The 230,686-nt window shown below is 31.6% G+C and carries 201 protein-coding genes, 4 tRNA genes and 3 riboswitches (2 of these 208 running past the window's edge); of the genes, 85 read left to right on the forward strand and 120 right to left on the reverse strand.

Features of this window, described 5'->3' with window-relative positions; all coding sequences use genetic code 11:
- Both KO494_RS09905 and KO494_RS09910 read left to right on the forward strand, forming a co-directional pair.
- Positions 1-102: the 3' portion of a hypothetical protein gene (locus KO494_RS09905; RefSeq protein ID WP_215967444.1), read on the forward strand. The gene continues 849 nt to the left of window position 1, outside the view; the window shows 102 of its 951 coding nt (coding positions 850-951); the start codon falls outside the window, past its left edge; the stop codon is at positions 100-102.
- Between the two features lie 564 nt (positions 103-666).
- Entirely contained in the window at positions 667-960 is a 294-nt protein-coding gene (locus KO494_RS09910) for a hypothetical protein (RefSeq protein ID WP_215967445.1), read from the forward strand.
- Positions 961-974: 14 nt separating this feature from the next.
- Here the strand turns inward: KO494_RS09910 and KO494_RS09915 are convergent, their stop codons facing one another.
- From KO494_RS09915 to KO494_RS09965, 11 genes are all read right to left on the reverse strand, one after another.
- Positions 975-2,009, reverse strand: coding sequence for a DUF3871 family protein (locus tag KO494_RS09915; RefSeq protein ID WP_215967446.1), 1,035 nt, complete (start codon positions 2,007-2,009; stop codon positions 975-977).
- Positions 1,981-2,844 carry an AAA family ATPase gene (locus tag KO494_RS09920; RefSeq protein WP_215967447.1) on the reverse strand — a complete coding sequence of 288 codons (864 nt, stop codon included), beginning with the start codon at positions 2,842-2,844 and terminating at the stop codon, positions 1,981-1,983. The genes KO494_RS09915 and KO494_RS09920 overlap by 29 nt, the downstream gene beginning before the upstream one ends.
- Positions 2,845-3,028: 184 nt before the next feature.
- Complete coding sequence (locus KO494_RS09925; RefSeq protein WP_215967448.1) at positions 3,029-5,425, reverse strand: DEAD/DEAH box helicase; 2,397 nt, start codon at positions 5,423-5,425, stop codon at positions 3,029-3,031.
- A gap of 48 nt (positions 5,426-5,473) precedes the next feature.
- Positions 5,474-6,685 carry a site-specific integrase gene (locus KO494_RS09930; RefSeq protein WP_215967449.1) on the reverse strand — a complete coding sequence of 404 codons (1,212 nt, stop codon included), beginning with the start codon at positions 6,683-6,685 and terminating at the stop codon, positions 5,474-5,476.
- 175 nt (positions 6,686-6,860) lie between these two features.
- Positions 6,861-6,933 (reverse strand) — tRNA-Met (locus tag KO494_RS09935).
- A 119-nt stretch (positions 6,934-7,052) separates the two neighbouring features.
- Positions 7,053-7,235 (reverse strand): CPXCG motif-containing cysteine-rich protein, encoded by a 183-nt coding sequence (locus KO494_RS09940; RefSeq protein ID WP_215967450.1) that lies wholly within the window; start codon positions 7,233-7,235, stop codon positions 7,053-7,055.
- 58 nt (positions 7,236-7,293) lie between these two features.
- A complete protein-coding gene (locus KO494_RS09945) occupies positions 7,294-8,118 on the reverse strand; it encodes a Two component regulator three Y domain protein (protein ID WP_215967451.1) in 825 nt (274 codons plus the stop codon).
- 102 nt (positions 8,119-8,220) lie between these two features.
- Positions 8,221-9,537, reverse strand: a complete 1,317-nt coding sequence (locus tag KO494_RS09950; RefSeq protein ID WP_252730365.1) for a TolC family protein — start codon at positions 9,535-9,537, stop codon at positions 8,221-8,223.
- Positions 9,527-12,724: an efflux RND transporter permease subunit gene (locus KO494_RS09955; protein WP_215967453.1), complete on the reverse strand. Its 3,198-nt coding sequence runs from the start codon at positions 12,722-12,724 to the stop codon at positions 9,527-9,529. Before KO494_RS09955 ends, KO494_RS09950 begins: the two co-directional genes overlap by 11 nt.
- A 2-nt stretch (positions 12,725-12,726) precedes the next feature.
- The gene (locus KO494_RS09960) at positions 12,727-13,860 is read right to left on the reverse strand and encodes an efflux RND transporter periplasmic adaptor subunit (RefSeq protein ID WP_215967454.1); all 1,134 of its coding nucleotides are present in this window, start codon (positions 13,858-13,860) and stop codon (positions 12,727-12,729) included.
- Between the two features lie 76 nt (positions 13,861-13,936).
- Positions 13,937-15,844 carry an ABC-F family ATP-binding cassette domain-containing protein gene (locus KO494_RS09965; RefSeq protein ID WP_215967455.1) on the reverse strand — a complete coding sequence of 636 codons (1,908 nt, stop codon included), beginning with the start codon at positions 15,842-15,844 and terminating at the stop codon, positions 13,937-13,939.
- 86 nt (positions 15,845-15,930) lie between these two features.
- Here KO494_RS09965 and KO494_RS09970 point away from each other — a divergent pair, with 86 nt between their 5' ends.
- The gene (locus tag KO494_RS09970) at positions 15,931-16,317 is read left to right on the forward strand and encodes a DUF983 domain-containing protein (RefSeq protein ID WP_215967456.1); all 387 of its coding nucleotides are present in this window, start codon (positions 15,931-15,933) and stop codon (positions 16,315-16,317) included.
- 37 nt (positions 16,318-16,354) lie between these two features.
- Here KO494_RS09970 and KO494_RS09975 read toward each other — a convergent pair whose 3' ends face one another.
- From KO494_RS09975 to KO494_RS10010, 8 genes are all read right to left on the reverse strand, one after another.
- Positions 16,355-17,395: an FAD-binding oxidoreductase gene (locus tag KO494_RS09975; protein ID WP_215967457.1), complete on the reverse strand. Its 1,041-nt coding sequence runs from the start codon at positions 17,393-17,395 to the stop codon at positions 16,355-16,357.
- Between the two features lie 92 nt (positions 17,396-17,487).
- Positions 17,488-18,387, reverse strand: a complete 900-nt coding sequence (gene gldN / locus KO494_RS09980; RefSeq protein WP_215967458.1) for a gliding motility protein GldN — start codon at positions 18,385-18,387, stop codon at positions 17,488-17,490.
- 42 nt (positions 18,388-18,429) lie between these two features.
- Positions 18,430-19,995 (reverse strand): gliding motility protein GldM, encoded by a 1,566-nt coding sequence (gldM, locus tag KO494_RS09985; protein WP_215967459.1) that lies wholly within the window; start codon positions 19,993-19,995, stop codon positions 18,430-18,432.
- A gap of 51 nt (positions 19,996-20,046) precedes the next feature.
- Entirely contained in the window at positions 20,047-20,688 is a 642-nt protein-coding gene (gldL, locus tag KO494_RS09990) for a gliding motility protein GldL (RefSeq protein WP_215967460.1), read from the reverse strand.
- Between the two features lie 82 nt (positions 20,689-20,770).
- Positions 20,771-22,141, reverse strand: coding sequence for a gliding motility lipoprotein GldK (gene gldK, locus KO494_RS09995; protein WP_215967687.1), 1,371 nt, complete (start codon positions 22,139-22,141; stop codon positions 20,771-20,773).
- Between the two features lie 158 nt (positions 22,142-22,299).
- Positions 22,300-23,469, reverse strand: coding sequence for a formimidoylglutamase (locus KO494_RS10000; RefSeq protein ID WP_215967461.1), 1,170 nt, complete (start codon positions 23,467-23,469; stop codon positions 22,300-22,302).
- A gap of 7 nt (positions 23,470-23,476) precedes the next feature.
- The gene (gene topA, locus KO494_RS10005; protein WP_215967462.1) at positions 23,477-25,984 is read right to left on the reverse strand and encodes a type I DNA topoisomerase; all 2,508 of its coding nucleotides are present in this window, start codon (positions 25,982-25,984) and stop codon (positions 23,477-23,479) included.
- A 138-nt stretch (positions 25,985-26,122) separates the two neighbouring features.
- Positions 26,123-26,896: a hypothetical protein gene (locus KO494_RS10010; protein ID WP_215967463.1), complete on the reverse strand. Its 774-nt coding sequence runs from the start codon at positions 26,894-26,896 to the stop codon at positions 26,123-26,125.
- A gap of 210 nt (positions 26,897-27,106) precedes the next feature.
- Here KO494_RS10010 and miaB point away from each other — a divergent pair, with 210 nt between their 5' ends.
- From miaB to groL, 7 genes are all read left to right on the forward strand, one after another.
- Entirely contained in the window at positions 27,107-28,555 is a 1,449-nt protein-coding gene (miaB, locus tag KO494_RS10015; RefSeq protein ID WP_215967464.1) for a tRNA (N6-isopentenyl adenosine(37)-C2)-methylthiotransferase MiaB, read from the forward strand.
- Between the two features lie 99 nt (positions 28,556-28,654).
- A complete protein-coding gene (locus tag KO494_RS10020) occupies positions 28,655-29,917 on the forward strand; it encodes a sigma 54-interacting transcriptional regulator (protein ID WP_215967465.1) in 1,263 nt (420 codons plus the stop codon).
- 178 nt (positions 29,918-30,095) lie between these two features.
- Positions 30,096-30,602, forward strand: a complete 507-nt coding sequence (locus KO494_RS10025) for an LptE family protein (protein ID WP_215967466.1) — start codon at positions 30,096-30,098, stop codon at positions 30,600-30,602.
- Between the two features lie 81 nt (positions 30,603-30,683).
- Positions 30,684-31,607 carry a hypothetical protein gene (locus KO494_RS10030; RefSeq protein ID WP_215967467.1) on the forward strand — a complete coding sequence of 308 codons (924 nt, stop codon included), beginning with the start codon at positions 30,684-30,686 and terminating at the stop codon, positions 31,605-31,607.
- A 4-nt stretch (positions 31,608-31,611) separates the two neighbouring features.
- A complete protein-coding gene (gene secG / locus KO494_RS10035; protein ID WP_215967468.1) occupies positions 31,612-31,941 on the forward strand; it encodes a preprotein translocase subunit SecG in 330 nt (109 codons plus the stop codon).
- Positions 31,942-32,126: 185 nt separating this feature from the next.
- On the forward strand, positions 32,127-32,405 hold the full coding sequence (groES, locus tag KO494_RS10040) for a co-chaperone GroES (protein ID WP_215967469.1): 279 nt from the start codon (positions 32,127-32,129) through the stop codon (positions 32,403-32,405).
- A gap of 115 nt (positions 32,406-32,520) precedes the next feature.
- Positions 32,521-34,155, forward strand: a complete 1,635-nt coding sequence (groL, locus tag KO494_RS10045) for a chaperonin GroEL (protein WP_215967470.1) — start codon at positions 32,521-32,523, stop codon at positions 34,153-34,155.
- A 247-nt stretch (positions 34,156-34,402) separates the two neighbouring features.
- Here groL and KO494_RS10050 read toward each other — a convergent pair whose 3' ends face one another.
- From KO494_RS10050 to xrtF, 6 genes are all read right to left on the reverse strand, one after another.
- Positions 34,403-34,759 (reverse strand): heavy-metal-associated domain-containing protein, encoded by a 357-nt coding sequence (locus KO494_RS10050; RefSeq protein WP_215967471.1) that lies wholly within the window; start codon positions 34,757-34,759, stop codon positions 34,403-34,405.
- Between the two features lie 99 nt (positions 34,760-34,858).
- The gene (locus tag KO494_RS10055) at positions 34,859-37,099 is read right to left on the reverse strand and encodes a TonB-dependent receptor (protein ID WP_215967472.1); all 2,241 of its coding nucleotides are present in this window, start codon (positions 37,097-37,099) and stop codon (positions 34,859-34,861) included.
- A gap of 37 nt (positions 37,100-37,136) precedes the next feature.
- Complete coding sequence (locus KO494_RS10060) at positions 37,137-37,862, reverse strand: heavy-metal-associated domain-containing protein (RefSeq protein ID WP_215967473.1); 726 nt, start codon at positions 37,860-37,862, stop codon at positions 37,137-37,139.
- Between the two features lie 69 nt (positions 37,863-37,931).
- Complete coding sequence (locus tag KO494_RS10065) at positions 37,932-38,345, reverse strand: hypothetical protein (protein WP_215967474.1); 414 nt, start codon at positions 38,343-38,345, stop codon at positions 37,932-37,934.
- A 67-nt stretch (positions 38,346-38,412) separates the two neighbouring features.
- Entirely contained in the window at positions 38,413-38,841 is a 429-nt protein-coding gene (locus tag KO494_RS10070) for an exosortase F system-associated protein (protein ID WP_215967475.1), read from the reverse strand.
- Positions 38,838-39,386 (reverse strand): exosortase family protein XrtF, encoded by a 549-nt coding sequence (gene xrtF / locus KO494_RS10075; RefSeq protein ID WP_215967476.1) that lies wholly within the window; start codon positions 39,384-39,386, stop codon positions 38,838-38,840. Before xrtF ends, KO494_RS10070 begins: the two co-directional genes overlap by 4 nt.
- Positions 39,387-39,479: 93 nt before the next feature.
- Here xrtF and KO494_RS10080 point away from each other — a divergent pair, with 93 nt between their 5' ends.
- Complete coding sequence (locus KO494_RS10080) at positions 39,480-39,935, forward strand: GAF domain-containing protein (protein WP_215967477.1); 456 nt, start codon at positions 39,480-39,482, stop codon at positions 39,933-39,935.
- A 110-nt stretch (positions 39,936-40,045) separates the two neighbouring features.
- Here KO494_RS10080 and KO494_RS10085 read toward each other — a convergent pair whose 3' ends face one another.
- Positions 40,046-41,299 carry an ABC transporter permease gene (locus tag KO494_RS10085; protein ID WP_215967478.1) on the reverse strand — a complete coding sequence of 418 codons (1,254 nt, stop codon included), beginning with the start codon at positions 41,297-41,299 and terminating at the stop codon, positions 40,046-40,048.
- Between the two features lie 197 nt (positions 41,300-41,496).
- On the opposite strand from KO494_RS10085, the gene purH reads away from it, so the two are divergent.
- From purH to rodA, 6 genes are all read left to right on the forward strand, one after another.
- Positions 41,497-43,029, forward strand: a complete 1,533-nt coding sequence (gene purH, locus KO494_RS10090) for a bifunctional phosphoribosylaminoimidazolecarboxamide formyltransferase/IMP cyclohydrolase (RefSeq protein ID WP_215967479.1) — start codon at positions 41,497-41,499, stop codon at positions 43,027-43,029.
- Between the two features lie 170 nt (positions 43,030-43,199).
- Positions 43,200-44,228 carry a rod shape-determining protein gene (locus KO494_RS10095; RefSeq protein WP_215967480.1) on the forward strand — a complete coding sequence of 343 codons (1,029 nt, stop codon included), beginning with the start codon at positions 43,200-43,202 and terminating at the stop codon, positions 44,226-44,228.
- 19 nt (positions 44,229-44,247) lie between these two features.
- Positions 44,248-45,069 (forward strand): rod shape-determining protein MreC, encoded by an 822-nt coding sequence (gene mreC / locus KO494_RS10100; protein WP_215967481.1) that lies wholly within the window; start codon positions 44,248-44,250, stop codon positions 45,067-45,069.
- The gene (locus tag KO494_RS10105; RefSeq protein ID WP_215967482.1) at positions 45,062-45,568 is read left to right on the forward strand and encodes a rod shape-determining protein MreD; all 507 of its coding nucleotides are present in this window, start codon (positions 45,062-45,064) and stop codon (positions 45,566-45,568) included. The genes mreC and KO494_RS10105 overlap by 8 nt, the downstream gene beginning before the upstream one ends.
- Positions 45,565-47,493, forward strand: coding sequence for a penicillin-binding protein 2 (mrdA, locus tag KO494_RS10110; protein WP_215967483.1), 1,929 nt, complete (start codon positions 45,565-45,567; stop codon positions 47,491-47,493). Before KO494_RS10105 ends, mrdA begins: the two co-directional genes overlap by 4 nt.
- Positions 47,494-47,496: 3 nt before the next feature.
- Positions 47,497-48,774 carry a rod shape-determining protein RodA gene (gene rodA, locus KO494_RS10115; protein ID WP_215967484.1) on the forward strand — a complete coding sequence of 426 codons (1,278 nt, stop codon included), beginning with the start codon at positions 47,497-47,499 and terminating at the stop codon, positions 48,772-48,774.
- A gap of 69 nt (positions 48,775-48,843) precedes the next feature.
- Here rodA and gldC read toward each other — a convergent pair whose 3' ends face one another.
- Both gldC and gldB read right to left on the reverse strand, forming a co-directional pair.
- On the reverse strand, positions 48,844-49,179 hold the full coding sequence (gene gldC / locus KO494_RS10120) for a gliding motility protein GldC (protein WP_215967485.1): 336 nt from the start codon (positions 49,177-49,179) through the stop codon (positions 48,844-48,846).
- On the reverse strand, positions 49,179-50,141 hold the full coding sequence (gene gldB, locus KO494_RS10125) for a gliding motility lipoprotein GldB (RefSeq protein ID WP_215967486.1): 963 nt from the start codon (positions 50,139-50,141) through the stop codon (positions 49,179-49,181). Before gldB ends, gldC begins: the two co-directional genes overlap by 1 nt.
- Before the next feature lie 80 nt (positions 50,142-50,221).
- On the opposite strand from gldB, the gene nadE reads away from it, so the two are divergent.
- Both nadE and KO494_RS10135 read left to right on the forward strand, forming a co-directional pair.
- Entirely contained in the window at positions 50,222-51,010 is a 789-nt protein-coding gene (gene nadE, locus KO494_RS10130) for an NAD(+) synthase (RefSeq protein ID WP_215967487.1), read from the forward strand.
- Positions 51,011-51,115: 105 nt separating this feature from the next.
- Complete coding sequence (locus tag KO494_RS10135) at positions 51,116-51,742, forward strand: response regulator transcription factor (protein WP_215967488.1); 627 nt, start codon at positions 51,116-51,118, stop codon at positions 51,740-51,742.
- Here KO494_RS10135 and dnaG read toward each other — a convergent pair.
- Positions 51,737-53,695, reverse strand: coding sequence for a DNA primase (gene dnaG, locus KO494_RS10140; protein ID WP_215967489.1), 1,959 nt, complete (start codon positions 53,693-53,695; stop codon positions 51,737-51,739). The genes KO494_RS10135 and dnaG overlap by 6 nt on opposite strands.
- Positions 53,696-53,918: 223 nt before the next feature.
- On the opposite strand from dnaG, the gene KO494_RS10145 reads away from it, so the two are divergent.
- The 7 genes from KO494_RS10145 (at position 53,919) to KO494_RS10175 (ending at position 59,097) form a co-directional block, all read left to right on the forward strand.
- Positions 53,919-54,224 (forward strand): helix-turn-helix transcriptional regulator, encoded by a 306-nt coding sequence (locus KO494_RS10145; RefSeq protein ID WP_215967490.1) that lies wholly within the window; start codon positions 53,919-53,921, stop codon positions 54,222-54,224.
- A 51-nt stretch (positions 54,225-54,275) separates the two neighbouring features.
- Complete coding sequence (locus tag KO494_RS10150; protein ID WP_215967491.1) at positions 54,276-54,512, forward strand: thioredoxin family protein; 237 nt, start codon at positions 54,276-54,278, stop codon at positions 54,510-54,512.
- Positions 54,513-54,771: 259 nt separating this feature from the next.
- Complete coding sequence (locus KO494_RS10155) at positions 54,772-55,746, forward strand: permease (RefSeq protein WP_215967492.1); 975 nt, start codon at positions 54,772-54,774, stop codon at positions 55,744-55,746.
- An 89-nt stretch (positions 55,747-55,835) separates the two neighbouring features.
- The gene (locus tag KO494_RS10160; RefSeq protein WP_215967493.1) at positions 55,836-56,276 is read left to right on the forward strand and encodes a nitrophenyl compound nitroreductase subunit ArsF family protein; all 441 of its coding nucleotides are present in this window, start codon (positions 55,836-55,838) and stop codon (positions 56,274-56,276) included.
- 33 nt (positions 56,277-56,309) lie between these two features.
- On the forward strand, positions 56,310-57,020 hold the full coding sequence (locus KO494_RS10165; protein ID WP_215967494.1) for an aromatic aminobenezylarsenical efflux permease ArsG family transporter: 711 nt from the start codon (positions 56,310-56,312) through the stop codon (positions 57,018-57,020).
- Between the two features lie 183 nt (positions 57,021-57,203).
- Positions 57,204-58,685 (forward strand): aminotransferase class V-fold PLP-dependent enzyme, encoded by a 1,482-nt coding sequence (locus KO494_RS10170; RefSeq protein ID WP_215967495.1) that lies wholly within the window; start codon positions 57,204-57,206, stop codon positions 58,683-58,685.
- Between the two features lie 10 nt (positions 58,686-58,695).
- A complete protein-coding gene (locus KO494_RS10175) occupies positions 58,696-59,097 on the forward strand; it encodes an OsmC family protein (protein ID WP_215967496.1) in 402 nt (133 codons plus the stop codon).
- Between the two features lie 153 nt (positions 59,098-59,250).
- Here KO494_RS10175 and KO494_RS10180 read toward each other — a convergent pair whose 3' ends face one another.
- The 6 genes from KO494_RS10180 to KO494_RS10205 form a co-directional block, all read right to left on the reverse strand.
- Entirely contained in the window at positions 59,251-60,330 is a 1,080-nt protein-coding gene (locus KO494_RS10180; RefSeq protein WP_215967497.1) for a hypothetical protein, read from the reverse strand.
- Between the two features lie 28 nt (positions 60,331-60,358).
- Complete coding sequence (locus tag KO494_RS10185) at positions 60,359-61,138, reverse strand: hypothetical protein (protein WP_215967498.1); 780 nt, start codon at positions 61,136-61,138, stop codon at positions 60,359-60,361.
- On the reverse strand, positions 61,125-61,688 hold the full coding sequence (locus KO494_RS10190) for an RNA polymerase sigma factor (RefSeq protein WP_215967499.1): 564 nt from the start codon (positions 61,686-61,688) through the stop codon (positions 61,125-61,127). Before KO494_RS10190 ends, KO494_RS10185 begins: the two co-directional genes overlap by 14 nt.
- Before the next feature lie 66 nt (positions 61,689-61,754).
- On the reverse strand, positions 61,755-62,732 hold the full coding sequence (locus KO494_RS10195; protein WP_215967500.1) for a polyprenyl synthetase family protein: 978 nt from the start codon (positions 62,730-62,732) through the stop codon (positions 61,755-61,757).
- Between the two features lie 75 nt (positions 62,733-62,807).
- The gene (locus KO494_RS10200) at positions 62,808-65,411 is read right to left on the reverse strand and encodes an alkaline phosphatase family protein (protein WP_215967501.1); all 2,604 of its coding nucleotides are present in this window, start codon (positions 65,409-65,411) and stop codon (positions 62,808-62,810) included.
- Positions 65,398-65,556, reverse strand: coding sequence for a hypothetical protein (locus KO494_RS10205; protein ID WP_215967502.1), 159 nt, complete (start codon positions 65,554-65,556; stop codon positions 65,398-65,400). Before KO494_RS10205 ends, KO494_RS10200 begins: the two co-directional genes overlap by 14 nt.
- Positions 65,557-66,156: 600 nt before the next feature.
- On the opposite strand from KO494_RS10205, the gene KO494_RS10210 reads away from it, so the two are divergent.
- Positions 66,157-66,990: a T9SS type A sorting domain-containing protein gene (locus KO494_RS10210; RefSeq protein WP_215967503.1), complete on the forward strand. Its 834-nt coding sequence runs from the start codon at positions 66,157-66,159 to the stop codon at positions 66,988-66,990.
- A 52-nt stretch (positions 66,991-67,042) separates the two neighbouring features.
- On the opposite strand, the gene rlmN is transcribed toward KO494_RS10210, so the two are convergent.
- The 12 genes from rlmN to KO494_RS10270 form a co-directional block, all read right to left on the reverse strand.
- Positions 67,043-68,083, reverse strand: a complete 1,041-nt coding sequence (gene rlmN, locus KO494_RS10215) for a 23S rRNA (adenine(2503)-C(2))-methyltransferase RlmN (protein WP_215967504.1) — start codon at positions 68,081-68,083, stop codon at positions 67,043-67,045.
- A 234-nt stretch (positions 68,084-68,317) separates the two neighbouring features.
- Positions 68,318-69,367: a tRNA preQ1(34) S-adenosylmethionine ribosyltransferase-isomerase QueA gene (queA, locus tag KO494_RS10220; protein ID WP_215967688.1), complete on the reverse strand. Its 1,050-nt coding sequence runs from the start codon at positions 69,365-69,367 to the stop codon at positions 68,318-68,320.
- 101 nt (positions 69,368-69,468) lie between these two features.
- Positions 69,469-70,695 (reverse strand): 3-phosphoshikimate 1-carboxyvinyltransferase, encoded by a 1,227-nt coding sequence (locus KO494_RS10225; RefSeq protein ID WP_215967505.1) that lies wholly within the window; start codon positions 70,693-70,695, stop codon positions 69,469-69,471.
- A gap of 36 nt (positions 70,696-70,731) precedes the next feature.
- Positions 70,732-71,058: a nucleotide pyrophosphohydrolase gene (locus tag KO494_RS10230; RefSeq protein WP_215967506.1), complete on the reverse strand. Its 327-nt coding sequence runs from the start codon at positions 71,056-71,058 to the stop codon at positions 70,732-70,734.
- Entirely contained in the window at positions 71,049-71,573 is a 525-nt protein-coding gene (locus tag KO494_RS10235) for a metal-dependent hydrolase (protein WP_215967507.1), read from the reverse strand. Before KO494_RS10235 ends, KO494_RS10230 begins: the two co-directional genes overlap by 10 nt.
- Positions 71,574-72,272: a DUF3858 domain-containing protein gene (locus KO494_RS10240; protein WP_215967508.1), complete on the reverse strand. Its 699-nt coding sequence runs from the start codon at positions 72,270-72,272 to the stop codon at positions 71,574-71,576.
- Between the two features lie 92 nt (positions 72,273-72,364).
- Positions 72,365-72,817, reverse strand: a complete 453-nt coding sequence (gene dtd, locus KO494_RS10245) for a D-aminoacyl-tRNA deacylase (protein WP_215967509.1) — start codon at positions 72,815-72,817, stop codon at positions 72,365-72,367.
- A 155-nt stretch (positions 72,818-72,972) separates the two neighbouring features.
- A complete protein-coding gene (rsgA, locus tag KO494_RS10250) occupies positions 72,973-73,917 on the reverse strand; it encodes a ribosome small subunit-dependent GTPase A (protein WP_215967510.1) in 945 nt (314 codons plus the stop codon).
- Between the two features lie 70 nt (positions 73,918-73,987).
- Positions 73,988-75,070, reverse strand: a complete 1,083-nt coding sequence (locus KO494_RS10255) for a bifunctional 3-deoxy-7-phosphoheptulonate synthase/chorismate mutase type II (RefSeq protein WP_215967511.1) — start codon at positions 75,068-75,070, stop codon at positions 73,988-73,990.
- Between the two features lie 95 nt (positions 75,071-75,165).
- Positions 75,166-76,023, reverse strand: a complete 858-nt coding sequence (locus KO494_RS10260) for a prephenate dehydrogenase (protein ID WP_215967512.1) — start codon at positions 76,021-76,023, stop codon at positions 75,166-75,168.
- Positions 76,024-76,025: 2 nt separating this feature from the next.
- Positions 76,026-77,168: a pyridoxal phosphate-dependent aminotransferase gene (locus KO494_RS10265; protein ID WP_215967513.1), complete on the reverse strand. Its 1,143-nt coding sequence runs from the start codon at positions 77,166-77,168 to the stop codon at positions 76,026-76,028.
- Positions 77,165-77,995: a prephenate dehydratase gene (locus KO494_RS10270; protein ID WP_215967514.1), complete on the reverse strand. Its 831-nt coding sequence runs from the start codon at positions 77,993-77,995 to the stop codon at positions 77,165-77,167. The genes KO494_RS10265 and KO494_RS10270 overlap by 4 nt, the downstream gene beginning before the upstream one ends.
- A 277-nt stretch (positions 77,996-78,272) precedes the next feature.
- Between KO494_RS10270 and gldA the strand changes: the two genes are divergently transcribed.
- Positions 78,273-79,166 carry a gliding motility-associated ABC transporter ATP-binding subunit GldA gene (gldA, locus tag KO494_RS10275; protein ID WP_215967515.1) on the forward strand — a complete coding sequence of 298 codons (894 nt, stop codon included), beginning with the start codon at positions 78,273-78,275 and terminating at the stop codon, positions 79,164-79,166.
- Positions 79,167-79,218: 52 nt separating this feature from the next.
- On the opposite strand, the gene KO494_RS10280 is transcribed toward gldA, so the two are convergent.
- The 18 genes from KO494_RS10280 to KO494_RS10365 all read right to left on the reverse strand — a co-directional run bounded on the left by KO494_RS10280 (position 79,219) and on the right by KO494_RS10365 (position 101,842).
- Entirely contained in the window at positions 79,219-79,965 is a 747-nt protein-coding gene (locus KO494_RS10280) for a head GIN domain-containing protein (protein ID WP_215967516.1), read from the reverse strand.
- Between the two features lie 70 nt (positions 79,966-80,035).
- Positions 80,036-81,130 carry an acyloxyacyl hydrolase gene (locus KO494_RS10285; protein WP_215967517.1) on the reverse strand — a complete coding sequence of 365 codons (1,095 nt, stop codon included), beginning with the start codon at positions 81,128-81,130 and terminating at the stop codon, positions 80,036-80,038.
- Positions 81,131-81,161: 31 nt separating this feature from the next.
- The gene (gene metF / locus KO494_RS10290) at positions 81,162-82,115 is read right to left on the reverse strand and encodes a methylenetetrahydrofolate reductase [NAD(P)H] (protein ID WP_215967518.1); all 954 of its coding nucleotides are present in this window, start codon (positions 82,113-82,115) and stop codon (positions 81,162-81,164) included.
- A 205-nt stretch (positions 82,116-82,320) separates the two neighbouring features.
- Entirely contained in the window at positions 82,321-85,035 is a 2,715-nt protein-coding gene (metH, locus tag KO494_RS10295) for a methionine synthase (protein WP_215967519.1), read from the reverse strand.
- Positions 85,032-85,241, reverse strand: coding sequence for a four helix bundle protein (locus tag KO494_RS16000; protein ID WP_368496130.1), 210 nt, complete (start codon positions 85,239-85,241; stop codon positions 85,032-85,034). Before KO494_RS16000 ends, metH begins: the two co-directional genes overlap by 4 nt.
- Positions 85,242-85,394: 153 nt before the next feature.
- Complete coding sequence (locus KO494_RS10305; protein ID WP_215967520.1) at positions 85,395-86,396, reverse strand: homocysteine S-methyltransferase family protein; 1,002 nt, start codon at positions 86,394-86,396, stop codon at positions 85,395-85,397.
- Positions 86,397-86,448: 52 nt separating this feature from the next.
- Positions 86,449-86,564: riboswitch (SAM riboswitch) on the reverse strand.
- Positions 86,565-86,654: 90 nt separating this feature from the next.
- Positions 86,655-87,545 (reverse strand): cysteine synthase CysM, encoded by an 891-nt coding sequence (gene cysM / locus KO494_RS10310; protein ID WP_252730366.1) that lies wholly within the window; start codon positions 87,543-87,545, stop codon positions 86,655-86,657.
- On the reverse strand, positions 87,545-88,273 hold the full coding sequence (epsC, locus tag KO494_RS10315; protein WP_215967521.1) for a serine O-acetyltransferase EpsC: 729 nt from the start codon (positions 88,271-88,273) through the stop codon (positions 87,545-87,547). The genes cysM and epsC overlap by 1 nt, the downstream gene beginning before the upstream one ends.
- Before the next feature lie 5 nt (positions 88,274-88,278).
- Positions 88,279-89,328 carry an NAD(P)/FAD-dependent oxidoreductase gene (locus KO494_RS10320; RefSeq protein ID WP_215967522.1) on the reverse strand — a complete coding sequence of 350 codons (1,050 nt, stop codon included), beginning with the start codon at positions 89,326-89,328 and terminating at the stop codon, positions 88,279-88,281.
- The gene (locus KO494_RS10325; protein ID WP_215967523.1) at positions 89,321-89,917 is read right to left on the reverse strand and encodes a bifunctional precorrin-2 dehydrogenase/sirohydrochlorin ferrochelatase; all 597 of its coding nucleotides are present in this window, start codon (positions 89,915-89,917) and stop codon (positions 89,321-89,323) included. Before KO494_RS10325 ends, KO494_RS10320 begins: the two co-directional genes overlap by 8 nt.
- Positions 89,918-89,928: 11 nt before the next feature.
- On the reverse strand, positions 89,929-90,711 hold the full coding sequence (cobA, locus tag KO494_RS10330) for a uroporphyrinogen-III C-methyltransferase (RefSeq protein WP_252730367.1): 783 nt from the start codon (positions 90,709-90,711) through the stop codon (positions 89,929-89,931).
- Between the two features lie 12 nt (positions 90,712-90,723).
- Positions 90,724-92,817, reverse strand: a complete 2,094-nt coding sequence (locus KO494_RS10335) for a HEPN domain-containing protein (protein ID WP_215967524.1) — start codon at positions 92,815-92,817, stop codon at positions 90,724-90,726.
- A gap of 12 nt (positions 92,818-92,829) precedes the next feature.
- Complete coding sequence (locus tag KO494_RS10340) at positions 92,830-93,450, reverse strand: phosphoadenosine phosphosulfate reductase family protein (protein ID WP_215967525.1); 621 nt, start codon at positions 93,448-93,450, stop codon at positions 92,830-92,832.
- 124 nt (positions 93,451-93,574) lie between these two features.
- Entirely contained in the window at positions 93,575-93,985 is a 411-nt protein-coding gene (locus tag KO494_RS10345) for an Rrf2 family transcriptional regulator (protein ID WP_215967526.1), read from the reverse strand.
- 26 nt (positions 93,986-94,011) lie between these two features.
- The gene (locus KO494_RS10350; RefSeq protein WP_215967527.1) at positions 94,012-95,175 is read right to left on the reverse strand and encodes a PLP-dependent aspartate aminotransferase family protein; all 1,164 of its coding nucleotides are present in this window, start codon (positions 95,173-95,175) and stop codon (positions 94,012-94,014) included.
- A 21-nt stretch (positions 95,176-95,196) separates the two neighbouring features.
- On the reverse strand, positions 95,197-98,586 hold the full coding sequence (thrA, locus tag KO494_RS10355; RefSeq protein WP_215967528.1) for a bifunctional aspartate kinase/homoserine dehydrogenase I: 3,390 nt from the start codon (positions 98,584-98,586) through the stop codon (positions 95,197-95,199).
- Positions 98,587-98,653: 67 nt separating this feature from the next.
- Positions 98,654-99,946 (reverse strand): O-acetylhomoserine aminocarboxypropyltransferase/cysteine synthase family protein, encoded by a 1,293-nt coding sequence (locus KO494_RS10360; protein WP_215967529.1) that lies wholly within the window; start codon positions 99,944-99,946, stop codon positions 98,654-98,656.
- 121 nt (positions 99,947-100,067) lie between these two features.
- A riboswitch (SAM riboswitch) is annotated at positions 100,068-100,190 on the reverse strand.
- A 107-nt stretch (positions 100,191-100,297) separates the two neighbouring features.
- Positions 100,298-101,842 (reverse strand): hypothetical protein, encoded by a 1,545-nt coding sequence (locus tag KO494_RS10365; protein ID WP_215967691.1) that lies wholly within the window; start codon positions 101,840-101,842, stop codon positions 100,298-100,300.
- 146 nt (positions 101,843-101,988) lie between these two features.
- Here KO494_RS10365 and KO494_RS10370 point away from each other — a divergent pair, with 146 nt between their 5' ends.
- From KO494_RS10370 to KO494_RS10390, 5 genes are all read left to right on the forward strand, one after another.
- A complete protein-coding gene (locus tag KO494_RS10370; protein ID WP_215967530.1) occupies positions 101,989-103,164 on the forward strand; it encodes a 2-isopropylmalate synthase in 1,176 nt (391 codons plus the stop codon).
- Entirely contained in the window at positions 103,165-104,562 is a 1,398-nt protein-coding gene (leuC, locus tag KO494_RS10375; RefSeq protein WP_215967531.1) for a 3-isopropylmalate dehydratase large subunit, read from the forward strand. It begins immediately after the preceding gene.
- A 123-nt stretch (positions 104,563-104,685) separates the two neighbouring features.
- Positions 104,686-105,273 (forward strand): 3-isopropylmalate dehydratase small subunit, encoded by a 588-nt coding sequence (gene leuD, locus KO494_RS10380; RefSeq protein ID WP_215967532.1) that lies wholly within the window; start codon positions 104,686-104,688, stop codon positions 105,271-105,273.
- 138 nt (positions 105,274-105,411) lie between these two features.
- Positions 105,412-106,527, forward strand: coding sequence for a 3-isopropylmalate dehydrogenase (gene leuB / locus KO494_RS10385; protein ID WP_215967533.1), 1,116 nt, complete (start codon positions 105,412-105,414; stop codon positions 106,525-106,527).
- 4 nt (positions 106,528-106,531) lie between these two features.
- A complete protein-coding gene (locus KO494_RS10390) occupies positions 106,532-109,111 on the forward strand; it encodes a phosphoenolpyruvate carboxylase (RefSeq protein ID WP_215967534.1) in 2,580 nt (859 codons plus the stop codon).
- A gap of 184 nt (positions 109,112-109,295) precedes the next feature.
- On the opposite strand, the gene KO494_RS10395 is transcribed toward KO494_RS10390, so the two are convergent.
- The 3 genes from KO494_RS10395 to KO494_RS10405 form a co-directional block, all read right to left on the reverse strand.
- Complete coding sequence (locus KO494_RS10395) at positions 109,296-109,637, reverse strand: P-II family nitrogen regulator (RefSeq protein ID WP_215967535.1); 342 nt, start codon at positions 109,635-109,637, stop codon at positions 109,296-109,298.
- Positions 109,638-109,716: 79 nt separating this feature from the next.
- Positions 109,717-111,021, reverse strand: coding sequence for an ammonium transporter (locus KO494_RS10400; protein WP_215967536.1), 1,305 nt, complete (start codon positions 111,019-111,021; stop codon positions 109,717-109,719).
- Positions 111,022-111,062: 41 nt separating this feature from the next.
- Positions 111,063-112,082, reverse strand: a complete 1,020-nt coding sequence (locus KO494_RS10405; protein WP_215967537.1) for an outer membrane beta-barrel protein — start codon at positions 112,080-112,082, stop codon at positions 111,063-111,065.
- Positions 112,083-112,524: 442 nt separating this feature from the next.
- On the opposite strand from KO494_RS10405, the gene gltB reads away from it, so the two are divergent.
- Positions 112,525-117,021 (forward strand): glutamate synthase large subunit, encoded by a 4,497-nt coding sequence (gene gltB, locus KO494_RS10410; protein WP_215967538.1) that lies wholly within the window; start codon positions 112,525-112,527, stop codon positions 117,019-117,021.
- A 2-nt stretch (positions 117,022-117,023) separates the two neighbouring features.
- Entirely contained in the window at positions 117,024-118,490 is a 1,467-nt protein-coding gene (locus KO494_RS10415; protein ID WP_215967539.1) for a glutamate synthase subunit beta, read from the forward strand.
- 85 nt (positions 118,491-118,575) lie between these two features.
- Here the strand turns inward: KO494_RS10415 and hisIE are convergent, their stop codons facing one another.
- The 23 genes from hisIE to ilvD form a co-directional block, all read right to left on the reverse strand.
- The gene (gene hisIE / locus KO494_RS10420) at positions 118,576-119,160 is read right to left on the reverse strand and encodes a bifunctional phosphoribosyl-AMP cyclohydrolase/phosphoribosyl-ATP diphosphatase HisIE (RefSeq protein ID WP_215967540.1); all 585 of its coding nucleotides are present in this window, start codon (positions 119,158-119,160) and stop codon (positions 118,576-118,578) included.
- Positions 119,151-119,909: an imidazole glycerol phosphate synthase subunit HisF gene (gene hisF / locus KO494_RS10425; protein WP_215967541.1), complete on the reverse strand. Its 759-nt coding sequence runs from the start codon at positions 119,907-119,909 to the stop codon at positions 119,151-119,153. The genes hisIE and hisF overlap by 10 nt, the downstream gene beginning before the upstream one ends.
- A complete protein-coding gene (gene hisA / locus KO494_RS10430) occupies positions 119,903-120,616 on the reverse strand; it encodes a 1-(5-phosphoribosyl)-5-[(5-phosphoribosylamino)methylideneamino]imidazole-4-carboxamide isomerase (RefSeq protein ID WP_215967542.1) in 714 nt (237 codons plus the stop codon). Before hisA ends, hisF begins: the two co-directional genes overlap by 7 nt.
- Positions 120,617-120,771: 155 nt before the next feature.
- On the reverse strand, positions 120,772-121,353 hold the full coding sequence (gene hisH / locus KO494_RS10435) for an imidazole glycerol phosphate synthase subunit HisH (protein ID WP_215967543.1): 582 nt from the start codon (positions 121,351-121,353) through the stop codon (positions 120,772-120,774).
- Positions 121,354-121,446: 93 nt separating this feature from the next.
- Positions 121,447-122,538 (reverse strand): bifunctional histidinol-phosphatase/imidazoleglycerol-phosphate dehydratase HisB, encoded by a 1,092-nt coding sequence (gene hisB / locus KO494_RS10440; protein ID WP_215967544.1) that lies wholly within the window; start codon positions 122,536-122,538, stop codon positions 121,447-121,449.
- Positions 122,539-122,788: 250 nt separating this feature from the next.
- Entirely contained in the window at positions 122,789-123,823 is a 1,035-nt protein-coding gene (hisC, locus tag KO494_RS10445; RefSeq protein WP_215967545.1) for a histidinol-phosphate transaminase, read from the reverse strand.
- Positions 123,824-123,951: 128 nt separating this feature from the next.
- Positions 123,952-125,232: a histidinol dehydrogenase gene (gene hisD / locus KO494_RS10450; RefSeq protein ID WP_215967546.1), complete on the reverse strand. Its 1,281-nt coding sequence runs from the start codon at positions 125,230-125,232 to the stop codon at positions 123,952-123,954.
- Positions 125,232-126,089, reverse strand: a complete 858-nt coding sequence (hisG, locus tag KO494_RS10455) for an ATP phosphoribosyltransferase (protein ID WP_215967547.1) — start codon at positions 126,087-126,089, stop codon at positions 125,232-125,234. Before hisG ends, hisD begins: the two co-directional genes overlap by 1 nt.
- 242 nt (positions 126,090-126,331) lie before the next feature.
- Positions 126,332-127,612: an argininosuccinate lyase gene (gene argH, locus KO494_RS10460; protein WP_215967548.1), complete on the reverse strand. Its 1,281-nt coding sequence runs from the start codon at positions 127,610-127,612 to the stop codon at positions 126,332-126,334.
- Positions 127,613-127,709: 97 nt separating this feature from the next.
- Positions 127,710-128,771 carry a M20 family metallo-hydrolase gene (locus KO494_RS10465; RefSeq protein ID WP_215967549.1) on the reverse strand — a complete coding sequence of 354 codons (1,062 nt, stop codon included), beginning with the start codon at positions 128,769-128,771 and terminating at the stop codon, positions 127,710-127,712.
- Positions 128,768-129,544, reverse strand: coding sequence for an acetylglutamate kinase (gene argB, locus KO494_RS10470; protein WP_215967550.1), 777 nt, complete (start codon positions 129,542-129,544; stop codon positions 128,768-128,770). The genes KO494_RS10465 and argB overlap by 4 nt, the downstream gene beginning before the upstream one ends.
- Positions 129,541-130,482 (reverse strand): N-acetylornithine carbamoyltransferase, encoded by a 942-nt coding sequence (locus tag KO494_RS10475; protein ID WP_215967551.1) that lies wholly within the window; start codon positions 130,480-130,482, stop codon positions 129,541-129,543. Before KO494_RS10475 ends, argB begins: the two co-directional genes overlap by 4 nt.
- A 65-nt stretch (positions 130,483-130,547) precedes the next feature.
- Complete coding sequence (locus KO494_RS10480) at positions 130,548-131,678, reverse strand: aspartate aminotransferase family protein (protein ID WP_215967552.1); 1,131 nt, start codon at positions 131,676-131,678, stop codon at positions 130,548-130,550.
- 96 nt (positions 131,679-131,774) lie between these two features.
- Positions 131,775-132,575, reverse strand: a complete 801-nt coding sequence (gene proC / locus KO494_RS10485; protein ID WP_215967553.1) for a pyrroline-5-carboxylate reductase — start codon at positions 132,573-132,575, stop codon at positions 131,775-131,777.
- A 92-nt stretch (positions 132,576-132,667) separates the two neighbouring features.
- Positions 132,668-133,645 (reverse strand): N-acetyl-gamma-glutamyl-phosphate reductase, encoded by a 978-nt coding sequence (argC, locus tag KO494_RS10490; protein WP_215967554.1) that lies wholly within the window; start codon positions 133,643-133,645, stop codon positions 132,668-132,670.
- Between the two features lie 3 nt (positions 133,646-133,648).
- On the reverse strand, positions 133,649-134,830 hold the full coding sequence (locus KO494_RS10495) for an argininosuccinate synthase (RefSeq protein ID WP_215967555.1): 1,182 nt from the start codon (positions 134,828-134,830) through the stop codon (positions 133,649-133,651).
- Positions 134,823-135,449, reverse strand: coding sequence for a GNAT family N-acetyltransferase (locus KO494_RS10500; protein ID WP_215967556.1), 627 nt, complete (start codon positions 135,447-135,449; stop codon positions 134,823-134,825). Before KO494_RS10500 ends, KO494_RS10495 begins: the two co-directional genes overlap by 8 nt.
- Positions 135,450-135,872: 423 nt before the next feature.
- Positions 135,873-137,465 (reverse strand): NADP-dependent glyceraldehyde-3-phosphate dehydrogenase, encoded by a 1,593-nt coding sequence (locus KO494_RS10505; protein ID WP_215967557.1) that lies wholly within the window; start codon positions 137,463-137,465, stop codon positions 135,873-135,875.
- A 77-nt stretch (positions 137,466-137,542) separates the two neighbouring features.
- Positions 137,543-138,808 carry a threonine ammonia-lyase IlvA gene (ilvA, locus tag KO494_RS10510; RefSeq protein WP_215967558.1) on the reverse strand — a complete coding sequence of 422 codons (1,266 nt, stop codon included), beginning with the start codon at positions 138,806-138,808 and terminating at the stop codon, positions 137,543-137,545.
- Positions 138,809-138,893: 85 nt separating this feature from the next.
- Positions 138,894-140,396: a ketol-acid reductoisomerase gene (ilvC, locus tag KO494_RS10515; RefSeq protein ID WP_215967559.1), complete on the reverse strand. Its 1,503-nt coding sequence runs from the start codon at positions 140,394-140,396 to the stop codon at positions 138,894-138,896.
- A 97-nt stretch (positions 140,397-140,493) separates the two neighbouring features.
- The gene (gene ilvN, locus KO494_RS10520; RefSeq protein ID WP_215967560.1) at positions 140,494-141,024 is read right to left on the reverse strand and encodes an acetolactate synthase small subunit; all 531 of its coding nucleotides are present in this window, start codon (positions 141,022-141,024) and stop codon (positions 140,494-140,496) included.
- A 1-nt stretch (position 141,025) separates the two neighbouring features.
- Positions 141,026-142,759: a biosynthetic-type acetolactate synthase large subunit gene (gene ilvB, locus KO494_RS10525; protein ID WP_215967561.1), complete on the reverse strand. Its 1,734-nt coding sequence runs from the start codon at positions 142,757-142,759 to the stop codon at positions 141,026-141,028.
- A gap of 68 nt (positions 142,760-142,827) precedes the next feature.
- Complete coding sequence (gene ilvD, locus KO494_RS10530) at positions 142,828-144,504, reverse strand: dihydroxy-acid dehydratase (protein WP_215967562.1); 1,677 nt, start codon at positions 144,502-144,504, stop codon at positions 142,828-142,830.
- Between the two features lie 622 nt (positions 144,505-145,126).
- On the opposite strand from ilvD, the gene metK reads away from it, so the two are divergent.
- The 4 genes from metK (at position 145,127) to KO494_RS10550 (ending at position 148,312) form a co-directional block, all read left to right on the forward strand.
- Positions 145,127-146,380, forward strand: coding sequence for a methionine adenosyltransferase (gene metK, locus KO494_RS10535; RefSeq protein WP_215967563.1), 1,254 nt, complete (start codon positions 145,127-145,129; stop codon positions 146,378-146,380).
- A 211-nt stretch (positions 146,381-146,591) separates the two neighbouring features.
- A tRNA-Tyr gene (locus tag KO494_RS10540) sits at positions 146,592-146,673 on the forward strand.
- Positions 146,674-146,956: 283 nt separating this feature from the next.
- The gene (locus KO494_RS10545; protein WP_215967564.1) at positions 146,957-147,391 is read left to right on the forward strand and encodes a universal stress protein; all 435 of its coding nucleotides are present in this window, start codon (positions 146,957-146,959) and stop codon (positions 147,389-147,391) included.
- A 144-nt stretch (positions 147,392-147,535) separates the two neighbouring features.
- Positions 147,536-148,312, forward strand: a complete 777-nt coding sequence (locus tag KO494_RS10550; RefSeq protein WP_215967565.1) for a T9SS type A sorting domain-containing protein — start codon at positions 147,536-147,538, stop codon at positions 148,310-148,312.
- A 211-nt stretch (positions 148,313-148,523) separates the two neighbouring features.
- Here the strand turns inward: KO494_RS10550 and KO494_RS10555 are convergent, their stop codons facing one another.
- Together KO494_RS10555 and KO494_RS10560 are read right to left on the reverse strand one after the other, a co-directional pair.
- Positions 148,524-151,220, reverse strand: coding sequence for a TonB-dependent receptor (locus tag KO494_RS10555; RefSeq protein ID WP_215967566.1), 2,697 nt, complete (start codon positions 151,218-151,220; stop codon positions 148,524-148,526).
- 43 nt (positions 151,221-151,263) lie between these two features.
- Complete coding sequence (locus KO494_RS10560; RefSeq protein ID WP_368496093.1) at positions 151,264-152,157, reverse strand: GLPGLI family protein; 894 nt, start codon at positions 152,155-152,157, stop codon at positions 151,264-151,266.
- 224 nt (positions 152,158-152,381) lie between these two features.
- Here KO494_RS10560 and KO494_RS10565 point away from each other — a divergent pair, with 224 nt between their 5' ends.
- The gene (locus KO494_RS10565) at positions 152,382-153,161 is read left to right on the forward strand and encodes a hypothetical protein (protein ID WP_215967567.1); all 780 of its coding nucleotides are present in this window, start codon (positions 152,382-152,384) and stop codon (positions 153,159-153,161) included.
- 3 nt (positions 153,162-153,164) lie between these two features.
- On the forward strand, positions 153,165-153,779 hold the full coding sequence (locus KO494_RS10570; RefSeq protein ID WP_215967568.1) for a deoxynucleoside kinase: 615 nt from the start codon (positions 153,165-153,167) through the stop codon (positions 153,777-153,779).
- A gap of 188 nt (positions 153,780-153,967) precedes the next feature.
- Here KO494_RS10570 and KO494_RS10575 read toward each other — a convergent pair whose 3' ends face one another.
- The 3 genes from KO494_RS10575 to KO494_RS10585 form a co-directional block, all read right to left on the reverse strand.
- Complete coding sequence (locus tag KO494_RS10575) at positions 153,968-154,972, reverse strand: App1 family protein (RefSeq protein WP_215967569.1); 1,005 nt, start codon at positions 154,970-154,972, stop codon at positions 153,968-153,970.
- A gap of 73 nt (positions 154,973-155,045) precedes the next feature.
- Complete coding sequence (locus KO494_RS10580; RefSeq protein ID WP_215967570.1) at positions 155,046-157,475, reverse strand: sodium-translocating pyrophosphatase; 2,430 nt, start codon at positions 157,473-157,475, stop codon at positions 155,046-155,048.
- Positions 157,476-157,705: 230 nt separating this feature from the next.
- Complete coding sequence (locus KO494_RS10585) at positions 157,706-158,233, reverse strand: inorganic diphosphatase (RefSeq protein WP_215967571.1); 528 nt, start codon at positions 158,231-158,233, stop codon at positions 157,706-157,708.
- Positions 158,234-158,401: 168 nt separating this feature from the next.
- On the opposite strand from KO494_RS10585, the gene KO494_RS10590 reads away from it, so the two are divergent.
- Positions 158,402-158,803 (forward strand): hypothetical protein, encoded by a 402-nt coding sequence (locus tag KO494_RS10590; protein WP_215967572.1) that lies wholly within the window; start codon positions 158,402-158,404, stop codon positions 158,801-158,803.
- Here the strand turns inward: KO494_RS10590 and KO494_RS10595 are convergent.
- Entirely contained in the window at positions 158,800-161,310 is a 2,511-nt protein-coding gene (locus KO494_RS10595) for a DUF5686 family protein (protein ID WP_215967573.1), read from the reverse strand. The two genes, KO494_RS10590 and KO494_RS10595, sit on opposite strands and share 4 nt — an antisense overlap.
- A gap of 89 nt (positions 161,311-161,399) precedes the next feature.
- Positions 161,400-162,395, reverse strand: coding sequence for a pyruvate dehydrogenase complex E1 component subunit beta (locus KO494_RS10600; RefSeq protein ID WP_303427627.1), 996 nt, complete (start codon positions 162,393-162,395; stop codon positions 161,400-161,402).
- Positions 162,396-162,691: 296 nt separating this feature from the next.
- Between KO494_RS10600 and KO494_RS10605 the strand changes: the two genes are divergently transcribed.
- From KO494_RS10605 to KO494_RS10630, 6 genes are all read left to right on the forward strand, one after another.
- Positions 162,692-163,438, forward strand: coding sequence for an electron transfer flavoprotein subunit beta/FixA family protein (locus KO494_RS10605; protein WP_215967575.1), 747 nt, complete (start codon positions 162,692-162,694; stop codon positions 163,436-163,438).
- 105 nt (positions 163,439-163,543) lie between these two features.
- Complete coding sequence (locus tag KO494_RS10610; RefSeq protein ID WP_215967576.1) at positions 163,544-164,503, forward strand: electron transfer flavoprotein subunit alpha/FixB family protein; 960 nt, start codon at positions 163,544-163,546, stop codon at positions 164,501-164,503.
- Between the two features lie 85 nt (positions 164,504-164,588).
- Positions 164,589-165,206 carry a bifunctional nuclease family protein gene (locus KO494_RS10615; protein WP_215967577.1) on the forward strand — a complete coding sequence of 206 codons (618 nt, stop codon included), beginning with the start codon at positions 164,589-164,591 and terminating at the stop codon, positions 165,204-165,206.
- A gap of 9 nt (positions 165,207-165,215) precedes the next feature.
- A complete protein-coding gene (locus tag KO494_RS10620) occupies positions 165,216-166,883 on the forward strand; it encodes a NupC/NupG family nucleoside CNT transporter (RefSeq protein WP_215967578.1) in 1,668 nt (555 codons plus the stop codon).
- Between the two features lie 276 nt (positions 166,884-167,159).
- Positions 167,160-167,984 carry a thymidylate synthase gene (locus tag KO494_RS10625; protein WP_215967579.1) on the forward strand — a complete coding sequence of 275 codons (825 nt, stop codon included), beginning with the start codon at positions 167,160-167,162 and terminating at the stop codon, positions 167,982-167,984.
- 13 nt (positions 167,985-167,997) lie between these two features.
- Entirely contained in the window at positions 167,998-168,516 is a 519-nt protein-coding gene (locus KO494_RS10630; RefSeq protein WP_215967580.1) for an energy transducer TonB, read from the forward strand.
- Positions 168,517-168,679: 163 nt separating this feature from the next.
- On the opposite strand, the gene KO494_RS10635 is transcribed toward KO494_RS10630, so the two are convergent.
- On the reverse strand, positions 168,680-168,976 hold the full coding sequence (locus tag KO494_RS10635; protein WP_215967581.1) for an isoamylase early set domain-containing protein: 297 nt from the start codon (positions 168,974-168,976) through the stop codon (positions 168,680-168,682).
- 251 nt (positions 168,977-169,227) lie between these two features.
- Here KO494_RS10635 and KO494_RS10640 point away from each other — a divergent pair, with 251 nt between their 5' ends.
- The 4 genes from KO494_RS10640 to KO494_RS10655 all read left to right on the forward strand — a co-directional run bounded on the left by KO494_RS10640 (position 169,228) and on the right by KO494_RS10655 (position 172,455).
- Entirely contained in the window at positions 169,228-170,136 is a 909-nt protein-coding gene (locus KO494_RS10640; RefSeq protein ID WP_215967582.1) for a dihydrofolate reductase, read from the forward strand.
- A 78-nt stretch (positions 170,137-170,214) separates the two neighbouring features.
- Complete coding sequence (locus tag KO494_RS10645) at positions 170,215-170,817, forward strand: TetR/AcrR family transcriptional regulator (RefSeq protein WP_215967583.1); 603 nt, start codon at positions 170,215-170,217, stop codon at positions 170,815-170,817.
- A 52-nt stretch (positions 170,818-170,869) separates the two neighbouring features.
- Complete coding sequence (locus tag KO494_RS10650) at positions 170,870-171,670, forward strand: haloacid dehalogenase type II (RefSeq protein ID WP_215967584.1); 801 nt, start codon at positions 170,870-170,872, stop codon at positions 171,668-171,670.
- 50 nt (positions 171,671-171,720) lie between these two features.
- Positions 171,721-172,455 carry an SDR family oxidoreductase gene (locus KO494_RS10655; RefSeq protein ID WP_215967585.1) on the forward strand — a complete coding sequence of 245 codons (735 nt, stop codon included), beginning with the start codon at positions 171,721-171,723 and terminating at the stop codon, positions 172,453-172,455.
- Positions 172,456-172,530: 75 nt separating this feature from the next.
- Here KO494_RS10655 and KO494_RS10660 read toward each other — a convergent pair whose 3' ends face one another.
- Positions 172,531-176,373, reverse strand: coding sequence for a T9SS type A sorting domain-containing protein (locus KO494_RS10660; protein ID WP_215967586.1), 3,843 nt, complete (start codon positions 176,371-176,373; stop codon positions 172,531-172,533).
- A 174-nt stretch (positions 176,374-176,547) separates the two neighbouring features.
- On the opposite strand from KO494_RS10660, the gene KO494_RS10665 reads away from it, so the two are divergent.
- From KO494_RS10665 to lspA, 6 genes are all read left to right on the forward strand, one after another.
- A complete protein-coding gene (locus tag KO494_RS10665) occupies positions 176,548-178,104 on the forward strand; it encodes an NAD(P)/FAD-dependent oxidoreductase (RefSeq protein WP_215967587.1) in 1,557 nt (518 codons plus the stop codon).
- 57 nt (positions 178,105-178,161) lie between these two features.
- Entirely contained in the window at positions 178,162-180,237 is a 2,076-nt protein-coding gene (locus KO494_RS10670) for a tetratricopeptide repeat protein (protein ID WP_215967588.1), read from the forward strand.
- Positions 180,227-180,925, forward strand: coding sequence for a LytTR family DNA-binding domain-containing protein (locus tag KO494_RS10675; protein ID WP_215967589.1), 699 nt, complete (start codon positions 180,227-180,229; stop codon positions 180,923-180,925). The genes KO494_RS10670 and KO494_RS10675 overlap by 11 nt, the downstream gene beginning before the upstream one ends.
- Before the next feature lie 177 nt (positions 180,926-181,102).
- Positions 181,103-181,255 (forward strand): hypothetical protein, encoded by a 153-nt coding sequence (locus KO494_RS10680; RefSeq protein WP_215967590.1) that lies wholly within the window; start codon positions 181,103-181,105, stop codon positions 181,253-181,255.
- A 290-nt stretch (positions 181,256-181,545) separates the two neighbouring features.
- Positions 181,546-182,439 (forward strand): ACP S-malonyltransferase, encoded by an 894-nt coding sequence (gene fabD, locus KO494_RS10685; RefSeq protein WP_215967591.1) that lies wholly within the window; start codon positions 181,546-181,548, stop codon positions 182,437-182,439.
- Positions 182,439-182,918, forward strand: coding sequence for a signal peptidase II (gene lspA, locus KO494_RS10690; RefSeq protein WP_215967592.1), 480 nt, complete (start codon positions 182,439-182,441; stop codon positions 182,916-182,918). The genes fabD and lspA overlap by 1 nt, the downstream gene beginning before the upstream one ends.
- A gap of 34 nt (positions 182,919-182,952) precedes the next feature.
- On the opposite strand, the gene KO494_RS10695 is transcribed toward lspA, so the two are convergent.
- From KO494_RS10695 to KO494_RS10705, 3 genes are all read right to left on the reverse strand, one after another.
- Positions 182,953-183,144 carry a hypothetical protein gene (locus KO494_RS10695; protein WP_215967593.1) on the reverse strand — a complete coding sequence of 64 codons (192 nt, stop codon included), beginning with the start codon at positions 183,142-183,144 and terminating at the stop codon, positions 182,953-182,955.
- A 163-nt stretch (positions 183,145-183,307) separates the two neighbouring features.
- Entirely contained in the window at positions 183,308-184,327 is a 1,020-nt protein-coding gene (gene galE, locus KO494_RS10700) for a UDP-glucose 4-epimerase GalE (RefSeq protein ID WP_215967594.1), read from the reverse strand.
- A gap of 100 nt (positions 184,328-184,427) precedes the next feature.
- Positions 184,428-185,585 carry a DegT/DnrJ/EryC1/StrS aminotransferase family protein gene (locus KO494_RS10705; RefSeq protein WP_303427590.1) on the reverse strand — a complete coding sequence of 386 codons (1,158 nt, stop codon included), beginning with the start codon at positions 185,583-185,585 and terminating at the stop codon, positions 184,428-184,430.
- A 169-nt stretch (positions 185,586-185,754) separates the two neighbouring features.
- On the opposite strand from KO494_RS10705, the gene KO494_RS10710 reads away from it, so the two are divergent.
- Entirely contained in the window at positions 185,755-186,990 is a 1,236-nt protein-coding gene (locus KO494_RS10710; protein WP_215967595.1) for a 3-deoxy-D-manno-octulosonic acid transferase, read from the forward strand.
- Between the two features lie 116 nt (positions 186,991-187,106).
- Positions 187,107-187,526 (forward strand): hypothetical protein, encoded by a 420-nt coding sequence (locus tag KO494_RS10715; protein ID WP_215967596.1) that lies wholly within the window; start codon positions 187,107-187,109, stop codon positions 187,524-187,526.
- Between the two features lie 420 nt (positions 187,527-187,946).
- Here the strand turns inward: KO494_RS10715 and KO494_RS10720 are convergent.
- From KO494_RS10720 to mutS, 3 genes are all read right to left on the reverse strand, one after another.
- Positions 187,947-188,030 (reverse strand) — tRNA-Leu (locus KO494_RS10720).
- 48 nt (positions 188,031-188,078) lie between these two features.
- Positions 188,079-188,150, reverse strand: a tRNA-Gly gene (locus tag KO494_RS10725).
- A 99-nt stretch (positions 188,151-188,249) separates the two neighbouring features.
- Positions 188,250-190,862 carry a DNA mismatch repair protein MutS gene (gene mutS, locus KO494_RS10730; protein ID WP_215967597.1) on the reverse strand — a complete coding sequence of 871 codons (2,613 nt, stop codon included), beginning with the start codon at positions 190,860-190,862 and terminating at the stop codon, positions 188,250-188,252.
- 156 nt (positions 190,863-191,018) lie between these two features.
- Between mutS and KO494_RS10735 the strand changes: the two genes are divergently transcribed.
- The gene (locus tag KO494_RS10735; RefSeq protein WP_215967598.1) at positions 191,019-191,462 is read left to right on the forward strand and encodes a DUF1573 domain-containing protein; all 444 of its coding nucleotides are present in this window, start codon (positions 191,019-191,021) and stop codon (positions 191,460-191,462) included.
- 65 nt (positions 191,463-191,527) lie between these two features.
- Entirely contained in the window at positions 191,528-192,061 is a 534-nt protein-coding gene (locus tag KO494_RS10740) for an RNA methyltransferase (protein WP_215967599.1), read from the forward strand.
- Positions 192,062-192,206: 145 nt separating this feature from the next.
- Here KO494_RS10740 and folK read toward each other — a convergent pair whose 3' ends face one another.
- Complete coding sequence (gene folK, locus KO494_RS10745) at positions 192,207-193,334, reverse strand: 2-amino-4-hydroxy-6-hydroxymethyldihydropteridine diphosphokinase (protein WP_215967600.1); 1,128 nt, start codon at positions 193,332-193,334, stop codon at positions 192,207-192,209.
- A 201-nt stretch (positions 193,335-193,535) separates the two neighbouring features.
- Here folK and KO494_RS10750 point away from each other — a divergent pair, with 201 nt between their 5' ends.
- The 3 genes from KO494_RS10750 to rpsU all read left to right on the forward strand — a co-directional run bounded on the left by KO494_RS10750 (position 193,536) and on the right by rpsU (position 197,412).
- Positions 193,536-194,240 (forward strand): queuosine precursor transporter, encoded by a 705-nt coding sequence (locus KO494_RS10750; protein WP_215967601.1) that lies wholly within the window; start codon positions 193,536-193,538, stop codon positions 194,238-194,240.
- Between the two features lie 90 nt (positions 194,241-194,330).
- On the forward strand, positions 194,331-197,021 hold the full coding sequence (locus tag KO494_RS10755) for an AsmA-like C-terminal region-containing protein (protein WP_215967602.1): 2,691 nt from the start codon (positions 194,331-194,333) through the stop codon (positions 197,019-197,021).
- A 196-nt stretch (positions 197,022-197,217) separates the two neighbouring features.
- A complete protein-coding gene (gene rpsU, locus KO494_RS10760; RefSeq protein ID WP_055443717.1) occupies positions 197,218-197,412 on the forward strand; it encodes a 30S ribosomal protein S21 in 195 nt (64 codons plus the stop codon).
- Positions 197,413-197,481: 69 nt separating this feature from the next.
- Here the strand turns inward: rpsU and KO494_RS10765 are convergent, their stop codons facing one another.
- On the reverse strand, positions 197,482-198,276 hold the full coding sequence (locus KO494_RS10765; protein ID WP_215967603.1) for a DUF2797 domain-containing protein: 795 nt from the start codon (positions 198,274-198,276) through the stop codon (positions 197,482-197,484).
- 137 nt (positions 198,277-198,413) lie between these two features.
- Between KO494_RS10765 and KO494_RS10770 the strand changes: the two genes are divergently transcribed.
- Positions 198,414-199,928: a GH3 auxin-responsive promoter family protein gene (locus tag KO494_RS10770; RefSeq protein ID WP_215967604.1), complete on the forward strand. Its 1,515-nt coding sequence runs from the start codon at positions 198,414-198,416 to the stop codon at positions 199,926-199,928.
- A 175-nt stretch (positions 199,929-200,103) separates the two neighbouring features.
- On the opposite strand, the gene KO494_RS10775 is transcribed toward KO494_RS10770, so the two are convergent.
- Positions 200,104-200,973, reverse strand: coding sequence for a MerR family transcriptional regulator (locus KO494_RS10775; protein ID WP_215967605.1), 870 nt, complete (start codon positions 200,971-200,973; stop codon positions 200,104-200,106).
- Positions 200,974-201,124: 151 nt separating this feature from the next.
- Between KO494_RS10775 and KO494_RS10780 the strand changes: the two genes are divergently transcribed.
- The 5 genes from KO494_RS10780 (at position 201,125) to KO494_RS10800 (ending at position 206,110) form a co-directional block, all read left to right on the forward strand.
- Positions 201,125-202,540 carry a fasciclin domain-containing protein gene (locus KO494_RS10780; RefSeq protein ID WP_215967606.1) on the forward strand — a complete coding sequence of 472 codons (1,416 nt, stop codon included), beginning with the start codon at positions 201,125-201,127 and terminating at the stop codon, positions 202,538-202,540.
- A gap of 81 nt (positions 202,541-202,621) precedes the next feature.
- Positions 202,622-204,091: an NAD(P)/FAD-dependent oxidoreductase gene (locus KO494_RS10785; RefSeq protein WP_215967607.1), complete on the forward strand. Its 1,470-nt coding sequence runs from the start codon at positions 202,622-202,624 to the stop codon at positions 204,089-204,091.
- A complete protein-coding gene (locus KO494_RS10790; protein WP_215967608.1) occupies positions 204,088-204,924 on the forward strand; it encodes a phytoene/squalene synthase family protein in 837 nt (278 codons plus the stop codon). Before KO494_RS10785 ends, KO494_RS10790 begins: the two co-directional genes overlap by 4 nt.
- Before the next feature lie 28 nt (positions 204,925-204,952).
- Positions 204,953-205,411, forward strand: a complete 459-nt coding sequence (locus tag KO494_RS10795) for a sterol desaturase family protein (protein WP_215967609.1) — start codon at positions 204,953-204,955, stop codon at positions 205,409-205,411.
- A gap of 3 nt (positions 205,412-205,414) precedes the next feature.
- A complete protein-coding gene (locus KO494_RS10800) occupies positions 205,415-206,110 on the forward strand; it encodes a lycopene cyclase domain-containing protein (protein ID WP_215967610.1) in 696 nt (231 codons plus the stop codon).
- Between the two features lie 38 nt (positions 206,111-206,148).
- Here KO494_RS10800 and clpX read toward each other — a convergent pair whose 3' ends face one another.
- From clpX to KO494_RS10830, 6 genes are all read right to left on the reverse strand, one after another.
- Positions 206,149-207,381 (reverse strand): ATP-dependent Clp protease ATP-binding subunit ClpX, encoded by a 1,233-nt coding sequence (gene clpX, locus KO494_RS10805; RefSeq protein ID WP_215967611.1) that lies wholly within the window; start codon positions 207,379-207,381, stop codon positions 206,149-206,151.
- 141 nt (positions 207,382-207,522) lie between these two features.
- Positions 207,523-208,197 (reverse strand): ATP-dependent Clp endopeptidase proteolytic subunit ClpP, encoded by a 675-nt coding sequence (gene clpP / locus KO494_RS10810; protein ID WP_215967612.1) that lies wholly within the window; start codon positions 208,195-208,197, stop codon positions 207,523-207,525.
- Positions 208,198-208,325: 128 nt separating this feature from the next.
- Positions 208,326-209,654 carry a trigger factor gene (gene tig, locus KO494_RS10815; protein WP_215967613.1) on the reverse strand — a complete coding sequence of 443 codons (1,329 nt, stop codon included), beginning with the start codon at positions 209,652-209,654 and terminating at the stop codon, positions 208,326-208,328.
- A gap of 187 nt (positions 209,655-209,841) precedes the next feature.
- A complete protein-coding gene (locus KO494_RS10820) occupies positions 209,842-210,183 on the reverse strand; it encodes a phage holin family protein (protein WP_215967614.1) in 342 nt (113 codons plus the stop codon).
- A gap of 27 nt (positions 210,184-210,210) precedes the next feature.
- Entirely contained in the window at positions 210,211-210,981 is a 771-nt protein-coding gene (locus tag KO494_RS10825; protein ID WP_215967615.1) for an alpha/beta fold hydrolase, read from the reverse strand.
- Between the two features lie 84 nt (positions 210,982-211,065).
- Positions 211,066-211,779, reverse strand: coding sequence for a pyridoxine 5'-phosphate synthase (locus tag KO494_RS10830; protein WP_215967616.1), 714 nt, complete (start codon positions 211,777-211,779; stop codon positions 211,066-211,068).
- A 92-nt stretch (positions 211,780-211,871) separates the two neighbouring features.
- On the opposite strand from KO494_RS10830, the gene KO494_RS10835 reads away from it, so the two are divergent.
- From KO494_RS10835 to murI, 8 genes are all read left to right on the forward strand, one after another.
- Positions 211,872-212,531 carry a CBS domain-containing protein gene (locus KO494_RS10835; protein ID WP_215967617.1) on the forward strand — a complete coding sequence of 220 codons (660 nt, stop codon included), beginning with the start codon at positions 211,872-211,874 and terminating at the stop codon, positions 212,529-212,531.
- 1 nt (position 212,532) lies between these two features.
- Complete coding sequence (locus tag KO494_RS10840) at positions 212,533-213,402, forward strand: NAD kinase (RefSeq protein ID WP_215967618.1); 870 nt, start codon at positions 212,533-212,535, stop codon at positions 213,400-213,402.
- Between the two features lie 99 nt (positions 213,403-213,501).
- A complete protein-coding gene (locus KO494_RS10845) occupies positions 213,502-214,194 on the forward strand; it encodes a DUF6089 family protein (RefSeq protein ID WP_215967619.1) in 693 nt (230 codons plus the stop codon).
- A complete protein-coding gene (locus KO494_RS10850; RefSeq protein ID WP_215967620.1) occupies positions 214,195-214,935 on the forward strand; it encodes an isoprenyl transferase in 741 nt (246 codons plus the stop codon). It abuts the gene before it with no gap.
- A gap of 4 nt (positions 214,936-214,939) precedes the next feature.
- Entirely contained in the window at positions 214,940-217,552 is a 2,613-nt protein-coding gene (locus tag KO494_RS10855; protein ID WP_215967694.1) for an outer membrane protein assembly factor, read from the forward strand.
- Positions 217,553-217,728: 176 nt separating this feature from the next.
- Positions 217,729-218,808: an OmpH family outer membrane protein gene (locus tag KO494_RS10860; protein WP_215967621.1), complete on the forward strand. Its 1,080-nt coding sequence runs from the start codon at positions 217,729-217,731 to the stop codon at positions 218,806-218,808.
- A 30-nt stretch (positions 218,809-218,838) separates the two neighbouring features.
- Positions 218,839-219,348, forward strand: a complete 510-nt coding sequence (locus tag KO494_RS10865) for an OmpH family outer membrane protein (protein WP_215967622.1) — start codon at positions 218,839-218,841, stop codon at positions 219,346-219,348.
- Between the two features lie 154 nt (positions 219,349-219,502).
- Positions 219,503-220,282: a glutamate racemase gene (gene murI / locus KO494_RS10870; protein WP_215967623.1), complete on the forward strand. Its 780-nt coding sequence runs from the start codon at positions 219,503-219,505 to the stop codon at positions 220,280-220,282.
- A 191-nt stretch (positions 220,283-220,473) separates the two neighbouring features.
- A riboswitch (TPP riboswitch) is annotated at positions 220,474-220,572 on the reverse strand.
- Positions 220,573-220,627: 55 nt separating this feature from the next.
- On the opposite strand, the gene KO494_RS10875 is transcribed toward murI, so the two are convergent.
- The 3 genes from KO494_RS10875 to KO494_RS10885 form a co-directional block, all read right to left on the reverse strand.
- Positions 220,628-221,143: a gamma carbonic anhydrase family protein gene (locus KO494_RS10875; protein WP_215967624.1), complete on the reverse strand. Its 516-nt coding sequence runs from the start codon at positions 221,141-221,143 to the stop codon at positions 220,628-220,630.
- A gap of 28 nt (positions 221,144-221,171) precedes the next feature.
- On the reverse strand, positions 221,172-221,906 hold the full coding sequence (locus KO494_RS10880; RefSeq protein WP_215967625.1) for a LytTR family DNA-binding domain-containing protein: 735 nt from the start codon (positions 221,904-221,906) through the stop codon (positions 221,172-221,174).
- Between the two features lie 102 nt (positions 221,907-222,008).
- Positions 222,009-224,183: a histidine kinase gene (locus tag KO494_RS10885; RefSeq protein ID WP_215967626.1), complete on the reverse strand. Its 2,175-nt coding sequence runs from the start codon at positions 224,181-224,183 to the stop codon at positions 222,009-222,011.
- 206 nt (positions 224,184-224,389) lie between these two features.
- Between KO494_RS10885 and KO494_RS10890 the strand changes: the two genes are divergently transcribed.
- Both KO494_RS10890 and KO494_RS10895 read left to right on the forward strand, forming a co-directional pair.
- Entirely contained in the window at positions 224,390-225,403 is a 1,014-nt protein-coding gene (locus tag KO494_RS10890; protein ID WP_215967627.1) for an SIMPL domain-containing protein, read from the forward strand.
- A 17-nt stretch (positions 225,404-225,420) separates the two neighbouring features.
- Positions 225,421-226,578 carry a VWA domain-containing protein gene (locus KO494_RS10895; protein WP_215967628.1) on the forward strand — a complete coding sequence of 386 codons (1,158 nt, stop codon included), beginning with the start codon at positions 225,421-225,423 and terminating at the stop codon, positions 226,576-226,578.
- Between the two features lie 63 nt (positions 226,579-226,641).
- Here the strand turns inward: KO494_RS10895 and KO494_RS10900 are convergent, their stop codons facing one another.
- Positions 226,642-227,643, reverse strand: a complete 1,002-nt coding sequence (locus KO494_RS10900) for a type IX secretion system membrane protein PorP/SprF (RefSeq protein WP_215967629.1) — start codon at positions 227,641-227,643, stop codon at positions 226,642-226,644.
- Between the two features lie 238 nt (positions 227,644-227,881).
- Here KO494_RS10900 and KO494_RS10905 point away from each other — a divergent pair, with 238 nt between their 5' ends.
- From KO494_RS10905 to KO494_RS10920, 4 genes are all read left to right on the forward strand, one after another.
- The gene (locus KO494_RS10905) at positions 227,882-228,784 is read left to right on the forward strand and encodes a NifU family protein (protein ID WP_215967630.1); all 903 of its coding nucleotides are present in this window, start codon (positions 227,882-227,884) and stop codon (positions 228,782-228,784) included.
- A gap of 115 nt (positions 228,785-228,899) precedes the next feature.
- Entirely contained in the window at positions 228,900-229,100 is a 201-nt protein-coding gene (locus tag KO494_RS10910; protein ID WP_215967631.1) for a dodecin family protein, read from the forward strand.
- Positions 229,101-229,194: 94 nt separating this feature from the next.
- Positions 229,195-229,554, forward strand: coding sequence for a DUF1304 domain-containing protein (locus KO494_RS10915; protein ID WP_215967632.1), 360 nt, complete (start codon positions 229,195-229,197; stop codon positions 229,552-229,554).
- A gap of 124 nt (positions 229,555-229,678) precedes the next feature.
- Entirely contained in the window at positions 229,679-230,491 is an 813-nt protein-coding gene (locus tag KO494_RS10920; protein ID WP_215967633.1) for a mechanosensitive ion channel family protein, read from the forward strand.
- A gap of 58 nt (positions 230,492-230,549) precedes the next feature.
- Here KO494_RS10920 and tsaB read toward each other — a convergent pair whose 3' ends face one another.
- A protein-coding gene (gene tsaB, locus KO494_RS10925; protein WP_215967634.1) for a tRNA (adenosine(37)-N6)-threonylcarbamoyltransferase complex dimerization subunit type 1 TsaB crosses the window boundary here: on the reverse strand, positions 230,550-230,686 show its 3' end. 541 nt of this gene lie beyond the right edge of the window; only the last 137 of its 678 coding nucleotides appear in the window; the start codon falls outside the window, past its right edge; the stop codon is at positions 230,550-230,552.

Here is a 230,686-nt window from a genome sequence, read left to right on the forward strand (position 1 = left end):
ATCTATGATATCAATGTCAAATTAGATATTTTTGGAGAATCTGATTTAGAAGAAATAACACAAAGAACTATCAACCTGTTTAAAGAAATTAAACCTTACTAAAATGTTTTCATTTATTAATGTTATTGAGGTTGTTAAAAACCATTACAAAACCTTAAAATCAGACGCATCTGGAAACATATTTATTTTTATAGTTCTACCTATCTGTATTGGAGTTATATCAATATTTGCTAAGGCAGTTAATTCAAATCTAGATTCAATATTATCAACTGCTCTATCAATTTTCATTGGACTATTTATAAATTTATTAGTTTTAATTGTTACACTAACTAGGTCGCCTATAAGAGAAAAAAAAGAAATTAGAAGACTTGTAGTTGAGGGGACATTTTATAACATTACTTATGTCATATTAATTTCAATTGTAGCACTTGGTCTAATAATGTTAAAAAACATCAATTTTGGGTTTAATGAAGTGGGTCAATTAGTTTTCAAAAAAACTATTGTTTTTCTGTTTACTTTTCTGTTTTCTCAAATCTTATTGACAATTCTTTTGATTATAAAGAGAATATTCAATCTCTTTAAGTTCGATATTAATAACTTCAACAAATAATAAGAGTTTTTTATTAATGTTTACCCCATTAAAAAAAGTATCCTAAAATAATATAAATGACAAAAGAAAACCTGAAATCCATATGGGAGTCTACACAAATAATAAAAGAGAAAAACACCTTTTATTCATTTGAATTAGATAAAAATTTAGCCACTTACTTAATAAAAGAAAAGACACTAACTATTGATTTAGTTAACATTAGCTTTTATTCAGATAACGACTCTCTTGATGAGTACATTGTTGATTTGATTAGAAACAACATCATTGCTCAAGCTCTAGATTATGAAAATGGTATTGAAGAGTTTCACATTGTTTTTAATGGTAAGATATTAAATAAGGCTGCCATTTAAGACAGCCTTATCACTCAACTCAAAAACCAACGATGTTTAGAATCACCATTGATAGCATTTGCCAGACCTTGAGTAAAATCAAAGGCATTGACGTTTCTTGATAGAAAAGAATCTATGTAAGAGCTCTTATTAGCTCCTGTGAATAGATTATATACATTCCAAAGGTTAATATCTCCATTCTCGTTTCTACAAAAGCTATTATCTAAATAATAGTCTTTTGCTACTGTAGAAATCTGTCCATCATTTAGCATTAATTCTGGAATTAGAGTCTTTTCCTCTTTAGGTAAAAAGTTATATAACCTTGCTCTACCTATTAGTTGAGCAAATTGCTGTTCAGTTAAATTATGCTGAGATAGTTGCTTCATTTCCTGTAAATGAGATTGTGCATTGTAATTCTCAATTAAGTCCATAATTTTAGACTGTAATTCAGAATAGTTCCCTACTCGCATTTCATCTTGATACCCATCTGTAGAAATACATAGGTTACAACAGACCATATTTTGAAAACCAATAAAGAACTTAAATTTCTCATAAGTTTTCCTGTTATACAGATTTTCTTGGTTGTAAGCTCTTACACCTCCAACAGTTAATGATACATCATGACCATTTATGCTTTCTGTAATAGATGGAATTCTAATGATAAAAGCCATCCTTTCAAAATACTGGGTTTTTTCATGTTCTAAAAGCTCTTTTACTGGCTTGTAAATAGCATCAGCTGTCCTGCCTTTAATTTGATGAGAAACTCTAACCTCTGGCACTTCTATTGTATGATGAGAAAAGACTTTTCCAACACAATCTTGAGCTATCTCTATAAACTCTTGATGTGCTAAAGTCTTTTCATTATCTTTTGAGAATACAGGAATAATGCAATCATGTTTTAAAGTAGAAAGGCTAACCTCTTTTGTGTTAGCCTCTATAAATGGATTCTGTTGATATACTTTATTTTCTGAAGGTATTTGCAAATTATGAACAACTTCTGGCTTACCTTCAGGAATATTAATTACTCCATTACGTTGCTTATTAAGCTCTGTTACTGATACTATTTCCATTTTGACTAAAATTTTCTGGTTTAACTAATTTTTCTAATAAATCTTTTTTAGCTTGATACAAAGCTTTTAATGGTAACTGAAAACTTGGGTATTCTTTATACAGTTCCATTAACTGACTAACAGATAAGCATTCTTCTATTCGCTGTTTAACATCTTCCTCTTTTATAGGTGATGTACACCATTCTAAAATGCGTTTTCCTGTAGAAGTATTTATCATAAACTCTGGCTTTCCAGAAAACAGGTTAGTTCTGTCCTTGCTTGCTATAGCAAAATGTTTTATATCAATATCGAATACTATAGTAAATTCATAAGACACATCATCTCTTTGCACAGCTTTAAGTCCAACTTTTTCAGGCACATACTTTCCATCTTTTTGTTGCAGTACATAATCCTGTTTTGTTCTCATTGTAGCTATAACATGAGCATCACATTGTAAAATCTTATTGATAAATGCTTTCTGCCTTGGTGTTACTTTATTCCAATTAGCAAATGAATTTCCTGGTAGTTTAGAATGGAAATCTAAAAGCTCATCCCAAACTTGAGAGATGGAATCTAAAATTATCACTTCCATTCCTGCCTTTTCACAAACAGTGATTGCTTCAATAAATTTCTCTGGTGTATAAGGTGGTTGTAATGGCAGTACATTGTAGTTACCTAAATGAGCATAAAGGTCTGCTGAACCATTTTCAGTATCTATTACAGCCACTTTATCCAGTTGGTCATTAGTTAGCCCTTTAGCCAATAAAAGAGAGCTTAAACTCTTGCCTGAACCTGATGAACCTTGCAGAGCCATTTTAATTTTTGCTTGTTGTCTTTCTGATTTTCTTAATTGCATAATTTTATGTTTTTGAAGGTTAATATTAATTTGAATTATTTTTAATTTGAATCTGAATAGATTCAGTACATAATGAAAAAGACCCTCATAAAATGAGAGTCTTTATTGTTATTTAGGTATTCTTAAAATGGCATAGTTTTTCCAAAACACTATATAGATAAATGGAAAAAGCAGTCCTTTTTTTTTATAAAATTTCTTCTGGTAAGTCTTTAAAAAGTAGATTAGGTAATTTTTCAACTTTTTTTGATTTGACTAAATGAACTCCAGTCTTAACATTATTAATCCTAATTGTTTCTTTCTTTTCTGAAAAGAAAACATTTATTGTTAAGTTGTAGATTGTATTCATTTTTTTTGAAGGTAATCGCTCTTTTTCATAAGTATTTTTAAGAGGGAAAATCCCTGTACTTAATAAAATATCATTAGATAAAAGATATTTAATATCATTCTGAAAACTAATTGATTTATACTCTGCTGCAAATGCTTTTTTTGCTTGCTTATCAATGTAGTTATGTTTCTTATAAGTTTCTATATTTAACTCTATTACATCAACTAAATATTTCCACTTTTTATAAGCATTAACAATATGCAATTTAGACTCAGGCATTTTCTTCAAATCCTTTGCTTTAATTGAGCTCATCACACAAGACTTTAGATAAAGTTGATAAACTTCAGTCTTGGTTGTATCTTTAGAATCAAAGAGTATAATTTTTAAAATATCTAAGAGTACTTTTACTTTTTCAGAAGCGCCTATCTTTTTCTTGTCTAGAATTACTATGATAGAAAAAATGAAATTTTTAAACAACTCTATTTTCTCAAAAGGTTTTAAATTGATATAAAAATAATTTTCTTCTATAACCTCCATATCATAAAGTATGTCTTCAACAATCTTTTCTAACTGCTCATATTGTCTAGGTGTATTTAAGTATATTTTTTTTATGAAATTAATATCTTTCAATCTACAGTTTAAAAACTGATTTGTAAGTGATGCCCATAAAATATAAGCTGGTAAATCACCTCCAAAAAAACCTCTAACTAGATGTTTTTCTCCTTTATCTAAATTAAATATCTCTTTAGTTGGAAACTGCAACCTATTTAGCTTGGTATCTCTATCAGCTGTTTCTATTTTTTCTATTGCAGGTTCAACTTCTCTATAAAGTTTATTGTAGGTCTTATCTAATTCTAAACCTTGACCATTTATGTATGAATAATCTATTGTTTTTTCTCCATACTTTTTACCCTCTTTAAAAACATCTAATATTGTGTTCTTTTGATTTTCTGTGTAGCTTAGAGGCAAAGTATCCTCATTAATATCTATGGGAGGAGGCATAAACAAATATATTTCTCCTTTTTTTCTTTGCCTTGCCAAAGCCTGTATAATAGTATTAGAGCCCATGGTAAAAATCCCTTTATTGTCTATGAACTCAACATTTAAGTCCTTAGGAAAAATAACAATATAAGTATGCTCCTCATGTTCAATACTAATACCTGTACTAAATTTGGTCCCAATATTAATTTTCTCCTTATCATAACCAATAGAACCATCATCATGACTAAATGGGTCATTAATACTTTTATTAATATCTGCTTCTCGACTTATAAATAATTGACCAATCCTACTTTTACTACTGGTTAATTTTTGAACTAATTTCTTTGAATAGACAAGTATATCAAACTTCTTATCACTATCCAATAACTCCTTTATCAATTCAAATAAGGTTTCATCTTTTTCTATATTCCTATCTATATAAAAGTTTAAATACAATTCACTTTGTTTCTCTTTTACTGGTAGTCGTGTAGATTCAATAATTTTAATAGTGTTATCTGTAAATTCTGAAAGATACTTTATGACTTCTTTTGAAGCTTCATTATAAGTTGCACTTACAATATAGTTTTTATGAACTAAACCATGATAGTTCCATAACTTGTAGATGAACTCTTCTTTAAAGTTATGAATACTGGCATGTATTTCATCAAATACAAAAACTAATTTCTTATCTGTTTTTTCACAGTAACCAAGTAACCTATTGAAATACTCTGTTTTTTCCCTAACCTGAAACAAACTCTCTACAGAGTTCCCAAGTAATGCGTTTACAGTTAAAATATGAACATCAAAGTTTCTTATGTTAAACTTATTGATAACCTCTTCTTCACTGTAAAGACTTCCCCATTCAGATTTTACTTCTTTCTCTTTATTATCAAAATATTTATCAATTTCTAATTGGTTAAAAATCCTATGTTTTGAAATGTCATTTTTTATACAAACTTCTTCATACTGTTCTATAAGACTTTTGAAAGGTACTGCAATAACAACAATATAATCTTTGCTATTAGCAAACTCTTTTATGACCTCTATAATAGCTGTAGTCTTACCTTGACCTACACCAGCATTGATAACAGTAGTATTTTTTTCATGAAGGTCTTTAGTTAAAATAGGTGTCAAGTTATCACTTAAATAACCTTCATCATTTGGTTCAACAATTTCTTTTGGTTCTACCTTGTATAGGTTACTATCAAAATCAGTATGATTTATTTCTTTAAACTCTATTGGAGTATCTTCAAAAAGGCGGTTATCAAAATCCATGTATAATATTTAACTGTGCCATAAATGTATTACAACACAGTTAATTTATTATCCTTTTTTCTTCAATTTCTTACTTAACTTACTCATTTGACTACTTACTTTGTGCTGAACTACTTTAGCATAGTGCCTTTGTGTTATAGAGATACTTGAATGCCCTAGTAACTCAGAAACTGTTTCAATAGGAATATCATTATAAAGCAAAACTGTAGTCGCAAAGGTCTTCCTAGCTATATGGTGAGTTAATCTTTTATCAATCTCAACCAACTCCGCTATTTCTTTTAGATAAGAATTAAACTTTTGATTGCTAATCACAGGAAGTAATCTTCCTTCAGGTCTATACTTATCTAGTATTTTAGAAGCTCTAGGTAACAAAGGGATTGAAACTTTAGATTTAGTTTTTTGTCTCATCATTTCAATCCAGATTCCTCCATCAAACCCTTTTATCAAATGCTCCTCCTTTAAAGTTGACATTTCTTGATATGCCAATCCTGTATAACAACAGAAAATGAACATATCTTTAACTTGATTCAATCTAGCCTGTCTAAAAGTATGATTTTCGAGTTTATCTAATTCTTTTTGATTTAGGTAAACTACTTTACTTTCATATTTTTTAGGTTTGTAAAGTATAAATGGGTCTTTCTTCAAATAGCCTTTTGCTAGAGCTAGTTTAATAATCTTTCTAACTCGTTGAATACTCTTATTAATAGTAATCTGCTTTTGTTTCTTTTCAGATTTTAAATAGAAATCAAAATCATCTAAAAAGTTTTGATTGATAGATTCTAGTAGCATATCTCCTTTCTTGTATTGGAACCGAATAAAGTGTAAAACATGATTCCTAGCCTCTGTAAACTTGTTATAAGTAGACTTTGAATACTCAACACCTATTAGCTTCTTCATTCTATTGTTATGCAATTCAAACACCTCTAAAAGCGTTTTATTAGCCTTTACATTCTTTCCTACATACTGCAAATAGATGTCCTCTACATCAAAACTCTCATTGTTAACTTGTAACAACAAAAAAGCCTGATTAATTCTTTGCTTAATCAGGCTCATTTGAGTATTAATGTTTTCATTTTCTTTATTGAGAGGTATTGCTTTTTGTTTTTTACTGTTCCAACAATCTACAACAGTAAATAAGCCTGTAGAGAATACTCTTCTTTTTTTTAAATAAGTAATCCTACACTTTATAGGACACTTCTCCTGTTTATTTATTTTGGTTTTGTCAATTAAAAACAAAACACTTAACTTATTATATTTCATAATGTTCTGTTTTAAATTTTGGGGTACTTTTTTTAAATAAGGGTGTGCCTTTTTGTGTGCCTTTTTTTAGTTAAATGAAGGTAATCTGTACTTTAGTAAGAATCTAAAATAATTGCCAAACAGCTGAATTTACTGCACAAAAAAAGAGTAACCATTTCTGATTACTCTTACTTAGTAGCGGGAACTGGACTCGAACCAGTGACCTTCGGGTTATGAGCCCGACGAGCTACCTACTGCTCTATCCCGCGATATAATTTTGAAACAATTTACTTAGCTTTTAACTTTCGGTTCATAATGCCGACCAAATTGTTTCGGACTGCAAATATACAACCCTTTTTAGATATTACAAGCATAATTTTAAAAAAAATTACTGTTCAATATTTCTTGCCTGAAAACCAGATAGTTCTGCGTTAATAAATTCTACTTTTATTTCTATAGGGTTACAACACACCTCACAATCTTCAATATAAGTTTGTTTTGTAATACTAGAATCTAATAACATAGATATCTCCTGCCAACAATAAGGGCATTGAAAAAAGTGCTGTTCCATAAAATAAAAATAGGCAAAATAAATTTTGCCTATAGCGTAATTATTTAAATTATGGTTATTAATCTTCTTCTGTAGCTAAAGCAGTATCTGTAGCAAAATGTAATTTCATTTGAATCTCTCCAGGTTTACTTTTTACAATACTTGCTATATCATTATTTAATTGATTACCGCTAACTATTATGGTTTCTAAATTTATAAGATTAGTTAATTCTCTTGGTAAATTTCCTGTTAAAGCATTACTACCTAATACAAGTTCTTTTAAATTTACTAGGCTTCCTATTTCTGTTGGTATTTGGCCATCTAATTTATTATCTATTAAGCTTAATACTTCTAACTTACTTAGTGTAGCTATTTCTGTTGGTATGTTACCCGTTAAAAAATTGCTTCCTAGTACTAAGACTTTTAAGTTTTTTAAATTTCCTATACTTGCAGGAATAGCTCCTGAAAAAGTATTGCTAAACAACTCTAATACTTCTAGTTTTTCTAATTGACCAATTTCACTAGGAATATTTCCTTCAAAAGAATTTACAAATAACTGTACCGATTTAAGTTCTTTTAAATTAAATAACGATTTTGGTAAAGTCCCTTCTATTTTATTAAATCCTAAGTTTATATTTTGAAGATATTGTAGGTTTCCTATTTCTTGCGGAAGGTTTCCTTTTAAATTATTTCTGAATAAATTTACACCTACAACCTTGTCATTTTTTACAGTAACTCCGTACCATGTAGAAACAGGCGCATTCAAATCCCAAGTAGTATTCCATTGGCTACCTTGTGTAGTATTATATAATGCTACTAAAGCATCTTTTTCTATTTGCGAAACATTTGCATTTACAAATATACTTGTAAAAATGCATATTAAGGTTAGTTTTAATGTTTTCATTATGAATAGATTTGGTATTAATTCTTAACGAATCTACCTCTTATCATGATAAAAAACAAATTTATTCGATGAAATGCACTGTACGAAAAAAGAGAAACCTTTTTAATATGCTATATTTAACAGTTCACCACTTAATTGCAACAGTTGTAATTCTGACAGTTTTGCCTGGTATTTAGCTTGATTCCTGCTTAATTCGGCATTCAATAAATTTAATTGGGCTTGTCTGAACTCGATAGAATTTACTTGACCTATTTTGAATTTTTCTTGCGATCTATCAAAATTATTTTGAGCAGTAATTATATTATTTTCCTGCACGCGAAAGATGGTTAATTTGTTTTGGTAATCATCCCAAGCATTATTAAAATCACGTGCTAAAGAAAGTAGTATTTCTTCTTTTTGAATTTCTTGGCTTTCTAATGCTATTTGTGCATTTTTAACGGTTGTTAAAGTACTACCTCCATCAAAAATATTCCAACTTAAATTAAGTCCTGCTGATAATCCTGTATTTGTAGATCCTGCTAAAAAGGATGCCGCATTATTATCATTTTTATTCCATCCGTAAGAACCTGTTAAACCTAAGGTTGGTAAATACGAAGATTTTCCTATTTTAATATCTAATTCACTTATTTGTATCGATTTATCTGCTTGCATTAAAGCAACATTTCTAGACTTTGCTTTTTCAAACAAATCTTCTTTATTAATGTCTAATAGAAAATTAATTTCAGTATTTACTTTAAAATCTTCATTTAAAACATTTCCCATAACAAAGTTTAAATCTCTTTTTGTATTTTTTAACTGTTGCTTAGTATTGATTAAATTAATGCTATCGTTATTAATATCTACTTCTGCATTTAACACTTCTAGTTTTGTATTCTGGCCATATTCAAATTGATATTCTGAACGCACCAAACGCTCTTTAGATATAGCTAATGTCTGTTGAAAAGTTTCTGCATTTTCAGAAAGCTGTGCTACATTATAATATATAGTAAACAGCTCAATGATAGTGTTTTCAATAGTTTCACGCGCTTGTAATTCGGTAAGTTGATATTCTTCTTTTAAACTTTGATAATTATACTTTCTTCCTAAACCATCAAATAAAGTATAACTCAAATCTAATGAAGCGTTATAATTAGAACTTTCTGCACCATTTAAATTTGTAACATCTCCAGAAGAAAATTCAGATTCATTATTATCTAAATTATAGGTTGCTCCTGCACTACCAGTTACTGTTGGTAAATATCCAGAATTATAGATACTAGTATTGTTTTCTGAAACTTCTAAATTCTTGTTTGCTACTTTAACACCATAGTTATTATCTAAAGTATAGTTAACAGCTTCTTCTGGACTTAATTCTTGTTGTGCATAACAAGCGCTCCACCCAATAATAAAGCAACATAATGTGATTATTTTAATGTTCATTTTCTTCATTTTGTTCTTTAATAGCACGTTCTACTTCTTCTTTTGATACTTTATTTCCTGTGGCTAACCATTTTCCTTTTTGTTTAAGAGTATTACTAAACGATAAAAATAGAGGCAAAACCAAAAGCGTTAAAATGGTAGCATAGGCAATACCAAAAGAAATAGAAATTGCCATTGGTTTTAAAAATTGTGCTTGTCTACTTTTTTCTAAAAGTAAAGGAGCTAAACCTGCTATTGTTGTTAATGAGGTTAAGAAAATAGCTCTAAAACGCGACTTACCAGCATCTAAAAGGGCATCATCAAAGTTTAAGCCTTCTCTTAAATTAGTATTAAATTTACCTATTAGCACCAAGCCATCATTTACCATAATACCTATTAAGGCAATGATACCTAGAAGAGATAGAATATTAACAGAAAAACCAAGTATCCAGTGTCCCCAAGCAACAGCTGTTAAACTAAATGGCACCAAAAGCATTAATAATAATGGCTGACTATAACTTCTAAACGTAAAGGCAATGACAATATAAATTAAAAATAAAATTGGAATTCCTGCTTTTGCCAAAGAACTATTTAATTTTTCTTTTTCTCTGTTTTGTCCTTCAAAAGAAGCAGATATGGTAGGGTATTTAGATTTTAACTCCACCATGGTTATATTTTTTAAATCGGCCAAAATATCTGTAGTACTTGTACTTGGATCTTTTAAGTCTGCAGACACTTGTATTTCTCGTTGTCCTTCTAAATGGTTAATAGCAACGTCACCTCTTTCAATAGTATAAGACGCTATATCTTTTAAGGTTACTCGCTCACCTGTTGGTGTTACAATTCGCATATCATCCAGGTCATTAATAGAGGCTCTGTTGGTTCTATCATAACGAACCCAAACACGAATTTCGTCTTGTCCTCTTTGAAAACGTTGCGCTTGTGCACCAAAGAAACCAGAACGCACCTGACTCATAACGGTACTTAAATTTAAACCTAATAAGTAAGCACTTTCTTTAAGTTCAATACGTATTTCTTTTATACCAGCAGGATCATTATCTTCAATATCTTTTAATAAAGGGTTCGTTTCTAAAACTTGTTTCAGCTCTATTTTGGCTGCTTTAAGTTCATCAATATTATTTCCTAAAAGGGAAACAGAAACCGGACTACCACCAAAATTACCTCCAGAACCAAAGATTAAACGCTCTGTACCAATTACAGGTCCAACAAGTTCTCTTAATCTATTAGCTACTAATGAAGATTTTATTTCGTCTGGTCTTTCTTCTCCTGGTAATAAATTAATACTCAAACTTGCGCTAGAACTACTACTTATAGTTAGAATAGTGTTTTCAAAAAGTTGTTTATTTGTTCCTTTTAAGTATTTCTCGGTTAACTCTTGATTAACAATAAAAGATTTTTCTTCTATCATAGAAATAATAGAATCTGTTATTTTTTCATTAGTACCATTTGGCATATCTAATTCTATAGACACTCTATCACTAGCAACCGATGGAAACATAGTAACACCAATGATTCCGCCACCAATAGCACCAAAAGTTAAAATCAACAAGGAAACAAAAATCCCTAAAGAAAGTAATTTAAAGTTTAATACAAATGTAATTGTTGGTGCATAAATTCTATCTCTTAAAAAGTTCATAAAGTTATCTCCAGCTTTATTTATCACTCGCATTTTAGAGAAAAACTGTTTTAGTTTAGATGGATTCTCTACTTCAACTTGTGGTTTTAAAGCTTTAGAATGTGCTAAATGCGCAGGCAGAATAATTAAGGCTTCGACTAAAGAAACAACTAAAGTAAGTATTACAATTACAGCTACTTCAGCAAAAAACTCACCAATTCTACTATCTAAAAACAAGAATAATGAAAATGCTAAAAGTGTTGTTATAATGGCAGAAACCACAGGAGGAATTACTTCCATAGTACCATCTAAAGCAGCTTGAACAGGCGACTTACCTTTTTCATAATGTTGGTAAATATTTTCGGCAATTACAATACCATCATCTACTAATATTCCAATTACTATAATCATTCCGAAGAGTGACAAAACATTAATAGTTACATCAAATTGTCCTGCAAAAATAAACATTCCTAAAAATGAAATTGGCAACCCAAAAGCAACCCAAAATGCTAAACGTGTATTTAAGAAAACTGATAAAAACAAAAGTACCAACAACATACCAACAATGGCATTTTCTGTTAATAAATCGGTACGCTGATTTAGCGTTTTAGACAAATCACGAACCACATCTAATTGAACATTATTGTGTTTTTGATTATACGATTCTATATATTCTTTTACTTTATCTGCTGAAGAAATTAAGTCTTCAGAATTGGTACTTGTTATAGATATATTTACAGATAATTTCTGATTAAAATAAGTGGCATTTGGTGTTTCTGAAAAACGATCTCTAATAATAGCCACATCTTTTAAACGCACCACTTTACCATCATTAGAAGCACGAACCACTACATTAGAAAGTTCATCCCCATAATACGAACGATTATTAGCACGAATAAGGTATTCTTCTGCATCTGTTTTTATGGTTCCTCCGGTAGTTAAAATATTAGAAGTACTAACTGCTTGCGAAACTTCATTGAAGGTTAAATCATAGGCTAGCAAACTCGTTTCGTTTACTGCTATCTCTATTTCTTCATCAGGATAACCAGAAATTTCTATTTGCGAAATGCCATCAATAGCTCTTAAGTCGTTTTCTACTTGTCTACCTATTTGTTTTAAGGTTACTAACGGAATATTTTCACCACTTAAAGCAAAGGAAATTGTTTCTCTAACAGCTTCTTGTTTTGCTACTATTAAAGGCTCCATTCCTGAAGGAAAAGAAGGTACGCGATCTACTGCGTTTTTAACCTCTAAAAGCATGAAATCTATATTCTCCCCTTTTTCAATTTCTACAGTAATGGTTCCGCTATTTTCTTTAGAAACAGAGGTTACTCTATCAATACCTTTTAAACCTTTTAAATTGTCTTCTATTTGAAGTACAATACCTTCTTCTATCTCTTGTGGTGAAGCTCCAGGATAGGTAACACTAATATTAATAATTTTAGAGTCGGTTAAAGGGAAAAACGAAGATTTTAAAGAGCTTAATCCTAAATAACCAAAAATTATAAAAGCAATAATAAAAATATTAACTGCTACGTGATACTTTATAAAATATTCTATAAGTTTTCTCATGCTTATTGCTTGTCTTTAGTATTACTTTTTTCTTCAAAAGGCTTGACTAACATTCCTGCATAAGCACCTGGAACTGCTTTTTTAAGTATAACAGTACCATTGGGTACATTTTTTAAAACCACTTTAGTATCTGAAAAATATACTGGTTTTACATCTATAACATCTAACAAAGTATCTTTAACTACAAATATTTGTTGGCTTTCTAATAAAAGATTTCTATCCACCTCTATGGCATCACTTTCTTCTTTAGCATTTAAATTTGCTTCTAGATATATACCTTCTTTTAAGTTTTCATGTTTTACTTCAATAAAAGCTGTAATGGTTTGTGTTGTAGCATCAATGCTTCCGTTTACACGAGAAACTTTACCTGTATACGTTTCGGTTTTATCTAAATTATTTAAAGCAACACTTTCTCCTACTTTTAGCAAGTTAGCATAAGCTTTGCTAACAGCTACTTCCATTTCATAAACAGAAGTATCTATAAATTCTCCTAATTTTTGTCCGCTTCTAATTAAAGTACCTTCGGTTACCAATGCTTCGGTTAAAATCCCTGAAAAAGGTGCAGATATAGTATACTTAGCCAAACGTTGTTCTAGGTTTTTTACATTGTAGTAGTTAGACACAATACTTCTTCCTGTAATGAAATAGTTTTCCTTATCGGAAGTCATCTCTGGTAACTTTGGAGTTGGTTTATTTAAATCGAAATGGTTTAAATAGTTTTGCCATTTGTCAAAAACATCTGGAAAATCTAGACGTAAATCAGGCATAACTGCAGCAATAGAATTATACAAGTTACTTTTTGAAGCTTGTACACTTGCATAATACTCGGAAGCATCCATTTGTATTAAGGTCTGCCCTGCCCTATATTCTTGTCCAGGTTTAAATAACTTACTTCCTGGTTTAAAGATACCTTGTACTTCTGCATAAATCTCTAATCTACGTTTGGCTTCTAGGCTTCCATTAGCAGCAATAACAATTGGTATTGTGCTGTTTTGTACCGTATCTGTAAAGACTGTTTTAACAATTTTTGCTTGTACTGGTTTTGGTTTATTTTTATCTGCTATTAGTTTTTTAGCAAAGAAAAAAGAGCCAACTATTAGCAAAATGCCAATAATAGATAAAATAATATTACGCATTGGTTTAGTTTTGTAGTTAGACTACAAAACTATGCTTTAGTTTAACCTCTAAACGTTAAAAAAAACCCAAAAAAAATTAAACGTAATCTTCTAACTGTAAAGTAATTTCTTCCCAGTTTTCCATAAGTTGTGCTAATTTGTCTTTTTTTGCTTGATAAGCATCAAAAAAGCCTGGTTTTGCAGCAACTTCGTCATAATTTACAGCTAGTTCTACATCTATTTCTTTAATTTCTTTTTCTAACTGACTAATTTTAGACTCTGTATTACTAAGTTTATTGTTTAAAGACTTTACTTTTTTTTGGTCTTCGTAAGATTGAGTTTTCTTTTCTTTAGGAGCCGCTTTAATTACGGTACGCTTTTCTACTTCACGTAAATTCTCCACATTACGCTGTTCTAAATAGTAATCTACGTCACCTAAATATTTTTTTAATTTTTCATCTTTAAATTCATAAACAGTAGATGTTAAGCCTTGTAGAAAATCACGATCGTGCGAAACTAGAATTAAAGTTCCTTCAAAACGTTGTAATGCATCTTTTAAAACGTTTTTAGATTTAATGTCTAAGTGGTTTGTTGGCTCATCCATAATAAGCACATTAAAAGGCTGTAGCATTAATTTAGCAAGTGCTAAACGGTTACGTTCTCCTCCAGAGAGTACTCTTACGTATTTTTCTGCTTCGTCACCACGAAAAAGAAAAGAACCTAAAATGTCTCTTACTTTACTTCTATTGGTTTCATTGGCAGCATCAATCATGGTATCTAAAACGGTTTTATTACCATCTAAATATTCTGCTTGGTTTTGCGCGAAATACCCTATTTGTACGTTGTGTCCTAGCTTTAGGTTTCCGTCGTGTTTTAAATCTCCAACTAATATTTTAGCCAAAGTAGATTTTCCTTGTCCGTTTTGACCAACAAATGCTGTTTTCTCGTCTCGTTCAATCATTAAACTCACCTCTGAAAGCACTTGATTATCGCCGTAATTTTTAGAAATTTTATCAGCTTCAACCACCACTTTACCAGGAGTAATAGAAACTGGAAAATTTAAAGTCATGACACTATTATCATCTTCATCTACTTCAATTCTATCAATTTTATCCAGCTTTTTAATAAGCGATTGTGCCATGGTAGCTTTACTAGCTTTGGCTCTAAATTTTTCAATAAGCTTTTCGGTTTGCTCAATTTGTTTTTGCTGATTTTTTTGAGAAGCTAATTGTTGTGCTTTAATTTCGTTTCTAAGTACTAAGTATTTAGTGTATGGTTTTGGGTAATCATAAATTCTTCCTAAAGAAATTTCAATGGTTCTGTTGGTAACATTATCTAAAAACATTTTATCATGCGATACTATTACTACAGCTCCTGTATAATTTTTTAAAAAACCTTCTAACCAAATAATAGACTCAATATCTAAGTGGTTGGTTGGCTCATCTAATAGTAATAAATCGTTATTTTGAAGAAGTAGTTTTGCTAGCTCAATACGCATTCTCCAACCTCCAGAAAAAGTATCTGTAAGTTTATTAAAATCTTCACGTTTAAAACCAAGACCTTGTAATATTTTTTCGGTTTCTCCTTGATAGTTATATCCTCCAATTATTTCATATTGGTGTTGCAAATCATTAAGATCTACCATTATTTGGTGGTATGCTTCACTTTCGTAATCTGTACGCTCAACAAGTTGGGTATTTATGTCTTCTAATTGTGCTTCTATTTTTTTTATTTCTGTAAAAGCTTGGTAAGATTCTTCTAGAACGGTTCTACCTAAAACAAAATCTATATCTTGCTTTAAAAACCCAATTTTTAAATCTTTATCTGTTGCTATTTGACCTGAATCTGGTTCAAATTCTTTAGATAATATTTTAAGCATGGTAGATTTACCTGCTCCGTTTTTTCCTATTAAACCAACACGATCCCCCGAATTTAATTTAAAAGTAATTTCCTCGAACAAATATTCGCCTTGAAAAGAAATAGAAAGATTGTGTATGTTTAGCATAGTTTGGTAACAATTGTTACTTTTATTTAATAATAAAAAGTTAATTTTGCATTATAAAATTAATGCACAAAAGTACATAAAATATTATGTTTTATAAAGACTCTAAGCTATATAGTATTCTTACGGGATCTTGCCCTAAGTGTCACCAAGAATCTATGTACACAGATAAAAACCCGTATCATTTATCTAAAACTTTAGAAATGAATGAGCAGTGCTCACATTGTCATACTAAATATGAAATAGAACCGTCTTTTTTTTATGGAGCAATGTATGTTAGTTATGCTGTAGGTGTTGCTTTTGCTGTTGCTGCTTTTGTTATAAGTGCTGTGTTTTTTGATGCATCTAGACATTACGTCTTTATTTCTATTATTGGAACTTTAATTGTTTTTGCTCCTGTAATCATGCGATTATCTAGAAATATATGGATCAATTTTTTCATGCATTATGACAAAAACTTAGTGAAGAAAAAATAATTATTAGCCCTTTTACTATTTAACAAAACAAAGATTACTAATTAAATCTTGCTATATCAATATCTCTTTCTAAGGGAGTATTATTTTCTATATTATTAAAAAGTTGTTTAGCAACATAAGGAGCTATCATGACTCCTCTAGTACCTAGCCCATTTAGTACATACATATTTTTATACGTTTTATGTCTACCTACAAGCGGTCTTCTGTCTGTAACGGTTGGTCTAATACCAGCAACTTGATGTACTACTTTAAAATCGCATTTTAAAAAGGTTTTAAGCTTTTTTAAAAGCAATTCTTTAGCCTCTAAGGTAATTTTGTTTGTTTTATCTTTCCAATCATAGGTTGCACCTACAGTATACAAATCATTACCTATAGGAATTAAAAACACACTAGATTTTAAAACATAGTCAATTTTTAAATCTGGAGCATATATGGTTAATAATTCCCCTTTTACTTCTTTTAACGGAAGGTTTTCAAAGTACTTATTTTTTTTCACACCAAAACCTTCTGCAAAAACAATATGCTTTGCTGCAATAGCATTATATTGAAATGTATCCTTTATAACTAATGCATCATAGTTAAAACTTTCTTCAAGCAATTGCTTGTTTTTGGTTAAGTGTTTTTTATAGGTTTCAATTAACAACTTGGTATCAATTCTACCTGTTTCTAAAACTTTACCGAAACTAAAATTTGCATCAATAGCTTTATTTGTATTTTTAATTAAGGTTGTAGAAAGGTATTTAGATAGTTCTGGTTTATCGGAAGCTGTAAACCAATCATTTTGTTCTTCCACAGAGGTAAAACGTCTGTATACTGGTGTTTTAAAATCTAAAACAATATTTAATTCTTGTTCAAGTTTATGATATATTGGTAATGCAAGTTCTAATTGTTCCTGGCTTTTCCATACCGAAGTAAAACGTTTTAAAACAACAGGATTATATAATCCTCCTGCTACTACAGAAGATTGTTGTGATGTATTATCTAATACTACAAACGATTTATTGTGTGCTTTTAATTGTTCACAGAAATGCACTCCTGCTAAACCACAACCTACTACAATATAGTCTACATTTTTCATAAGTACAAAAGTAATATAAAAAAGGAGTTACCCATTAGTAGAAATAAAAAACGCTCACTAAAAGTGAGCGTTTAAATTATATAAAAATGTGATTAATAAGACCACATGTCCATTTCAAAGTTTCTGATTTTATCTTTAATTCTATCAGATTCTAATAATTGCATTAAAGCATTTTCTGTAATATACTCATCAACTGTTCTATCACCATAAACGTTTTCTTCTTTATACACATAGCCGTTAAAACGTCTTGAGTTTAAGATATGATCAAATGAAAATGGTACAGCACTGTTTTTATTATTAAATGCTTTAGCTTCATGTAAAACCTCTCTTGCATCTGGAAAAAATATCCAATATAAAGGGTTTGGTTCTTTATTTTCTTCGTCATCACTATCAATAAAGTTTACATCTGGTGCTGCTGGAGCAAGACCTAATAATCTAAATTTTAGTTCACCTTGACGTTTATCAAAATACCAAAGACCTTTAATTAAATATGCACTTACATCATAAGAAGCGATTTCTCTTTTTGTAATATATTCTGCATCTACGTAACCATCCGCATTTAATTGATCATAACCAATATCTAAAGTATCTACTTTACTCGTTATATCTTTTAAATCTTTTAAACTACGTTTTGCAGTAAAATAAGAATCGTCATAAACATTTTCAATTTTACCTTCTTTGATTGCTTTAGTTAAAACATCATATAAAGAACGTCTGTTGCTTCCAATGTTATTTGTATCTACAGGGTAGTATAACGGAAAGTTTACACGTTCATCTAAAACCACTTTTTCCCAAGTCATTTTAGAGTACATAATGTCTCTATCATCTACATAACCATATTCTAATGGTTTGTCGTTATCTACTGCTTTTTGTGCTTCAGTTCTAACTCCTATCTCTTGAGGTGTTTTCGCATTTAAAATATTTGCCTGCGAAAAACCTGTAGTTGTTAGTGCTACACTAAAAATGGTTAATAAAAAAGATTTATAATTCATCTTACAATAATTATTTTTAATTAATACTACTATAAAGTTGGTTTAGTTAGATAACTCTATAATAATTGGTGCTGCTGGCTTAATTCTTGGTCCATTACTTTTTGATTTAATATCAAATATTTGAACATCTGATCCACGCTTAGCTTTACGTAAAGCAGCTTTTGCTTGAGAATTAAGTTTGTTTCCTGAACAAGTAACACTTGGTGAACCAGGAACTTTAAATTTAAATGATGTTACAGTTAAAGGTAAATCGAAATCAAAGTCTTCTAAAACAGCCTCTACTCTACCAATTTCTACATTGTTTCTTGGTAATGAGAATTGTCCAGTTTTACCAACCATTTGACCTGAAGGCTTAGGAATATCTTTAATTCTAAATGTTTTACTATCTCCAACAGATTTACCGTCGTCTAATTTAGCAGTTACTTTAATTGTAACCTCTTTACCTGTAGTAGGCACCATGTTGTATTTTCCTGTTCCAGAACCTCTAGTTAAACCAGTTCCTGTTGCAGATACTTTATTATCAGGTACTCCAGCAAAAGAGATTGTCATTGGGTTTACAACACCACGATAAACAACATTCATTTTGTCTGCTGAAATAGTTGCAGAATTAGGTCTTGGTACTACCACGTAGTTAGCCTCGATAGGAATTGGTAATTCTTTACCATTTTCAATAAAGGTAAACTGACCATCAATAGTATGTTCTCCAACATTTCCTACATTGAAATCTAATTTTGCAGCTCCTGTTGAATCAATAGCTGTAGCTAAATCAATCTCTTCTCCTTGTACAACTAATTTTGTTGGTGGTACGTTAGCGTATTTACCAATTACAACTCTACCTTGAAATTTTTCTCCTGCAAAGAATGCAGATTTATCAGCTAATACAATTGCTTTATAGTTGTTTAAAGTAGTAGCTTCTGTTAATGTTTTACCTAAAAACAGGTTATACATGTTAGCTTCTGTTACTTTAACATCATTTTGCATTGCAGTTAACTTAGTATATGATGCAATTGCTGGAAATCCTTGGAAATTATAGTTTAACCAATCAATTTTTTTACCGTCTTTATTTGTTACTTTTTCAGTACTAAACGTTTTTTCAAAAGCCTCAGCTGCTCCTCTATAAGATTCATCTGTAGCTAACACTTTTTTAACTTCAGATTTATAAAGGTTAATTTGATCCATTACCTCCTGACCTTTTTTAGTCAAACGATCACCAGTAAACCAAGCTTCATCTAGGATATCAGTTTTATCCATAGATTCAAAAGGTAGTTTTCCTGTTTTAGGATCTATTTTATATTGCCCAGCTTTAATAAGGTCTGCTTTAACACTTTCTAGATATTTAAAAAATTTATCTGAAGCGATTTGTATTTGTTGCGCTCTTGCTGCTGGAACTTTAAATTCTTCAGGTTTTTCTTCTCCTTTAGTTATTAAATCTCCTAATAAAGCCTCATTTCTATTAGTTGTAGCTTCGTTAGAATCTGCAAATTTTGCTTCCATCAATCCGAACGCTGAAAGTACTTCTTTTGACATATTCATAGCCATCATTGCGATGAATACTAAATACATCAAGTTAATCATTTTCTGCCTTGCAGATGCTTTTCCTCCTGCCATTTTTAATTAGTTTTTTATTGGTTAATAATATAAGTTAATAACAAATACTAATTAGTTTTTGTTCATTGCAGAAAGCATTCCACCATATACTCCATTTAAAGAAGATAAGTTTGAAGCTAAAGATTGCATTTGCTCTTTTAATTTAGCAGCATTTTCAACAGCTTCTTCATTAATTGAAGCTTGTCTAGTAGCGCTTTCCATTTGTACTTTGTACAGGCTGTTTAAAGATTCCATTTGTGCAGCAGCTAAAGACATTTCTTCGCTATATTTCTTTTGTGCAGCAATACCGTCTACGGTTGGAGAAATACCTTTTGCAGCTCCTTCAAAATTTTTGATGCTTGCTCCTAAGCTAGCCATTAATTCTCCATCAATTTTAGCATCCTTTAATAAGTTGTCTAATTTTTTAGATAATAATCCTTCTGCTTCACTTTCTTGAGGCGCTGCTTTTACTTTCTTAGCACCTACTGAAGCCCCTCCAGCTAATTCTGGATATACTAGAGACCAATCTAAATCACCTGCTTGTCTTTCAAAAGCAGAGTATGTAAATACTAATGCTTCTACAATCATACCTAATGTAAGGATTTCAGAAGCGTAAGGCCAGTGCTGAATTTTAAATAAAGCTCCAACAATTACAATTGCTGCTCCTAATCCGTAGATCATATTAGTTACTGTGATTTTACCTTTTTGTGCCATAATTTTAATTTGTTTTTAAGTACTTAAATACTTTAAGTTGATTATTATTTATAATTAATTTGGTTAGTTTTTTTTAGTTATATTATCTAGCGTTAGCTGTAACATCTGTTCCCATATAATCTTGAACAGTTCTAAATCCTATATAACTTCTTGCAGAATCTGCATATTCATAATCTCTAGAACTTACTTGTAAATAATAAGCAACATCTTTCCAAGACCCTCCTCTTACCACTTTACGTTGGTTATTTACATCGTTAACACTAGGGTTTATTGTAGATACGTATTCATAAGAACTAGGATCATAAGAAGCACTTACCCATTCTGACACGTTTCCTGCCATGTTGTATAAGTTAAAATCATTTGGCTCATAAGATTTAGCTTCTACAGTGTATAAAGCTTGATCTGCAGCATAATCACCTCTTAATGGTTTAAAGTTTGCCATAAAACAACCTCTATCATTTTTAGCATAAGGTCCTCCCCAAGGAAAAGTTGCTCCTTGTAAACCTCCTCTTGCAGCATATTCCCATTCTGCTTCAGATGGTAATCTGTATTCATTAACGTATTGTAGGTTTTTCTCTTTTCTGTATGCGTTGTGATATAAAGTTCTCCACTCACAGAAAGCTTTTGCTTGTTTCCAAGAAACTCCTACTACAGGATATTCTCCATAAGCATCATGCCAAAAGTAGTCGTTATGCATTGGCTCATTGTAAGAGTATGCAAAATCTCTAATCCAAGCTGTAGTATCTGGATAAATCTCAACAGCTTCTGTAATTAAAAACTCTGATCTCTTCTTTCCTTTATTACTAACTCTTGCTGCTTTTTCAATATCCATATAAGTATATTGAAATTTAAATTTTGACACATCCCAAGTACGTTGCCCATTGTAAGATTCTTCAATAGGTAAATACATAGTATCCATTACCTCTACATAATATTCATCTGGATATTCTGAAGTATCTAAAATTAAATCTACATCGTGATTTAATTTTCTACCTTCATAACCAGTTTCACCCATTCCACTGTAGTTATCATACATATATTGTTCATATGCATTCATATTTTCTGGATCTGCATCTTTAAAAGCAAATTCACCAATACCACCATCTCCAGGAGTTGCTCCTACTTCATCTGCTAATATTGCAAGTTTAGTTCTAATAGTAGAATCTCTTACCCATTGAACGAATTGGCGATATTCACTATTTGTAATTTCAGTTGCATCCATATAGAACGATCTTACTGTTACCGTTTTAGTTGGTGCATCTTGTATTCCAGCTAAATCATCATCAGATTTACCCATAATAAATGCTCCTCCAGGTATTAATTCCATACCATATGGCTTTTCAGGATGCCACTTCTTTCCTTTAACACCAACTAGCTGTCCTCTGTCACCAGAACCACAACTTGAAAGGAATGCTAAAACTACTGTTAATAAGAGAAAATTCTTCATATTCATTGAAAACTCGAGGTTAATTATTCTGTGCTCAAAATTTAAGAGCGTAAACATATTTATATATTTTTTAAAAAACAACTTTTTTGTGAAAAAAAAATACGGTTCGTCGTAAAAATAAAACATTTAAACGACAAAACTATAATTTTAACACGTAAAAACCGCTATACGCAATTCTTCTGAAATGCTTTGTACCAACGTTCTGGTAAAATATTGTTACAAGCGTCTATATAATCTTGGTGCATGCAAGGTAATAACGTATGTCTTTTTAATTTATTATTCATTTCATTTAAAAAAGGTATTTCTATCCACCATCTACCTGTTTTTATGCTTTTATAAAAGATTAAATCTTGATCATCAATTAGGGTAATAAACTTCTGATAATTATTTTCATTTTTAAAATCACCATCATCACTAACTCTACAATTTACACCTTCTACAAAGTACCATATAATTTGTGAAATAAGCATTGCTGTTATTTCATCATCTTTAGATGGCTTATATTCCCAAATACCTAAAGAGGTAACTTTATTACTTATTCCTGCATAACGAGAAATAGCACAGACTTCTTTACCATCTAAACCATTTGGTGAATCTTTTTGATTTAAACTTACTTCTGATGATTTCACAGCTCTTAAATCTATACTTACAATATTTGCATCACGCATTACAGGTTCTACAATGGTAATATCATTGGATACTTGACCTAAACGATAGGCGTCAAAGTACAACTTTTCCATCAAATCTATCTCTTCTTGCGAATTAAAATATGTTTGATAGCCAATTGCTGAATAATTGAAAAGGTTAAATGGCTGATCTAGTATAATTTTACCAACAAAACTATTGTTTTTAATAGGTTTTGCAGAATCACCTAAATCAAATTTAGAATCTACATTAACAACATTAACCATAGGTATAATATTATCATAAGCACGATAATTGGCATATGTTAAATCCTGGCTTCCTCCTATAATTATAGGAATCACTCCTTTTTGCACTAAAATAGCGATTGTAGTTTTTAAAGCAAAGTAAGTATCTTCAACAGATTCTCCTTTATTAATATCTCCTAAATCGGCAATTGTTGTATTCCAACTACCAGGAAAGAGAGTATAGAAAGATTTACGTATTTCGTTTAAATTAAAATCTTCTCCTATATAGTTGATATCATTTCTAGTTTCAAGCACACCCAAAATAGCAAGTTGCACTCCTTCTAGATCTGGAACTCCTTGTTGTTTAGAATGTATTTTTAATTTTCGACCTAAAGCTTGTTCTGGCAATAATTCATTATGCGCTAAAACGATATCTGAAACTGGTGAAAGAAAATTAAAATTCATGAACTACTTATTTCTTTTTTGCGGTTGTTTTTTTCTTTGCTGGCGCTTTTTTCTTAGCTACTTTCTTTTTAGGTGCATTTTTTTCGATGATACCCTTGACTTCTTCTAAAGTTAAAGCTGCAGCATCTGTTGTTTTAGGTAATTCAATTTTTACTTTACCTTGTAATATATTGAATCTTCCCCAACGTGCTTTTTCAACTCGAATGCCGTCATCTTCCCAGTTATGAATAACCTTATCTATTTCTTTTTGAATCTTAGCTTCTATTAATTCTACAATATCTGCATCTGATAAATTATCCCAATCGTATTTTTTGTTTACATTAATAAACATATTGTTCCATTTTATAAATGGACCAAAACGACCTTTTCCTTTTTGCACTGGTAAATCTTGATAATGATAAATTGGCGCGTCTGCTTTTTGCTTTTCTTTAATTAAAACAATAGCATCATCTAACTCTACTGTTAATGGATCGGTTCCTTTTGGTAGCGAAACATAAGCAGCTCCAAATTTAACATAAGGCCCAAAACGACCATTATTAACCTGTACTTCTTCGCCTTCAAAGGTTCCTAAATCTTTAGGAAGCTGAAACAAATCCATTGCCTCTTCAAAAGTAATAGTCCCTAATTGTTGATCTGGACTTAAACTAGCATAGGTTGGTGTTTCTTCATCATCTGGCTCTCCCATTTGCACCATAGGTCCAAATTTACCTAAACGTACACTAATACGTTTTCCTGTTTTTGGATCTTTTCCTAAAATACGTTCTCCAGATTCTCTTTCGGCATTTTCTTGTACATCGGTCACTTTAGGATGAAAAGATTTATAGAAAGACTTCATCATTTTTTTCCAATCCTTCTTTCCTTCAGCTATATCATCAAACTGATTTTCTACTTTTGCAGTAAAATTATAGTCTAAAATACTTTCAAAATGATTTACTAAAAAGTCGGTAACGATCATACCAATATCTGTTGGCACCAATTTTCCTTTATCAGATCCTACTTTTTCTGTTAACACGACATCTTTAACATTGCCGCTTTTTAATGTAAGTTGGGTATAATCACGTGCAACACCATCAACAGTTCCTTTTTCTATGTAGTTTCTATTTTGAATTGTAGAAATAGTTGGCGCATATGTAGATGGACGACCAATACCAAGTTCTTCTAATTTCTTTACTAAAGAAGCTTCTGTAAATCTTGCTGGTGGTCTTGTGTAACGCTCTGTTGCTGTAATGTAATTATTTAAAAGTGTTTCATTTACTTTCATTGCAGGCAACATACCATCTTGCTCTACATCTTCATCATCTGTTCCTTCTAAATATACTTTTAAAAACCCATCAAATTTAATAACCTCTCCGTTTGCAGTAAAGATTTCACTGTTTTTTGAAGATTCTATCTTCACATTGGTACGCTCTAATTGTGCTTCACTCATTTGTGATGCAATAGCACGTTTCCAAATTAAATCGTACAATCTTGCTTGATCTCTATCAATATTTACAGAGTGCGTTGCAAAATTTGTTGGACGAATAGCTTCGTGTGCTTCTTGAGCACCTTTAGCTTTTCCTTTATAATTTCTTGGCTTACTGTATTTTTCACCATAAGCACTTTCAATTTCTGCCTGTGCTCCTTTTCTTGCTTCATCAGATAAATTTACACTATCTGTTCTCATATAGGTAATTAATCCCGCTTCATATAGACGTTGTGCCATATTCATGGTTTTACTTACCGAAAAATATAATTTTCTTGCTGCTTCTTGTTGTAATGTAGATGTGGTAAAAGGTGCTGCAGGTGATTTTTTTGCTGGTTTTTTCTGCAAATCTGCCACCTTAAAATCTGCCGCTGCATTACTTTCTAGAAACGCATAGGCTTCTTTTTTTGTAGCAAAATTCTTTGGTAGTTTTGCTTTAAAAGACTGGCCTTCTTCATTAGAAAACTCTGCGTCTATTCTATATGATGCTTCTGCTTTAAATTCTTGAATTTCTCTTTCTTTTTCAACAATTAGTCGTACAGAAACCGATTGTACACGTCCAGCCGAAAGACCTCCTTTTACTTTACGCCATAAAACAGGAGAAAGCTCATAACCTACAATTCTATCTAACACTCTACGTGCTTGTTGCGCATCTACTAAATGATAGTCAATACTTCTAGGGTTTTCTATTGCTTTCTGTATTGCTGTTTTAGTAATTTCGTGAAAAACAATACGCTTTGTTTTTTCTTTATCTAGTTTTAAGGTTTCTGCTAAATGCCATGCAATCGCTTCTCCTTCTCGATCCTCATCACTAGCTAGCCAAATAACATCTGCTTTTTTTGCTAAGTCTTTTAGTTTTTTTACTACTGCTTTTTTGTCTTTAGATACTTCATATTTAGGGTTAAAATCACCATCTACATCTACTCCTAATTCTTTAGACGGTAAGTCTGCAATATGCCCAAAACTAGACTCTACTTTATAATCTTTTCCAAGAAATTTTTCAATAGTTTTTGCTTTTGCAGGTGACTCTACGATAACTAAATTCTTCGCCATATTTCTATTTTTTCAGAGTGCAAAGGTATGCGAAAAAAAATTCACGTTCCTAATTTATTCTATTTTGAGCTATAAATTCTCAATAAAACTAATAAAAAAAGCCTGATTTAACAGGCTTTTAAAGATTTTACAAGTATTTTAAAAATTTTCTATTTGCTTATTTTCATCTTCTGCATTAAAACCAACAGACTCCTTATATATATAATATGCAGGAATGTATGCAAAGGATGCTGTTATAAAAACACCTACAAAACACATAATCATACCAACTATAGAAGCCAAAATAGAACTGATAATAATTAAACCAAAAGTAATTAGCCATTTTTTATTACCTAAAACAAAACCAGATTTAATTATTTCTGAAACCGATTGCTCAGGATTAAATGCAAAAATGACATTCATTAAAGTTATTGGCACTATTACATAAAAAATAGGGAGGTAACATAAAAGTATTGCTGCTAATGATATACCAAAAGTAGCAAGAGATAATTTTATTAACTTACTTAGGTATGGTTTTCTTAAATAAAAGAAATAATCCTCTTTACCTGCTTCATCTAAATCTTTCATTTTACAAATTCTGTAAAAACCTGCTCGCATACCAAACGAAATTACTGAAGCAATTAAACCAAACACTAACATAAACAAAAAGAATGGAAACATTAATATCGGGTTAAACGCACTACTTTGACCATAGGTATTAGATTCAAACATATATGGATCTATTATTCCTGCTCCAATTAAAGGCAAATACATTAATAAATAAAAAGGTAAAATAATCAATATGCTTAGCAAGATCATAACCATACCTTGTATCCATACTTTTTTAAAAAGCTCAATACTTTTATTAAATATATCTCCAAAATCTAATGTTTTGGCATTTTGCACTCTACTTTCAAATTCCTGAAACTTCATTATTCCTGTTATTGGTTAGTGTTTCAAAATTAAACAAATTAATAACATTAGATAAAAAAATACACACTGTCACTTTGTCACTTTACTTAAAATAATCATATCTTTGCATACTTATTGACATGGATTAAAATAAAACATTTTTTGCCTAAGCTAAATTAAAGCAAAGCTTAAAAGCAAAAAAACAAGACACCTGTATGTACAGGCTTGAATATGGAAAAGACTATAGACGAAAGCAAACAAGGTGAAAACCTTGTTCTAGAGAATAAAGAAGGAAATACGCGCAAACTTTTTATTGAAAGTTATGGCTGTGCTATGAATTTTAGCGACAGTGAAATTGTTGCTTCTATTCTATCTAATCAAGGATTTAACACTACACAAAACCTTGAAGATGCAGATTTGGTTCTGGTAAATACCTGCTCTATTCGTGATAAAGCAGAACAAACGGTAAGAAAACGTTTAGAAAAATATAACAAGGTTAAGAAAAAAGTAAACCCAAACATGAAAGTTGGGGTTTTAGGCTGTATGGCAGAACGCTTAAAAAGCAAGTTTTTAGAAGAAGAAAAAATTGTAGATCTTGTTGTTGGCCCAGATGCTTATAAAGACTTACCAAACTTACTAGCAGAAGTTGATGATGGTAGAGACGCTATAAATGTTATCTTATCTAAAGAAGAAACCTATGGCGATATATCACCTGTACGTTTAAATACTAATGGCGTTACAGCATTTGTTTCTATTACACGTGGTTGTGATAATATGTGTACCTTTTGTGTAGTTCCTTTTACAAGAGGAAGAGAACGTAGTCGTGACCCTCAAAGCATTATAGAAGAAATAAACGACCTTCATAACAGAGGCTACAAAGAAATAACCTTACTTGGCCAAAACGTTGATAGCTATTTATGGTATGGTGGAGGTTTAAAAAAGGATTTTGCAAAAGCTACAGACTTTCAAAAAGCAACGGCTACTAATTTTGCAAAGCTTTTAGAACTATGTGCAGAAGCACAACCTAAAATGCGTATTCGTTTTTCTACTTCTAATCCGCAAGACATGACTTTAGACGTGGTAGAAACTATGGCGAAATATGAAAACATCTGTAACTATATTCATTTACCTGTACAAAGCGGAAGCGACAGGATTTTAAAAGAAATGAACAGACAACATACGCGTCAAGAGTACATGGAGCTTATAGACAATATTAAACGTATTCTTCCTGAATGTACTATTAGCCAAGATATGATTACAGGTTTTCCAACAGAAACCGAAAAAGATCATCAAGATACCTTGAGTTTAATGCAGTATGTAAAATATGCATTTGGTTATATGTTTGCGTATTCTGAAAGACCAGGAACCATGGCAGAACGTAAGCTAGAAGATGACGTTCCTTTAGAAGTAAAGAAAAGACGCCTACAAGAAGTCATTGATTTACAGCTAGCGCATAGTTTAGAAAAAACCCAATCGTTTATTGGTAAAACCGTAGAAGTTTTAATTGAAAAAGAAGCCAGAAAAGGCGATCAGGATTGGTCTGGAAGAAACAGCCAAAACCTACTTTGTGTTTTTCCTAAAGAAAACTATAAAGTTGGAGACTTTGTAAACGTAAAAATAACACGAGTTACAAAAACTACTTTAATTGGTGAAGCAATAGGTTTAAGCACTAATAATTAAATAAAACATGACAAAAAACTAAAGCTTTTTTGTTTATTTAAAATATTTTAAAAAATAGAAATCTAGGCCTTATAAGTCTAGACTCTAGCATCTAAATATATGGAATCTATACAATCTATAAAACAACGTTTTGGTATCATTGGTAATGATGCAACACTTAACCGTGCCATAGAAAAAGCCATACAAGTTGCACCAACAGATATTTCGGTATTAGTCACTGGTGAATCTGGAGTTGGTAAAGAGAGTATTCCTAAAATTATACATTCGCTCTCTCACAGAAAACACGGTAAATATATTGCAGTAAACTGTGGAGCAATACCTGAAGGAACCATAGACTCTGAGCTTTTTGGTCATGAAAAAGGAGCTTTTACAGGAGCAACAGCAACTAGAAATGGGTATTTTGAAGTAGCAGACGGAGGAACCATTTTTTTAGATGAAGTTGGTGAACTACCATTAACTACTCAAGTACGCTTACTGCGTGTTCTTGAAAACGGCGAGTTTATTAAAGTTGGTTCTAGTAAAGTACAAAAAACAAACGTACGTATTGTTGCTGCAACAAACGTAAACATGTTTGAAGCCATTAAAAAAGAAAAGTTTAGAGAAGATTTATACTACAGATTAAGCACTGTAGAAATAAACCTTCCTCCGCTTCGTGAACGCAAAGAAGACATTCACTTATTATTTAGAAAATTTGCTAGTGACTTTGCATTAAAATACAAAATGCCAACCATTAAACTGTCTGAAGATGCAGTACAAATACTACTTAAATTTAGATGGTCTGGTAACATAAGACAATTACGAAATGTAGCGGAACAAATTTCTGTTTTAGAACAAAATCGCACTATAGACGCTATCACTTTACAAAGCTACTTACCAACAGGAAGCACTAATTTACCTGCTATTATTAAAAACACCAAAGCAGAAAGCGATTTTAGTAATGAGCGTGAAATCTTGTACAAGGTTTTATTTGATATGAAATCAGATTTAAACGATCTTAAAAAGCTTACTATGGAACTCATGAAAAATGGTAATGCTACCGAAGTACAAGAAAAAAACGAAAGCTTAATTCAAAAAATATATGGCAATGAAGAAGATGCAGATTATGAAGATGCAAAAGAAGAAAATGTAGAATTGCTATCTATTCCAGAAAACACAAATTCAGAAAGCATACAAGATACTGCAGATAAATATCATTTTGCAGAAGAAATTGAAGAAGAAGAAACCCTTTCTTTGCACGATAAAGAATTAGAATTAATAAAAAAATCTTTAGAACGTCACCAAGGAAAACGTAAATTAGCAGCTGCCGAACTGGGTATAAGTGAGCGTACACTTTACAGAAAAATTAAACAATTTGATTTATAACTAAGTTTTTGGTAACTGTTTTAAACACATAACTTATATATTAACACAACTTTATAGACAGCAATTAAGAAGTTTAAATATATTCGTATTACAAAAAGCTTTTAAAAACAGGTAGCTGTAAGCAGAAAAAATAAAAACCAAAAGTACTCTACTTAACTTATCGAAGCGTCTTTAACATATGAAAAACATAAAACGAATATTCCTTTTACTAATTACAACTACCTTTTTAGGTTGTGGTTACTATTCATTTACAGGAGCATCTATTGCCTCAAACATAAAAACTTTTCAGGTCAATTATTTTCAAAATAATGCCATTTTAGTAGAGCCTGGTTTAAACAGAGATTTCACCATTGCATTACAAGATTTAATTACCAATCAAACCAATTTAAGTTTGCTAAACTCCAATGCCGATTTGGTTTACGAAGGAGAAATTGTAGAATACAGAATTTCACCAACAACAGCAACTTCAGAAAATACAGCTGCTCAAAACCGTTTAACTATAGGTGTTAATGTTAGATTTTTTAATAAGAAAAATGAAGAAGACGATTTTGAAAGACGTTTTTCTTTTTATTATGATTATGGTGCAAGCGAACAACTTACAGGTTCTATAAAAACTACAGCTTTTGAAGAAATTTTTGAACGCCTAACACAAGACATCTTTAATGCATCACTAGCTAATTGGTAGCTTAATTATTAAAATATTATTTTTTTGTTTGTTTTAAAAATTCCAAAACAAAAAAATAAAACACTAAATTTAACCAAGCTAATGAACAACACGGACTTTACATACTTAGTACAACATCCTCAAAAAGTTACCGCTTCGCAAACAGAAGCTTTAAAGACACTTCTTGAAGATTTTCCGTATTGTCAATCTGCAAGAGCTATTTACCTAAAAGGTCTAAAAAACAAAGAAAGCTTTAACTACAACCAAGAACTAAAAAAAACAGCAAGCTATACTACAGACAGAAGTATCTTGTTTGATTATATCACATCGCAAGAATTTATTCAAAACGAAATCTCGCAACACATAAAACAAAATGCAGAACACGTAAAAGATATATTAGTAGATGTTGAAGACCTTTCGGTAAACAAAAAAGTTACTTTAGATGATGGATTAAAACAACAAATAAAAGATACAACCGGAGTTTTAGACCCAGATTTATTTCAACCAAAAGTAGAACGAACAAAAATTGCAAGCTTTAACCCAGACACTTCTACACAAAACAAAGAAGAAAAAGCAATAGAAACACCCGAAACCATTGCTGCAAATAAAATTTTAAATATTGGCAAGCCTTTAGAGTTTGACCATAATGAAACACATTCGTTTAACGAATGGTTAAAATTAGCACGCTACACACCTATTCAAAGAGAAGAAAACATAGAAATAACAGAAGAAATAAAAACCAATAGGAAGAAAAAATTTGAACTTATTGAAAAATTTATAACTAAAAACCCCAAACTAAAACCAGCAAAAACAACTAAGGCTAATATTAATATTGCCGAAGAACAAATGATACAACCAGAAGCACTAATGACAGAAACATTAGCGCGAATTTATGTAGAACAAAAAAACTATAAAAAGGCAATACAATCTTATAAAATATTAAGTTTGAAATATCCAGAAAAAAGTGGTTTCTTTGCAGACCAAATTAAAGCAGTAAAACAATTACAAGAACAAAACAATAAATAATAACATGTTTACAGTATTTTTAATATTAATAGTAGTGGTAGCATTTTTACTAGTTGTAGTGATTATGGTACAAAACCCAAAAGGAGGCGGATTATCATCATCATTTGGTGGTGGAGGAACACAACAATTAGGTGGTGTTCAAAAAACTACCGACTTTTTAGACAAAAGCACATGGACGCTTGCAACTATTTTAATTGTATTAATTTTAGTTTCTAACGTTGCTATCAACGGTGGTTCTGCCACTACAGAATCTAAAGCTTTAGATACTGAAAATGTTACACAACCTATAGAAGTACCAACAGCTCCTGCGCAAACAGAAGAAACACCAGAATAAACTATTTTTTTTATAAAATAGCACTAAATGCCAACCTATAAAGTTGGCATTTTTTTTTACCCTAAATTTATTTTAAACATAAAACATTTTAGGTTTCTGAAACTTTGTCAGTCCTACCCTGTTGGCACATTTTTAGCTTGCTATTAAAGCAATAAAATTATTATAACTAAATAAAATATATACAAATGAGTAAAGTAAACATCAAGCCACTTGCAGATCGCGTTTTAGTAGAACCACTTCCTGCAGAAACACAAACAGCATCTGGTTTATTTATTCCAGATTCTGCACAAGAAAAACAACACAAAGGTACTGTTGTAGCAATAGGAACAGGTAAAAAAGATGATCCTCTTACTGTAAAAGTAGGAGATACTGTTCTTTACGGAAAATATTCAGGTAGCGAATTAAAATTAGATGGTATAAACTATTTAATGATGCGCGAAGAAGATATAATGGCTATTATATAAACAAATTCAATTGTCACACTGAGCACTACTAAAGTGACTCTGTGTGATTTTATATTATTAATTTCAATTAAAAAGATTTCTGCTTTCGCAGGAATGACAAATAAAAATTTTTATTATGGCAAAAGACATAAAATTTGATATAGATGCTCGCGACGGTTTAAAACGTGGTGTAGATGCATTAGCAAACGCAGTAAAAGTAACTCTTGGTCCTAAAGGACGTAATGTAATTATTAGCAGAAGCTTTGGAGCACCTCAAGTAACTAAAGATGGTGTTTCTGTTGCAAAAGAAATAGAATTAGAAGATGCGCTAGAAAACATGGGAGCGCAAATGGTAAAAGAAGTTGCAAGTAAAACTAATGATCTTGCTGGTGATGGTACCACTACTGCAACCGTTCTAGCACAAGCAATTGTAAAAGAAGGTTTAAAAAACGTTGCTGCTGGTGCAAACCCTATGGATTTAAAACGCGGTATTGATAAAGCAGTAACTTCTATTGTTGAAGATTTAGAAAAGCAAACTAAAAAAGTTGGTAACTCTTCAGATAAAATAAAACAAGTTGCTTCTATTTCTGCAAATAACGATGATGTTATTGGAGATTTAATAGCTAATGCTTTTGGTAAAGTTGGTAAAGAAGGTGTTATTACTGTTGAAGAAGCTAAAGGAACAGATACTTATGTAGACGTTGTTGAAGGAATGCAGTTTGACAGAGGTTATCTTTCTCCATACTTTGTTACAGATAGTGACAAAATGATTACAGACTTAGAAAATCCTTATATTTTATTGTATGATAAAAAAGTATCTACAATGAAAGATTTACTTCCTGTTCTTGAACCTGTAGCACAATCTGGAAAACCATTATTAATTATTGCTGAAGATGTAGATGGTGAAGCATTAGCAACTTTAGTAGTAAATAAATTACGTGGTTCTTTAAAAATTGCAGCTGTAAAAGCTCCAGGATTTGGTGACAGACGTAAAGCAATGCTAGAAGATATTGCTATCTTAACTGGAGGAACTGTTGTTTCTGAAGAAAGAGGTTTTACTCTAGAAAACACGACTTTAGATATGCTAGGTACTGCAGAACGTGTAACTATTGACAAAGACAATACTACTGTGGTAAATGGCTCTGGAGATAAAGAAATGATTAAAAACAGAGTAAACCAAATTAAATCACAAATTGAAACTACAACTAGTGATTATGATAAAGAAAAACTTCAAGAGCGTTTAGCTAAGCTTGCTGGTGGAGTTGCTGTTCTTTATGTTGGTGCTGCTAGTGAAGTAGAAATGAAAGAAAAGAAAGACCGAGTAGATGATGCTTTACATGCTACACGTGCTGCGGTAGAAGAAGGTATTGTTGCTGGTGGTGGTGTTGCTCTAGTTCGTGCTAAAAAAGTATTAGAAAAAATTACTACTGAAAATTTAGACGAAACTACAGGAGTACAAATAGTAAACAAAGCTATTGAAGCACCATTACGTACTATTGTTGAAAATGCAGGTGGAGAAGGAAGTGTTGTTATTAACAAAGTACTTGAAGGTAAAAAAGACTTTGGTTATGATGCAAAATCTGATGCGTATGTAGACATGTTAAAAGCTGGAATTATCGATCCTAAAAAAGTAACAAGAATAGCATTAGAAAACGCTGCTTCTGTTGCAGGAATGATTTTAACTACAGAATGTGCTTTAATTGATATTAAAGAAGATACTCCTCCAGCAATGCCAGGAGGAATGGGAGGCGGTATGCCAGGAATGATGTAATATAGCAAACACTATTATTACCTTAAATAAACGAATTTATTAGAGGTAATTAAATATAAAAAACGCTTCTAGATTAATTTCTAGAAGCGTTTTTTTATTAAAAATTCTCGTCATTTTTTTTAAACTACTACTTTCAAAAGTATTTAAACAATTCTATAACTTGTATTTGCAAAGCATGTTACATAAAAAAGCCTGAATTTAATTCAGGCTTTTTTTATTACTTTTTCTCTTTTACTCTTTTACTCTTTTATTCTTTATGATCGTCTTTTACTTTTTCATCACGATATCTACAACAAGGATGCACACTATTATAAGCTTCCTCTGTAGCTTTTAAATCTTTAGTATCATGACCTGCTGCAGCAATACCTGTATGAATTTCGTTTAAATTGGTTTTTGTTTCATTATAAATAAGTTGTAATTCATGCGTATCTACACTCCAAATTGCAGATTTTACACCTTTAATTTTAAAGCATGCTTTTTCAATTCTGTCTTTACACATACCACAAACACCATCTACCTCAATAGTTGCTTTTGCGTTTTTGTTTTGAGCAAATGATGTTACTCCTACAAATAATAAAACTAGTAATGCTATTGTTTTTTTCATAATATTGCTCGCCTAAGCGAGTATTTTTTTAATTAAACTTTATTTTTTATTTACTTCTTTTTTAACGTTTTTGCCTTCCTAAAGAAAGAAAAGGAATTGTTACTGTATTTTAAATCGTAATCCTGCATAATAATTAGACCCATAAATTGGGCCATACACAAAAGTAGTATCAAAATTTGAACCAAAAGGATCCTCTGCTCCTAAAATAGGATTACTTTGTCTTACATTAGTAACATTTTCTCCTCCTAAATATACTTCAAATTTTGGAGAAAACACTTTGGTAACCTGCACGTTTAAAGTACCTATTGTTGGTGTATAGTCTCCCAATTGGTATTGTAATGGGCTTGATGCTGTAGAAGAAAAACGCTGTTTACCTAACCAGTTAAATGTTGCATCCATTTTCCAATGCCCTGTTTTTCCTTCTTTAATTGCTGTTTCATATGAAGCATTTGCAAAAAATCTGTTTTTAGGCACCAATGGTTTTTCTAATTTTTCTGAACCATATTGTGTTTGCACATCATAATACTTGTATGCTAAACGCATATCAAAACCCTCAAAAGCATTGTAATTAAATTCTGCTTGAAAACTATTCGCATAGCTATCTCCTTCTAAGTTATAAAAATTTATTTCTTGTGCATTTTCATAATCTACAACGACCTGGTTTTTAAAATCGGTTTTATAATAATCTACAGTTATATCTGCTTTTCTGTTAAACAAATTAAATCCTTGTAAAAAAGAAACCCCATAATTCCATGCAATTTCTGGATCTAAACCATATATTTCTCCATCTGTATTTAAAATATTAATACTTCTTGATGTGGAGAATATATTTTGGTTTTCGGCAAAAATACTGGCACTACGTTTTCCTCTTCCAAAAGAAGCTCGCAATGCAGATTTACCCCAAGGTGTATATCTAGCATGTACTCTTGGCGTAATAAATGTTCCTAATAGATTATGAGAATCTACACGAATTCCTGCAGTTACGTTAAGGTTTTTTAAATTATCATAAGCATATTCAAAAAAGGCTCCAAAGTCTGCTTCATTTCTTCCGTAATCTATAGTATTAACTACTTCATCATAATGATCATAAGTGTAACTCAATCCTGTTTTAAACTTACTTCTAGAATCACTAATAATAGAACTATAAATTATAGTAGTATATAAACTGTTTTGTTTAATATCATAGTCATTTAACCCAAAATAAGAATCTTGTTCATGACTACTATAAGCCGTTTGCACACCAATACTTTGCCAAGGAATTTCTGGATTTACGTACCCAAATTTTGCAGAAACCTCATAGCGTTGTGTATCTATTTCTCCTCCCCAAGCATTGGTTGTACCTCGATCTGTTTTTGGGTCAAAACCTACTTCACCTGTTTGCTTTTCGTCGTTTAAAAATTTAAAATTAACAAAGCTTACTAATCCTTTTTCTTGATTGGTATACTGCCAACGATTCATTAGGTTAATTTGATTATATAGTGGCATATCTAAAAAACCATCATCATTTACATCGTGTTTTTCATTATGCATATTACCATGCAGGTAAATACCTGTGTCCCATTTTTCGCTCACTTTAGTATTAAAATGTGTATTTAATTCTAAACGCGTATTACTTGCTCCGTAAAGGTTTACATAAAATTTATCATCTGTAGACGGTTTTACAAGCTCTGCATTTATTTGTCCTGCAATACTTTCAAAACCAGTTACTACGCTTCCTGCTCCTTTGGTTATTTGTATACTTTCTACCCAAGTACCTGGAATAAAACTTAAACCAAATGCTTGTGATGCGCCACGAATTGAGGGTATATTTTCGGTTGCAATTAACAGATAAGGACTGGTTAAACCTAACATTTTAATTTGTCTAGTTCCTGTTACTGCATCTGCAAAATTAACATCAATTGAAGGATTGGTTTCAAAACTTTCAGAAAGATTACAACATGCTGCTTTTAGCAACTCTTTGCTACTTACTGTAAATGTATTTGCTGCATTTAAATAAGATTTTGCAGTTGCTTGCTTTCTTGAAGTTATTGTTACTTCGCTCAATTCGCTTTTAGACTCTAATACCACATGAACTTTTTGAGGTTTAGTAATCGTTAAAGTATCGGTTTTAAAACCAACGTAACTAACCACTAATCTTTTATAAGAGGCATTGTACGGAATGGTAAAATTACCATCAAAATCTGAAGTAGTACCAACCGTTGTATCCAGCCAATATACATTTGCGCCAAACAAAGGCAAGTGTTCATTTGCTTGATTGGCTTCCATAACCATTCCGCTAATTTTATCTTGCGAAAAAGTTATAAGAGGAAGCATCAATAATATATATAATATTTTTTTCATTGTATGTTTTTTATTTCCTTGAAAAAGGAAATTTATTTTAATTGTAAATTTTTAGTATCATGATTATAGCCATAACCAGCATGATGCTATTTTCTATAAAGGTAGCTTTAGTCATTGGCAACTTTAATGCGGTACCAAGGCATGCACATTGTATTGCTTTTTTATCTAATAAGCTTTTGGTTACACCAACGGTTGTGATTCCTAAAACAATTATTGTAATTAATAATGCTAACGGAATTTGTATGCGCATTAAGAATAAAACACCCAATGCTAATTCTATAAAAGGATAGACCCAACCATAGGCAGGAATTAATTTTGCTAACGGATCATACATTTTAAAAGATTCTGGAAATCCTTTTAAATCTAAAAACTTAAAAAAGCTAAAAACCAGATAAAAAAGCCCCATGAAATCTAACATGAATGCAGAAGAATTCCATGGCTTATAGTTTAGTAAAACCGAAGCGCCAATAATAAAAATAAAGATTAAAAACAACGGAAAAAGTTGTTGCAAATCTGTTTTTTCTTCCTCTTTTTTAGCAGAAGAGAACACATTAACTTCTTCTTTTTTAGAAATAGTATATTTATTAGAAAGCGCTTTTTGTAAGGTTTCTAAAGATATATGTGTAGACATTGTAATAGTAACTTCCTGAGCTTGTAAATGCGCAGTTGCATTGGTTACCTGTTTTAAAGCTTTTAATTCTTTTTCTACAGATGCTTTACAACCATTACATGTCATTCCTGTAACTGTATAGGTATGTTGCATGAATTTATGTTTGATGTATTAAAATAAGTAATTGTTTTCCGTTAAAACGGAAGTAAAAACATTAAAAAATCAAATCAAAAAAGTATCATGAAGTAATTGTATGTCTACAATTATGTTGGGAGGAGAATAATCTTTATGCGGAACGATTTGTTTAGACAAATCTTCAAAAAGATAAATATAAGAATAAGTAAAAGATGCTAAAAATTGTTGCTGCGCAAACTCTAAATCATCAAAAGTTTTAATAGTTAAATCTTTTTGACCTTGAATAACATCTATTTGATCTTTACAACAAGACATTTTGCTAATTGCCTGCTGGTCTATTTCAAAAGGTTCTATACCGCATTTTTCACCTTCAGAAAAAATAGAAACATCTACTAAAACATCACCACAAAAGTGCTTTTCAATAGTAAGAGATACTGTTGAAAATAACACTAAAAAGGCTAATGTTATAGAAAAGCTTGTATGTAATATTTTTTTTATCATCCTTAAATTCTGTACAAATTTACAAAAACTAAGTTTAAAATACTTGTTTTACAAAATGATTAACAAATTACTCATGTTGTTTAAAGTAGTAAAAGGCAGGAATTAAGAGCAGTAAAATTAAGGGTTGAATTAAAAACCTTCTTATATTAAAAAACAAATAATAATCTTCTTGCCTTGGGTTTATTACAAAGTATAAAAATAACAATAATAGTACCACTAAGGAAATTGCATATATAATAGCCGAAAATTTAACAATGTTCTTATCTTTAAATAGTACAAACAGAATAGTTAACGATATTATAGTGTTTAAAAGGTATCGTAATACTGTAAACAGAGTTAACTTAAATGTTTCTTGTCTAGGCGAATCTAAATACAAATAATCATTTTTAAAAAAAGACAAATAAGGATCGTAAAAGATTTGCTCTTCAAAAACACGAATCAATATAAGCAAAACACCTAAAACAGCAAGCAGACCATATGTAACAAGTTTGTTCATTCTACTTTTTTTGAATTAGAAAAACGATTTACCCAAACTACCCAAAGCAAACAAACCATACCATATATTATAGCTGGAAATATTACAGTATGCAAAATATCTTTTCGCCAAGGATAATGATACAAACCAACAGATAATATTACTATTCTTATCAAATTAGCTATATATATTAATACGCTACCTGCTAAAATATAAAGTACTGTAGTTTTAAATTTACTTGAAAAAGCAATTATAAAAGAAATAAACAGAATAATAATACTTATAGAATTACAACCTTCAATAACTCTAGCAACATACTTTTCATTTATAATTAATTTTAAAGAAGCTTCCTTAGGATGCGGTAAAAGTTGCACTCTATAATCTAAAGCATTTAAAATTTCTTTACTTTGTTTAGCTACCAAATTAGTCATATAATCAGGATAATAGGTGTTACCTGAAGAATATTGCAAAAACATTTTATAGCTAAAAGTTAAGACCGCATAAACTATTAAAAAAGTGGCTATAAATTTTAATACAGACCTATATTTTATAAAAAGTTGTTTCAAAGATTTGCTTTTAATTTACTTGGTTAAATTTATGCAAAATGTGATAAATATATATTGGTTTTTAAATACTTTTGTAAAAAGTTTTTAAACCTTATGAATTTCGAGCAATTAAAACCAGAAATAACCACAATAATAAACCAAAAAGAGGCTAGTAAAGACGATAAACTATTATCTATTTGTACGCTTCTTGAAGAACAGATTACCTATTACAATTGGGTAGGTTTCTATTTTAAAAACGGAGATAAAAACGAATTAAAATTAGGCCCTTATGTTGGTGAACCAACAGATCATGTTATCATCCCGTTTGGTAAAGGTATTTGCGGACAAGTTGCTGTTAGCAATGAAAACTTTGTAGTAGCAGATGTTGCTGCACAAGATAATTATATTGCATGTAGTATTACGGTTAAGGCTGAAATTGTAATTCCTATTTTTGTAAATGGTGAAAACATTGGTCAAATAGACATAGACTCTAATACTCCTGATCCTTTTACAGAAGCAGATGAACGTTTTTTAGAGTTTGTTTGTGCACAAGTTGCAAGCTTGCTATAATAGGCTACTAAAAGATATAAAGTACAAAATTCCAAAAAAATACACGATTACTAAAATAGTGTGTTTTTTTTTGGAATTTGTTTTTTCTAGTTACTTGTATTTATTTAATTCTACATTCCTGTTCTAATGGCTTCTACAGGATCTAGTTTAGATGCAGAAAGTGCAGGAATAACACCAGAAACTAAACCTATAATAGTAGAAAGTACAAAACCAAGAAACATATTATTATAAGAGAGTACAAACTCAAAACTATCTGTAAGTTGTGTCATTAATAAGGAAACTATCCAAACAAAAAACAAACCAACTAAGCCACCAATAACAGCTAAAATTACGGCTTCAAACAAAAACTGAAACAGAATAAACCTGTTTTTTGCTCCTAATGATTTTTGAATTCCAATTAAATTAGTTCTTTCTTTTACGCTAACAAACATAATATTAGCAATACCAAAACCACCTACAAGAAGAGAGAAACCACTAATAATCCAACCCATAAAATTTAGTTGTCCTGTAATATTATCTATTAAATCTGTAAAACCTTGTAGCTCATTAACAAAAAAGTTATTGTCTTCTCCAGCTTTTAAGCCTCTAAAATTTCTTAATCCTTGGGCTATTACAGCGTTAAACTCAGACAAGTCGATTCCTGATTCTGGTTTTACAACTATTGCAGGAAATGTTCTTTTATTATTATCACCTAAAAGTCTTCGCACAAAATTTACAGGCAAAATTGCTGCGGTATCTTTTGAGCCACCAAACAAACCAGAGCCTTCCTTTTCAAGTACACCAATAACTGTAAATTTTCTTCCGTAAAGCCTAACAACTTTACCTATAGGATTTAAATCACCAAATAAACTACTAGCTATTTCATCTCCTAAAACTACTACTGGTGAACCAGAATTAGATTCTGATTCATTAAAAAATCTACCCTCTCCTATTTGTAAACTTTCAATATTGTAATACCCACTTGTTACTGCAGCAATCTGTACATTTTCAACAGAAGCAGCATCATATTTAATGGTTTCAGGATTTACATTTAACGAAAAAGAAGCCGCTTCAACATTAGGGATTTTATTTTCTATAAATTGAAACTCTTCATAAGTAACATCTGGAAATTGCTCTCTTTTCCATTGCGGAATTGTACTAGGCCCAAAAGAAAAACGCATGATATAAAGCGTACTATTATCTAAAGAACTAATACTTCCTTTAATATCATTTTTTAAAGAATCTACTGCTGCCAAAACTGCTATTATAGAAAATATACCAATAGTAACACCCAACAGAGACAAAAACGTTCGTAGTTTATTGTTTGTTAAAGCACTAATAGCAAAAGAAAAACTCTCTTTAAAGAGACGTAAATACAGTAACATATGCAGTAAAAATTATACTTTTTTAAAGAATTATAAAGGTAAGACGTTTTTATATAATATTTGTTACAAATAAATGAAAACAAATAAGAGCACTTATCTTGTTAATAACTCGTTATTTTAGTTAAAAAAACAAATGCATTTTCTCTTATAAAAAGCACTAAATATTCCTATTTTTGCAGGCAAATAACACAACTATAATGAGCAACAGTAAAACAATTAAATCTGCATTAATTTCAGTATTTAGTAAAGACGGTTTAGAACCAATTGTAAAACAATTAAACAAACAAGGTGTAACCATTTATTCCACTGGTGGAACACAAAAATTTATTAATGATTTAGGAATAGATGTCGTTCCTGTAGAAGATGTAACTTCATACCCTTCTATTCTTGGAGGACGTGTAAAAACATTACACCCAAAAGTTTTTGGTGGAATCTTAAACAGACAAAACCATGATGGTGATGTTGCCGAAATGGAAGAATACAACATTCCGCAGATAGATGTGGTAATTGTTGACTTATATCCTTTTGAAAAAACAGTAGCTTCTGGTGCAAGTGAACAAGATATTATTGAAAAAATTGATATAGGAGGAATTTCATTAATTCGTGCAGCTGCTAAAAATTATGCAGATGTCATTTGCGTTTCTTCTGTAAATGATTATGCTGCCTTTTTAGAATTAATTACAGAAAAAAATGGAACATTAACCGAAGCAGACAGAAAACTATTTGCTGCAAAAGCATTTAATGTTTCTTCACATTATGATTCTGCAATTTTTAATTACTTCAACCAAAACCATGAAATCGCTTCTTTTAAACTTAGCGAAACACAAGGTAAAGTATTACGTTATGGAGAAAACCCTCACCAAAAAGGATTTTTCTTTGGTGATTTTGACGAAATATTTACAAAACTTCATGGTAAAGAATTAAGCTACAACAACCTTTTAGACGTTGATGCCGCTGTAAATTTAATTAATGAATTTAAAGGCGAATTACCAACATTTGCAGTATTAAAACACAACAATGCTTGTGGTTTTGCACAACGTGAAACTGTTTTAGAATCTTATATAGACGCTTTAGCTGGAGACCCTGTTTCTGCTTTTGGTGGTGTATTAATTAGCAATACAGAAATAGACAAAGCAACAGCTGAAGAAATTCACAAATTATTCTGCGAAGTAGTAATTGCACCTTCGTTTTCTAATGAAGCTTTAGAAATTTTAAAAGGAAAGAAAAATAGAATCTTACTTGTTTTAAAAGATTTTGATTTCCCAAAAACAACTGTAAGAACTTGTTTAAATGGTGTTTTAGTTCAAGACAGAAACTCTAAAACAGATGCTTTAGAAGATTTAAAAGACGCTACAAACAATAAACCAACTCAAAAAGAGTTAGATGATTTAATCTTTGCTTCTAAAATTTGTAAGCATACAAAATCTAACACTATTGTTTTAGTAAAAAACAAACAACTATGCGCTAGCGGAACAGGACAAACCAGCCGTGTAGACGCATTAAACCAAGCCATACACAAAGCGCAATCTTTTAATTTTGAATTACAAGGAGCAGTAATGGCTAGTGATGCCTTTTTTCCGTTTCCAGATTGTGTAGAGATTGCTAAAAACGCAGGAGTTACAGCTGTAATACAACCAGGAGGATCTATAAAAGACCAATTGAGTATTGATTATTGTAATGATAATAATGTAGCTATGGTTTTTACAGGTACAAGACATTTTAAACACTAAGCTGCTATTGCCTTAGTAAGAATTAAAATAGGGTATCTAATAGTTGAAAATCTATAGTTAATTTTATAGATTTTCAACTATTAAAACATTAACTTTAAAAATCATATTTAGAAAGAGTTTTACTACCTTTACGAGATTTGATTTTTTAACGCATATAATTAAAATAAAGAATGGGATTTTTTGACTTCTTAACCGAAGAGATTGCAATAGATTTAGGAACTGCAAATACTTTAATTATTCACAATGACAAAGTAGTTGTAGACAGTCCGTCCATAGTTGCTAGAGATAGAATAACAGGAAAAATTATTGCTGTTGGTAAAGAAGCAAGTATGATGCAAGGGAAAACGCATGAAAACATCAAAACCATTAGACCGTTAAAAGATGGTGTAATTGCAGATTTTGATGCTTCAGAGCAAATGATAAGCATGTTTATTAAAAACATTCCAGCCTTAAAAAAGAAGCTTTTTACTCCTGCATTACGTATGGTAATATGTATTCCTTCAGGAATTACAGAAGTAGAAATGCGCGCAGTAAAAGAAAGTGCAGAACGTGTAAATGGTAAAGAAGTATACTTAATTCACGAGCCTATGGCTGCAGCAATTGGTATTGGTGTAGATATTATGCAACCAAAAGGAAACATGATTGTTGATATTGGAGGTGGTACTACAGAAATTGCAGTTATTGCTCTTGGTGGTATTGTTTGTGACAAGTCTGTAAAAATTGCAGGTGATGTATTTACAAATGATATTATTTATTACATGCGTACACAACACAATTTATATGTTGGTGAACGTACTGCCGAAAAAATTAAAATTCAAATTGGTGCTGCTACCGAAGATTTAGATCTTCCGCCAGAAGATATGAGCGTACAAGGTCGTGACTTACTTACAGGAAAACCTAAGCAAGTACAAATATCTTATCGTGAAATTGCTAAAGCTTTAGATAAATCTATTTTACGTATTGAAGATGCTGTTATGGAAACCCTATCACAAACGCCTCCAGAATTAGCAGCAGATATTTATAATACAGGAATCTACCTTGCAGGTGGAGGATCTATGCTACGCGGTTTAGACAAGCGTTTATCGCAAAAAACAGACTTACCTGTTTATATCGCAGAAGACCCATTACGTGCTGTTGTTCGTGGTACAGGAATTACACTTAAAAATTTAGCTAAATTCAAAAGCGTATTGATTAAATAAGAGTAATACCCATTAAATCATGCAGCAAATAATTAATTTTATACTACGTAACAAATCGTTTTTGTTATACATATTGCTGTTTATTATATCTATTTTTTTTACTATTCAAAACCATTCTTATCAAAGAAGTAAGTTTGTAAACTCTGCAAACTTTGTATCAGGAGGTGTTTATAATAAAGTAAACAATATTAATCAGTATTTTAGTTTAAAAGAACAAAACCTTTTACTTCAAGAAGAAAATAACAAATTAAAATCTGCTCTTTATAATACCGTTACAGAATCTAAACCTAGTTATATAGACAGTCTTACGTATACTTCAATTTACAACTTTACACCTGCGTTAGTTATAAAAAACAACTATACTTTTAGTACTAACATTTTACTAATAGACAAAGGAAAACGCGACAGCATAAAACAAGATTATGGTGTAATTACCTCTAAAGGAATTTTAGGTATTGTAGACCATACAAGTAAAAAATACGCAACAGTACTTTCTATTTTAAACACCAAAAGTAAAATTAGTGCTCAATTAAAAAGAACCAATCACTTTGGTACCTTAAAATGGAATGGCAAATCACCAGAATTTGTGCAACTGGTAGACATACCATCAAAAGCAAAACTAATTCAAGGAGACACTATTATTACTTCTGGTCGTTCAGCTATTTTCCCTAAAGGAGTTCCTATTGGCACGATTAAAGATTTTAAACTAGATGCTGCAGAAGATTTTTATGAAATAAACATTGCTTTATTTAATGATATGACTAATATTGAACATGTGTATATTATTAAAAACAAAGATGCAAAAGAAATTAACAACCTAATAAACCCTGTTAATGAATAGCATCATCACCACTAATATTATTCGGTTTATAACACTAGTATTTGTTCAAGTATTAGTACTATCACATATTAATTATTTGGGTTACATAAATCCGTACATTTATATTCTTTTTGTTCTTTTATTTCCGGTAAAAAATAACAGAATGCTATTTATACTTTTAAGTTTTTTACTAGGTTTAACCGTAGATATGTTTTTAGATTCAGGTGGTATGCATGCAGCGGCTTGTGTTACTATAGCCTTTATAAGACCAGCTGTTTTAAAATTTTGTTTTGGTGCAGTTTATGAGCACCAAACCATAAAATTTAATCAAGTAGATTTTGGTGCTAAACTAACGTATATAAGTATACTTACACTTATACACCACTTGATTTTATTTCTTTTAGAGGTTTTTAACTTTTCAAAAATACTTTTAGTGCTTCAAAAAACGTTATTCTCAAGTATATTTACTATAATACTATGTGTTTTAGTAACCATAATATTCAGTAGAAAAACGAAATGAGACAAATATTACTTTTCATCTCTATAATCTTTGTTGGTATTCTTTTTAGTGCAAGACTTTTTTATCTGCAAGTATATCAAGACAACACCAATAATTTATATGAAGATAACGCCATACGTAAGGTATATGATTACCCAAAACGTGGCTTTGTTTATGATAGAAACGGAAAACTTCTGGTATCAAACCAACCATCTTATGATGTGATGGTAATTCCGCGTGAAGTAAAACCACTAGACACTTTAGAGTTTTGTTCGCTTTTAAAAATAGATAAAGAGCAATTTATTAAAACCTATGAAAAAGCGTATAGGTATTCACCTAGATTACCTTATGTTTTTCTTCCGCAATTATCTAAAGAAGACTATGCTGTACTTCAAGAAAAGATGCGAAAATTTGAAGGGTTCTACATTCAAAAACGTTCGTTAAGAAATTATGAAACCACTATTGGTGCTAATGTACTTGGTGATATTGGTGAAGTTAACCAAAGAATCATGAGCAAAAATCCCTATTATAAAATGGGAGATTTAATTGGTATGCAAGGTATTGAAGCTTCTTATGAAAAAACACTACGTGGCGTAAAAGGAATTAAGTTTATACAAAAAGATAGATTTAACAGAAATATTGGTCCTTATAAAGATGGTAAATTTGATACTTTACCAGAGTCTGGAAAAGATATTAAAACAACCATTGATGCTACATTACAAGCTTATGGCGAAATTTTAATGACAAACAAACGTGGTGGTATTATAGCTATTGAACCTAGTTCTGGAGAAATTTTATCTATGGTAGCAGCACCAACCTACAACCCTAATTTACTAGTAGGTAGAGAGCGTTCTAAAAACTTCACCAAACTATATAATGACTCTATAGCAAAACCATTATTTAATAGAAGTTTACAAGGTGTTTATGAGCCAGGATCTCCTTTTAAATTAATGAATGCCTTAGTAGCCTTACAAGAAGGTGTTATTTCAACCGATGAAAAAATAACTTGCTACGCTGGTTATAAATACGGAAACAGATTTATGAAATGCCATTGCAGAGTTGGCACAAGAAACGATATGGTTCATGGTATTCAAGAATCGTGTAATGCCTATTTTGCAACCGTTTACAGAAGAATTTTAGACAAGCCTGAAAACGCCTCCATAGGTATTAATGTATGGAGTAATCATGTAAAAAGTTTTGGATTGGGTAACTTTTTAAATAACGATTTATACGTTGGCCAAAAAGGAAGAATTCCAGATAGAGACTATTACAAAGGTATTTATCCTAATACGTTTTACTCTACCTATACTATTTCTAATGCCATTGGTCAAGGAGAAGTAGCAACAACACCTATTCAATTAGCAAATATGGTGGCAGCAATTGCTAATAGAGGGTATTATTTTACTCCGCATATTATTAAAGAAATTAAAGATGAAACTATAGATTCAAACTTTACCACACCTAAATATACAACCATAGATAAACAACATTTTGAACCTGTAATTGAAGGTATGCAACATGTGTACACTCATGGTACAGCAAAACATTTACAAATTCCAGGTATTGAAATTTGTGGAAAAACAGGTACTGTTGAAAATTTCGCAAAAATTGATAGCACAAGAGTACAATTAACAGACCATTCTATATTTGTAGCTTTTGCACCAAAAAACAACCCTAAAATTGCTATTGCTGTATTTGTAGAAAATGGATATTGGGGAGGACGCTTTGCTGGACGAATTGCTAGTTTAATGATTGAAAAATACATTAAAGGTGAAGTTACAAGAACAGACCTAGAAAACTGGATATTAAATCATAGTTTAGAAGAGGAGTATGCCAAACCTTATTCTGGAGAACCTTTTGATATTAATGGAAAAACAAAACTTCAAGTTATTCCTACAGATGAAGCAAATAAATTAAAAGAACAAATAAAAAAATTAGACTCCTAATATATGTTTAGACAAACAGATAGACATTTTAAATTTGATTGGGTTACTATTATTTTATTTTTAATCTTAGTTGTATTTGGCTGGATGAATATTTTATCGGCATCACATACAGGAACAACTATAAACTATTTAGACATTTCACAACCTTACGGAAAACAACTAATGTTTATAGGTTTAACCGTTTTACTTATCATATTTATTTTATCTATTGATGCTAAGTTTTATGAGCGGTTTTCAAGTTTAATCTTTATTTTTTCTATGCTATCTTTAGCAGGACTTTTTCTCTTTGGTAAAAACGTAAATGGAGCAACTTCTTGGTATGGCATTGGTGGCATGACCTTACAACCTAGTGAGTTTGCAAAAGCTGCTACAGCATTAGCTGTTGCAAAATATATAAGTGACTTAAACACAGACATAAGAAACTTTAAAGACCAAATAAGAATTTTTATCATCATCATCATTCCTGCGCTATTAATATTATTACAAAATGATGCAGGAAGCACACTAGTTTACGGTTCTTTCTTTTTTGTTTTGTACCGAGAAGGACTTCCAAAAATATATTTAATATTAGCTTTAGCTTTAGTTTCTATTTCTGTTTTAGCACTAAAATTTGGCCCAATACTTACTTCTGTTTTAGTAGTAATTTTTATTGTTGCCAACTATTTTATTAAGAAAAAGAAACCTGTAATTCTACAACCTATTCTTACAGCTATAGCTTGTATTGTAATAGCTTTTGGAATAAAATTTTTCTATCAAAACGTATTACAAGCCCACCAACAAGACAGAATAAGCCTTTGGTTACGACTTGAAAAAGATCCGCAAAAAATTGCTCAAATGCGTAGAGATATTCTTTATAATTTATACGAATCTGAAAAAGCAATTAGCTCTGGTGGTTTTTCTGGTAAAGGTTTTTTAGAAGGCACAAGAACCACAGGTAAATTTGTGCCAGAACAACATACAGACTATATATTTAGTACTGTTGGTGAAGAATGGGGCTTTTTAGGAAGCATCTTTGTCATTATTGTTTTTGTACTCTTGCTACTGCGTATTCTTCGATTGGCAGAACTACAAAAATCACAGTTTAGTAGAGTATATGGCTATTCGGTAGCGTCTATATTATTCTTTCATTTCATGATTAATATTGGTATGGTTATGGGTTTAATACCAACTATTGGTATACCTCTTCCCTTTTTTAGTTATGGTGGTTCTGGACTTTGGGGATTTACCATTTTGTTATTCATTTTTATTAAGTTAGACTCTAACAGAATCAATGAATGGTAAGTAGCGTAATTTATAAAAAAAGCGTCTTGAAATAAAATCTTCAAGACGCTTTTTTTTTTAAAAGAAAATCTATTCTTTCTTTAACTCTAATTTTTCTGCAAAATAATCGCAAAAATCTTTCATAGTAGCTGTCATTTTCTCATCTTGAGTTGCTCTATTAAAAGTATTAGACATTGCTACAAGTGTTTGATGAAAAAACACTTTCATCTCATCTATAGGCATATCTTTTGTCCAAAGATCAATACGTAGCATTTCTTGTGTATTACTATCCCAAACAGAAAGCATCATTGCTTTTGCTTCTTGCTCACTAATACCTCCATCTTCTGCTGTCCACATTAATTTTTCAGGTACTCTATTTTCGTCTAACTCAACGTTTAATTCTATTTTTGATGTAATTTTAGCCATTATAATTCTGGTTTAAATCTTGATTTATTAAATATTTCTTCGGCAGTATTTGTAAGCATTTCTTTTAAAGAAACATCATTATTTTGCATATAGGCACGTACAATTTGCCATCCTATATATTGTCCTATTCTTCCTGGTGATTCTTTATCAATTTCTACTAAATTAAATTTTGAAAAAGGCGCTTCGGTTATAAACCTATTTACCAATTTAGTATCTGTACTAAACAACAATTCACGCTCTACAAAATAACTCCATATCTGTGCTTCATTAGCCTTTGACCAGTTGAATTGCTCTTGTGTATAGCCAATTTTTTCTGCATCTGTTTTAAACGGAATCATGATGTCTTTAAAGTACAATTGCTTACCAAAGTAAATCATTTCATCTAAAAAGGTCTTATTTTGTTTCGGAAAAATATAATTTTCAGCATATTTTGAAGCAAAATCTACAACAATTTGATTTTCGGTAAAATTAGCAGCTAAATATTTTTGAATACCATTGTAAAAAAAATGATCACTTCCTAAATACGTATCAATAGAAATAAGCGAAATAGTATCTGTAACAATTACTTTATTTCTATAATCTACAAAAGATGTTGCGCTTACCAATCGTGGTATTTTAAATTCAGGAAAATAATATTTTACATGCTGAAAAAAGCTTTTCATCTCTGCCTCTACCAAATCAAGGTTAGGATACACTTTTTCTACCTCTTTATTTAACTCTATTTGTAAGGTATCCTGCATTTTAGCTATCCAAAAAGAATCTGCATATTTTTTTGAAAACATAAAAGGAAATGCATCTTTTAGTTTTTGCAATTCGGTTGGTTTTGCATGAGCAAATGCCAAATCAAAGCGCTCAATAGCAACAGACATTTCCATATTCGAAATTTCTTTTTCTAAACCAGCATCCTTTTTACAGGAAACGCATAAAAAAGCAACAAAAAGAAATAAAAATATATTCTTCATTAACTTATTTTTATTTAAAGTGATATTGAATTATTTTTGTTAGGCAAAGGTACTATTCTTTGTTTTAAAATCTTTATAAAATGCAAACAGAAAAAGTAGTAGATCATATTGTAAAATGGTTAAAAGATTATGCAACAAAAGCTAATATTAAAGGATTTGTAATAGGTATTTCTGGCGGAATTGATTCTGCAGTAACCTCTACCTTATGTGCAAAAACTGGATTAGATTTGTTATGCTTAGAAATGCCCATTCATCAAGCCGAATCACAAGTATCCAGAGCTTTAAACCATATTGATTGGCTTAAAACCAATTTTGATAAAGTAAGCATGACACAAGTGCAGCTAACTCCTGTTTTTGATAGTTTAGTAACTGCTTTACCTCCTGTAGAAAACGAAGAAGACCGTTTTATGTCTTTAGCCAATACTAGAGCACGTTTACGTATGACAACCTTATATTATTTTGCAGCCCTAAATGGCTACTTAGTGGCTGGTACAGGAAATAAAGTAGAAGATTTTGGTGTCGGTTTTTACACCAAATATGGTGACGGAGGTGTTGATTTAAGTCCGATTGCAGATTTATTAAAAACCGAAGTTTATGAAATAGCAAAGTATTTAGGAATTCATCAAGAAATCATAGAAGCAGCTCCTACAGATGGGCTTTGGGGTGATGACAGAACAGACGAAGACCAAATTGGTGCAACCTACCCAGAACTAGAATGGGCAATGCAAATGCATGATGAAGGTAAAACCGAAGATGATTTTACTGGCAGAGAAAAAGAAGTTTATAAAATATATAAAGGATATAATTCTGCTAACAAACACAAGATGGTTGCAATTCCTATTTGTACGATACCAAAAGATTTAAAATGATTTATTTTCTTTTTACGTAAGAATTCACTACTTTTACTTAACGACTAATAGCAAAACGTCTGTTGTTTTCTTCAACAGTTATAACAAATTTAAAAAATTAAAGTTATGATTAAACTGTTGGTAGTAGACCATCATCCTATAATTAGGAAGGGTCTAGATCTACTATTTATTACGTCGTCTAACATTCAAGTTGTTGGTTCACTAGATGATGGTGAAGCTATTTTTGAATTCTTAAACAAGAATAAAGTAGATATTATTATTTCTGAAATTGACTTACCTAAGCTTAATGGCATTACTGCTTTAAGAAGGCTTAACAAAGAACATCCTGATGTTAAAGTTATTATATTTAGCGCACAGCCTGAAGAGGTGTATGCTATGAATACGATAAAAGCAGGTGCTTCTGGGTATTTATGTAAAACGGCTAATATTATAACCATTAAAGAGGCTATTTTAAAAGTATATGGTGGTGATATTTACTTAAGCAATAACCTTGCGCAACGCTTGGCTATTGGTAAACGCGTTAGCAGATCTGGTAATTTTTACAAAAAACTTTCTACAAGAGAAATCGAAGTTTTAAAGCTCATCTCATCTGGTAGAAAAAACAAAGAAATTGCTATAGAGCTTAATATTAACGAAAAAACGGTTAGTACTTACAAAGCGCGATTAATGAAAAAGCTTAACGTTACTAATATTGTAGACCTAATAAATAGAGCTAAGTTATTAGAGTTATAATACTCTATTTAATTTTCTAGATAGAAGCATCTTTAAACTAGAGTAATCTTTTACTTCTTCTAAAATGCTTCTGTTTACTTCCGATTTGTTAGCAAGTGTTTGTTGCATAAATTCAGTAACCTTTTTGTCTATTAAAAAGCAACGTAAACTTAAAATAGTTTCACTAACCAATTGTGAAATAGTTTGATTTTTCTCTTTTGGAAATATATTTTTACTATGCCAATCTGATAAACTGTAACGTTCATCTTCCATTAAAATAGAAGAAATCTCATTAGCTACATCTTGACTTACGGTATTTACAAATTGCTTTAATGCAAAATCTGGATTTTGATTTAAAGTATCTATTATAGTGTAATACAAATTTTTAAACTGCTCATTGGTAAACTCCATTTCATCATCTTGCAGATCTAAATAAATTTTTTCAAAAACTTTAGTTTCGTGTTTTACAGGCTCAAGAATTAATTCGTTTTTGTCATTTTCTTGTAAAACTAAATCTTCAAACAATTCGGTTTTGTTTCCGTAAAGCAAAAGTATTTCAATAATTTTTCTTTCCAATATATATTGTACATCAACCTTTTTTTCGGGTTGTTTATGCTTAATAACTTCAAATGCTTGCTGTGCTTGTGCCTGTTCTTTGTGTGTTTCTTGAACGTCTTTATTGGTTATTTGCGCCAAGGTAGTAAACAAAACTTGCTCACTAATATCCATGATTCTAGAACACTCTTGAATATAGATTTCCTTTTTAATTCTATCCGGAATTTTAGCAATACTATTTACAATATCACGTATAGTATCAGCCTTTTTTATAGGATCATTTTTAGATTCTTCATACAAAACCGAAGCTTTAAATTGAATAAAATCTTGTGCATGATTTTTTAAATAGTCACTTAATTCGTCTAAAGAATTTTGTTTCGCAAAACTATCTGGATCTTCCCCTTCTGGAAATGTACAAATTTTTACATTCATACCTTGTTCTAAAATTAAATCAATTCCGCGAAGCGAAGCACGTAAACCTGCTGCATCTCCATCAAAAAGAACCGTTATGTTTTTAGTAAGTCTATTAATTAATCGAATTTGGTCTGGTGTTAAAGCAGTACCAGAAGACGAAACTACATTATGAATTCCTGTTTGATGAAACTGTATTACATCTGTATACCCTTCAACCAAATAACAATTATCTTCTTTTGCTATACTCTGTTTTGCCTGATAAATACCATACAACACTTTACTTTTATGGTAAATATCACTTTCTGGTGAATTTAGGTACTTGGCTGCTTTTTTATCATTGGTTAAAATTCTTCCGCCAAAACCAAGTACACGACCACTCATACTTTGTATAGGAAACATGACACGTCCTTTAAACCTATCAAAACGCTTATCTCCTTTAACAATAGTTAAGCCTGTCTTTTCTAGAAATTCTAGCTTATAGGCTTTTTTTAAAGCTTCGTCTGTAAAGGCTTGCCACTCATCTAATGAATATCCTAAAGCAAACTTTTTTATGGTTTCATCAGTAAAGCCACGTTCTTTAAAATAGCTTAAACCAATAGCTTTACCTTTGTCTGTTTTAAGTAAAACATTCTGAAAATAGGTACTTGCAAATTCACTTACTAAATATAAACTTTCGCGTTCGTTAGCTTGTTCTTTTTGCTCATTGCTTTGCTCTGTTTCTTCTATTTCAATATTGTACTTTTTAGCCAAATATTTTATAGCTTCTGGATAGGTAAAATGCTCATGTTCCATTAAAAAAGCAACGGCATTTCCTCCTTTTCCGGTACTAAAATCTTTCCAGATTTGTTTTACTGGAGACACCATAAAACTTGGTGTGCGCTCTTCACTAAAAGGACTTAAGCCCTTAAAGCTACTTCCCGATTTTTTTAAATGTACAAAATCACCTATTACCTCTTCTACTCGTGAGGTTTCAAATACTTGGTCTATGGTGGATTTTGATATCAATAGTTGAAGATTTTAGCTTGCGCTGAATTAGTTTGTAAATGTACTATAAAAGATAATGTTTTAAAAATTATTGTAAGTAGGATACATTGATTTTTAGAAAACTTTTAGCTTTAAACGGAAGCTATAAAGTATGCTAAAATTAACTACAAAATAAAATATTTCTCTAATGTAACATAAGTAACATTTCAACCTAAAAACCAATCGTATTTTTACGATAAGAAATATGAAAAGAAATTTAGAACATATTAAATACAAAGAAGACACCAAAACTTTAGCCAAATTTGCTAAAGCATTAGGTCATCCTACTAGAATTGCCATTTTAAAACATCTTGAAAAACAATCTTGTTGTTTTACTGGTGATTTAGTAGATGTTTTTCCTTTGGCACAGTCTACTATTTCACAACATTTAAAAGAGCTAAAAAATGTAGGTTTAATTCAGGGTGAACTAAAACCTCCAAAAATAAAATACTGTATTAATCAAACAAACTGGAAGATTGCAAAATCCTTATTTCAGCAATTTTTTGATTGATATTTTTCTATTAACCTTATCGTTTATTTGCGATAAACAAATTAAAATAATATGAGTAAAGTAATTAAAATATTAGGTACTGGTTGCCCTAAATGTAAGTCTATGACAAAGGTTGTTACTGATGTAGTTTTAGAAAATAATATTGATGCAACTGTTGAAAAAGTAGAAGATATTATGGAAATCATGAAATTTAATATCATGACTACACCTGCATTAGCAATAGACGATGTAATTACCATAAAAGGGAGAGTTCCATCAAAAGAGGAAGTTTTAGATCTTTTACAATAGAAGATTCTAGTTTAATATACCCAAGCCTCTGTCAAAACAATCAAAGTACAGAGATGCAAACAAAAACAATAATATAGATTTGGTTCTGCCATAAAAAAAGCAGAAAACAAGCCAAACTTTACTAAAATGTTCTTGTTGTATTAGAGGTTTACATACTATAACTTAAAAATTAGTCAAGAATAGATAATAGTATCTACTATTAAAATCTTTTTAAAAAAAGATAAAAAAACTCAATAACAACCTATTAAAATTTAAAAAAGTGTTTGATTGGTTACAAAATTTTGCAGATTGGTTAATATATTCTGTTTTTAATATAGGAGCAGAAACACACTTAGGAACAGCTTTAAATTTCTTTGTGTTTGATACCATTAAAATTCTTATTCTGCTATTCATTATTGTTTTTATCATGGGAATAGTGAATGCGTACTTTCCTGTTGAAAAACTAAAAGACTATTTAAACAGAAAAAAACTATATGGTTTAGAATACCTTTTTTCTTCTGTTTTTGGAGCAGTAACGCCTTTTTGTTCTTGTTCTTCGGTGCCTTTATTTATTGGTTTTGTACAAGGAGGAATTCCGTTAGGAGTTATTTTTTCATTTTTAATTACTTCACCATTAGTAAATGAAGTAGCTGTTGCCATGTTTATAGGAATGTTTGGTTTAAAAGCTACCTTAATTTATGTGGTATCTGGTATTTTATTAGGAACATTTGGTGGTTGGCTAATGGGGAAATTAAATCTAGAACATTTACTATCTGATTGGGCAAAAAAGATTCTTGAAAACAAAATGCAACATCCAGAATACCAAGAGGAAAAATTAACCTTTTACCAACGATTACCTGAAATTACACATAGCGCATGGGATATTGTAAAAAACGTATTACTCTATGTTATTATAGGAATTGCTATTGGTGCAGCCATGCATGGCTATGTTCCCGAAAACTTTTTTAACACCTATTTAGGTGGTGGGCAATGGTGGACAGTTCCGTTAGCTGTAATACTAGCTGTGCCAATGTATGCAAATGCAGCAGGAATTGTTCCTGTAATTCAGGTTTTTGTAGCAAAAGGAGTGCCTTTAGGTACTGCAATTGCATTTATGATGGCAACAGTAGGTTTATCTATTCCTGAAGCTACTTTATTAAAAAAAGTGTTATCCATAAAGTTAATAGCTATATTTTTTGGAGTTGTAACACTCTGCATCATCCTTTCTGGATATGTATTTAATATATTACTATAAATAACAGCAGCATTAAAAACACATTTTAAATAGTATTATCACTTTCTAAAAAAACAGAAGATTAACACTAGCAATTAAAACAAATAACAATGAGTAAAATAATCAAATTTAGCAGCATTTTAACTATAGTTTTTATGCTAACAGCATGTAGTGAAAAAAGTAAAAATGAAAATCAATCTTTAGATACTTCTATTTCAAAAATAGAGGTTATAGACTTTCACTCTACACACAGATGTATGACATGTAAAGCCATAGAAGCAAACACAAAATACACACTAGACACTTATTTTTCAAACGAATTGAAAACAGATAAAATCTCCTTTCAAGTGATTAACGTAGATGAACAAGCCAACGAAAAAATTGCTGAAAAGTTTGAAGCTTCGGGTACAGCATTATATATGAATGTGATAAAAAATGGAAAAGAAAATAAAATTGATTTAACCGAATTTGCCTTTATGGAAGGAAATGATCAAAAAGCATTTTCAGAAGCACTAAAAAATAAAATTGATACTCAATTAAAAACGCTCTAGTTCCAATACAACCTAACACATTAAATTTTTATAATGGATTTTTTAAAATCTCTTTTAGAGAGTTATAACATTCCTATTGTATCTGCTTTTATACTCGGATTAATGACAGCCATTAGCCCTTGTCCTTTAGCCACAAACATTACTGCAACGGCATATATTTCAAAAAATATTTCCAGCAAGAAAAAAGTGTTTTTAAGCGGATTGCTATATTCTTTAGGAAGAGGATTTAGCTACACAACCATTGGGTTACTATTGTATTTTGGGGCAAGCAAATTTCATATTGCACGCTTTTTTAATCAAAATGGCGAAAAATATTTAGGACCATTATTAATTATCATTGGTTTAATTATGCTAAACGTTATTAAACTCCATTTTTTAGGAAAAACAAATTTTCAAGAAAAGCTATCCGAAAGATTTAAAGATAAAGGTTTATTTGGTTCTTTTTTAATAGGTGTTGTGTTTGCTTTAGCGTTTTGCCCATATAGTGCGGCATTATTTTTTGGCATGTTAATACCAATAACAATTGCTTCTGTAGACGGACTTTACTTACCAATAATATTTGCATTTGGCACAGGATTACCTGTCATTCTTTTTACTTATTTATTAGCCTTTACAGCTGGAAAAGTTGGCCAATTTTACAACAAAATAACAAAAATTGAAAAAGTGATGCGTAATATTGCAGGCGCTGTTTTTATAGTAACAGGCTTGTATTATGTTGCTATTTTTACTGGACTATTAAAATAAGTAGCAGCACTTTGTTATACTCTTTTTTTTATTGTTCAACTAACTGTAACTAATGTAGTAACAATTTAGTTGCTACTACCAACCTGTTTTCCAAAATTTTCTTCTAACTTGCTTACACATAACCTTAATGAGCTGTAAAACAACCACATACAATTTTGGTTTTTAGCTACATAAAAAGAAAGTATGAAAACACGAGAAAATACCATCGCAATAAACAAAGCTGATTTTCAAAAAATTGGCTATGAACTTATTAATACTATTTCAGATTTTTTTGACGAAATCCCTAAAAAACCAATCACAACGAGTAAGACTCCTAAAGAATTACAACAATTATTAGAGCATTCTGCCTTACCTGAAAACGGATTAGAAGCAGAAAAACTAATAGCTAATGCCTCTAAACTATTAATTAACAACTCTTTATTTAATGGCCATCCTAAATTTTTTGGCTATATAACATCTTCTGCTGCTCCTATTGGCGCTTTAGCAGATTTACTAGCTGCTGCTATAAACCCAAATGTTGGCGCACAAATATTAAGCCCAATAGCCACAGAAATAGAAAAACAAACGATTCAATGGTTAGCTGAATTTATTGGTGTATCACCCAATTACGGAGGAGTTTTAGTAAGTGGAGGTAATATGGCTAATTTTACAGCCTTTCTGGCTGCAAGAACAGCAAAAGCACCAAAGGATATTAAAGAAAATGGACTTTTAAACACCTCTAAACAATTATTGATTTACTGTTCAAAATCTACACATACTTGGATTGACAAAGCAGCTATTTTATTTGGACATGGCACTAAATCTGTTCGTTGGATACCAACAGATACCTCAAATAAAATGAACATTAGCATTTTAGAACAAACCTTAAAAGAAGATTTAAAAAAGGGGCTTCAGCCATTTCTGGTTGTTGGTACAGCTGGCGATGTAAGTACAGGTGTTGTAGATAATCTAGAAGCTATTTCTGCTATTTGCAAAACCTATAATTTATGGTTTCATATCGATGGAGCTTATGGTGTTCCTGCTGCAATTATTCCAGAATTAAAGAAAATGTTTCAAGGTATAAAAGAAGCAGACTCTATTGCATTAGATCCACATAAGTGGTTATATAGTCCTTTAGAAGCAGGTTGTACTTTGGTAAAAAACCCAAAACATCTTATTGACACTTATAGCTCCCATCCGGAGTACTACAACTTTAGTTTAACTGAAGAAGGAGGATCCTTAAATTATTTTGAATACGGACTACAAAACTCTCGCGGATTTAGAGCTTTAAAAGTTTGGCTTGCATTACAACAATTAGGGAAAAATGGTTATATTAAATTGCTTAGAGAAGACATAGAATTATCAAAATATTTTTATACGTTAGCAAAAGAACACCCTGAATTAGAAGCAATTACTCAAAATTTAAGTATTGCAACATTTAGATATGTTCCTAAAAATTTTAAAGAAAACAACACCTATTTAAATACGCTTAACGAAACCTTGTTAGATGCATTGCAAAAAGGAGGTGAAATGTTTTTATCTAATGCCATAATTGAAGGTAAATACAGTTTAAGAACCTGTATTGTAAATTTTAGAACTACACAAAAAGACATAAAAGAGTGTATTGAAATAATAGTAAAAGAAGGCAGAAAAACACATTTAAAACTACAAACTAACAAACACTAAAGTAACTTTTATGAAATATATAATTAAAGCAAGTGCAACTGCTAAAAAAGATGCAACAATACAGGTAAAACAGTCTGCTATTGATTTTGGTACTACTCCAGAGTCTGCAGATAGCTTACCAAATCCAGCCGAATTATTTTTAGGATCCTTTGCTGCCTGTGTTTTAAAAAATGTAGAACGTTTTTCTGATTTCATGCATTTTGAATACACAAATGCTGAAATAACAGTAAACGCAATACGCCTTGAAAAACCTCCAAGAATGGACCAAATACATTATGGATTAACAATATATAGTAAAGACAACATAAACATGGATTTACTTAAAAAAAACATTGAAAAATTTGGCACTATTTTTAACACTGTAAAACGTTCTTGTGCCATCACTGGAGAAATAAAACAGGTAAATAATTAACAATAATAGCGCACTAATCTTTTTAATAAATAGCAAGAGGTAACTTGACTGTATATGGAAACCATTTTTAATCAAGGATAACATTCTATAAAATTAAAAAAGCACCAAATTGGTGCTTTTTTTCAAGAAACTAATTCTAAAGAGGATTACTAATTAATCTAAATCAAATCGTAATCCTAGAGAAATATTGTTTTGGTCTATTGCCTGATCTTTAAATAAAGGAGATAAGTCATACTTAGCATAAAGTGCTACATTACCAAAAGACACATAACTACTAACACCATAAACAAAAGGATTAGCGTTTAAATCTGTTTCTTTATCCTTTTCTCTATTACCATCTAATTTGTATTTTATTTTATGCATAGAGCTTAAGTTTACTCCTGCATAACCACCAACACCAATTTTAAATTTATTATACGTAGAGTATCTAAAGTACGTATCTCTTTCTATTTTTTTTGATGGTCCAAATTCAAAATGTATTGGCACAACTAAATTTGTAGATCTAAACTTAGATTTCTTTAAGTTAAAAGAACTTGTTTCTAAAGAAACAACACCATCATTTTCTGTTAAGAATTGATCCTCTTTTACATTTAGTTTATTCCATTGTACAGAGAGCCCATATTTTAAACGTACTGCATTGGTGTTTTTAAAAAGTCGCGTTTTCCATGCCCAACCTAATTCTATAAATCCAGAACCACCAAGTTTATATGGAGAGTCACTTAAAGATTGCCCTTCAATTATAGCATTATTAAATCCTATAGCAAAAACCATATCACTTGTGGTACGTTTATCATAAACCTTTGGTGTTGCTTTATCTTTTGGTCCAATATAAATGCCTCCTTTATCAAATTCATCAGAATCTTCTCCCTTTCCTATTTGAATTACCATACCATCTAGATTTGCTCCAACATCTGAGGTTACTTTTTCGTTTCGCTCTAAAAGCGCTATCTTATTATCTATAATTGCTATTCTGTTTTCAATATTTAAAGCGTGTTTTTCTGCTTCCTTTTGCTTTAGTTCTTCGGCTTCTTCATTGGTTATTTCACCATTATCTAATTTGTTATTTATGGCAGCAACAGCTTCTTTTAAAAATTCTTTTTCTTGTAATTTTACCTCTTCTTTTTTAGTTTCTAAATATTCTATTTTTAAACCATTAGGGTTTTCTTGTGCCATAGCAAATGGTGTAGCACACACTAAAATAATACCGATTACGTATTGGGTTATTGTTTTCATTTTGTTCGTTTTTTAATGATAATTTATATTACTTATTTCTAGTTGTAACTGCTGTTGTTGCTGTTTTAAAATTCTTTTCAATTACTTTAAACAATTGCGTTCTTAATGAAGGAGGCATTTCTGTTTCAACAGCTTCTAGTAATGTGTTTGCATTTACAGAAACAGACTTTACAGCATGTGTATCTGTTAACTGTATCTTTTTAGTTGCAGCCGCTAAGAGCGATTCTATTTCAGATTCAGATGTTTTTAAGGTTGCAATCTGTGTTTCATCTTTAGTAGAAGCATCCATTATATTGGTTGTAACAGCCACAGTTTCCTCTATATCTGGTACAAGATTATTTAATGTTCGCGGTGTTTCCTCCTCCTGTTTTTTTGCTACAGCAACAACTGCTTGTTGTTTTTCTTTTCTATTCCTTTTTACTGTTGTATTTGTTATTGTCTGGCTGTTTTTATTTACTTCTATTATATTTTCTTTTGCGCTTTCTTTTAAAGTTTCTTGTACTATTTCTTGCGATTTTTTTATTATTAAAGGAGTTTTAACAGAATTCGTTAACACCTCTTTTTCCATTTCTACAACTGTTGTCGAAACACCTGAATTGGCATTATTATAATTTACAAATTGCTGTGTAACAAACAAAATACCAACAATACTTGCAGCAATACCAAACCACCAAAACTTGGTTTTATTTTGTTTTTTAGCATCTGCATGTAATTGTCGCTCTAAACTTGCCCAAGCATTTGCAGAAGGTTCCAGCGTGCGCTTTTCTAGCTTTTCTTTTATATTTTCTTCAAATTTAATTGGTGCCATAACCTGTAGTGTTTAATGCTTTAATTTTTTGCTGAAGCGCTTTTCTAGCTTTAAATAATTGTGATTTAGAAGTATTTTCTGAAATACCCAAAATTGCTGCTATCTCCTGATGCTTATACCCTTCAATAGCATACATGATAAAAACTATTTTATACCCTTCAGGTAACTCATCTATGAGTTGCTGAATTTGGGCAACTTCCATATTGGTTTGCATATTATTAGTAGCATGTACAGCTTCTACTGCTGCGTCTTCAGAAAATACAATTTGCTTTTTCTTTCGTAAATAGGAAATAGATTCTCTAACCATGATGCGCCTAATCCAACCTTCAAAACTACCTTGTTTTTTAAAACTTTTTAAATTTTGAAATACTTTGAAAAACCCGTTTAACATGGCTTCTTCTGCAAACTGCGTATCTTTAATATAATAACGACAAACGCTTAGCATTTTTGGTGCATGCAATTGAAACAATACGTGTTGGGCTTCACGATTGTTTTTAATTGCTTTTTTAATAAGCAAGGCTTCGTTTTTATGCAGTTGAATAACTTTCAAAATATTGCGTACGTTTTAGCTTCTATTTATAAAGACGCAAAAAGAATAAGAAAGGTTGCCTATAGATTATTTTTTTCTGTCAATAACGTAATTCACCATAAGTTCTAGTGAGTTTCTGTATTGATTATCAGGATATTTTTGAAGTATTTGTAGTGCTTCTTCTTGAAATGCTTTCATTTTAGAAACAGCATAATCTAAGCCTCCATTATCTTTAACAAAAGCGATAACTTGTTTCACTCGTTTTTGATCCTTATTATGGTTTTTAATAGAATTGATTAACCATTTTTTATCCTTTTTGTTTGCTTGATTTAGCACATAAATTAAAGGCAAGGTCATTTTTTGTTCTTTAATATCAATTCCTGTTGGTTTCCCTATTTGTTCTTTACCATAATCAAACAAATCATCTTTTATTTGAAAAGCCATACCTATGAGTTCTCCAAACTTACGCATGGTTTCTACGTGTTCAGATTCTGGTTTTACAGATGCTGCACCAAGACTACAACAAGCCGCAATTAAGGTTGCTGTTTTTTGTCTTATAATTTCGTAATAAACAGTTTCTGTAATGTCTAGTTTTCTAGCCTTTTCAATTTGAAGTAGTTCTCCTTCACTCATTTCGCGAACTGCAATAGAGATAATTTTTAGTAAATCGAAATCATTATTATCTATAGAAAGCAGTAATCCTTTTGAAAGTAAATAATCACCAACCAGAACGGCAATTTTGTTTTTCCACAAGGCATTGATAGAAAAGAAACCACGACGCCTATTACTTTCATCTACCACATCATCATGTACCAAAGTAGCTGTATGAATAAGTTCTATAACAGAAGCACCTCTGTATGTTCGCTCACTAACTTCACCATTAGAAACCATTTTAGAAACCAAAAACACAAACATTGGTCGCATTTGTTTTCCTTTTCGGTTTACAATATAATGTGTTATTCTGTTAAGTAATGCTACTTTAGAAGACATAGAGAGTTGAAACTTTTGTTCAAAAAGTTCCATCTCATAGGCAATAGGTTGTTTTATTTGTTCTACAATTTTCAATAGAAAAAAGATATAAAATATAGAACAACAAACGTACTAAAAATGCTATTGATATGCTATTTTACACCTTAAAAATCAGACTTTGTTTCTATATAACGAAGTATCAACGCATTTTACCATTTCTTTTTTATCTAAATCTACACCAACAAAAGAAGTTACTTTATCTAAAACCGCTTCGGTATTAAAAAGCACATCTTTATAATTTACATAAATAAGTTCTACACTTGGCTCTCTATCTTTCCAGGTTTCTACTTGGTTTAAGTGCTTATGGTATGCCTCAAATAAAGTAACAGGCAATACGTCTGGGTTTTTACCAATCATTTTTTGTTGTGATTTCACTACTTCTGTTAAATCTCGATTCATAAAAATAACCTTATAACGATACTTAGGATCTAGAAATTTAAGTAAAGGCGCAACTACTTTTACGGTTTTATTTTGTGCTTTATTTAACCAAGAATTGTCTTTATGCAAGGCCATTACAGGGTCGTACTCAAAATAGCCTTTTGGGTTAGAATCATCCGATTTTCGCTTTCCGTCGGTTAGTACATCTACTCCACCATTATGTAGCATTTGCATCATGACAGAAGTACCAGAACGTGGCAAACCTGATACAATTACTATTTGGTCTTCTCTGTATTTATATGCTGCTTTATCTGTTAAATTAGTAGGTTCACTAAGTTTTTCTTCTATATTTTCAATGGCTTTTTCTGCTCTTACATGTTCTACAGGTTTTAATTTTGCAGCAGTTTCATAAGCTATTTTTGCATTATCAAGATCGCCTAATTTTTCTAGAGCTTCTCCCAAAACATAATGCGCTGCTGGATAATACTTAACCAATTCTATTGCTGTAAGAGCATGATCTGCAGCATTTTCAAAATCATTTAAACGAATTAAAACAGCAGCTAAAGCTTGATGATATTTTGCACGATCTATTTCAAATTTTAATGCATTTTCAAAAGCAGTTTTTGCTTGTTCAAATTGATTTAATTTTGTGTGAATTTTACCTATTTGATACCAAACTTCAGAATTAGGCCCTTTATCTTTAGCTATTTGAAGCACTTTTAATCCTTCTCTAATTTTTCCTTTTCCAACTAAAATTTTAGCTTCAGAAAAATAGGTGTTGATTTCAAATTTCTTATCTAATGTTCTTAATTTCAATAAATAATACTCGGCTTTTTCAAATTGATTTTGAATTAAAGCAATAGATAATAAATCCATATAATAGGGAATCACATCCACTATAGAATCGCCAACTTTTAAATCTTGTTGTTTTAATTCCTTTTCAGTTTTACCCTTTAAGTCACTTTCTTGATACGTAGGATAGGAATCATTTATTAAATCAAGAAGCAATTCTTTTGCTTTTTCAAAGTCTTTTTTACCTAAAAACACTCTAGCTAAATTATGTTTTAAGTCACACTTTGTTTTTAAAATAGCCGTTTCAATTTTTTCATCTGGCTTATCTATATAGCCTAAATCTACCAATTGTTGCATGGTTTCTTGGTCACTTAACGAATTGGAATCATTAACACCTTCGTGTTGTGCAAAATCACCTTTTACGTTTTCCCAGCTATCTAAATACTTTGGTTCGGTTGGTTTTTTAAAAATATCTAATGCTACTTTTCCATCCATATCTTTACCTATTGGCAAATCAAACATATGCAAAATGGTTGGAGCTATATCTATTAACCCTAGACCAAATACTTTTTCATTTTGTTTAATATTAGGTCCTGCAGCTACAAACATACCAAATTGGCGATGCTCTAAAGCAGGAGCTGCTGGATACTTTGGCATTTTTAAAATACGTTTGTTTCCAGATTCAAAACCATGATCAGACATCACTATAATGGTAGTATCGTCATCTACCAACTCCATGGTTCGCTCTAACATCATATCTTGAATTTTATAAGCGCTTACTACTGCGTCTTTATAAATATCATATGATTTTTGAGGTATACTGTTTAATTTTGGAGGATGATATTTCATAAAAGCATGACAAAAATGATCTATTAAATCATAATATACAGCTGTAAAATCCCATTCTGTAGTACGAATTAAATTAGTTGCAGCTGCATGAACAGAAGAATTTTCAGCTAAAATACTAGCAAAAGAAACCAAACCATTGTCTTTTTCTTGATCTATGTCTGCAGCTTTAGGAATACAAGGCTTAATATGCGCTTCTGTAATCTCATAAGGAAACACTCTTAAATCTTTTATTTTATCTGTAAGTGATTCTGGATGAATAGCACCTTTAATTATTGGATTTTTTTTACTTGGGTCTTTATTTACTTTTTGAAACTTATCAGATACGACAACTCCATTAATAGGTTCTGCAGGAAAACTTGGCCACCAACCTACTAAATTACTTTTATATCCTTTATGGTGCAGGATATTCCATATTGCTTTGGCTTTTCTAGAGTTAGTAGTAACAGGACGAATACCTTTTAGGTTTGGCATAAGTTCTATAAAACCAAGAACACCATGTTTATCTGGTGTCTTTCCTGTAGCCACAGAAGACCATAACATTGGTGAATAAGGAGGGTTCATAGTACTCATATTCCCGTAAACACCCTTACTAATTAATTTTTTAAGTGCAGGCATTTCACCTTTAGCAATTAAAGGCCAAATTATTTTCCAGTCTGCAGCATCCCAACCTATTAAAAGCACTTTATTTTTCTTCATCTACGTTTTTTTCTGCTTTATTTTTTTGTTTTACTTCTCTCCAAGCTCTTAAACCAATATCTCCATAAGCTAACAAACCTAAAGATCCTTCAATAGGGATGGTATAAGATTTATTATTTGATAAATTCTTATTTTTTTTTGTCATCTTTTACGTAGAACTATTTTTAATAACACACTAAATATAAACATGCTACATATTATTATTTTTTTACCTGAATTGTAAAACAACAAAACATATTAGTTAAAACCTAGAAGATGTATGAAAAAAACTACATGAAAAATCCTAAAAATTTCAGGAATCCATTAATAAAATATGCAACATGTACTGCTACTACAAATGCTAATCATTAAACTGTTTTAATAAGCTATATACGTATAGAATACCTTATTTAAAAGCGTTGATATCTTTTATTAAATTAAAGTTGAAAAAATAGTATTACAAAAGGCTTTATTGTTTTTATACTACACACAAAGTAATTGATTTAACTTTACTTGAACTACTTTTTAAATTATATATTTCACTAATTTAAAAACTCGTATTCTAACACTTCTATAAGCTTACACTTTTAAGGATTCTTTAATTGTAACAACAAAAGTTTATTTATTTAACAATTTTTAATTGTTTCTTACTGTTTTCAGAAATACAATTTGTTTTACAAAATATTAATTATTAGATTGTTACATGTTTTTCTATTAAAATAGAATTATATACAACCAAAGATATTAATTAAAACCTAGCAGAAATATGAAAAAAACTACTTTAAAAAAATCAAATAATTTAACAAAAAGACTTGCTCAATACGGAGCGCTAACAGCTGCTATTGCTGGTGTTGCTGACGCTAACGGCCAAATTATTTACACAGATATTACTCCTGATGAAGGAGGTGCAGGCGTACAGTATTTATTGGATATGGATAACGATGGAACTGATGATTTTTCTATAAGACATTTTTCTGCAAGTTCCTTTGGTGGCGCTGTGAATAATTTATTTGCTGCTCCTAACTCCTCTAATGGAGGTATTTTAGGAATTGATTCTTCTTTTGATTACCCATTTGCTTTAGATGCAGGAGCAACTATAAGTAGCGGTCAAACTTCATGGCTTCCAGGAAATAATTATTACAAGACTATGAACTATAACAGTTGTAATTATTTTAGTAGTCAATGGTGTGGAGTTACTGATAAATATTTAGGACTTCGTTTTCAAATTGCTGGCGCAACACATTATGGTTGGGCAAGATTAGATGTAAATCAAGATTCTGGTTCTGGATGGCTAATTAAAGATTACGCATACAATTCTGTTGCTGGAGAATCTATTGAGGCTGGGCAAACACTAAGTATCGCTGAAAATGCTATTAACGAGGTAAAGATTGTGAGTTTAAATAAATCTATAGCACTATACAATTTACCAGAAAACACAGATTATAAACTTTATGACATTACAGGTAAGTCTGTGTTAAATGGTTCTATTAACGATCATACTTATGTTATTGAAGCGAAATCTTTATCTAACGGTATTTATATTGTAGAACTTACAGACTCTTTTACTAAAACTGCAACTAGAAAGAAAATTGTTTTATAAAACGATTTTATTACTAGTATAAAAAAAGCTTCCTAAATTTAGGAAGCTTTTTTTATTTCTTGTTTGCTAGTTGCCCACAAGCCGCATCAATATCTTTACCTCGTGATCGTCTTACGGTTACTGTAATATTATTACGCTCTAGAATAGAAACGTACATATCAGTAGCAGCACTATCTGCTTGCTGAAACTCGCCATCGTCTATTGGGTTGTATTCTATTAAATTTACTTTACTTGGCGCAAACTTACAAAACTGCACCAATGCTTCTGCAGCTTCTTTAGTATCATTAATGCCTCGCCAAACTACATACTCATACGTAATTCGATTTTTTGTTTTTTCGTACCAATACACTAAAGCTTCACGTAAATCTTTTAAAGGAAAGGTAGCATTAAACGGCATGATAGAAGTACGTACCTCATCTATTGCAGAGTGTAAAGAAACGGCTAGTTTAAACTTTACTTCATCATCTGCCATTTTTTTAATCATTTTTGGCACTCCAGATGTAGAAACTACTATTCGTTTTGGCGACATGCCTAAACCTTCTGGTGATGTAATTTTATCTATGGCTTTTAGTACATTGTTATAGTTCATGAGCGGTTCTCCCATACCCATAAAAACAATATTACTTAATGGTTTGTTGTGGTATAATCTACTTTCATTATCTATAGCAACTACCTGGTCATATATTTCATCTGGATTAAGGTTACGCATGCGTTTTAATCGTGCTGTTGCACAAAACCTACAGTCTAAACTACAACCTACTTGACTAGAAACACATGCTGTGGTTCTTGTTTTTGTTGGTATTAATACCGATTCTACAATTAAGCCATCATGTAAACGCACTGCATTTTTTATGGTACCATCATTACTCTTCTGCATGGTATCTACACGTATGTGATTGATAACAAAGTTATCTTCTAGCATTTGCCTGGTTTCTTTAGACAGGTTTGTCATGTCTTCAAAAGTATGTGCAGACTTGCTCCATAACCACTCATATACTTGATTACCACGAAAGGCTTTATCGCCTTGTTTTACAAAGAATTCTCTTAGTTGTTCTTTGTTTAATGCTCTAATGTCTTTTTTTGTTGTTGCCATAGCTTTGCAAAAGTAGTGAAACGTTTTACTATTTACGAATTTAGATGAACCTATTACTAGTTTTGAACTTGTGCACTTGCCATGAGGAAGCGCATTAGCGATAGAACGGTTTGTTTGAGCTCCTCGCAGAGAGCGAGTAGTGAAAGCGCGACGCAACGTAGCTTAAGCGTAGTTGGGTAATGCCATAAAAAAAAGCCTCTAAAAAAGAGGCTTTATATAGGTTACAATTTGTTATTAAATGATTAACATGGCGTCACCATAACTATAAAAATTGTATTTTTCTTTTATTGCTTCTTCGTATGCTTTTAGTATAAAATCATGTCCTGCAAAGGCTGAAGCCATCATTAACAGGGTTGATTTTGGTGTATGAAAGTTTGTAATCATGCAGTTTGCAATACTAAAATCATAAGGTGGAAAGATGAATTTATTGGTCCAACCGTCAAACTCATTAAGAGTACCACTAGAGGAAACCGAACTTTCTATAGCACGCATGGCAGTTGTACCTACAGCACAAATACGTTTTTTATTCTTTTTAGCATTGTTAATAATTGCTGCTGCTTCTGAAGTAATTGTTACTTCTTCACTATCCATTTTATGTTTAGATAGATCTTCTACCTCAACAGGGTTGAAGGTACCTAAACCAACGTGAAGTGTTACTTCTGCTAAGTCTACTCCTTTTATTTCTAAACGTTTTAAAAGGTGTTTAGAAAAGTGTAAACCAGCGGTTGGTGCTGCTACTGCTCCTTCGTTTTTTGCAAAAATTGTTTGGTAACGATCTTCGTCTTCTGGAGTTACATCTCTTTTTATATATTTTGGCAATGGTGTTTCACCAAGCTCTGTAAGTTTTCTTCTAAATTCTTGGTAAGAACCATCATAAAGAAAACGTAAGGTTCTTCCTCTAGAAGTGGTGTTATCAATTACTTCTGCGACTAAGGTTTCATCATCACCAAAGTATAATTTATTACCAATACGTATTTTACGTGCTGGATCTACAAGTACATCCCAAAGACGTTGCTCTTCATTAAGTTCTCTTAACAAAAACACTTCAATACGCGCTCCTGTTTTTTCTTTATTACCATATAAACGAGCAGGAAAAACTTTGGTATTATTTAGTATTAAAACATCATCTTCTTCAAAATAATCAATAAGATCTTTGAACATTTTATGTTCAATAGTTTGTTTTTCTCTGTTTAAAACCATTAAGCGAGATTCATCTCTGTTTTCTGCTGGATGCTCTGCCAATAACTCTTCTGGAAGCTCAAACTGAAAGTGAGACAACTTCATTTTATAATTTTGCATGTAGTAGTATTAGGTTATGTAATGTATTTTACAAGATTACAAATATACAATCTCAAAGTAGGGGTTGTCAAGTAAATAGCTAATTATTATTCAGAAAATTTAAAACCAATAGCTTTTAAGTCTTGCCAAAATGTTGGATATGATTTTGAAACCACATCTGCTTCTTCAATAATAATAGACGTTTTTAAGGCTAATGGTGCAAATGCCATTGCCATTCTATGATCTTGATAGGTTGCTATTTTTATATCTTTGTTAATGGTATTAGAAACCTCGAGTTGCAAGGTTTTATCTGTAATGTTTACTTTACCTCCTAATTTTTCAATTTCGGTTTTTAAAGCTACCAACCTGTCTGTTTCTTTAATTTTTAATGTATGAAGTCCTTTTAAATCACAAGCTATACCTAAACCAAAACAGGTTACAGCAATGGTTTGTGCAATATCTGGCGCATTTTTTAAGTCTAAAGAAATTAACGTTTCTGGACTAACGCTTGTTATTTTGTTAAGTGTTATTTTATTTTGATGGAATGTAGTTTCAACTCCAAACTGCTTATAAATATCTGCTAAGCAAGCGTCTCCTTGTAAGGAGTTTTCTTTATAAGAAGCTAGTGTTGTTTTTGTACCTACTGCACTCATTGCAATTATACTATAATAGTACGATGCAGAAGACCAATCTGACTCTATTAACCCTTGATGTTTTTGAATAGTAGCCTTTGGTTTTACAGTAATAATATTGTTTGTAAAACTGGTTTCTACGCCTATTTCATTTAGCAAAGACAAGGTCATGTTTATATAAGGAATAGAGGTTATTTCTCCATCTAAAGTAAGCTCTAAACCGTTTTCTAATTTTGGTGCTATTAGCAATAAGGCCGAAATATATTGACTACTTACATTTGCCTTTAGAGTAACTTTATTTTTTGTTATTTGTTTTCCTTTTATTTTTATTGGAGGATAGCCATTGTTTTTTTGGTAACTAATTGCTACACCTAACTGGCTTAGTGCTTCGACCAAAATAGCTATAGGTCTTTCTTGCATTCTTGAAGAACCTGTTAGTGTTACTTCTCTATTATTTTGAATAGAAAAATAAGCTGTTAAAAAACGCATTGCTGTTCCTGCGTGATGAATATCTATTACATTTTCTAGAGACGTTAATGCTTTTTGCATCACTTTAGAATCGTCTGAATTAGACAGATTTTCTAAAGTAATATTTGGGTACAACGCCTGTAATAACAGTAATCTATTTGATTCGCTTTTAGAACCTGTTATTTGTATAGCAGACTGCTTAGCAATGGTTGATTGTTGAAGGTGTATATTCATAATAATAAAGATTCCTGTTTTTAAAGGAATGACAGATTACTTTAATTTCTCGTTATTTTGATGACGATCGTGATCGCGTTTTGTTTTAATGTCTAGCTTTTTATCAAAAGCTTCTTGCAAATTAATTCCTGTTTGGTTTGCTAAACATAATACTACAAACATAACATCTGCTAATTCTTCGCCAAGGTCTTTATTTTTATCGCTTTCTTTTTCGCTTTGTTCGCCATAACGTCTTGCAATTATTCGTGCTACTTCGCCAACCTCTTCTGTAAGTTGTGCCATATTAGTAAGTTCATTAAAATAACGAACGCCATGGTTTTTAATCCAGTTATCTACTTCTAATTGTGCATTTTTTATGTCCATTCTTTTTTCTTTTTTGCAATAGACAAAGTTATTAAAATTATACTGCAAGGAATAGCAATATAGATTAATTCGCTAATAATTACTTGCATTCCCCATTCTGAAAAAAATTGCTTAATACCAATTGGTGAAACTTTAATTACTTGCCAAGGAAAAAAATATCTTGAGTTTTGAAAAGGAATAAAAAAACCAACTCCTTTTCCTCCTGTTGTCATGCCATCTAATACGCCATGAGAAATTGTAGATAAAAACAAAACGATAAAGAAGATTTGTTTTCTGTTTTTGCCAAAGATAAAAGCCAATAAGCCACTCCATAATATTGCAAATAGTATAGAATGCGTAAAGCCTCTGTGCCCTAAAGGATGCACATAAGGCACTCCTAATTTAAATGCCAAAACATCAATATCTGGTAGTATTGCACAGCCTATTGCTAAAAGCAAAAGTAATGTACTGGTTTTAGAGTCTATTACTTTTGCTGTTGTATATGCCACTAAACCATGACCAAAAATTGATGCCATTTACACTTTTTTAAGCACTATTTGTTCGGTTTGTTTTTTTATTACTAAATCGAAAAACTTCTTAAACTCCAAATAATCCTGAGGCATAATAATTATTTTATTAATATCTAAATTGGTAGTTATCTGTAATAAATCACCTGTATGTTTTATTAAATAGGTAAAACTACCATCATTAACATTAAATTGAATTTTTTGATTTTCTGGTAAAGATTCTACCTGATAACCTTGAGGTATTTTAATATTTATTACATTTTTTTCGGAAACAGGGTAAGTAAAATCTATAGGATATTCTCTAGTTTCTTGTTTAAACGGGTTTTCTTCTGGAGCTAAAAACAGTAATGAAGAAAAGTATAGTTTGTCTGCTATTTCTTCTATTCCGTTATCTAAACTATATTCGTAAGAAATAAGAATAGGTTTACTTGTTTCGTTTTTAGACTTTACATCTATATTGCTTACTTCTATATCTCCTTTTCCTTCTTCAATAGATAATACATATTGTTCTTCACTAAAGGCATTAAAATCTTCTCTATGTGATAATGCAAAATGATTAGTTAATTGCTCTCTTACTTTACCTGTAACAGATAAGTCTTCATGAATAGTGGCATTTAAAAAGTTTATTTGTTTTGAGTTTTGGCTAGGCATTAAACTCACCCAAGTAGAACTTTTATCTTCTCTAATCATTCTTCCTTGCCAGTTCAATACATGGTTAGGCAAAATATTTGCGGTTGCGTATGTACTTGAAGCATCTAGTAAAACAATTCCTTCTGTAAGTTCTATAGCAGCAATATTTGTTATACTTTATTCTTTGTATCTATTATAATAGTAACTGGTCCGTCATTTAAAAGTGCTACTTGCATATCTGCACCAAACTCCCCTGTTTGTATTGCTTTACCAAGATTTTTTTCTAACTGGCTAATAAAATCTTGATACAAAGGAATAGCAATATCTGGTTTTGCCGCTTTAATATAACTTGGTCTGTTTCCTTTTTTGGTATTTGCGTGTAAAGTAAATTGGCTTACTACAATAACATCTCCTTTACTTTGTAATAATGAAGTATTCATTACACCTTCTGCATCATTAAAAATACGAAGGTTTGTTATTTTATTAGTTAACCACTTGATGTCTTCTTGGGTATCTTTAGGAACAATACCTAACAAAATTAATAGTCCGTGGTTTATAGATGCAACTTGTTTATCTTTAATAGTAACGCTTGCCTGAGTAACTCTTTGTATAACTGCTTTCATAATTAAAATTCTCTAACAATTAATGCAATTCATTTTTTGTTATTTCATTGTTATAAATCTACTACCTTCTTATTAAACCTTTTTATTAGCCTTCTTACAAAAGCAGGAATTTGTTTTTATGTTATTAACCTAAGAGACAACTGTCTTTGCAGAAATTAATTATAATTATCTGTTCTGTAATGTTCTTCTTCTCCTTCAATAATGCTTACATAACTTCTGTAGCGTGAGTAGGCAATTTCATCATTTTCTACTGCTTTTTTAATAGCACATTTTGGTTCTTCAATATGTAGACAGTTATTGAATTTACAATCTTGTTTTAGTGCAAAAAATTCTGGAAAATAATCACTTACTTCCTCTTTTTCCATATCTACAATACCAAATCCTTTTATTCCTGGAGTATCTATTATTTTAGCATGAAAGCTAAGGTCAAACATTTCGGCAAAAGTAGTGGTGTGTTGTCCTTGACTATGTTGTGTAGAAATTTCTTTTGTTTTTAAGTCTAGGTTAGGTTCTATTGCATTTACAAGTGTAGATTTACCAACACCAGAATGACCAGCAAACATACTTACTTTATCTTGCATCATGCTTTTAACCTTTTCTACATTTTTACCTGTAGTTGCAGAAATACCAATGCACTCATAACCAATAGACCTGTATATATGTGCTAAATAACGTACTTCATCAAGCGTTTCTTTATCATACACATCTATTTTATTAAAAAGCAGAATGGTTTTAATAGAATAAGCTTCTGCAGTTACTAAAAAACGATCTATAAAAGAAGTGAATGTTGGCGGATTATCTATAGTAACCAACAAAAACACCTGATCTATATTAGAAGCAATAACATGGGTTTGTTTAGAAAGGTTTACCGATTTACGAACAATATAGTTTTTACGGTCGTGAATATAATTAATGACACCTGTTTCTGTATCGTTTTTAGTTTCTAACTCAAAATCTACATGATCACCAACAGCAATTGGGTTGGTACTTTTTATCCCTTTTAGTCTAAATTTTCCTTTAATACGGCATTCATAAGTCTTACCGTTTTCTGTTTTTACGGTATACCAACTCCCTGTAGATTTGTAAACTAGTCCTTTCATTATTGCAAAGATGCATAATATGCATTTGTAATACAATAAAAAAGGCTCGCAAATGCGAGCCTTTTAATTATTAAGCTTTTAAAATCTTTTCTTGATGATTTATAGACTCTTGATGAATTGCTTTAAACATACGTAAAATAAACTCTTCACTTAATCCTTTAGACTCTCCTTCAAGAACCATTTTACCAAGAATTTCGTTCCATCGTTTGCTTTGTAAAACAGAAACATTTTTTTGCTTTTTAAGTGCGCCAATGCCATCTGCTACTTTCATTCTTTTTCCTAATAAATCAATAATTTGATTATCTACCACATCAATCTGAGCTCTTAAATTATTAAGTTCTTGGTTGTATGCAGCCTCAGGATCTGTTTCTTTTCTAATGCGTAAATCTTGCATTATTTGCACTAAAGAATCTGGTGTTACTTGTTGTGCTGCATCACTCCAAGCGTTATCTGGATCAAAGTGTGTTTCAATCATTAAACCATCAAAATTAAGATCTAATGCTGTTTGTGATACATCAAATATCATATCTCTTTTTCCTGTAATATGTGAAGGATCATTAATTAAAGGAATGTCTGGAAATCTGTTTTGAAACTCAATAGCTAATTGCCATTCTGGAATATTTCTGTATTTAGATTTTTCGTACGTAGAAAAACCTCTATGAATTGCTCCTAGGTTTTTAACACCTGCAGTATATAACCTTTCAATACCACCTAACCATAAAGATAAATCAGGATTTACCGGATTTTTTACTAGAACAATTTTATCTGTTCCTTGTAAAGCATCTGCAATTTCTTGCATGATAAATGGACTAACAGTAGAACGTGCACCTATCCATAGTAAATCTACATCATTTTCTAATGCTAATTTTACATGCGCTGCATTAGCAACTTCTGTACAGGTTTTCATTCCTGTTTCTTCTTTTACTTTTTTTAGCCAGTTTAAACCTAATGCTCCAACACCTTCAAAATTTCCTGGTCTTGTTCTTGGTTTCCAAATTCCTGCTCTAAAGTAATTTACGTCAGTGTCTTTTAACTGATGTGCAATTTTTAAAACTTGTTCTTCTGTTTCTGCACTACATGGTCCTGCTATTACTAGTGGATGATCTAATTTCATGTCATCTAACCATGTTCTTAATTCTTTTTTGTTTTCCATAATTTTAAATATTCCAAAAATAAAATTCCAAATTCCAAAAGCGATACGCTATTTTCCTTTTTAATTGGTATTTAGTTTTTGCGTTTTGTAATGTGTTATTCTATTCCGTTTAATATGTCTTTTATTCTATTGGTGTTTTCCATTTCTTTAAAAACAGTTTCAAAATCTTCTTTCTGAATCTTTTCTTTAAAATGCGTAAGGTTGCTTATATATTCTTCTAAAGTTTCAATTACATTTTCTTTATTCTGCTTAAAAATTGGTGTCCACATAGCAGGACTACTTTTTGCCAAACGTACTGTTGAAGCAAAACCACTTCCTGCCATATCAAAAATATCGCGTTCATTATTTTCTTTATCTATTACTGTTTTTCCTAGCATAAAAGCACTAATGTGTGATAAATGCGAAACGTAAGCAATATGTTTATCATGTGCTTCAGGATTCATATAACGAATACGCATGCCCATAATTTGAAAAATAGTTAAAGCTTTTTCTTGAAGCTTAAAGGCTGTTTTTTCTATTTCGCATATAATGTTTGTCTTGCTTTTAAAAAGACCTAACAATGCTGCTTTAGGGCCTGAAAATTCGGTTCCTGCTATAGGGTGTGTTGCCAGGAAATTTCTACGTTTTTCATGATTTTCTACTACTTTACAAATATCACTTTTAGTAGAGCCAACATCCATTACCAAAGCATCATCAGACACCAGGTCTAGTACTTCTGGTAATAATTTTACAGCTACATCTACAGGAACTGAAAGTATTACAAAATCTGCGTTTACTACATCTTTTAATGTGGCTTTAAAATCTATAACTTTAAGTTCTAAAGCTTCTTTTAAATGTGTTGGATTAGAATCTACACCAAACAAACTAATGTTAGGATTTAAGTTTTTTACATCTCTAGCAATGCTTCCTCCTATTAACCCTACGCCAATTACATATATATTTTTTACACTCATAATTATATTCTTGCTAGTGCTTCTTCTAATTCCTCTGTCGAAGCACACAATGAAAACCTAACGTATCCTTCTCCTTGTGTTCCAAAAATGGTTCCTGGCGCTATAAATATGTGGTTTTCTTTAAGTAACATATCTATAAATTCTTCCGATTTAAAATGTGGTGGTAATTTTGCCCAAACAAATAATCCTGAGGCTTCTTTATTGTACGTACAATTTAAAGCATCTGCTAGTTTCCAGACTAATTCACGTCTTTTATTATACACGCTATTTAAACTATTATACCACATGGCAGAACATGTTAAAGCTTCTATTGCTCCTTTTTGTATGCCGTAAAACATACCAGAATCCATATTACTTTTTACTTTTATTATTGCTTCTATATGTTTTGCGTTTCCTAAAACCATTCCTACTCGCCAACCAGCCATATTAAATGTTTTACTAAGGGAGTTAAGCTCTAAACAAACATCTTTGGCTTTACTAACGCTTAAAATACTTGTTGGTTTATTATTTAAAATAAAACTATATGGATTATCATTTACTATTAAAATATCATGTTTTCTGGCAAAGGCTACAACATCTTCAAACAACTGCTGTGTAGCTTTTGTTCCTGTTGGCATATGCGGATAATTAAGCCACATGATTTTTACTTTACTTAAATCTAATTTCTCTAATGCTTTTAAATCTGGAAGCCAACCTTTACTTTCTTCTAAATTATAATACACTGGTTTTGCTCCTAATAATTTAGTTACCGAAGCGTAAGTAGGATAACCAGGATTAGGAATAAGCACCGCATCACCTGCATTTAAAAAAGCCATAGAAATATGCATGATACCTTCTTTGCTTCCCATTAATGGTAACACTTCTGTTGTTGGGCTTACATGTACAGCAAATTGCTGGCTATAAAATTGAGTAATTGCTTCACGTAATTCTGGTAACCCTTGATAACTTTGGTATTTATGCGCACTTGCATCTTGAAAACTGTTTGCTATTGCAGTAATCACTTTTGCTGGTGGCTGTAAATCTGGACTACCAATTCCTAAATTAATGATTGGTTTACCATTAGCTTTAAGCAAGTTTACTTCACGCAATTTTCTAGAAAAGTAGTATTCTTCTACGGTATGTAATCTATCTGCTACTTGTATCATGATTGCTTTGCGTTTTTATATTCGCCTAATATTTTAAAATCTTGTGCCATAATTTGTAATATAGATTTTGCTTTTTTGTAATCTGCATAGGCATCAAAAGTAACATCCACAAAAAAAGCATAACTCCAAGGAGTTTCAATTTTTGGTAAGGATTGTATTTTTGTTAAACTTAACTTACAATCGCTCATTACATTTAATATGGTTGCCAGACTTCCTCTTTTATGTTCTAACTCAAATTTTACCGAAGCTTTATTAATTTCACTTTCTGGAAATTCATGGTTTTCCCGTTTTACAATAACAAAGCGCGTTTCGTTTAGTTTTATAGTTTGAATGCTCTTTGCTAAAATGTTTAATTCAAAAATATCTGCTGCTAAAACACTTGCAATAGCTCCTACATTTTTTAATTTATTTTTATGAATTCGTTGTGCAACCTCAGCAGTATCCTTATCTTCTATTAGCTTTATGTGTGGATGCTTTTTAAAAAACTCTTTACATTGTAACAATGCCATAGGATGCGAATACACCTCTTTAATATCTGCTATACTTTGGTTTGGTAAAGCCATTAAATTGTGCTGTATATCTAAATATTTTTCGCCAACTATATGCAAATTATTATTATCAATTAAAGCATAATTTGGTATTATAGATCCTGCTATAGAGTTTTCTAAAGCCATGATTACAGCATCTACTTTTTTATCTAAAAGATTTTCAACAGTTGCATCAAAAGTCAAGCATTCTTTCACATTCATTTGATTTCCAAAATATTGCTCAGAAACAATATGATGAAAAGACCCTTTTACTCCTTGAATTGCTACAGATTTTATCATAAAAAAAAAGCCTCGATATTTCGAGACTTGTTGTTTAATTTATATTTAATATACATATATAACGTCTCGCCTTTTATTTAAAAAAGAAATAGAACCAGCTATAAAATGTAAAATTTGTTTTCATACTCATAATTATGTGGCTAATGTAATTAATTATATGAAATAACAAAATTGTTGAAATAGTTTTTTTTGCTTTATGTTTAATTTTTAAAGATTTAGTAGTTATTAATCTATTAAATTATATAATTACTATTATTTTTGAAGAAACTATTTACACATGTCTATTGAAGTTACAAACATCTCTAAAGTATACGGAACGCAAAAAGCGCTAAACCAAATATCTTTTAAAGTTAATAAACCTGAAATTGTTGGTTTTCTGGGTCCTAATGGTGCAGGAAAATCTACAATGATGAAAATATTAACTACCTATTTAGAAGCTACAGAAGGAGAAGCAAAGGTAAATGGGCACGATGTAAATAATAACACCAAGCAAGTACAACAAAGTGTTGGTTATTTACCAGAACACAACCCTTTGTATTTAGACCAATATGTGAGAGAATACCTTGCTTTTAATGCGCAAGTATATGGTGTAAGTAAAAATAGAATTAATGAGGTTATAGCGCTTACTGGCTTAACTCCTGAAGCACATAAAAAAATAGAACAATTATCTAAAGGTTACAGACAACGTGTTGGTTTGGCCAATGCGCTTTTACACAATCCGGATGTTTTAATTTTAGACGAACCTACCACTGGATTAGACCCAAACCAATTAGTAGATATTAGAAACTTGATAAAGAGTATTGGTAAAGAAAAAACCGTTTTCCTATCTACACATATTATGCAAGAAGTAGAAGCTATGTGTGACCGAGTAATTATTATTAATAAAGGTGAAATTGTTGCCAATAAAACATTAAAAGAACTTCGTGACGACAAAGAACAAGTTGTTATTGTAGAGTTTGACTACAGAGTAGAAGATGCCTTTTTACTAAAACTACCAAAGGTAAAAAGCGTAAAAAACACACACGATTTTATTTATGAAATCACTTTTGCTACTGCAGAAGATATGCGCTCTCACGTATTTGATTTTGCACATGATAACGAGTTAAAAATCTTACAACTAAATCAAAAAAACGCGAGTTTAGAGAGTTTGTTTAGAGAGTTAACGAATTAGGAATTAAAAAAACTAACCATATTGTTTTTGTTACTAAAAACGTATCCTAAAATTACTCAAAAATCAAACGTCCATCATAAAACTCCTCTACTGTAACAATTGCTGGTTGGTTATAAGAAATAACATCTCCTGTACTTCTAATTTCTCCGCTAATGGAAACTTGCGGATTTACAAGAATATCATTAGTTCCTCTATGGTAAATTTGCACTTCTTGCGCTATTAAATCTTCGCCTTGAAAACGTCCTGTTCCTGAGAAAAAACCAACGTATAATTTTTGCGTGCTACCAGAAATATAAAAAGACGAAATATTATTGCCTACTACATTTACATTTTGCGAATTCACCTGTAGTTTAAAATCACCAACAGTAATACTTCCTGGTGCATTAAAATCTTCTGAAAACAATTTTAAATTAGCATAATTTAAAACTCCATCACTAGAAATATCATATTGTGTAGAGCTTCTAATTTCTGTAATATCTGGTGCAGTTACATATACTTTGGTTATGCCATAATCACGCACATAGTTACAAGAGTTATTATCTGTAAGTTGTAGCTCGTTATTTACTACAATAGCTTCTACATCATTTAATAAATTTTCACCAGTTTCAATAACAACTTCAAAACCTACATCTTGTTTAAGAATAAGTTCTATATCTTTATTTACCAGAATTTTTTCAAAAGAAGGTAAAACTACTTCTTCCTGAATAATTTCGCCTGTTTTTTGAAAACAATCATTTGCATCTTCACTATTACAGGAAAACAGCATTAATGTAATAAATATGTATATGTAGTTTTTCATAACCCTTCTATCCTTGAGACACCTTTCCCCAAAAAAAGGGAAGTTTTTTTTATTCAATTTACGCTTCTAATTACAACCTAATTCCCACACCAAGCTCTACAGCTTCTGCTTTTGCACCATGTGATTTTAAGGTTAATGCTGCAAACCATTTTTTGCCAAAATAGCGTTTTGCTCCTATTCTTAAATAGGTTCTCCCTTCAAAATCATACGGATAGTACACATAATACCCAAACTGTGTTACTACAGACATTTTGTTTATAAACAGCTCATGACCAGCAAAAACACCAACACGTTTATAATCTGCACTACCATCTTCTCCTTCTTCAGGAAAAGCTGCTGCTCGATACTTTATATATTCTTTTAAAAAATTAGAAAAGAAAACATCTGCACCCAATTGCAATGCACTTTTATGGTTTATACGTTTATCTGCATAAGCCGAAAGTATATAAAAAGGAAACTGACCACTACCTACAACATCACTTTCATTTACACCGCTTCTAAATACAAGGTTGTATTGTATAGGTTGCGTAAATTTTTCTTTAGTTAACGTGTTTATATATTCTGCATCTTCTTGATCTAAATTATAAGTAACACCAACATTAAAAGCTATAGTATTTACACTTGTGTTAGGTGCTTTTACATTGGCGTTTGAGTAATGTAAAAGAGACAATCCTGCTTGTACTCCAAAACGATTAAAAATACGCTCTTTTTTATAATTTATCATGGCATAAGTACTACTTAAAATAGTAGAACCAAAAGCAACATTTTTATGATTTTCAACCTTATCATAAGGGTTGCTTGCATAAGCTAAACCTTGCCCTATACGAAGCATTAAATTTCGCTTTAAAAAGTAAAAATTATAATGTGCATATACCGAAAAATTATTACCAAGCACACTATTTTTAAAATCTTGATATCCTAATGACAATCCGTATTCCGGATAATTATAGCGTTGTTGCCAATCTTCTTCTCCAAAAGTTTTCTTATTCCAGCTTAAAATAAAACCTTCAGGATGTCCTTGAATTAAATGCGTAATATCATCATTATGTACAGCAATGTTTCCAGTAAAATAATTTACATCAAAATAAGAATTTGTAGTTTTCTTTTCTTGCGCAAAAACACAAGTACAAAACACACAAAGAAAGTAGGTTAATAAACGCTTCATTTCATTTAGTTAGAGCGCAAAAGTATAAAAATTAAAATAAAGCCGAAGCAATGGTTTTTATATTATCACTCTTTCCCATAGAATAAAAATGAAGCACAGGAACTCCAGCTTCTTGCAACTCTTTAGATTGCTTAATTGCCCACTCTACACCTACTTGTCTTACCTGTTTATTATCTTTACAACTATCTACTGCTTGAATTAAATCTTCTGGTAAATCTATTTTAAAAACCTGAGGTAGCAATTGCAAATGTCTTTGTACAGCTATTGGTTTAATTCCAGGAATAATGGGCACGTTAATACCTGCAACTTTTGCTGCCTCTACAAACTGAAAATATTTCTGATTATCAAAAAACATCTGCGTAACCACATAGTCAGCACCAGCATCAACCTTTTCTTTTAGTCGTTTTAAATCGGTTTGTAAAGAAGGAGCTTCAATATGTTTTTCAGGATAACCAGCAACACCAATACAAAAATCAGATTTATCATCAACCTCAATCACATCATGCAAATACTTACCCTTGTTTAAATCTTGAATTTGAGACACCAAATCTTTTGCATACAAATGACCACCTTTTGCAGCCTCAAAATATTTTTGATGTTTCATAGCATCGCCACGTAAAGCCATCACATTATTTATCCCTAAATAATGGCAATCTACTAGTAAATATTCTGTTTCCTCTTTGGTAAAACCACCACACAAAACATGAGGCACAGTATCTACATCATATTTATGTTTTATGGCAGCACAAATACCAAGAGTTCCAGGACGCATTCTGGTTATTTTTCTTTCAAACAAACCCGCTTTATCAATATAAATAAACTCTTCTCTTGAGGTAGTAACATCAATAAAAGGAGGTTTAAACTCCATTAAAGGATCTATATTATTATATAATTCCTGAATATTTTTCCCTTTTTTTGGCGGAATTATTTCAAACGAAAACAATGTTTTCCCGTTTGCATTTTTTATGTGTTCTGTTACTTTCATAGTATTGCCCACAAAAGTGGGTATCTCTTTAATATTATCTTATTTTTTATTTTGGCGTTACCACAAGGGTCGCGCTTTCACTACTCGCTCTCTTTGAGGAGCTCAAACAAACCGTTCTATCGCTAACGCACTTACTTGCTTTGGTCTATTTTTAAATAAAAGCGCCTTTTTATTTGCTATTGCTGTGCTTTGTACATAAGAATTATTAATCTGCTAAATTTGGATTTAACCATTTTGCAGCCTCTTCTATAGCAATATTTCTTCGCTTAGCATAAGCCTCTAACTGGTCTTGCTTTATTTTTCCTAGTCCAAAATACTTTGCTTCTGGATTTGCAAAATAATAACCACTCACACTTGCTGCTGGCCACATAGCTAAACTTTCGGTAAGCTTCACTCCTATTTTATTTTCTACATCTAACAAGTCCCAAATAGTCTTTTTTTCTAAGTGATCTGGACAAGCAGGATAACCAGGAGCAGGACGAATACCTTTATAACTTTCTTTTATTAACTCTTGATTTGTTAGGTTTTCGTTTGCAGCATAACTCCAATGCTTGGTTCGCACCTCTTTATGTAGGTATTCTGCAAAAGCTTCGGCTAGTCTATCTGCCAGCGCTTTTATCATAATAGAATTATAATCGTCATGCGCATCTTCAAATTGTTTTGCCAGTGCTGCAGTACCAAATCCTGTGCTCACACAAAATGCACCCATATAATCTTGTTTTCCTGTTTCTTTAGGCGCAATAAAATCGGCCAATGCAAGGTTAGGTTTTCCTGCTGCTTTTTTAGATTGTTGACGTAGGGTTAAAAATGCTAATTTATCTTCAGCGTTTATTGCTACTTCAATATCATCATCATTAATAGTATTTGCTGGAAACAACCCAAAAACAGCTTTTGCTTTTAGTAGTTTTTCATTAAATATACGTTGCAATAGTTCTTGTGCATCTTTAAATAAATCGGTTGCCTGTTCACCAACCACTTCATCGGTTAAAATATCTGGATATTTACCATGTAAATCCCAACTTCTAAAAAATGGAGACCAATCAATAAAGGCTTCTAATTTGGTAATATCAAAATCCTGAAGTTCTTGTATTCCTAATTGGTTTGGCTTTGTAATTTCAGAAGTATTCCAATCTATTTTAAACTTGTTCTTTCTAGCTTCTTCAATAGATAAGTATTCCTTTTTTCTGGTTCTACCTAAAAACTGTTCTCTAAATTTATCGTAGGCTTCTCGAATTTGCTCTTTATATACCTTATTGTCTTTACTAAGTAAATCACCAACAACTGTTACCGCTCTAGATGCATCATTAATATGCACCACTGTATTACTATAATTAGGTGCAATCTTTACCGAAGTATGTGCGCGAGATGTTGTTGCTCCACCAATAATTATAGGAATAGTAACTTTCTTTTTTTCTAGCGATTTAGAAACATATACCATTTCATCTAACGAAGGAGTTATCAATCCGCTTAAACCAATAATATCTACATTTTCTGCAATAGCAGTATCTACAATTTTTTCTGGCGGAACCATTACTCCTAAGTCAATAATTTCATAATTATTACAACCAAGAACCACGCTTACTATGTTTTTTCCAATATCATGCACATCTCCTTTTACGGTAGCCATTAATATTTTACCAGCAAACTCTTGTTTTCCGTCTTTTTCTGCTTCAATAAATGGTTGTAAATAAGCAACGGCTTTTTTCATAACTCTTGCCGATTTTACAACTTGTGGTAAGAACATTTTACCGCTTCCAAACAAATCTCCTACTACATTCATACCAATCATTAAATGGCCTTCTATAACATCAATTGGCTTAGGTGATTCTTGTCTGGCTTCCTCTATATCTTCAATAATAAAAGCATCTAAACCTTTTACTAATGCATGTGTAATTCTTTCTTGCAACGGGTTACTTCGCCATTCTAAAACCTTAGTGACATCCTCTTTTTTATTTCCTTTAATTGTTTCGGCAAAGTCTAATAAACGTTCGGTAGCATCCTCTCTTCTATCAAATAAAACATCTTCTACATACGTTAATAAATCTTTAGGAATTTCATCATACACCTCTAACATAGTTGGGTTCACAATACCTAAATTCATTCCATGTTGAATAGCATGATATAAAAATGCAGCATTAATAGCTTCACGCACCGTATTGTTTCCACGAAATGAAAAAGACACATTACTCACACCTCCCGAAACATTTGCATAAGGAAGATTTTCGCGAATCCATTTGGTTGCTTTAAAGAAATCTAAAGCGTTTAGTCTGTGCTCTTCCATACCTGTGGCTACAGGAAAAATATTAGGATCAAAAATGATGTCTTGTGGCGGAAAGCCAACCACATCTACCAATATATTATATGAGCGTTCGCAGATTTCAATTCTACGTTGGTAAGTATCTGCCTGACCCTTTTCATCAAAAGCCATAACAATGACAGCAGCGCCATAACGTTTTACCAATTTTGCTTGACGTATAAATTCGGTTTCCCCTTCTTTTAAACTTATAGAATTTACTACACATTTACCTTGTGCTACTTGCAAACCTGCCTCAATAATTTCCCATTTCGAGCTATCTATCATGATGGGCACTCTAGAGATATCTGGCTCAGAAGCAATCAGGTTTAAAAAAGTGGTCATGGCATACTTTCCGTCTAGCATACCTTCATCCATATTAACATCAATAATTTGTGCTCCTCCTTCTACCTGATCTCTTGCTACACTTAATGCTTCGTCGTATTTTTCTTCTTTAATTAAACGTAAAAACTTACGAGATCCTGTAACATTGGTACGTTCTCCAACATTAATAAAATTACTTTCAGGAGTAACCACTAAAGGCTCTAAACCTGATAAGGTTAAATACTTTTTGGTTTCTAGTTTTTGGTTTCTAGTTTTTAGTTCTTTATTTTGATTATCAATCATAATTTTTTATAATAATTAACGAATCCGTTAAGTAATTTTCGGTATGAGATTAATTTTTTTAGAATTTCTTTCCATTCTAATTCAGTTATATATTCTAAATCGAATGAAAGATATAACTGTGTTTCTACTTCATTTATAGATCCTTTTGCAATAAAGAGAAATTGAATTGTTTCCTTGTTAGATTTTCTCCCAATTCCTTCTGCAATATTTGAAGGAACTGAAACAGAACTTCTTCTTTAGGAAATGATTTTGTGAGCAAATAAAATGATTTCACTAATCCTCTTGAATGTTTCCAAACATCTAATTCTATATAATCCATCTATTATTTTTATTCATTTTTATAATTAAAAACCAAAAAACTAGTAACTAGCAACTATTCGCCTAGGTTTATACTTTTTTGCAACCTCTGCAATAGCTTTAATATGCTCTGGACTAGTACCACAGCAACCTCCAATAATATTTATTAAATTATCTTGTAAATATTCTTCAATAAATGCTTGCATCTCTTTTGGTGTTTGGTCATACTCACCAAACGCATTTGGCAATCCTGCATTTGGATGTGCAGAAGTAAAAAATTCTGTATTGTCTGATAAGCGTTGTAAATACGGTTTTAATTGTTCTGCTCCTAAAGCGCAATTAAAACCAACACTTAATAAAGGTATATGCGAAATAGAAGTTAAAAACGCCTCTACTGTTTGACCAGATAAGGTTCTACCTGAAGCATCTGTAATGGTACCAGAAACCATGATTGGAATATCTATATTACGCTCTTCTTTTACTTCTTCAATAGCAAACAATGCTGCTTTAGCATTAAGAGTATCAAAAATAGTTTCTACTAAAAGTAAGTCTACTCCTCCATCTATTAAAGCTTCTACTTGTTGCTTGTAGGCAATACGTAACTCTTCAAAAGTAATAGCTCTGTATTCTGGTCTGTTTACATCTGGAGATAAACTAGCTGTACGGTTTGTTGGACCAATACTTCCGGCTACAAAACGCGGCTTATCTGGATTTTGTTTTGTGAACTCTTCTGCAACTTTCTTTGCTATTTTTGCAGACTCATAATTTAGCTCGTATACTAAATCTTCCATATTGTAATCTGCCATGGCTATTGTGGTTCCAGAAAAAGTATTGGTTTCTACAATATCTGCTCCTGCTTCAAAATATTTAGCGTGAATAGTAGCTATGGCTTCTGGTTGGGTTAGCGACAGTAAATCGTTATTTCCTTTTAAAGAAGTTGGGTAATCTTTAAAGCGTTCACCACGAAAATCTTCTTCGGTAAAATTATACTGCTGTAGCATGGTGCCCATGGCACCATCTAGCACTAATATATGTTGTTGTAATATTTGATTTATGTTTGACATATTATATTAAATTATATAAATGTCATCAGGAAGGGAAGTAAGAGAATTACTTAGGTTATCTGTCTGATTACTGAAAACTCAGTAAAAAGTAGAATTTAGCACCTTCTTTTTAATAAAGGGTTGCCAAGGCTTCAATGGGTCTATTCCCTCTGCCTTTCGTGATAACATTCAATACGATTATGAACAAATACCTTTTATTTTTAATAAATAAAATGATATAAAGTGTAAAATAACAGAATAAAAATAGGATAACCAATTTTATTCATATAAATCTGAAGAAATATAACGATCCCCAATATCACAGATAATAGCAACAATAATTCCTTTATCTATTTGTTTGGCTATTTGTAAAGCAGAAGCAACAGAACCTCCACTACTCATTCCTGCAAAAACACCCTCTTCTTTTGCTAGTCTGTTGGCTACTGCTCTTGCATCTTCTTCGCTTACATCTACTACAACATCTACTTTAGAAGCATTAAATATTTTTGGCAAATAGGCTTCTGGCCATTTACGAATCCCTGGAATTTTAGCGCCATCTTTAGGCTGTGCACCAACAATTACTACGTCTTTGTTTTGTTCTTTAAGATATGTAGAAACTCCCATAATGGTTCCTGTAGTTCCCATGGCAGACACAAAATGTGTGATTTCTCCGTTAGTATCGTTCCATATTTCTGGTCCTGTGGTTTTATAATGAGCTTTCCAGTTATCATCATTTGCAAACTGGTTTAGCATAAAATAGCCTTTTTCTTCACTTAGTTTTATGGCTAAATCTCTTGCTCCTTCAATACCTACTTCTACAGAAGTTAAAATTAGTTCTGCTCCATAAGCACGCATGGTTTTTATACGCTCTTTGGTAGAGTTTTCAGGCATTACAAGCACCATATTTAAACCCGAAAGCTGTGCTATAAAAGCTAAAGCAATTCCGGTATTACCACTTGTAGCTTCTACAAGAGTGTCTCCTTTTTTAATATCTCCTCGCTTTAAAGCTTCTGAAATCATATTAAAAGCAGCACGATCTTTAACGCTTCCTCCTGGATTTTTTCCTTCTAATTTTAAAAACAAACGCACACCTTCTTTTTGTAAAATATGTGTTGCTTCTACTAAAGGTGTGTTACCAATTAGGTCTGTTATTGATTTTCCTTCTATCATTATTTTCTGGTCTTAATTTTAATTTCCGATTGATAGGTTACTAGTGAATTTGCAGGAACAGATTGGGTAATCCAAACATTAGCTCCTATAATAGTATTTGCACCAATTACAATATCACCACCAAGAATGGTTGCGTTTGCATAAATGGTTACATTATCTTCAATGGTTGGATGTCTTTTTGTGGAAGCCAGACTTTTTTTTACCTGAATTCCACCTAAAGTTACCCCTTGATAAATTTTTACTTGCCTTTTTATAATTGCAGTTTCACCAATAACAACACCAGTACCATGATCTATAAAAAAAGAATCTCCAATAGTAGCTCCTGCATGAATATCTATTCCTGTTATGCCATGAATATACTCTGACATCATTCTAGAAAGAATATATAAATCTAATTTATAGAACTCATGACTTAAGCGATATATAGCAATAGCGTGAAAACCTGGATAGGCTAGATACACCTCTTCTAAACTTTTACAAGCAGGATCATTTGCTTTTGCTGCTTTGGCATCTAATTCAATTTTCTTTTTAATTAGATGTAATTTATCTGAAAAAGTTTTCCAGATAATTTCTCCCTGGAGAATATCCAATTCTTTTGAAAATTTTAAAAAAACTGCTTTTAAGTATTCTAATTCTTCTTTTTGCTTTTCTTCTTTTTCAAATAAAGCATAAAACAAATCTTTAGTAAAAACGGCTACTTCTTCTTTTAGTCGAAGGTTAAAAATCATTTAAATTAATTGATAGATTGAACTACTGCTTTTGGCGCTTCTTTACGTGTACCATCAAAACCATCAATACCACTAACTGTTGTATATTTTAACACATACTTTTTACCAGGATTAATAATTTTATATGCTGACTGACACATTAAAGTTGCTTCATGAAAACCACACAAAATCAATTTTAATTTTCCTTCGTATGTATTTACATCTCCAATAGCAAAGATACCCGGAATATTTGTTTGATAGTCTAAAGTATCCACTTTTATCGCATTTTTAACAATTTCTAATCCCCAATCTCCAATAGGACCTAGTTTAGGCGACAAGCCAAATAACGGAATAAAGTGATCTGTTTCTAACAATGTTTTTTCACCTTCTTTAGTTACTGTAATTCCTTCTAGCTTCTTATTACCATGTAGAGCGGTTACTTCAGCTGGAGTTATTAGATTTATTTTACCTAGTTTTTTAAGTTCTTGTACTTTTTCTACAGAATCTAAAGCACCACGAAATTCATTTCTTCTATGAATTAGTGTAACTTCTGAAGCTACATCTGTTAAAAACACACTCCAATCTAAAGCAGAATCTCCACCACCAGAAATGACAACTTTTTTATCTCTGTAGACTTCTGGATCTTTAATAAAGTATTCTACTCCTTTATCTTCGTAATAGGCAATATTTTCAATCTTTGGTTTTCTAGGCTCAAAAGAACCTAAACCACCTGCAATAGCAACAACTGGTGCTTGGTGTTGTGTTCCTTTGTTGGTAGTTACTATAAAGCTTCCGTCTTCTTGCTTTTCAATAGTTTCTGCACGTTCCCCTAGGGTAAAACCAGGTTCAAACTGTTTTCCTTGCTCTAATAAATTAGTGGTTAAATCTCCTGCTAAAACCTCTGGAAATCCAGGAATATCATAAATAGGTTTTTTGGGGTAAATCTCAGAACATTGTCCGCCAGGTTGAGGCAATGCATCAATTAAATGGCACTTTAATTTTAGCAATCCTGCCTCAAATACTGTAAATAAACCTGTTGGACCTGCTCCTATAATTAATATATCTGTTTTAATCATGATGTACTTCTTTTTTACTAATTAATCCTTTTGTAAACTCGTTAAGCGTTTCTACTTTTTCTTCAAAATCACCTTTTATTGTTTTTCTAAAAATGTTTAGATTTTTAACCATATCGTCAATATTTTCAGGTATAACATCTTCAAAAAACTGACGTAAGCGTTTGGCTGTAGTTGGTGATTTTCCGTTGGTAGAAATGGCTATTTTCACGTTTCCTTTGGTAACAATTCCGCCCATATAAAAATCACAATATGGTGGATTATCGGCTACGTTTACTAGAATATTTCTTTGCTTGCAATCTTTATAAACTTCAATATTTACATTGACATTATCAGTAGTTGCAATAACCATGTGTTTATTATTTAAAAGTGTATTGTTATAAATACCCTCCAGCATTTCTATTCCATATTTTGAAGCAAGCGCAATGGTTTCTTCTCTATAAAAAGGAGCAATCATTTGTACTTTGGCATTTGGACTAGATTTGAGCAAAAAGCTTAATTTTTCTAAAGCAACATTTCCGCCTCCAACAATGAGAACATTTAATTGTTCTACTTTTAAAAATATTGGATATAAGTTATTTCTTTCTTCCATATTACTACATCTTATGCAGAAATCACTTCTGATTGCTTTTTAACGGAATTAAAAATTGAATTTAATTGCACACGTTTTTCAACCACTTCCCCAATAACAATTATTGCTGGATTGGCTAGTTGTTTTTCTTTAACCACATTGCAAATAGTTGCTATGGTTGCTACGCCAAATTTTTCGTCTTTTGTAGTTCCGTTTTGAATGATTGCAATAGGTGTTTTTGCTTTTCCTTCTGCCGAAAAAATAGACACAATTTCTTCTAGCTTACTCATTCCCATTAAAATAACAACGGTTGCTGATGATTTTGCAGCAAGTGCAACATCTTTTGAAATGGCATGTGCCTTTGTAGTTCCTGTAATTACCCAAAAACTTTCTGAGCTTCCTCTTTTGGTTAACGGAATACCTTGATAAGCAGGAACCGCTAATGACGAGGAAATACCAGGAACCATATAGGTTTCTAGCCCAAATGCTCTTACATAATCAATTTCTTCTGCGCCACGACCAAAGATAAAAGGGTCTCCTCCTTTTAAACGTACAACGTGCCCATGAGAATTTGCTCTAGCAACAATGAGTTCATTAATTTGTTCTTGTTGGTATGCATAACAACCTTTGCGTTTACCAACAAAAATAAGTTCTGCATTTGGTGATGCGTATTGTAATAATTCTTTATTTACAAGTGCATCATACAAAATAACATCTGCATTTTTAATGACTTTAATAGCTTTTAAAGTAATTAAATCTGGATCTCCAGGTCCTGCGCCTACAACGGTTAATTTTGGTGTTATCATCGCTTTCATTTTACAAATAATTTAGCTTACTAATTGTTTTTCATTTTCTCTAAACACGCGAACCGCTTCTAAAAATTCTTCAGCATTTTTAATATAACTTTCTGCAAATGCTTTGGTTGGTGCATTGTTTTTTATCTGATAAATTAATTTGGAAAAAGAAACCCCTAAATTAATTTTATTGTTTTCTACAAACTCGGTTTGAAATGTATTTATAATTCCTGCTTGCGTATTGGTTGTAATATTTTCAGAAAGTAAAATGGCTTTGGCCGAATTCACCATAGAACGATATGCAAAGTAGATAGCGTTAGAAAATACTTTGTTGCCAAGAGCTTCTTTTGCTGTTTCTATTTTTTCTTCACTTTCTAAAAATAAAGTTGCAATTAAATCGATAACAACACCTGCACACTCTCCAATCCCAATAGCTTTCACGTATGCTTCGTTGGTTCCCCAATCAATAAAATCTTCTTGCGTTAAGTTGGTAGCATCAGAAAGGTCTTTAAGCAATTCATAAAAATACTTTTCACCTTGTTGCAAGTAATAGTCTACAAATAGTTTATTATTTCCGTTAGCTTCAAAATCATTTAAAATTCTACGTAATGCTTCTGGTCCTCTTCTGCTTGGCATTTTTACTACTTTATCAGCAAAAACCCCTTGACCATTTCCTCTGTTGCCACCTCCTAAAAGCACCTGTAAAGCAGGAGCTACTAGTTTATCTGGCGTACGAATAGACATACCTTGAAACCCAATATTTGCGGCATTATGTTGTCCGCAAGCATTCATACAACCACTAATTTTTATGATTAAATCTTCGTTTTTTAAATACTGTGGATATTCTGTTTTTATAACTCGCTCTAACTCATCAGCAATTCCTGTACTGCTTGCAATACCTAAATTACAAGTATCTGTTCCTGGACACGCTGTAATATCTACTGCTTTATTATAACCCGCTTCTGCAAAACCTAATTTGGCTAATTCTTGATAGAAAAAAGGTAACAAATCTGCTTTTACAAACGGAATTAATATGTTTTGACGTAAGCTTAAACGAATTTCTCCTGCTGCATAATTTTGTACTAAATCTGCTAATAATCGTGCTTTGTCTGTATAAAAATCTCCTAGAAGCACTTTAATTCCTATGGCAAAAAAGCCATCTTGTTTTTGCGGAATGACATTCGTTTTTTTCCATAACTGAAAAGCTTCGTTATCTGTAATTTCTACTTTAGGAGCTTTCACAGAAACTGGAATAGAAACCGGATAATTTGCTACATCAATGGCTACAGATTTAAATTGGATAGCATCTTGTTCTTCTTCTACCAATTCTCTAAAGGCATCTAAACCAATATCTTTAATTAAGAATTTCATTCTTGCTTTGGCACGACTTTTACGTTCGCCATGACGATCAAAAACCCTTAAAACACCTTCCATTACAGGAATAATTTTATCGGTTTCTAAAAATTCATAAAACACATCTGCATGTCTTGGTTGTGAGCCTAAACCACCACCAAGCATTACTTTAAAACCTCTTACACCATTTTTAATTTTAGCAATAAAACCTAAATCGTGCATATAAGACAAGCCCGTATCTTCATCTGTACCAGAAAAAGAAACTTTAAATTTTCGTCCCATTTCCTGGCAAATAGGATTACGCAAAAAGAATTTAAAAATGGCATCTGCATATGGAGACACATCAAAAGGTTCTTTAACATCTATTCCAGCTGTTTCACTTGCTGTAACGTTTCGAACGGTATTACCACAAGCCTCACGAAGGGTTACATCATCACGCTCTAGTTCTGCCCAAAGTTCTGGTGTACGATCTAGATCTACATAATGAATTTGTATGTCTTGTCGTGTAGTAATATGCAATCTACCACGAGAATATTCATCTGAAACAGCTGCAATTCTATGTAATTGATTGCTTAAAACTTTACCATAAGGCAGTTTTATTCTAATCATTTGCACACCTTGTTGACGCTGCCCATAAACTCCTCTTGCCAGACGAAGACTTCTAAATTTCTCTTCGTCTACTTTTCCTGCTTTAAAAAGTTCAATTTTAGTAGCTAAATCAATAATATCTTGCTGCACTACAGGGTTTTCTAATTCGGTTCTAAAACTTTGCATAATCTTTCTACTTTATTGCAAGTGTATACCACACTCTCTGTTTTCTAAGGCTTTTATTGGGTCGAAATACGTATGATTTTTAGGTAAATGATGTACTTCTAAATAATTATCTAAATCGTAATCTGACCAATAATAAAATGGGCTTATTTTTAAAATACCATCTTTACTATAGCTTAAAATGTCTTTTTTATCTCTTAATTCTGTTTGGCGTACTCTAATATTTGTAAACCATAAATCTGGTTGCTGTTCTTGTAATGCTCTTCTAAAAGGTTCTAATTTTACTACTTCAGAAAATACTGCATGATTATCATCCTCTATACTAGGCAAGCCAATAGTTTCTTCTATTTCTTCTCTAGTTTTTAAAGACTGGTATTTTTTTATATTTAAATGATACTCTTTAATAAGGTTTTCTGCATGCGCATAGGTTTCTGGCAGATTAAACAAGGTATCACACCAAACAACCTTAATATCTTTATCATGTTTAGACATGGTACTTAATAGTATTGCAGAATATTTACCAAAACTGGTAGTTACTATTCTGTTACTGGATAAAGTTAAAGCCCACTCAATTATTTGATCTGGTGTTTTATTTCTTAACTCTTTATTTAAGGTATCAATGTCTAGTTTTATCATCTTCTAATTTCTTTATTTCTATAATTCCTATCGGTTTACTAGGATTAAAAAACAAATGTATACTTTTTATTTATTTCAAGTACTAAAAAATTCATAAAAATATAAGGTTATTTGTTGTAAACTGTTAATGCGTTAAATCTGCAAGCGAGGTATTTCTGAATATTTCTAGTGTATTATCTCTTACTTTAATCATTAACAAGTGTACAGCACAAGCAGCTTCATCTGGACAATCTGCACATTTCTCATAGAAGTTTAAACTTACACATGGCACCATAGCAATGGGTCCTTCTAGAATACGCATGACATCTACCATTTTAATATCTTCAGGACTTTTAAGAAGGTAATAACCTCCAGATTTCCCTTTTTTAGATCCTAAAAAACCATTTTTTCGTAAGCTTAATAATATACTTTCTAGAAATTTTCTTGAAATATTTTCACTTTTTGAAATGGTTTCAATTGGCACAGGAGCATTTCCTTCTTGTTTTGCTAAAAAGGTAAGTGCTTTGATTCCGTATTTTGTTTTCTTTGAAAGCATCTTACAAAGATACTTTATTTTAAAGATTAATCTAAAGCTTGTTTTAAATCGTTAATAATATCTTCTACGTTTTCTAATCCTACCGAAACACGAACCAACCCATCTGTAATTCCTACTTCTAATCGATCGGTTTCACTCAATTTACTATGTGTTGTTGACGCTGGATGTGTTACAATAGTTCTTGTATCACCTAAATTTGCAGAAAGCGATGCCATTTTAATTTTATTTAAAAAATTTCTTCCAGCTTCTATTCCTCCTTTTACTTCAAAAGCAACAATGTTTCCACCTTTCTTCATTTGCTTTTTAGCAATTTCATATTGTGGATGTGATTTTAAAAATGGATATTTTACTACATTAACCTTATCATGTGTTTCTAAAAACAAAGCTACTTTTTCGGCATTTTCACAATGTCTATCTACACGAACAGCAAGTGTTTCTAAGCTTTTAGATAACACCCAAGCATTAAATGGTGATAATGCTGGCCCTGTATTTCTAGAAAACAAATAAATTTCTTGCATTAAGTCTGCTCTACCAACAGTGATTCCTCCTAAAACACGACCTTGTCCATCTATTAATTTGGTTGCAGAATGAATAACTAAATCTGCACCAAACTGAATAGGGTTTTGCAAATAAGGTGTTGCAAAACAGTTGTCAATAACCAACCATAAATTGTGTTTTTTAGCAATATCTCCTAGTCGTTGTAAGTCTAAAATATCTACTGCTGGATTGGTTGGACTTTCGGCATACAATATTTTTGTATTAGGCTGAATTACTTTTTCAATAGCATCTAAATCATTACTATTAAAATAGCTAGTTGTAATGTTCCATTTTGGCAAAAACTTAGTAAACAAACCATGAGAAGTACCAAAAATACTTCTGGAAGAAACAATATGATCTCCTGCATTTAACAATGCTGCAAATGTGGAAAAAACGGCAGACATTCCTGTTGCAAAAGCAAAGCCAGCTTCTGCTCCTTCCATTTTACAAATTTTATCAATAAACTCTGAAGTATTTGGGTTAGAATAACGACTATATATATTTCGTTCTTTTTCTTCTGCAAAAGATGCACGCATATCTTCTGCATCTTCAAATACATAACTAGAAGTTAAATACAATGGCGTAGAATGCTCTAAAAACTGCGAACGTTCGGTTTGTATTCTAATTGCTTCGGTTTCAAAATGTTTATCCATTATAACTGCTATTATTTTTTTCTAATTATTATTTTCAACTAACCTTAAAATATCTCCAAAAACACCTCTTGCTGTTACTTGTGCTCCAGCTCCAGCTCCTTGAATTACTAGTGGTTGCTCACCATACGACTCGGTATAAATTTCAAAAATAGAATCGGATCCTTTTAAAGCTCCTAATGGAGAACTTTGTGGAACAGATACTAATTTTACTTCTAACTTTGCTCCATTTTCATCTTCTAAATTACCAGATAAATCACCAATATATCGCAACACATGATGCTCTTTTTGGTTTTCTTTAAAAGCCTTATAGGTAACATTCATCTGTTCTAAGTTATTTAAAAACTCAGAAACTGCTACACTTTGAAGCGCTTCTGGAATTAGATTTTGAACAACAACATCTTCAATTTCATTATTTAAATCTAACTCTCTTGCTAAAATAAGCAACTTTCTTGCCACGTCATTTCCGCAAAGGTCTTCTCTTGGGTCTGGTTCTGTAAACCCTTTTTCAATTGCTTCACGAAGTACATCTGAAAACAATCTATCTTCTGAAGAAAAGTGATTAAAAATATAACTCAATGTTCCAGAAAAAACACCGCGAATACGTGTAATATTTTCACCAGAAAGATGCAGTAATTTAATAGTATCTATTAATGGCAATCCTGCTCCAACATTAGTTTCGTACAAATATTTTTTTTGATACTTATTTAAATTACTTCGCAATTCAGTATAAAAATCTAAACCAATAGTATTTGCTATTTTATTAGAAGACACCAAATCAAAGCCATGAGAAACCAAGGTGTTATAATTTTCAACAAAGGATTTACTCGCTGTATTATCTATTGCTATTAAGTTTTCTAGATGGTATTTATCGGCAAAGTCTAAAATATTTTGAAGCGAATAATCTGCTCCGTTTTGCGCAATTTCTTCTTGCCAATTTTGAGAAACTCCATTTTTGCTTAACAGTACTTTTTTAGAATTAGAAATAGCAAAAATATTAAGCTTTACACCTTTTCTTTTTTCTATGTCTTTTGCCGAAGAAATGATTTGATTTATTAATGCTCCTCCCACTAATCCATGTCCGAAAACAGCTAGATTCACCTTTTTAGAACTATAAAAAACCTCTCCATGAATTACATTTGCTGCCTTTAATAATTGGTCTTTTTTAACCACCAAACTCACATTTTTACCTGTAAAAGTATTATTGAAAAGCAATGGTGTAATTTGATTTTTTATCAACGCATTAAATGGTTTATGAAAAGCACTTAAAGCAATACCTATAATAGAAATTACTGCCACATCATCTAGCACTTCAATATTATTTACGTCTTGCGACTGAAAATCATTTTCAAACTCTTGCTCTAAGGCCGTAACCGCTTTAGTTGCCTTATCAGCATCTATTATTAAACCAATGCCTCTTTCTGAAGATCCTTGCGAAATAATACTAACACTAATATTATGCTTACTTAATGCATTAAAAATTCTGGCATCAACACCAACTGTACCTAACAAACCTCTACCTTCTAAATGTATTAAAGCTACATTATCTAAAACAGATAGTGAAGTAGCTTGATTGCTATCTTTTTTTGCAGTAATTAGAGTACCTTCATCCTCCAGATTAAAGGTATTTAAAATACGAAGGTTAATGTTTTTTTCTAATAAAGGAATAATGGTCTTTGCATGTAAAATGGTTGCTCCAAAATTGGCTAACTCATTTGCTTCTGTAAAAGAAAGTTCTTTAATTTTTTTTGCATCTGGAACCAAATCTGGATTTGCGGTATAAATACCGTTAACATGTGTGTAATTCTGTAGTTCTTCTGCATCTAAATAATTTGCCAAAAGCGCAGCCGAATAGTTACTTCCATTTCTACCTAAAGTTGTGGTTTCGTTTTCCAGATTAGAAGCAATAAAACCAGTCATTACATTTACTGTAGTGCCATTGTATTGTTTAAAATGTGCTAAAATATTTTCTTTAGAAACGCTGTGAATAGGTTGCGAATTAGCATCTGTTTTAATTAATACACGAGCATCTGTTGCATTGGCATTTATTTTCTGAATTTTTAATAATTCGGTAATTAATTTAGCCGATAATATTTCACCATAAGCCAACACTTGATTTTCAATTTTTGTGCTATAATCTCCTAATAAATAAACACCCTCAAAAATAGCTTCTAGAGCTTTAAACTCTTCAGAAAAATCAATGGTTTTAAGAGGTGCTTTTTGGTATTCTTGAAAGGCTAAAAACGCTTCTTTATAGCTTTCTTTTTTAGATGCTTTTTTAAGAATTTCTTCCAAAGCATTGGTAGCATTTCCTCTGGCCGAAACCACAACTGCAATGCGCTCTCGTTCTTTAATTTTATCTTTTATAATGGCAATAGCATTATTTAAACCTTTATTATTGGCTAAAGATTTCCCTCCAAATTTTAATATTTTTATTTTTTTATTCTTTAAATTAGGATGAAATATATCTGCAATTATTGTTTCTAATTGATCAAATTCAATTAAAAAAGCATCGTGCCCATGATCAGAATTAATTTCGTTATACGTTACATTTGGATGCAATAATGCTAATTGTTTTTGTGTTTCTCTGTTTTCTTCAGCAGTAAAAAACAAATCAGAATCTACACCTACTATGCTAATATTTGCATTAATATTTTTTAAAACCGCATCATAATTACCTCTACCTTTTGTTACATCAATACTTCGCAACAATTGGTTCATTAGTTTATATGCAGATAATTGAAAACGTTCTTGTAACTTTTCGCCATGATGTAACAACCAGCTTTCTACATTAAAAATTTCTAATTCTGTGTTTCGGCTTCTTTTAAAACGTTCTTTAAAAGATTTTGGCGTTCTATAACACAACATTGCATGCATTCTTGCATCATGAACAGGGTTTGTAGAATTTAATAAAAACTGCTCTTGTATTTGGCAATTTGCAATAAGCCAATCTGTAGATTTCCAATCGGTTGCAACAACAATTAAGTGTGTTGCAAGATTTGGTGCAAGTACTGCCATTTCCCAAGCAATTCCTCCTCCTAGAGAACCTCCTATAATTGCAAAAAGTGACGTTATTTTTAGTTTTTTTAAACCAACTAAAAATATTTCAGCTATATCTCGAGCAACAAAATCTTTATAATTTTCAATTACAAAACCATCATATCCGTTTCCTGGAATATTAAATGCTAAAACAGTATAAATATTGGTATCAATTACTTTTCCTGGCCCAATTACTTTGTTCCACCAACCATCTTCTCCTGCTACATTACTATTTCCTGTAAGCGCATGATTAACCAATACAATTGGAGCCTCATGTAATGGTTTTCCGAAAGTTTGATAGGATAATTTTAAATCTTGAAATACACCTGAAGCGAGTTCAAAATTTGTTATTTCTATATATTTTAATGCAGCCATTTGTAGGTTTTTATATTCATAAATGCTTCGTAAAAAAGATTACGAAGCATTTATAAACAAAGATATATTATGCTAAAATGGTTTCTTTTACCACTTTAAAAGCTTCTTTTAAATCTGCTTTTAAATCCTCTATATTTTCAATTCCTACAGATAAACGAATTAAATCTTTAGTAACACCAGAAGCAGCTTGTGCAGTTTCATCTAATTGTTGGTGTGTTGTACTTGCTGGATGAATGATTAACGACTTGGTATCTCCAATATTTGCCAATAGAGAAAAAAGCTTGGTTGTATCTGCTATTTTTTTAGCCGATTCAAAACCACCTTGTACTCCAAAAGTTACTACACCACTTTGCCCTTCTGGCAAATATTTATCTGCAAGAGTTTTATATTTACTAGATGCTAAACCTGGATAATTTACCCAGTTTACTTCTGGTTGTTCTTCTAACCAGCTTGCTAACGCTAAAGCATTTTCACTATGCTTTTTAATACGAAGCTCTAAAGTTTCTAAACCTTGAATGATTTGAAATGCATTAAATGGACTTAACGCTCCACCATAATCTCTTAGTCCTTCTATTCTAATTTTTGCTATAAATGCTGCTGCACCAATTGCTTCACTATACACCAAACCATGATAACCAGCAGAAGGCTCTGTAAACTCAGGGAATTTTCCGTTGGTCCAGTCAAAAGTTCCTGCATCTACAATAATTCCTCCAAGCGAGGTTCCGTTTCCTGTGATGTATTTAGTAAGCGAGTGAATTACAATATTTGCTCCATGAGCAATTGGGTTTAACAAATACGGTGTTGCCACTGTATTATCTACAATTAATGGTACCTTACTAGCTTTTGCTTCTTTAGAAATTGCTTGTAAATCCAGCACATCTAATTTTGGGTTTCCTAAAGATTCCACAAAAAATGCTCTTGTATTTTCTTGGGTAGCTTTTTTAAAGTTTTCAACGTCAGAAGGGTCTACAAAAGTAGTGGTAATACCATGTCTTGGTAAGGTTACACTTAGCAAATTATAGGTTCCTCCATACAAACTACTAGATGCAACAATATGATCTCCTGCTTTTAAAAGCGTTAGTAGTGTTGTAGAAATTGCTGCTGTTCCAGAAGCTGTTGCCACTGCAGCAATACCTCCTTCTAAAGCAGCTAAACGTTGCTCTAAAATATCATTTGTAGGGTTATTTAAACGTGTGTAAATAAAGCCTGGAACGGAAAGATTGAATCTTCCTGCTGCATCATCTGAATCATTAAAAACATACGATGATGTTTGGTAAATAGGAACTGCTCTGGTTCCTGAAGTTTGACTAACGTCGTGTCCTGCGTGCAACGCTTTAGTTGCGAATTTTTGTGTACTCATTTTTCTAAGTTTTTTTGAGTTAAAATAAATTAAACCAAAAGCCAAATAAGCCTCATGAGAAGCATACTTAATAGAAAAATGTTAAAAAGAAAATACTAATTACAGATGAGTAATTAGATTTGAGTTATCTATCCAATATATCGATTAATGAATCGAAAATTAAGTAGAATTTAGCACCTTCATAGTAAATCTAAGGGTTGCTAAGGCTTCGTCGAGTCTATCTCTCCACCTTTCTTGATAACATTTCAGTAAGTGTTTGAACTTTGTGAGCACAAATATTGCATCACAAAAGTTTAATATCCAAATTTTTTAAAGCTTTTTTTAATTCTTTTTTTTGAAAAAGGCTAAAATTTAAGCATGATCTGCTAAATATTTATCTTTAATAACCTGGCCTACAAGCTTATTTTCAATTTTACTTTCTAGCCAAGAAATAATATCTAAATATAAAAATGCACGACGCTCATAAGGATGATCTTCGTATTTTTTTAAAGTTTCATGTAGTTTTTTGAATTCTTTTTTAAGATCTTGTGGATAGATATCTTGTAACCCTCTAATAAATTTTATCATTTCTTTTTGCACTTCATGAAGCTCATTCATCTTAATTAAAAACTTATAAGTACTACGTAATAAAGTTTCTAAATGATAATCTAAACCTGCCTCATAATGCGCAACAAGATTTAAAACTCTAGAAAAACAAAGTAAATCTTCACGCATAGAAAGCGTTTTATTAGAAATAATTTTATCTAAATATTTAATGCATTCTTTATTATTTCCTGCACCAAAATGCATACTTGCAAATTTGTAATAAAAAACCATTTTATGGTGTGCATCAATTTTATTACTAAAAGGAATTAACTCTTTTTCAATTTGCGGAATAAGATCTAAACCCTCACTAAAACTACCATCAATAAAATATTGATTTATATTATGAAAATTGGTATATAAAAAAACCAAGCTGGCTACATTTTCATCTTTAGGAAAACCATCACTTGCAACTGTAGTTTTAAACTCGTTTAGTTTTTCAATAAATTTTGGCTTATTTCTAATAAAATAAATAGCCTCTAACAAATAGTTATTTCCTTTTAAGAAAAAAACTGGATTTAAATTAATCATACCAGGATTTTGATAAAATAAATCTACCCATTTTGATGCATATTTATAACAATTTAAAAAATCTTGTAATAAAAAACTATACCACAAATGTGCTTTATAAAACCATAATTTTTCACGAAATCCTACTTTTGTTAAATCGAATTTAGGAATTCTTTTATTAAAATATTCTGTTACTAAACGACTCTCCTCTTCGTTTTTAACATAACCCGTTTTTAAAATAATACTGTAAAGCTGCAGTGACAAATTAGATAATTTACTTGCAATTACATTTAAAGCACTAATTTCTTTTGCCTGCGTTGCTAACTCATCTGCACGTGTACTAATACTTCTTGTTATGTATTGCGACTCTATTACTTTTTCAAGTTCAATAATTTCAAAAGCAGCATTTTTTTCTTCATTTACAATAGCCAGCTCTTTTGCTTTATCTAAAATCTTTAAACTTTGTTTATACAATCCTTTATGATATAAAATAGAAGCAAAATCTAATTGTTCTCTAATTTGAGAACGTATATTTTGGTGTGAAGGGTTAAGTTTTAAGCTTACTAAAATTTGCTTATACAAATGCGCTTTTACATTGGCTATTTGTTGTTTTTTAACAATACCACTTTTTATTATTGCAGTTTCATCATAAACATGAGCCTTGTCTAAAAGATTAAAAAGTTTTAAAAATTTAGAATCAGAATTTACTCCAAGTCTGCCTACATACAATTTAAATTGTCTTTTTTCAGATTTAGTTAAAGATTTAACTAATAGAAATAAATTATCTTTTTGTTCTTTAGTTATCAATAGAATATTAGTTTAACTATTTGATTATTAGTGTATTAAATTATGTTTATGCTTTTGAACATCGTAAAAGTAATTCAAAAACAAATAATAATCCCTAATCAAAATATAAATTCGTAGATACAATACAAAATATTTTTTGATACATGTCAAGTAACAATATACAAATCTTTGATACAACGCTTCGAGATGGCGAGCAAGTTCCTGGTTGCAAACTTAACACAGAGCAAAAAGTTATCATTGCAGAACAGCTAGATCAACTTGGAGTTGATGTTATAGAATCCGGATTTCCCGTCTCTAGTCCAGGCGATTTTAAATCTGTAGAAGAAATTTCTAAAATTGTAAAAAACGCTACTGTTTGTGGTTTAACTAGAGCAGTAGAAAACGATATAAAAGTTGCTGCTGAAGCCTTAAAAAAAGCAAAAAAAGCTAGAATACACACAGGTATTGGTACGTCAGACTCTCATATTCTACACAAATTTAAATCGAATAAAGAAGCGATTATTGAACGTGCTTTTGCTGCTGTTAAGTATGCAAAATCATTTGTTGAAGACGTAGAGTTTTATGCCGAAGATGCAGGTAGAACAGACAACGAGTATTTAGCAAGAGTTTGTGAAGCAGCTATAAAGGCTGGAGCAACGGTTTTAAACATTCCAGACACTACAGGTTATTGCTTACCAAGTGAATATGGTGCAAAAATTAAATACTTAAAAGAAAATGTAAAAGGTATTGAAAAAGCCATTTTATCTTGCCATTGCCATAATGATTTAGGTTTAGCAACAGCCAACTCTATTGAAGGTGTAATAAATGGAGCACGACAAATTGAATGTACTATTAACGGTATTGGCGAACGTGCAGGAAACACAGCACTAGAAGAAGTCGTCATGGTTTTAAAACAACATCCTTATCTAAATTTAGACACAAATATTAATACGCAAATGCTATACGGAATAAGCCAACTGGTATCTGATAGCATGGGAATTTATACACAACCAAACAAAGCTATTGTAGGCGCAAATGCTTTTGCTCATAGCTCAGGAATACACCAAGATGGTGTTATTAAAAACCGTGAAACATATGAAATTATAGATCCTAAAGATGTAGGCGTAACAGAATCTGCTATTGTTTTAACTGCCAGAAGTGGTAGAGCTGCTCTTGCATACAGAGCAAAAAACGTAGGTTATGAGCTAACCAAACTTCAGTTAGATGAAATTTACGCTAGTTTTTTAACTTTTGCCGATAAAAAGAAAGAGATTAATGATAATGATATTCATCAAATTATTGAAACAAGTAACATCTACCAACAAATAATATCCGCATAAATGAAAAAGACACTATTTGATAAAGTCTGGGATGCACATGTGGTAGACACTATAGAAGATGGTCCACAAGTACTTTATATAGACAAACATTTAATACACGAGGTAACAAGTCCGCAAGCTTTTAATGAATTAGAAGATCGCGGAATTCCTATTTTTAGACCTCAACAAATTGTGGCAACAGCAGACCACAACACACCAACACAAAACCAAGATCAACCAATTAAAGATGAGCTCTCTAAAAAACAACTAGAGCAACTATCTGTTAATTGCAAAAAAAACAATATTACACTATACCAACTAGGTCATAAATACAATGGCATTGTACATGTAATGGCTCCAGAATTAGGTATCACACAACCAGGAATGACCATGGTTTGTGGGGACAGCCACACCTCAACACATGGTGCTTTTGGTACTATTGCATTTGGTATTGGTACCAGTCAAGTAGCACAAGTATTTGCTAGCCAATGTTTACTACTTACAAAACCAAAAAGTTTACGAGTATCTGTTAATGGTAAACTAAAAAACGGCGTATTGCCAAAAGATGTTATTCTTTATATTATCTCTAAACTAGGCACCAATTCTGGAACAGGATATTTTTGTGAGTATGCAGGAAATGTTTTTGAAGAAATGAGCATGGAAGGAAGAATGACTGTTTGTAACATGAGTATTGAAATGGGAGCTCGAGGAGGAATGATTGCTCCAGACCAAACCACTTTTGACTATGTAAAAGGAAGAGAATTTGCTCCTAAAGGAGAAGAATTTAATAAAAAAATAGCCTACTGGAAAACCTTACCTACAGATGAAGGCGCTACTTTTGATAAAGAATACTTTTTTGATGCCGAAGATATAGAACCAATGATTACCTATGGTACTAATCCAGGAATGGGAATTAAAATTACAGAAAACATTCCTGTAGAAGAAAATGCATCTTTCAAAAAGTCTTTAGAATACATGAATTTTGAAGCAGGAGAAAGCCTAATAAACAAACCTATTAATTATGTATTTATTGGCAGCTGTACAAATTCAAGAATTGAAGATTTTAGAATTGCTGCAAACTTTATAAAAGGAAAACAAAAAGCAAGCAATGTTACAGCTTGGCTGGTTCCTGGAAGTAAACAAGTAGAAACACAAATCATTGAAGAAGGTTTACAAGACATTTTTGAAGCTGCTGGTTTTACGTTAAGACAACCAGGTTGCTCTGCATGTTTAGCAATGAATGATGATAAAATTCCGCAAGGCGAATATTGCGTATCTACCTCTAATAGAAATTTTGAAGGACGACAAGGCCAAGGCTCTAGAACCATACTTGCAAGTCCGTTAGTTGCTGCAGCTACAGCTGTTGCAGGAAAAATTGTAGATGTTACCAAAGAAATTAAGGAGTTAGAATTAATTTAAAAGAACAAGTGCCACCTTGAGCGCAGTCGAAAGGTCACACAATAATAAACAATATAGTTAGGTATAGACTGCGCTGGACCTAACATTATAAAAAGAGATTCCTGCCTTTTGCAGGAAGTTGAGATGGAAAAATTTACAACATTAAACTCAAGAGCAATTCCGTTACAAATAGAAAACGTAGATACAGATCAAATTATTCCTGCTCGTTTTTTAAAAGCGACCGACAAAAAAGGATTTGGCGATAATGTTTTTAGAGATTGGAGATACCATAAAGACGGATCTGTAAATACAGAATTTGCACTCAATAACCCTAATTATTCTGGCACTATACTTGTTGCTGGAGATAATTTTGGTTGTGGCTCTAGTAGAGAACACGCCGCATGGGCTTTAACAGGTTACGGATTTAAGGTGGTTGTTTCTAGTTTTTTTGCAGATATATTTAAAGGTAACGCACTAAATAACGGCTTATTACCTGTACAAGTTTCGACAGATTTTTTAAAAGAACTATTAAATACTATTGAAAATTATCCAGAAACAAAAATAACTGTTAATTTAGAAGCGCAAACCATTTCTGTAGATAACACCAATCTATCTGAAACTTTTGAAATTGATGCTTACAAAAAAACGTGCATGATAAATGGTTATGATGATATTGACTATTTACTAAGCAAAAAAGCAACAATTGAAGCTTTTGAAAACGCAAATGGCTAGTACACGCGTTAGCGATTGAACGGTTTGTTTGAGCTCCTCAAAGAGAGCGAGTAGTGAAAGCGCGACCTTTAGGTAACGCTAAAAAAATAAATAAAAATAAGATTTCCGTTTTCACGGAAACGAAAAAAACTTTTTTCGATGAAATTAAATATAGCAGTTTTACCAGGAGATGGTATTGGCCCAGAAGTGACAAAGCAGGCAATAAAGGCTTTACAAGCAATTGCTTTAGAATTTGATCATTCGTTTTCTTTTACGCATGCTCCTGTTGGCGCCATTGCAATTGATGAAACAGGAAACCCGTTACCTGAAAAAACATTAGACGTTTGCGAAGCTACAGACGCTATTTTGTTTGGCGCTATTGGCGACCCAAAATACGACAACAATCCAGATGCAAAGATACGTCCTGAACAAGGGTTATTACGTTTACGTAAATCTTTAGGTCTTTTTGCAAATATTAGACCTGTAAAGGCTTATGATACCTTAATTGAAAAATCACCTTTAAAAAAGAATATTATTCAAGGTACAGATATTAGTATTTACAGAGAATTAACTGGAGGTATTTATTTTGGCGAAAAATTTTTAAGCGAAGATGGAGACACTGCTTCTGACTTATGTTTATACACAAAAAAAGAAATTGAACGTATTGCGCATTTAGCTTTTAAAGCTGCTCAAACCAGAAAAAACAAAGTAACACTAGTAGATAAAGCTAATGTTTTAGAAAGTTCCAGGCTTTGGCGTAAAGTAGTTACTGAAATTGCAAAAGACTATCCTGAAGTTGCATTAGACTTTTTATTTGTAGATAATGCTGCCATGCAAATGATTTTAAACCCAAATCAATTTGATGTTATTTTAACAGAAAATATGTTTGGAGACATTATTAGTGATGAAGCTAGTGTAATTGGTGGCTCTATTGGCTTATTAGCTTCGGCCTCTGTGGGAGACAAGTACGCTATGTTTGAACCAATTCATGGCTCATATCCGCAAGCTACAGGAAAAGGTATTGCTAACCCAATTGCTTCTATTTTATCTGCAGCCATGCTACTTGACCATTTTGACTTAACAGAAGAAGCTACTGTTATACGTAAAGCTGTAGAAAAATCTTTACTACTAAACATTACAACTCCAGACTTAAATACAGAACATACTGTTTCTACATCTAAGGTTGGTGATTTTATAGCAGATTACATTTCTAACCCTAATGACTCTAACCTTAATTTTTCTAACATACACTTAGGACAATCTACAATAATATAACTATATGGCAACACAACCAAAACTCACAAGATTTAATCAAAACGTACTATCAAAATACCAGATATACAATAGTATATTCATGACTTTACCTTTTGATTCTATTACAAAAACAGGAGTTTTATTGCCTTTGTTTCATGAAACATGCAAAAATGGTTTTGCAAACGGTGACGACCCTACAACTATAGTAAATACTTTTTTTAAAAAGTACCAAGCCAGACGCTCTAAAGAAAGCCAGATCGATTTGCTGTTTCGTTTTATTCAATACATAGAAAGACAAGTGGTTTTGTTTGATGCTATTGAAGATGCAGCTTTTCCTGTAGTAAATAACATGGATGGTATTGGTACTTTAAGAAGTTTAAAAGAAACCGCTTCTGCCGAAGACAAAATAGAAACGCTTCAAAAATACCTTGAAGAGTTTAAGGTTAGAATTGTTTTAACAGCACACCCAACACAATTTTATCCTGGCTCTGTTTTAGGAATTATTACCGATTTAACAGAAGCCGTTAAAGAAAACGACCTACTTCGTATTAATGATTTATTAGCACAATTAGGAAAAACTCCTTTCTTTAAACACAAAAAACCTACTCCTTATGATGAAGCTGTAAGTTTAATTTGGTATTTAGAAAACGTATTTTACAAATCTTTTGGAAGTATTTACGACTATATTCAACAAAATATATTTGAAGGCAAACAAATAGATAACGATATAATAAATATTGGTTTTTGGCCTGGAGGAGACAGAGACGGAAACCCATTTGTAACACCAGAAATAACTCTTAATGTTGCCAAAAGACTACAAGACACTGTAATAAAAAACTATTATAGAGACACTAGAAAACTAAGACGAAAACTAACTTTTCAAGGAGTAGAAGAAAAAATTGTTTTTTTAGAAACAGAGCTATATAAAATAATCACCAATAAAAGCTCTAGTTTAACTGTAGCTAGTTTTACTGCAGAATTAAAAGAAATAAAACAGCTTATTATAGATAAGCACCAATCTCTTTATGTTGATGAAGTAAACAGCTTGATCAATAAAGTACACTTATTCGGATTTCATTTTGCTAATTTAGACATTAGACAAGACAGCAGAAAGCATGACCAATTTTTTAATGATATGGTGAATGCTTTAATAGAAAACGGAAGCGATATTTTTCCGAAAAACTATCATGATCTATCTGAAAAAGAACAAATACAAATTTTATCTAAAGTAAAAGGAAACATCGATCTTTCTTTAATAAAAGACGAAGAAACCCTTAAAGCTTTAAATACCATGAAAGCCATTAAAACCATTCAAGAATCTAATGGAGAAAAGGCAGCAAACCGATATATAATAAGTAACAACCAAACTACATTAAATGTCATGCAACTGTTTGCTATGTTAAAATTAGTTGCTTTTCAAGACAAACTAACCGTAGATATAGGTCCGCTTTTTGAAACCATTACCGATTTAGAAAATGCTCCTGCAGTTATGGAAGCCTTATATACAAACCCAGAATATGCTACGCATTTAAAAGCTAGAGGTAACAAACAAACGATCATGCTAGGTTTTAGTGATGGAACAAAAGATGGTGGTTACTTAATGGCTAATTGGGCAATTTACAAGGCCAAAGAAAACCTAACAGCTATTTCAAGAAAATATGATGTTACTGCCATTTTCTTTGATGGTCGTGGTGGACCACCTGCACGTGGTGGAGGAAAAACACACAACTTCTATGCTTCTTTAGGACCAACTATTGAAGACAAAGAAGTACAGCTTACCATACAAGGGCAAACTATTAGTTCTAATTTTGGAACCTTAGAGTCTTCGCAATACAACCTAGAACAACTTATCTCCTCTGGAATACAAAATAGTTTCACTGAAAAGGATTTAAGCATGATTCCTTCCAATAGAGAAGTAATGAATGATATTGCCAACCTAAGTTATGATGCTTATGTAAAATTTAAGGCACACCCTAAATTTATTTCGTATTTAGAGCACATGAGTACCTTAAAATATTACGCAAAAACAAACATAGGTAGTCGTCCATCAAAAAGAGGAAAAGCAGAAGGATTAGTATTTGAAGATTTAAGAGCCATACCATTTGTAGGCTCATGGAGTCAATTAAAACAAAATGTTCCAGGATTTTTTGGTGTTGGTACTGCTTTAAAAAAATATGAAGATGCAGGTGAGTTTGACAAAGCGCAACATTTATTTAAAACATCAGATTTCTTTAAAACATTAATAGAAAACAGTATGATGTCTTTATCAAAATCCTTTTTTGATTTAACAAAATACATGTCTGAAGACCCTGAGTATGGAGCGTTCTGGAAAGTGATATACGACGAGTATGAAACCACAAAACGCCTTATACTTAAACTAACTGGATATAAAGAATTGATGCAAGAAGAACCAGCAGGTAAAGCATCTATTGCAGTTAGAGAATCAATTGTACTACCATTACTTACCATACAACAGTTTGCTTTAAAGAAAATTCAAGAATTAGATAAAGCAGAGGTTAAAGATGAAGAGCAAATAAAAATCTTTGAAAAAATAGTAACACGTTCTTTATTTGGTAACATAAACGCAAGCCGTAATTCTGCCTAGCCTAATATTTTATTGTTAGTCATTAATTAAAAAACCTCGAAACATTACATTTCGAGGTTTTTACAAACAAACAATTAAACTAACTAATTAATGTTCCTTTTAACTAATAACTGGACAGACACATCCAAAAATCAAGAACATTAAAATTTTTTATTTCTTCTTAATCATAATTTTTTTATTTTTTTTATCTCAATATATTAGAACCTTTCTCACCAGTTCTAATTCTATAAACTTCATCAATTGACGAAACAATTAATATACCATCACCAATCTTTCCTGATGAAGCAGATTCTAAGATTGCCTTAATGGTAACTTCTTCAAAATCATCATTTACTATGATAGATAAAAAACATCTTTCAATATCACTTATAGTTACGGTTCCATTACTTAAAACATCATTATCAACTTTTTCAACACCTACTCCAGAAACATCCCAATAAGAAAAGAAATTAACCCCTACTTCATGTAGTGCTTTTTTAACCATTGAAAATTTAGATTTTCTTATAATTGTTTCTACTTTTTTCATTGCATTTTTTTTAATTGAATAGAAAAGAATAATAGCCCTAAAATAGCTCTAGGACTATTATAACCCAACAAACAATATTTTAACCTCTTTGTCTTTTTCCTGGGTAAGCAATCTCACCGTGTTCAGATAAATCAAGACCAATCAACTCTTCTTCTTCCGTAACACGAAGCCCCATTGTAGTTTTCAATATTTTTAATATAATGTAAGACAATACAATTGACCAAACAGCATAAGCTAGAACACCTATTGCTTGCGTACCTAATTGACTAAAGCCTCCACCATTAAATAAACCAATTCCTGTATCACCATCTATTCCCCAAAGGCCTATCACTAAAGTTCCCCAAGCACCAGCTACACCATGTACAGAAGCTGCACCAATAGCATCATCAATCTTAAGTTTTTTCTCAATAATTTCTATAGAAAACACCACAATAATACCTCCAATTAATCCTACAAAAACAGCTCCTATTGCAGACATGTTTCCGCAACCAGCAGTGATACTAACTAACCCTGCTAATGCACCATTTAAAGTTTGTGGCAAATTTGGTTTACCATACCAGATCCAGGTAGTAACCAATGCTCCTAAACCACCAGCAGCTGCAGCTAAGTTTGTTATTAAAACTACTGTTGAAGCAGCAATAGAATCTGCACCACCCCAAGCAAGTTGTGATCCTCCATTAAAACCAAACCATCCTAACCATAGAATAAAAACTCCTAAAGTTGCAAGAATTTGATTGTGTCCTGGAATTGCATTTACTTTACCATCTACAAATTTTCCTATTCTAGGTCCTACCATAAAAGCAGCTACAAGCGCAGCCCAACCACCAACAGAATGCACGATAGAAGAACCTGCAAAATCAATAAATCCTAGATCGGTTAACCAACCAGAACCTTGCCATTGCCATCCACCAGCTATTGGGTAAATTAAGGCAGTCATTAATATAGAGAATATAGCATAAGTAGAATATTTAGTTCTTCCTGCAATAGCACCAGAAACTATAGTTGCAGCTGTAGCAGCAAACATAGTTTGAAAGAATAAATCAGCTCCTTCTCCTTGCATTAAACCGCTCCAGAAAAACCATCCATTAGAAGTATCTCCATACATTAATGAGTAACCCACTAACCAATAGGTAAGAGAACCAACACAGATATCCAGTAAATTTTTCATTGCAATATTTGCAGCATTTTTAGAACGTGTCATTCCTGTTTCTACTAATGTAAAACCTGCTTGCATAAAGAATACTAAAATTCCTGAAATTAACATCCATAGCATTCCCATATCTGCATTAACAGCAGACACAGCTTCTTCAATATCTTTTGTAGTAGCTGCAGCAACTTCTTGTACAGCTATTAAATTTGGTAAAATCGTTAAAAAATTTTCCATAATAATTATTTGTGATTATTTAATTGTTAGTTATTATTTACTTAAAACTGATAGATTGCAGCTATTGTAAAAGCCGCCAAGCTTTTAGTACTTTCTAAGTCACTGTCTAAATAAACTTCTTCTGAATTACTATCTAAACGTAATTCTGGTTTTATGGTTAAGCTTTCATATGTGTAACTTCCTGTTAAAGTAACAGCCATAACATCTAAATCATCAACTGCAGTATCTGCATCACTTAACCAGTCAAAATACTCACCTCTTAAACCAATAGAAAAACTATCTGTAGCAGCAAACTGCGGATAAATAGCAGCTCCCATAAAACCTTCTCCATCATTATCTGCATAGGCTGCGTTTAAACCTAAGAAAAAAGAATCTGAGATATCAAATCCACCTGTATAATCTATTTCAAATCCTAAAACCTCTTTATCATCATAGTAGAAATTTAAAAATTGTCCAGAATACCCTAATTGAGCACCTAAAGCATAACCACCTATATAATTATTATTTACATCTGTTGGGTTCATCACTGCTACCATTAAACTAAAATCATCAGACAAAGCAAAATCTGCTTTTAAACCAACATGAGAAAATGGTCCACTAGAAAACAAATACGAAGTACTGTAGTTAAAATTTCCTGTTGGAGAAATTACCTCATATCCTAAATAAGTATTAAAACGCCCCAAAGTTAACGTTGTACTTTCAGTAACATTCCAATAAGCGTATAATTGATTTATATTATAACCACCAATAGCAGCATCTCCTCTAGGCCCAAAAACTAAATCAGCAACTACTCCTGTTTTTTCACCTTCATATTTTGCAATAATATTAGCCATACCTAAAGCAAAACCTGTTTCATCGGCAAACGAAGTTCCAAAAGATTGAAACGCATCTCCATCATCTCCAAAAATAGCCTTATCACTAGATGTTAAATTTGTTTGATAATACGCATCTACACTACCTTCAAAAGAAAACTTTTTCTCTTTTGTTTCTGTTTCTGTAACTTCTTGTGCAGAAATGAATGATGTGGTTAGCACCATAGCAGACAATAAAAATCTTTTCATAAATTTATAAATTTAGTTGTTAATAGAAACCCAAATCTATACTAAAAAGATATTAACCCCTAAATATTAGGGGGTGAAAACATTATTTTTATGATTATTTTATTTTAACCCCTGTTTTTTATGGGGTATAATAAATATTTTGTTGTTTTATTAAAATATTCACATTTAACAAATATCCATATTAACATAAATAAACACCTTTCAATAAGAAAAATGCAACTATTTAGTATTTACGAAAACGTTTTCGCAATAATACCTTATTTTAATTAAATATTATTCATTATCTATTTGTTAGTTTTTAATCGATTTTTTGCTTATTTTTCATTTAGTTCTAAGTATACTATCGATATGTGAAAAGTGTTTCTCCTTTTTTTTAATTAATATTTTAGCATGTATCTTAGACAATATATTAAGGTTATTAAACCTATAAATTTCTCATATTATGCTAAAGGAACAAGGACTTTATTTACCAGAATTTGAACACGATAATTGTGGCGCTGGATTTATATGTAGTTTAACAGGAAAAAGATCAAATGACATCATACATAAAGCACTAGAAATACTAGTTAAACTAGAGCATCGTGGAGCCGTAAGCTCTGATGGTGTAACAGGTGATGGAGCAGGTATTTTAATAGATATACCTCATAAATTTTTTAAGATATTTTGTGAGTTTGAATTACCTGAAGCTGGAGAATATGCTGTTAGTAACGTTTTTCTACCAAGAAAAGAAAATCAACGCCAATATTGTATTGCTGTTTTTGAAAAAGAAATACAAAACCAAGGACTGCAGTTAATTGGTTGGAGAGACGTTCCTGTAAATAGTGACGTTTTAGGAAAAGTAGCCAAAACAACAGAGCCTTTTGTAAAACAAGTTTTTATAGGTAAAGCAGACAATAAATTAACAGATAGAGAATTTAATTTAAAATTATTTGCTGCCAGAAAAATTGCAGAACACACGATATATGACTCTAAATTATCTGAAGCAAAATTCTTTTACCTACCAAGCCTTTCTACCAAAATAATCATTTTTAAAGGCCTATTAATGCCTGAACATATAAATGAGTATTATCTAGATTTATTTAACTCTGCTTTAGACACACGATTAGCCTTGGTGCACCAACGTTTTTCAACAAACACATTCCCAACATGGGATTTAGCACAACCATTTAGATACATCTGTCATAATGGAGAAATAAACACCGTAAGAGGTAACATATCTCGCATGTTTTCACGTGAAGAAATCATGCAAAGCCCTTTATTTGGTGATGATATAAAAAAAATAATCCCTACTATTTTAAGAGGGAAATCAGATTCTGCAACATTAGATATGGTTGTTGAATTACTATTAATGACAGGTCGCTCGCTTCCTGAAGCTATGATGATGCTAGTTCCAGAAGCTTGGGAAAAAAACCCAAATATGTCTGATGCTAAAAAAGCATTTTACGAATACAATTCATGCTTAATGGAACCTTGGGATGGTCCTGCATCTATACCTTTTACCGATGGTAATTTTATTGGAGCTGTTTTAGACAGAAACGGCTTACGTCCTTCACGTTACACCGTTACCAAACTAGGTAATGTCATCATGTCTTCAGAAACTGGTGTTGTGGATATTAAACCTGAAAACGTGGAGTATCACGGAAGATTAGAACCAGGAAAAATGTTTTTAGTTAACATGAGCGAAGGAAGAATTGTTAACGATGAAGAAATAAAAGAAGAAATTGCCTCAAAATACCCTTACAGAAAATGGCTAGACGAAAACTTAGTGCATTTAAGAGACATTTCAGCAAAAAAAGGACCTATAAAGTATGACGAAATTGACCTTAAAAAACGTGAAGTTGTTTTTGGTTATACGCAAGAAGATTTCAATACTATAATTGGTCCAATGGCACAATTAGGAAAGGAACCTATTGGATCTATGGGAAGCGATACACCTATTGCTATTTTATCAGAAAGACCACAACTAATCTACAACTACTTTAAACAACTATTTGCACAAGTTACCAATCCGCCTTTAGATGGAATTCGCGAAGAGCTAATCACAGATATTAGCCTAACCCTAGGTAGCGATGTAAACCTATTTGATATTAATCCAGAGCATTGTAAAAAACTAAAAATTCAGAATCCTGTTATCTCAAAACACGATTTAGATAAAATAAGAAATTACGATACCAATCCTGATTTTAAAGTAGAATCTATTTCAATGCTTTACGAAGTAAATCGCGGGTTAAACGAGCTTGAAGTCGCTCTTGAAAACCTAGTAACTAAAGCCTCTAAGGCAATAGATAATGGTGCAAATATTATCATTTTATCCGATAGATTTGTAGATGAGAATCACGCACCAATTCCTGCACTTTTGGCTTGTTCTTATGTTAATCACGCGCTACACAAACTAGGAAAGCGATCTAAAATCAGCCTAATTATAGAATCTGCAGAACCGCGTGAAGTACATCACTTTGCATTATTATTTGGTTACGGAGCAAGTGCTGTAAACCCTTATATTGTTAACGAGATTGTTCAAAAACAAATCAACAATAAAGATGTCACCGATTTAGAATATTTAACTGCTATAAAAAACTACAACAAAGCAATAGGAAAAGGGATTCTAAAAGTGATGAACAAAATAGGAATCTCTACACTAAACTCCTATCGTGGTTCGCAATTATTTGAATGTATAGGAATAAAAACAGCTACTGTAGAAAAATATTTCCCTAACACTCCAACACGTATTCAAGGTATTGGCCTAAGAGAAATTGAACAAGAAATTGTAAAAAGACACAAGAAGGCATTTCATAAAAACATAGAACCTAATATTGAAATTGGTGGTGATTACAGATGGAGACGCGGCCAAGAAAAACACATGTTTAATCCGCTAACCGTTGCCAAACTTCAAGAATCGGTAAGAACCAATAAAGCTTCTACTTTCAAGGAATATTCAGATTTAGTAAACAACCAATCTAAAAACCTAATGACTATTAGAGGTTTGTTTGAATTTGACCAATTTGACCCAATTCCCTTAGAAGAAGTAGAACCTTGGACAGAAATTGTAAAGCGCTTTAAAACAGGAGCCATGTCTTACGGATCTATTAGTAAGGAAGCTCATGAAAACCTAGCAGTTGCCATGAACAGAATTGGAGGAAGATCTAATTCTGGCGAAGGAGGTGAAGACCAAGAGCGTTTTTACAAAAGCTCTCAAGGAGACTGGAAAAATTCGGCCATAAAACAAGTGGCTTCTGGTAGATTTGGTGTTACATCTAACTACTTAACAAGCGCAAATGAAATACAAATAAAAATTGCACAAGGCGCAAAACCTGGTGAAGGCGGACAATTACCTGGCCCAAAAGTAAATCGTGAGATTGCTAAAACTAGAAACTCAACACCTTATGTTGGATTAATTTCTCCACCACCACATCACGATATTTATTCTATCGAAGATTTATCGCAATTAATTTACGATGTAAAATCAGCAAACAGAGAAGCAAGAATTAATGTGAAATTAGTTTCAGAAGTTGGCGTTGGTACTGTAGCTGCTGGTGTAGCAAAAGCCAAAGCAGATGTAGTATTAGTCTCTGGTTTTGATGGAGGAACAGGAGCCTCACCACTAACATCCTTACGTCATGCAGGACTTCCATGGGAATTAGGTATTGCTGAAGCACAGCAAACCTTAGTAATGAATGACCTTAGAAACCGAATCGTTCTAGAATGTGACGGACAATTAAAAACAGGTCGCGATGTTGCTATAGCTTGTTTATTAGGTGCAGAAGAGTTTGGTTTTGCAACAGCTCCTTTAGTCGCTTCAGGCTGCATTATGATGCGCGTTTGCCATCTAAACACATGTCCTGTAGGTATAGCAACCCAAAACCCAGAACTTCGAAAAAAGTTTAAAGGAAAACCAGAACACGTAGTAAACTACATGTATTTTGTAGCACAAGAATTACGCGAGATTATGGCAAAACTAGGCTTTAGAACCATAAATGAAATGGTAGGACAATCACAAAAACTAAACAGAAACAAAGCTATTGATCATTATAAGTCTTCGGGAATCGACCTAACCCCTATTCTACATAAAGTAGAAGTTGCAGAAGATGTAAAACTATACAACACAGGAAAACAAGATCATAATTTAGAAACACATTTAGATTTCAAAATTATCAAACAAGCACACCAAGCTTTATTTAGAAGACAAAAAACAAATTTAGAATTACCAATCACAAATATTGATCGTGCAGTTGGTGCTATTGTAAGTAATGAAATTTCTAAAATTTATGGCGCAGACGGTTTACCAGAAGACACCATAGACATTGATTTTCATGGTTCTGCAGGACAAAGCTTTGGCGCATTTGCAACCAAAGGTTTAAAATTTACCGTTCATGGTAACACTAATGATTACTTAGGCAAAGGACTATCTGGAGCAAAACTAATTATTAAAGTACCTGAAAAATGCACCATCGTTCCTGAAGACAATATCATTACAGGAAACGTTACTTTATACGGAGCAACTTCTGGAGAAGTGTATATTAATGGAAAAGCAGGAGAACGTTTTTGCGTTAGAAATTCTGGTGCCAAAGCCGTTGTTGAAGGAATTGGAGATCATGGTTGTGAGTATATGACTGGTGGTATTGCTGTTATTCTTGGAGCTGTAGGTAGAAACTTTGGAGCTGGAATGAGTGGAGGAATTGCTTATGTTTTAGATCAAGACAATACTTTTAAACAAAATAGCAATTCAGACGATTTAAATATAGACCCAATAGAAAGCGAAACAGATCAACTACAACTAAAAGAATTAATTAAAAATCATTTTGAAGCAACCGGAAGTACATTAGCAGAACGAATTCTCAAAGACTGGAACAAATATCTTCCAATGTTTAAAAAAGTACTACCAGAAGAATACAGACAAGCTTTAATAAGATTAGAACAAGAACAATTAGAATTAGCGTAATTATGGGAAAGATAACAGGATTTTTAGAATTTAAGCGTGAAAACGAAAGTTATATAGCGCCAGAAAAACGCATAGAGAATTATAAAGAATTTACGGTTCCCTTAAAAGAAGACCACCTAAAAAATCAAGGTGCACGTTGCATGGATTGTGGTATTCCATTCTGCCATAGTGGTTGTCCACTTGGTAATTTAATTCCAGATTTTAATGATAAAGTATACAAAGGCAAATGGAAAGAAGCTGCAGAAATACTACATAAAACCAATAACTTCCCTGAGTTTACAGGAAGACTATGCCCTGCTCCTTGCGAAGAAGCTTGTGTTTTAGGCATAAATGAAGATCCTGTAACTATTGAAAATATTGAAAAAAACATTGTAGAAACTGCCTTTAAAGAAGGCTGGATAAAAGCAAATCCACCAAAAGTAAGAACCCAAAAAACCGTTGCTGTTATTGGCTCTGGACCTGCTGGTTTAGCAGCTGCCCAACAATTAAATCGTGCAGGACATACCGTTACCGTATTTGAACGCGATGCAAAAGTTGGAGGGTTATTACGATACGGAATTCCAGATTTTAAAATGGAAAAACACGTGATCGATAGACGTATTGCTGTTTTAAAAGAGGAAGGAATCACCTTTAAAACCAATGCACATGTTGGAGTAAATATAGATGCCAATAAACTTAAAGACGACTTTGACGCTGTAGTTTTATGTGGTGGAGCAACCGTTAGAAGACACATACCTATTCCGGGAGCAGATTTAAAAGGAGTTACGCAAGCAATGGATTTTTTAAAGCTAAACAACCAATACGTTGATGGTTTAATAGACTTTAATGAGGTAATTTCTGCAAAAGGAAAAGACGTTATTGTTATTGGTGGTGGTGACACAGGAAGCGACTGTATTGGTACTTCAAATCGTCATGGAGCAAGCTCTGTTACTAACTTTGAAATTTTAAGCAAACCTTCTGTAGGAAGACCTGCAAACCAACCTTGGCCTTACTGGCCAATGAAACTAAAAACAACCTCATCACACCAAGAAGGTGTAGAGCGCTTTTTTAGTATTTCTACCAAAGAGTTTTTAGGAGATAATAAAGGAAACTTAACCGGTTTAAAAACCGTAGAAGTAGAATGGATTTTCACTCCTGGCGAAAGACCTCAACTAAAAGAAATTGAAGGTACAGAAAAAGAATGGAAATGCAATTTAGCGCTACTAGCACTTGGTTTTACAGGAGCTGAAAAAACCTTAGCCGAGCAATTTGGTTTAAACATGGATTTTAGAACCAATATTGAAGCATCCACTAAAGATTACAAAACAAACATTCCAGGCGTATTTGCCGCTGGAGATATGCGTCGCGGTCAATCTTTAATTGTTTGGGCAATCTCTGAAGGTAGACAAGCCGCCTACCATGTAGACAAATATTTAATGGGAGAATCTTATTTACCCCTAAAGGACGATAGTGATTTACCAAGAGTGTAATAAACTTGAGAACAAAACAGGATTTTAAAAAAAAAGCACCTTATATAAAAAGGTGCTTTTTTATATCTAGTACTTTTTTTAACTACTAATGTCTACTTTTCAATACACTCTCTATATCTTCTAAGGTAAACCCTTTGGCTTTTAAAAGCAGCAAATAGTGATACATTAAATCTGCAGCTTCGTTTTTAAATAAATCTGCATCATCATCTTTAGCTTCAATAACAAGCTCTACAGCTTCTTCTCCAACCTTTTGCGCTACCTTATTAATACCTCTTTTATACAGTTCATTTGTATAAGAATTAGGATCATCATTATCAATTCTATCACTTATTGTTTGTTGCAATTCATACAAAAAACCTTTTGCTGTTTCCTCATTAAAACAAGTAGTACTTCCTGTATGGCAAGTAGGACCTTTAGGGTCTGCCTTTATTAAAATTGTATCGTTATCGCAATCTACCTTAATATCTTTAACTAATAAAAAATTTCCCGATTCTTCCCCTTTAGTCCATAATCTATTTTTACTTCTACTAAAAAAAGTAACTTTATTTTCTTCTTTTGTTTTATTAAAAGCTTCTGCATTCATATACCCCAACATTAAAACCTGTAAGGTATTATTGTTTTGAATAATAACAGGAACTAGTCCATCTCCTTTTGAAAAATCTATGTCCATCGTATTGCTATGTTTTCTTTTATTAAATAGTTTTTTAATTCTGGAATTGGTATTTCACCATAGTGAAAAATACTTGCAGCCAACCCTGCACTTGCATGTGTAGTTTCAAACAAAGTTTTAAAATGTTCTTTCGTTCCTGCGCCACCAGAAGCGATTACAGGAATATTAATAGCCTTACTAACTTCTTCTGTGATATCTAAAGCAAAACCAGCTTTGGTTCCATCATTATTCATAGAAGTTAGTAATATTTCGCCAGCACCCAAAGCTTCTACTTGCTTTACCCAATCCATGGTTTTTAATGGTGTAGCGGTTCTTCCTCCATGTACAAAAACCATCCATTCACCATCTACAAATTTGGTATCAATAGCAACCACACAGCATTGGCTACCAAATTGATTTGCAATTTGTGTAATGAGTTCTGGGTTTTTCACTGCCGAAGAATTTACACTTACCTTATCTGCACCAGCTTTTATTACACTAGACACATCTTCAATGGTATTAATACCACCTCCAACCGTAAAGGGAATGTTGATTTCTTCGGCAATATGCGTAACTAACTCTACTAAGGTTTTTCGTTTTTCAACCGTTGCTGTAATATCTAAAAACACCAACTCATCTGCACCATGTGCAACATATTGTTTAGCGAGTTCAATAGGATCTCCCGCGTCTCTAATACCAACAAAATTGATACCTTTTACAGTCCTTCCGTCTTTTATATCTAGACAGGGAATAATTCTTTTTTTTAGCATAATTTTTGTAATTCTTTTAAGCTAATATTTCCTTCGTAAATTGCTTTTCCAAGTATAGCGCCTTCACAACCTAATGCTTTTACTAGCTCTAAATCTTTGATTGTTGCTACGCCTCCACTTGCTATTAGTTTTACCTTTGATTTTGAAAGAATTTCTTTATACAATTCATTGGAAGTCCCTTGAAGCATACCATCTTTTGCAATATCGGTACAAATTACATAATCAATCCCTTTAGATTCGTAATCTTTTATAAAATCTACCACATCTAATTCTGAAGCTTCCAACCAACCATTTGTGGCTATTTTTCGATTATTACAATCTGCGCCCAATATAATTTTTTCTGCACCATATTTTTCTAGCCATTTTAAAAACACTTCCGGATTATTAGCAGCTATACTACCTCCTGTTATTTGTTGTGCGCCAGACTCAAAAGCAATTCTTAAATCGTCATCTGATTTTAATCCGCCTCCAAAATCAACTTTTAAATTGGTTTTAGACGCAATGCTTTCTAATATTTTATGGTTGACAATATGCTTAGACTTTGCGCCATCTAAATCTACTAAATGTAAATATTGAATGCCGTTTGCTTCAAATTCCTTTGCGACTTCTAGAGGATTCTCGTTATATATCTTTTTGGTATCATAATCGCCTTTTGTGAGTCTTACACATTTTCCGTCGATGATATCTATTGCTGGTATGATTCTCATTTTATTCCTGCGAAAGTAGGATTCTCATCCTTGCTTTCTTGTTTAATATTTATATTTTTTACACCCCTCAAGTCCCCTCAAAGGGACAATCTAATTAAGAAGCATTAGCGCGTAATTCTGAAATACTTTTACATTTTTATTTCTTTTGATAGTATCTATTCCAATTCCAAAAAATTCTTTAATAATTGCGCACCAACATCAGCAGATTTTTCTGGGTGAAATTGTGTGGCGTAAAAATTATCGTGTTGCATTGCTGTGGCAAAAGGTAAAATATAATTGCATGTAGCTATACTTTGCGCATTATCTTCGGCATAATAACTATGTACGTAATACATATCTTTATCTGCATCAATATTATTAAATAAATCGCCTGTAACTTCTGCGAAATTATTCCAACCAATATGCGGCACCTTTTCTTTTGGCGGAAACTTTTTTACTTGTGTATTAAAAATTCCAAGACATTTGGTATCCCCTTCTTCAGAATAGTTACACATTAACTGTAAGCCTAAACAAATGCCAAGCATTGGTTTTTTAACCGATAAAAGGACCTCATCTAATCCTTTTTCTCTTAGGTATTGCATAGCAGAACTAGCTTCACCAACACCCGGAAAAATAACCTTACTTGCATTTAATATCTCGGTTTTATCATCTGTAATAATGCTATCGTAACCCAAACGATTTAGTGCATTTTGCACAGAACGAATATTACCTGCATTGTATTTAATAATTGCAATCATGTTTGTTGAATTTTTAAAACACCTCTAAAGTCCCCTCAAGGGAACAATCCTAGTATTTCACTTTATTTTCTTTTTCAAATTCTAGTTCATTTTCTAAAGACTTCCTTTAGTACTTGGAATAGAAAAATTATTGGTTTTAGAAACGGCCATTTTAATCGCTTTTGCAAAAGCTTTAAAAATAGATTCTATTTTGTGGTGTTCATTTTCTCCTTCCGATTTAATATTTAAATTACATTTGGCTGCATCGCTAAACGATTTAAAGAAATGCATAAACATTTCGGTTGGCATTTCACCAATCATTTCACGTTTAAATTCGGTTTCCCAAACCAACCAAGGTCTTCCTCCAAAATCAATTGCTACTTGTGTTAAGCAGTCGTCCATTGGTAATAAAAAACCATAACGCTCTATGGCCTTTTTACTTCCTAAGGCTTTGATAAAGGTTTCCCCTAAGGTAATGGCAACATCTTCAATGGTATGGTGTTCGTCAATTTCTAAATCGCCATCTACCTGCACATTTAAATCGATGTTTCCGTGTTTAGAAATTTGCTCTAGCATGTGATCAAAGAACCCTAATCCTGTAGAAATACTGCTTTTACCAGAACCGTCTAAATTGATTTCAACCTCAATATTGGTTTCATTAGTTTTTCTAACAACGGTTGCTTTTCGCGGAATTGCCTTTAGGTAATTATAAATCTCTTCCCAGGATTTCGTGGTTAACGTTGCATAATCATTTGCTTCATTAGAAATAAAAATGCCTTTACTTCCTAAGTTTTTAGCCAGCTCTATATCTGTAGCTCGGTCACCAAGTACATATGAATTTTCTAGGTCATAGTTACCATGAATGTATTTACCCAACAAACCGGTTCTAGGTTTTCTGGTTGGTGCATTATCTTCAGGAAAACTTTTATCAATTAAAATTTCAGAAAATACTACTCCTTCATTTTTAAAGGCTTCAACAATTTTGTTTTGGGCAGGCCAAAAGGTGTCTTCAGGAAAGGAATCGGTTCCTAAACCATCTTGATTGGTAACCATTACCAACTCATAATCTAGTTCTCGTGCAATTCTGGATAACCATTGAAAAACACCTGGATAAAATTCTAGTTTTTCTAAGCTGTCTAATTGGTAATCAATTGGTGGTTCAATCACCAAAGTGCCATCTCTGTCTATAAATAGTACTTTTTTCATTTAACTTTAGTTAAATGTCCTGAATTTATTTCAGGACCTTATTAATTTATTTTTTATGTTTCTAAAAGTGGATTCGTTTTTTTAATATCATTCCACTTCCATGCTTTATGCCTATTTTTCAATTGGTTTCTCTTCAAAACCTTCCGTATAACCTATGTACAAAACGGCTTTATTCTTGTTCGTTAAAACACTACAGTAGTAAAATTTTGATTACATAATTACTATATATTCAAAAGTTCCTAAAACATGTTCAGGATTTCGATATTGCCAAAAGTGCTTTTATCAATATCTCATTCTCCGCTGGCGTCCCAACCGTAATTCGAATACTATTTTTTACTAAGCTATTTCTATTTCTAGTGATTACTTTTTGTGCTACTAACTCCTCATACAAACCATTGGCATCTTCTACTTCTATCAACCAAAAATTAGCATCTGATGGGTATATTTTTTTTACAATATCAAGACCTTTTAGTGCTGATTTCAATTTTGTTTTCTGCTCTAAAATAACTTTTTTATTAGCCTCAAAAGTCTTTGTGTCTTTTAATGCCTCAACTGCAGCCTTTTGATTGAGTTTACTCACATTATAAGGCATTTTAACATTATTTAATAATTGAATAATGTCTTGGCTAGCAAAAGCAATTCCTATTCTAGCAGCAGCTAAAGACCAAGCCTTACTTAGGGTCTGCATAACGATTAGGTTTGGATAGTTTTCTAGATATTTTGCAAAAGAATCCGTAGAACTAAAATCTATATATGCCTCATCAATAACTACAATACCATTGAAATTGTTTAAGATAAACGCTACATCTTCTTCTTGAAAACAATTCCCTGTTGGGTTGTTTGGCGAACAAATAAAAATAAGTTTTACATTTTCAGCACTTAAATACGGTTTTAAAGCTTCTGTATTTATTTGAAAATCGTCATGCAAGGGAAGTTTTATCAATTCTACATCATTAATATCTGCAGCCACTTGATACATACCAAAGGTTGGGGTAAACGTTAGTGTTTTATCTTTTCCTGGATTACAAAAAACACGATATAATAAATCAATAATTTCATCGCTTCCGTTTCCTGTGAAAATATTTTCTACTGGAATATTATTATTGGTAGACAATACCGTTTTCAGTTCTTTATGATAGGAATCTGGATAGCGATTTAATGTACCAAAAGGGTTTTCATTAGCATCTAAAAAAACACCTTCACTGCCTTTAAATTCATCTCTAGCACTTGAATACGGTTTCAATGCTAGGATATTTGGTCTTACTAAGGTTTTTAAATTAAACATATTTTTACTTTTTCCTACAAGGTTTCAAAAACCTTAAAGGTATTAAACTGTGCTTTTACTGATGCCTGCTAGATTTCTGAAACCTTGCAGACTTATTTTAAGCACTGAAACTAGTTCAGTACTGGTAACTATAAGTTTTTTAACCGTATAGTTACGGCGTTTTTGTGTGCGTCTAATCCTTCAGCTGCTGCCATTAATTCAATAGCAGGACCAATAGTTTGAATACCTTCTTGACTTACATTTTGAAAGGTTATTTTCTTTACAAAACTATCTAAGGATACACCACTATAATTTCTAGCATACCCATTTGTTGGTAAGGTATGATTGGTTCCGCTAGCGTAATCACCAGCGCTTTCGCAACTATATTTCCCTAGAAACACAGAGCCTGCGTTTGTAATTTGTGTTATATAATTAGTAGCATTATCCGTTGCAAAAATCAAATGCTCAGGTGCATACAAATTGCTAAAAGCAACACATTCTTCTATAGAATTTAAAAGAATAGAACGGCTAATTTGTAAAGCTTTTGTTGCAATTTCTTTTCGTGGTAATTTTTCTAACTGCCTGTTTACTGCTTCTGTAGTTTTGGCAATCATTGCTTCATTATCAGATAGTAAAATGACTTGGCTATCTGGACCATGTTCTGCTTGCGACAGCAAATCTGCAGCTACAAATTCTGGATTACTAGTTTCATCTGCAATTACTAAAACTTCACTTGGGCCAGCAGGCATATCAATAGCAATACCTTGTTGCTGAATTAACTCTTTCGCTTTGGTTACGTATTGATTTCCTGGACCAAATATTTTATATACTTGCGGAACTGTTTGTGTTCCGTAAGCCATAGCTGCTACTGCTTGTGCGCCACCAACTTTAACTATTTTAGTAATACCTACCAAGTTTGCTGTGTATAATATTGCAGGATGCACTTTTCCTTCTTTATTTGGTGGTGTACACAAAACAATCTCTTTACAACCAGCTAATTTTGCAGGAACACCAAGCATTAAAATGGTAGAAAATAAAGGCGCAGATCCTCCTGGAATATACAAACCAACCTTATCTATAGCTACCGATTTTCGCCAACATTTTACCCCTTTGGTGGTTTCTATAATTTGCTCTTTTTCTTTTTGAGCTGCGTGAAATGTTTCAATGTTTTGCTTTGCTAATTGAATGGCGCTTTTTAATTCTTCACTTATTAAACCGGTGGCTTCCTCAATTTCTGAAGCTTCTACTTGCAAGTTTTTTAAAGTCACCTTATCAAACTTTTTTGCATAAGCCAATAAGGCTTTATCTTTATTTGTTTTAACCTCTTGTAAAACATCTAAAACAAGAGCATCTAAAGATTGTTGGTCTAAAATTGGACGCTGTATTAAAGCATTCCAAGCTTCTTTATTTGGATAACGAAATGCTTTCATTATAATACCATTTTATCAATTGGAACGACTAAAATACCTTCTGCTCCAGCATTTTTTAAGGCATCAATATTATTCCAGAATTTATCTTCATCTATTACAGAGTGTAGGGAGCTCCAGCCTTCTTGGGCCAACGGAAGAATGGTTGGACTTTTTAACACTGGAAGAATTGCCGCTACCTCATCAATTTTATCATTTGGTACATTCATTAACACATATCGTGTATTTTTTGCACGTAGCACTGCTTGAATTCTAAATATTAATTTAGTTAAAATGGCTTCTTTTTCAGCATCTAGATTAATATTTTTTGCTAAAACAGCTTCCGATTTTAAAATAACTTGCGTTTCTCTTAATCCGTTTTTAAACAAGGTACTTCCTGAACTCACAATATCACAAACACCATCTGCCAACCCTATATTTGGAGCTATTTCAACAGAACCAGAAATAACATGAATATCTGCTTCTATATTATTTTCTTTTAAATAAGCATTAAGTGTGTTTGGGTAGGATGTTGCTATTTTTTTATCCTTAAAATAAGAAACTTCATTAGATTCAATTCTTTTAGGCACTGCTAAAGAAACTCTACATTTTGCGAAGCCTAATTTTTCTACTATTTCAGATTCTTTTTGTTTTTCGATTAAGATGTTTTCTCCAATAATAGCAATATCTACCACTCCATCTTCTATGTACTGCGGAATATCGGAATTACGCAAATACAAAACCTCTATAGGAAAGTTTCTGGCAGCAACTTTTAATTGGTCTTTACCATTATCAATTTTTATTCCACAATCTTTTAAAAGTTTTAAAGAATCTTCGTTTAATCTTCCGCTTTTTTGAATGGCAATTTTTAGTGTACTCATTTTAATTTTTGTTGAAGTCTGAAAAAACCAAAAGAGTAGAAAATAAAAAAACCCATCTGATTAATTCAGACGGGTTTTTGAAATATTTTTGAAATTACATATATCAATTCCTGTTCGCCTGAATGCAAATATGAAAATGATGATGATGTAATTGAATAAATGTCATTTGTATCTTATTGATACGCCAAAGGTAACAATAATTTCTAATTGTGACAATTTTTCAAAATCATTTTCAAATTATTTTATTTTTCTAAAGGAAACTTGCTTTTAATTTCCTCTAAACACAAATTACCAATACTACCAACATGTGTATGTTTTTTAGAAGTATCTGGTTTATAGGTTCCGTTTTCTACTTCACCACCAATTTTTTGATACGCTTCTCTAAACGGCATACCTTGTACCACTAAAGTATTTATATTATCTACAGTAAAAAGATACTGATATTTTGCATCATTTAGGTCGATTTCTTTTACAATTACTTGCTGTATTGCGTAATTAAAAATATCTAAAAGGTCTTTTACATCTTCTATAGCAGCGATTATATTTTCTTTTAACAACTGAAAATCTCTATGATAACCACTTGGTAAGTTATTAGTAATTAACACCGTTTCGGTATGTAAGGCTTGAATTTTATTTGCTTTCCCTCTAATTAGCTCGAACACATCGGGATTCTTTTTGTGTGGCATGATACTACTTCCTGTAGTCAACTCATCAGGAAAGGCGATAAAGCCAAAATTCTGACTATTATACACACAAATATCCATAGCAAAACGCGCTAAGGTATTACACAGACTTCCTAATGCTAAGGCAATGGTACGTTCGCTTTTTCCTCTACTCATTTGCGCAGCAACTACATTATATTTTAAGGTAGAAAAACCTAATTCTTGAGTTGTTAATTGTCTGTCAATAGGAAACGAACTTCCGTAACCTGCTGCAGAACCTAAAGGGTTTTGATCTACGGTTTTTAAGGCTGCATTTAATAAATACACATCATCGATTAAAACTTCTGCATAGGCAGAAAACCACAAACCAAAGGAAGAAGGCATAGCAACTTGCAAATGTGTGTAACCAGGCAGCAAAGCATCTTTATGGGTTTCTGCTAAACCTAAAAGCGTATTAAAAAAGACCTTAGTCTTATCATTAATCAACCCAAGATTGTCTTTATAATACAACTGAAGCGCAACTAAAACCTGATCGTTTCTAGAACGTGCGGTGTGAATTTTTTTTCCTACATCACCTAAGGTTTTTGTGAGTTCAAATTCAATTTTAGAATGCACATCTTCAAAAGAATCTTCAATAACAAAGGTGTCATTTTCAATAGTTTCTTCAATCGTCTGCAAACCACTTTTAAGTTGTTGCAATTCTTCCGAAGAAATAATACCTATAGACTCTAACATGATTGCATGTGCCAATGATGCTTGCACATCATATTTAGCAATATACAAGTCTATTTCTCTATCGTTTCCAACAGTAAACTGTTCTATTTTTTTATCGATACTTGTTCCCTTATCCCAGAGTTTCATAATTTTTAGTTTTTTGATATTCCTGCCAAAGCAAGAATCTATTTTTCAACATTATTCCCTTTAACGGATTCCTGCTTTCGCAGGAATGACAGCAGGATTAAAGTACTTTTTCTAATAATTCTATATATATTTTAATGCCTTCTTTTATTTCATTCACATAAATAAATTCATCTGCAGAATGCGATCGTGTACTATCTCCAGGTCCTAATTTTAAAGAAGGACAACTTAAGACTGCTTGATCTGATAATGTTGGCGAACCATAGGTGCTTCTGCCTATTTCTACTCCTGCAATTACCAAAGGATGATCAATAGGAATAGACGATGAATTTAGTTTTATACTTCGTGGCATAATACTGTCACAAGGTGCTTCTTTTTGTAAAATATCTACAATCTCCTGGTTAGAATATTTATCATTCACACGAACATCTACTACCAATTTCACGTCTGCAGGCACTGCATTATGCTGCTTTCCTGCATTAATTTGTGTGATTGTCATTTTTACTTCACCTAAGGCTTCTGATCTTTTATTAAAAGTATAATTTTTAAACCACTCTAAAACCGGAATGGTATTATAAATAGCATTGTTATTATTTGGATGTGCTGCGTGACTTGGTGTTCCTTTTACCACTGCATCTAAAACCACTAAACCTTTTTCAGCAACTGCCAATTGCATTAAGGTTGGCTCACCAACTATGGCTACATCTACTTTTGGAATAACAGTTAACATGCTATTTAAGCCATCTGGACCACTACTCTCTTCTTCTGCAGAAGCGACAATTACCAAATTAAAATTAAGATTTTCTCTGTTATAAAAATACGCAAAAGTTGCCAATAAACTTACTAGACAACCTCCAGCGTCATTACTACCCAAACCATATAATTTTCCGTCTTCTACAATGGCTTTAAAAGGGTTTTTAGTATAACCATTATTAGGTTTAACGGTATCGTGATGCGAGTTTAACAACAACGTTGGTTTACTCTCATCAAAATGTTTATTGGTTGCCCAAACGTTATTTTTTGTTCTTTTAAATGGAATATCCTGCTTGTTAAACCATTGCTCAATATGTTTTGCTGTTTGGTCTTCATCAGAAGAAAACGACTCTGTTTCTATGAGCGTTTTTAACAGCTGTATAGCTCCTGTTGTTAGTTTTTCTATCATTTTGTAATGGTTGTGTGTTTATTATTGGCATTAAAAAGCATATCTGATGTACCAATACAAACTTTTTGTACTTTATTATTTATAGCATAAAAACAGTTGTTTAGTTTAGGCAACATACCTTCATAAATAATTCCGTTTTCAATTAATAGCGGATAGCTTTTTGAGTTTATATTTTCGATAACAGAATCGTCATTATTTACATCTTTTAAAACCCCATTTTTTTCGAAACAATAATATAACTCGCTGTTATAAACAGAAGCAAAACTTATTGCTATTTCGGAAGCAACAGTGTCTGCATTGGTATTTAACAACTGTCCCTTTTTATCATGTGTGATAGCACAAAAAACAGGTGTTATATTATTATTTAAAAGTATTTCTAGCGTTTCTGTATTCACCTTTTTTACATCTCCTACAAATCCATAGTTGATTGTTTTAACAGGTCTTTTATTAGATACAATTGTGTTACCATCTGCGCCAGAAAACCCAATTGCATTGCAATTGTTAGCTTGTAATTGCGCTACTATATTTTTATTGATTTTTCCTGCATACACCATGGTAATAATAGCTAAAGTATCTGCATCTGTAACCCTTCTGCCATCAACCATTTTAACTTCTACTTGCATTTTTTTCGCTAACTTTGTTGCTAACTTCCCTCCTCCATGTACTAAAATTTTAGGTCCCTGGATAGTTGCAAATGCTTGTAAAAATTGTTGTAATGCGACATCATCATCAATGATATTCCCACCAATTTTTATAACTTTTAGTGTTTTCATTTTAAATGATTTTCTAATATCTGTTGCAACACTATTTGCGCCGCAAATGTTCTATTATTTGCTTGTTTTATTACCACTGAATTCTCGCTATCTAAAACAGCATCTTCAACAACCACGTTTCGTCTAACTGGTAAACAATGCATAAATTTTGCACTACCCAATTTAGCTTTGGTCATCATCCAGTTTTGATCTTGATTTAGCACTTTACCGTAATCTTTATAACTACTCCAGTTTTTTACATATACAAAATCGGCATTCTTCAAGGCCTCTTCTTGGTTATGGTTTATGCTAGTATTTTTCGTGATTGCTTTACTTAACTCATAACCTTTAGGATGTGTTATAGTTAAATCAACATCCATATTTTGCATGATTTCTACAAATGAGTTTGCAACTGCCTGAGGCAATGCTTTTGGATGAGGAGCCCAAGACAACACTACTTTTGGCTTTGGTTTTTCGGATAACTCTGTAATAGTAATTGCGTCTGTTAAAGCTTGTAAAGGATGTGCAGTTGCACTTTCCATATTCACAATTGGCACTGTTGCATATTTAATAAAACTTTGCAAAACAAATTCACTTTCGTCTTTTTGCTTATCTGTTAAACTCGGAAATGCTCTTACAGCAATTACATCTGCATACTGCGAAATAACTTGTGCTGCTTCTTTAATGTGTTCTGAAGCATTTGCATTCATAATGGTTCCATCTTCAAATTCTAAATTCCACGCGTCATTTACATTTAAAACCATAACATTCATTCCTAAGTTTTTTGCAGCTTTTTCCGTACTTAAACGAGTACGTAAACTAGCATTAAAAAACAGCATTACTAAGGTTTTATTTTTCCCTAAGTCTTGCAATGCAAAAGGGTCCATTTTTAGTAAAATAGCTTCTCTTATAGTTTCTTGAAGATTAGAAATATCTTTTATGTTGGTATATTTTTTCATGTTAAAAAGGGTGCCACTAACTCAAAAAGACCATTTTATTCTTCTTGAGCCAAGTGGGATTTTTTTTATGTTTTCAATTCTTTTTCTAAGGCATCAAAAAAGATATCTATGTGTTTTTTCTGAATGGTTAAAGGAGGAAGAATTCGCAATAAATTAGGATTTTTAGCGCTTCCTGTAAATATTTTATAATTAAAGATTAGCTTTTTACGAAGCTCTGCTATTGGAAAATCAAATTCTAACCCCAGCATCAAACCCCTTCCTTTTGTATTTTTTATTTCAGGAATAGCCTTTGCTTTATCTATAAAATAAGCAGAAATTTCTTTTGCATTTTGCATTAGGTTTTCCTCTTCAATAACTTCTAAAACTGTTGAAGAAGCTACACAGGCTAAATGATTTCCACCAAAAGTGGTTCCTAACAAACCAAAAGAAGCTTTGATATTAGGATGGATTAAAATACCACCAATTGGAAACCCATTTCCCATACCTTTTGCAATAGAAATAATATCTGGAGTTACATTGTATTTTTGAAACGCAAAGAAGTCACCTGTTCTACCAAAACCAGACTGCACCTCATCTGCGATAAAACAGGTATTGTACTTTTTACATAATGCATCTACACCTTCATAGAAAACCGCTGTACTTTCATCTAACCCTCCAACACCTTGAATGCACTCAATAATTACAGCACAAACATTGTTTTTTGCTAATACTTTTTCTAAGGTTTTTAAATCTCCTAATTCTAAAATCTCTACTTCTTGCTGCGCATTCACTGGCGCAATAATTTTGGCATTATCTGTTGCCGCAACTGCAGCAGAGGTACGACCATGAAATCCGTTTTTAAAAGCTATAATTTTTTTCTTTCCGTTATGAAAAGATGCTAATTTTAAAGCATTTTCATTAGCCTCTGCACCAGAATTACATAAAAACAATTGGTAATCTACACAACCTGATAACTGTTCTATTTTTTTAGCCAAGTGTACTTGTAACGGATTAATAATCGAGTTACTATAAAACCCTAACTTGGCAACTTGTTCACTAATATTTTTTACATACTTAGGATGCGAATGCCCAATAGATATTACAGCATGTCCTCCATATAGATCTAAATATTTGGTATTGTTTTCATCAAAAACATAAACATCTTTAGCCTTTACAGGTGTGATATTAAATAATGGATATACGTTAAATAAACTCATTTTATTTCTTTTTTTTTTACCATTTATAGCGAAGCAAAGGATTTATTTTACGCCATGAGATTCTTCAATCCTTCTTCCTTTAAATAGCATATAGCCTTATATCTGCTCTTTTTTAATGTTACTAATTTTGTTAAATGAAGCAATCATACCCTGAATTAAAGAAGAACTCAATCCTTTATGTTCCATTTCATTTAAACCTTCAATTGTACAACCTTTTGGCGTGGTAACTCTGTCAATTTCTTCTTCTGGATGATTTCCATTATTAATTAATAAACTTGCTGCTCCTTCACTGGTGTACATGGCTAATTCTTGTGCTTCTTTAGCATCAAAACCTAACTGAATAGCAGCTTGTGTTGTTGCTCTAATTAAACGCATCCAAAAGGCAACACCACTTGCACAAACTACTGTTGCTGCTTGCATTTGACTTTCTGGAATACTTAAAGAATGTCCTAATCGGTTAAAAATAGCTTCAGCAATTTTAATGCGCTTTTCCCCTTGCGTATTACTACATAAGCAAGTCATAGATTTACCAACTGCAATTGCAGTATTTGGCATGGCACGAATAATAAATGTATCGGTTCCTACAATTTCTTCCATTTTAGGTATTAAAAAACCTGTAATGGTAGATATTAAGACGTGTTTTTCTGTTAAATATGGTTTTACATCGTTTAAAATTCCTTCAAAATGTGCTGGTTGTACTGCAAACAGGATGATATCGGATTGTTTTACCGCCTCTGTATTATCTGTGGTTATATACACATTTTTATATCCATCAAACTCTTGAATGCCTTCAATATTTCTTTTGGTTAAATACAAACTGGTAATAGCATTTGTAGTTATTAATCCTTTTGCTATAGATTTACCTAAGTTACCTGTACCTATAATTGCTATTTTCATATGTTCGTTTTTATTGTTTTGTCATTACTAAGGAAAAATGACTGATGTAATCTCATTATATAGATTGCTTCGTTCCTTGCAATGACTATGCTTTAAAAATAAGTTGCTTTTAATTGTAATCCTTCGGTTTCCCCAAAACCATACATTAAGTTCATGTTTTGAATGGCTTGTCCTGATGCTCCTTTTAGTAAATTATCAATAACACTAGTTACCAACAATTTGTTTTCATGTTTATGTAAATGAAGAATGCATTTATTGGTATTTACTACTTGCTTTAAGTGAATCTCATCTTCTGAAACTACAGTAAACGCAGCATCTTTATAAAACGCTGTATATAATATTTTTGCATCTTCTAAACTGCCTTCAAATTTTGTGTAAAGAGTAGCAAAAATTCCTCTAGAAAAATCACCTCGATTTGGCATAAAATTAATTTCAGCACTAAAACTGTTTTGCAACAATTTCACCGATTGGTTAATCTCGCTTAAATGTTGATGTGTAAAAGCTTTGTAATGTGAAAAATTATTATCTCGCCATGTAAAATGTGTAGTTGCAGATAAGGATGTTCCTGCTCCTGTTGCACCAGTTACCGCATTAACGTGTACATCATTTTGTAACACTTCTGCTTTTGCTAAAGGCAATAATGCCAATTGAATTGCAGTTGCAAAACAACCTGGATTTGCAATATACTTTGCCTTTTTAATGGCTTCTTTATTTAATTCAGGCAAACCATAAACAAAATCCTTTCCTTCAAAATTTTTATCTGCAAGCAGTCTAAAATCATTACTTAAATCTATGATTTTAGTGGTTTCTGAAAATATATTTTTCTCTAAAAAAGCAGTGGAGTTTCCATGACCTAAACATAGAAATAACACATCTACTTCTGTATTTATTTCATTGGTAAACGATAAATCTGAACTACCAATTAAATCTTGGTGCACTTTAAATATTTTATTACCAGCGTTTGAAGTACTGTAAATAAAATTAATATTTGCTTTTGGATGCTGTAACAGCAATCTAATTAACTCTCCTGCTGTGTAACCTGCTCCTCCAATAATTCCTATTTCTAACATAGTTTACGAATTTACTTGCTGGTAGATTTTGTTTTGATTTCCTATAATTTTTATAAACCCTTTAGCATCATCAGCTGTCCAAGCTTTATTTTCTTCACCATAAGTACTAAATGCACTAGACATTAAATCATGATTAGACACAATACCATCTAAAGAGAAATGATATGGTTTTAAAGTAACCACAACGTTACCAGACACCATTTTTTGAGAGCTTTGTAAAAAAGCTTCTGTATCTCTCATTACAGGATCTAAATACTGACCTTCATGCAAATGCATTCCGTAAAAGCTTGACAAATATTCTTTATGCTGTAATTGCCATTTGGTAAGCGTATGCTTTTCTAATAAATGATGTGCTTTTACAGTAATTAAAGCTGCAGCAGCTTCAAAACCAACACGACCTTTTGTACCAACAATAGTATCTCCTACATGAATATCTCTACCAATTGCATAGGCCGAAGCAATATTATTTAAGTTTTCAATATTTACTTCTGGCGCATTTTCTTTTCCGTTTAAAGCAACAAACTCACCATTTTTAAAAGTTAATGTTACTTTTTCTTCTCCTTCTTTTTCTAATGGAGAAGGATATGCTTCACTTGGCAAAGGTTTTTCAGACTTTAATGTTTCTACACCACCAACACTTGTTCCCCAAAGCCCTTTGTTAACAGAATATTTCGCTTTTTCCCAAGACATATCGATACCGTTTTCTTTAAGGTAATCAATTTCTTGTTGTCTGGTTAAACTACCATCTCTAATAGGTGTAATAATTTTTATATGTGGCGCTAGAGTTTGAAAAATCATATCAAAACGCACTTGGTCATTTCCTGCTCCTGTGCTACCATGCGCAATATATTCTGCATTTATACTTTTGGCGTATTCAACTATTTCTATGGCTTGAATAATACGCTCTGCACTTACAGACAAAGGATAGGTATTATTTTTAAGCACATTACCAAAAATTAAATACTTCACTACTTTTTGGTAAAAAGTAGCAACTGCATCAATGTTTTTATAGGTTGTAACACCCATTTTATAGGCATTACTTTCAATATTTTTTATTTCTTCTGAAGTAAATCCGCCAGTATTTACACTTACGGCATGCACATCATATCCTGCTTTACTTAAACTTACTGCGCAATAGGATGTATCTAAACCACCACTATATGCTATAACTAACTTCTTACTCATCTTTTTTATCTTTTTTTAAAAACATGGATTGTTTTATGTTTTTTAATCTGGTCCACACTTTTTTATCGTAATTATGTTGGTGTACTTTTTTTACTTCTTTTGAAGGATCATACAGCATACCAGTACACAAACACATTTTTTGTTCTGTTCTGGTTAACACATCGAAGTTCTTACAGGTTTGACATCCATTCCAGAACGATTGATCATCTGTTAACTCTGAAAACGTAACCGGTTTATAACCTAAATCGCTATTCATTTTCATAACCGCTAAACCCGTTGTAATACTAAACACTTTGGCGTTTGGGTACTTGGTTCTAGAATGTTCAAAAATTTTCTTTTTAATCTGTTTTGCAAGGCCAATATTTCTAAAATCTGGATGCACAATTAAACCAGAGTTGGCAACAAATTTACCATGACCCCATTGTTCAATATAGCAAAAACCAGCAAATTTATCACCTTCTAAAGCTATAACCGCGTTACCATTTTCCATTTTGGTAATGATATATTCTGGTTTTCTTTTTGCAATACCAGTTCCTCTAACTTGTGCAGCATCTGCAATAGTTTCGCATATAATATCTGCGTAAATACTATGCGATTTATTAGCAATAACAATTTCCATTGTAATTGATTTATTAATTAAATTATGATTTTATTTTTTGAAAGCAGAACCGGACTCACCTAAGTTCTATAAATAGAAGTACACCCTTAAGGGCGACGTGGGAAATTACGACGTTCAAATCTTTTGTTATCTTTTGAGATAAAATGTATTTGAAAAACTGAATTTAAGCTGGTGTTGTACACAATATAAAAATAAAAATGAATATAGAATTTGTTGCTAAGTTGAAGAATTAGCTACGTCGTTTAGATAAATCTAAACCTGTTGGTCTGGGAGCTCTATATTTGTGTCTTAGTGTAAACATAGTACTAAACTACATATAATAATTAAAACAACCATAGTAAAACTTCAACTTTATACAAAAATTATGACTTTATAAAAATGAGACATTTAAATTACAAATATCTCATTTTTAAGGTCTTTTATTTAAAGAATATAATCTGTGCTAACAAAATTTGAAGCTTTAGAGTCTAACAATTCTTTTAAAATAGCATTATTATAGGCATTGTCTTTTGAAGCTACAAAAGTTCTTATGGAAAAAGAACGCAATGCATCATGCACACTTAATGTTGCAACCGCAGAATCTTTTCGGCCAGTAAAAGGATACACGTCTGGACCACGTTGGCAAGAACTATTTAAGTTTACACGACATACTAGATTTACTAAAGTATCTATTAAAGGCGCTAATGTTTTTACATCCTTACCAAATAAGCTTACTTGCTGGCCATAGTTAGAAGCAGCCATATCATCTAAAGGTTCTTCAATATCATTAAAAGGAACCACTGGTATTACTGGCCCAAATTGTTCTTCTTGAAATACGCGCATCTCTTTAGTAACAGGATATAATACTGCTGGAAAAATATAATTCTCTGAAGTTTCTCCTCCTTTTGCATTAATTACTTTAGCTCCTTTTGAAGTTGCATCATCAATTAATTCTTGAATATATGCTGGTTTATCTGGTTCAGGTAAGGGTGTTAATTTTGCACCATTTTCCCAAGGGTTACCAAATTTAAGCGCATCTACTTTTGCGGAGAATCGCTTATTAAATTCTTCTATAATATCTTGATGTACGTATAACACTTTTAGTGCTGTACAACGTTGCCCATTAAAAGATGTAGCACCTGCAATACATTCGTCTATTGCTAAATCTAAATCTGCATCTGGCAATACAATTGCAGGATTTTTAGCTTCTAAGCCTAGTACTAAACGTAATCTATTGCTTTTTGGATGTTGCTGTTGTAAAGCATTTGCCGATTTACTATTTCCTATTAGCGCTAACACATCTACTTTTCCTGTTTGCATGATTGGTGTAGCTACTGTTCTTCCTCTTCCGTAGATTATATTTACAACTCCTTTTGGAAAGCTTGTTTTAAAAGCTTCTAACAAAGGTGAAATTAATAAAACACCATGCTTTGCTGGTTTAAAAATGGCTGTATTCCCCATAATTAAAGCAGGAATTAAAAGTGCAAAAGTTTCATTTAACGGATAATTGTAAGGACCTAAACACAAAACTACTCCTAAAGGTCCACGACGAATATGAGCATGTACACCTGCATGTTTTTCAAACTTAGCGCTATCGCGATCCATTTGTTTATAATCTTCAATGGTGTCATAAATATACTCTACAGTTCTATCAAATTCTTTTTCAGAATCTGGCAGATTTTTACCAATTTCCCACATTAAAAGCTTTACCACTTCCTCACGTTTGGTTTTCATTTGTTCTACAAATTTCACCATGCAAGAAATTCTATCTACCACTTTCATGGTTGGCCACAAACCTTGTCCTTTGTTATATGCTACACATGCAGCGTCTAAAGCCTCAATAGCTTCTTTTTCACCTAAAGTAGGAATGCTTCCTAATAGCGTAGGTTGATACTCTTTGGTTGAAGATATGGTAGAATAAACTTCTGAGGTTTCTCCTTTCCATTGTTTTAACTCGCCACCTACCAAATAAGAATCCTGTTTTGTAAGTTTTGTTATTTGAAATGCTTCTGGTATGTTAGAAAAAGGTGTTTTCATAATTGTGTGATTTTAATAAAATTTTCAAACTAAAGATACAACTGCATCCTGATAAGGCTGTTAACTCTATGTTATACTTATACTAAAAACTGAAACAAATCGGTCTTATCATTTAAGTAATCTCCATAAAAATTATTCAGTTTCATTTTTGTTATTAAAGGCTCTAAATCTTCTGGAGATTTAAGTTCTAAACCAACAACAGCTACATCATTTTCACGATTTACTTTTTTAGTGTATTCAAAATGTGTAATATCATCTGTAGGACCTAAAATATCAACCACAAATTCACGTAAAGCACCTGCACGTTGCGGAAATTTTATAATGAAGTAATGTTTTAATTTGGCGTGTAAAAGAGCACGCTCTTTAATTTCTGGTGTGCGTGTAATATCATTATTGCTTCCGCTAACCACACATACTACGTTTTTTCCTTTTATTTCGTCTTTGTATTTTTCTAAAGCCGCAATACTTAATGCACCTGCTGGCTCCACTACAATAGCGTCTTTGTTATATAACTCTAAAATAATCTGACATACTTTTCCTTCTGGAACCGTTATCATATCGTGTAAGTTTTGCTGACAAATAGCAAAATTTAAATCACCAACACGTTTTACTGCAGCACCATCGACAAAGTTTTCAATTTGCTTTAAGGTTGTATTTTTTTTCTTTGCTAAAGAAGTTTTCATAGAAGGAGCTCCTTCTGGCTCTACACCTATAATTTTTGTTTCTGGTGAAAGGTGTTTAAAAACAGAAGACAATCCTGCCGACAAACCTCCTCCTCCTACAGGAACAAATACATAATGAATAGGGTGTTGTGCTTGATCCATAATTTCTAAGCCAACGGTTGCCTGCCCTTCAATAACTTTTTTATCATTAAAAGGATGAATAAATGTTTTATTTAATTTTTCGCTTTGCTGCATTGCTGCATCATAAGCATCATCAAAAGTATCACCAACTAAAACAACCTCAATATAGTCTTCACCAAACATTTTCACCTGTTCTACCTTTTGGTTTGGTGTTGGTGAAGGCATAAAAATAGTGCCTTTTATTTTTAATAATTTACAAGAAATAGCAACACCTTGCGCATGGTTTCCTGCACTTGCACAAACAATTCCGTTTTCTACTTCGGTATCACTTAAAGACGACATTTTATTGTATGCTCCTCTAATTTTATAAGAACGCACTTGTTGTAAATCTTCGCGTTTAAATAAAATATTTGCACCAAACTGCTTCGAGTATTGCATATTAGCAATTAAAGGAGTTACTGTTGCAACTCCTTTTAATTTTTCGGCAGCAGCTTCAACAGAAGCTATTGTTGGCATGTATATTGTTTTGATTTCTTCCATCGCTTGCGTTTCCGCGAAAGCGGAAAACTTTTATTTCTTTTCTAATTTTTATTCTTATTCTAGACTCCTTAGAAAGGACCAAACATTATGCTAAAACAGAAGCTTCTGTTTTTACATCAGATTTTATAATTTTCATTGCTGTCATTGCAGCTCTTAAACGTTTACCAACAGCTTCAATTGGATGGTTTCTAATAGCATCATTTACAGCAATTAACTCTATATTATCTACTCCAGTTGTAGTAGAAAACGGAGCACCAATAACATCTGTTTTTACTGTTTTCATGAAATCTGTTAATAATGGTTTACATGCATGATCAAATAAATAACAACCATACTCTGCAGTATCAGAAATTACTCTATTCATTTCAAATAATTTTTTTCTTGCAATTGTATTTGCTATTAATGGTAATTCGTGAAGCGACTCGTAGTAAGCAGAATCTTCAATAATCCCTGCGCTTACCATTGTTTCATAAGCTAATTCTACACCAGATTTCACAAACGCTACCAATAAAGTACCATGATCAAAATACTCTTGTTCAGAAATATGCGCTGCAGTTAATGCTGTTTTTTCAAACGCTGTTTCTCCTGTTGCTGCTCTCCATTTTAAAAGGTTTACATCATCATTTGCCCAATCTTCCATCATGGTTTTTGAGAAGTGACCAGAAATAATATCATCCATATGTTTTTCAAATAAAGGACGCATGATATCTTTTAATTCTTCTGATAATTGGTATGCTTTTATTTTTGCTGGATTAGATAGTCTGTCCATCATATTGGTAATACCACCATGTTTTAAAGCTTCGGTAATGGTTTCCCAACCATACTGAATTAATTTTGCAGCATAACTAGGTTCTACACCTTCTGCAACCATTTTATCAAACGATAAAATTGCTCCTGTTTGCAGTAAACCACATAAAATAGTTTGTTCTCCCATTAAATCAGACTTTACCTCAGCAATAAAAGAAGAAGCTAACACTCCTGCTCTATCTCCTCCTGTTGCTACTGCATAGGCTTTTGCTTGTGCCCAACCTTTATTTTCTGGATCGTTTTCTGGGTGCACAGCAATTAATGTAGGCACACCAAAACCGCGTTTATACTCTTCTCTAACTTCTGTTCCTGGGCATTTTGGTGCCACCATAATTACAGTTAAATCTTCACGAACTTGTGTACCTTCTTCTACAATATTAAAACCGTGAGAATAACTTAAGGTAGCTCCTTTTTTCATTAAAGGCATCACTGCTTTTACAACATTAGTATGTTGCTTGTCTGGAGTTAAATTTAAAACTAAATCTGCTGTTGGAATTAACTCTTCATAAGTACCAACAGTAAACCCATTACTGGTTGCATTTTTGTAAGAATCACGTTTTTCATCAATAGCTACTTGACGTAAGGTATACGAAATATCTAAACCAGAATCACGCATATTTAAACCTTGGTTTAATCCTTGCGCTCCACAACCTATAATTACGATTTTTTTTCCTTTTAATGCATTTACACCATCTTCAAACTCTGAAGCATCCATGAATCTACATTTTCCTAATTGTTCTAATTGGTTTCTTAATGATAATGTGTTGAAGTAATTTGACATTGTTTTTGATTTTTGAGAAAATAGAAGAGCGAAAAAAGGACACAATTAAAATGCATCATTATGGTTTCTATTTTCTATTCTCTTATTCTTTTTGTTTTTAATCTTGAAATGCTTCTAGCATTGTTGATATTTTCATTTCTTCTTTAGATACTGCAATACGTCCTGAGCGTGTAAATTGCATAATACCAAAGACACTTAATTCTCTATATAATAATTCTAGTTCTTCTTTTCTACCAGATTTTTCAATTACAAAAAAGTCTCTATTTACAGTTACAATTCTTGCATTGCTTTCTTTAATGATGTTTTGAATTTGACGTTCATCAAACAACAAACCTGATTTCATTTTAAAAATGCAAGACTCTTGATAAATAATTTCCTCTTCAGTATGGTAATAGGCCTTAATAACCTCTACTTGTTTTTCTATTTGACCAATGATTTTTTTGATATTTTCTTCGGTCATATTTACCACAATAGTAAATCTTGAAACACTTTCAATTTCAGAAGGAGAAGTATTTAAACTTTCTATATTTATATGTCTTCTTTGAAAGATTGCTGAAATTCTATTCAACAATCCTATATTATTTTCCGTGTAAACGGAAACGGTAAATAGTTGTTTATCTGCGTTCATATTATTCTAATCTTATATCTGAAACGGAAGCTCCTGTTGGTATCATTGGAAATACATTATCTTCTTTTTCTACACAAACTTCTAAAAAGTAGGCTTCTTTACTTGCCATCATTTCTGCAACAGCTTCTACCAACTCTTCTCTTGTTGTAACCTTTCTTGCACGTATATAATATCCTTCTGCAATGGCTACAAAATTAGGATTCACCATTTCTGTAGATGCATAGCGTTTATCAAAAAACAGTTGTTGCCATTGGCGAACCATTCCTAAAAAGTCATTGTTTAACACCACTACTTTTACCGCTGCTTTTTGCTGAAAAATAGTACCTAATTCTTGAATGGTCATTTGGTAACCACCATCACCAGATATAGAAACCACTTCGCGTTCTGGTTTTGCCATTTTTGCTCCAATTGCAGCAGGAAGACCAAAGCCCATAGTACCTAAACCTCCTGAGGTAATATTACTTTTGGTTTGGTTAAACTCTGCATAACGACAAGCTATCATTTGATGCTGACCAACGTCACTTACAATTGCAGCTTCACCTTTAGATTGTATATTTATTTGATTTAAAACCTCTCCCATGGTTAATCCTTCTTTAGTAGGATACAGATCGTTTTTAATCACTTTTTCATACTCAATAGCATAAAGATCTTTAAATTCTTGATGCCATTCTGTATGCGAATTTTCATTTATTAGCGGAAGTATCGTTTCTAGGCTTGCTTTTGCATCACCTAAAACAGCAACATCTGCTTTTACATTTTTATTAATTTCAGCTGGATCAATTTCAAAGTGAATTACTTTAGCTTGTTTTGCATAGGTTGCTAAATTACCAGTAACACGATCATCAAAACGCATACCTACAGCAATTAAAAGATCGCATTCATTGGTTAGCACATTTGGCGCATAATTACCATGCATACCAACCATACCAACATTTAAAGGATGAGAAGTAGGAATTGCCGAAGCACCTAAAATGGTCCAAGCAGAAGGGATTCCTGCTTTTTCAATTACTGCTTTAAAGGCTTCTTCTGCCTCACTTAATATTACACCTTGCCCCCAAACTACTAATGGTTTTTTAGCAGCATTAATTAATTTTGCTGCCGCTTCTATTGATGCTTTTTCAGTTTTAGGAACTGCAGTATAACTTCTTATTCCTGAGCATTTTTTATAGTTAAAATCGAACTCTTCAAACTGTGCATCTTTAGTAATATCTACTAAAACAGGACCTGGACGACCACTTTTAGCAATGTAAAATGCTTTTGCTAAAACTGCAGGAATATCTGAAGCTTTAGTTACTTGACAGTTCCATTTGGTAACAGGAGTTGAAATACCAACAATATCTGTTTCTTGAAACGCATCACTACCTAATAAATGCGAAGCTACCTGACCTGTAATACAAACCAATGGCGTACTATCTATTTGCGCATCTGCAATTCCTGTAATTAAATTAGTTGCTCCTGGTCCTGAAGTTGCAATGGCAACTCCTACTTCTCCAGAAATTCTTGCATACCCTTGGGCTGCATGTGCTGCACATTGCTCATGACGAGCTAGTACATGATGAATTTTATCTTGGTACTTGTATAATTCATCATAAACAGGCATTATTGCACCTCCAGGATAGCCATAAAGCACCTTTACACCTTCTTCTAAAAGACATCGAACAACCGCTTCGCTTCCAGAGATGCGTACTGTTGTTTCAGTATTTTTAGTTTCTTTTTTTATTGTTTTTGTATCCATATTAACCTTGTTAGGATCATTATATTTTAATTTGAAACACTTAAAATTCTTGCTTGCTTAATAATTTCTTAAAACTCATCGGTCACACATCCTTTAGATGCAGAAGAAACAGTTTTAGCGTATTTATAAAGCACTCCTCTTTCGAATTTTAAATCTGGTGCTTTCCAATTTTCTTTTCTTTGTTTTAATTCTTCGTCTGAAACCTCAACAGAAATAGCGTTTGTTTCTGCATCAATAGTAATGATATCACCATCTTTCACTAAAGCTATGTTTCCTCCTTCTTGAGCTTCTGGAGTAATATGTCCTACTACAAAACCATGCGTTCCTCCAGAGAAACGACCATCTGTAATTAAGGCTACATCTTTACCTAAACCAGCTCCCATAATAGCTGCAGTTGGCTTTAACATTTCTGGCATTCCTGGTCCTCCTTTTGGTCCTTCGTATCTAATGACTACTACATCGCCTTTTTCTACTTTACCATCGCGAATACCATCATTTGCAGCATATTCGCCTTCAAAAACTTTTGCTTTTCCGCGAAAGCGCAATCCTTCTTTACCTGTAATTTTAGCAACACTTCCTTCGGTTGCTAAATTTCCATAAAGCATACGTAAATGCCCTGATATTTTAATAGGTTCTTCAATAGGTTTTATAACCTCTTGGCCTTCGGTTAAATCTGGTACATCTAAAAGGTTTTCGGCAATTGTTTTACCTGTAACGGTTAAACAATCTCCATGAATTAAGCCTTTCTTTAAAAGGTATTTTAATACTGCAGGAATACCTCCTACAGCGTGAACGTCTTCCATTAAATATTTACCGCTAGGTTTTAAATCTGCTAAAAACGGGGTATTATCACTTATATCTTGAAAATCTTTTAATGTAAAGTCTATTTGTGCTGCTCTTGCAATAGCTAGAAAGTGCAGTACTGCATTAGTAGAGCCACCTAAAATGGTTACTAAACGAATGGCATTTTCTAAAGATTTACGTGTAATAATATCTGAAGGCTTGATGTCTTTTTCTAACAACAATCTTAAAGCCTCACCAGCTTTTACAGATTCTTCTTTTTTGGCATCGCTTAATGCAGGATTAGAAGAATTAAAAGGCAAGGTCATACCTAAAGCCTCAATAGCAGAAGCCATTGTATTTGCAGTATACATACCACCACAAGCTCCTGCTCCAGGGCATGCTTTTTCAACAATACTTTGGTACTCACTTTCTTGCATAGTACCAGCAACTTTACTTCCCCAAGCTTCAAAAGCAGAAACAACGTCTAGTTTTTTTCCGTTATGGCAGCCAGAATCAATAGTACCTCCATACACTAATATTGAAGGACGATTTAAACGAATCATTGCCATTAAAGCTCCAGGCATATTTTTATCGCAACCAACAACAGTTACCAGACCATCATAACTCATGGCTTGCACTACCGTTTCCATTGAATCTGCAATGATATCACGAGAAGGTAATGAAAAACGCATTCCTGGTGTACCCATAGATATACCATCACTAACACCAATAGTGTTAAAAATTAGCCCGACAACATCTTCATTTAAAGTTCCTTTCTTTACTAGTTTTGCCAGATCATTTAAGTGCATATTACAAGGGTTACCTTCATAACCTGTACTAGCAATACCCACAATAGGTTTAAAAAAGTCTTCTTTTGTTAACCCAATAGCATGCAACATTGCTTGTGCTGCTGGTTGGGTTGGGTCTTGTGTTACTGTTTTACTATATTTATTTAATGCCATTATAATAATATCTTACTTTATAATTCGAAATTATAGGTTTTACTTCTCTTTTATATTTTTAATAGGTGTAACAAGCTAAATTCAAGGCTACTAACAAGTATTTAACATGCTGATATTCAAAGAATTACACTCTTTTTATATATGATGTTCAATTCTTTTTATTATTTAAAACATTGTACAAACCGGTTTTAAATATTTGATTTAAAGCATAAAAAAAGCCTTCCGATTAAGGAAGGCTTTTTTTTATATCATTTTGAAATAACTTATAACATTCCTTGGCTTCGTGGTATAATCACGATGCGAATAATAGAAATGATATTAATTATTTGTTTTTTCATTTATGTGGTGTAAATCTAAGAAAGCTTTTTTAATATCCTACTCATTTATTTAAAAAAAATTAAATTAGTATGCGTTCCATTTTATTTATTTACTTTTGCACTATTAAAAATTAAGAGGAAAAATTTGTCTGATTGCAACCTCTATGTTTTTCGATTTTTCGAAAAGCAGGTTTCAAATTATTTTTGAAATTAAAAAATGCTAAAGCAGTAAGTTATTCACTACTCTAGCGACCAAGCAATCCAGCAAATTTATAATTAAACAATAATTAAAAAATTTAGGATTTATGCCATATTTATTTACTTCTGAAAGTGTATCAGAAGGACATCCAGATAAAGTAGCAGACCAAATAAGCGATGCTTTAATTGATCATTTTTTAGCTTTTGATAAAGAATCTAAAGTTGCTTGTGAAACCTTAGTTACTACAGGGCAAGTAGTACTTGCAGGTGAAGTAAAATCTAACACCTATTTAGACGTACAGAAAATTGCACGTGACACCATTAATAAGATTGGTTATACCAAAAGTGAATATATGTTTGACGGTAATTCTTGTGGTGTTTTTTCTGCTATACATGAACAATCTCCAGATATTAATCAAGGAGTTGACAGAGCGACTAAAGAAGAGCAAGGAGCTGGAGACCAAGGAATGATGTTTGGGTATGCTACACGCGAAACCGAAAACTACATGCCTTTAGCATTAGACCTTTCGCATAAAATTTTAATAGAACTTGCAGCATTACGAAAAGAAAACAAAGACATTACCTATTTACGTCCAGACTCAAAAAGTCAAGTAACTATTGAGTATAGTGATGATAATGTACCACAACGTATTGACTCTATTGTAATTTCTACACAGCATGATGATTTTGATACAGAAAAAGCCATGCTTGAAAAAATTAGAAAAGATATTGTTGAAATATTGATTCCTAGAGTAATTGCTAAATTACCAGAGAATTTACAAGCCCTTTTTAATGAAAACATCAAGTATCACATCAACCCAACAGGAAAGTTTGTTATAGGTGGACCTCATGGAGACACAGGACTTACAGGTAGAAAAATTATTGTAGATACTTATGGAGGAAAAGGAGCTCATGGTGGAGGTGCTTTTTCTGGAAAAGACCCAAGTAAAGTAGACAGAAGTGCTGCTTATGCTACCAGACATATTGCTAAAAACTTAGTTGCTGCAGGTGTTGCAGATGAAGTTTTAGTGCAAGTAAGTTATGCTATTGGAGTGGTAGAACCCATGGGAATTTTTATTGATACCTACGGTACGTGCCCTTTTAATATGACAGATGGCGAGATAGCACAAAAAGTTTCTGAAATTTTTGACATGCGACCTTCGGCTATTGAATCTCGTTTAAAATTACGCAACCCAATATATAGCGAAACTGCTGCTTATGGTCACATGGGAAGACCAAGTGAAACCGTAACCAAAACTTTTTCGCAACCTAATGGTGATGATTTAACTGTAGATGTTGAATTATTTACTTGGGAAAAATTAGACTATGTAGATAAAGTGAAAGCTGCCTTTGGCTTGTAATTTCATTTATAAAAACAAACAAAAGCCTCTAATTCTTTAATTAGAGGCTTTTGTTATTTTATAAAAATAATTAATACTTATAATTAATTAGCTCACAACGACATATACCCTTAAAAAAGCAAATCTTTTCTTATGAATAAAAATTTTATAAAAAAAGTTGAAATTATATAGTTGAAAAACTATAAAACTTAAATATATTTGCGGTCTGTTTGGGGAGATACTCAAGCGGCCAACGAGGACAGACTGTAACTCTGTTGTTTTTAACTTCGCAGGTTCGAATCCTGCTCTCCCCACATTATACTAAAAGCCTTCTTCATTTAAGAAGGCTTTTTTTGTTTAAAAAAACATCTGTTTTTATACAACTAAAAACCACTTACTCACAACCAATACTGCTATAGCATTTGCTTGTTTAAAAAAAGTAAAGGCACATATTTTGTTTTAACAATAAATTCAATAACTTTAACAATCAATCACTTATACAATAGTAGCAATACCAAATGCACTATAGACAAATTTACTTAAAGGATATGAGTAATACCTAATTGTAAACATGTTGTAGTCTAAAAAAATAGCGTTATGAAAAACATTTTAGTTACCATAGATTTTCGAAGTAGTGAACAATTATTAGTTGCTAAGGCGTTTGAATTGGCCGAGAAGTTTGATTCTAAAATATGGCTTATACATATTGCTGCTCCAGATCCAGATTTTGTTGGTTTAGGAGTTGGCCCTCAAAACATAAGAGATAGTCGTGCTACAGAGCTTAGAAAAGAACACCAACAGCTTCAAGAATATACAGACACACTTAAAAATAAAGGAATTGCTGCAGAAGGTTTACTTGTTCAAGGTGCAACTATTGAAATGATTATGGAAAAAGCTAAGAAATTACAAATTGATTTAATTATAGCTGGACATCAGGAACACAATTTTCTTTACAACGCCTTTATAGGAAGCGTATCTAGAGAAATTGTAAAAAAATCGAAAATACCTGTTCTTATAGTGCCTTTAGATTAAACAGAAAATAAACATGATATACTTTAATGTGTATGCTGCATGATTCGAGTTACAATAATTAAAACAAACAGATTCTGTATTAAAAAAACCACATTTAAATTTTCTTTATCTTTACTTTTTTTTAATTCTAAACCCAAATCTATTATGAAAAAAACTACCTACATTTTATTATTTCTATTACTAACTGTTTTTACAGTTTCTAACAGTTACGGACAATGTTCCTTTGACTCTAACGACTCAGGAACGGTTACAGACGCTAATTTTACTAGCAATTCTTCTGCTTTTTCATCTATTTCTGGAGTAGGAAACAGTTGGACTGCTTGCGGCGATGGCATACTAGACAAAATATCCCTTCTGTCCTTTTATACTGGAGATAACGCCACCATATCTATACATGCTGGAGCAGGAAACGGAGGCACTTTATTAGGTTCAGCTACTGGAATAACGACAGTGGATGCAGCTTCTATAAATGACCGTAATTTAGTTTTTGATTTCTCTCCTCTTTCTATTTCGATTACAAATGGCGCAACGTATACATGGATAATAACTAGTGGTAATTTTACTACGAGATTAACCGATGTTGACATATATGCAGGCGGTAGTGCATATGCTGACGTTGTAGAATATAACACCAATGATTTCTTGTTTCAAGTAGATATTGCTGAGGATCCTTCTTTAAACTTAAACGATTTTACAAGTACCAAAAACACATTACAACTATTCCCTAACCCTGCTGCGAACTACTTACAAATTGCTGGACTAACAAAAACAGAGAACTATACGATTTATAATATTTTAGGCGCTACTGTTTCTCAAGGAAACATTACGAATAAGAAGCAAATAGATATTAAAAACTTAACCAATGGATTATATGTATTGAAATTGAAAAACGGAAACACCTTTACATTTGTAAAGAAATAAAAATACTTGGTTATATCAAGCCACAAAAAAAGCCTTCTTTTTTCAAGAAGGCTTTTTTGCGTTAAGGATGGAAGTGGCATCCTTTTGTTTTTTCACAAAAGATATAACGTACAGCCTGACACTACGCAGCTTTTCAGCGAAGTAGTGTAACGCCCAAAGGATAATAATTTATAAGATTATCACCTCGCTCTACTTCAAGAAATGACCGTTTTTACAAATTATACTTCATACTAAAAACCACATATCTTGGCTGTATATAATACTCTCTGTTGCTTACCGAAATGTTTCCGGTATTACTTTGGCTTAAGCTTTGTGTATCTAACAGATTGGTAGCACCAACTTTGTACTCCCATTTGCTATCTGTTTTTTGATAAGTTAAAGAAGCATCTAAAAAACCATATTTATTAAGGGAGATTTCTTTGTTTCTAAAGTCGTAATAACTGTATTCGGTAACAAAACTAAATTCTTTTAAAATTACAGCATCAAAATTGATAAATGGTCTGTGTGTGTAAAACTTGGTGTTGTTGTTTCCTTGTTCATTGTCATTTATAGTTAAATCGTAACCCATTTCTACATTTGGCGCCTTTTTAAAGAAGGTGCTAATTCGGGTACCATAGGTTTGGGTAAAGCTTTTATTTTCACTTACATTACCACCTATAAATTGATTAAAGGTTGCCCAGCTCCAAGACCCAGAAAGGTTTGCTTTAATTTTACCAAAACGACGCTCAAAACGTCCTCGAGCAGAAAGAGTTTCGTCTGCAAAATTAGAATTAAAAGGTGTAGAGGTTGTAATTACACTTTCGAAATCTGTGCTATTTCTTATACCATCAATATTTTTAGAATAGTTTAAAAACCCAAATACATTGGTATAATTAAACATATTAAAACTAAAATACGATAGGTTTACATTGTGTGACAAAGAGTTTTCTAATTCTCGATTTCCAGAAAACAACGAACTATAGTTATTCATTATTAAACCTTCTGCCAATTGTGTTACATCTGTAAAATTAGTTTGCATAGAGTAACTTAAGTTTAGGTTTTCGCTCTTTTTCATTTGAAACCTAATGGTAGCATCTGGTAAAATTCTAGCAAAACTATTGGAATTTGCAGAACCAAACTGGGTGTCTTTTGTACTATATGCATGTGCCGAAAAACCAGGTGTTAGTGTAAACTTTCCTGCTTTTAAATTATAATGCACACCTACATAAGCATCACTAAACGTATAATCTACATCATTAGTGTTAGAACCTTCGGCTGGTGTTGGATTATATTCTGACCCATCATCTAAAATTTGAAATATTTCGGAATTAAATTTCTGGTTGCTATACACAAAACCTACGGTATAGTTAAGGTTACTTTTTTGGTTTAGTACATTCCAGTAGTTTAATTTAGCATCTAATTTATTAGACTTTACACGCTTGTTTTGTGCTGCATCATAGGCTGCTTGTGCATCGTCATACCCTAAAACATCTGCTGTATTTGCATAGGTTGCTTTATCTTCAATAAAAGCATTGTAAAAAGGGTCTTCGTCTTGCATAAAGTGTTGTGCTTCAAAAGAAAAGATATTGTTTTCGTTTAAGGTATAGTAATAATTTAAATTTTGATTAATACTATATGGTGTTTGTTCTTCAAATTGATTTACTTGCCCTAAGACTGAGGAGTTAAAAAATTTGTTTTGGGTTTGCTTTGAAAGTCTACCAAAAACATCATAATCTAATTGATTATTTGCATTTGCTTTATACACTGTACTAAGTTTTAAAAGGCCTAAGTTACTTTCTTGTTGTGTATAATTGGTAGTAGACTCATCTGGAATATTAAGTTCATCATCTGTATAAGTAACCTCATTATTTTCGCGAATAGCAGTTTTAGTTCCAGAGTATATACCAAATCCACTAATGGTAAGCTTATCGTTTGGCGAGTTACTAAAGTTTGCTGCTGCAAATTTTGTATCTATACTTTCTGCTTTATTATTAGTGGTGTTTAAAAAACTTAAACTATTATCACCTAAACTAATATTGGTACCACTACTTTGGCTCAGGTTTCTAAAGCCACCCGTAAAATTAAAATAGTCTCTACGTGTAAAGGCAACTTCACCAGTATTATTTAAATCACCAATAAAATTAATGCTTGTTTTTGGGCTATAGAAAAACAGTTTTGGCTGTACTTTATACAAGCCATCTTCTGTAGCAATTCCTGTACCTGCCGTAACATCACCAAACCAGAATTTATCTTTTCCTTCTTTTAGCTTTAAGTTAATAGCAATATTATCTTGGTTATTGGTTACACTACTTAATTGCCCTACTTCGCTAAAATTTTTAAGCACCTCAACCTTATCTACAGCATTTGATGGAATATTTTTTGCTGCTAATTTGGTATCTCCATCAAAGAAATCTTTACCATCTACCATTATTTTGCTTACCGTTTTTCCTTCTACTTCAATCTCACCATCGTCTGTAATTTCTACTCCTGGGAGTTTTTTTAATACGTCTTCCAGTTTTTTTTCGGTTCCTGTTTTAAAAGAATCTGCATTGTAAACAATAGTATCTCCTTTTACAGTTACAGGCATTTCATAAACCAATTCTACTTCATCTAAAGTAGTATCATCTAATAAGGTATAGTTTTTAGTAAGGTCTTCTTCTTTGGTTTCAAAAAGATCTTCGGTGGTTTTCATACCAATATAGCTTACTTGAATTTGGTAGCTTGCGTTTTTTTCTAAAGACAGTTTATAACGTCCAGCATCATTAGTAATTCCGTAAGAATCTAAAGCTTTTGTTTCTTGATTTACAGCAACTACATTGGCAAGCTCTAAAGGGTTACCAATACTGTCTTTTACAATACCCTCTACTCGAACTTGGGCAAAAGTGGTGCTTGCTACTAAGCAAATTAGTAGTGTTAATAGGTTTTTCATTTTAAATTTTTCTGGTTTGGTTTTAGTAGAATTGTTTTATGCATTAACGTCCTCTTCCTCCTGGACGTCCACCTCTTCCTCCACGACCTCCATACATTTCGCGCATTTCTTCCATCTTTTTCACTACTATATCTGCATATTCTTCTTTTGTAACCTCTTTTCCTTTTGATGGTACTTTAATGGTTTCTTTTTCGGTAGGATTCAATACTATTTTAGAACAAAGAATTGTTGTTCTGTCGGCATTTATTTCTAAAATTAAACCTGGAAGTCCCCAATATTCTCCTGGCCCTTGGTTAACTGGAATTTGCATGGTGTACCAAGCAGTAACTTCTATTTCTTTAGGCACTTCAATTTCTTCTATTGGATTATTTACTTTTGTAGAATCTGATTTTTTTTCTGCAGAATCATTTCCTCCTCCTCTTCGTCTAAAACTTGAAAAATCGGTTTTATCTACTGCTTTCATTGCTGTAGCTTTCATAGCCATATATTGACCAATCTGTTTGGTTTCTCCTGTCATTTTCCATTTTAATTTTGGTAACGAATCATTAATTAAAAATTGTTTACCAAAAAACTCTTGTTCTTGTAATAACTGGTTGTTTTTTACATTTTTATATTGCTCTCCTGCTGTAAAACTAGACATCATACCACCAAAACCTCTACCTTGTGATGCACCTGGAGCTGCTAATTGTTCTTCTTCTTTGTAAACAGATTCTGTTTTATTAAAAGTAAGTGTGTAGCTTTTTTCTAAGAAACTTTTCATACGTTCCATGATCTGCTTTTTTCTATCTGCTGGCATATCTGGAGGTCCAAAATTGTCCATATCTACCGTAGTTTTAGATTCGTAATAGGCTTTTCCTTGAAAATCCTGCTGTGCAAAAGTGAATGCACAAGTAAAAAGCATGAAGCAAATAACAGATACTGTTTTGTTTATTTTCATTTTGAAGTGTTTGTAGTTGTATTTTTTAAAATAGATTTAATAACTACTATAAGACGCTAAAAAGATCAAAACGTTTAAGATGCAAATGTTAAAGTATTCTTAAAATTACTAACAATACAGTAAGCTCTTTAATGTTTTATATTGAATACAAAAACACCTCAGAAAACACTAAAGTGTTTTTTTTTGAATCAAATTGGTTCAATTTTTGTATTTTTCTAAAACCTATGAAACATTTACAATTACTATTTTTTTTCATCTCCATTTCTGTTTGCGCACAAAGTACCTTGCAACCTACTTTTGTAAAAGACACAAGTTATACGGTACAACAAATTATTGATATTGATAATTTTGGAATACAATATTATATAGATCAAAATGTATTTTACAAAAAAAACAATACCAAAACTAGTAACTACAGCAATATTCAATTGGGTGAAATTTCTTCAGCCAATGCCTTCAACCCCTTAAAACTAAATCTGTTTTATAAAGATTTTAATACTGTAATTATATTAGATAACAGGTTGGCAGAAATTTTTAAAATAGATTTTAACACCTCTGTACCTTATAAAAGTGTATCGCATATTTCTACAGGAAACGATAATACCATTTGGATTTATAACCAAGACACCCAACAATTAGAGTTATATGATTACAAAGCCAATAAAACAAGAGCAACAACCTTACCAGTACCATCTAGAATATTAGACCTAAAAAGTAATTTTAATTTTTGCTGGCTACTTACAGAAAACTACCTTTATAAATACAATTACTTTGGCAGTTTAACGCAAAAAATTAAAAACGAAGGCTTTACACAAATAGAAGAAGACAACGGAAACCTCATGTTAAAAAAAGAAAACGCACTTTACTATTTAAAAAAAAACACCAATGAAATAGTAGATATAAAATCACCAAATTTGTTAATAAATCAGTTTTTACTAACCAACGAAACCTTGTATATTTACCACGCAAAAACGCTTTCTAAATTTCAACTAAAAAACAAATAATTTATGCACGTTGCCATAGCAGGAAATATTGGTGCTGGTAAAACCACACTAACCAAATTACTAGCCAAACATTACAAGTGGGAAGCGCAGTTAGAAGATGTTGTAGACAATCCGTATTTAGATGATTTTTACAACCAAATGGAACGTTGGAGTTTTAATTTACAAGTTTACTTTTTAAACAGCAGATTCAGACAAGTTTCTGATATTCGCGAAAGCGGAAAAGACATTATTCAAGACAGAACCATTTATGAAGACGCACATATTTTTGCGCCAAACTTACATGCAATGGGCTTAATGACAAATCGTGATTTTGAAAACTATAAGTCGCTTTTCGACCTTATGGAAAGCTTTGTTCAAGGTCCAGATTTACTTATTTATTTACGCAGTTCTATCTCTAATTTGGTATCGCAAATACACAAACGCGGTCGCGATTATGAAAACTCTATTAGTATTGATTATTTAAGCCGATTAAATGAACGCTATGAAGCATGGATTCATGGATACAACAAAGGAAAACTTTTAATTATTGATGTAGATAATCTTGATTTTGTAGACAATCCTGAAGACTTAGGCTTTATCTTAAATAAAATTGATGCAGAAATAAACGGATTATTTTAAAGAAATTAATGTTTTTTGTGCGTTACCACAAGGGTCGCGCTATTTGCTATATCTTTTTTGCGCATAAGCGCGCACAAAAAAGGATGCCGCTACTATCGCTAACGCCTTACTCTTATATTTAAAAAAGAGCTGCGCCTTTTATTACAAAGCATCCTTTTTTTGTTACAACAAAAAAAACATTAGTAACACTAAACAATAAACCCATTTTCCCTTGCATGAATAATAGCTTGCTCACTGCTTTCTACTAACAAAGCAGGCGTTGTTTTATAATTATCTAGCATACTTTTTACCCTAATTATTTTCTTTTCGTGTTTTACACTACGTAAATAAATAGCAATTATTCTATCTGGATACTGTTCTGCAATTTCCATATAAATATCAGGATCATGCTCACCACTATCACCTATTAATATAAAAGGCATATCTGGATAAGTATATAATAAATCTAAAATCTCTTTTTGCTTTTTAGGTTTTTCGTCTGGTGCTTTTTTCTTTAAAATATCTTTAAAACTCCTTAGTAAAATAGGTCCTTTAGGAAAGTTGTTTTGCTTTAAAAACAAGGCTAAATATCGATATAAATTCCAAGGACTATTACTTACGTAAAAAATAGGATTTGCATTATCACCAGATTTTCCTCGATGCAATAAATGATAAAAATCTGCAGCACCTTTAAGAGGCAAACGCATTTTAGCAGATTTAAAAAATGTATTATACAACACACGCCATTTTAAAGTAGAAGCTACTCCTGTGTGTAAAATAGTATCATCAATATCACTAGCTACTGCAAAGGTTGCTTTACTAGAAGGAATCAAAATTTCTGCAGGAAATCTGTTTTCGTTCTGTATTTTTCTTTTAATTGCTACATCATTAAAAGCAACTTCACAAGCTAACCAACCCTCAGGATTAGTCATTGTTTTTAAATCTTGTACATCTGCTTTTATTTTAAAGTAGCCATGATTATCACTTATAGTATGTAAAACCTCTCCATTTGGTAGTTTTATAGTAATAGCAACATGTTTTAATTCATCGCTTTCTAAGCGTTTCCAACTATTCAATAATAAACTAAAAGTGCCTTGCTCTTTTAAATCAATAGATTCATCTTGCAAAGCTCTTCCTCGTAAATAAAAGTGTTTATCTGTTCCGTAGCTTTGAAATGCTATAATTTGAACTGGATTTTTTGTAAATAAACTCATGAATAAATAGTTGCAATAAAATAACAAAAAACCACGCTAAAAAGCGTGGTTTAAAGATATAAAAAACAAAAAATTATTCGTTTACATCTATTACTTTAATATTAACATCACTACCAGAATTTTCTACTTTTTTAATAACCTCTTCAAAAACCCCTTCAATAATTTCGCTTTTCTCTTCTTCAACCCCATTTTTTATAACAATAGTTTTTACTGTAGCTTTAGCCGTAGCATCAGCATATTTTTCAATAATAGCTTTACGTATCACTTGAGTTTCTGCATCATCTATTATCTTTTCAATATTTACATTTTCTATTACTGTCTTGCTTTCTGCGGTATGCCCACCTAAAATGGGAGCAACCACCAAACCAATTAAACATGTAAGTTTAATTAAAATATTCATGGAAGGACCAGAAGTATCTTTAAAAGGATCACCAACAGTATCACCTGTAACTGCAGCTTTATGCGCATCAGAACCTTTGTAGGTCATTTCACCATTAATTTCTACTCCTGCTTCAAAAGATTTTTTAGCGTTATCCCAAGCACCTCCAGCATTATTTTGAAATATAGCCCAAAGCACACCAGAAACAGTAACTCCTGCCATATAACCACCAAGCATTTCTGCAATTGCCATATTAGCCATACCAAATAGCATTGGTACAAATGCAATTACTAAAGGAAAACCAATGGTTAATAAACCAGGCAACATCATTTCTTTTAAAGAAGCTTTAGTAGAAATAGCAACACATTTATCATATTCAGGTTTCCCTGTACCTTCCATAATTCCTGGAATTTCTTTAAACTGTCTGCGTACTTCTTGCACCATTTCCATAGCAGCTTTACCAACCGCATTCATGGCCAATGCAGAAAATACTACAGGCACCATACCACCAACAAACAACATTGCTAAAACAGGAGCTTTAAAAATATTAATTCCGTCAATTCCTGTAAAGGTTACATAAGCAGCAAATAAAGCTAAAGATGTTAATGCTGCAGAAGCAATGGCAAAACCTTTTCCTGTTGCAGCTGTTGTATTACCAACAGAATCTAAAATATCTGTACGTTCTCTTACAATTGGTTCTTGCTCACTCATTTCTGCAATACCACCAGCATTATCAGATATTGGACCAAAGGCATCAATTGCCAATTGCATAGCAGTAGTAGCCATCATTGCAGAAGCCGCTAGTGCAACGCCATAAAATCCTGCAAATGCATACGAAGCCCAAATGGCACCAGCAAATAATAAAACAGAAGGGAATGTAGAAATCATACCTGTTGCTAAACCTGCAATAATATTGGTTCCTGCTCCTGTTGAGGATTGCTGTACAATTTTTAATATTGGTTTTTTTCCTAAGCCTGTATAATATTCTGTTATAGATGAAATAACTGCACCTACTACTAAACCTACTAGTGTTGCATAAAATACTCGCATTGAAGATATTTCTTGTAAGCCTTCACCAAAGAAATGCATTTGCATTATTTCTGGTAACATATACTTACACAATACAAAACAAGAAATAGCTACTAAAGCAATAGACGTCCAGTTACCAACATTTAAAGCACCCATAACTTGAGTTTCTTTAGCATCATTACTTTTAATTTTAACTAAAATGGTTCCTATAATAGAAATAATAATTCCTACACCTGCAATTGCCATTGGCAATAAAATTGGGCCAATACCATTAAAGGCATCACCAATATTTCCGCCCATATCTTTAATAACATAATTACCTAAAACCATTGCTGCTAAAACGGTTGCAACATAAGAACCAAACAAATCGGCTCCCATTCCAGCTACATCACCAACATTATCACCAACATTATCTGCAATGGTAGCAGGATTTCTAGGGTCATCTTCAGGAATACCTGCTTCTACCTTACCTACTAAATCGGCACCAACATCTGCTGCTTTGGTATAAATACCACCACCAACACGAGCAAATAAAGCAATAGATTCTGCACCAAGTGAAAAACCTGCTAATGTTTCTAACACAATGGTCATGTCCATGGTATTTGTCCAAACGCCACCCATAAAATATTGAAAGAAAATTATAAAGAATGCTGTTAAACCAAGTACTGCTAAACCAGCAACACCAAGCCCCATTACTGTACCACCACCAAAAGAAATTTTTAGAGCCTTAGGTAAACTGGTTCTAGCTGCTTGTGTAGTTCTTACATTTGTTTTAGTTGCTATTTTCATACCAATATTACCTGCAAATGCAGAAAACACAGCTCCAAAAATAAAAGCTACTACAATTAACCAATGCGTAGTTGGCACAACAAAGGATACAATAGCCAATAACACGCTTACTATAATAACAAAAACTGCTAGTAAGCGGTATTCTGCATTTAAAAAAGCAAGTGCTCCTTGGTATATATGATCTGAAATTTCTTTCATCTTACCATCTCCTGCGTCTTGCTTCATTACCCATTTTTGTTTAATCACCATATAGATTAAACCTAAAATTGCCAATAATATTGGCATATAAATCATCATTGATTCCATATATTTTTTTTAGTTAGATTAGTTAATACTTATAGCTAATGTAATAAAAGCAATTTGAAGTAAAAAATATTTTAAAATCTGTATTTTTTTAACATAATAATAGTGTAATTAACAATATTTAGCTTGCGCAAAGATTTTACAGAGTATGCATAAAGAAAATGGATTGTATTATATAACAAAAAAGCCCTTTCATTTTCATGAAAGGGCTTTTAATGTATTACTAAAAAGTTTTATATGGTAAAATTACCTTTTGCTTTATGTTCACTATTTTCATAACGATCTACACATTTGTCTAAGATAGCGTATGCTTCTTCAGCATTTCCCCATCCACCAACATCAACTTTCTTTTTTTCTAAGTCTTTATATACTTGAAAGAAATGCGTGATTTCTTTAATTCTATGTGGATTTAAATCATCAATATCGCTATAAATATTCCAGATAGGATCTGTTGTAGGTACACAAATTAATTTTTCGTCAGGACCTTTTTCATCTGTCATATGAAAAACTCCAATTGGTTTTACTTCCATAACACACATTGGAAAAGTAGGTTCTGTTCCCATAACTAATACGTCTAACGGATCACCATCTAAGGCTAAGGTTTCTGGAATAAATCCGTAATCTCCTGGGTACATCATTGAAGAAAATAGCATTCTGTCGAAACGAATTTTATTTAATTCAAAATCGTATTCGTATTTGTTTCTACTTCCTTTTGGAATTTCAATTAAAACATCAAATGTTTTTTTTCCTTTTGGGCTCATCTATATATATAGTATTTATTAATTTCTGCTAATGCAAAAAGTATTATTAATGTCCATAAATTGGAAAGCAAAAATACAGAAACATTTAGCTTCTAGCAACTAAAATACATGCCATTTAACTAAAAAACTGTATATTAAAAACTATTTGTTGTTAATTTTATTCTGAATATGGCTTTTTACAAAAAATATTTCCTCCTTTTTATATTATTAATTCCGTTTCAAAATTTTTCTCAAAACGCGTCTTGTTGTACTTCAATAGAAGCTACAGAAGAAGCGCTCTCTGGTTACTGGAAAATTAAAGATGTAGATTCTAAAAGCATTTACCATTATTGGTTTGAAAATGGCAGAGGTAATGTTGAAAACGTAGAAGTAACAGAAACCATAGGCAAATATAAACCTGTAGAAAAATCACATTCTTATATTTATATAAAAAAAGAAGGAGACACTCTTAAATTAGAATACATTTACAAGTATGGTAGTTGGATTTCTGTAATTACACTTTTAGATGAAAACAATTTGGTTTTAGTAACTAATGAAGAAGCTACTGCATATTACAAAATAAAATATTAGAAAATAAACCCAAAACTACCTGTAATACCAAATTTTCTAGCATCAGGATAATCTGTTTTATCTAAATAATTACCTCTAAAGTTAAAGTCTATTCTAAAAACTTTAAAAATATTTCCTATACCAAAACTATATTCATAATACGCTTTATTGTTTGGAGCATTTAAAGCAATATTATAAGGGTTTGCAGTATTATTTAAGTCAATATTTTCTTGTGATAGTTCTCCCCAAACAGCTCTAAAACCAATTATTTCTCTCCAGTTTAGCTTTCTTAAAAACGGAATACGCGAAAAGAAACGACCATTAAAATTATGCTGTATATGCATAGAAGCATAGGTATCTGTTACAAACTCATAATAGTCTAGATTAGAAAAGGTATTATAAATAGAGAAATAACTTTGATTTCCAGGAACGACACTTAATAAACCTAAAGGAACTTCGCCAAACGTTTTACCAACTTCTAGCGTGGTGTATAATCTACCAAAACCTCCAATAGCCCAAGGTTGTAAATAAGAGAATTGTAGTTTGGTATAGTCAAAATCACTTTTAAATATATTTTTGCTACCATTAGAAACCTGCGCAAAGATTCTAGCAAAGTTATCATTAGCCTCTCTACGTTCTACACCAAATCCTGTCATTTTTCTTTTTGGGAAATACGAAATAGACAAAGCGCTTTCAAATTGTTTAATTTCAGAGGTAACACCTGTTGCTGTATTATAATCTAAACTAAAGGTTGGTGACGCAGATTCTAGTGTTCTATAGTTTCCGCTTAGCCTAAAAACAAGATTTCTAACAGGTTCTAATTCTGCAGCTAAACTAGTTAAGTTAATAGATGTAAGTTTATCATTTGTTCCTGTACCTACAATAGAAGAGGATGCTAAACTACGCCCTAATACATCTGTAGATGTTGTTAAACTTGCTCCTATTTGTTCTACATCTCTTCGGTTTCCTCCAGAGATAATAAATCTATTTTTTTTGTTTAGCAAGACTTTACCAGAGATACCGTATTTAAATTTATCGTCTTTAAACCCATAAGCTGTAAATCCTTCGATACGCCAAAGGTCGTTTTGGCCAAAATAGGTTCTTCCTCCTGCTCGCAACCTTAATCCTTCTACTTCATTAAAACCAAAGGTGGAAAAAATAGGTCCATAATCTAGATTTAAGCTTGGCATTTCTATATAACCAGAAGCCAGAATGCTTCCTACATTATAAAGCCTTTTAAACTTTTTAACGGTTTTTAAGGTGTCTAACATTTTGTAAACGCCTTTTTCATCCTTGTTTAAGGATTCCATACGGTTTTCTTCCCAGAAGTCATCTTCTCTATTGTATACATCTTTATCATAGTTGTATACTTCTTGGCTATAAAACTTTTCGTCTTTAGGAATGTCAAACGTATAATCTTCATATAAAGTAGTTCGTTTACCATACACACCTCTTGATTCTTCCTTTTTATTAAAAGAAAAATCAGACATAAAATAATCACGTTTTAACAGTAATAAAGAGTCATTTAACACGTCAAACTCTTGCTCTATATAAATTTCTTTTACCCAGTTTATATTAGCACTTTTAGAAGCTTGCATGTTAATTTCTTTGATTGCATAGGTAGTATCTGCAACCCAAAAATCACCTTTAAAGGTTAATTCGTTTTTACGTCTTGGGTAATAAATAATATTATAACACCATTTATTATCTCTATAAGTACTATCTGATAAAACGTAATTGTAAGTATTAATTCCTGTTTTAGCTATTGGACTTACAAAACTCTTATCGAAAAATTTCAGGTAATTATCATAAATATCGAATTCGGAATACAGGTCATTCACAAAGTCAATAATTACTTGATTATCACTAAAACCAGAATTTTTATTACCAAGTAAATCTTCTTTCTCTTTATTAATAGTATTGTCTCCATAAACTTTAGAAACTGCTTCATTAATAAAAATTGGTAAATATGTTTTTCCTGTTACACGAGAGGTATCTACTTCTTCAAAAACAAACTCCATACCCTTAAACAGTTTACTTTTAATTAGCGAACTATCTATAGTATTAAGGTCAAACTCTACTTTTTCGTATTTATCATATTGGTATTGCTTAAATTGCTTTAAGCCATTTTTCCTTTTATTTTCCCATACTTTTTTAAGAATGGCAATTGCAGGATTTTCAGATTCTTTTTTAGATTGCTTACCTGTTACAATCACCACTTCATCTAGTGCTCCTGTTTCTTCTTTTAAAACAAACTTTAATTGGTAGTTTACTTTCTTTTTTAGAGGAACATCTAATGTAGTAAAACCAATAAAGGAAACTAGTACAGCATCCCAAGTGGCATCAGACTCTAAATAAAAAGTACCATTTTCATCTGTTATAGTACCTTCAGAAGACCCTTTAAATATAACGTTTGCAAAAGCTACAGGCTCATTAAATTCATCGTACACTTTACCGCTAATTTTAGTTTGTGCGACAACTAAAATATTTCCGAAAAAAAATAATAATAGAATTAATTTATACTTCATCTAGTCCCTTTGCTTTCATTATACTTTATACTAAAAAACTTCATCAACAAAGTTGCCAATGAAGTTTATATAACGAAAATAATTGGTTTTTATTTATACATTACCTTTTTAACCGCTTTTACTACATCGTCACTATTAGGTAACCATTCTGCTAATAAAACTGGTGAATAAGGTGCTGGAGTATCTGCTGTATTTATTTTTACAATAGGTGCGTCTAAGAAATCAAATGCTTTTTCTTGTACTTGGTATGTAATTTCTGTAGAAACGTTACCAAATGGCCAAGCTTCTTCAAGAATAACTAGTCTATTTGTTTTTTTAACAGAAGTTAAAATGGCATCAATATCTAAAGGTCTTACGGTACGTAAATCAATAACTTCACAAGAAACACCTTCTTTTGCTAATTCATCTGCAGCTTTATAAGCTTCTTTAATAATTTTACCAAAAGACACTATAGTTACGTCTGTACCTTCTCTTTTAATATCTGCAACACCAATTGGTATTACATATTCTCCTTCTGGTACTTCTCCTTTATCTCCATACATTTGTTCACTTTCCATAAAAATAACTGGATCGTCATCACGTATTGCTGCTTTTAGTAAACCTTTTGCGTCATAAGGGTTTGAAGGTACAATCACTTTTAAACCTGGTGTATTTGCAAACCAACTTTCAAAAGCTTGTGAGTGTGTTGCTGCTAATTGCCCTGCAGATCCTGTAGGACCACGAAAAACAATAGGACATTTAAACTGTCCTCCAGACATTTGTCTAATTTTAGCTGCATTATTAATTATTTGATCAATACCAACTAATGAAAAGTTAAAAGTCATAAACTCAACAATAGGTCTATTACCTGTCATGGTAGAACCTACAGCAATACCAGAAAAACCAAGTTCTGCAATTGGCGTATCAATAACACGTTTTTCACCAAACTCATCTAACATACCTTTACTTGCTTTGTATGCTCCATTATATTCTGCTACTTCTTCTCCCATCAAGTAAATGCTTTCATCTCTACGCATTTCTTCGCTCATGGCTTCGCAAATAGCTTCTCTAAATTGTATTGTTTTCATTCGTGGTTTTTTATTTATTTTATTCTAAAAATGAAATTTACTAACTACATTTTAGTTTAATAAACTAAAATATAACTTTCTTTTCATATACCTCTTTTATATTATGAGAACAAAAATAGCAATAAAAGAAAAACTTTCTTAGAAAGATTTGTTTAAAATTTATTATGCGTGCATAGTAAATATTCAAAATAAAATATTTAACTTCGTAACCTAGAAAATAAGGTCTAGAATTTTAATACGCTATTTATTTAAACGAAAACGATATAGTTCTAGCCTTGACAAAACAAATACACTTTTAATTAAATTATATAATTATGAAAATTTTAGTTTGTATCAGTCACGTTCCTGACACGACATCAAAAATTAATTTTACCGAAGGAGACACAAAATTTGACACTAATGGTGTTCAATTTGTTATAAATCCTAATGATGAGTTTGGTTTAACACGCGCCATGTGGTTTAAAGAAAAGCAAGGTGCTAGTGTTACTGTGGTAAATGTTGGTGGTCCAGAAACCGAACCTACTTTGCGTAAAGCCTTAGCTATTGGTGCAGATGAAGCGATTAGAGTAAATACTGAAGCTATAGATGGTTTTGCTGTTGCTAAACAACTAGCCAAAGTAATTGAAGATGGTGCCTATGATTTAGTAATTGCTGGTCGTGAATCTATTGATTATAATGGCGGAATGGTTCCTGGAATGATTGCAGGACTAACTAACGCTAACTTTGTTAATAACTGTATTAGTCTTGAAGTAGAAGGAACAAATGTTACTGCTACCAGAGAAATTGATGGTGGAAAAGAAACCGTTACTACTGCATTACCTCTAGTAATTGGAGGGCAAAAAGGATTAGTAGAAGAAAGTGATTTACGTATACCAAACATGAGAGGAATCATGATGGCACGTAAAAAACCACTACAAGTTCTAGAACCTATTGCTACTGAAACAGAAACTACATCTGTAAAATTTGAAAAACCAGCACCTAAAGGAGCTGTAACACTTGTTGCTCCAGATAACTTAGATGAATTAGTAAACTTACTTCATAACGAAGCTAAGGTAATTTAGTGGTAAACTAAATAATTCCGAACCAGATTTGGAACCTTTTAAAAGTTTACAAAAATATTAATGAGATCTCCACCTAGGTGGAAATAAAAAATAAAGAAATATATTATGTCAGTTTTAGTATATACAGAATCAGAACAAGGAAAATTTAAAAAAGTAGCTTTAGAAGTAGCTTCTTATGCAAAAGCTGTTGCTAACCAACTAGGTACAACCGTTACTGCTATAACAATTAATGCTAATGACACAAGTGTCTTAGGAAACTATGGTGTGGACAAAGTATTAAATGTTACCAATACACAATTAGATGCTTTTAATGCAAAAGCATATGCAGCTGTTATAAAACAAGCTGCAGAAAAAGAAGACGCAAAAGTAGTTATTGTAAGCTCTACAGCAGACAGTAAATATTTAGCGCCATTATTAGCAGTTGGTCTACATGCAGGATATGCTACAAATGTAGTTGAAGCACCTTCTAGCACTTCACCTTTCACTGTAAAACGTACCGCTTTTACTAACAAAGCATTTAACATGACTACGATTAATACAGATGTAAAATTGGTTGCAGTTTCTAATAATTCTTTCGGTTTAGTAGAAAATTCTGGTAGCGCTACTGCGGAAGAATTTACTCCTGCTATACCAGATTTAGGAGTACAAGTACAATCTGTAGATAAAGCAAGCGACAAAGTAAGCATTGCAGATGCAGAAATAGTAGTTTCTGCTGGTCGTGGATTAAAAGGTCCAGAAAACTGGGGAATGGTAGAAGAATTAGCAGATGTACTTGGTGCAGCTACTGCTTGTTCTAAACCTGTTAGTGATTTAGGATGGAGACCACATAGCGAACACGTTGGGCAAACAGGTAAACCTGTTGCTTCTAATTTATACATTGCCATTGGTATTTCTGGTGCTATACAACACCTTGCTGGTATTAATGCTAGTAAAGTAAAAGTGGTAATAAATACAGACCCTGAAGCTCCATTTTTTAAAGCCGCAGATTATGGTGTTGTAGGTGATGCTTTTGAAGTTGTACCTAACTTAATCGAAAAATTAAAAGCCTTTAAGGCACAACAATAAATATTTTTTTATAAATTGTATTGTTAAAAAGGACTGTTTAAATTTTGTTTTGTCCTAATTTAAACAGTCTTTTGTGTTTTTAAATATGAGCTTAGTCAAGTTAAACATAAAAGGTATTTCGTATAGCCAAACGCAAAATGGCGCTTACGCATTGATTTTAAACGAGGTAGATGGAGACAGAAAACTTCCAATAGTTATTGGTGCCTTTGAAGCACAATCTATTGCCATTGCCTTAGAAAAAGAAATTAGTCCTCCAAGACCACTCACTCACGATTTATTTAAAAACTTTGCCGATAGGTTTGATATTGTGGTTAAACAAGTAATCATTCATAAATTAGTTGATGGTGTTTTTTATTCTAGTTTAATTTGCGAACGCGATAAAATAGAAGAAATTATTGATGCCAGAACTAGTGATGCTATTGCTTTAGCTTTACGTTTTCAAGCACCAATTTTCACCTATAAAAACATTTTAGATAAAGCTGGAATTTATTTAAAAGTAAATCCTGAAAAAGAGGATACAAACAAAGAAGAAGATATTCTTTTAGACGCCTTAGTAGCCGAAGAATTAGAAACCGCTTCCCCAAGTGAAACCTTTGCTAGCAAAACTATTGAAGAATTAAACAGACTACTAGAAGAAGCTGTTGCTAATGAAGATTACGAAAAAGCTGCACATATAAGAGACGAAATCTCTAAACGAAAATAAAACCACCACATGAAAAAATTTGTATTAGCTATTGTAGCTATTTTTTTTACATTTTCTACAAGTATTGCTCAAGACCTTGAAAAAAAATGGATAACAAATAATCAAAACAATAGTTTTGAAACCTTAGAACTAAATCAAGGTGAATTCAATACAACAAATGCTTCTGGAGACTACATTCATCAAAACAACTTATTAGTCTTTTACTACAACCAACCAAACGACACTATAAGACGTTATAAAATTAAAGAGCATACAGACTCTACTTTAGTATTTTCTGAAAAAAACATAGATTATCACTTTACAGCTTTTAAACAAAAAGAAGCTATAGCAGCTATAAATAATACAGATACCAATACTACTATTATAGATAGCCAAGGATTTTCAATGCAAAGTTTATGGCGCGGTATAATAGGTATGCTATCGCTTTTAGTACTAGCCTTTTTATTTAGTAGTAATAAAAAAGCTATAAACTGGAAAACAGTAGCACTGGGTTTAGCGTTTCAACTTATTATTGCAGTTGGTGTTTTAAAAGTTCCTTTTGTTCAAAAAATATTTGAATGGATTGGAAGTTTATTTGTTAGCGTATTAGACTTTACAAGAGCAGGTAGTCAATTTTTATTTGATGGTTTAGTAGTAGACATGGATACTTTTGGGTTTATTTTTGCCTTTCAAGTACTACCAACAATCATATTTTTTTCCGCTTTAACATCGCTTTTATTCTATTTAGGAATCATTCAAAAAGTAGTTAAAGCCTTTGGAATTGTATTATCTAAAGTATTAAAAATTTCTGGTGCAGAAAGCTTAAGTGTTGCCGGAAATATTTTTCTTGGTCAAACCGAAGCTCCTTTATTAATTAAAGCATATTTAGAAAAGATGAATAAATCTGAAATGCTTTTAGTCATGATTGGTGGTATGGCAACCGTTGCTGGTGCAGTACTTGCTGCTTATATTGGTTTTCTTGGTGGAGATGATCCTGTTTTACGTTTAATGTATGCTAAACACTTACTTGCAGCATCTGTGATGGCAGCTCCTGGAGCCATAATAATTTCAAAAATACTGTATCCACAAACCGAAGATATTAATACAGACGTTAGTGTTTCTTCTGAAAAAATTGGATCAAACATTCTAGACGCCATTGCTAATGGTACTACAGAAGGTTTACGACTAGCTGTTAATGTTGGTGCTATGCTTTTAGTATTTGTTGCTTTTATTGCCATGTTTAACGGAATTCTAGGTTGGGTTGGTGATATTACAACAATTAACACTTGGGTTACAGAAAACACAGCCTACCAAAGTTTATCTTTAGAACTTATTTTAGGGTATTTATTTGCTCCTCTCATGTGGCTTATTGGAGTTGCAACAGAAGATATGGCGCTAATGGGACAACTTTTAGGAATTAAATTAGCAGCAAGTGAATTTGTTGGTTATATACAATTAGCAGATTTAAAAGACGTTGCAAACGCAACACATTTAACCTATAACAAATCTATTATCATGGCTACATACATGCTATGTGGTTTTGCAAACTTTGCTTCTATTGGAATTCAAATTGGAGGTATTGGATCTCTTGCTCCTGGACAACGTAAAACTTTGTCTGAATTTGGTATGAAAGCATTAATTGGTGGTACTATTGCATCCCTAATGTCTGCAACTATTGCAGGAATGATAATAGGATAACAAATTTCTACGCAAACAAACTATTAATATATACTAAAAACGCTCATAACCCATCGTGGTTATGAGCGTTTTTCTTTTTACACATTCTGCTATTATCGTTAATAACTTTATAATAAGATATCAAAACATCCTACACCAAAACTTGGTGCTTTTTTTTATTTTAGCATCGCTTTTTATGTAATATAAAGCGCAGTTCAAGTATCTATTTTTAGAAATTTAAACTGCTAATAAAATCAAGTTTAATTTAATGAGATTTCCACTTTCGTGGAAAATACTATGAAACAATATTTAGACCTAGTAAAACACGTTTTAGAAAACGGAAATGAAAAAGGAGATAGAACTGGAACTGGAACAAAAAGTGTTTTTGGATACCAGATGCGTTTTGATTTAAGTGAAGGCTTCCCTATGGTTACTACTAAAAAATTACACTTAAAATCTATAATTCACGAATTACTTTGGTTTTTAAAAGGAGATACAAACATTAATTACCTTACTGAAAATGGTGTAAAAATCTGGAATTCTTGGGCTGATGAAAATGGTGATTTAGGTCCTGTGTATGGCCACCAATGGCGTAATTGGAACAGTGATGAAATAGACCAAATAAAAGAGGTTATTCAAGCCCTTAAAACAAACCCTAACAGTAGAAGAATGTTGGTTTCTGCCTGGAATCCTTCGGTGTTACCAGACACCACAAAATCTTTTAGTGATAATGTTGCTAATGGTAAAGCTGCGCTTCCGCCTTGTCATGCCTTCTTTCAGTTTTATGTAGCTGATGGTAAATTATCATGCCAATTATACCAACGTAGTGCAGACATATTTTTAGGTGTCCCTTTTAATATTGCTTCTTACGCTTTATTAACTATGATGATGGCACAAGTTTGTGGTTACCAGGCTGGAGATTTTATTCACACCTTTGGTGATGCGCATATTTACAGCAACCATTATGAGCAGTTAGAATTACAATTGTCACGGGAACCTAAACCGCTTCCTAAAATGAAAATCAATCGAGAGGTTACAGATATTTTTGACTTTCAATTTGAAGATTTTACACTAGAAAACTACCATCCGCATCCACATATTAAAGGAGCTGTTGCTGTATAACTTAAATAAATTAATGAAATATTTATACCTTTCTTTATGCTTATTGTCTAGCTTAGTTTCCTTTTCACAAGAGAATACAACAACTACAAATGAAGTAACAAATGATTCTGAAGAGGTTTCTTTTTCTGTAATTGAAAAAGTACCTGTATATTCTGGATGTGATAAAAACATGGGAAACCAAGCCTTAAAACAATGTATGAGTTCTCAAATACAAGCTTTTGTTATTAAAAACTTTAATTTAGAACTATTGAAATCTGTTGGGCTTACTGCTGGAAAACATAGAATTAATATTCAATTTAAAGTAGACAAAGAGGGAAATATTATAGATGTACGTGCAAAAGCACCACATCCTGAATTAAAAAAAGAAGCTATTCGTGTGGTTAGCCTATTACCTAAAATGGATAGACCAGGTTTTCAAGATGGCAAACCGGTTATTGTTCCTTATGGGTTTCCTATTGTTTTTAGGATAGACGAACCAAAACCTTTGACTAAAAAAGAATTGCGAAAACTTAAAAAGAAAAACAGATCTTAAATTTTTCGTAAAAAAAAGATGCTGTATATTTAAATGGCAAGCCCAATGCTGTTTCTTTTAAAATATTTACAACTATACTTTTAAAGACAACATTGCGTATTAAAAAATTTTAAAAAGGTACTTTCTTACTTAGATTGTACCTTTTCTTTTTTTTAATAAATTATTACAAATTTATCACACTGTTTTCAGATGCGGCATAGTCATTCCAAACAAGAGCATCTGCTTGTTCTTCATTTTTCCACTCCCCATCAACAAGGTATTTAAACTCATAAGAACTTCCGCTTTCTAAGTTTATAGTCCCTTTAAATGTTCCGTTTTTAAGTTTTTGTAAAGGGGCTGCTTTGGTGTCCCAATTATTCCAATTACCTGCTACTAAAACTTCTTTTGCTTCTTTTGCAGGAACCGTAAATGTAACTTTACAAACTGGCTTACTTTTTAAAAATTGTTTCTTAATTGCCATAATATTATTGATTTAACTTATTCAAAATTAAATAAGAAAGTTAGAGGTATCAAAAAAATAAATACCTAATTTTGAATTATTATTTTATTGCTAATAATTACACTTTAAAAATTTTAATTTACCATAAAAGCAATACTTATTTAAAGAATTCAACAATCAGCAATACCACATAACACACTGGTTATCAGATAAAAAAATAACTCAAAAAACAAAAAAAGAATTAAGTAACTTTACTTTTTAAAAGCAAGACTATGTTTGGAAAAAAGAAAAACAAACCACAAATAGATCAAGAGCAATTGCAACTTATACAAAATGCACAACGTAGAATTAAGCAAAAAAAACGCTTTTATACGCACTTTATTGTTTTTGCCGTTATTGGTTTAATTCTATACACTTTTAACGTTGGTTTAGGTTTGGCAGATGCGTTTACTTTAGCAACATTACCTTGGTCTACTGTAATAATTGCCTTCTGGTTTTTACTGCTGTTTTGGCACTTTTTAAATGTATTTTTATTTCAAACTTTTATGGGAAAAGAATGGGAGCAAAAACAACTAGAAAAACTAGTTAGTAAACAAGAAGAACGCATAGAAAAAATTAAAGAAAACCTTAAAAACGAAGCTCCTATTATTGCAGAAACGCAATTATATAATGAAAGTATAGCTGCTAAAAAACAAGTAATAACTATTATTGTTGCAGCTGCAGAAAATGACGCTATTGGTAAAGACAACCAATTGATTTGGCATTTACGTGATGATTTAAAAAGATTTAAAACACTTACATCTGGACATCATATTATTATGGGAAGAAAAACTTTTGAAAGTTTTCCTAAACCATTACCTAACAGAACACATGTTGTAATATCTAGGCAAGAAAATTACCAGGTTCCAGAAGGCGTTATTGTAGTTAACTCTTTAGATAAAGCAATAGCAAAGGCTAAAAGTGATATGCAACCTTTTATTATTGGCGGTGGAGAAATTTATAAACAAGCCATGCCTTTAGCAGATAAAATAGAAATTACTCGTGTTCATGAAGAGTTTGAAGCAGATACTTTCTTTCCTAAAATTGATACTAAAATCTGGAAAAAAATAAACGATAGCTATCACCAAAAAGATGAAAATCATAAACATGATTTTTCTTTCTTAACATACCAAAGAAAATAAAAAACATCTATACGCTATTTAATTATACTTTAACACATAAAACATACTACCTGGTATTTTTTATTCTATATTTGTATTATGCAACAAGAACTTAAATCAGAACTCACCAAAAAAACCATTCTAAACCAATCGTTTAAACTGTTTTATGAGAACGGGTTTAAAACCACTAGTGTAGATAAAATAATGAAAGCAACCAAGCTTACTAAAGGCGCTTTTTATCACCATTATAAAAACAAAAAAGAATTAGGTCTTGCTGTTATTAGTTTAAAAGTGCAAAAAAGAGTTTATGAAGGAATGATTTCTCCTTTATATCAACAAGGAAACACCTTAACTATTTTAGAAAACACTTTTATAGAACGCCTTAAATCTTTTCCTGTTTACGAAAAGAAACACGGTTGCCCAATGAACAATTTTATAAATGAAATTGCAGATTTTGAAATAGCCTATCAAATGGCCCTAAGAAACATTATTAACGAATGGAAATCTGTTTTAATTCAACTTATAGAACGAGGAAAAGAAGAAAACACCATCCATAAAAATATTTCAAGTACTGCTGTTGCTGTATACTTAATAAGCGCTTTTGAAGGCATTCGTGGTATTAGAAAACTATATGATAATGATGAAATTCTTGAAGATTACATACAAGGCCTTACCTTATATTTAAAACAATTAAAAGCTTAATTTTTTTTAACCAAAAACATACTAGTTAGTATGTTTTAAAATAATACAACCTATGAAAAACAAAAAAAACAACCGAAGAGATTTTATTAAAAAAACAGCAATGGTAGGCTTAGCTGCTCCTTCACTAGCTTTTAGCGCTTCATTAAATGAGCCAACAAAAACAGAAGAAACTGCAATAAGACCTAAAGTATTATTTTTTGATGTTAACGAAACCTTACTAGACCTTACTGCTATGAAAGATAGTGTGGGTAAAATTCTAGGAAACAGAAGTGACCTATTACCTTTATGGTTTACAACTATGTTACAATACTCCTTAGTATCTACAGTTGGAAGACAATATAATGATTTTGGTATTATAGGTGCTGCAGCCTTACAAATGGTAGCTTCTAACAACGGTATTACACTAACAGAAGACCAAGCAAAAGAAGCAATTTTAGGCCCAATTAGATCCTTACCAGCACATCCAGAAGTAAAAGCAGCACTACAAAAATTAAAAGATGCAGGATATAAACTGGTTTCGTTTACAAATTCCTCTAACAAAGGTGTAGAAACCCAATTTACAAATGCAGGTTTATTAGAGTATTTTGACCAAAGATTAAGTATTGAAGATATGGGTAAATTTAAACCTCATACAGATGCCTATGACTGGGCTGCCAGAAAAATGCAAATAAAACCAGAAGAATGTCTTTTAGTGGCAGCACATGGTTGGGATATTGCTGGCGCTATTTGGGCAAATTGGAGAGGTGCTTTTATTAGCAGACCAGGGGCTCAATTATATCCATTAGCTGAAAAACCAGAAATAATAGCATCTAATTTAACTATAGTTGCTGATAAACTTGTTGCTTTAAAATAAGATAAAGCACCTAAAAAAAAAAATCAATTAACGCTTAAAACTTTAAACATATGAAACTAGATAGTAAAGTAGTAATAGTAACTGGTTCTTCTAAAGGAATTGGAAAAGAAATTGCAACACTTTTAGCTAAAAATGGAGCTAAAGTAGTAGTAAACCACTCCAATAGTGAAACCGAAGCACAAGCAACCGTAAACACAATTACAGAACAAGGAGGAACAGCTATTTCTGTAAAAGCAGATGTAAGTAAAAAGGAAGATGTAACCAAGTTATTTGACCAGGCAATAGCCGCATTTGGAAAAGTAGATGTTTTAATTAACAATGCTGGTGTAATGATTTCTAAAGAATTAAAAGATAATACCGAAGCTGATTTTACAAAACAGTTTGATGTTAATGTTAAAGGTATATTTAACACACTACAAGAAGCAAGTAGTAAATTGGCAGACAACGGAAACATCATCAATATATCATCGAGTACAGTTAAACTAATGTTTCCTACCTATGCATTGTACTCAGCATCTAAGGCTGCTGTAGAACAAATGACACGTGTATTTTCTAAAGAAATAGGAAGAGGTATTTCGGTAAATGCATTAGCTCCAGGAGCAACCGAAACCGAATTATTTTTAACAGGAAAAACGCCAGAGTTTATAGCTAAATTAAGCAGTATGAATGCTTTTAACCGTTTAGCAAAACCTATAGATATTGCAAAAGTGGCATTATTTTTATCTAGTGATGATTCTAAATGGATTTCAGGTCAAGTAATTGGTGCTAATGGTGCGTTAGTTTAATTTTTTAATAAAAATTAATTATAAAAAAAGCCAGTTAGTATAATACTAACTGGCTTTTTAATAAAGTTTAAAATATTATTTCTTTACAATTTTCATTGTAAAATCTAATGCAGGAATACGTAAAACATACATTCCTGATGCTAAATTAGCTTGAGAACCTAGTGAAGTTTTACCACTGGTTAATTGCATCTCTTCACTATAAATAACAGCACCTAAAACATTTAAAATTTGCACTTTAGAAGTTACAGGCGTAAGTAAATCTAGTTTTAAATATAATTCATTTTCAAAAGGTACAGGAAACACTTTTACTGTATTTGTATGGTTATTAAAACCTATAACACTTAGCGTTTGACCTTGGTTTCCTGGTGATCCTATTGCAGATTCTCCCATATCATTCCCTGCTGTAGCTGCTGGTGTGTAAGGTATTTCGTTAAGTACACTAAACGCTTCCTTTTCTACATCATAAGATTGTCCTGGAAAAGATGCTGTATCTGGAAAAGTTTCAAAATCGACAATACTACCTACGGTTGTTGGTTCGCCAATCCATAACGTTACAGCGTCACCTCCACCAGATAAACCTGCTCCTGCATAGGTTCCTATTTGTACTCCAGAAATATTATAAACACCTTCCCAAACAGCAACAAAATTAGCAGTATCTGCTGCATCAACAGCAACAACAGATTCTCCAGGTGCAATAGAAGTAATACCACTTATTAACACTGCAGAAGCTGGATCTTGAGAGTCATCATCAAAATAAAGTCCACCTAAATCTGGAGTCCAAGCTATTGGACCATTATTTGTAATTTCAAACCAATCTGCTGTAAGGTTATCTCCTTCGCCATTACCTGGCCAGATTTCTGTAATATTTAATATTGGTCCTACAGGTTTATTACTTGCATTTGGAGTATTAAGTGCTTCTCCTTCAATAGGAGTTCCTGTAAAGCCATCTAATCCTTCTCCTTCATAATCATTTCGCATCCAATCTGCAGTTGTATCTGTATCTACACCATTAGGAATACGAGACGCACCTCCTACTTGAGCAGCATTACCATCAAAACCTGGAGCTAGATCTAATGCATAAACAAAATCAGAAGCTCCTCCATCAGAACTCGCAATACCATCTACAATATTATTCCAGTAAGTTACATCAATAACACCATCATTATCTGTATCAATATCATCACCTACGTTACCCGAAAATCCTTCTACCAGCAATAAAGTTATAGTTCCGTTTTCTATAGTATTAGATTGAAAAGGAGTAGTCCAGAAACCATTTTCATTAGTGGTTCCTAAAGTAAAAGTACCATCATCAATGACACCAGAAGCACTACCATCTCCTTCTATTTCAACAATAGTGTATGCAGAATAATCTGTAAACGGATCTCCATAAATCTCTACAAACTCGGCTGTATCTCCAGAAGTATGATCTGCAACAAACTCATTAATGACTGGAGTTTTAACAATAGGTTGCACAACTGCACCTAAAGTAACGATGTCACTTCTAAATTTTTTCCATTCGCTACGTAGCGACTTATTTTCATTACCATCATTATAAATAACCGTAGCCCCTAAGTCTACTAATAACTTTACAGAATCAGAATCTCCATCACTTCCTAAAAAAGTAGAAACTGGTAAAGCAACTAATCCTTCAAAAGAACCATTTGCTTGTAATGCGGTTAAATCTGCAGCACGTAATTCTGGTTGGTCTACAGAATCTCCAGACCAAGTATATAGTTTAAAGTCCGTTTTGTTTCCAAAAGGTCCTCCTATTAAAACACATCCATTTTCATTGCATTCCATACTTCTTAAACTTCTTCCATTTAAATCTAAAAGTATAGGAGTACCAAAAGTAGCAGAACCAGCTGGCATTCCTGGTAAGTCCGTAAAATTAGTTACAGGAATTACAATAGCTTTATTCTCTATTGTTGAACTTCTTAAACCCAAATAAGCTGTTGTTGTACTGTTTGGTGCAAGTGCTAAAGCTTCTATTTCTAAAATAGTACTTAATTGAAAGTGATTAGTACCTAAACCATGGATATTATTTTCATCCCAAGCCAACAAATCATCTCTTAAGCTAGTATATTTATTTAAATAACTTAGTGTTGATGCTTCTCCTGTTCCAGAAACCTTAGTAGTAAAAATAACCGATCTATCTTCCTCTGCAGTAGAGCCAATCCAGTAAATTGTATTTTCTAATAAAAAAGAACCCTCTAAATCTGCTTCAGCAGTGGTTCCTAAAGCAGTATTAAAATCTATAGCAGTTATTGGTAGTCCTGATTGATTTCCATTATATAAACGTAAAGTTTGGTCTTCGTCATCTCCAACCCAACCATAATTGGTATCGATTGCTATTCCTGTAGAACCATCTGCTGCTCCTGTATGAAAACGTGTTGTACTTGGTGTTACCGAAGCTTCAGAAGCTGCATAACTGATAGTATATGTTGCGGTATTGAAATCTGTATCTTCAACTGTTACCGTTATAGTTGTAAAACCTAAAGCAGAAGGAGTAATGGTTAATAAACGTTCTTCATTAATTCCTGTAAGCACAAGATTTGCATTAGAAACGATAGTTTCATCACTACTAGTAGCAGTAACCACTAAATCTGCTACAGGTGTTTCTGCATCCATAATATGAAAAGGAATACCAATAGTACTTGCTGGATCTGTAGGGTCGTTTACAACGCCACTTACAAAACCAGCATTTGTTTCTGGTAAGTTTAAAAAAGAGGTTAAATTAATCGTATCAACAATAATACCTAATGTAGATGTAGATGCTGCTAAAGGCCCTAAATTACCAGGAGAACCAATTGCAGGTTCATTCATATTATTATTAGCAGTAGCAACAGGCTGGTAAGGTAACTCATCAATAGCACTAAAATCTCCTTTTGCAACATCATAAGACTGTCCTGGAGAAAGCTCTGTATCTGGATATGCTTCAAAATCGACTATTGAGTTAGCATCTACAGGAGCGCCAATACTCATAAATAAAGTAACGGTATCACCTCCTCCACCTAGTCCAGAACCATCATAAGTTCCAACTTGTATTCCTGTTAGGTTGTAAACACTAGCCCAAACAGCCATAAATTCTGCAGTATCTGTATCGTCTATTGCTATTACAGATTCTCCTGGTTGAATACTAGTAATACCACTTATTAAATCTGCTGTTGTATAATCTTGAGAATCATCATCAAAGTATAAATCTCCAAAAGCTGGAGTCCAAACTCCTGGACCTTCATTTGTAATTTCAAACCAATCTGAAGTTAAATTGTCTCCTTCTCCATTTCCTGGCCAGATTTCTGTAATTTGTAAATTAGGCAATGCTGGACCTAAATTTCCTGGCGAACCAATTGCAGGTTCATTCATATTATTATTAGCAGTAGCAACAGGTTGGTAAGGTAACTCATCAATAGTACTAAAATCTCCTTTTGCAACATCATAAGACTGTCCTGGAGAAAGCTCTGTATCTGGATATGCTTCAAAATCGACTATTGAATTAGCATCTACAGGAGCGCCAATACTCATAAATAAAGTAACAGTGTCACCTCCTCCACCTAGTCCAGAACCATCATAAGTTCCAATTTGTACTCCTGTTAGGTTGTAAACACTACCCCAAACAGCAATAAATTCGGCAGTATCTGTATCGTCTATTGCTATTACAGATTCTCCTGGTTGAATACTAGTAATACCACTTATTAAATCTGCCGTGGTATAATCCTGAGAGTCGTCATCAAAATATAAATCTCCCATTGCAGGAGTCCAAGGGACATCTCCTACATTTGTAATTTCAAACCAATCTGAGGTTAAATTGTCTCCTTCTCCATTTCCTGGCCAGATTTCAGTAATCTGTAATGAGACTTGTGCATAGCCTATAAAACAAGTAAATAGGAAAGCACTTAAAAGCGTAATTCTTTTATACATAATATTTGTTTTGGATTAAAAAAGTAAAACTAGCACTGCTGTATTAACCTAATTAGAGTTTAACATTATGTATGGGTTAACTAAATATTAATTGGGTTAAAAAATTGTTTCCTACTACCATGTAAATCCTAAAAATCTTTTATTAGCTATTGCTATTTTCCGTAAATTCGCAGCATGATTAAAGACCTTCAATTACGCGTTTCACTTAAAGAAGAAGAAATACCAAGCATTCTTTTAATTAAGGCTTCCGAAAAATTAGATATTTCTCGAGATGACATTTCCGGAATTAAAGTATTACGTAAATCTATTGATGCACGTAAACCTAAAATAATCTTTAATTATAAAGTATCTGTTTTTATTAAGGAGCCTGTTCCTGAAACTTCAGAATACACCTTTGCATATAAAGACGTTTCTAACGCTAAACCTATTCATATTATAGGTTTTGGTCCAGCAGGAATGTATGCTGCTTTGCGTTGTATAGAATTGGGTTTTAAGCCTATTGTTTTAGAACGTGGAAAAAATGTACAAGACAGACGTCGTGATTTAAAAGCTATTAATCAAGACCATTTTGTAAACGAAGATTCTAATTATTGTTTTGGTGAAGGAGGTGCAGGAACCTATAGTGACGGAAAATTATACACACGTAGTTTAAAACGTGGTGATGTACGTAGAATTTTTGAAAACCTTGTCTTTCATGGTGCAACAGACCAAATTTTGGTAGATGCGCATCCGCATATTGGTACTAACAAATTACCAAAAGTAGTTTCTAATATTAGAGAAACTATTTTAAAATATGGTGGCGAAATTCATTTTGAAGCTCGTGTTACCGATTTTGTAATAAAAAATAATGCTATTCAAGCTTTACAATTACAAAACGGCAAAGAATTAACTGCTAATCGAGTTATCTTGGCCACTGGTCATTCTGCTCGAGACATCTACTATTTATTGCATAAAAAAGAAATTGCTTTACAAGCAAAATCTTTTGCCATGGGAGTTCGTGTAGAGCACCCACAACATATTATAGATAGCATTCAATACCATTGCAAAGGCGAACGCAACGAGTTACTTCCTGCTGCTGCATACAGCTTAGTACACCAAGTAAACGATAGAGGTGTGTATTCTTTTTGTATGTGTCCTGGCGGATTTATTGTTCCTGCCGCTACTGCAAATGGTGAAGTTGTAGTTAATGGAATGTCTCCTTCTAAAAGAAACAATGCCTTTGCAAATTCTGGTATTGTAGTAGAAATTAATGTAGATAAAGATTTACCTAAATACGAAAAATTTGGTGTACTAAAAGGATTAGAATATCAAAAGGATTTTGAAAAATTAGCCTTTACTGCTGGAGGAAGAAGCCAAAGCGCTCCTGCACAACGTTTAACCGATTTTGTAGAAGGTAATTTATCTACCAGTTTAAACCCTACTTCGTACCAACCAGGATTAAACACTGCTCCACTACACTCTTTATTTCCAAAGCTAATAGGAAGTAGATTACGTCAAGGGTTTAAAGCTTTTGGTTCTAAAATGAAAGGATTTTATACTTCTGAAGCTAATATTATTGGTGTAGAATCCAGAACTTCTTCTCCTGTAAACATTCCAAGAAAAGAAAATTTAGAACACCCAGAAATTACTGGACTTTTCCCTTGTGGTGAAGGTGGTGGCTATGCTGGAGGAATTATTAGCGCAGCTATGGATGGGGAACGCTGTGCAGAAGCAGCAACTGGTAATCTGTAATAAAATAATAACGCTATGTTTTTTTTAAAATTATTTCATTTATTTTCGCTTTAATAAATGAGGTACTTACATATTTTAATAGCAATATTTTTTACAATCCAAGGGATTAGCCAAGTTAGTGCTAAAAAACAACGAGCTATAGATTCTGCTTATCAAATAGCCTCAACAAAAACGAATCCTATAAACCTAAGACTTGATGCATACCGCTATTGTTGCTGGAAAACTGTGTATTTAGATTTTAATCAAGGATTAAAAAATAGTTCAGAATATTTGGCCTTAGCCAAAATAACGACACAATATGATAATATTTCTAAGGCATATCATTTTCTAGGGCATTCACAAATCATGTTAGGCCAGTTTGAAGAAGCAGAAGAAACGCTACAAGAAGGTTTAGAATTTTCAAGAGAAAATGATTGCTACAGAGGCATTGCTGAAATTCATGGAGATCTAGGAAACCTGAACCACAACCTAGGAAACATGGAGCTTGCACTAAAACACCATTTTAAAGCACTAGACTATGCCTTAACATATAATAGCACTGTGGAGTACGCTAGAGCAAAAATTAATATAGGTGAAATATATGAAGCTCAAGCAAATTACAAATTAAGTATTGAAACTTTAGAAGAAGCTCTAAATTATTGTAAATACCATAATTTTTTGGGCTTTAAATCTTCCATCTACGAAAGCCTTGGAGACGTTAACGTTACCATTAAAGAATATAAAACAGCCGAAAAAAATTATTTAAAAGCGGTAGAATTTGGTAAACGATTGCACAACAACAACAGGCTAATTAATTCTTTAAACAAATTAGGCGAATTACACCTAGAACAAAACAACTTACAAAATGCCTTAAACTACTTTAAAGAAGCTTTAGATGCTGCTATATCTATTAAAGCAATTGTTTTGGAAGCTAAAATACGAACCAATTTAGCAAGATTACACCTATTACAAAAAAATAGTAAAGAAGCTCTTGCACAAATAAACTTAGCTTTACATCAATTTGAAGCCTTAAAAATTAAAGACGATTTAGATAAAGCCTATATTATTGCAGCAAAAACACACAATGCATTAAATAACAAAAAAGAAAGAAACGCCTATTATCAAAAAGCATATACTATTGCGCATAAATCCAATCATATTATTAGCTTAAAAAAAGCAAGTCTAGGTTTAGGTCGTGCCTATGAAGAAAGTGGTGATTTACAAAACGCTATTAAATACTATAAAAAATATAACGCCTTTAGTAATCAAATAAGAGATGAAGATGGTATTAAGGAAATTATTCGCCTAGATATGCAGGATCTTTACAAGCAGAAAACATTAACAGATAGTATTAACAAAATAAATGAAATTAAACTCTTAAAATTTGAATACAACAAGAAAGAAGAGCGTAGTAAATTAAAAAACTACATTGCCATTTCTAGCGTTATAACCCTTCTTTTTCTTGTACTATGTGTTGCATATTTTTATAACCAAAAAAAGAAAATTGCAGTCATATTAGCAAAAAAGAATAAAGTAATAAACCAAGCATTAAAAGATAAAGAAATACTTTTAAAAGAAGTACATCATCGTGTAAAAAACAATATGCAAGTAGCATCTTCATTATTACATTTAAAATCTAAAAACACCAAAGATAAGATTGCTAAAGAAGCCTTACTAGATAGTAAAAAACGCATCGATGCCATGCAACTAATACATCAAAAAATGTATCAAAAAGGAAACTACCAACAAATTGATGTCTATGAATATTTTAATGATATTGTTACCCAATTATTAAAACCTATAAAAACACCACAAGATCATTTTATAGTACATGGCCAAGCATTGTGGCTAGACGTAGAGCAAGCGCAAGCTTTAGGTTTTATTTTGCATGAGTTAATTGTTAATAGCATAAAACATGCGTGGAACAATACCGAAGCTAAAAAAATAGAAATCAGCATTTCAAAAACAGGAAATGAAATTCTGTTTGCATATACAGATAATGGTAAAGGCCTTCCCGAGCATATAGATTTAGCAAACACTAAATCTTTTGGTTTGAAATTAATATATTCGCTTTCTACCAGACAATTACTAGGAAACTTAAGTAGCAACAATACAAACGGGTTTTCTATAAAAATTAAATTTGATGCGAGATAAAACAAAATCTAAAGTACTAATAGTAGATGATGACGTGTTTATTTCTGAACAGCTAAGCAGCATTTTAGAAGATTTAGGATATCTGGTCACAGAAATAGCATTTAATGCAGAAAGTGCCATTCAAGCATTAAAAACAAACACACCTGACATTGCTATTTTAGACATAAATATGCATGGCCGAAATCAAGGTTTTGAAATTGCTACATACATTAGAGAAAACCTAAACATTCCATTTATATTTTTAACCTCTTTTGCAGATGAATCTACTGTAAACAAAGCGGCAAAATTAACTCCAGACGCCTACTTGTTAAAGCCATTTAATGAAGCTAATATTTTTTCTACTTTAAATATTGTACTTAATAGATACAAAAAGGTTAACAAGTATTTTAATATTAAAATTGGACACGAAATACACAATTTAAAAGAAGATGATTTACTTTTTATAATGTCTTCAGATAAATATATAGAAATACACACTAAAACTAAAAAGTATTTAAAAAGAGGTACTATAAATAGCTTTCTTCAACAAAAGGAGCTTAAAGGAATTTGTCGTGTACATAGGTCATATGCGGTTAAATTAGATAATATTGAAAGTGTAAAAGGAAATACCATACATATTAATAACCTAGAAATACCTATATCAAACACATACAAACAAGATTTTAAAAATGCCTACAACCAGCATTAAAAACTAAAAAAACCTATTATTTAAAGCTGCTGCCCAAAAAACACCTGTCCAGAGGGTATAAACCCAACTTTCTACGTACAAAACTAACCAATTCACGACATTTTTTTTTATAACTTCTATTATTGCGTTAATATTGTTTTTAACTTGACCTACTTACTCGTGAAAAAAAACAACTTTTTGTTTATTGTATTAATTGCATTTGCTATAGCACTTGTAACAGCACAAATCATGTTGCTTATTGACCTTAACTTAAACGATAGTAAAGCTACAAATGACTATAATTACACTTCTAAAAACAATAATTCATCATTAATTACTAATATACATTGAATAGTAATCACACATCAAATATTTCAAAAAAAACAAGGTATATCATTTGTAATCTATTAGGTACAAATACCTATAAGGAATGCATGAATTTGAAGGGGTTGTATTTTAAAAATATATAAAAAAATTTGGGGAACTTTTTATTGTAGGAAATAAAAGGTTAGCTTGAAGGATGCTTTTTGTAAAGCATCCTTTTTTTCTATTTAAAAATAGAAATTAAAGCAGTGAATACAAACATATGCAAGCAGCTTTAATAAATTATTACTATTTTTGCATCTTAAATTTAGACATCAATGAACGCATATATATTTCCAGGTCAAGGAGCTCAATTTTCAGGAATGGGTTTAGACTTATACGAAAACGCACCTGAAGCACAACTTTTATTTGAAGACGCAAATGAAATCTTAGGATTCAACATTACAGACATTATGTTTGAAGGTACTGCAGAAGCTTTAAAAGAAACCAAAGTAACACAACCTGCAATATTTTTACATTCTGTAATTTTAGCAAAAACATTAGGTGATCACTTTAAACCAGATATGGTTGCAGGTCACTCACTTGGTGAATTTTCAGCATTAGTAGCAAATGGTGCTTTAACTTTTAAAGATGGATTACGTTTAGTTTCACAACGTGCTTTGGCAATGCAAAAAGCTTGTGAGATACAACCAAGCACTATGGCTGCTGTTTTAGGTTTAGAAGACAAAATAGTAGAAGATATTTGTGCTAAAACCGAAGGAATTGTAGTTGCTGCAAATTATAACTGCCCAGGACAATTAGTGATTTCTGGTGAAGTAGACGCTATTAATCGTGCTTGTGAAGCAATGAAAGAAGCTGGTGCTAGACGTGCTTTAGTACTTCCTGTTGGTGGTGCTTTTCATTCACCAATGATGGAACCTGCTAGAGAAGAATTAGCTGCTGCAATAGAAAACACAACATTTAGCAAACCAAATTGCCCAATTTATCAAAATGTTACTGCTAGTGCTGTTATTAACGAAGCAGAAATAAAAAAGAATTTAATTTCTCAATTAACAGCTCCTGTTCGTTGGACACAATCTGTACAACAAATGATTGCAGATGGAGCCACTCTATTTACTGAAGTTGGACCAGGAAAAGTATTACAAGGCTTAGTTAAAAAAATTAATAGAGAAGCACAAACTGCTGCTGCATCTATAGAAACTAAAGCATAATGAAGCGCTCTCTATTTATTACATTTTTAATTATTTTTAATATTGTAATTGATCAACTTTCTAAAATTTGGACACGAGAAAATGTTACAAGAGGAAGTAAATCTGAAATTATTGGAGATTATTTCACTTTACATAATGTAGAAAATTCTGGTGCTTTTTTAGGAATGGGAAGTGATTTAAGCCCAACCATGCGTGCCATATTTTTACTTATTATTCCTATTTCTGTAATGGCTTATGTTTTGTTTTTAATTTTTAAAAACAAAAACTTAGACACCTTTTCTTTAATAGGTTTTTGCTGTATTTTAGGTGGTGGTATAGCTAATATTTACGATAGATTTATATATGGCTCTGTTACAGATATGTTTCATATAGATCTTGGTGGTGTTTTTAGAACAGGAATTTTTAACGTTGCAGATATGTCTGTAATGCTTGGTTTAGGACTCCTAATTATAGGTAATTTTAAAAAGAAAGAAGTATAAAAAAAACCTCGAAAAATTCGAGGCTTTTTTTTATTTATCTAGCTAAACTACAATCATTGCAGTCTTTAACTTCTCCATAATAGGTTTCTCGGTATTTATGCAATGTTTTAATAGGAATACCAAATACTAGCTTTTTAATGTAAGTAACTTTAGCGTTTAATCTCCCCATTTTAGGAGCAAATCTGTTTTCTTGTCTTGTCTGACGTTTTACTGTAATCAATTTCATTGTTTTATCATTTTCATTCATTACAAAGAACGCAATAATATTAACCAATCACGAATAGTTTGCATTAAATAATTGTTAATCAATATATTAATACATATATTTTAGTCATATAAGAGAAATATTACAAAATTTACAAGAGAAGGTATTTATAATTTAAGATTTGCTAATCCTTATTTAAGCTTTGTTGCCATTTCCAGGCAGAAAGCATAGCATCATCTAGAGTAAGTTCTGTTTTCCAACCAAGATATTTATTTGCTTTTTGGGTATCTGCAAAAGCCGAAATAACATCTCCTTCTCTTCTAGCTACTATTTTATAGTTTAATTTCTCACCAGAAACGCGTTCAAAAGATTCTATTACTTCTAAAACAGAACTTCCTGTTCCTGTTCCTAAATTAAAAACCTCAAAATTTATTTCGTTTTTTGTAGCTAACAAACGTTGCAATGCTATAACATGTGCTATAGCAACATCTACAACATGAATATAATCTCTAATACAGGTTCCGTCTGGAGTAGGATAATCATCACCAAAAACAGAAAGTTGTTCTCGAATACCTCCTGCAGTTTGCGTAATGTATGGTATTAAATTTTGTGGTACACCAATTGGTAACTCTCCTATTTTAACACTTTGATGTGCTCCTATTGGATTAAAATATCGCAATGCTATTGCTTGTACTTTTGGATTTATTTTACAGGTGTCTTGTATTATTTCTTCTCCTATTTGTTTGGTGTTTCCGTAGGGAGATTCTGCTTTTTGTACTGGAGCGCTTTCTGTTATTGGCATTTTTTCAGCTTGACCATAAACCGTACAAGACGAACTAAAAATAAAATTAGCTATTTCTAATTTTTCTAGCTCTTGTAATACATAAACCAATGTATTAATATTGTTTTCATAGTATAACAATGGTTTTTTTACACTTTCTCCTACAGCTTTACTTGCGGCAAAGTGAATTACTCCTTTAATATCTTGATGCTGTTTAAAAAAACCTTGAACCTTGGTTTTATCTCTTAAATCTAATTGCTCAAATATTGGTTTTTTTCCTGTAATAGCAACAATACCATCTAAAACCTCTATAGAAGAATTAGATAAATTATCTATTATTACAACTTGGTATCCTTCTTTTTGAAGTTCTACAACAGTGTGTGACCCTATAAAACCTAAACCTCCTGTTACTAATACTTTCATTGGTTACTATGTGCGTTATGAATGGTAGCGTTATCCTTTTTTTGCTGCCATATATAACAAAAAAAGATGAAACCGTACAGCCTACCTCCTTGTGGTAATCTTAATTATTTGCTATAAATTCTTTAATTTTATTGGTAATAAATACTATTTGCTCATCGTCTAACTCGGTATGCATTGGTAAAGAAATCACCTCTTTTACCAACTGGTTGGTAACTGGAAAATCTGCTTCGTTATACCTGGTATCCTGATAAGCTTTTTGGTTATGTAACGGAATAGGATAATATACACCACAAGGAATATCGTGGCTATTTAAGTATTTTACTAAACCATCTCTATCTACATTATTTAATTTTAATGTGTATTGATGAAACACATGACAATCACAATCCTCACATATAGATGTACAGTTTTTAGAAACCTGAGGGGTTGTAATATTTGGTATTCCATCTAATGCTTTGTTATATTTTCTTGCTGCAGATTGCCTTGCTTTATTATAGGTATCTAAAAATGGTAATTTTGCATTTAACACTGCTGCTTGTATAGAGTCTAACCTAGAGTTTACACCTACCACATCATGATGATAACGTTCATACATACCATGATTTACAATTCCTCTAATAGTATGAGCTAACGCATCATCATTGGTAAAAATAGCTCCTCCATCTCCATAACACCCTAAGTTTTTAGAAGGAAAAAAAGAAGTAGATGCTACATGACCAATCGTTCCTGATTTTGCAGTATTACCATTAGCATATGTATAATTTGCACCAATTGCTTGTGCATTATCTTCTATAACATATAAATTGTGTGCCTCAGCAATTTCCATGATTGCTTCCATATTTGCACATTGCCCAAATAAATGCACAGGCACTATAGCTTTTGTTTTTGGTGTTATTGCTTTTTTAATAGCAGCAACACTAATATTAAAATCATCTGGATTAACATCTACCAAAACTGGAGTTAATTGCAATAATGCAATTACCTCAACTGTTGCTGCAAATGTAAAATCTGCGGTAATAACTTCATCTCCTGGTTTTAATCCCAAACCCATCATTGCAATTTGCAATGCGTCTGTACCATTAGCACAAGGTATTACATGCTTAACACCTAAATAGTTTTCTAAATTTTTCTGAAACTCATGAACTTTAGGTCCATTAATAAAGGAAGCATTATCAATTATTTCTTGAATAGTTGGGTTTACAACATCTTTAATACCTGCATATTGACCTTTAAGGTCAACCATTTGAATTTTTTTCACATTGTTATTTTTTGAAACCTCATCAATTAAATTAGGCTCATTTTATATCACGAATTTACAAAAAACCATAACGTTTAGCAATGAAGATGAATGAATAATAAATAATTAATTAAATACTAGATATGCATATCATTTAAAAGAAATGTATTTTAGCAATAAAGAAAAAATATTGGCTTTCATTTATAACATACTTATTACTTTAACTTCTGGTGTTTTAAAAGGCGTTTCGGTGTTTAACACCAAAATAAAAAAAGGGGTTAACGGAAGAAAACAAACATTTAAGATATTAAAAGAAACCATTTTAAAAACAGATAAATGCATTTGGTTTCATTGTGCTTCTTTAGGAGAATATGAGCAAGGCTTACCTGTATTTAAAGAAATAAGAAAGCTATATCCTAAACACAAAATAGTATTAAGTTTTTTTTCTCCTTCGGGTTATGAAATAAGAAAGCATACAGAAATTGCAAATATTGTAATTTACCTTCCTTTAGACACAAAACGTAATGCCAAAAAATTTATAGATCTTGTACAACCAGAACTCACTGTTTTTGTAAAATATGATATCTGGCCTAACTTTTTAAAGGAATTAAAAAAAAGAAACCTAAAAGCAATTTTAATTTCTGCTTTGTTTAGACCAAGCCATTCTTTTTTTAAGTTCTACGGAAAAGAACAGCGCAATGCTTTATTTGCTTTTAATCATATTTTTGTTCAAAACGAAGCTTCAAAAATGCTTTTAAAAAAAATAAACTATACAGATGTAACTGTTTCTGGAGACACTCGTTTTGACCGTGTATATAGTCAACTTGAACAAAACAACACCTTAGATTTTATTGAGGAATTTAAACAAGACAGCCTATGCATTATAGCAGGAAGCACATGGCCAGAAGACGAAAACATTTTAATAGATTATATAAACAATAATGCTTCTAATAAATTAAAATTCATCATTGCACCACATAATATTAAAACTTCTCAAATAGATAAGTTTTGTAATCAACTACAAGTTCCTTTTACTACATTTTCTAAAAAAGAAAATAAAGACCTATCTACATTTTCTGTTTTTATTATGGACACCATAGGGTTATTAACCAAAGCATATAGTTATGCAGATATTGCATATGTTGGAGGTGCCATGGGAAAAACAGGTTTACACAATACTCTAGAACCTGCCGTGTTTGGCATACCAATAATAATAGGTAAAAACTATAAAAAATTTCCTGAAGCTTACGCTTTACTAGCTGAAAAAGGAATGTTTTCTGTAAAAAACAAAAAAGAACTCTCTGAGCTTTTAGACGAACTAACTAATAATCAAGCAAAAAGAAAAAAAACTGGAGCTAAAAACTTTAATTACATAAAAAAAAACAAGGAAGCTGTCATCCAAATCATCAATTATATACGTAAATAGACTAATTAATTTACTAAAAGTAACAATTATGTTAAAATTGTTAACAAAACTTGTATGAATTTTAACAAGAAGTTGTTACTTTCGTAATAAGAAAATTAACACTAAAACTATTACTAATGAAAAAATTATTATTTAGCGCTGCCTTATTATTAGCATTAAGCGTATCATTTACATCATGTAGAGAAGTTAAAGAAAAAACAGATGCAGCTGGAGATGCAGTTGAAAACGCAACTGAAGCAACTAAAGACGCAGTAAACAATGCTGTTGAAGCAACTGAAGAGGCTGCTGAAGAAGCTGGTGAAGCTGTTGAAGAAGCTACTGAAGAAGCTGTTGATGCTGCTGGAGACGCTGTAGATTCTGCAGAAGAAGCTGTAGAAGACGCTGTTGACTCTGCAAAAGATGCTGCTGGAAACGCTGTAGATGCTGCTGAAAAAGCTGCAGGAGATGCAAAAGAAGCTGCTGGAAATGCCGTAGACAAAGCTGCTAATACAGTTTCTGACAAAGCAAAAGATTTAAAAGCTAAAGCTACTCACTAATTACGAGACTTAAAATTAAAAAGCCTTCATAAAATATGAAGGCTTTTTTTGTGCTTATTTTTAAAATCAAATACTAAAAAATACAAAAGCCTTACATTTCTGTAAGGCTTTTGTATGAGAAAGAGGAATGAACGATACGCAACCTCTTATTCTTGTTTAGAAAAGCGTTAATCCATAAAATAGGATTGTTTTTTCACTTAAAGAATGCTCTTGAGATAATATTTACTTAAAATTAAAAACAAAAGCCTTACATTTCTGCAAGGCTTCTGTTTTGCTTATGACGGGAATTGACTGCGTCGAGTCCCAGTTTTCAACATGTTGAGAAAAGCCAATCCAAAATATTGGATTGCTTTTTTGTTTTAAAAATATNNATATTTTTAAAACAAAAAAGCCGAAACTTTCGTTTCGGCTTTTCATCTGTACTGAAGACGGGACTTGAACCCGTACGTCCTAATGGACATTGGATTTTAAGTCCAACGTGTCTACCAATTCCACCACTTCAGCATTTCGATTTATAAAAAATCGCTTGGTATATTTTTCAGAAAGTCTCAGAGCGAAAGACGGGATTTGAACCCGCGACCCCCACCTTGGCAAGGTGATGCTCTACCCCTGAGCTACTTTCGCAGTCTTTTAAATGAACGTGCTATATTGCTATTGCGAGTGCAAATTTAAAACAAATCTTAGAACTACAAAGCTTTTTTTTAAAAATTATTTATTTTTTTTTCAAACTGGCTTTTTCTTCACCAACATTCGCTTAATTTCATTGAGTTTCATTAAGGCTTCAACAGGTGTAAGCGTATCAATATCAGTGTGTAATATTTCATCTTTAATTTCTTCTAATAAAGGATCATCTAAATTAAAAAAACTTAACTGCATTTCATCTTTTATTGATTTCACTTTATCTGTTAATTCTTCACTAGAATGCGATTTTTCTAATTTCTTTAATATTTTATTTGCTCTATGCAAGACCTGTTGCGGCATTCCGGCCATTTTGGCTACATGAATACCAAAACTATGCTCACTTCCTCCTGCAACAAGTTTACGTATAAACAATACATTATCTTTAAGTTCTTTTACTGAAACATTGTAGTTTTTAATTCTTGTAAATGTTTCGGTCATTTCATTTAACTCATGGTAATGGGTTGCAAAAAGTGTTTTAGGTTTTGTAGGATGCTCATGTAGATACTCACTAATTGCCCAAGCTATAGAAATACCATCATAGGTACTTGTTCCTCTTCCTATTTCATCTAAAAGAACCAAACTTCTATTACTAATATTATTCAAAATAGAAGCGGTTTCATTCATTTCTACCATAAAAGTTGATTCTCCCATAGAAATATTATCACTCGCTCCTACTCTAGTAAATATTTTATCTACCAAACCAATTCTAGCTGCTTTTGCTGGCACAAAACTTCCCATTTGTGCTAATAATACAATTAAAGCTGTCTGGCGCAAAATAGCAGACTTACCAGACATGTTTGGTCCAGTAATCATGATGATTTGCTGTGTGTCTCTATCTAAAAACACATCATTGGCTATGTATGGTTCACCAATTGGTAATTGTTTTTCAATTACTGGATGACGTCCTTCTTTTATTTCTAAATCGTGTGTATCATCTATAATTGGGTAGATATACTTATTATCTTTTGCTAATTGCGCAAAACCTGCTAAGCAATCTAACTGACCAATTAAATACGCATTTTGCTGTACTGGTTTTATGTATTGATTCATCCAAGCAACCAAGTCTGCAAATAATTGCTGTTCTATTGCTAGAATCTTCTCTTCTGCTCCTAAAATTTTACTTTCGTATTCTTTAAGCTCTTCGGTAATATAACGCTCTGCATTTACTAAAGTCTGCTTACGTATCCATTCTTCTGGCACCTTATCTTTATGCGTATTACGTACTTCAATATAATAACCAAACACATTGTTAGATGCTATTTTAAGCGATGTAATTCCTGTGCGTTCACTTTCGCGCTGTAACATATTATCTAGATAATCTTTACCTGAAGTAGATAAAGCGCGAAGCTCATCTAACTCTGTTGAAAAGCCTGCTGCAATAGTGCTTCCTTTTAAAACATTTACAGGAGCATCTTCATTAAGCATGGTTTTAATCTTTTCGCGAAGCACATCACAACTTTGTAATTTGTCTCCTATTATTTTAAGAGACTCATTATCGCAATGTGACGATAATGCTTTTATTGGTATAATTGCTTCTAAGGAGTTTTTAAGCTGAATTACCTCTCTAGGGTTTACCTTTGCAGTTGCTACTTTAGAGATTAAACGTTCAATATCTCCTATATGCTTAATATGATTTTGTATTTTTTGAAGCGTAGTATTGTCTTTAGTAAAGAAGTTAACTACTTCATGACGTTGTTTTATTTTCTCTACATTTTTTAAAGGCAGAGCCAACCACCTTTTTAACAAACGTCCTCCCATTGGAGAAATTGTTTTATCTATTACATGCAAAAGGGTAACAGCATTATTGTTGGTAGAACTGTAAAGCTCTAAATTTCTAATAGTAAATCTATCCATCCAGACATAGTCATCTTCTGCTATTCTAGAAATAGAGGTTATATGCTGTAGTTTATTATGTTGTGTTTCGCCTAAGTAATGCAAAACAGATCCTGAAGCTATTATACCTTCCTGCAAATCTGCAATACCAAAACCTTTAAGTGTCTTGGTATTAAAATGTTTAATTAGCGTTTCATTTGCGTAATCGGTTTGATATACCCAATCTTCTAAATAAAAGGTATGAAAATCAGCACCAAAGGTTTCGTTAAAAAGAGTACGCTTTTGTTTAGAAACCAAGACTTCACTCGGACTAAAATTTTGCAGTAATTTATCTATATATTCTGCATTTCCTTGTGAGGTTAAAAACTCACCTGTAGACACATCTAAAAAAGAAATTCCTATTTTATTTTTTTCAAAATAAACCGAGCATAAAAAATTATTAGATTTAGAAACTAAAACCTCATCATTAAGAGCAACTCCTGGAGTCACCAATTCGGTAACACCACGTTTTACTATAGTTTTGGTTTGTTTAGGGTCTTCTAACTGATCACAAATAGCAACGCGCTCTCCCGCTTTTACCAGTTTAGGCAAATAGGTATTTAAAGAGTGGTGCGGAAAACCTGCAAGTTCAATTTCACTTTCGCTTCCTGCACCTCTTTTAGTTAAAATAATACCTAATATTCCTGCAGTTTTAATAGCATCTTCACCAAAAGTTTCATAAAAATCTCCAACACGAAATAACAACAAAGCATCAGGATATTTTGCTTTTATCGCGTTGTACTGCTTCATTAAAGGTGTTACTTTTTTTGCTTTTTTTGCCAATGGAAAGTGCTTTTATTTATTAAAACTTAAATACCATGCGAATTTAGTTAAATAAATAGTTGTGATAAAATAATGTTAAAAATTAAATTGTAACAGTAAAGACCTTCTGTTTTAGTAAATTTATACTCTTATTTTCAAAATCAAAACCATTTATATATGAAAAAAGCAATTTTATTAAGTTTTGCTATGTTCGCCATGACTGCTGTTGGTGTAGCACAAAACGACACAAACACAACCGAATCAGAAACTGTAGCGACTGAAAACGGAGCAAAAATTGAGTTTGAAACAGAAACTATTGACTACGGAACCATTGAAAACAATGCCGACGGAAATAGAGAATTTACTTTTACAAACACAGGTAACACGCCTTTGGTTATAACAAACGCTAAAGGTTCTTGCGGTTGTACAGTACCTACTTGGCCTAAAGAGGCAATTGCTCCTGGTGAGTCTGCTGTTATTGGTGTGCGTTATGCAACAAATAGAACTGGTTCTTTTTCTAAAAGTATCACTTTAACTTCTAATGCTATTAATGCTCCTAAAAAAGTAATACGTATTAAAGGTACAGTTAAACCTAAACCAACAGAAGAAAAAGATATTTAACTTATTTTTTTATAATTATAAAACTTCCTTTTTTTAAAGGAAGTTTTTTTTTGAATATTTGCAGTATGAGAAAATTAAGAAACAACGAACTAGATAGACTGAGTGTAGAAGGTTTTAAAACTGCTACCAAAACACCTATTATTATTATTTTAGATAATATTAGAAGTTTAAATAATATAGGCTCTGTGTTTAGAACTAGTGATGCTTTTTTAGTTGAAAAAATCTATCTCTGCGGAATCACTGCAACTCCACCACATAAAGACATACACAAAACAGCTTTAGGAAGCACAGACACAGTTGCTTGGGAATATGCAGAAAACACTTTAGATGTTGTTGAAAAGCTAAAAAATGAAAACGTAAAAATATGTGCTATCGAGCAAGCCGAAAATGCTACTATGCTAAATAATTTTAAACCGGAAACACACACTAAATACGCTTTAGTTTTTGGCAACGAGGTAAAAGGTGTTGCACAAAATGTGGTTAGCGCAAGTGACGTGGTTATTGAAATACCTCAATTTGGAACCAAGCATTCCCTTAATATTTCGGTGAGTTGTGGCGTTGTAGTTTGGGATGTTTTTAGTAAACTTGAAAAGCTATAAACTAATAACACTAAACTTTATTTTAAATTTTAGATACTAGCTTATGCTTACCTACTAGATGTAAAAGAAAACTTTTTTATTAACTTTATTCAAAAGCAGAAAGAACAACAGGTTCTAGCAGCACCAATCTTATTAAAAAAAAGCACTACTCGCAAATCTTATCTATAATCCAAAGATAGTCTGCTCTATTTTTTACAAAGTCTTTTTCAGAGATATCAATAATTTTTACATTTAATTCGGTTTGTTCTTTTAAGAACTCTAAATAACCCGAATTAATTTTTTCTAGATAATCGTTTTTAATATCCTTCTCGTAATTTCTACCTCTTTTTTTAATATTCGCCTGAAGCCTTTCGGTGTTTTGATATAAATACACATACAAATCTGGTTTTGCTATATCTTTATACACTTGATAAAAAAGTTTTCTGTAGAGTTTAAACTCATCTTCTGGCAAAGTGATTTTTGAAAATATTAAAGACTTAAACACATCATAATCACTAACTATAAAATCTTTAAACAAATCTAACTGTGATAAATCATCACTAATTTGTTGGTATCTATCTGCTAGAAAAGACATTTCTAATGTAAACGCATAACGTTTAGGTTCTTTATAAAATTTTGGTAAAAAAGGATTATCTGCAAAACGCTCAAGAATAAGTTTGGCATTAAAATCTGATGCCATTTTATTACTTAAGCTTGTTTTTCCTGCTCCTATATTTCCTTCAATAGCTATAAAGTTATAGTTAGAAAAATCATACTGCTTACTCGGGTTTTTTAGCCAAATATTTATAGGTTCTAAAACACTGGTATCTCCACACTCTTCTAACAAAACACTTATATTTTTCTTTAAAACTGGGTGCTCTACTTTAGACGCAACGTTAAATAAAGGCTGTAACACAAACTTGCGTTTTTGCATTTCAGGATGCGGAACTTGCAACGTTTTAGTATCTACAACTTCATCTTCATAAAACACAATATCTAAATCTATTATTCGCGCTTGATAACCAGGAGCATTTGTTCTAACTCTTCCTAATTGTTTTTCAATATCTAAAAGCAACTTTAATAGCCTGCTTGGCTTTAAATTGGTTTCTAAAATTAAACAGGTATTATAAAATGCTTCGCCTTCAAAACCAAAAGCAGGTGTTTTATATACTTTAGATATTATTTTTATATTACCAACTTGTTCATGAATACAATCTATAGCGTTTTGCAAATTTTTAAATTTGTCGCCTTTATTACTTCCTAGTGATATATATGCTTTTTTGGGTTGGCTCATAAGTGACAGCAAAATAACTAAAACAATTTTTAATGGTTTATATTTATCTTAGCTATTTATTCACAATTTAATCGCAAGCATTTTTAGACTTGAAATTTATTGCATCAAATAATGCTACACAAAGGATATTTAATACCAAAGATTGCAATGGTGAATTATTAAAAAACAAAAATCTAGATCACTACCTTAGTAGGAAATATTATGACATTAAAAGACACACTTGCGGCACAACGTATCTACTTATTACTTGGCGCTTTATTTATTACCTCGTTGGTAGTTTCTAATTTAATTTTTCAGAAGTTTTTTTACTGGTATCCTTTTAATATTGAAGTTTTTGGTGTCAAGCTTTTTGAACTCTCGGTTGGTATTTTACCTTATCCTATTACTTTTTTAATAACAGATTTAATAAGTGAAATTTATGGTAAAAAGCGAGCAAACCAAGTAGTTATTGCTGGTATTTTTGCTTCTTTTTTTTCTATGTTAATTGTTTTTGTTGGCAATATTGTACCTGCTACAAACTGGTCTCCTGTAAACGACAAACTATTTACAACTGTTTTTGGAAGCACTGTAATTGCTGTTTTTGCAAGCATGATGGCTTACTTATTTGCACAATTTGTAGACATACAAATTTACCATTTCTGGAAACGCTTAACCAACGGAAAACACTTATGGCTACGTAATAATTTCTCTACTTTTTTCTCACAGTTTGTAGATACGTTTACCATTTTAATACTACTATGCTCTTTTAATATAATTGCTTGGAATAAGTTTGCAGGCTTACTTGTTGCAGGTTTTGTTTTTAAAGTACTCATAGCTGTTTTTGATACGCCTTTTTTATATTTAAGCGTGTACCTTTTTAGAAAACGTTTTCAACTAAAAGTTAACGAAGAAATAGCTTTAGCTTAAATGCTAAACTTTTACTAAAGCGTATCTTTGCAACATCTAAATATAGTATTATTACGTAAATACTTACACAATCAAATTTGTATTATTTTTATGAAAAAAGCTTTAAAAATTTCTGGTATTACAGTACTAATTATTGTGGCAATATTAATTGCCATTCCCTTTATGTTTAAGTCGCAAATAAAAGACATGGTAAAACGTTTTATTAACGAAAACTTAAACGCTAAAGTAGAATTTAGCGACGTAGGCTTAAGTTTAATAAGTAGTTTTCCGCAAGCACATGTTAGTGTAGACGATTTAATAATTACTAATTTTGAACCTTTTAAAGACGAAACTTTTGCAACCGTAAAATCTATTACTTTTGACATGTCTTTAAAAGAATTATTTAAAAAAGCAACTGATGGACCCATTGTTGTTAACGCCATAAATGTTAACGAAGCCTTAATAACATTAAAAACCAATAAATTTGGAGATGTTAATTATGATATTGCTAAAAAAACAGACAGCGAACCAGAAACCGTTAACACAGAAACCGAGTCTAGTTTTAGCTTTGACATACAAGATTATGCCATAAACAATAGTGCATTCACTTATTTAGATGAGCAGTCTAACATTACATTTTACATCACAGAATTAAACCATTCTGGAAAAGGAACCTTTTCTGGCAATGTATCAGAATTAGACACAAACACAGAGGCCAGAGTAAGTTTAAGCTTAGATAGCACAGCATATTTAAATAACAATACTATAAAACTAGATGCTTTAATTGATTTAGATTTAGAAAACAGCAAATACACTTTTAAAGAAAACAAAGCTGTAATTAATCAATTACCATTAGCATTTCAGGGTTTTGTACAAATGGTAGATGAAGGACAAAACATTGATATTACATTTGAAAATTCTGGTTCTGATTTTAAAGATTTTTTAGCTGTTATTCCTGAAACATATTCTAAAAACATAGAAAATGTAGCAACAACCGGAAACTTTAAGATAAAAGGAATGGTAAAGGGCTTAAGTAGTGATACTACTATACCTCATCTAGATATTAATGTAGCATCAAACAATGCGTCATTTAAATATCCTGACTTACCAAAAAGCGTAGAAAACATTGTTATAAATGCATCGTTAAAAAACGATGATGGAAACATTGACAACACCTATTTAAACTTAGAAACTTTAAATTTTAAAATAGATCAAGATGTTTTTAAATCTTCTGCTACATTAAAAAACATAACCAAAAACATGTTAGTTAATGCTAATATTGATGGTGTTTTAAATTTAGCAAACATTACAAAAGCCTATCCTGTAACATTAGACAAAGAATTAAGTGGAATTTTAAAAGGAAAACTACACACTTCTTTTGATATGAATGCGCTAGAAACCAACGCATACCAACGTATTAAAAACGATGGAAATGTAAGTATCACTGATTTTATTTTTTCAAGTGAAGATATTGTTAACCCTATTCATATTAACAACGCAGATATTACCTTTAGCCCAGGAACAGTTTCCTTAAATAGTTTTGATGCAAGAACAGGTACTAGCGACTTAAATGCTACTGGAAACATTCAAAATTTATTAGGATTCTTACTAAGTGATGGTAATTTAAAAGGAAATTTTAATGTAAAATCTAATGCTTTTGCTGTAAATGATTTTATGGTTGCAGAAACCGAAACGGCTTCTAATAACAAAACCACCACAGCAGAAGAATCTCTTAAAATTCCTGCGTTTTTAGACTGTACCATTCAAGCAGATGCAAAAACTGTTTTATATGATAATTTAACCCTTAAAAATGTAAAAGGAACTCTAAAAATAAAAGATGAACAAGCTACTTTACAAAACCTTACTTCTAATTTGTTTGATGGAGAGATTACAGTTTCTGGTTTGGTAGATACCAAAGAGAAAACACCGCTTTTTAATATGGATCTTGGTATAAAAGATTTTAATATTTCAGAATCTTTTAAAGACTTACAATTACTAAAAAGCTTAGCTCCTATTGCAAAAATACTACAAGGAAAATTAAACACAACCATTAATCTTTCGGGAGCTTTAGACCAAAGTTTTTCGCCTGACTTATCTACAGTTTCTGGTAATGCTCTTGCCGAATTATTAACAACAAATATTTCTTCTGAAACCGCTCCTTTACTAAGCAAACTAGATGGCGCTTTTAGCTTTATAGATTTTAATAAACTTGACTTAAAAGACTTAAAAACCAAACTAGATTTTAAAGACGGAAAAGTAAACGTAAAACCTTTTGATATTAAATACCAGGACATTAATATTACTGTTGATGGTTCACATGGTTTCGATAAAAGCATGGCTTATAATGCCGTTTTACAAGTACCTGCAAAATATTTAGGAAGCGATATTAACCAACTAATAGGTAAAATAGATGATCCTGAGGTAAGCAATATTACCATTCCGGTAACCGCAACCATTGGTGGTACTTTTACAGCACCAACCGTTAAAACAGATTTAACAAGTGGTATTACCAATTTAACAAAACAGTTAATTGAAATACAAAAGAAAAAACTTTTAAATCAAGGCTCACAAGAACTCCAAAACTTAATAAGTGATGCTATTGGAGGCACTAAAAATGATTCGACAAAAACACAAACAAGTAATCCTATTAAAAATGTACTAGATGATATTACAGGAAATAATAGTACAAATACAGAATCACCAACAAAAAACACAACGGTTGAAGAAGGTGTAAAAAATATTCTAGGTGGTCTTATAAAAAATAACAAGAAAAAAGAAACCGTTAAAGACTCTGTAGAATAAAAAAAAAGTTGAATCTATAAAAGACAAGTTCAACAAACTATACGCTACAGGTACACAAGAGTAAAAATGGCATCTAAAAAAACGACTTTTTAATTGAATTTTAGTTTTTTATCCATTTTTTAAGAAAAAAAAGTAAATAAATATTATAAAATAAAAATAATTAATTTACTTTTGCATCCACAATTAAAGAATCATTATGTTAAGAATAGAAATAAAAGAAGGCGAAAATATAGAACGTGCTTTAAAACGTTACAAGCGTAAACACAGAAATGTGAAAGTTATGCAGAATTTAAGAGAAAACCAGTTTTTCACAAAACCATCTGTAAAACGTAGACGTCAAGTACAAAAAGCATCTTACATTCAAGGTTTAAGAGACGCTGAAGATATTTAGTAGTTACTTCTTTATACATATATAAAAAAACACGCTTTTATTTAAAAGCGTGTTTTTTTGTTTATGTATTTAATCTACTCCTAGCTCTACAACCAAACCTTCGTTTGATCGTATATTAAAAACGGTTTGATCTTCAAAAATCAGGTATTGTCCTTTTATGCCAACTAGCTTTCCAGAATAACTTCCTTCTTTTTTAATATTTAAACTTTTTGGTTTTAAAGGATATTGTAAAACCGGAAACTCTATATTAGTTTCCGTATTATTTTCAATATAATACTCTTTTGCTTCGTCTGGAATAAACTCTTTTAAGCGCTCTCGCCATTCTACCAAATTTTCATCTACCAAATCATTCTTTAACATGGTTCGCCAATTAGTTTTATCTGCAACATAGTCTTTTAGAGCAACTTCGGTAATTCCTGCTAAATATCTATTTGGCACTTCTACAATTTCAATAGCTTCATGCGCTCCTTGATCTATCCAACGTGTTGGCACTTGGCTTTTTCTAGTAACACCAACTTTTACATTGCTAGAATTAGCTAAATATACGATATGTGGTTGCAGTTGTACTTTCTTTTCATAAGCCAAATCTCTGTCTTCTTTATCTAAATGCGCAGTACTTAATTCTGGACGCATAATCCAATCTGCAGCTTGCGGTATATCAAAAAAGCAACTCTTACAAAATCCCTGTCTGTAAATCACTTTATTTAAACCACAGCTTAAACATTGATACTTCACAAATTTCAAATGTATGTTTTTGTCTATCAACTGGTTCATGTTTAAAAAATCATTTTCAAACACTAAATAATATTGAATAGGTTTTGTAAATTCGGTTTCCATTTTTGTTAAAACACCTTGGTAGTACATAAAAAAAAAGTCTTATTTTTATCATTGAAGATACTTAGTAAAAATCGTGTGATTTTAAGTGCATTTCACCCTTAAAATTTTAGCAATTAATCGCATTTTTACAAGCAAATCTAATTAAGAATAAAGATAGTATAAATATGCCAATTCCTATAGTCAATTCTATTGCTTCCTGGTTTTTAAAAAAACGTTTTCACCAAATCGATTTATTTTTAAAATACCCAAATGAAGTACAAACAGAGTTATTACTAGAACTTATAGAAACCGCTAAAGATACTGAAATTGGGAAGCAATACGATTTTGCTTCTATTAAAAACTATAAGCAATTTGCAGATCGTATACCCATTTCTTGTTACGAAGATGTACAACCTAGTATAGAGCGCTCAAGAAAAGGTGAAAATAATATTTTTTGGCCAACACCTATTAAATGGTTTGCAAAATCTAGCGGAACCACAAATGCTAAAAGTAAATTTATTCCTGTAAGCACAGACTCTTTAGAAGATTGTCATTATGCAGCAAGTAAAGATTTACTGTGCATGTATTTAAATAATAATGAAAACTCACAACTCTTTACTGGTAAAAGTTTACGTCTTGGCGGAAGCAAAGAACTATATAAAGAAAACGGAACTGTTTTTGGGGACTTAAGTGCTATTTTAATTGACAACATGCCTTTTTGGGCAGAATACAGCAGCACACCTAGCAGCAAGGTTTCTCTTATGAGTGATTGGGAACATAAAATGCAAGCAATTGTAGACGAAACCATTAACGAAAACGTTACAAGTCTAGCAGGTGTTCCTTCATGGATGCTAGTTTTACTAAATAATGTTTTAGAAACCACAGGCAAAAATAGCCTACACGAAGTATGGCCAAATTTAGAAGTGTATTTTCATGGTGGTGTAAGTTTTACTCCATACCAACAACAATACAAAAACATACTACCTAATAACGATTTTAGGTATTATGAAATTTATAATGCTTCAGAAGGTTTTTTTGCTATTCAAGACCAAAACAATTCTAGCGAATTACTTTTAATGCTAGACTACGGAATTTTCTATGAATTCATTCCTATGGATACTTACGGAAGTAAGGAACAAAAAATCATTCCGCTTTCTGAAGTAGAATTAGACAAAAACTACGCTGTTATAATAACAACAAACGCAGGATTATGGCGTTACAAAATTGGTGACACCGTTAGGTTTACATCTATTACACCTTACAGAATAAAAGTTTCTGGTCGTACCAAACACCATATAAATGTTTTTGGGGAAGAACTAATTATTGAAAATGCAGAAAACGCACTAAAAGAAGCATGTATAAAAACAGCTTCTGAAATTGTAGATTATACTGCTGCTCCTATTTTTATGAAAGAAAAGGAAAAGGGATCTCATGAATGGTTGATAGAATTTAAAACACCTCCTAAAGACCTCAACAAATTTAGTGAACTGTTTGACAATGCTTTAAAAACCGTAAATTCTGATTACGAGGCGAAACGTTTTAACAACCTTACACTTAATAAACCAACAGTACATATCGCTAGAGAAAAACTATTTTATGATTGGCTAAAACAAAACAATAAACTTGGCGGACAGCATAAAATACCAAGACTATCAAACTCTAGAGATTATATGGAAGAATTAATAAAATTGAATGAATAGCAACATTTACAACAATACCTTATTACAACGAGAATTACCTATGCTTCATCTAAAACACTTTTACATTTATTAATATAATAACTACCTTGGTGTGCTATTAGTAGATAATTTTATAAAATAATTATCGTTATACAAAAAAAACCAAGCATATTGCTTGGTTTTTTATTTACAGGCTTTATTTTTTAAGACAACTTATTAAATCCTTTGGATGCGATAAATGAAAAATTCTACTATCTCCTTCCACTTTTTCTAAACCTATAGGGTTACCTGAAAAAAGAAGTGGCACATCTTCTGCCTGATTTAATATAGTAGCTATAGTAGTATTAATTGTATCTTCGGCTGGTGTAACAAACATGGTTAACAGGTATTCTGGCTTAATTTCTTCAACCACTTGTTTTATATTATCAATAGGTACATTTTGTCCTAAATAATACACTTTCCAACCCATTTCTCTAGCTATATAATACGCAAGAAGCAACCCAATTTCATGGTGTTCGCCTTCAACTAGAAACATTAATATACTAGGACTATCTTTATGAGGATAAGGAAGTAAATCTATAGAAGCAAACATTTTTTTCTTAATTAAATTAGAAATAAAATGCTCTTGGGCAGGCATTACTTTATTCATTCCCCAAAGTACTCCTACTTTATTTAAAAAAGGATATACTAATTCAGTAATCGTTGCTAAAAGCCCATTTTTAACTATATGTGTTCTAAGGAGTTCATTAAATCTAACCTCATCCATATCAAGCATACTAATAACTAGCGCACTAATTTCATCTTCATAATCACCTTCTTCTAAACTATCTGAAATGATTTTATAAATTTCATCATCAGACATTTTATCTATTTTAGAAATTCTATACCCTTTTCTAGTTAAGACACTTATATTCAGTAATTTTTTTAATTGTAAATCTGAATAATACCTAATATTTGTATCTGTTCGTTCTGGATCTAAAAAATTATATCTAGTCTCCCATTTACGTAAAGTATGCGCTTTAACACCTGTTAAAGTTACTATTTGGGCCATTGTATATCTACTCATGTCTAATTATTTACCAAACAAAGTTAAACAAAAAAAATAAACACACTAAATATTACAAAAAAAATTTTGTCTAACTTTTACATTATTTTAGTTGACAAATAGAAATATTTTTATATATTTGTCTAAACTTTAAACATTTAAACTAGACATTATGAAAACGAAATTCTTTTTTATCGCACTTTTTAGTCTATCCTTATTAACAATTTCATGTAGTAATGATGACGATGGCTCAAACAACACAACTACAGAACCTAACATTGTAGAATTAGCTGTAGCTAATCCAGATTTAAGTTCTTTAGTAGCTGCATTAACTAGAGCAGACGGAAACTTAACATCAGTATTAAGTGGTAACGGACCATTTACAGTATTAGCACCTACAAATGATGCCTTTGCGGCTTTCTTATCTGCTAACGGATTTGCTTCTTTAGAAGCTGTACCAACAGATGTATTATCACAAATACTTTTAAATCACGTAATCATGGCTGATGTATCATCAAGCGACTTAATTGGTATGGGTTCTGGATACACTTCAGGAAGCGCTAGTGGTGCTGACGGCTTAAATATTAGTATTTACTTTGATACAAGTAGCGGTGTAACATTTAACAATGCAGGAACAGTTACAACAGCAGATGTAGATGCTTCAAACGGAACCATTCACGTAATTGACGGCGTTTTAGGCTTACCAACTATAGTAGACCATGCAGTGGCAAACGCAAGTTTTTCAAATTTAGTTGCTGCTTTAGGTGCCGCAGATGGTGATTTAGTAAATGTGTTAAGTGGCGACGGACCATTTACAGTTTTAGCACCAGACGACAATGCTTTTAGCACATTTTTAAACGGAGCAGCATTAGGAGATGTTGACACAGCTGTTCTTTCTCAAATATTACTAAACCATGTAATTATTGGGTCTACAGTAACTTCATCAGCTTTAGTAGATGCTGGAGCAGGATACACCAATACAGGTGCATCAGGACCTGCTGGAAATGCAATGAGTCTATATTACAATACATCAAACGGAGTAGTATTTAATGGAATAGCAACAGTTACTCAAGCAGATGTGGTTGGTACAAATGGTATTATTCACGCTGTAGACACTGTAATTGATATACCAACAGTAGTAACTTTTGCAGCAGCAGACCAAACCTTTTCTACATTGGTTCAAGCATTAACAACATTAACACCTGCTACAGATTTTGTTTCTATTTTATCAAGAACAGAAATTGGAAATGCAGATATGATAGACCCAAGCTTTACAGTATTTGCTCCAACAAATGATGCCTTTGCAGCTTTAGCAGCAATTCCTGAAGAAGCTGCTTTAACGCAAGTACTATTACACCACGTAATTAAAGAAGCAAACATTACTTCAAGCATGCTTAATAATCCTGGTGATACAACTGCTGCAACTATTGAAGGAGACAACATTACTATAACACTACCTGGTACAGGTGATAATATTGCAGATATAACAGATGGATCTGGCGCTACAGATATAGGAATTATAGCAGTAGATGTTCAAGCTGGAAATGGTGTAATACATGTAATTAACAAAGTAATGATTAATAACTAACACCAAGCTAAATCAGCGTATTTAACTGATAAATAGACCGATAGCGTTTTTTGTTGTCGGTTTATTTAATTAAATTATACCATGAATTTGAAAAAAATTGTAATAATAGGTTCTGGATTCTCCTCACTATCTGCATCGTGCTATTTAGCTAGCAAAGGTTTTGATGTCACTATTTTAGAAAAAAATAAAACAGTTGGCGGAAGAGCTAGACAGTTAAAAAAAGAAGGATTTGTTTTTGATATTGGTCCCACTTTTTATTGGATGCCTGATGTGTTTGAACGTTTTTTTAATGATTTTAACACCTCTACCAAAGACTTTTACAATCTACACAAACTAAAACCTGCATACCAAATTTACTTTGGAAAAAAAGATTCTATTAGTATTACAGATAACTTTGAAGCGATTAAAAACACCTTTGAAAACATTGAAAAAGGTAGTGCAAATAAACTACAACAGTTTATTGATAAAGCACAAAAAAACTACGATATTGCTATAAAAGATCTAGTTTACAAACCTGGAGAGCACGTTTTTGAAATTATAAACAGTAAAACTATTTTAAAGTTATATGAGTTTATTTTAACTATTAAGAAACAGGTTTCCGGTTATGTAAAAAACAAAAAACTGCAGAAAATTTTAGAATTTCCAGTCTTGTTTCTTGGCGCCAAACCAAGTAATACTCCCTCTTTTTACAATTTTATGAATTATGCCGATTTTAAATTAGGCACCTGGCATCCTGAAGGAGGCATGTATGAAGTTGTAAACGCAATGCATAGTCTCGCTACAAGTTTAGGTGTAAATATTATTACCAATTGCGCAGTAAAACAAATAAACACAGAAAACAATAAAGTAATTAGTGTTACCACTAGTAAAAAAAATTATGCTTGCGACATTTTATTAAGCGGAGCAGATTACCACCATACAGAAACCTTACTACCAAAAGAACTAAGACAATACACTGAAAACTATTGGAACAAAAAAACCTTTGCTCCTTCTGCCTTATTATTCTATGTTGGATTTAACAAAAAACTAAAAAACGTTTCGCATCATACTTTATTTTTTGACACTGATTTTGATGCACATGCAAAAACAATTTACGACACAAAAGAATGGGCAGAAAAACCTTTGTTTTACGCTAGCTTCCCTAGTATTACAGATGCTTCATCAGCGCCTCAAGGTAAAGAAGCGGGTATTTTTTTAATTCCTATTGCTCCAGATGCAGAAGACACACCAGAAATTAGAGAACACTACTTTAAACAACTTATAGAACGCATTGAAAAAATGACTGGTGAAACTATTAAAAACAACATTCTTTTTAAAGAATCTTATTGTGTAAAAGACTTTAAGGAAGATTACAATTCTTATAAAGGGAATGCTTATGGTTTGGCAAATACTCTAACACAAACACATGTACTTAGACCAAAGCTAAAAAGTAAAAAAGTTTCTAATTTATATTTCTGCGGACAATTAACAGTTCCAGGACCAGGAGTTCCTCCTTCATTAATTTCAGGTAAGATAGTAAGTGATTTAATTTTAAAACACAGCATAATATGAAAGCGTTATTTGATACTTCCAGTTTAAAATGTAGCAAAATTGTTACCAATAGCTATAGCACATCCTTTTCTTTGGGCATTAAATTATTTGCACCATCAATACGCCCTGCAATCTATGCTATTTATGGATTTGTACGTTATGCAGATGAAATTGTAGATTCTTTTGAAGCATATCCTCAAGAAGAACTATTCTATGATTTTGTTACCGATTACCAAAAAGCATTAGAAAGAAAAATTAGTTTAAACCCTATTATTAATTCGTTTCAAGAAGTTGCACATAAATATCATCTACAAAACTATGCCGAAGATTTTTTAAAACGAATGGAAGCAGATTTAAAAGTTACAGATTATACCACAAAAGAGGCATATGAAAACTATATATATGGTTCTGCAGATGTAGTAGGTCTAATGTGTTTAAGAGTATTTGTAAATAATGACGATAAAAAATTTGAAGCACTAAAAGCATCTGCAACCCATTTGGGGTCTGCATTTCAAAAAGTGAATTTTTTACGAGATATTAAAGAAGATACAGAAAACTTAGGACGCTCCTATTTTCCTAATTTAAACACCAACTCTTTAAATAACGCTACGAAACAAGAAATAATAAAAGACATAGAAAAAGATTTTCATGAAGCATATAAAGGCATCATCAAATTACCTATAGAAAGTAGACTTGGTGTATATATAGCATATAGATACTATTTAAAACTTTTAAAGAAACTGAAAAAAGCAGATTCTGAAAAGATTTTAAAAGGAAGAATTAGAATATCTAACTCCTTAAAATTATTTATTCTTACTAAATCGTATATACGATATAAGTTAAATGCTTTTTAAATTTTAAACATATTAAGTAACTTACAATATGATTATTATACAATACATACTAATTACAATAGCCACTTTTATTTGCATGGAAGCGGTTACATGGCTTACACATAAATATGTCATGCACGGATTTTTATGGTATTTACACGCAGATCACCACCAACCAAAATATCCGCATGCTTTTGAAAAGAATGATGCTTTTTTTGTAATTTTTGCCATTCCTAGTATCTTACTATTATACTTTGGACTACTACCAAACTTAAACTTTATGTTCTTTATTGGCTTAGGTATTTTCTTTTATGGTGTTTGTTATTTTTTAATACATGATGTACTTATTCACCAACGTTTTAAATGGTTTAAAAATACCAAAAACAAATACCTTATAGGATTACGAAAAGCACACAAGGTACACCATAAACATTTAGGAAAAGAAGAAGGGGAATGCTTTGGAATGCTGTTTGTACCAAAAAAATACCATAAAATTTTTAAAAAATAATTCATGCAACCATACACCTATCTTCTTATAGATTTTGCTTGCATTAGCATTCCTTTTTTAGCTAGTTTTTATAAAAAACACGCGTTTTACAAAGAGTGGCTACCTTTTTTTAAAGCAAACATAATTATTGCTTTACTATTTATTGTATGGGATTCTATTTTTACAAACATTGGTGTTTGGGGTTTTAACACAGACTATTTAACAGGCTTTCATATAGGCAATTTACCTATTGAAGAAATTCTATTTTTTATCTGTATTCCGTATTGCTGTGTTTTTACTTTTTTTGCTTTAAAACATATTATAAAAAAGAATCCTTTAGAAAAAACTGCGTCTGCTTTAAGTTATTTATGTATACTAGTGTTTGGTATAGTAGGGCTTTTACACACAGAAAAACTATACACTTCTATTACGCTTTTAAGCACTTCTATTTTCTTGATATATTTAAAAGTTAAAAAAGTAAACCTCTCTTATCATTATTTAACTTTCTTTTTAATTCTACCTTTCTTTTGTATTAGTAATGGTATACTTACTGGAAGTTTTTTAGTTAAAAAACCAATCGTTTGGTATAATAATGCAGAAAATTTAGGAGTACGAATAAGTAATATTCCTATTGAAGATTCTATTTATGGTATGCTTCTTATTTTTATGAATATTGAGTTATACCGTTATTTTAAAAACAAAAAAACCATTTATAAATAACTTTATAAATGGTTTTTTATACTTACAAAAACTAAAAATTAAGAAACAGCCTTTAGTTTTTTAATGGTTGTTTTAGTAAGTTTTTCTTCTGCATAAGCTTTAGTTACATTTAAACTTTTCTCGTTGCTACCTGGTAATTCAAACATAGCATCTGTTAAAATTTCTTCGCAAAGCGAACGTAAACCACGAGCTCCTAACTTATACTCTATTGCTTTATCAACAATAAAATCTAAGGCACCATCTGTAATGCTAAATTCAATATCATCCATTTCAAACAATTTCTTATATTGTTTGATGATTGCATTTTTAGGTTGTGTTAAAATAGCTCTTAAGGTTTTTGCATCTAAAGGATCCATGTAAGTTAACACAGGAAGACGACCAATAATTTCTGGTATCAATCCAAAATCTTTTAAATCTTTAGGTATAATATATTGTAGTAAATGGTTTTGATCTACAACAGTATCACTCATTGATGCGCTATAACCTACTGCTTGCATGTTTAATCTTTTAGAGATTACACGTTCTATACCATCAAAAGCTCCTCCAGCTATAAATAGTATATTTTCGGTATTTACTTCAATAAATTTTTGATCTGGATGCTTACGCCCTCCTTTTGGTGGTACGTTAACAACAGTTCCTTCTAAAAGTTTTAGTAAAGCTTGTTGTACACCTTCACCAGAAACATCACGAGTTATAGATGGATTATCACTTTTTCTAGCAATTTTATCTATTTCATCAATAAAAACAATTCCTTTTTCTGCTTTTTCTAGGTTGTAATCTGCAGCCTGCAATAATCTGGTTAAAATACTCTCTACATCTTCACCAACATAACCAGCTTCTGTTAAAACAGTAGCATCTACAATTGCTAATGGTACGTTTAGCATTTTAGCAATGGTTTTAGCCATTAAGGTTTTTCCTGTTCCTGTTTGCCCAACCATAATGATATTTGATTTTTGAATCTCGATATCATCATCACTTGGTGGCTGTAATAACCTTTTGTAGTGGTTATATACTGCAACAGACATTACTTTTTTTGTAGATTCTTGCCCAATTATATATTCGTCTAGAAAGGAATTTATTTTTTGTGGTTTGCGTAAAACTAATTCTGCAGAAAGGTCACTATTATCTGTTTGCTTAGATTCTTCTATAACAATACCATGTGCCTGCTCAATACAACGATCACATATATGCGCATCTAATCCTGCAATTAATAAATTGGTTTCTGGCTTTTTACGTCCACAAAACGAACACTCTAAATCTTCTTTTGCCATTTTTCAAGTTATGAATTAAAAATTACGAGTTAAAAGCTTTCACTCTTACTTATAACTTTTACTTAATTTTTTAAATTCAAGAAAACCAACAGTTTTTTTTGATACTACTCAAAACAACTTTCATTTTCTACTTGACTATTTTTAGCTTCTAACTAAAATCTCATCAATCATTCCGTACTCTTTAGCTTTATCAGCTTTCATCCAGTAGTCACGGTCACTATCTGCATACACTTTGTCGTAATCCTGCCCAGAATGTTTACTAATAATATTATAAAGTTCTTCTTTTAATATTAAAATTTCACGAGCAGTAATTTCTATATCACTAGCTTGCCCTTGTGCACCACCTAAAGGTTGGTGAATCATAACACGCGAATGTGTTAAACCACTACGTTTTCCTTTTTGTCCTGCACATAATAAAACAGCTCCCATTGATGCTGCCATTCCTGTACAAATAGTTGCAACGTCTGGCTTAATAAATTGCATGGTATCATAAATACCTAGTCCTGCATATACACTTCCTCCTGGAGAGTTTATATATATTTGAATATCTTTATTAGCATCTGTACTTTCTAAGAACAATAATTGTGCCTGAATGATATTAGCAACTTGGTCATTAATACCTGTTCCTAAAAAAATGATTCTATCCATCATTAAACGCGAAAACACATCAAAAATAGCGATGTTCATTTGGCGTTCTTCAATTATATTTGGTGTCAAGTTAGTTGGGTACATGCTACTAATAATCTTGTTATAGTAGGTACTGCTAATTCCTTGATCTTTTATTGCGAATTTTTCGAATTCTTTTCCGTAATCCATATGTTGATATAAAAATTATAGTTATTAAAAAGGCGTTAAAACGTAAAAGTTTCAACGCCTAAATATAAGGATTTATTCTTTAAAATTATGTTAACACTTTAATAAGCCAAGTGTACTAATTTTACCTCTTATTTATCTCCGTAAACTTCTTTTACAAAGTCTTCGTAAGTTAATTCTTTAGTTTTAATATTAGCTTTTTCTTTATAGACATCTAACAATCTTTGGCTAATAATTTGCTCTGATATTTTTCGCGCTTCCTCTTGGTTAGATAGTACACGAGCAGCAATATCATCAAGTTCTTTTTCTGAAGGGTTCATTTGCCCAAATTGAGCCATTTGCATTCTAATCATGTTTTTAGCATGCCCTTGAATTTCTTCTAAAGTTACTTGTATTTTATTGTCTGTAATTAGTTTCCCTTCAATTAACTGGTAACGTAAGCTTTTTTCAGATTTTTCGTATTCTTCTTTTGCTTGGTCTTCTGTTAATGGTTGCTCACCTGCTGTTTGCATCCATTTTTGTAAAAATGCTGCTGGTAAATCAAATTTAGTATTCTCTACTAAGTATTCTGTTACGTCATTTAAAAGCTTTTGATCACCTTGTTGCACGAATTGTTTTTCGGCATCTTCTTTAATCTTTTCTTTTAATTCTGATACAGAGGTTACACTACCATCTGCAAATAATTTATTAAACAATTCTTGGTCTAAATCTGCAAGCTCGCGTTTGTTAATTTCTGTAATGGTAAAAGTTACTTCAATATCTAAACCATGTGCATCATCATGTTGTATTTTTAACGCATGCATTAATTCATGATCATCACTATATAGCCCTTTTGTTTTTAAGGTAATTACATCTCCAACTTTAGCACCAACAAATTTCTTAGCATTTGCTGCTCCTTTAAATTTATCTAAAGTTAAAGTTACTGTATTTTCAATTTCTTTTTCTTCATTTTTAAAAGTTCCAGTAATTTCACTGTCTTTTTCAACTTCGGTTTGCGAAATTAATTTACCATATTGTTTCTGGATATTAACAACTTGATCATCAATCATTTTATCTCCAGCAACAATGTTATAATGTGTTATTGCTTTTTTACTTTTTAAGTCTACATCAAATTCTGGTGCTAAACCTAGTTCGAATTCAAAAGAGAAATCTTCTGCATCCCAATTTATTTCTTCTTGCACTTTTGGTAATGGTTGCCCTAAAACATCTAACTTTTCTTCTGTTAAATATTTATTTAAAGCATCTTGTAAAAGTTTGTTTACCTCATCTACTAAAACGGCTTTACCATATTGTTTCTTAACCATTCCCATTGGTACGTGACCTTTTCTAAATCCAGGAATGTTAGCAGTTTTTCTGTAATCTGTTAAGATTTTTTCAATTTTATCGCTATAATCTTCTTTTGCGATATCTACTTTTACTACTGCATTTAATGCATCAATGTTTTCTCTTGTAATATTCATTATAAATGATATAAAGCCCAAAATAGGGCATTTAACACTAGTTTAGATTTCCATTTTCACGGAAAACCATTTTAATAGATTTATAAAAAGTGTTTCTTTTTATTGTTTTTCTATTAAAAAGGAGTGCAAAAATACTACTTTTTTACTCTACAACAAAGTTTTTAACGTATTGAAAACAAGCCTGCTTTTAATCTTGTTTTAAAAAAGATTGCAAGAAAGATTGCAAGATGCTTAAAAGCACACTAAAAAGCATTGCTACCCAGAAGCTATCTACGTAAAAACCATCTATAAATTTATCTGCTAAAAGTATAATACATGCATTAATAACAAACATAAATAAACCTAAAGTTACAATGGTAATAGGTAAGGTTAAAACAACTAAAACCGGTTTTACAATTAAGTTTAAAATAGATAGTACTAAAGCAACAACCACAGCTGTTGCATAGCCATTTACGTTTACACCATTTAAAACATTTGCTAAAACAAAAACAGCAATAGCATTTAAAAGTAGTCTAATAATTAAATTCATAGTCTTTCTTTTTTAGGTTAGTAAGTATTAATTAGTTACAAAATATATCACAGCTTTATAAAAATCTTCAGGGTTTTCTGCATGCAACCAATGTCCTGCATTAGCAATGGTTGTAATTTGTGCTGTTGGAAAATGCCTTGTAATTAAAGCTTCGTCTTGTAATGCAATATATTCGCTTCTATCTCCACGAAGAAACAAGGTGTCTTTAATAAATTTTGCATGTATAGGTAATGCTTCGCCAACTTCGCTAACATTATTTTTTAAAACCTCTAGATTTATACGCAGAGCTAGTTTTCCTTTTTCAATCCAATATAAATTTTTAAGTAAAAATTGTCTGGTTCCAAAATCGGAAACATAATTAGACAATTCTTTATCTGCTGCTCCTCTAGATTTTAATTCTTCAAAATTTAAACTACTTAAACCTTCTAAAATAGCATCATGATGTACTGGGTAAAATCTTGGTGAAATATCTGCTACAATTAATTTAGAAACTAGTTCTGGATATTCTGTAGCAAAAAGCATGGCTGTTTTTCCTCCCATAGAATGCCCTAATAAAATTATATCTTCTAGGTTCTGGTCTTTACAATAACACTTTAGGTCTTCTACTAAAACATCATAATTAAAAAGTGCATCATGAAAACTTCTGCCATGATTACGTTGGTCTACCAAATGCACTTGAAAACCAGCTGCACTAAATTGAGTACCTAGTGTTTTCCAGTTATCACTCATTCCTAAAAAACCATGAAGAATTATAAATGGTTTTCCTTCTCCTATAATATTAGAATATAATGTTGCCAATGTTTTATTAATTTAATAAGATTTAGTTTGCGTGCAACCCAAACATTTATTGATTTTTTTAACTCTTTACAGCTAGAAAAATGTTTATTTTAGTTTTTGTAAATACATTTGTATTACGTTTTCTACACCAAGATAAAGGCTTTCAGAAATTAGTGCATGCCCAATAGAAACCTCTAATAAACCAGAAATATTTTCTTTAAAGAATTTTATATTATCTAAAGATAAATCATGCCCTGCATTTATACCTAAACCTAAGGTATTACTTAACTCTGCACATGCGGCATATGGCTTAATAGCATCGTAATTTCCTAAACCATACTGGTGTGCAAAAGCTTCAGTGTACAATTCTATTCTATCTGTTCCAGTTTCTTTAGCTCCTTCTATTTGTGCTACATCTGGATCTACAAAAATTGAGGTTCTAATTCCGTTGGCTTTAAATTCTTTAATTACTTCAACTAAAAAATCTTTATGCTTAATGGTATCCCAGCCTGCATTACTAGTAATAGCATCTACGCTATCTGGAACCAATGTAACTTGTGTTGGTTTAATAGCTAAAACCATATCTATAAATTTAGGAATAGGGTTTCCTTCAATATTATATTCTGTGTATACTTCAGGTTTTAAATCGTACGCATCCTGGTAGCGAATATGCCTTTCGTCTGGTCTTGGGTGAATAGTTACACCTTCTGCTCCAAAACGCTGCACGTCTTTAGCAAATTGTACTACATTAGGCAAATCTCCTCCTCGTGAATTTCTTAAAGTAGCTATCTTATTAATATTTACACTTAATTTTGTCATTCTTTAACGTATTATAGTACAAAAATACAAACTAGAACAGGCTTATTGACTATTTTTTTGATTAATTTGCAGAAGCTAAAAAGAAGAATAAAATGAATCTTTCTAATTATATAATAAACGACATTAAACCACCTACATTAACCAATAGTGTACGTGATTTACAGGTGCTATTTCAACAACTTACTTATTCTCATATTCCTATTAAAAACGAAGAAGGTGTATATTTAGGTTGTATTTCTGAAACAGACATTCATTGTTTTGAAACTACAAAACTGGTAAAAGACATCCTCTATTCTGCAGAAGGTTTTTTTGTGAGAGAAGACACAAACTGGCTAGATACCTTAGAAGCATTTGCACAAAATGCAACTAACATTATGCCTATTTTAAATAAAAAAAACAACTACATAGGCTATTATGAACTGAAAGACATTATTAGTTTATTTAATGAAACCCCATTTTTCTCTGAAGCTGGAGCAATATTAATAATAGAAAAAGGCTTAACAGATTATTCTTTTAGCGAAATAAGCCAAATAGTAGAGTCTAACAACGGAAAATTACTAGGTGCTTTTGTTTCTAAAATAGAAAATGATATTGCAGAAATAACGCTAAAAATAGGAAATACAGGACTAAACGACATCATGCAAACTTTTAGAAGATATAGTTATAATGTTGTTTCTGGACATGAAGAAGACAGCTATATGGAAAGTTTAAAAGAACGATCAGACTACCTTAACAAATATCTAAACATGTAATATGAAGATAGCTATCTACAGTCAATATTATCCTGAAAAGTCGTTTGATGCATTTCATCATTTATTACAAATACTTTTAAACGAAAAAGCAGAAATTTTTATAGAAGAAGCATTTTTAAGCCATTTTAAAACCTTAAAAAACACCTCTATAAAACCATTTACAGAACTAGATAAAAGTTTTAACCTGCTAATAAGTATTGGTGGAGATGGTACCATTTTAAGAGCTATAACTTACCTCAAAGATTTAGGCATACCTATAGTAGGTATAAACACAGGCCGCTTAGGTTTTTTATCTACCATACAAACAAATGACATTGAAGCTGCTATTAAAAATATTTTAAACAAAAATTATAAAATATCAGAACGTAGTTTATTAAGTATTGAAACACTACCAGAAAACAACAAAATTAAAGAAACAAATTTTGCGCTAAATGAAATTGCAATAAGCAGAAAAAACACCACCTCAATGATTACTGTAGACACCAAACTTAACAATGAGTATTTAACCTCTTATTGGAGTGATGGTTTAATAATATCTACACCAACAGGATCTACAGGCTATTCCTTAAGTTGTGGCGGACCAGTAATAACTCCAGACACCAATAGTTTTGTATTAACACCTATTGCACCTCATAATTTAAGCGCAAGACCTTTGGTAATACCTGACTCTACAGAAATAGAATTAAAAGTAGATGGTAGAGAAGAACAACATTTAGTATCTTTAGATTCTAGAATTGCAACATTAAATAACAATACTATAATAAAAATAAAAAAAGCACCATTTACTATTAAAATGTTAGAATTGGTAGAAGAAAGTTTTTTAGATACACTCAGAAAAAAACTACTTTGGGGAGAAGATAAACGAAATTAAACAATATTTCAACCGAAAAACTGTTTAATTCACATACAATTTGCTTCAAATTGTTATTGGCCAATCTTATTTATTATATTTGCAAACTTTTAATCGTATATGAGGTACTTTATTATTATTCTAATCAGCGCTTTAACTTTTCAGCTAACGCAAGCACAAACTTATGAAATAGGTTTGTATGCAGGAGGCAGTAATTTTATAGGTGATGTTGGTGCTACCAACTACATATCGCCAAACAAGCCTGCAATTGGTGGTATTTTTAAATGGAATAGAAGCGCAAGACACTCTTTTAGATTTTCATTAATTTACACAGAATTAGAGGCTTTAGACAGCAAATCTGATGACCCAAGAAGAATAGAAAGAGATTACAAATTTACAAATCCTATAATTGAAGCTTCTGTAGGTTTAGAATTTACTTTCTTTGATTTTAATTTACATAGCAGAAAAACAAACGCTACTCCTTATTTATATACAGGAATAACCGTTGCCAAACACGACAACTTTCATTTTAGTAATAGTGGCGAACTAATAGACGATCAAACCTCAAGTTTAGCTTATGGCCTACCAATGGTTTTAGGATATAAATTTCAAATAGCACAAAAGTTTATACTTGCAGCAGAAATTGGTGCACGCTACACTTTTACCGATGAAATTGATGGTAGTGTACCAGATGCAGAAGAAGCATATGACAGAGCTGCTTTTGGAAATTTAAATAATAATGACTGGTATATGTTTACTGGTATTACATTAACTTACACTTTTGGTGAAACACCATGTTATTGTTCATTTTAAATGAGTTTAAAAGAAAAAATAAATACAAATAAGTTACCGCAACATCTAGCTATTATAATGGATGGTAACGGAAGATGGGCAAAACAAAAAGGTATGCTTCGTGCTTTTGGTCATGAAAACGGAACAAAATCTGTTAGAGAAACCGTTGAAGCTTCAGCAGAACTTGGTATAAAAAACCTAACTCTTTACGCGTTTTCTACAGAAAACTGGAACAGACCAAAGCTAGAAGTGCAAACCCTAATGAAACTTTTAGTTTCTGCTTTAAAAAAAGAAATTAAAACACTTCAAGAAAACAACATTAAACTATCTGCTATTGGTAATTTATCAGCTTTACCAACTAAAGCACATAAAGAACTTCTAGAAGTAATAGATAAAACAAAAACAAACAATAGAATGACACTCACCTTAGCTTTAAGCTATGGTTCTAGAGAAGAATTACTAAATACAGTTAAAAAAATAGCAATTAAAGTTAAAAATAATATAATTTCGCCCGAAAGTATTGATGAATCATTTATTAATGAGCATCTTTACACGCAAAATTTACCAGATGTAGATTTGCTTATAAGAACTAGTGGTGAACAACGTATTAGTAACTTCTTGCTTTGGCAAATTGCCTATGCAGAATTGTATTTTACTGAAACCTTATGGCCAGATTTTACAAAGCAACATCTATATGAAGCCATAATAGAATATCAAAAAAGAGAAAGAAGATTTGGGAAAACAAGTGAACAACTTAGCTAAGTTAATGCCTTTAAAAGCAATTACTAAACATTTTTTAGCGCTAACAGTAACCATATTTAGTTTAAGCACATTTGCTCAAGAAACTACATTTACAAAAGGCAACAAATACACTATTGAAGAAATAACTGTTAATGGTAACACTTCATTTAGTGAACAAACCATTATTACCTATTCTGGTTTAAGAAAAGGAAGTGAAGTACAAATTCCTGGTGAAGAAATAAGTAATGCAATAAAAAAACTGTGGAACTCTAACCTTTTTAATGATATAGATATTTATCTATTAAAAGTAGAAGGTAACAATGCCTTTTTAGAAATTAGGTTATCAGACTTACCAGAACTTAATGCTGTTAAAATAACAGGTGTTAAAAAAGGTAAAAAAGAAACTATCATTAAAGAAAACAAGTTAGATAAAGGTGTAAAAGTTACAGAAAACCTTATTACTACTACAAAAAACTACCTACAAAACAAGTATAAAAAAGATGGTTTTACTAATGCTAAAGTAAACATCAATACTATTGAAACTTCAGATTCTATTCAGAGATCTAAAGTGAATATGGTTTTAGCCATAGACAAAGGAAAAAAAGTAAAAGTAAAAGACATTGTGTTTACTGGTAATTCTGTTTTAACAGACAGCAAACTAGGTAGCGCAATGAAAAACACTAAAAAAAGAAACTTTTTAAGAATTTACAAGCGTTCTAAATATATAGAAGAAGACTATAAAACAGATTTAACTAGTATTATAGACAAATACAAAGAAAACGGTTATAGAGATGCCAGAATACTATCAGATAGCTTAATTATAAATAATGATAACACCATTACACTAAACATAAATTTAGAAGAAGGTGAAAAATATAGCTTTGGTGACATTTCTTTTATTGGTAACACAGTTTATACAGACCAACAACTTAAAAGAGTTTTACGTATAAATAAAGGCGAAACTTATAATGGTGTTTTATTACAAGAAAGAATTGCCGACAATAGCAGACCAGATGCAGAAGACCTAACTAACTTATATCAAAATAATGGGTATTTATTCTCTACTATAAACCCTGTAGAAACTAATGCAGAAGGTAATGTTATTGATATGGAAATTAGAATTTCTGAAGGTAAACCTACCTACTTCAATAATGTAACCGTACATGGTAATGAAGTAACTAATGACAAAATTATTTATAGAGAACTACGTACTCGTCCTGGCCAATTATATAGTAAAGCAAATGTGGTACGTACCATTAGAGAATTAAGTCAATTAGGATTTTTTGATACAGAACAAATTACTACAGACTTTAAAAACCCAAACCCAAATGAAGGTACTATAGATTTACAATATGGTGTTGTAGAAACTGGGTCTAGCCAAATTGAATTACAAGGTGGTTATGGTAGCGGAAGTTTTATTGGTACACTTGGTTTATCCTTTAATAACTTTTCTATAAAAAACATATTAAACCGTAAAGCTTACAAACCAGTACCTCGTGGTGATGGTCAAAAACTTGCTCTGCGTTTACAAGCTAGTAGATTTTACCAAACCTATAGTTTTTCTTTTACAGAACCATGGTTAGGTGGTAAAAAACCAGTACAATTTTCTACCTCTATATCACATTCTAAACAATTTTTATACGATTATACAACAGGAAATGCAGATAAAGACAAACGTTTTAATATTACAGGTATATCTGTTGGTTTAGCAAAAAGACTTTCTGTACCTGATGATTATTTTACTTTATCACAAGCCTTAAGTTACCAACATTATAACTTAAAAAATTATAACACTGGACTATTTACTTTTGGTGATGGTTACTCTAACAACTTAGCATATACCATTGGTTTAAGCAGAAACAATACATACAATGACCCAGTGTACCCAACTGGTGGTTCTAACTTTAATATTAGTGCTAAACTTTCTATACCTTACTCCCTATTTAATAATGTAGATTACGCAGCATTAAGTGATGAAAGAGCAGAACAAGAAGAAATCTATTATGATGCAAATGGTGAATATACAGATATACAAAGTACAAATGCATACACCAGAATGGGAGAAATTGATCAAGAACGATACAAATGGTTAGAGTTCTATAAAATTAAATTTAAAGCAGATTGGTATACAAGAATTGTAGATAAGTTAGTATTACGCCCAAGTTTAGAATTTGGTTTCTTAGGAGCCTATGATAATGATAGAGGTGTTATTCCTTTTGAGCGTTTCTTTCTTGGTGGTGACGGTTTAGCTAGTTATAGTTTAGATGGTAGAGAAACCATAGCATTACGTGGTTATGAAAACCAGTCTTTACAACCAGTTGATGAAGATGGTAATGTAACCAGTGATGGTGGTTCTATATACAACAAGTTCTCTTTAGAACTACGTTACCCAATAACATTAAAACCAGCCGCTAAAATTTATATGCTAGGTTTTCTTGAAGGTGGTGTATCTTATAACAATTTTAAAGACTATAATCCGTTTGATCTTAAAAGATCTGCAGGTTTAGGTTTACGTTTATTCATGCCTGCTTTTGGTTTATTAGGTATTGATTTCGGTTACGGATTTGATTCTGTACCAGGACAAGGAACAACAGTAAGTGGTTGGCAAACACACTTTATAATAGGACAACAATTTTAGTTTGGCACGATATTTTCTATTAACAATTTGATTATTTACAACAAGAATTAAAAAATTTAAAATTAAAATTTGTTAATTTTGAAAAGCTTAATTCAAGAAGTGACAGAATACTAGTAATAATCATCTGTACATTTTTAGAATTTATAAAGCCAATAAATTATAAAAACATAAAACAGATGAAAATAAAAGTTCTTTTTTTACTGGCAATTGTATTTATGCTTAGTGTAACCACTACTCAAGCACAACGTGGTGTTAGAATAGGTTATATAGACACAGAATACATTTTAGAAAACATACCTGAATATCAAGAAGCAACAACGCAACTAGATGGTAAAGTTCAAAAATGGAAATCTGAAATTGAAAATCGTTTAAGTGTAATAGAACAAAAACGAAAAGATTTAAGCAATGAAAAAACACTTTTAACTAGTGAACTTGTTAAAGAACGTGAAGAAGACATCCATTTTGAAGAACTTGAAATATTAGAATATCAACAAAATAGATTTGGTCCTAATGGTGATTTAATGATCCAGAAAAGACAACTTATTCAACCTATACAAGATCAAATATTTGCTGCAGTACAAGATATTGCTGCAACTAAAAAATATGATTTTATATTTGATAAGTCTGCAGATGTAGTTATGCTGTATTCCGCAGATAGATTTGATATAAGTGAACAAGTTATAAGAGCAATTGTACGTACCGCAAAACGTGATCAAGCAAATTCTAAAAAAGAAAGAAGAGAAGCTAAAGACGAAGATGTAGTACCTGAAGTAAATGAAACATTAGACGCAAGAAAACAAGCATTAGAAGATAAAAAAGCAGCTCGTGCAGCAGAAGCAGAACAACGCAGAAAAGAAATTTTAGAAGCACGTGAAGCTAAAAAAGAAGCAGCACAAAGAAGAAGAGATAGTATTATTGAAGCTAGAAAACAATTAAAAGAAGAAACGCTTAAACAAAGAAATAATACAACAGATGATGCTATTGATGCAGAAGAAAATGTAGCAGAAAACAATAAAGAAGAAGGTGTAACAACTGAAACTGAGAATGTAGAAAAAACAGCTGAAGAAACAACAACAGATAAAGAAGCTAGTGCTACTGAAGAAGAAGATGAAGAAGATGCAGCCGCAAAAAAAATAAGTGATAGAGAAGCACGTAAACAAGCATTAGAAGAAAGAAAAAGAAAAATACTAGAAGAACGTAAAAAAGCAAAAGAAGAACGTGAAAACAACAATGCCACAGAAGGCGAAGACAATTAACAATTTATTACACACATTAAACTATTAAAAATGAAACAAATTAAAACTTTATTATTAGCAGTAGCTTTATTTATTGGTGGAACTAGCTTTATGCAAGCACAAACTAAAGTTGCTCATATTAACACCCAAGAGCTAATTGCTGCAATGCCTGACATGAAAGCTGCACAAGCAGAAATGGACAAGCTAGGTAAAACTTATGAAGCAGACATTAAAGCAATGGTTACAGAGTACCAAAACAAAATGAAGTTATACGAAGCTGAAGCTACTACTAAAACAGACGAAGAAAACCAAAAGCGTTTAGTAGAAGTACAAACTATGCAACAAAACATACAACAATACCAAGGGCAAGCACAACAAGACATGCAAAAGAAAGAAGTAGACTTATTAAAGCCTATTACTGAAAAAGCAAAAGCTGCAATTTTAAAAGTAGCTAAAGCGCAAGGTTTTAACTATGTGTTAGATTCTACTCAAGGTGGTGGAGTTATTATGGCAGAAGGTACAGACTTACTTGCAGATGTTAAAAAAGAATTAGGTTTCTAATAAACCTTAAATAATTTTATAAAAAAGCTGTCTTCTACAAGACAGCTTTTTTTATGTGGTTAATTTTAAAAGTATATATTATATCTACTAAAATTTTAAATCTCTAAATGTATTTAAAAGTAATTATTTACTTTTATAAACAATATGTATGTATATGAGTAAACAACCTATTGGTGTTTTTGATTCTGGCGTTGGTGGCACTTCTATTTGGAAAGAACTTCATGCATTACTACCGCATGAAAACACTATTTATTTAGCCGATAGCAAAAATGCTCCTTATGGCAATAAAAACAAAAATGAAATTCTTGCTTTAAGTAAAAAAAACACAGAGTTATTACTTGATAAAGGCTGTAAACTTATTGTAGTTGCATGTAATACAGCAACTACAAACGCGATTAACTATCTACGTGAAAATTACAACATACCCTTTATAGGTATTGAACCTGCAATTAAACCAGCTGCATTAAATACCAAAACAAAAGCCGTTGGTATTCTTGCCACAAAAGGTACACTCTCTAGTGAATTGTTTTATAAAACCACTAATATATTTACAGATAAAATTAAAATTATAGAACAAGTTGGTGAAGGTATTGTTCCTTTAATTGAAAGTGGTAATGTAGAATCTAGCAAAATGAAAGATCTCTTACAGCTATACTTAAAACCAATGTTAGATGCAGATATAGATTATTTGGTTTTAGGCTGTACACACTACCCTTATTTAATTCCGCAGTTATTAAAAATACTACCTAGTCATGTTAAAATTATAGACTCTGGTGAAGCTGTTGCAAAACAAACAAAAGCTGTTTTAAGACAAAATGAACTTTTAAACAATAAAACAAATAAACCTAAATTGCAATTTTATTCTAACGCAAACCCTAAAGTAATGATGCAACTTTTAGGTGAAGGTTTTCATGTTGATTATCTAGATTTTTAGATTTTTTTCATTTTAATTACTTCTGCTTTCACAGAAATACTTACTACTTTTTTTAATGCTATATTTTTTTGGAGTTTCTTGAATTGCTTTGCAGAAAGAAATAATGAAAAGTGTACTAACACATAACCTTAGTAAACTAGAAACAACATAAAAAAACAAAGGAAACAGTATGACATTTTTTATCAAGTGTTTCCTTTGCAAGTCGTATTCCTATTTTGGCATTATCCAATCAAGTACAATGAGTATATTCTCAGCCACTAATGTAAGTTTAGGCACCTCAATACAACAGATTAAATATAGTAAATATTTTTTATATAAACAACTGATTTTTAAAGTCTTAACATTTTACTCTTTAAACCAACTAGAATACTTGACGTAATTATCTGCTATTCTATTAATTTCACCAGAAATTAGCGCTTTGCTAATATCTTTAACTTTCTTTGCTGGTACACCAGCATAAATAGTTCCTGCCTCTACTCTGGTGTTGGCTGTTACTACTGCTCCTGCAGCTATTATACTATTGCTTTCTATTACACAATCATCCATAACAATGCTTCCCATACCAATTAAAACATTATCGTGAATGGTACAACCATGTACAATGGCATTATGCCCAATAGAAACGTTATTACCAATGGTTGTTGGCGATTTTTGGTAGGTTGCGTGTATTACTGCACCATCTTGCACGTTCACTTTATCTCCCATTTTTATGTAATGTACATCACCTCTAATTACGGCGTTAAACCATACACTACATGCTTTTCCCATAGTAACTTCTCCAACTATAGTAGCGTTTTCTGCTACATAGCAATCTTCAGGAATTTGTGGATATTTGTTGTTTACTGGTTTTATTATTGGCATTTTTATAGTTTTAAGTTGTTGGCTAAAATTACTTAAAAAAAGCAAGTAAACCTGCTTTTTTAGACGCAGAAACAAGTACTTCTTTTCCGTTGCTTAGCAACACGTGACCTCCTTTTCCTTTTACATATTTGGTAATTTCATTTACGTTTACCAAATAGCTTTTGTGTACTCTTGCAAAACTAGAATCTTGTAATGCTTCTTCAAAATATTTTAAAGTTTTGCTTACTAATTTCTTTTTGTTATTATTTAAATATATTTCGGTGTAATTATCGTCTGCCTTACAATACAAGATGTTTGCCGTTTCAATAACTTCAAATCCATCTTGTTGTGGTATAGTAATTTTTCCGTTTACGGTATTTGTATTTGGTACTAAAACTTCATCTTGCAAGGCATCTTCTTTGGTTTTAATTTCTACTACATAATCTACTGCTTTTATAAGTGCATCAATAGAAATTGGTTTCATCAAGTAATAGCTTGCATGTGCGTTTAAAGCATCTATAGCATAATGGTTGTAGGCTGTTACAAAAATAGTTTCAAAGCTTGCGTCTCCTACTTTATCTAACAGATCAAAAGCATTTCCATAAGGCATTTCTACATCTAAAAACACAACATCTAAATGGTTATTTCTAATAAGTACTAAAGCTTCATCTACATTTTCTGCTTCACCTAAAATATTTACATTAGGGCAATATTTAGCCAGGTATTTTTTTAATATATCTCTGCTTGTTTTTTCGTCTTCTACTATTATGGCGTTTAGTTTCATGTACATTTGCTGCAAAGGCAGGAACTTTATTAATATTATTACTACTGTTTTGTTTTAAAAGAACTCTTTAAAGTAACTGAGCTTAAGATTTCTATTGTAATATCAATCCTTTTTTAGCGTGACTACTACTTTGGTTCCTTTGTCTCCTTCGGCTTGATAATCATCTATAAATACATCTACTTTGTCTTTATACATTTCGTTTAAAATAGCAACACGTTTTTTTATGTTGTTCATGCCTTTAGAGTTTTGTTTCTTTTGATTTTCGGTTTTTAAAGATTTAGACTTTTCTCTTCCTATTCCGTCATCTATAATGGTAATGGCAATTTCGTCTATATTTTTTTGTGCTATTTTAATTTCTAGTTTTCCTTTTTCTTGTTTATAACGCAAGCCATGCCATACAGCATTTTCAATATAAGGCTGCAAAAGCATTGGCGGAATTTGAAATTGGTTCACTGCAACGTCTTCATTTACAATAATGCTATAGTCAAACTTATCTTTAAACCTAAAATGTTCTAGCTGTGTGTATAGTTCTAATAATTCTACTTCTTTTTGAAGCGGAATAAAATCTTGCTCACTATTTTCTAAAACAGCTCGCATAAGTTGTGAAAAATCAGACAGATATCTATTTGCTGTTCGCTCGTCATTAGAAGCTATAAAGCTGTTTACCGAGTTTAATGCATTAAAGATAAAATGCGGATTCATTTGGCTTCGTAAAGACTTTAATGCTAAAAGGTTGTTTGCTAATTTTTGTTGCTTGATGTATTTATACATTACATATGCAACAATTAGCAACAGAAGTACACCTCCAAAAAGCGAATAAATGACTAATTTTTGACGTTTACTTTGCTCTACAGAAAGTTGATAATTAGTTTGGGTTAATGCTCTATCGCTTTCTAAACTGGTAATACGATTTTGTTTTTCGGCAATGTTTTTATTAAATCTTGCTGCTTGTGTAATTTCCTGCTCCATTTTAGCATACAAAGCATCTACAGTTTCTTGATAGGTTTTATAGGTTTCTAAGGCTTCTGTATAATTACCAGCATCTCTATAGGTTTCAGAGAGCTTACGCACAGCATCTTTTTTAACCAATAAATCTTCTTTATTACCTGCTTCTTCTATACTTTTTTCTAAATACGGAATAGCATTTTTATAATCCTGCTGTTGGTAATATGCGTTACCAATTTTATAGTTTTGCTTTTGTAATGTTAAGGCACTTTCGTTTTCTATTAAGGTATCGGTTTCTAATTCTGAAATTTCTTTAATCGCTTCTTTACGTAACTGAATTTCATTTTCATAAGCCATATTATCATTCTGAAAATCGGCTACTTTCACCTTTTCTTCTACAGCTCTTTTTTTATTTTCTTGTGATGCTAAGTCTAAAGCATTTTCAAAATAAGTATTTGCTTCATTTAGCTTTCCGCTTGTATTATATGCTTCACCAATTTTAGAATTTAAGTCTGTTATTTTAGGTTTAATAAGATGTTTTTCGGCAATAGTTAGTCCTTTCTTATAGTTAGAAATTGCAGTATCTAACTGTATTATTTTTGTGTATACATCACCTAATCCTTCATAATACACGGTTTTTTGGTAATTAGAAAGACTGCTTTCTTTAATGCTTTGATATGTTTGTAGGCTTTCTTGGTAATCTTTATTTTTATAATATGCCTTTGCTAATTTTAAAACTACTTCGTTTAATTTATTATTTTGAAGGCTAATTTTATAGTTAGAAACTGCCAAATCATACTGTTTCCAATGCATATATACGTCTGCCAGTACTTCATAAGCTTCTGCATTTTGGTTGGTAGAGTTGCTTTGCGCTAAAGCTTCGGTTATAAATAAAATACTTTTTTCTGCATCTTTTTTAAGATATACTTCTGCAGAATCTATACTACTATTAAAAGGTTTAAGTGAAATTTTTCTTTTATAAACCGTCTCTTCACCCTCAGTTATTGGCTTAACCTCAACGGTTATCCTTTCGTCATCTTTAATGGTATAAAAAACAGTTTTAATGTCTTTATGCGCAATGGTTAGCTCATCTCCTTTTTTAACTTGAATTCTAAAATCACCAGAAAGATTAGTTGTGGTATATACTCCGCCATTTACAGAAATTTGCACATTTGTAATGGGTTTACGTGTATTGCTTTCTACTACAGAGCCTTTTACTATAAAACTAACTTCTTCTTTACCTGCTGTTGTTTCCGCATTTTGCTGAGCAAAGAAATTACTAGAAAGAAACAGAAAGCCGAAAAGGATACTATATTTTAATAAGTATTTCATTTATAAGTATTACAAAGTATAAACTTACACACTTTAATCTACACTTAAAAACTACGTTACTTATCTTTTTGGTTTTTTCAAGCCTAAAAAGTTAGGTTACCTAACTATAAAAAAGGGTTTACGTATTGCATTGCCGCTTTCACTCATTTGTAGTTTTTAATAAAAAACTTTGATAATAGGTTTACTAAGAATTTAAAAAATTACCTATGAAAAAGTTTATTATTACCACTTTAATTATTTTATATACTGCAACTAATTTTGCGCAAATAAAAGGAAATGCAATTTCTATATCTAGACAAAATATAGCATCTAAAGATCTAGGAAACGGTTATGTATACGGAAACAATTACAACCATTTTACATCTGCAAACTTAATTCCTAATCCTACTATAAATTTAGAAGTTAAAGCCTTAAGCAATATTATAGCTTCGTCTTACACAGCTGTTTTTAATGTTACACAAATTGGTAAAACCTCTGAAGAAACCAATAATTTAATAAAAGAACGTACACAAAAATTAAAAAGCGATTTAGCAGCAAAAGGGCTTTTAACCAACGATTTTATTATAGATGTTATTTCTTTTGTTCCTGTTTATGAAACTATTGTTGAGAAAAAATTATTCAGTAAAAAATATGTTGAAGTGCCTAAGGGGTTTGAGCTACAGCAAAACATTCATATTAAATTCACTAAAGTAAATCAGTTTGAAACAATTTTAGCTGCTTGTGCAAATAACGAAATTTACAACCTAGTTAAGGTAGATTATTTTATAGATAACCTGCAAGAAGTATATAAGCAACTACGCATAGAAATTTTAAAAGAATTAAAAGTAAAACAAGAGTTCTATAAAAACTTAGGTTTTAATTTAATAGAATACACACCAATAATAGCAGACAATAAGTATTGTTATTTTCCTAGAGATTTTTACAAAAACTACCAAGCTTTTAATAGCGTTTCTATGGAAGCTTTAAAGAAAAACAGAGGTGTTTATCAAGTAAAAAAACAAACTTCATATTACTATGATCCTATTTCGTTTAGAGATTATGATGTTGTAATAAACCCATCTATTGTAGAACCTGTAATACAAATAGGAATGGAAATTAAACTACAATATACACCTAAGCCAAAACAAGAAAAATCAACAGAAAAAGAAGTAATTAAAAATAAATATTACATCATTTCTCCTGATGGAAGCATAGATATAAAAGAAATAAAAACAACATAACATTAAAAACAAAAACAATGAAAACCATATTTAAAAAAAGTATACTAGCATTATTTTTTGTTAGTCTCACAGCTTGTCAAGCAAAGACAGCAAAAACAGAAACATCGTTAGCAATAAAGCCTCCTGCAACCCATAAACCAAATAAACAATTTATTAAAGTGGCCTTGCTATTAGATACTAGTAATAGTATGGATGGCTTAATAGATCAAGCAAAAGCACAGCTTTGGGAAATTGTAAACGAGCTTTCTTACGCTAAATGCAATGATGCCAAACCAAACCTTCAAATTGCATTGTATGAATATGGCAATGATAATTTAAATGGAAACGAAGGCTTTATACGTCAGGTATTAGCATTTAGTCAAGATTTAGACGAGATTTCTAAAGAATTATTTTCACTAACTACAAGAGGAGGAAATGAATATTGTGGTTACGTTATTAAAACAGCATTAGATCAATTACAATGGGGAAATAACACAGAAGACTTAAAACTTATTTTTATTGCAGGAAACGAGCCTTTTAACCAAGGAAGAATTAATTATAAAGTTGCTGGCCAATTAGCACATAACAAAGACGTAACTGTAAACACTATTTTTTGTGGTGCTTATAACCAAGGAATCTCTAGCTACTGGAAAGATGGAGCAGATATAACGCATGGTAATTATATGGCAATTAACCACAATCATGAAACTGTGCATATAGCTTCGCCTTATGATGCTAGTATTTTACAATTAAACAACAAACTAAACAAAACTTATGTGGCTTATGGAAGCTACGGAAAAGATAAAATAAAACGCCAAGCAGAACAAGATGCAAATGCGCAAGGCTATAGTGAAGCCAATGCAGTAAGTAGAACTGTAAGTAAGAGTTCGCATTTATATAAAAACGCTTCCTGGGATTTAATTGATGCTAGTGAAGATGCTTCTTTTTCTTATAAAGAATTAAAAGAAAACGAATTACCAAATGAACTACAAGGTAAAACGGAAGCAGAAATAAAAACCTATTTAGATAAAAAACGAAAAGAGCGTGAAGCCATACAGGAGCAAATTCAAGATCTAAATATAAAACGAAAGCAATATGTTGCTCAACAACAAAAAGAAGGAAATGATAATTTAGAAAATGCTATGTTAGGAGCAATTAAAAAACAAGCAAAAAACAAGAATTATAAATGGAAATAATGCCCAATAAAAAAGCCTTTCGGTAATCCGAAAGGCTTTTTTATATATACTACATTTAGTGCATTAGTTAACTGCAGGACAGTTACAATGGTATTTCTCTTTTCTACAGTTAAAGTTTAAACCTAGTGTTATTTGATGAAAACCTGCATTATTAAACACTACAGAGTTTGCTTGGTATGCATAGGTATATGCAAACATAAAGTTGTTATAGTTAATACCTAATATTGGCGATATATACTGTGCTTTTTGGCTATTAATGCTTGACCCATCAATATATTCTGCACCATCTAAACTACGTCTGTAAGATAATCCTCCCCAAATTTGACCAAACTCCATTTTTTTATACGTCTTAAAGTTTAAGTCAAAAGAAGCTTCTTTGGTACCATCTTTATATTGAAATAAAATAGAAGGCTCATAAGACCAATCGCTACCAAACTTACCAAAACCGTAACCAGCAGAAAATAAATAACGTCTTAAGTTACTAGTAATTTCCACATCGTTATTAATACCATCATTATTTAACACATTTTTTACGGTTGCATGCGCATAAAAGTTATATAAGTTATAAGAAAAACCTAAATCAATATTAAAGTTGGTAGAACTTTGCTCGATACCGTAAATTAACGGATCAAAAGGTTCGTTTAAAAAAGCAGTTTCATCTAATTTATATTGTATCATACCAACACTTAAACCAAAAGAAAGTTGATTTAAGTCAATTTCATTTCTTGAAAACATTAGGTGATGTGCATACGTTAAGTACACGCCATTTTGAGAATGGTATCCATTTTTATCAGAATATACTATTGCTCCTATTGCAGATGGTGTATCACCAATTCTGCTATTAACACTTATGGTTGCTAATTGAGGTGCATCTTCTTGCCCAAACCATTGTTGTCTTCCTGTTACTCTTAACTTTGCACAGTTAGCAGCTCCAGCCATAGAAGGGTGTATTAGGTAATAATTATCTGTTAAATAATCTGTATAGATAGGAAGTCCTTCTTGGGCGTTTACAAACTGAGAGCAAAATACAACAACAGCTAAAAGGTATAACTTTTTTAAATTCATAATTTTAATTTTCAAGGAAGCTAGGTTAAATGCACTTTTTATAAGTATTTTAACTTAATATTTTTAATTTTATTATTATAAGTCACCAAATATATAAAATTTAGTTTTTATAAATTATGATATAAAAGTTAAAGATTTAAGTTGTTTGTCGTAAATCAATAATAATACCTATAAGAAATGCTAAATATATAGATAACTCTTGAGTTCTTTTAGTATTTTTGCAAAAAAATAATTGACTATGAATACGTTTAAAGTTTCTGTAAAAGAAACTAACAATCCAACTATAATAAAATTTGAACTTAATCAATTCATTACCAAGCACCAAAGCTTTGAATTTAATAATATTGATGAAGCAAAAGCATCTCCATTAGCACAACAATTATTTTACCTTCCGTTTGTAAAAAAAGTATATATAACTAGTAATTTTATAGCTATAGAACGATATAGTATTGTAGAATGGCAAGATGTACAACAAGAAGTTGCAGAACAAATAGAAAGTTACCTAAATAATGGTGGACTTGTAGTTGAAGAAGAAGCAACTCCTAAAAAAGTACCAGTAACTGTTTATGCAGAAAGCACACCTAACCCCTCGGTTATTAAATTTGTAGCCAATAAAAAACTAGTTGCAGCTACTTTTGAGTTTACTTCTATAGATGAAGCGAAAGCCTCTCCTCTAGCTACAGAGCTATTCCACTTTCCGTTTGTAAAAAGTGTATTTTTAGATGAAAATTACGTTTCTATTACAAAATATGAAGTTGCAGAATGGAATGACATCACCATGGAACTTCGTGAATTTATTAGAGCTTTTATTGAAAATGGTAAAGAAATAGTAATTGCAAATGCACCAGAAGTTATAGAAAAATCTACGGAAGCCTTAGATGAAACGTATGAAAACATGGATGATACTTCTAAAGAAATCATCAATATCTTAGAGGAGTATGTAAAACCAGCTGTTGCTAGTGATGGTGGTAACATTCAATTTGAATCTTATGATGCTACTACAAAAAAAGTAAAAGTTATTTTACAAGGAGCTTGCAGCGGATGCCCTTCTTCAACATTTACTTTAAAAAATGGTATTGAAAACATGCTTAAAGAAATGATGAAAGGTAGAGTAGAAATTGTAGAAGCCATTAACGGATAAATAATTAAAAAACCATTTATTTAACAGCTAAATTACTCTTATTCAAACTTTTATATTACTATTATTATTTGTAAATTTAGGTTTCAAGCAATTATTAACTTAAAAAAAACTTAATATGGCAATAATGAAAGTAATTGAGGTAATGTCTAATTCAGATAAAAGCTGGGAAGATGCAACTAAAAAGGCAATAAAACATGCCTCAAAAAGTGTAAAAAACATTAAATCTGTATTTGTACAATCACAAAGCGCAGTAGTTAATGATGATGAAGTAACAGAGTTTAGAGTAAACTTAAAATTAACTTTTGAAGTAAAATAAACTTGATTAAAGTATAATAACACAAAGGCGTTCTATAATAGAACGCTTTTTTTAGCTATTAAATTAACTAACTTTGATAGAAAAATAATACTATATGAAAATTGTAGCAACCTTATTAGTAGCCTTTGTAGCTTTTGAACATTTTTACTTTCTAGTACTTGAAATGTTTTTATGGACTACAAAAAAAGTAATTAAAACCTTTGGTATAGAAAGTGTAGCGTTTGCCGAAAAAACAAAAGTACTAGCTGCAAATCAAGGATTGTATAATGGTTTTTTGGCAGGAGGTTTGGTTTTTGGTTTAGTAGATAACAATACCAACATGTTATTATTTTTATTAAGTTGTATTATTATTGCTGGAATATATGGCGCATATTCTACCCAAAAAATTAGATTGTTTTATTTTCAATCTATTCCAGCCCTTATGGCTTTAGCTTCAGTTTTATTTCTATTTTAATTATAACGAAGAAATATGAATTTTACAGAATTAAACTTTAAAATAACATTTGTTTAGCACATTTTATCGTTTTAGTTTTTAATTTCGCCTATTAAAATTATTAATAAATTATTAAACACAAATTATGGAAATAGAGAAATGGACAGAAAAAGGCTTTGAATTTATTTCAACCTATGGTATAAAAGTTATTGGCGCTATTGCCATTTGGATTATTGGTTCCTGGCTTATTAAAAAAATAATTAAGGCTGTTACTAAGGTAATGAACAGTAGAAATTATGAAGAAAGTCTTAAAAAATTCCTTTTAAACTTAATAGGATGGGCTTTAAAAATACTTTTAATAATCACCATACTAGGTAATTTAGGTGTAGAAACCACTTCTTTTGCAGCCATTTTAGCAGCAGCTGGTTTAGCTATTGGTATGGCTTTACAAGGATCTCTTGGTAATTTTGCTGGAGGTGTGTTACTAATGATTTTTAAACCTATAAAAATTGGAGATTTAATTGAAGCACAAGGAGAAATAGGTGTGGTAAAAGAAATTGAAATTTTTACTACTAAACTTACAGGGCTTTCTAATAAAGAAATTATTATTCCTAATGGATCTTTATCTAACGGAAACATTGTAAACTATAGCACAGAAGGTACACGTCGTGTAGATTTAACTTTTGGTGTAGGTTATGATTCTGATATTAAACAAACCAAAAACATATTAATGCAAGTACTTACTGCAAACCCAAAAGTACTTCAAACTCCTGCTCCAACAGTAAATGTTTCTGAACTTGCAGATAGTTCTATTAATTTTGCTGTAAGACCTTGGTGTAAAACAGAACATTATTGGGATGTATACTTTGAAACAACAGAAAATGTAAAAGAAGCATTAGATGCTGCAGGTATAGAAATTCCTTATCCACATCAAGTAGAAATACACAAAGAATCTTAATTAGGTTTTTGATGTATACAAAAGACCTTTCTGCTTTTAATAGTAGAAAGGTCTTTTTTTATACTTTAGGTTTTGGCTTTAATGCTACAAAATCTTTTAAATAATAGGGTTCAAAATAAGCAACATCTTCTATGTTGTTTTCTTGATACTTATTAAACGCAATTACCGACATTTCATTTGCAGAAGGTAATTTAT

Origin of the sequence: Lacinutrix sp. C3R15, assembly GCF_018860825.1 — a bacterium.
Classification (GTDB): Bacteria; Bacteroidota; Bacteroidia; order Flavobacteriales; family Flavobacteriaceae; genus Oceanihabitans.

Bases quoted from the DNA above. Each gene is read 5' to 3' on its own strand.
- KO494_RS10185 (WP_215967498.1), bottom strand. From the start codon at position 61,138: ATGGCACCAATTAAATTTGAAGAAAATATAAAAGAAAAGCTAGAAAAG.
- KO494_RS10865 (WP_215967622.1), top strand. From the start codon at position 218,839: ATGAAACAAATTAAAACTTTATTATTAGCAGTAGCTTTATTTATTGGT.
- KO494_RS10765 (WP_215967603.1), bottom strand. From the start codon at position 198,276: ATGTACTACCAAGGTGTTTTAACAAAAATGGAAACCGAATTTACAAAA.
- KO494_RS10900 (WP_215967629.1), bottom strand. From the start codon at position 227,643: ATGAATTTAAAAAAGTTATACCTTTTAGCTGTTGTTGTATTTTGCTCT.
- KO494_RS09955 (WP_215967453.1), bottom strand. From the start codon at position 12,724: ATGAGAAAACTTATAGAATATTTTATAAAGTATCACGTAGCAGTTAAT.
- dtd (WP_215967509.1), bottom strand. From the start codon at position 72,817: ATGAAAGCAGTTATACAAAGAGTTACTCAGGCAAGCGTTACTATTAAA.
- murI (WP_215967623.1), top strand. From the start codon at position 219,503: ATGAGTAAACAACCTATTGGTGTTTTTGATTCTGGCGTTGGTGGCACT.
- KO494_RS10780 (WP_215967606.1), top strand. From the start codon at position 201,125: ATGAAAACGAAATTCTTTTTTATCGCACTTTTTAGTCTATCCTTATTA.
- KO494_RS10555 (WP_215967566.1), bottom strand. From the start codon at position 151,220: ATGAAAAACCTATTAACACTACTAATTTGCTTAGTAGCAAGCACCACT.
- KO494_RS10405 (WP_215967537.1), bottom strand. From the start codon at position 112,082: ATGAAAAGATTTTTATTGTCTGCTATGGTGCTAACCACATCATTCATT.
- argC (WP_215967554.1), bottom strand. From the start codon at position 133,645: ATGTTAGAAATAGGAATTATTGGAGGAGCAGGTTACACAGCAGGAGAG.
- KO494_RS10915 (WP_215967632.1), top strand. From the start codon at position 229,195: ATGAAAATTGTAGCAACCTTATTAGTAGCCTTTGTAGCTTTTGAACAT.
- KO494_RS10020 (WP_215967465.1), top strand. From the start codon at position 28,655: ATGGAATCTATACAATCTATAAAACAACGTTTTGGTATCATTGGTAAT.
- metF (WP_215967518.1), bottom strand. From the start codon at position 82,115: ATGAAAGTAACAGAACACATAAAAAATGCAAACGGGAAAACATTGTTT.
- KO494_RS10000 (WP_215967461.1), bottom strand. From the start codon at position 23,469: ATGAATTTTAATTTTCTTTCACCAGTTTCAGATATCGTTTTAGCGCAT.
- fabD (WP_215967591.1), top strand. From the start codon at position 181,546: ATGAACGCATATATATTTCCAGGTCAAGGAGCTCAATTTTCAGGAATG.
- rodA (WP_215967484.1), top strand. From the start codon at position 47,497: ATGTTTAGACAAACAGATAGACATTTTAAATTTGATTGGGTTACTATT.
- KO494_RS10615 (WP_215967577.1), top strand. From the start codon at position 164,589: ATGAGCTTAGTCAAGTTAAACATAAAAGGTATTTCGTATAGCCAAACG.
- KO494_RS10655 (WP_215967585.1), top strand. From the start codon at position 171,721: ATGAAACTAGATAGTAAAGTAGTAATAGTAACTGGTTCTTCTAAAGGA.
- KO494_RS10135 (WP_215967488.1), top strand. From the start codon at position 51,116: ATGATTAAACTGTTGGTAGTAGACCATCATCCTATAATTAGGAAGGGT.
- KO494_RS09950 (WP_252730365.1), bottom strand. From the start codon at position 9,537: ATGAACATTAAAATAATCACATTATGTTGCTTTATTATTGGGTGGAGC.
- KO494_RS09970 (WP_215967456.1), top strand. From the start codon at position 15,931: ATGTTTTATAAAGACTCTAAGCTATATAGTATTCTTACGGGATCTTGC.
- KO494_RS10255 (WP_215967511.1), bottom strand. From the start codon at position 75,070: ATGGAAAACAAAAAAGAATTAAGAACATGGTTAGATGACATGAAATTA.
- KO494_RS10845 (WP_215967619.1), top strand. From the start codon at position 213,502: ATGAGGTACTTTATTATTATTCTAATCAGCGCTTTAACTTTTCAGCTA.
- argB (WP_215967550.1), bottom strand. From the start codon at position 129,544: ATGAAAACACTAAAAGTTATAAAAATTGGTGGGAATATCATTGATGAT.
- KO494_RS10465 (WP_215967549.1), bottom strand. From the start codon at position 128,771: ATGATAGAAAAACTAACAACAGGAGCTATACAGCTGTTAAAAACGCTC.
- KO494_RS10835 (WP_215967617.1), top strand. From the start codon at position 211,872: ATGAATCTTTCTAATTATATAATAAACGACATTAAACCACCTACATTA.
- KO494_RS10170 (WP_215967495.1), top strand. From the start codon at position 57,204: ATGAAAACACGAGAAAATACCATCGCAATAAACAAAGCTGATTTTCAA.
- KO494_RS10235 (WP_215967507.1), bottom strand. From the start codon at position 71,573: ATGGCATCAATTTTTGGTCATGGTTTAGTGGCATATACAACAGCAAAA.
- hisG (WP_215967547.1), bottom strand. From the start codon at position 126,089: ATGAGTACACTAAAAATTGCCATTCAAAAAAGCGGAAGATTAAACGAA.
- KO494_RS10415 (WP_215967539.1), top strand. From the start codon at position 117,024: ATGGGAAAGATAACAGGATTTTTAGAATTTAAGCGTGAAAACGAAAGT.
- KO494_RS10390 (WP_215967534.1), top strand. From the start codon at position 106,532: ATGGCAACACAACCAAAACTCACAAGATTTAATCAAAACGTACTATCA.
- thrA (WP_215967528.1), bottom strand. From the start codon at position 98,586: ATGGCTGCATTAAAATATATAGAAATAACAAATTTTGAACTCGCTTCA.
- KO494_RS09910 (WP_215967445.1), top strand. From the start codon at position 667: ATGACAAAAGAAAACCTGAAATCCATATGGGAGTCTACACAAATAATA.
- leuB (WP_215967533.1), top strand. From the start codon at position 105,412: ATGAAATTAAATATAGCAGTTTTACCAGGAGATGGTATTGGCCCAGAA.
- KO494_RS10695 (WP_215967593.1), bottom strand. From the start codon at position 183,144: ATGAAATTGATTACAGTAAAACGTCAGACAAGACAAGAAAACAGATTT.
- KO494_RS10350 (WP_215967527.1), bottom strand. From the start codon at position 95,175: ATGGATAAACATTTTGAAACCGAAGCAATTAGAATACAAACCGAACGT.
- KO494_RS09945 (WP_215967451.1), bottom strand. From the start codon at position 8,118: ATGAAAACATTAAAACTAACCTTAATATGCATTTTTACAAGTATATTT.
- KO494_RS10785 (WP_215967607.1), top strand. From the start codon at position 202,622: ATGAATTTGAAAAAAATTGTAATAATAGGTTCTGGATTCTCCTCACTA.
- KO494_RS10225 (WP_215967505.1), bottom strand. From the start codon at position 70,695: ATGAATATACACCTTCAACAATCAACCATTGCTAAGCAGTCTGCTATA.
- gldL (WP_215967460.1), bottom strand. From the start codon at position 20,688: ATGGCACAAAAAGGTAAAATCACAGTAACTAATATGATCTACGGATTA.
- KO494_RS10475 (WP_215967551.1), bottom strand. From the start codon at position 130,482: ATGAAAAAATATACCAACATAAAAGATATTTCTAATCTTCAAGAAACT.
- KO494_RS10890 (WP_215967627.1), top strand. From the start codon at position 224,390: ATGAAAAAGTTTATTATTACCACTTTAATTATTTTATATACTGCAACT.
- ilvA (WP_215967558.1), bottom strand. From the start codon at position 138,808: ATGGAAGAAATCAAAACAATATACATGCCAACAATAGCTTCTGTTGAA.
- galE (WP_215967594.1), bottom strand. From the start codon at position 184,327: ATGAAAGTATTAGTAACAGGAGGTTTAGGTTTTATAGGGTCACACACT.
- KO494_RS10070 (WP_215967475.1), bottom strand. From the start codon at position 38,841: ATGAACAAACTTGTTACATATGGTCTGCTTGCTGTTTTAGGTGTTTTG.
- KO494_RS10740 (WP_215967599.1), top strand. From the start codon at position 191,528: ATGAGAAAATTAAGAAACAACGAACTAGATAGACTGAGTGTAGAAGGT.
- KO494_RS10830 (WP_215967616.1), bottom strand. From the start codon at position 211,779: ATGACAAAATTAAGTGTAAATATTAATAAGATAGCTACTTTAAGAAAT.
- KO494_RS10840 (WP_215967618.1), top strand. From the start codon at position 212,533: ATGAAGATAGCTATCTACAGTCAATATTATCCTGAAAAGTCGTTTGAT.
- gldK (WP_215967687.1), bottom strand. From the start codon at position 22,141: ATGAATATGAAGAATTTTCTCTTATTAACAGTAGTTTTAGCATTCCTT.
- KO494_RS10895 (WP_215967628.1), top strand. From the start codon at position 225,421: ATGAAAACCATATTTAAAAAAAGTATACTAGCATTATTTTTTGTTAGT.
- KO494_RS10340 (WP_215967525.1), bottom strand. From the start codon at position 93,450: ATGATAAAACTAGACATTGATACCTTAAATAAAGAGTTAAGAAATAAA.
- argH (WP_215967548.1), bottom strand. From the start codon at position 127,612: ATGAAACTCTGGGATAAGGGAACAAGTATCGATAAAAAAATAGAACAG.
- ilvD (WP_215967562.1), bottom strand. From the start codon at position 144,504: ATGGCATTAAATAAATATAGTAAAACAGTAACACAAGACCCAACCCAA.
- KO494_RS10625 (WP_215967579.1), top strand. From the start codon at position 167,160: ATGAAACAATATTTAGACCTAGTAAAACACGTTTTAGAAAACGGAAAT.
- KO494_RS10505 (WP_215967557.1), bottom strand. From the start codon at position 137,465: ATGAAAACACCTTTTTCTAACATACCAGAAGCATTTCAAATAACAAAA.
- KO494_RS10820 (WP_215967614.1), bottom strand. From the start codon at position 210,183: ATGAATTTAATTATTAGACTACTTTTAAATGCTATTGCTGTTTTTGTT.
- KO494_RS10160 (WP_215967493.1), top strand. From the start codon at position 55,836: ATGAGTAAAATAATCAAATTTAGCAGCATTTTAACTATAGTTTTTATG.
- KO494_RS10790 (WP_215967608.1), top strand. From the start codon at position 204,088: ATGAAAGCGTTATTTGATACTTCCAGTTTAAAATGTAGCAAAATTGTT.
- KO494_RS10605 (WP_215967575.1), top strand. From the start codon at position 162,692: ATGAAAATTTTAGTTTGTATCAGTCACGTTCCTGACACGACATCAAAA.
- cobA (WP_252730367.1), bottom strand. From the start codon at position 90,711: ATGAAAGCGATGATAACACCAAAATTAACCGTTGTAGGCGCAGGACCT.
- KO494_RS10665 (WP_215967587.1), top strand. From the start codon at position 176,548: ATGATTAAAGACCTTCAATTACGCGTTTCACTTAAAGAAGAAGAAATA.
- KO494_RS10595 (WP_215967573.1), bottom strand. From the start codon at position 161,310: ATGAAGTATAAATTAATTCTATTATTATTTTTTTTCGGAAATATTTTA.
- KO494_RS10860 (WP_215967621.1), top strand. From the start codon at position 217,729: ATGAAAATAAAAGTTCTTTTTTTACTGGCAATTGTATTTATGCTTAGT.
- gldC (WP_215967485.1), bottom strand. From the start codon at position 49,179: ATGGCTAAAATTACATCAAAAATAGAATTAAACGTTGAGTTAGACGAA.
- KO494_RS10065 (WP_215967474.1), bottom strand. From the start codon at position 38,345: ATGATAAAAAAAATATTACATACAAGCTTTTCTATAACATTAGCCTTT.
- epsC (WP_215967521.1), bottom strand. From the start codon at position 88,273: ATGATTTTTAACCTTCGACTAAAAGAAGAAGTAGCCGTTTTTACTAAA.
- cysM (WP_252730366.1), bottom strand. From the start codon at position 87,545: ATGATAGAAGGAAAATCAATAACAGACCTAATTGGTAACACACCTTTA.
- gldM (WP_215967459.1), bottom strand. From the start codon at position 19,995: ATGGCAGGAGGAAAAGCATCTGCAAGGCAGAAAATGATTAACTTGATG.
- KO494_RS10495 (WP_215967555.1), bottom strand. From the start codon at position 134,830: ATGAGTAAGAAGTTAGTTATAGCATATAGTGGTGGTTTAGATACATCC.
- nadE (WP_215967487.1), top strand. From the start codon at position 50,222: ATGCAAACAGAAAAAGTAGTAGATCATATTGTAAAATGGTTAAAAGAT.
- KO494_RS10260 (WP_215967512.1), bottom strand. From the start codon at position 76,023: ATGAGTGTAAAAAATATATATGTAATTGGCGTAGGGTTAATAGGAGGA.
- KO494_RS10620 (WP_215967578.1), top strand. From the start codon at position 165,216: ATGAAAAAATTTGTATTAGCTATTGTAGCTATTTTTTTTACATTTTCT.
- KO494_RS10575 (WP_215967569.1), bottom strand. From the start codon at position 154,972: ATGAGTTTATTTACAAAAAATCCAGTTCAAATTATAGCATTTCAAAGC.
- groL (WP_215967470.1), top strand. From the start codon at position 32,521: ATGGCAAAAGACATAAAATTTGATATAGATGCTCGCGACGGTTTAAAA.
- KO494_RS10285 (WP_215967517.1), bottom strand. From the start codon at position 81,130: ATGAAGCGTTTATTAACCTACTTTCTTTGTGTGTTTTGTACTTGTGTT.
- KO494_RS10010 (WP_215967463.1), bottom strand. From the start codon at position 26,896: ATGAAGTTTCAGGAATTTGAAAGTAGAGTGCAAAATGCCAAAACATTA.
- KO494_RS10200 (WP_215967501.1), bottom strand. From the start codon at position 65,411: ATGAAGAAAAATAAAGTGCTTTTAATAGGTTGGGATGCTGCAGACTGG.
- KO494_RS10210 (WP_215967503.1), top strand. From the start codon at position 66,157: ATGAAAAAAACTACTTTAAAAAAATCAAATAATTTAACAAAAAGACTT.
- ilvC (WP_215967559.1), bottom strand. From the start codon at position 140,396: ATGTCAAATTACTTCAACACATTATCATTAAGAAACCAATTAGAACAA.
- KO494_RS10335 (WP_215967524.1), bottom strand. From the start codon at position 92,817: ATGCAAAGTTTTAGAACCGAATTAGAAAACCCTGTAGTGCAGCAAGAT.
- KO494_RS10025 (WP_215967466.1), top strand. From the start codon at position 30,096: ATGAAAAACATAAAACGAATATTCCTTTTACTAATTACAACTACCTTT.
- KO494_RS10585 (WP_215967571.1), bottom strand. From the start codon at position 158,233: ATGAGCCCAAAAGGAAAAAAAACATTTGATGTTTTAATTGAAATTCCA.
- mrdA (WP_215967483.1), top strand. From the start codon at position 45,565: ATGAGACAAATATTACTTTTCATCTCTATAATCTTTGTTGGTATTCTT.
- topA (WP_215967462.1), bottom strand. From the start codon at position 25,984: ATGGCGAAGAATTTAGTTATCGTAGAGTCACCTGCAAAAGCAAAAACT.
- hisD (WP_215967546.1), bottom strand. From the start codon at position 125,232: ATGAAAGCATTTCGTTATCCAAATAAAGAAGCTTGGAATGCTTTAATA.
- KO494_RS10165 (WP_215967494.1), top strand. From the start codon at position 56,310: ATGGATTTTTTAAAATCTCTTTTAGAGAGTTATAACATTCCTATTGTA.
- secG (WP_215967468.1), top strand. From the start codon at position 31,612: ATGTTTACAGTATTTTTAATATTAATAGTAGTGGTAGCATTTTTACTA.
- KO494_RS10580 (WP_215967570.1), bottom strand. From the start codon at position 157,475: ATGGAATCAATGATGATTTATATGCCAATATTATTGGCAATTTTAGGT.
- KO494_RS10795 (WP_215967609.1), top strand. From the start codon at position 204,953: ATGATTATTATACAATACATACTAATTACAATAGCCACTTTTATTTGC.
- KO494_RS10325 (WP_215967523.1), bottom strand. From the start codon at position 89,917: ATGGAAGAAAGAAATAACTTATATCCAATATTTTTAAAAGTAGAACAA.
- KO494_RS10920 (WP_215967633.1), top strand. From the start codon at position 229,679: ATGGAAATAGAGAAATGGACAGAAAAAGGCTTTGAATTTATTTCAACC.
- leuC (WP_215967531.1), top strand. From the start codon at position 103,165: ATGAAAAAGACACTATTTGATAAAGTCTGGGATGCACATGTGGTAGAC.
- ilvB (WP_215967561.1), bottom strand. From the start codon at position 142,759: ATGGATACAAAAACAATAAAAAAAGAAACTAAAAATACTGAAACAACA.
- KO494_RS10050 (WP_215967471.1), bottom strand. From the start codon at position 34,759: ATGAAAAAAACAATAGCATTACTAGTTTTATTATTTGTAGGAGTAACA.
- leuD (WP_215967532.1), top strand. From the start codon at position 104,686: ATGGAAAAATTTACAACATTAAACTCAAGAGCAATTCCGTTACAAATA.
- metK (WP_215967563.1), top strand. From the start codon at position 145,127: ATGCCATATTTATTTACTTCTGAAAGTGTATCAGAAGGACATCCAGAT.
- KO494_RS10855 (WP_215967694.1), top strand. From the start codon at position 214,940: ATGCCTTTAAAAGCAATTACTAAACATTTTTTAGCGCTAACAGTAACC.
- KO494_RS09915 (WP_215967446.1), bottom strand. From the start codon at position 2,009: ATGGAAATAGTATCAGTAACAGAGCTTAATAAGCAACGTAATGGAGTA.
- KO494_RS10715 (WP_215967596.1), top strand. From the start codon at position 187,107: ATGAAAAAATTATTATTTAGCGCTGCCTTATTATTAGCATTAAGCGTA.
- KO494_RS10150 (WP_215967491.1), top strand. From the start codon at position 54,276: ATGAGTAAAGTAATTAAAATATTAGGTACTGGTTGCCCTAAATGTAAG.
- KO494_RS10085 (WP_215967478.1), bottom strand. From the start codon at position 41,299: ATGTTACTGTATTTACGTCTCTTTAAAGAGAGTTTTTCTTTTGCTATT.
- gldB (WP_215967486.1), bottom strand. From the start codon at position 50,141: ATGAAGAATATATTTTTATTTCTTTTTGTTGCTTTTTTATGCGTTTCC.
- KO494_RS10775 (WP_215967605.1), bottom strand. From the start codon at position 200,973: ATGAGTAGATATACAATGGCCCAAATAGTAACTTTAACAGGTGTTAAA.
- KO494_RS10875 (WP_215967624.1), bottom strand. From the start codon at position 221,143: ATGCCAATAATAAAACCAGTAAACAACAAATATCCACAAATTCCTGAA.
- KO494_RS10640 (WP_215967582.1), top strand. From the start codon at position 169,228: ATGTTTGGAAAAAAGAAAAACAAACCACAAATAGATCAAGAGCAATTG.
- KO494_RS10095 (WP_215967480.1), top strand. From the start codon at position 43,200: ATGGGATTTTTTGACTTCTTAACCGAAGAGATTGCAATAGATTTAGGA.
- KO494_RS10105 (WP_215967482.1), top strand. From the start codon at position 45,062: ATGAATAGCATCATCACCACTAATATTATTCGGTTTATAACACTAGTA.
- queA (WP_215967688.1), bottom strand. From the start codon at position 69,367: ATGAAGTTGTCTCACTTTCAGTTTGAGCTTCCAGAAGAGTTATTGGCA.
- KO494_RS10560 (WP_368496093.1), bottom strand. From the start codon at position 152,157: ATGAAAATAAACAAAACAGTATCTGTTATTTGCTTCATGCTTTTTACT.
- KO494_RS10180 (WP_215967497.1), bottom strand. From the start codon at position 60,330: ATGAAAACAATAACCCAATACGTAATCGGTATTATTTTAGTGTGTGCT.
- KO494_RS10635 (WP_215967581.1), bottom strand. From the start codon at position 168,976: ATGGCAATTAAGAAACAATTTTTAAAAAGTAAGCCAGTTTGTAAAGTT.
- proC (WP_215967553.1), bottom strand. From the start codon at position 132,575: ATGAAAATAGCAATTATAGGTACAGGTAACTTAGGTAAATCTATAGCA.
- KO494_RS10885 (WP_215967626.1), bottom strand. From the start codon at position 224,183: ATGAAATACTTATTAAAATATAGTATCCTTTTCGGCTTTCTGTTTCTT.
- clpX (WP_215967611.1), bottom strand. From the start codon at position 207,381: ATGGCAAAAGAAGATTTAGAGTGTTCGTTTTGTGGACGTAAAAAGCCA.
- KO494_RS10910 (WP_215967631.1), top strand. From the start codon at position 228,900: ATGGCAATAATGAAAGTAATTGAGGTAATGTCTAATTCAGATAAAAGC.
- KO494_RS10055 (WP_215967472.1), bottom strand. From the start codon at position 37,099: ATGAAAAAAATATTATATATATTATTGATGCTTCCTCTTATAACTTTT.
- KO494_RS10755 (WP_215967602.1), top strand. From the start codon at position 194,331: ATGAAAAAAGCTTTAAAAATTTCTGGTATTACAGTACTAATTATTGTG.
- KO494_RS09960 (WP_215967454.1), bottom strand. From the start codon at position 13,860: ATGCGTAATATTATTTTATCTATTATTGGCATTTTGCTAATAGTTGGC.
- hisC (WP_215967545.1), bottom strand. From the start codon at position 123,823: ATGTTTAATTTAAAAACCTTAGTAAGACCAAATATCCTAGCATTGAAA.
- KO494_RS10750 (WP_215967601.1), top strand. From the start codon at position 193,536: ATGACATTAAAAGACACACTTGCGGCACAACGTATCTACTTATTACTT.
- KO494_RS10800 (WP_215967610.1), top strand. From the start codon at position 205,415: ATGCAACCATACACCTATCTTCTTATAGATTTTGCTTGCATTAGCATT.
- rpsU (WP_055443717.1), top strand. From the start codon at position 197,218: ATGTTAAGAATAGAAATAAAAGAAGGCGAAAATATAGAACGTGCTTTA.
- miaB (WP_215967464.1), top strand. From the start codon at position 27,107: ATGGAAAAGACTATAGACGAAAGCAAACAAGGTGAAAACCTTGTTCTA.
- KO494_RS10080 (WP_215967477.1), top strand. From the start codon at position 39,480: ATGAATTTCGAGCAATTAAAACCAGAAATAACCACAATAATAAACCAA.
- metH (WP_215967519.1), bottom strand. From the start codon at position 85,035: ATGATTGATAATCAAAATAAAGAACTAAAAACTAGAAACCAAAAACTA.
- KO494_RS10630 (WP_215967580.1), top strand. From the start codon at position 167,998: ATGAAATATTTATACCTTTCTTTATGCTTATTGTCTAGCTTAGTTTCC.
- hisIE (WP_215967540.1), bottom strand. From the start codon at position 119,160: ATGGACATAGATTTTTCAAAAGGAGATGGACTAGTTCCTGTTATTATT.
- KO494_RS10590 (WP_215967572.1), top strand. From the start codon at position 158,402: ATGGCTTTTTACAAAAAATATTTCCTCCTTTTTATATTATTAATTCCG.
- rsgA (WP_215967510.1), bottom strand. From the start codon at position 73,917: ATGAAAGGACTAGTTTACAAATCTACAGGGAGTTGGTATACCGTAAAA.
- KO494_RS10660 (WP_215967586.1), bottom strand. From the start codon at position 176,373: ATGTATAAAAGAATTACGCTTTTAAGTGCTTTCCTATTTACTTGTTTT.
- KO494_RS10500 (WP_215967556.1), bottom strand. From the start codon at position 135,449: ATGGAAATTGTTATTGCTAATAAATCGCATAGTATTTACGCAGATATT.
- KO494_RS10370 (WP_215967530.1), top strand. From the start codon at position 101,989: ATGTCAAGTAACAATATACAAATCTTTGATACAACGCTTCGAGATGGC.
- KO494_RS10305 (WP_215967520.1), bottom strand. From the start codon at position 86,396: ATGTCAAACATAAATCAAATATTACAACAACATATATTAGTGCTAGAT.
- KO494_RS10060 (WP_215967473.1), bottom strand. From the start codon at position 37,862: ATGCAACATACCTATACAGTTACAGGAATGACATGTAATGGTTGTAAA.
- ilvN (WP_215967560.1), bottom strand. From the start codon at position 141,024: ATGAACGCAGATAAACAACTATTTACCGTTTCCGTTTACACGGAAAAT.
- KO494_RS10205 (WP_215967502.1), bottom strand. From the start codon at position 65,556: ATGACAAAAAAAAATAAGAATTTATCAAATAATAAATCTTATACCATC.
- KO494_RS10270 (WP_215967514.1), bottom strand. From the start codon at position 77,995: ATGATAAAATCTGTAGCAATTCAAGGAGTAAAAGGGTCTTTTCATCAT.
- purH (WP_215967479.1), top strand. From the start codon at position 41,497: ATGAGCAACAGTAAAACAATTAAATCTGCATTAATTTCAGTATTTAGT.
- KO494_RS10030 (WP_215967467.1), top strand. From the start codon at position 30,684: ATGAACAACACGGACTTTACATACTTAGTACAACATCCTCAAAAAGTT.
- KO494_RS10345 (WP_215967526.1), bottom strand. From the start codon at position 93,985: ATGCTTTCAAAGAAAACAAAATACGGAATCAAAGCACTTACCTTTTTA.
- KO494_RS10850 (WP_215967620.1), top strand. From the start codon at position 214,195: ATGAGTTTAAAAGAAAAAATAAATACAAATAAGTTACCGCAACATCTA.
- KO494_RS09975 (WP_215967457.1), bottom strand. From the start codon at position 17,395: ATGAAAAATGTAGACTATATTGTAGTAGGTTGTGGTTTAGCAGGAGTG.
- hisB (WP_215967544.1), bottom strand. From the start codon at position 122,538: ATGAAAAAAGTACTATTTATAGACAGAGATGGCACTTTGGTGATTGAA.
- KO494_RS10905 (WP_215967630.1), top strand. From the start codon at position 227,882: ATGAATACGTTTAAAGTTTCTGTAAAAGAAACTAACAATCCAACTATA.
- KO494_RS10145 (WP_215967490.1), top strand. From the start codon at position 53,919: ATGAAAAGAAATTTAGAACATATTAAATACAAAGAAGACACCAAAACT.
- clpP (WP_215967612.1), bottom strand. From the start codon at position 208,197: ATGGATTACGGAAAAGAATTCGAAAAATTCGCAATAAAAGATCAAGGA.
- mreC (WP_215967481.1), top strand. From the start codon at position 44,248: ATGCAGCAAATAATTAATTTTATACTACGTAACAAATCGTTTTTGTTA.
- KO494_RS10360 (WP_215967529.1), bottom strand. From the start codon at position 99,946: ATGAGTACACAAAAATTCGCAACTAAAGCGTTGCACGCAGGACACGAC.
- rlmN (WP_215967504.1), bottom strand. From the start codon at position 68,083: ATGGCAACAACAAAAAAAGACATTAGAGCATTAAACAAAGAACAACTA.
- tig (WP_215967613.1), bottom strand. From the start codon at position 209,654: ATGAATATTACAAGAGAAAACATTGATGCATTAAATGCAGTAGTAAAA.
- KO494_RS10320 (WP_215967522.1), bottom strand. From the start codon at position 89,328: ATGATTAAAACAGATATATTAATTATAGGAGCAGGTCCAACAGGTTTA.
- KO494_RS09930 (WP_215967449.1), bottom strand. From the start codon at position 6,685: ATGAAATATAATAAGTTAAGTGTTTTGTTTTTAATTGACAAAACCAAA.
- KO494_RS10265 (WP_215967513.1), bottom strand. From the start codon at position 77,168: ATGATACAAGTAGCAGATAGATTACATACCGTAGAAGAATACTACTTT.
- KO494_RS09940 (WP_215967450.1), bottom strand. From the start codon at position 7,235: ATGGAACAGCACTTTTTTCAATGCCCTTATTGTTGGCAGGAGATATCT.
- KO494_RS09920 (WP_215967447.1), bottom strand. From the start codon at position 2,844: ATGCAATTAAGAAAATCAGAAAGACAACAAGCAAAAATTAAAATGGCT.
- gldN (WP_215967458.1), bottom strand. From the start codon at position 18,387: ATGAATTATAAATCTTTTTTATTAACCATTTTTAGTGTAGCACTAACA.
- KO494_RS10280 (WP_215967516.1), bottom strand. From the start codon at position 79,965: ATGAAAAACTACATATACATATTTATTACATTAATGCTGTTTTCCTGT.
- KO494_RS10610 (WP_215967576.1), top strand. From the start codon at position 163,544: ATGTCAGTTTTAGTATATACAGAATCAGAACAAGGAAAATTTAAAAAA.
- KO494_RS10545 (WP_215967564.1), top strand. From the start codon at position 146,957: ATGAAAAACATTTTAGTTACCATAGATTTTCGAAGTAGTGAACAATTA.
- folK (WP_215967600.1), bottom strand. From the start codon at position 193,334: ATGAGCCAACCCAAAAAAGCATATATATCACTAGGAAGTAATAAAGGC.
- KO494_RS10675 (WP_215967589.1), top strand. From the start codon at position 180,227: ATGCGAGATAAAACAAAATCTAAAGTACTAATAGTAGATGATGACGTG.
- gltB (WP_215967538.1), top strand. From the start codon at position 112,525: ATGCTAAAGGAACAAGGACTTTATTTACCAGAATTTGAACACGATAAT.
- KO494_RS09965 (WP_215967455.1), bottom strand. From the start codon at position 15,844: ATGCTAAACATACACAATCTTTCTATTTCTTTTCAAGGCGAATATTTG.
- lspA (WP_215967592.1), top strand. From the start codon at position 182,439: ATGAAGCGCTCTCTATTTATTACATTTTTAATTATTTTTAATATTGTA.
- hisF (WP_215967541.1), bottom strand. From the start codon at position 119,909: ATGCTAAAAAAAAGAATTATTCCCTGTCTAGATATAAAAGACGGAAGG.
- KO494_RS10645 (WP_215967583.1), top strand. From the start codon at position 170,215: ATGCAACAAGAACTTAAATCAGAACTCACCAAAAAAACCATTCTAAAC.
- KO494_RS09925 (WP_215967448.1), bottom strand. From the start codon at position 5,425: ATGGATTTTGATAACCGCCTTTTTGAAGATACTCCAATAGAGTTTAAA.
- KO494_RS10770 (WP_215967604.1), top strand. From the start codon at position 198,414: ATGCCAATTCCTATAGTCAATTCTATTGCTTCCTGGTTTTTAAAAAAA.
- KO494_RS10175 (WP_215967496.1), top strand. From the start codon at position 58,696: ATGAAATATATAATTAAAGCAAGTGCAACTGCTAAAAAAGATGCAACA.
- KO494_RS10570 (WP_215967568.1), top strand. From the start codon at position 153,165: ATGCACGTTGCCATAGCAGGAAATATTGGTGCTGGTAAAACCACACTA.
- KO494_RS10880 (WP_215967625.1), bottom strand. From the start codon at position 221,906: ATGAAACTAAACGCCATAATAGTAGAAGACGAAAAAACAAGCAGAGAT.
- KO494_RS10230 (WP_215967506.1), bottom strand. From the start codon at position 71,058: ATGGACATAAAAAATGCACAATTAGAAGTAGATAACTGGATTAAAAAC.
- KO494_RS10670 (WP_215967588.1), top strand. From the start codon at position 178,162: ATGAGGTACTTACATATTTTAATAGCAATATTTTTTACAATCCAAGGG.
- KO494_RS10400 (WP_215967536.1), bottom strand. From the start codon at position 111,021: ATGGAAAATTTTTTAACGATTTTACCAAATTTAATAGCTGTACAAGAA.
- hisH (WP_215967543.1), bottom strand. From the start codon at position 121,353: ATGATTGCAATTATTAAATACAATGCAGGTAATATTCGTTCTGTGCAA.
- KO494_RS10480 (WP_215967552.1), bottom strand. From the start codon at position 131,678: ATGAGTTTATTTAACGTATATCCATTATTTAATATCACACCTGTAAAG.
- groES (WP_215967469.1), top strand. From the start codon at position 32,127: ATGAGTAAAGTAAACATCAAGCCACTTGCAGATCGCGTTTTAGTAGAA.
- gldA (WP_215967515.1), top strand. From the start codon at position 78,273: ATGTCTATTGAAGTTACAAACATCTCTAAAGTATACGGAACGCAAAAA.
- hisA (WP_215967542.1), bottom strand. From the start codon at position 120,616: ATGAGAATCATACCAGCAATAGATATCATCGACGGAAAATGTGTAAGA.
- KO494_RS10650 (WP_215967584.1), top strand. From the start codon at position 170,870: ATGAAAAACAAAAAAAACAACCGAAGAGATTTTATTAAAAAAACAGCA.
- KO494_RS10550 (WP_215967565.1), top strand. From the start codon at position 147,536: ATGAAAAAAACTACCTACATTTTATTATTTCTATTACTAACTGTTTTT.
- KO494_RS10565 (WP_215967567.1), top strand. From the start codon at position 152,382: ATGAAACATTTACAATTACTATTTTTTTTCATCTCCATTTCTGTTTGC.
- KO494_RS10395 (WP_215967535.1), bottom strand. From the start codon at position 109,637: ATGAAAAAAGTAGAAACAATTATAAGAAAATCTAAATTTTCAATGGTT.
- KO494_RS10735 (WP_215967598.1), top strand. From the start codon at position 191,019: ATGAAAAAAGCAATTTTATTAAGTTTTGCTATGTTCGCCATGACTGCT.